Here is a 205,901-nt window from a genome sequence, read left to right as displayed (position 1 = left end):
ATGAGTCGGCCACCGCTCTCGGGCTCAACGAGATCGGCCGGGTCTCGCTGCGGACCACCCAGCCGCTGTTCGTCGACGACTACGCCCGCAACCGCATGACCGGCGGATTCATCCTCATCGACGAGGCGACCGGCGGCACGGTGGGTGCGGCGATGGCTACCGGACAGCAGTGACATGGGTCGTCCACGCGACCCGGCGATCGACAGAGCGGTCATCGCCGCGGTCGTCGAGATGCTCGTCGACGACGGCGTCGCGTCCATCCCCATCGAGGCCGTGGCCGAACGGGCCGGGGTGGCCAAGAGCGCCATCTACCGCCGCTGGCCGAGCGTGGACGTCCTGCTCGCCGACGCCGTCGCCACGTTCGAACCACGACCAGCGTCTCCGCGTGACTCTCTCCGGCAGGAACTGCTTGACCTCCTGACCTCCCTGCGGCCCATCGGCGGACTGCTGCTCGTCCTTCCGTATCTGGAAAATCGCGGCCCGGCCACGGCGGCGCGGGTTTCCGCACTCTTCGAGGCTCTGCGCCGCACTCTCCACGAGATGCTTTCCCGGGCGCTGGCCCGGGGCGAACTGCGTGAATATCCGGACGAACGCCTCCTGCTGCGCCTCCTGCTCGCGGGCTCCGCCGAACCGGAGAGCGTCCTCGGCCTCGTCGCCGACGGTCTTTGCGTACGGCAATCCTGCGATCGGCGGCCCTGAGAACGGGCCGGTTCGCATGGTTGTCAGTCTGGGTTGACACGGGCCCCGTGTCAATCCAGACTGACAGCATGGACCTGGAGGAACTGTCCGAGCGCATCAAGTCGAACGACCCCGCGCTGGGACTGCGTGCGGTGGGCGCGCTGCATCGGCTGGCCGAGCAGGTCGAGGCCGTCTCGGTCGCGCTGGCCCGGGAGCAGGGATGGACGTGGGCGCAGATCGGTGACGCTCTCGGCATGTCACGGCAGTCGGTGCACGCCAAATACGGAAAGTGAGGCATCTCGATGTTCGGTAGTGAGAAGAGCCTGTTCGCCGTGGCTGTGAAGGCGGCGGCCGACGAGGCCAGAGCGCGCGGCGACCGCCGCGTCGGCACCGAGCATCTGTTGCTCGGCCTGCTACGCGGCCCCGACTCGGTCGGTGTCAGCGCCCTCGGTACGGACCTGCCGACCGCGCGCGCCGCCCTCGCCGAATTGGACGCGGCGGCACTGCGTGCGATCGGGCTGGATGTCGGCCAGGCGCCGCAGGCCGGGGCGCGCAGGCATCCCGTGGTGTCGCCCGCAGCACTCACCACGAGCGCCAGAGCCGCGGTCACTCACGCGATCAAGATGACGACCCGTAAGGACAGGAATACCCAGGCCCCGGTGCAGCTCCTGCTCGCGCTGCTCACGCAACAGCGGCCGGACCCGGTGGCGGAACTGCTCGACCACATGGGCGTCGACCGCACCGCGGTCCGCGCCCGGATCGCCCAGTGATGGCCGGATCAGGCGGCGCGGGCGCGTGAGACCGCCGAAATCAGGCGCGCCCCGGCGTTCCGGGCGGCGATGCCGTAGCCGGTGGCCGGGATGAGCAGCCGGGACGCCGGGGAGACGAAGCGCTGCTTCGGATTGGTCCGCAGGCGGTGGCGGGACTCGTAGGCACGGAACGCCGCCGAGTGATCGCCCCGGTGCGCGGCCAGTGCGTCGGCGAGGGTGGCGGCGCCGGCGATGGCCAGAGTGGATCCGTCGCCGAACAGTGAGACAGAGGAGGCCGCGTCGCCGAGCAGCGCGACCCGCCCGGCCGACCAGCCGTCGAGGCGCACCCTGCTGACGGAGTCGAAGAAGAGGTCGTCCGCCTGCCGGACCTCATCGAGGAGTTCGGGGATCCGCCAGGAACCCCCGGCGAAGGCGTCGGCGATCAGCCGCTTGTGCTGGGCGGTGTCGCGGTGGTCGAAACCGGGCACGGCGGGGCTGCGGAAGAAGAAGGCGGCCCCGCCCTGCCCGGTGCCGGGGTGCAGGGCGACGGCCCGGCCCGGGGTGTTGTGCAGAAGCACCTCGTGCGGGTCGAGGGCGAGCTCGGGCAGGGGCAGAGTGGCCACATACATGCCCAGATGGTCGATGAACCGCCGCTCCGGGCCGAAGGCCAGCCGGCGGACCGCCGAGTGCAGCCCGTCGGTGCCGATGACCAGGTCGAAGCGGCGGGGCGCGGCGTTTTCGAAGGTGACGTCCACGCCGCCGGGATCCTGGTGCAGGGCGGTGACGGTGTCGTCGTAGAGATAGTCGGCGGCCACGGTGGAGGAGAGGATGCGGGCCAGGTCGGCACGGGGAAGTTCGATGTCGTCGGACGGCATCGGGATGCCGCCGATCCGCTTGCCGCGGTCGTCGACGAAGGTCAGCCGGGTCACGCGTGTCGCCGCGGCGCGCAGTTGCGGCAGGAGACCCATGCGCGCGACGACCTCGCGGGCGGGACCGCGTACGTCGACGGGGTTGCCGCTGGAACGCTGGCCGTGGGCGCGCTCCACGACGGTGGGCTCGAACCCGTGATGGGTGAGCCAGTAGGCGAGGGTGCTTCCGGCGATGCCGGCTCCTGAGATCAGCACGGTCTGCATATGGTGGACGATAACCGCACTCAGTGCAGATTTGCAATGAGTGTCGTATGACATTTAATGCGGTATCATCCGCGGCATGGCTGAGCTCACTCTGCGCGAACGGAAGCGGCGGCGGACCCGCCAGGCGATCGTCGAGGCTGCCGTGGGGCTGTTCGAGGAGCATGGCTACGAGGGCACGACCGTCGCCGACATCGCCGAGGCGGCCGAAATCGGCACACGTACCTTCTTCAGCTACTTCGCCAGCAAGGAGGAACTGCTCTTCCCGGAGAGCGACTCGCGGCTCGCGGCCGCCCTCGACGCCATCGCCGCGCGCGGGCCCGAGGACCGGCCGGCCGACGTGCTCCTACGTGCGCTGCGCGACGTGAACCGTGACAGCGACGAGATGGTGAGCAGGATGGCCGCGCTCCGGATGCGGCTCGTCCGGAGCGTGCCCGCGGTGCGGGGGCGCGGCCTGCAGCTCCAGTTCGACGCGCAGCGGGAGATCGCCCGCCACCTGTGCGCGGCCTACCCCGATGAGCTGGACGAGGTCGGGGCTGCGGCACTCGTCGGAGCGTTCGTCGGGGCGGTAACCGGAGCTCTGGACGTGTTGCTGGAGACGGCGGGAGACGACCCCGCGGCCGTGAGCCGCCGCCTGCAGGAGGCGACGGCCGCCGTACTGAGGCCCTGGCTACGCGAATAGGCCAAGCCGGCTCTGCGGGCCGGGAGGACCGGTGGGGATAATGGCGCGCATGGCTTCAGAGTCGAGGCACATCAGCGAGTGGATCAACCGGAACGCGACTGACGTCTACGAGTACGTGTCCAGCCCGGCCAACCTGCCGAAGTGGGCTCCGGGACTCGGCGATTCCGTGGAGAACGTCGAGGGGCAGTGGTTCGTGGAGACCCCGTCGGGACGGGTCGGCTTCGCCTTCGTGGAACCCAACGAGTACGGCGTCCTTGACCACAACGTCACACTGCCGTCCGGCGCGGTCGTCTATAACCCCATGCGGGTCATCCCCGATGGCGACGGCTGTGAGGTCGTGTTCACCCTCCGCCGCCTCCCGGACATGAGCGATGAGGACTTCGCCCGGGACGCGGGCCTCGTGCAGGCCGACCTCACTCGGTTGAAGCGCGTACTCGAAGCCGTCTGAGGAGCCCGGCACGTCTGGCGTTCGAGAGCACTCGTCCTCAGGATGGGCGCGATCCTGATCAGACGAGGATGCTTCCGCCGTCCACGGTCAGGACGGTTCCGGTGGCGAACCGCTCTGTCATCAGGAACACGTACGCCCGGGCGATGTCCTCGACCTCGCCCACCCGCCCCATCGGGATCGCGGCGCCGACCTCGGCGTACATCCGCTCACGTTCCGCTTCTCCCATCGCCGTCCACAGCGGAGACCGGACGACGCCGGGTGACACGGCGTTCACCCTGACGGGGGCGAGCTCGACGGCCAGGGCCTTGGTCAGCGCCTCCACGGCGCCGCAGACGCTTGCGGCGACGGCCCAGCCGGGTCCCGGCCGATCCTTTGCGACGCCGGTGGTGAGCGTGATCGAACCGTCCTTGCGCAGGTACGGCAGTGCGGCGCGGACCGCCCCCAGCGCACCGAAGTAGCGCAGGCCGAAGAAGCCGCCGGCCGCGGCGAGGTCGAGCGTGTCCAGCGGCATCAGCGTCAGCGGTTCACCGGCGGTGTAGACCAGGTGAGCGAACTCGCCGACCTCGTCGAAGAGCCGGCCCACCGCCGCCGGATCGGTGAGGTCGGCGACGCGGCCGTCGCAGAGGTCGGGCAGCCGGGTGAGCGCGTGGTCGACGCCGGCCCGGCGGCTGGAGGCGACCGTGACCACGGCGCCCTGTCGCGCTGCCGCCTCCGCGGTGGCCAGCCCGATACCCGAGGTGCCGCCGAGGACGACGACGCGTTGACCCTGCAGATCCATGATCGGTCCTTCTTGTACGGGGATTTCGACTCCTTCACGATGGGGCCGGTCCGTCGCCGCCGTCCAAGACCCTCTGCTCCGCCTGTAATACCCTTCGGGTATCAAGGCAGGAAGGGGGAGCTGATGGACGTCGATTTGCGGAAGCTGCGCTACTTCGTCGCGGTGGCCGAGCGGCTGCATTTCGGCCGGGCGGCCGAGGCGCTGCACATCGCGCAACCCGTGCTCTCCCGCCAGATCCGGGCGCTTGAGGAGGAGCTGAAGGTCCAGCTGTTCGTACGCACCAGGCGTGCCACCGAACTCACCCCCGCGGGCGAGCAACTACTCGCGGACGCCCGCCCCCTGCTAGCTTCGGCCGAGGCGCTGCGCCGCCGCGTCGGTCGGGCCGCACGCGGCGCCGACGTCTTCACCGTCGGATTCATGCCGGGGCTGATCGTCACTCCGGCGGTCCAGGCGCTGCGCGAGCGCCACCCAGAGCTGACCGTGGAGGTGGTACGCACGACATGGAACGACCAGACCGAGACCATCCACGATGCCCGGGTGGACATCGGCTACGTGCGCCTGCCGATCGACCAGCGCGGGCTGCGAGTCCGGCCACTGATGAGCGAGCCGCGCGTCGCCGTGCTGCCCACCGGCCATCGCCTCGCGGGTAAGGACGTGATCGGCATCGCCGACCTCGCCGATGAGCACCTCCTCCAAGATCCTTACGCCGTTCCCGAATGGCGCGACATCGCCACCGAGCTGCGGCGGCCGGGAAGACGTCGCGCCGAGCTTCTCTTCCACGCCGTGGAAGAGAAGCTCGAACACGTCGCCGCGGGTCATGGAGTCGTCGTCGTGCCGCTGTCGGTGATGGCCTTCTACACCCGTCCGGACGTCACGTACGTTCCCATCACCGACATCCCGCCGAACCAGGTGTGCCTGGCCTGGGACAGCACCCGCCGGAACCCCTTGATCGGCGAGTTCGCCGTCCTCGCGGCGGACCTCCAGAGCGTCAGCCAGGTTCCGGGCCGTCAGCGCAGGTAGGCCGCGAGGCCGAGACGCTGGTCGCGTACGGCCCCGGCGACGAGGCCGGCGATCTGCCGGGCGCCGGTCGTCTCGAAGTGGGTGTGGTCGTTGGCGAAGAACGCGCCGACCGGGCCGGAGGTGTAGTCACCGCTGTACGGGCAGAAGTGCAGGCTGTTGTAGAGGGTGTAGCTGAGCTTGTGCAGGTCGATGACCGGGGCTCCGGTGGCGGCGCCTACGTCGAAGGTCTCGGTCACGTAGCCGCGGTTGGGCGTGGCGGTGCTCCCGCTGCAGGTGAGGGCGGCCACGGGCGTCACCAGCACGGGGTTGGCGCCGCGCTGCTGGGCGGTCCGGACCATGGTGGTGAGCAGCTCGCGGAATCGCGCGGAGCCGACGTGGCGAGGACAGGCGGTGTCGCCGTCGTTGATGCCGAACTGGATGAAAAGGTAGTCTCCGGCCTTCATTCCGCTGGACGCGTTGAGCATGGACTGCCAGCGGGCGGCGTAGGTGTTCGAGCTGAGCACGCATTCGCCGTTGGAGTTCTTGGTGCTGGTGACGGCCGACTCGTACAGCCAGGTCTGGATGCTGCGGCCGCCGACGGCGTTGTTTGCCACGGTGGCGTTGGTGGTGAGGTACTGGCCGAGCTCATGTCCCCAGCCGACGATGGGGGCGCCGGAGCTGTTGGCGACGGTGGAGTCGCCGGCCAGCCAGACCGTGATGTTGCCTGGTGCCGGGGAGGTGCTCGGCGACGGGCTCGGGCTGGGCGATCGGGTCGGGGAGGCGCTCGGGCTGGGGCTGGGCGTTCGGGTCGGGGAGGCGCTGGGGCTGCCGGTGAGCTCGCCGGTGCAGGTGGCGCCGTTGAGCGCGAAGCTCGTGGGTGCCGGGTTGGCCGAGCTCCACGAGCCGTTGAAGCCGAAGTTCACCGACCCGTTGGCCGGGATGGTGCGGTTGTAGTCGACATTCTTGGCGGTGACGTTCGCCCCGGTTTGGGTGACCGTCGCGTTCCAGGCCTGGGTGACGCTCTGGCCTGCGGAGAAGGCCCAGGTCAACGTCCAGTCGTTGATCGGGTCTCCGAGATTGGTCACGGTGACGTCCGCGCCGAAACCACCGGTCCACTGGTTGGTGATCCGGTAGGTGACGGCGCACCCGGTGGCGGCGCCCGCGCTCGGCGCCGCCGTAACGGTCAGCGCCCCGGTCAGTGCCGCGACCACGGCTGTGATCGCCGTGGCGGCGCGCCGTCGGAACCCGTTCATTCTGCGGTCCTCTCCTTCTCGGGCGGGGTGCTTCGCGTCCTCGGGGCGTACGGCTGCCTCACGACCGGCCGCGCGGGGTCAGGAAAGCGCGCATGCGACGCCGTTGAGAGTGAAGGAGGCCGGCGTGGTGTTGGCGCCGTTCCAGGTGCCGGTGAAGCCGACCGTCGCCGAGGCGCCCGGGGCCAGGGCCGGGCTCCACGCGGGGTTGGTGGCGGAGACCGTGGCGCCGGTCTGGGTGAACGTGCCGTTCCAGCCCTGGGTGACCTGCTGGCCGTCGGCGAAGGTCCAGCGCAGCGTCCACCCGTTCAGCGTGCCGCTGCCGGTGTTGGTCGCCTGCACCTCACCCTGGAAACCGCCGGGCCACTGGTTGCTCACGGTGTAGTGCACGGCGCAACCGCCGGCCGGGCTGCTCGGTGTCGGGCTGGGCGACACCGAGGGCGTCGGACTGGGGCTGGGCGACGCCGAGGGCGTGACGCCGGCCGACACGGATGGTGTCGGCGTGGGGCTGGCGGACGGAGTGAGGTGGGCGGCCACGATCGGCGCGAGTTTGGCCGCGATCGCGCGGTGTCCGGCGTCATTGGGGTGGACGCTGTCGGACAGGCCGTCGGACGGCACCCATCCGTCGGTGTTGACGAAGAAGACGTTGTGGTCGCCGGCGTTGTTGACGGTCTGCACCGCGGCCTGGGTCTGCGGGACGAACCGCCCGCGGAAGGTCTGCAGGGCGAGGATCGCGGCCTTCGGATACTTGCCGCGGATCGTGCGCAGGAGATCGACGTAGGCGTTCTGGAACTGCGTGGTGGACACCCCGTGGCCGGCGTCGTTGGTGCCAAGGTTGATGACGACGACGTCCGCCTGGTATCGGGTGAAGTCGTGGTCGACGGCCCCGTCGGCGGCGCTGACCTTGACGAAGCGGCGGTCCAGGCCGACACAGCCGTCAGCGGTGCTGACCAGGCAGGCGCCCCCCTCGGCGACCTGCATGTGGTCCAGTCCGAGCTGCTCGCCGACCAGCCAGCCGTAGGCGGTGAGGGCGTTCTTCGAGGTGGTGGTGCCGACCGTGATGGAGTCGCCGACGAACTCGACCATGCCGCGGGCCGGTTGGGCGGGCCGGGTACGTGCGCCCGAGTCGAGCACCAGCCCTTGGAACACCGCGTCGCCGTGGTAGGAGCCGGCGACCACCCGGTACGACACGCGCAGGGTGTGGTTGCCGGACTGTAGAGGGGTGGGGGTGAGGTTGACCGTGCCCCGCACGTTCTGCAGGTAGACGTCGGGGCGGCCGTCGATGCTGTAGTAGAGGTCGATGGTGTCGCGCTGCTTGAGCTTGACGGTGGTCCCGGTGAACCCGGTGGTGAAGTAGGCCCCGGCCCAGCCGGGTACGTAGGCGCCGCTGTCGCGGGTGTCCCAGCGTCCGACGAAACGGATGTTGGGATCGGTGGGCGTCCCATCCCCGGCGGCGGCCTGGGCTCCGGGCGGCATCGCGAGCGCAGCCACGACCGCAGCCACCACGGCGGCGATGACGGTGCCGACGGCCGCCGCGAGGCGGGCCGACGGCCAGATTGCACGTTTCATGGAACGTCCGATCTGGTGGGGTGCCGGTGGGCCCGGATATCACGAGACGCTAGAAATGCGACGTAGATGCGTCAAACATCCTCTGACGTCATATCCAGCCGACGTGAAGGGGAAGGCGTTTCGTTTCAGGTCAGCCCAACGAATGCCGTCACCGGGGTGCGGTCCCCGCTCTGAAACGTTCGGAATCCGGCGTGAGCCCGCGCCACTCCACCAAGGGAGCCTCCCCGGCACCGCGCCTGTTCCGCGGTGCCGGTCAAGGCTTGATCAGGCGCCGGCGGCGCGGAGGACGAGCTCGGCGACCTCGGCCGGGCGGGAGGCGAACACCGCGTGGGAGCCGCCGTCGATGGCGACGATCTCCTTGGCCCTGGCGCGCTCGGCCATGAAGTGCTGCGAGGCGGGCGGGATGTTCTTGTCCGCCTCACCGAACAGGAAGAAGCTCGGCAGCGTCTGCCACGCCTGCTCACCCTCGGCCGGTTCCCCCAGCGCGGCCAGGGCGATCGGTCGCTGGGTGGCCGCCATCGTACGGGCGGCCTCCTCGGGCACGTCGGCCGCGAACTGCCCGTGGTAGAGCTCCTGCGCGACATACATGTCCTGGTTGCCGTCCGGCAGCTCGACCGGGCGCAGCGTCTCCGCGAGCGTACTGCCGGGGTACTTGCTCGACAGGGTGGCGGCGCTGTCACCGGACTCGGGGGCGAACCCGGCCACGTACACCAGCGACGTGACGTTGCCGGCGCCGGCGGCGGCCTTGCTGATCACCATGCCGCCATAGGAGTGACCGACCAGTACGACCGGCCCGTCGATCGAATCGAGCAGGGCGCGGACCTGGGCGGCGTCGTAGGCGACCGAGCGCAGCGGATTCGGCGCGGCGATCACGCGGTGGCCCTCGCGCCGCAGCCGTTCGGCGATCGGCCCCCAGCCGCCCGACTCGGCGAACGCGCCGTGCACCAGGACGGCAGTGGGTTTGGTCTGCTCTGACATGGCTTCCTCCATGAGGGATCCGTTCGTGTCGACGCCAACCATGTTCGGGAGAACGGCGACGGTCGGCGTCCGTCAGATGACCGTCACAGCGACGGTATTCGGGCGGCTAGACCTCGACCTGGTCCCGATGCCGGGGCAAGGAAACGGCATTCTGCTCGCCGGTTCCCGACTTGGGGAACAGAGCGTCGGCTGGGTCGCGGTGGCCGCCGCGGTCAGATTGCGTACCTCGTCGAGCTCCTTGGGGGCTGGCAGGTGCTCCCAGAACGGGGTCACCAGCAAGGCGGGTTCACCGCCCTCTGAGCGATCGGCCGTCGCTCACGGCTCTGTCATCGGCGTGGCCGCTTCCAGCCGTCGCCCGGGCGGACGGGTGGGCGGCGGCCCGCCTGCGGCTGCGGATCAGGATGGCCAGGCGGTTGCTCACGACCGGCGCGAGACTGAGGAACATGATCGAGTCGGCGAAGGCCGCCACGCTGATGTGGTTGTCGATCAGAAACATGCCGAGTGACCGTGAATACCAGTGTTCGCAGCCATAGATGAAGACCTGCCGGGCCGCGGTGTAGACGATCCAGACGGCGGCGTACGCGTATCCGGCGTCGGTCCACGCCTGGCCGTTCTCGTCGACGCTGACCTTGAGGAACGAAGACGCCAGCACGCCGATCGCAGCGCCGGCCAGCAGTCCGACGATCTCCAGCACAAGGCCGCTGCCGGACATGTCCCAACCTGGCATGACGAACGGCACGACGACCGCCGCTACCAGCAGGGGTCTGAGGAGCCCCAGCGGGGTCACCTTTCGATGACCCCAGTCCTTGATCAGTACGGCCGCGACGATCGCGAGGCTGGCGAGGGTGAGGGCGGCGGACATGGGACCTCCGAAATAGTGAGTTTCGGATCAAACTAAGCTGGGGTCCCGGTGGAGGTCCTCAACCTGATGGGCTGAGATCAGGTTGCAGGCGGGCCTGGCTCCGTCCACCCACCTGAAGGGAAGCGTCGGATGGGGGAGAGCGGCGTCCGCGGCACGTGGGGGCTGCGTGCGGTGATGTCCGCTGGTCTCGCCCTCATACTCTGGGGAGAGATCGCCCGACCGGGCGCCGCCGGCCTCCATAGCGCCGGGCCGGGGGTTTCGGCAGCGCTGGTGGTCGCGTCGGCGAGTTGGGTGGCCGTGACGTTCGTGGGGCCGCGTGGCGGGTCACGGACGTTGCTGATCCTCGTCCTGGCCACCGGCCTGGCCGGCAGCGTGTTGCTGGTGCTCCATCCCACGCTTGCCGTCTTCTGGTTCACGTTCTGGGCCTGTGTGGGCGCCGGAGCCGACTTTCCTCCACGGGCGGGCGCCACCGTGGTGATCGGCTCCTGTTGCATCCTGCTGGTGGGATATCTGGAGCACCGCGGTAATGCGCTCGCCGGGTATGCCGCGGTGGCGTTCGTGGCGTATCTCCTCGGCCGCAACCGCAAGTTGTACGTGGACATGGCACGCCAGGCGTTACGGGCCGCCGACGACCGTGAGCGGGCGGCGGCGCTCGCCGAACGGGCGCGCATCGCCAGGGAACTCCACGATGTTCTCGCGCATTCGCTGACCAGCCTGTCGTTGCAGGTCGAAGCGGCCTCGGCGGCGCTGGAGACCACCGGCGACCTGCAGCGTGCGCTGTCCCACCTGGAGCAGGCGGGAAGGCTCGTCCGAGGCGGTCAGGAGGAGGCGATCGCGGCGGTCCGGGCCCTTCGCGAAGGCGACGTCGCGGCGCAGGCGATGGTGGAAAGACTGGTCGACGCCTTCCGCGAGACGGGAGGGCAGGTGACGCTGCGTGTGACCGGATTGGTGCCGCCCCTGCCCGCACCCCACGGGCTGGCGGTCTACCGGCTGGTGCAGGAAGCGCTGACGAACGCCGCGAAGCACGCCCCCGGCGCCCCTGTCGATGTGCATTTCTCGTTCACCGACGACGGGCTCGCCGTCTCGGTCACCAACGACGCCGTGGCCGCTGCGGCGACGCCGGTGAGTGGCGGCAACGGCCTCGTCGGCATGCGTGAACGCATCGCGGCAGTAGGAGGCACGCTCACCGTCGGCCGTGTGGGCGCGCAGTGGCGGGTCCACGCGCGGGTCGGCGCATGAATCCGGTACGCGTGGTCGTCGTGGAGGATCAGGCGACCGTACGCGAGGGCCTGGTCGCCCTACTCGGAATGCTCCCGGGGATCGAGGTGGTCGCGGAGGCGGCCGACGGCCGATCCGCGGTGGACGCCGTCGCCCGGCACGCCCCGGACGTCGTTCTCATGGACGTACGGATGCCGGGCACGGACGGGGTCGCCGCGACGGCGGAGGTGGCGCGGACGTATCCATCGACCGCTGTCGTCGTGCTGACCAGTCACGCCGATGACGAGACCGTGTTCGCCGCGCTCGCCGCCGGAGCCCGCGGCTTCCTGACGAAGAGCGCAGGTCGCCGGGAGATCTCCCAGGCGATCTTCGCCGCGGCGGCGGGACTGTCACCCATGGATCCGACGGTGCAGTCCCGAATCGTCAGTACGGCGCGGCTCGGGCATGTGCCGCCGTCTCCGCCCGACGGGTTGACACCCCGTGAGGCGCAGGTACTCGCTCTCATCGCCGCCGGGCTGACGAACGCGCAGATCGCGCTCCGCATGCGCATCTCGCCGGCGACGGTGAAGTCGCACATCAACCGTGCCTTCGCCAAAGTGAACGTCACCGATCGGGCCGCGGCGGCGGACTACGCGCGCTGCCACAATCTGGCCACCTTCTGACCGCTGCCGCGGGCGGCACCGACACGAACGCTGCTCCAGTTCGAACACCACCCGGTTACCTGAAACTCAGTGATAAAAGATCAATGTGGCTGAAATTTTCAGCCGTCGAGTTCGATTTACCTGGAACGCATCTCCTCCGATTCCCTGGTCGTCACAAGAATGGCGTGACCGGCGATGCCTGAGGTGCCCGTGAGACTGACTCTCCGAAATCGCCATGCTGGACGTTTCGAGATCCGGTATATAACCTCCGGGCGTTCCCGCACTTATGGACCATTGGAGTGTGAGTTGACAAAACGCTCGTGGGGACGTCGCCTGGCGACGTCGATCGCGCTCGCCATCACGGCATCGGCCTTCACCTTCCTGCTCGGTACTCCCGCGCATGCCGCGTACGGCCCGGACCAGCCGGTCTATGTGCAGGTGATCGCCAACGACGGTTCCGGGATGCAGCTGGCCCGCCTGGAAGGGACCGTCGCGTTCGATGACTCCAACACGAAGTACCGCTACTCGCTGAGCCTCTGCTGGCAGAGCGGCGCCTACCCCCAGCCGTCCTTCCTCATCAACGTCAACGGCTCGGCCACGAACTCCCCGGTCTGGACCGGTACCACCTCGGCCGCGGGATGCCAGCAGGTGGCGCTGTACAGCGCCGAGGCTTCCTTCGGCGGCCCCGTCTACAACCTCCGCTTCGACGTGACGGCCGGCTGGTTCAGCAGCAGCCACGGGTATCAGTACATGACGCGCACCAAGAGCAGCGGCACTTACGACAATCCCTTCAACTGAGCCGGCGCCGCGCTCGCCCAGCCCTTCTCGCGTCACGATCCCTGGCATGCCCGGGGATCGTGACGCTCTGGTGACGTCCCGGGGCCGGCTGCCCGATGTCACCGCGTAGTCGCCCCTGATGGCCCAAGTTGCCGACTCAGAGGCCGGCGGCTTCGATGAAGTCCATGTCTCGCCCGTTTTCAGCGCCCGCATGCCGGCATCGGCCGGGCCGTCGAGCGCTTGCCATCTTGGTGATCATGTGCCTCGGTCCGCTCGCGCTGACGGGCTGCACCCGATCGGACGAGCCGCCGTCGCTGCCGCCCGCCGGCGTCTACGAGCATGCCGCGGCTGGTGAGAACTCGCAGGCCGAATCGGCCCCCACCGACGGTACGGCAGAAGCTCTCACCCGGCCGTTGAGGGCGGCCGGTTGGTTCTGCGCGCAGGTCCGATCCAATGCCGACGGCCGTGCCGTGTGGTGCCGGATCGGCCACCGCGACGAGGGCGACGCGGTCGATCCGCAGGTGGCGCAATTCCTGCTCGACCGCGACGACCGGCTCGCCTGGGCATGGTTCCCGCTCACCTACTCGGACCATGATGACGATCACGTCGCGGCGGCCGCCGCGCCGGCGCTGACCGCGATCTGGCCCGGCGCCGGTGATCGCGTGCGGCAGGAGATCGACGACTTCGATCACGATCTCACCAGACACACGACGTGGCGGAGCGAGGATATCCCCCGGACGGGGTGGCGCGACACGCACGCGGACTACACCTACGACGAACACAACGGTCTGATCGCCATCGCCAGGGACGCCTCCGTGCGGCGCTGGCCGTTCGGCTCCGAGCACTACGCGACCACGATGAGCTCCGCTGTCGATGATCTTCGGGCCGGTGGTTACGACTGCTTCTATCCACCCCAGCAGAGCTGCAACCGCACTCAGTCGAACGGCTACTTCCGCGTGACCCTCCGTGGTGATCAGATCGTCTCGGCCCAGTTCGGCATCGGCAGCCTGATCGAGTCGGGGCGGCAACGACACCCGCTCAGCCAGGAGTTCCCGCACGGCCTCACCTTTCTTACCGAGGCGGTCCGCCGACCGGTCACCGAGCGCATCGAGCAATCCCGCCGATCCGGCACCAGCTTCGCCGGCATCGTGGCCGGAACGGTCGTGATAATCGACGCGAGCCGGGGCGCCGTCGACGGAGACGACCTGGTGGCGTATCTGGACATCCAGATCGGCACACCACTGACTGCGACCTGATCGCGCAGGCGACGGGAATCGAAGCCACGCTGCCAACAGAGCGGCTGTTTTCCTCGGGATTGGATTCGTGGCATTTTTGGCAGCTTCCCGAAAAGCCGCTACGGTAGCGGGCTAACAGCCGGGAACGCCTTCCATGGCGGTGGGTGGTGCCGTGCACACCTCGGGTTCGTTGGACGTCTGAGACGAAAAGATTTGGTCGATCGGCAGTAGCCCGGCGCGTGCGGCGGCGACCATGAGCGCTACCACGACTGCCGCGAACAGTCCGGCGGCTATGTGTTTTCTCGTCGCCAAGGCGACGAAGAAGCCGATCAGGGGCATCCCAAAAGCGATGGCTGCGGTGGCTACGACCAAGGCCAAGGCCAGTGTTGGGTTCTTCGGCGGGTCGTTCCAATCCGATCCACTCAGAAGCTGGGCAAGGGTAAGGCGTGCCAGGATGAGCGTGCCGACCAGCCAGATCGCCGTAATCCAGAATAAGGCCAAGCCGCCGCGATTGCTTCGAACCCCGGACATCATGATCCGCATTGTTGTAGGCCGCGTCGTCATCGGCAAGTAGGGGGTAAGTACTCTTATAGGCCATGAGTGACCGTATAAAGATCATAAATCAGGCGCAGATCAGGAACGCGCGTAAGTTCCTCGCGGGCGAACTCGCAGTGACTTGGTAGTCCGCAAGCTGTTCACGAGCCGTGATCAAGATCAGTTAGGATTCCGTGTGGTCTACACACGTCGGCAGTTCCAGCCGCAGTAACGCGCCGCTTTGACACGGCACGGCTTCGGCAGTTCCGCCATGAGCCTCGGCGACCTGCCGGACGATGGCCAGGCCCAGTCCGGAGCCAGGGTGCGCGCGGGCCGCGGGTGATCGGTAGAAGCGGTCGAAGACGAATTCGAGGTCGCTGTCGGGGATCCCTGGCCCAGTGTCTGCGACCTCGAGGATGCCCGCCTCGACGCTGATCGTGACCCGGCCGTCGGACGGGCTCCATTTCACGGCGTTGTCGACAAGGTTCGCGACGGCGCGTTCCAGGGCGTCGGGATCGCCGTGGACGAGAGTGGGCGCGCAGGCCAGCTCGAATTCGATCTGTGGCGCCCGACGCGCCGCGCGGGCCGCGACGCGTTCGGCGACGAGGTCGAGGCGGACGTCTTCTGTATGGAACGGGGCCTGGCCGTAGCGGGCCAGGTCGACCAGGTCGTTGACCAGTGTCGTGAGTTCGCCGGCCTGGCCGAGCGCTTCGGCTGCGAGGAGTGGGGCCTGCGCGTCGGCCGGGTTCTCCGACAGCAGCTCGAGGTTCACCGTCAGGCTCGTCAGTGGTGTGCGCAGTTCGTGCGATGCGTCGGCGACCAGACGGCGCTGGGCGCCGACCGATTCGTCCAGGGCGGCGGTCATCGCTGCGAACGCGGAGCCGAGCCGGCCGATCTCATCCCGGCTGTCCGCGGGAATCGGGATGGCCAGGTCGCCGGTCGTGCGGATCAGTTCGACGGTCTCGGTGAGCTGGTGTACCGGGCGTAGGACGCGGCGTGCTGCCAGGCGTGCGGCCAGTGCCGCCAGCAGTCCGGCGGCCACCGTCGAGCCGGCGAGCAGCCAGGCGAGTTCGCGTAGCGTGGGTGCGGGATCGGATTCCGGGATGGCCGTGCGCACGAGCGTCCCCGATGCTTCGGGGAGTTGGGCCGTGTAGACGCGGTAGACGACCCCGTTGTAGACCGCGTCACGGAAGTAGGCGCCGGCGGTGCCGTCCGCGACGGCGACGTCGCGGGCGGTGATGTCGACGAACCGCGTCGACGGCCCGATCTCGACCGGGCCCGGAACGATTTGCAGCTGGGTGTTTCCGATCCCCAGCGGAACAGTCGGGAAGTCCGGCTCCCCGTCGAGATCCCTGAACTTGGCCTTGATGGCCGCGGCCACGCTCGGTGCCTGGTCGGCGGCCGCGATCAGCGCCTTGTCCATCTGGTTACGGAGGTTGGCGTTCACCGCCGGATACAGGACCACCGACACGAGCACCAGGGCGCCCGCGACCACGGAACCGCCGGCGATGGCCAGCCGCGTGCGCAGGTTCATGGCTCCTCGCGCAGGACATATCCCAGGCCGCGCACCGTCTGGATCAATCTGCTGCCGCCGTCCGCCTCGAGCTTGCTTCGCAGGTAGCTGATGTAGACCCACAGTGCGTTCGATTCCGGACCGAAGTCGTAGCCCCAGACGGACTCGAAGATCTGGGTCCGGCTCAGCACCCGGCCAGGATTGCGCAGGAACAACTCCAGCAGGGATAACTCCGTCTTGGTCAGGTCCAGGCGCCGGCCGGCACGCTCGGCCGTGCAGCCGCTCAAGTTCAGGCCGACGTCGGCGAAGCGCAGCACCTCGGCCCTGGCGCCGCTGCGCCGAAGCAGGGCTCTGAGTCGGGCCCGCAACTCCTCCAAGGCGAAGGGCTTGGCCAAGTAATCGTCGGCTCCCGCGTCGAGCCCGGCGACCCGGTCGATGACCAGATCCCGGGCCGTGAGCATCAGGATCGGCGTGTCGTGCCCGCCCGAACGTAGCGTCCGGCACACCTCCAGCCCATTTGGTTCGGGCATGAGGACGTCGAGGACCACCGCGTCCGGGCGGAACACGCCGTGCTCGGCGAGGGCGGACGCCCCGTCAGCGGCGGACGAAACGTCGTAGCCGTCCCGGCGCAACGCATGCTCCAAGGACCGCCGCACAGCCGGGTCGTCGTCCACCACAAGTATTCGCATTCGCCCATCCTCACCGTCAATCCTGAAGCCGTATGAGACGCGTTGTCAGCCCCCGCTCAGTGACCGCTTCAGATCGCTCAACGCGGTGTTGAGCTGGTCGGAGGTGACTCCGAGCGAGGCGGCGATGTCACCGAAGGCCGTGGACGTCGGATCGACCCTGCCGGAATCCGAGCCCAACGCCACCACAGCGGCCAGGGCGGCCTTGGCCTTGGCTTGATCGACGCCGAGCGCCGCGGCCACGGACGCCGCTGCGGCATCGGTGGTGAACGGCGAGTTCTGCGGGCCGTCCACGCCCTTCTTGTCCATGCCGTCCAGCTTGCCCTGGTTGTCTCCGGCCGGAGCGGGCTCGGCGACCGTCGGTTGCAGGGCGTCTTGGACCTGGGGGATCGGTAGTCCGAGGTTGTCCGCGACCGCGGCGGCGAAGGCGTCCGGCGTGATGCCGGCCGAGTTGGCCAGTGACGTTTTCGCCGCCATCAGCGCGGCGGTGAGCCGATCGGTTGTCACTCCGAGCTTCGCTGCGATCGCGGCCAACTCGGCGTCCGCGGCCCCTTTGGACTTCCCATCCGGCGGCTTCTGTGGGCCGTCCATGCCCTTCTTGTCCATGCCGTCCGGCTTGCCCTGGTTGTCTCCGGCCGGAGCGGGCTCGGCGACCATTGGTTGCAGGGCGTCTTGGACCTGGGGGATCGGTAGTCCGAGGTTGTTCGCGACCGCGGCGGCGAAGGCGTCCGGCGTGATGCCGGTCGAGTTGGCCAGTGACGTTTTCGCCGCCATCAGCGCGGCGGTGAGCCGATCGGTTGTCACTCCGAGCTTCGCTGCGATCGCGGCCAACTCGGCGTCCGCGGCCCCTTTGGACGTCCGGTCTACCTTGACCGTCGCGGAATCGGACTTCGCGTCGCCGGGTGTCGGGGCCGGACCGGCCGCTGCCGCCGTACCGGTCGCGGCCAGCGTGGCGAGTGTGGCCGTGGCCACGACCAGCCGTGTGCGTTTCATCATCGTGATGCCCTTCCGTCCGCTGAGCGCCGGACGAGACCGGCGTCGTGGGGACAACACAAACATCGCGGCCTCTGGTGTGGTTTCAGCCGCCTTTAGAGGTTCCTTAGAACGGCTGCTCTCTTCCAAACGCGGGATAGGCGCCGGCCGTGCAGCATGGGAATTCCGCTGCACGGTGGATCGGACCGTGTCAGGCTCAACGGGCGCGATCAGGGCGCCTTACCGACAAAGGCAGGACACCCTATGGCAGACGACGCTCGACCTCCCGTGATTTCGCTGATGCTCGCGGTGCCTGACGCCTCAGCCGCGGCGCGATGGTACGCACAGGCGCTCGGGGCCAACGAACTGTGGAACCTTGGCGGCGTGGTGGGACTGACCGTCGAGGGCGCCCCGTTCTTTCTCGGTGAACCGACGAACAACAAATGGGACACCCCTGCCGTCCTCGGTTCCAGAACGGTACGCGTCGAGGTCTTCGTGGATGATCCCGACAGCTTCATTGAGCGCGCCGTAGCGGCCGGAGCGGACGGCAGTGTTGACGAGATTCGCGACCACGAGGCGCCATGGGGCGTCCACCGGCAAGGCGGCTTCATCGACCCGTTCGGCCATCTGTGGCTCGTCGGCGACAGATCCCCGCTCAGGAAACACGACATCCGGAACGACTGACGGGTCACGGCTCGGTGGAGGTGCGCCGAGGTGCTGCGCGGAAGAGCGAAAAGGCCGGAGAAACAATCGATCATGCCCTGTAGGGCTCATGTCTCCGGCTCGACTTCCACGTAGGGAAACAAGTTGAGCTCGCGCAAAGCGCGCTGGCACGATCACCATATGGATCTGGTCGCCTCCTTGCCGGCCTTCATGGTCGCCGTCGTGCTGATCACGGCCTCGCCGGGACCTGCGATGGCATTGATCTTCCGTCGTGCCGCGCTGCGTGGCTTTACCGGAGCGGTGCCCACGGTGCTGGGGTTGGAGGCGGGTCTGTACGTCTGGGCGCTGTGTGCCGCGGGCGGCCTGGCAGCCCTGGTCGCGGCCTCGGAGGTGGCCTTCGTCGTTCTCCGCGTGGTCGGTGGGCTGATTCTGCTGTATCTCGGGGTGAAGGCTTGGCGTACGGCCTGGCACAGCCGTGGGGCCGAAGTGGCATCGGAGGTCGTTGAAGAGGCGCCGTCGCGCAGCGCGCGGGGCTGGTGGACGGCCTTCGGCGAGGGCATTGTAGTGATGCTCGCGAACCCGAAAGCGGCAGTGTTCATGATCGCTTTCTATCCGCAGTTCGTGCCATCGAACCGGCCGCTGTTCGCCACCACCGCTCTGCTGGGACTGGCGCAGGTGGCGATCGAGACCACTCTTTATCTCACCCTGGCGGCCGCGGTGGGCCGTGCCGGAGCTTGGTTCCGCCGACCGGTGATCCGTCGTCGCCTGGAAGCTGTGAGCGGCGCCGTTCTCATTGCCCTGGGCCTGCGTGTGGCCACCTCGACCCACTGACCGATACTGCGGCCGGACGCCGTCCCCGTGCTCAGGGCCGGACGGCGCTTACCAGCCACACCGCGCCGGGGATGCGGACGCCCTCCGGGGTCTCGTAGGCGAGGAGTCCGGCCCGCAGTTCCTCCCGCGTCCGCTCGACGACGGACGGGTCGACCCCGTCGAGGTTGAAGCGGACCGGCCCCTGGCTGAGGATGAAGCCGGCGGCGTCGGCCGCGTCGCGGCCGTAGTCCATCGGCGCTTCGACCGGCCTGACGACCACCTCGGCGAACCCGGCCGCAGCGAGCACCTCGCGGATGCGGGCCGGATCGACCAGCGATCCCATGCCCCGTGCGGCCGGGGACGGTACGCGCATCAGCGGCTTCAGCGCCGCGGTGGCGCGGGCGTAGTCGCTGTCCGGCCCGCCGGGCTGCGGACCCATGAAGACGAGCCGCCCACCCGGCCGAAGCCCCCGCCGTATGTTGGCGAAGCCGGCGACCAGGTCCCCGAAGAACATCACCCCACCACGGCTGATCGCGACGTCGAAACCGCCGGCGGGGAACGCGTGGACCTGGGCGTCCCCCTGCTCGAACGTGACGTTGCCGGCGCACTGCTCCGCGGCGTCGGCGCGGGCGCGCTCCAGCATCGGCGCCGAGATGTCGACGCCTACGACGTGCCCTCGGGACGCCAGACGTGCGGTGCGCAGCGTGATCTCGCCGGTGCCACAGCCGACGTCGAGGACGCGGTCGTCCTCCACAATCGCCGCGATGCGGAAGAAGTCGTCGGTGAAGCCGGCGGCTATCGCGTTGTAGCGGGCGGCGTCGTTCGCCCAGTTGACGCCCTCCCAGCCGTTCCATGCTTCCGCGTGCTCTCGGTTCGCGATGGCCTGCATGAATCCTCCCGTAACTAGAGGTGGTCTCTAGAGTTCAACTCTAGAGATAGGCTACAGCCATGAGCCAGGTCAAGAGCGAGGACAAGCGGACCCGCAGGCCCAAGGAGACGCGCAGGCGCATCCTGGACGCGGCGCGAGACCTGTTCGTCCAGCATGGATACGGCGCGACGGCGCTCCAGGAGATCGCCGACCGGGCCGGTGTGGCCGTCCAGACGATCTACTTCACGTTCGGCAATAAGCGCGCGCTGCTCAAGGAGCTGGTGGACGTGTCGATCGCCGGCGACCACGAGGCGATCGGCACGATGGATCGCCCCTGGTTCCGCGAGGCCCTCGCCACCGAGACCGCCGACGCGCAGCTGCGGCTCCACGTGCGTGAGACGCGGGGGATCCTGGAGCGGGTGGCTCCGATCACCGAGATGCTGCGGGCTGCCGCTCTGACCGACTCGGGGATCGCCGAGCTCTGGGCCCACGACGCCGACCCGCGGTTCACCGTCCACGCCACGGCCGCCCGATCACTGGTGACCAAACCGGGGGCCAGAACCGGGGTGACGGCTGAGCAGGCCGCTGACCTGCTGTTCGGCCTGCTCAGCCCGGAGCTGTACCTAGTGTTCGTCCGCGACCGCGGCTGGACGCCCGACCAGTGGGAGCGCTGGACGCACGAGACGCTGAGCTCCCAGCTCTGCGCTGGGTGACCCACCCCTGCCGCGACCGCGCGGACTGGCTGTCAGGCTAGGTGTTGGCCGGGCGCGGACACGGCCGTTTCAGACAGGCGGACGAGATATTTGTTCGCGGTTGGGTCAGGACATATGCGCCTTAGGTGAATCATGATGGGACTATCAAGAGTGCGGATCCTCCCTCATCCGTCCACGAGGAGACCACGATGTCCGACCGCAGGGTGGAAGTATTTCGCTCGACCCAGGCCGGCCAGATCAAGCGGGTCGAGATCCGCATCGTGGGCGGCAACATCAGGATCAACGCCATCGACACCGATACGGTGACCGTCACGGCACTCGGTGATGTCGCGACGCTGGCCGCCAAGGCCAGCGTTCAGAGCGACGTTCTGCACATCACCTCGTCATCCGCCCTACGCTACTTCCTCCAAAAAAGCCGCATCGACCTGATCCTCGACGTGCCGGAGGACACAGGCGTCTTCGCCAAGGTGTTCGGCGCCGACATTGTCATCAACGGCGGCACCGGGCCGCTGGAGGTGCGCGGAGTCGCTGGCGCGATCGAAGGCACGACCTACTCCAAAGACGTCAAGGTGCGTTTCGTTGTCGGCGGCAATGATCTTGTCCAAGTGGCCGGAGGCGACCACTCCTGAGCCAGATGGGCTCCAGTCCTGGAACTCATCGTGCCGCGCCCACTGCCTCGCGATTTCCGGGAGACGGGAATCATCGATGTCGGCCAGTGCATCACTTACCAACACAGGCAGTTCCTCGATCCATGGTCGCTCGGCGTATGGCGAATCCCCTGCTAGTGACTCCCATTCCTCCATGCCTTCAGGAGCGCCCTGTGGAGGCGGGTAGACGGACACGCTCTCGACGAGATCGACAGTGTACGGAACACCTGCCATCAGAGCGATGAGCGTGCCCAGCTTCGGGTGCGGATCAATCCACTTGGCGTCCACGGCGTCGAACGGGGGATGCGCGGGCTCTTGAACTGCGCGAGGATCCAGTGGCTTGGCGACGGCTGCGTCACGGCTATCTGCCCGGTAGTAGTCATAGAAGACTCCCACTCCGACCCCTATGTGGTGAAGAGCAACAGGTACGTGAGTCGGGTCGGATTCCGGGTCTGGGTCTTCGTTTGCGAAGCGGGCGACGGGAATCGAGCCCATGCTGCCGGCTTGGGAAGGCGGCTTTCAGGGGCGCTGAGCTGGCTTCGGGCCGGTCGGAGTGACCGTGACCGACCCCTCGTCACCCTGTCTAATGCACGGCAATCTACGGTGCCCGGTGAGGAACGAGGCCCCGGAACGATTCTTCTCGAATTGTCGTAACCGACTGACATCATCGAATCCGCTGACGCAATCGAGGAGGGTCCATGGGAAGAGTACTGCTGGAAATGACCATGTCGCTGGACGGCTTCACCGCGGCGCCGAATGTCGGCGTCGACCAACCCCTGGGTGAGAACGGTGAGCGTCTGCACCGCTGGCTCGGCATTGATGGCAACCCGGTAAGCGAGATCGACCGTGAGATCTCCGCTGAGATGTTCGCGGAGACAGGTGCGTTCATCCTCGGCAGACGGACCTTCGACGTGGGTGAAGGTCCGTGGGGAGACGACGGCGCCTTCGGCATGCCGTGCTTCGTTCTCACGAGCCGGACCCGAGAGAAGCTGGTCAAGGGCCCCACGACCTTCACCTTCGTCACCGACGGCGTCGAAAGCGCCCTCAAGCAGGCCAGGGCGGCAGCGGGTAACAAGGACGTCGTCGTGATGGGCGGGGCGGAGGTCGCCCGGCAGTATCTCAGGGCCGGGCTCGTCGACGAGGTGCGCATCCACCTGGTGCCGATCCTTCTCGGCGCGGGCACCCGGCTCTTCGACGGAGGCCGTGTCGAGCTGGAGCAGACGAGGGTGGTCGAGTCGCCGGCCGCCACCCACCTGACGTTCCGGGTTGCAGGGTCCGCGATTTCGTGAGCAGTGGTCGATGCCGGCGACGGAGGGGGTTCTCGGGAAATCCCAACCGATCACCGTCGACGTTCATGCCAAGGTCCTCAACGTCGCTGTGGAGCCGGTCAGGGTCAGAGCCCCGCTCATCCCGTATGCCTTCCGTTGGGACGTATCGCGGGATCATTGCAGAGGGCACCGACGTCTTCACCTGTGGTCCATGCGTCGTCAGCTTGGGAAGTGAATGGATCGGGGGCGTGAGCTCGTGGTCCACCCGCGGCACGTCAACTGTGCAGCCAGACGCGCAGTGTGCCGAGCACGCCGAAGCCATTGGCGAGCGCGGGCGCGAGGTCGTCGCCGTGCTCGTAGCCGACGAGGGGAACCTCGGGGAAGTGGCCGGCGGCCGCGCTGATCGCTGATGCCCAGATATCGGCGACGTCGCAGCCCTCGACCGCGAACAGGTTCGACAGGCCGACCAGACCCGCGCTGTGGTTCAGGACCGCACCGCCGTGGAGGCCTCCGCCGTCGTGAAAGGCCAGCACCAGCACGGACGGGTCGTCGAGCAGCGCCGGACGGAAGACATCGGGTACGTCGTCATCGCCGTGCCAGGCGGCCTGCCAGTCGCGAAGCCGGGAGGCTGTGGACACTCGCTCCGTGCGCAGAGTCGCCGGTACGGCGGGGCCCGGCGGCCGGTGGATCCACTGGGCCGCGAAAAGTTCGGAGAACCCCATTGGCGCGAGGTCGAGTGTGACGAAACTGTCCTTGACCGAACACCCGGGTGACGCCATGTCGATCTCCGTGAGGAAGTCGGCAGGCACCACGTCGTCGAGCAGTGTGATGGCGTCAGGATAGTACACGGGCGTACGGCGGACACTCCACCAGGCCTTCTCTCCGAAGGCGCTGGTGTTGCCGTGGGACCGGCAGACCGAGGCACACCAGTCGGCGTTGTTGCGGGCGGCGGCGACACGGAGGGAGGTCGGTTCGGTTGACGTCACCCGCGACATGGTGGCACTCCCCGGTTCGAGCCTGCGCGCCCTTTTTTCGCGTGGGTTCGGGTCGGCTGCGGGGCCGTACCAGAAGGGTCACGACCTGCTCGGGATGAGATTCTCTCCGTCGAGCAGGACCTCGTGCAGACGTTGCCAAACGCCGGCCTTCTGCCACTCGGCGAGCCGTCGCCAGCAGGCCATGCCCGAGCCGTACCCCCGGTTCTGGCGGCAGCGGGTGGCTCAGGAACCGATGTTCCTCGCGTTGGATGATCTGCACTGGGCTGATCCGATAACTCTGCCGGCGCTGCGGTCGATGACCAGAGATGTCGCCTCTCCACTCGTCTGGATGCTGACCCGTACGACAGGCAGCGGCGACTGCCCCCGCCTCAACCGCCTGTTCGACCTGCTGGAACGTGACGGCGCGATTCGGATCACGCTGGGGGCGCTTGACCGGCGAGCTGTGGCGGACGTCGTCACCGACGTCCTCGGGGCGGCGCCCGAGCCGGATGTGCTGGCCCTGGCCGGCATAGTGGACGGCAATCCCTTCCTGCTCGTCGATCTCCTTGAGAAGTTCAAAGGCGAGGGCGTCTTCCAGATCGCCGATGGTCGCGCGCGGATGGCGGCGTCCCCGCCCCATGCTCAGGCGATCATGCAGGAACGCCTGGAGGAGTTGTCCGCACGGACCAGGTATCTGCTGCAGTGCGCCGGAATCTTAGGTCGTTCGTTCTCGGTGAAGGATCTGGCTGAAATGCTCGGCGAATCGACCAATGGCCTGTTGCCGATGCTGGAGGAGGCGATGTCGGCGGGCATCGTCGAACCTGTAGGGCATGAGCTCACCTTCCGGCACGATCTCCTGTGGCAGGCGGTGGTCAAAACCATCCCCGACTCCGTACGCCGGGCCCTGCACCACGATGCAGGAAAGATGCTGCTCAAGCGAAGCGGGTCGGCTGTTCATGCCGCCGCGCACCTCATTCACGATGCCAGTCGCGGTGATACGTCCGCACTACTCAGACTCGACCAAGCGGCGCGCGAGGTGCTGCGGTCCTCACCTCAGACCGCCGCCGACCTCGCCCTGCGCGCGCTCGAACTCAGCGACTCCACCGACCCTGACTGGTTCGGTCGCGCCGCCACCGCGGTCGACGCCCTGACGGTCATCGGACGGCTGTCCGAGGCGGCCGATCTCGCCCGTGCCGCACTCGGCAGGGCCCCACCTCTCCACGCCCCTCGCCTGCGCTGCGCGCTGGCGCACATCCTGCTCCTGAGCGGCCGACCGGCGGATGCGATATCCGAGGCCGAAAGCCTGCTCGCCCAGCAGGACATTCCAAATGACCTTCGCGGCATCGCCGAATGGGCGATGTTCTGGGGGCTCATCTGGCTGAACGACTTCCGGAAAGGACGACAACGAGCGGAAGCCGTTCTCGCCGACCGCGAGCGGCACACCGATGCCGCCGTTGTCGGAGCACTCCTGCTGCTCGCTCGGTTCGCGATGGTCGACGGGCGGGGCGCCGACTCGTTCACGCATCTACGCGAAGCCCTGCGAATCACGGACAGCGGCACCGCCGAAGCCATCCAGCGCCCATATACGCGCCTGCGAGCCATGCGACAGTTCGATGCGGCCGACATCGCCATCCAGGCCGCCGAGGAGGAGATCAACGACCTCGGCCTGACCGTGCTCGCCGCACAGCCCGTCGACAGCCTGGACCAGGCGCTCGACGGCTACGAACGCATCGGTGCCCTCTTGGACGCGGCCCGCGTGCGAGCCCGGCTGCGGGCGCTTGGCGTACGGCGCCGCCACTGGAGTCAATCCCAGCGGCCGACCTTCGGATGGGACAGCCTCACCGACACAGAACGCGCCGTCGCCGGCTTGATCGCCAAGGGGATGACCAACCGCCAGATCGCCCAGCGGATGTTCCTCTCGCCGCACACCGTGTCCACCCACCGGCGGGGGAGTCGGTCACTGTAGTGGCGCCGTTCCCGGTGCCCTGAGCCTGCGCATGGCCACCTCGGTCACCATCGGGTCAGTCGGTTGCTCTGGTTGCTGTACTTCGCTGCTGTACCGCCATGGGCGCGGTCACTTGGAGTGCTGTGCTTCGGAAGGCCACTGCCCCTCCGCGAACTGCAGGCCCCAGTAGTAGGGGTTCACTTCCGCGAGGGTGCGCGCCTCCCAACGGGTTGCGTCGTCTTCCTGCGGGACGGCGACTTCGACGGACGGCCCCCAGAGCGCGAGCCGTTCCTGGCAGACGCCGCAGGGCGGCAGGATCAGAATCCTGCCGCGCTCCAGGTCACGGCAGACGCAGACGGAGGCAGTGATGGTTCGGTCCTGGGTGTAGGCCTGGATGAACGCACCGGTCTCATGGCAGAGTGCGACCGAGCCGTTCATGTTGTCGAGGCCGACGCTGGTCAGGATGCCACCGTCAGCGAGCCGCACAGCGGCTGCACCGCCAGGTTCACCCGTGGGCCAGCGTTGGTTCATGAGTTCTACGGCCGCGTCTACAAGCGTCTGGTCGAGTTTCATGCGCCGGAGTTTGTCACGAGCCGTGAACGCGAGCCTAGTTTGGAAGACAGCGTATGCGGAGGGGGCCTGACCTGTTGAGACGTTGACCTGCGCATTCTCGGGAGGCTTGCCGAGACTCCACGTTGTTCCTGTCGTGCGCGGACCGAGAACAGGGATGGGGGCGCATGAGGACACCGAGCAGCAAGAACGTATTCTGCAGCAGGCGAGACGGGTGCTGCTGATGCGTCGTAGCCGTCCGCTGCAACTGGGCCACCCATTCCGCATCAGGTGCCCGACGAACGACAGGAGGTTGACCGGTGATCACTCTGACCGCAGTCGGAGGAGTGGCCCTGGTCGAACTGGGCATGGCCCTGACTCCGGGTCCGAACATGATCCACCTCGCCTCCCGCGCGATCACTCAAGGCCGCAGGGCGGGCCTGGTCAGCCTCAGTGGGACCGCCGTGGGATTCGTGTGCTACCTGCTGGCCGCGGCTGCGGGCCTGTCCGCATTGTTCGCCGCCGTTCCAGTGGCGTTCATGGTGGTCAAGCTTGCCGGGGCCGCCTACCTGGCCTACCTCGCCTGGGGCATGCTCAAGCCCGGCGGCCGCTCGCCCTTCGCCCCGGCCCAGGACCTGACCCCGGTCTCCGACGCCCGCCTGTTCTCGATGGGGTTGCTGACCAACCTCCTCAACCCCAAGATCGCTTTTATGTATGCCGCCCTGCTGCCCCAGTTCCTGGACCCGCAGGCAGGTCCGGCCTGGGGGCAACTGCTCCAGCTCGGTGGTGTGCAGATCATCGTGGGACTCTCCGTGAACGCTCTGGTCATGCTGGGCGCAGCGCGGGTGTCGGGGTTCCTGGCCGCCCGGCCCCGCGCCATGGCCGCCCAGCGGTTCACGGCAGGTGGCCTGCTCGGCGCCTTCGCGCTGCGTACCGCCCTCTCCCGCACTCCTGTCTCCACCTGAGCCAGGCCCGCGTCATTGTGAATCGCCCTGGCTTCGGTGGAGACCTCAGGGGTTAATTCCAGCGCGTTCGCTGGGGTGATGTTGCTAGGTCTGGCGGCGACCGACGGCGCACGGACCGGCGGCCCCAGCTTCTACCAGAGAGTGGTGGTCGGATTCGGCCTGCACGGGGTGGCGCACCTGGGGGAGAGCGTGGCGCTGCGTGGCTACACCCCCGGTGTGGTGACCTCGTCGGTGCCTTTTCGCTCTGGGCCTGGCACCGCCTGCGCCGAGAGGATTTGGTGCGCGAGATCGACGCGCGTGGACCTGGCGTCCTCCGCCGCGCTGGTTCCCGTGGCCATCCTGGGCGTGCACGGCGCCGCCCACGGGATCGGGCGGCTGGCACGCCGAGCCCTGCGCCACCGCTGACCGGGTTCCACGGCACCCACGTCGGCCGCGGATCTGGCTTTGGCGCAGGAGAGAGCAGCAGAGGCCGGGAGGCGGGGTTGCGTCCACGGGTGTGGTGTAAGAGTTTCCGCTGGTAGAGGCGTGGCGTCGTGAAATGAGTACGGCCATCGCGTGATCCTTCGTGATTGCGACATCAGATCGAAGGAGAAGAAAGCGATGGCCGTGAACGACAGTGTGGACCCTGGCGCGTGGCTGGCGCGGCAGATCGAGGCCGGGGATCCGGATCTGTTGCGATCCATGGTGAAGACCATGGCCGAGGCGTTGATGTCTGCCGAAGCAGACACCGTATGTGGCGCGTCGTACGGTGAGCGCAGCAGCGAGCGGACCAACTCCCGCAACGGCTACCGCACGAGGGAGTGGGACACCCGCGCCGGCACGGTCGAGCTGGCCATCCCGAAACCACGGCAAGGCTCCTACTTCCCCGAGTGGCTGCTGGAACGCCGCCGACAGGCCGAACAAGCCCTGGTCAGCGTCGTGGCCACCTCCTACCTGCTCGGTGTCTCGACCCGGCGGGTCGACAAGCTGGTCGAGCAGCTCGGCATCATCGGCATCTCCAAGAGCCAGGTCTCGCAGATGGCCAAGAGCTTGGATGCGCAGGTGGAGGCGTTTCGCACCCGCGCGTTGGACGGCGGCCCCTACTCCTTCGTCTGGCTGGACGCGTTGACGCAGAAGGTCCGCGAGGGCGGGCGGATCGTCAACGTGCACGCCCTGATCGCCACCGCGGTCAACGCCAACGGCAACCGGGAGATCCTCGGCCTGGACATCACCTGGACGTATGGCGGTCGAGTCAGCGTGAGTTCCCGCTGCTTACCGCTGATCGCCAACCGAACGTACACGCAAGGGGCACGCGAGTGCCTGATCTCCTGACTCGCCAGAGCGGGTCAGGTGCCGAAGCCAACTGCGAACGCCCGCTGGAGATAGTCCCAGACCTGCGCGGTCAGTACACCGCGGGTGGCGACCTCGGGCCCTTTTCGCTCGATGCGGGCGTAGATCGACGACATCATGGCGGATTCCCCGGCCGCCATGTCCCGAATCACCGAGGTCCATCGCCGTGCCAACTCCTGTACAGCGGGATCGGCCGGGTCCGTTCCGCCGTCGATATGGGCCTGGAGATCGGCGACGATCTTCGTTCCCTGTCGCCGCCATCCGGCGAACCTGTCGGGGAATCCGGGCTCCAGGTGTCGCCTTTTCGCTTGCGCCAATTGCTCGGGCGTGAAGTCGTTCGCCTGCACCAGTGCCTCCATGGCTTGGATGAGTTGGTCGATGGACGGCTCGGTGGCCAGCAGGGTGGCTTGAAGCAAGGCCGTGAGCCGGGTACGCAGGTGCCGATGTGTCTCGATGGTTCGCTCGACGTGGGCGAGCTGGGCGCGTACCGCCGAGCCGAAGTCCTGAAGGTCGCCGTCGAGCGAATCGGCGATATGGGCCAGCGGCATCCCCAGCTGGCGTAACGCGAGGATCCGGTACAGCCGGCGGACGTCGCTGTCCGTGTACAGCCGGTGCCCGGCGTGCGTGCGCAGCATGGGCACCAGCAGCCCGATCCGATCGAAATGATGCAAAGCGCGGACAGTGAGGCCCGTCGCCGCGGCCAGGTCACCGATCTTCCAAGATTGCTCGTCCATGTGATCACCCGAATAGACGCTATTGCCTGACGCGACGTCAGGTACAAGACCCGACATCGGCCATTTCTCCTGCTTGCACCTGACGCGACGTCAGGCGGCACCATCCCTCGCGGGTCCGCTACGCGGGCCGGCGGACAGCCGCTGTGCCGTGGGCCTCTTCCAGCGGAACCGACAAAGGAGAACTATTTATGCGTTGCAGACCACTCAGGGGGCGAGCCCTGAGGACGATCGCCGGAGTTGGCGTCGCCGTCGCGCTGTCCACCGTCTTGACCGATCCAGCGCACGCTGGGACGTATCACACCCCGGTCGTGACCGAATACCCCGTCACGCCCGGCTCCGGCCCGACCTTCATCGCGGCTGGCACGGACGGCACCATGTGGTTCACCGAGCTGACCGGTAACCCCGCAACAGCCGTCCGGAGGGCATCGCCACCGGTCCGGACGGGAACCTGTGGTTCACCGAGCGGGCCGTCAACCGAATCGGCCGGATCACGCGGCGAGGGAAGCTGACGCACTTTGCGGTGCCCACCCCTGCCAGCGACCCCCTCGGCATCACCGTGGCCGCCGGAGGCCTGGTCGGGAATCTGCTCCTGACCTGGGCCTTCGTGGGTGGAGCGGGTGACGCGAATCGAACCCGCGCTGTCAGCTTGGGAAGTCTTTCCACATCATGCGGTCTGAGCTGCGGAAACACTGAGCTGGGCGTATGCCGGTCGGGTGACCGTGAGTCCCCGTGATTCCCCGCTGCTCGCCGACCGTACGGGCACGCAGCGGGCACGCCGGGGTCTCGGCTGCCGCAGTAAAGCTCGAACTCTCACCTGCTAATTCCCACCTGCGCCGACGGCAACGAGTGGTGCTCTGATTAGGCAATACAGCTCTCAATGTCTCCCGTCTACTTCTGACGTTTTACGGCCTCGGACGGAACTGGAATGGAACTGGGGAGGGCGAGACTAGGCACCCCGGAAGTCACCCAGTTGGACACTCGCCCACGAGTCGTCGGCCTGCCGCGTTCAGCCCGACGCTGCCGCCTCGCCGGCCCGCCACCAAGCGATGGCGATCGTGGTCCAGTTCCAGGTCCAGGTCCAGGTCCACAGGGTCGACGGCCGACTTGGATCGCTACGATGCCGATCATGGAAAGATTGGATCCCCGCCGCACCGCATTGCTCCTTATCGACCTGATGACGCGCATCGTTGAGCAGCCCACGGCACCACATTCCGGACCTGCCGTGGTCGCCCGCTCCCTCGCTCTGGCCGACGCAGTGCGAAAGGCGGGCGGTCTCGTCGTCTCCGTGCGCGTCGAGCGGCCAGGCGTTGCGGAGCAGCCACCGGGCAGCGAGCTGGTGGAAGGGGTACTCGGCGACCTGGAGATCGTGAAGCGCACCTGGGGTGCATTCCACAACACCGGGCTGGAGGAGGCGCTGCGTAAGCACGCCATCGACACCCTGATCATCACCGGGATCGCCACGAACTTCGGCGTCGAGCAGACCGCGCGTTTCGCCGACGAGTTCGGCTTCAAGGTGATCCTGCCCGAGGACGCGGTCACGGCACTCGACGCGCGCGCCCATGAGTTCGCCTTCGACTACATCTTCCCGCGTATAGCTACCGTCTGCACGACGGCCGAGGTCGTGGCAGCGCTGGACTGAGATAACTCGCAGGCCTCACCGACGCCTGGCACGGTAGCGAAGTGGCGAACTTCACCGACCCCATCTACCAGCACATCGCCATGGAGCGCGACTGGGCCATCGCTGACGCGCTGGGCAGGCTCGCCACTGAGGCGCTGAACAAGCATGATCAAGATGGATCGGGCGCTAACGGGCACGGAAGATCGAAATGGCGCGGAAAAGATCAAGGCCCGGGGCTGAGTGTGTGTCCTGACCGGGGCCTTCGTACGTGGAGCGGGTGACGGGAATCGAACCCGCGCTGTCAGCTTGGGAATTGCATGGATCACGCCTTGTGGGACGGCCGACCTGGGTATTCGGCCGGTCGTGAGTGACCGTGGTTGCCCCCTCGCCACCCTGTCTAATTGCACGCTGATTGCACGACGATCAAGGCTGCGGTGCTGGTCATCCGTGCTCTGTTTGGCTTACGGGACCGGCGACAATCCGGAGTTCCAGAACACGGATGTCGTCCTCATCGCGGACCTCATACCCTGCCGAGATCAAGATGGCTCTCATAGCGTTGCGCATCGCCTCGACGATTACCCCCAGATGTTGCAACGCATGGGCCTGATGATCAGCGCGTTCGAGGGCCTCTGTCGCTGCTCGGGTGAGCGCCGGTGATGCATGCCACCTGGCGAAAACCCCTCCCGCCGCGTCTCCGAATGGATCTATCTCCACGCTGACACCTTCCTCTGGACGCAGCTCGTCAGATGTTCGAATCAGCGTCACGGGTAGGCCAGCAGCGGTGAGGTCCGAGACAACGCAGTCGGCGAATTCATGCCACGCCCGCCGGAGGCCCAGATTGTACGGTGACGCACATGGGCCACCCCGTAAGCGACGGTCGGAGAGTAACCAAGGCTCGGTCCAACAGGGCTGCTGGCCGTGTGGTCCGTATCGATCTGGGGGATGGCCGATGTGCCTATGGTCGGCAGCTCACCGGTGTTGCCGTTGAGTTCTTCGACCGAGTGGGAGCGGCCGGCGAATTGGTCGATCTGCTTGAGCTCGTGACGGCGCCGGTCGCGTTCACCATCTGGGTCGCTGACAGAGCCTTTCGCCGGTCTGGCGGCTGGGAGTTGCTCGATGCGGTCACATTGAGCCAGGAAGAAGCATCGCGGACGTACCGCTTCGCCAAGCAAGACGCCATCAGCCGCAGGCTCAGCATCTATACCACCGATCCCGTCTCTGGCACATATGGGGAGACACCCGCTTCGCTCGAAGAGTGCCAAGGCCTGGAGAGAGCTGCGGTCTGGGGTGTCGTGCATGTGGAGGACCGCCTGCGGGACCACTTCGACGGACGTCCTAACAGGTGGGTGGAGTCAATGCGGCTGAGACCATAAATCATTCGACACGACGATGCTCCGGGCGAAATGGGTCGCCTTCGAATTGGCCCCTGAGATCGCCGCCGCGTACGGCGTCAGTCCGTTCACCTTGGCCCACAAGACGCAGGTGCGAGGAACGGGCATGCTTGCGCTGACGCCATATGTAGCGGACCACAAGGCATAGAGGCGAACCACTCTTCGCGACTCTGACGCGTGAAGCCGTCTCTTGGCTCGCTACGTTAGGAGCTGTTTGATGTTCGGATCTTGGTGGGGTCCGGTGGCGGACTGGTCATGGCTGATAGAAGTCGGATGTGGCGCGCTTTGATGTGACCGATGCCGAGTGGGCGTTGATCGAGCCGCATTTGCCGGTGGCCGCGACCGGCGCAGACGACACCGACGACACCGACGCGTCGTCGGGCCAGGACCGCGCCGCTGCACGGCGACGCCGTAAGGCCGGGGCGAAGGCTGCCGGGCTCGGCCGATCCCGAGGCGGGCTGAGCGGCAAGATCCATGCCGCGGTGCGTTAAATCGTTCGCACAATACGTAACGTTCCGGTAACCAGAGCGAGAAGGTGGCTGAACTGCACAGATGTGAGGGATGCCAACTCGTTACGGAGTTGAGGGGTACACGGCCCGACATTGCCGTGTTACAACTCCTGATTAGTTGATCTGGGAGACAAAGAGGGCAGGAGGTGCGGATGGCGTACAAACCGCCCTTTACCCGCGCCTCGGGCGGCGCCCCGCCGACGGGTCCCGCCACGCTGCGCCGGGCGAACCTCTCGCTGGTGCTGCGCGAGCGCGCATCCCTGTCCCGTGCCGACATCGCCCAGGCGACCGGGCTGCATCGGGCCACCGTCTCCAACCTCATTGCCGACATCGCCAGAGGCCTGGCCTCTGGCGACCGGCGTGTGACGATGGCGGTGGCTGGCGCGGCGAGCATGGTGATCAACCACATCATCGACGACCCGACCACGATCATGGATTTACCCAGGCCGACACCTTACTGACGGCCCCACAGACCTGGAGACGGCAACCTTCAGCAACCGCAATATCCGCTACCACCAAGTGGCAATAAGCGCGGCGGCGCGCGCCTTGCCTGACATCCCCCCAGTCAGGAAGGCTTTTACATGTCACCACGTCATCGAACGTGGGCCAGGCTGCTCGACGCAGCCCTGCCAGAAAACGGACGACGCCCGAGACGTCGCACCGCGACCACGATGGCCTTAGCTCTCATCGCCCCTTTCATCACGCTCCTCGCGACGCCGGTGAGCGGCGAGGCCGCCACGGCGGCTGAGCCCGCTTTCAAGGTGCTCGTGGTGCGCAGCACCCAGGACGCGGTGTCGTCGGCCGGCCTGGCCGCGATCCGGGATGCGGCCAGAACCGGTCATTTCACGGTCGTGGCGCCCGGGCCCGCTGACGTGGGCGACCATTTCACGGAGAAGAAGCTGGAGCAGTACCGCGCGGTCGTGTTCTTGGACACGGGTCTCGCGAGCCCGCTCACGGACGCGCAACGCGCGAACTTCGAGAGCTACTTCCGCGACGGCGGCGGCTTCGTCGGCGTCGGCTCGGCGGTCGAGACCGACGAGTCCTGGTCGTTCCTGACTGACATCCTGGGGACGCGTGCGTCCGGCAGGACCGACGTGCAATCGGGTGACGTGAAGGTCGCCGACCGCGTCCACGACGCGAGCAAGGATCTGCCGCAGTTCTGGTCGCGGACCGACAACTGGTACAACTTCACGAAGAACGTCCGCGGTCTGTCACACGTCCTCGCCACCGTCGTCGAGGACCCGTTCGGGCCGCAGCCGCAGGGCGCCGACCTCGACGGGATCGCCGGGGGCACGATGGGCGCCGATCATCCGGTCTCGTGGTGCAAGGACTTCCAGGGCGGCCGCTCGTTCTACACCGGCCTGGGCAACACGGCCGCGAGCTTCGACGCCGGCCTCACCAAGCACATCAAGGGCGCGATCGGCTGGGCCGCGGGCCAGGCCGACCCGGTCTACAGCGATTGCGGCGCGACCGTGCTGGCCAACTACCAGCAGACGAAGATCGGCTCGCCGCCGAACCTGCAGGAGCCGATCGGCTTCGATCAGCTGCCGGATGGCCGCGTTCTGCAGACGGACCGCCTCGGTTCGCTGCGCATGCACGACTCGACCACGGGCGTCACCACGGTCGTCGCCAACTTCGCCGATCCGAGCCTGCCGATGACGCAGCAGATCTACTCCGCGGGCGAGGACGGGCTCTATGGCCCCGCGGTCGACGCCAACTTCGCGACCAACAAGTGGGTCTACCTCTACTACTCGCCGAAGGAGGTCACCGACGTCAAGCTGAGCGACGGATCGGTCGTCACCCAGATCACGCCGAATACCACCCCGCCGAACGTGGCGGCGTCCAAGACCGCGTGGGATCCGTACGTGGGCTATTTCCAGCTCAGCCGCTTCAAGTTCGTCGACGCCACCGACAGCACGCCGGCGCACCTCGACATGGGCTCCGAGCAGCAGATCATGCGCGTGCCGGTCAACCGCCAGGAGTGCTGCCACGTCGGGGGCGACATCGACTTCGACAAGCACGGCAACCTCTGGATGGTCACCGGCGATGACACGCCCGCGGGCGGCATCAACGGCGGCGGCTACGGGCCGTACAACTCGCAGAAGACCGACGAGCAGCAGACCGTGCGCGTCACCGACGCGACGGGTGGCACGTTCACGCTGACCTTCGAGGGCCAGACGACGGAGCCGATCGCGTGGAACGCGGATCGCGATGCGATCGACGCGGCGCTCGAGGCGCTCTCGAACATCGAGGCGGATGAGATCCAGACCAGCGGCGGCCCGGTCAACACGTCGAACGTCAACGTGTTCTTCCGCCGCGGCAAGCAGCAGTCCGATCAGCCGCAGATCACCGCCGACGGCGCCGGCCTGACCGGCACCGCCACGCCGGCGATCGCCACCAACACGGCGCAGGCGGGCGGCTGGTATCAGCGGCTCACCGGTGACTCGCGCCGCAGCGCGCTGAACACCAACGACCTGCGCGGCAAGGTGCTGCGGATCAAGGTCAAGGATGGGAACATCTCCGCCGCCGACGCCAACAAGGTCGACTTCGGCTCCGGCACGGGCGCCTACTCGATCCCGTCGGGCAACCTTTTCCCGCTGGTCGCGGGCGCGCCGCAGGACAAGACGCGGCCGGAGGTCTACGCGATGGGTTTCCGCAACCCGTTCCGGATCCAGGTCGACGAGAACGACGTGGCCTACATCGGCGACTACTCGCCCGACGCCCAGACACCGCAGCGCTCACACGGCCCGGCGGGCACCGGCCGCTACGAGATCGTGCGCAAGCCGTCCAACTACGGCTGGCCGACGTGCTACAAGCGCGACCTCGCGCACTACCAGTGGAACTTCCACGAGTTCGCGCCCGGCACCACCACCGCGGGCACGCCGCTGAACAACCCGCCGCAGAAGTTCGACTGCGACGGGCCGACGCAGCGCAACGACTCGCTGTGGAACATTGAGGGCGGTCCGACGGTCGAGCCGGGCCTGAGGGACGTCCCGCCGGTCACCGACCCGGACATCTGGTACTCCTACCGCGACAACAACCCGAGCGCGCCGCTCGGCACCCCGTGCGAGGCCTACTACGCGCCGACCCCGGGCCCGATCGCGCTCGGCTCGACGACCGAATGCCCGCGGCTGTTCCCCGAGCTCTACACCGGCGGCGTCGGTCCGCACGGGGTCACGAAGTACCACTACGACCCGGAGAACCCGAACCCTCACAAGTTCCCGCCGTACTACGACGACTCGGTGATCATCAGCGAGTGGACGCAGGACACGCTGCGCGAGGTCAAGCTCGACAAGCAGAACAACCACGTCCAGAAGATCAACAACTTCCTGGATTGCGGCAGCCGTGCGAACGCCGGGGCAGGCAGGTTCCGGTTCGAGTGCGACAACCCGATGGACTTGCAGTTCGGTTCTGACGGCGCGTTCTACCTGCTGACCTACGGCAACGGGTTCAACGTCATCAGCCCCGACGCGGGCATGTACAAGTGGGAGTACGTCAAGGGCAAGCGCGCGCCGAAGGCCGTGCTCACCACGGACCGCACCGACGGCTCAACGCCGCTGACGGTGAACTTCTCCAGCGCCGGCTCGCTGGATGAGGATCCCGGCGACTCGATCCGCTACGAGTGGAACTTCGGCGACGGCTCGGCGATCGAGACCGACCCGAACCCGACCCACACCTACACGCAGTCCGGCCGCTACACGGCCGTGCTGACCGTGCTCGACTCGTCCGGCAAGCAAACCTCGACCAGCACCGTGATCACCGTGGGCAACACGAGCCCGACGGTGGTCGTGAATACGCCGGTGGAGGGCGGGACGTTCGCGTTCGGCGACGACATCCCGTTCTCGGTCACGGTCACCGACCCCGAGGACGGGACGGTGAATTGCTCCGAGGTGCAGGTGACGTTCGTGCTCGGCCACGACGCGCACGGCCACGCCGAGGAGTCCGTCAACGGCTGCTCGGGCGTGCTCCACACGGAGGCCGACGACGTCTCACACGGCGGCACCGTCTCCGGCGTGGTCCAGGCGCGCTACACCGACCACGGAGGTCCGGGCGGCGTCCCACCGCTGACCACAACCGGCCAGCACCAGATCCGCCAGAAGCACCAGGAGGTGGAGTTCGTCGTCAACCAGTCCGGCACCAACACGGCGACCAACACCGACGGCGGCGCCGGCGTGCACCGCGGCAGCCTGGGCTCGGGCGACTGGCTCCAGCTCAACGGCCCATTCAACCTGACCAACATCGACTCGATCACGTTCCGCGTGGCGGATGCGACGACCGGCCGCACGCCCGGGTCGCCGCTGGCGGCAATCGAGGTCCGTCAGGATTCGATCACCGGGCCGATCCTGACGACGGCCAACCTCGTGTCCACCGGCGGGACGGGAACCTGGACGAGCCAGACGTTCCCGGTCTCGATGTCCGGGACGCATGAGCTGTTCCTGGTGTTCCGCTCGGTCACGAGTGGCGCCACGGGCGGCAACCTGTTCAACCTCAACTGGGCCGAGTTCGTCGGCACGGGCATCGGCACCTAGCGAACCCGCCCGTATAGCGGCAAGAGAGAGAAGACACTCATGCGGAGAAGATTTCGCACATCGGTAGTGGCCGCCTGCGTGACGGCGGCCGCACTCATCCCCGCGGCACCGTCGTGGGCAGAGGAAACGACACCGCCGACGATCAACGTGGCGACGCTGTCGCCCTCTGCGCCGACCGGCCAGAACAACTGGTACCGCGGCCCGGTGACGCTGAACATGTCGGCGACCGACGACGTCGGCATCGACAAGTTCCAGTACTCGCTCAACGGCGGCGCCGCCTACATCGACGTGCCCGTCGCGGGGGCGCCGGCGTCGGCCACGGCGTCGGCGGTGATCACGCAGGAGGGCAACACCAGCGTCCGATACCGCGCGGTCGACACGGCCGGAAACGTCGCGGCGTTCCGCTCGATCTCGGTCCGGATCGACACGCGCGCGCCGGCTGCATCGTACCCGGTGATCACCGACGGTCACGTCGGTCACGTCGCCACACTTATCCCGACGCGCACGGACCCCGCCCCCGGCTCGGGCGGAGTGGCTGTGCTGAACATGTACCTCGACGGCAAGCTGGTCCCGCCGTTGCCGGTGCAGACCTCCGACCTGTCGCTCGGCGTGCACACGCTTGCGGTGCATCTCTCTGACGCTGCTTCCAACAGCGCGAAGTACACGCAGACGTTCATCGTGACGACATCGTTCGCGGACGCCGGCACGCTGATCGCCCGGTTCGTGACCGCCGGCAGCGTCCCGGCGGAGGTCGGCGCGGCGCTCCAAGCCAAGCTCGACCAGGCGAAGGCGCTCGCCGACGCCGGTTCGGCCAAGCGCGCGAGCCAGGTCCTGCACGAGTTCGTCTCGATCGCCAACAGCCGGATCAAGCCCGGCTCGGCCCGCAGCACACTCGTGGGCGATGCGCGTTACCTGATCGACCAGCTCAACGGCCGGCTCGCGCCGGAGCCCGCGACGGGCCTCAAGTCTGAGCCCGCGGAGGGCCCGAAGTTCATCCCGGACCCGGTGCTCGCCCCGCTCCCGCACAACCCGGACGCCGACTACAACGTCCTGGTCTTCTCCAAGACGACAGGATTCCGGCACGACCACATCCCGCACACCGTGGCCGCGATCCAGAAGCTCGGCATCGCGCACCACTTCAACGTCGACGTCTACGACCCGCAACTCCCGACCGTCACGCTGCCCACGAGCCCGTTCCTGAGCCTCGACACGCTCAAGCAGTACGACACGATCGTCTTCGAGTCCAACGTCGGGCACCCGGGCCCGCTCGATGCGATCACCGAGCAGCCGAACTTCGAGGCCTACATGAAGCAGGGCGGTGGCTATGTCGGTATCCACGGCGCCGCCGACTCGTTCGAGATCGGTACCTGGCCGTGGTACGGCGACCTCGTCGGTGGGTTCTTCACCGGCCATCCGAACGGCCAGAACGGGTTCGGCCAGTGCGGTAGCTGCATCCACACCGAGGTGGTGACCGAGGACAACACGCACCCGGCGACCGCGCATCTCCCTGCCCGGTGGATGACGGTCGACGAGCTCTACAACTTCGACCGCAACATGCGGGCCGACGTGCACACGCTGCTGAGCCTCAACGAGGACAGCTACCAGCGCAGCCTCAACAGCGGCAACGCGGCCACCAACCCGCTGCGGCTGATGAACGGCGACCACCCGATCGCGTGGTGCCAGAACTGGGACGGTGGCAAGGCGTTCTCGCTCATCCTCGGCCACTTCCGGACGCAGTACTACGACGACTCGTTCATGCGGATGATCCTCGGCGGGATCGAGACGACCGCCGGCCGGAAGAGCGCCAACTGCTCGTCCTACCGCGAGACCAGCCTGCTGATCGAGGCTGACCGAGCGGCCGGGCTGCTGACCGCGGACGCCGCGGACGCCGCCGGTGCCGCCCTGGGCATCGCGCGGGACAGCTACCTGGCGACCAAGTACACCAGCGCCATCCCGGCGCTGAACTCGATCGTCGCCCTGGCTAACAACAAGGCATCCGGCGACGCTGCGGCGCGTTCCGAGCTCGCGCGGCAGGCGCGCGAGCTGCGGGAGTGGATGCAGAACCTCAACCGCCGCTGACCCGTTAACGCGGCGGGGGCGGTGGATCCGCCGCTCCCGCCGCGCTGACGCTGGAGCGCCAACGTCCGCCCCCGCGAGGAGGCATGAGCCAGGAACACACCGATCTGGCAGTTCTCTGTCCGTCCGGCCGTACCGGAGTATTGCCGTTGAACACCGGCCGAGCGCGTGCCCTTCTTGAGGAAGCACCCGCTCGCGCGGCTCGGAGCGAGCGAACCGGCCCGCGATCCGCTGATGTAGCTCCGCCGGCCCTGCAGACCACACCTCAAGGTCCATCGCCGCCACGAGATACAGATGCTCACAAAAGCAGCCCGACTGTACAACTGCCGTTGCAGTACTAAGAGAGCATCTGAACACCTACGTTCAGGACGAGCCCGGAGCGCTGCTCTTCCCCGGGGCCAAAGGCGGTGCCTTGCGACGGAGCGGCTTCAACACCCGTACGCGCTGGGTGGATGTGGTCAAGGACATGGACCTGCCCGGCCTGCACTTCCACGATCTGCGACACACGGGCAACATGCTCGCCGCCGAGTCCGGCGCGGGTCTCAAGGACCTGATGACCAGGATGGGGCACGACAACGTCCGGGCGGCGATGATCTATCAGCACGCGGTCCGGGGCGCCGACAGGGCGATCGCGGATGCGATCGACAAGCACATCAGTGGGGCGGATGAAGAGGGCGACGCGCCTGGTCTCGTCGTTCTCGAAGGTTGATCGCACGTAGCGAAAGGCCGGCGTCGTCACATGCGTTCGCCAGCGAGACGGGCGATCTCATCTACGGTTCCGATCGGCATGCTGATCCCGATGTCCCACGTCTCGTCGTCGCGACCGATGAGGATGGTCGCCTGCTCCTCGCTCCTTGCCCAGAACACGGGAGAGCCAGCGCAGATGCCCACGGCGAGGGAGCGGCGAGAATTCCAGTCCGCCTGCCTGATTTCGTGGAGGCGTGCCAAGTCCGCTACGGGTGCCCAGATGTTGAGCTCCCACGTCTCGGCCTGGAGCTTCACCACGACCACGGAGTCATCGGAATCATCCAAGGTGACGTCAACCACGCGGCCATGATCGCACCACGACCCTAATTGCACGCGAATCGAACGGCCGATCGAAATGGCGTACGGGCACGCAACGGGCACGCCACGGTGTCGTGTGCCCCTCCGGACCACCCGCGTAGGCAAGCTGCCGGTCATAGCCGACATTCAAGGACGAGCGAGGCGGTGCCGATTCGATCTTGTCTGCCTCGGCTGAACCTGTGATCCGGCGTCGATCGCGCTGCATTCTCGTCGATCGCGCAGGGTACGTATTGGGTGACCTCAGCGATCGCAAAAAGGTCGGGAGAGTTCGAGATCGGCGTCCACTCGGCGCAACCCGTCGAAACCCCAAGTGTTGACGCCCTGCAGGTCGACCTCGTTGTGAATGCGAACAGCAAGGTCGCGCAGCGAGCGGGCGAGCCGGGCGTACTCGAGGTGGGTGAAGTCGAGTCCCTCCGCGCCGTAGGCGCGCAGGAAGCGCACAGGATCGGGCCCGCACAAGGCGGCGAACACATCGTGCTCGCGCGGCGCCAGCATCGCGTGACCCCAGTCGAGCAGCGTCGCGATGCGGCCATCGCGATCAATGAGGACGTTGTGAGGGAATAGGTCGTGGTGGCACACGACGTGGGGCACGTCGATCGCGCGTGCCCGTTCGATCACCGTTTCGAGTCGGTCGACGTTGCCCATGACCTCGTCGCGGCGGTCGACGAGCCAAGGGTGGTCGTGCCGGTCGCGCAGCACCTCGATGCACCACTCGTCCATTTCGGTGCGGGGCAGGACGAGGTCAGTTACTTCGTGCACGGAGCGCATCGCCCGCGCGATCGCGTCGGCATCGTTCCACGTTCCCTGGCGGCCGTCGACGAACGGGAACAGCGCGTAGCGCCGGCCAAGGTGTTCGGAGGTGTAAGAGCCGTCAAGTGCTCGCTCCGCCGCGGGAACGGGGATGCCCCGAGTGGCCAACTCAGCGGTCAGCGCCAGGCTGGCGTCACTGTCGGGCTGCTGACGCCAAAGTTTCATGAACCAGCGCCCGTCGGTGAAGGCATCCGCTTCGAACCCGCCCGGATGCGGCCGCAATTCGCCCACCTCAACACCGAAGGCGTCGCGGACCTGAGCCGTCGTCGGCGGTCGTACTTCGCTCCACATCAAGCCAGGACGCTACAGCCATGGGATAGATCGTCAAACAGAGACTTGGCGCGAAGGACGGTGGCGATGATTCGCCCTACATCGGAGCCAAGATCGACTGATCTGGCACGCGAGTGAGAAACAGGCCCAAGAAAGATCAAGGAACCAGGTCGGGAATCAGCCTCTGACCTGGGCCTCAGTGCGTGGAGCGGGTGACGGGAATCGAACCCGCGCTGTCAGCTTGGGAAGCTGATGTTCTGCCATTGAACTACACCCGCGTGACCGGCCTGGAAGCCTGCCGCGTCCCTACTGTAGCGGATCGCGGGCGTGCTGCTGCAGTCCTCCAGAGGAAGATCCCCGACATCGATGCTTCTGCCCCGGTCAGGGCCGGTTAGCCTTGCACCCGTGCTGCTATCCGATCGCGATATCCGGGCCGAGATCGACTCAGGCAGGGTGCGGCTCGCTCCCTACGATCCGGCGATGATCCAGCCGTCCAGTGTCGACATACGGCTCGATCGTTACTTCCGCGTGTTCGAGAACCATCGATACCCGCACATCGACCCGGCGACGGAGCAGCCCGACCTCACCCGGCTCGTGGAGCCCGACGGCGATGAGCCGTTCATCCTGCATCCGGGGGAGTTCGTGCTGGCCAGTACGTACGAGGTGATCAGCCTTCCGGACGACATCGCCTCCCGTCTGGAGGGGAAATCGAGCCTGGGTAGGCTTGGCCTGCTCACGCACTCGACGGCGGGGTTCATCGACCCCGGCTTCGATGGGCACGTCACACTTGAGTTGTCCAACGTCGCGACGCTGCCGATCAAACTGTGGCCGGGCATGAAGATCGGGCAGCTGTGCATGTTCCGGCTCAGCTCCCCGGCCGAGTTCCCGTACGGCTCGGAGAGGTACGGCTCTCGCTACCAAGGGCAGCGGGGACCCACGCCGAGTCGTTCGTACCTCAACTTCCATCGAACCAAGATCTAAAAGTGTCACCGCAGAGGGTCCGGGCAACCACAAGGAGAAGGGAAGGTTACAAGCATGCGAGCGCAGCTTGAACTTCGCATTTCATCTGGTAAGCCGTACTCTTCTCTGCGGACCATCCCCGCACATCTGGAGAAATGACGTGCGCCTGCGTCTCACACCCCGTGAGGACAGCTACTACGACTTGTTCGCCGACTCAGCGAACAACCTCGTCACCGCATCGCGTCTGCTGGTCGAGATCATCAGCGACGGTTCGGACCGGGATGCTCTGGCCGAGAAGATGCGCGCCTGCGAACACGCGGGCGACGAGCGCACTCACGCGATCATGAATCGTCTGAACGAGAGCTTCATCACGCCTTTCGACCGCGAGGACATCTACCGCCTGGCGTCGAATCTCGACGACGTGATGGACTTCATGGAGGCCGCGGCCGATCTGATCGTCCTCTACCAGATCGACCACCTTCCCAAGGAGGTCGTGCGGCAGGTGGAGGTCCTGGAGCGGGCAGCCGAGCTGACCGCCGAGGCGATGCCGCGGCTGCGCTCGATGCAGCACCTCAACGAGTACTGGATCGAGGTCAACCGCCTGGAGAACCAGGCCGACCAGATCTACCGTCACCTGCTCGCCAAGCTTTTCAACGGTGAGTACGACGCTCTCACGGTGATGAAGATGCGCGAAGTGATCGAGCAGCTCGAGGCGGCGGCGGACGCCTTCGAGCATGTGGCCAACACCGTCGAGACGATCGCGGTCAAGGAAAGCTAAGTGGAGCTCGCGCTTGTCGTCGGCGTGATCGTCATCGCGCTGGCGTTCGACTACACCAACGGCTTTCACGATGCGGCGAACGCCATCGCCACCTCCGTCTCGACCAGAGCCCTGACCCCCAGGGTGGCCCTGCTCATGGCCGCGGTGATGAACTTCATCGGCGCGCACCTGGGCGAGTCCGTGGCGCTGACCGTGGGGAAGGGCATCATCGACGCCCCGGGCGGCCGGCACGGGCTGGTCATCGTCGGCGGGGCGCTGATCGGCGCCATCGTGTGGAACCTCATCACCTGGTACTTCGGCCTGCCCTCGTCCAGCAGCCACGCCCTGATCGGCGGCCTGGTGGGCTCCGCCATGGCGGCCAGTGCGGCGGTGCACTGGAACGGCGTGATCGAGAAGGTCGTCATCCCCATGGTGCTCTCACCTGTGGTCGGCTTCACGCTGGGCGGCATCATCATGATCGCCATCCTGTGGATCTTCCGCAGGTCCAACCCCCACAAGGCCAGCAAGGGATTCCGGTACGCCCAGACTCTGTCGGCCGCGGCCATGGCACTCGGCCACGGCCTCCAGGACGCCCAGAAGACGATGGGCGTCATCTTCCTCGCGCTCACCGTCGGGGGATACGCCTCGCCGGATGCCCACATCCCCGAGTGGGTCATCACGGCGTCGGCGCTGGCGATCTCTCTGGGCACGTACGCCGGCGGCTGGCGGATCATGCGGACGCTGGGCCGCCGCATCATCCACCTCGACCCGCCCAGGGGCTTCGCCGCGGAGGCGGCGGCGGCCTCCGTCCTCTACACGGCGGCCATCGGCTTCGGCGCGCCGATCTCGACGACGCACACCATCACCAGCGCGATCATGGGGGTGGGCGCGACCCGCCGCCTGTCCGCCGTGCGCTGGGGGATCGCGGGCAACATCATCACCGCCTGGGTGCTCACCATCCCCGCCGCCGCGCTGGTCGCGGCGCTGGCCTACTTCCTCCTCAACCTGGTCATCGGTTAGCCGGGCCGGGACTCACCGGCGATACATCACGTCCGTGTCCCAATGGGTGAACCCCAGTGACTCGTACAGCCGGATCGCCGGTGTGTTCTCCTCGTCCACGTAGAGCATGACCTGGGCGAGGCCGCGCGAGCGCAGATGGGCCAGCCCGGCGAGCGTCAGCGCGCGGCCCAGGCCCGAGCCACGCTCGCCGGGCGCAACCCCCACCACGTAGACCTCGCCGATCGGGCCGCCGGCCTCGCCCTCGTGCACCTTCGTCCAGTGGAACCCCGCCAGGGCGTCGCCGCGTACGGCGAGGAGGAAGCCGGCGGAGTCGAACCACGGCTCCCGCTCCCGCTGCTTCAGGTCGTCGATCGTCCAGGCGCCCTGTTCGGGGTGGGTGGCGAAGGCGAGGGCGTTCAGCGTGAGCCACGCCTCCTCGTCGCGGCCGGGTTCGAACGCGCGCAGCCGTACGCCGCCCGGGAGCGGGGCCGCGGGCAGCGGGTCAGTGAGGGGGCGGCGCATCCGCCAGAGGGCCCTGGCCCGGTCGAGGCCGAGGGCGCGGGCGAGGCCGGCCGCGCCCGGGTGGTCGCCGTGGGCCCACAGCCGGACGTGCCCGCCGCTCTCCTCCAGCACCGCCTCCAGCAGGCGTCTGCCCAGTCCCCGCCGGCGGTAGCCGGGGTGGATCACCAGTTCCCCGCTCGGACCGTCCGCCGAGGCGCCCAGCTGGGCGAACCCCACTGCGGCACCGTCGTCCCGCAGCACCAGGGCCCGCACCCCCGGGCCCCCGCCGTGCCGGAGGTGGAGCATCGCCTGCTCGTTCAGCGGCCGGACGCCGTCCGCGTCCGTGGCGGCATCGGCCACTGCGAGCACGGCGGCCACATCTGTGTCGCTCAGCCGGTCGTGGATTTCCACACGCGTGTTCATGTACCGCACATTAGGCGAGCGGGAACGCTTGGCGAACGGAGGGCTTCGGCAAAAACAGCCCTTTACTGCCAGTTTAAATCGTTACCTTTGCGCCATATGCCGATTAGGTGGTCCCTTTACTGTCGGGGACCATGACCCGAGCTCTCCTCCCCCGGCTGGCCGTCGCCGGCATCGCCGTGATCGGAATCGCGGCCATGTCCGCCGGTACGGCCGGCGCGGCTCTCGTGCCCAGTTCCCACCACAAGCCCGGCAAGCCGGGCAAGCCCGCGGCGTCGGTGCCGGTGCGGCTGCTGACCATCAACGATTTGCACGGCAACCTGGAGCCGCCGACCGGCTCCGGCGGCCGCATCGTCGACGAGACGGGCCAGACCGTCGACGCGGGCGGGGCGGCCTATCTGGCCACCCACCTCAAGCAGCTCACCGACAAGAACACGCTGATGGTGGCCGCCGGAGACCTGATCGGGGCCTCGCCGCTGCTCTCCGCCGCCTACCACGACGAGCCGACCGTCGCCCTGCTCGACAAGCTCGGCCTGAAGGCCTCCTCCGCCGGCAACCACGAGTTCGACGAGGGCATCACCGAGCTCAACCGCATCATGAAGGGCGGCTGCCACCCGGTCGACGGCTGCTCCCCGGCCGGCCGGTGGAAGGGCACGAGCTTCGACTTCCTCGGGGCGAACGTGCTGAAGGAGAGCAACGGCGCGTACGCCCTGCCGCCCTTCTACGTGAAGAAGATCAACGGTGTGAAGGTCGGCTTCATCGGCCTCGTCACCCAGACGACGCCGAGCATCGTCACGGCCGCCGGGATCAAGGGCCTGAAGTTCACCGAGGAGGTCGGCGCGGCCAACAAGGTGTCGAGGCTGCTCGCCCGCGCCGGCGTGAAGGCCCAGGTCGTGCTCGTCCACGAGGGTGACAACGTCACGCCCGGCCAGAGCCCCGACGCCTGCCCGGTCGTCCCCGGCGCCGGCTCCCGCATCGCCGCGGGACTCGACCCGCAGATCGACCTCGTCGTCAGTGGCCACTCCCACCAGGCGTACATCTGCAAGACCACCGACCCGGCGGGCCAGGTGCGCTACTACACCCAGGGCTCGTCGTTCGGCCGCGTCATCACGCAGATCGACTTCCAGGTGGACAAGAAGACCCACGACGTGATCCGCTCCAGCGTGGTCGCCGACAACCACGTGGTCACCCGTACGGTCACCCCCGACCCCGAGACCGCGGCGTACGTGCAGACCTGGAAGGACCGGGTCTCGACCGTCGCCAACAAGGCCGTCGGCAAGATCACTGCGAACATCGGCAGGGACTCCGGCGGCACCGGGGAGTCCGCGCTGGGCGACCTCATCGCCGACGCGCAGCTCGAGGCCACCAAGAGCGGCGGAAACGCCGAGATCGCGCTGATGAACCCCGGCGGCGTCCGGGCCGACCTGACCTACGCCCAGAGCGGCTCCGAGGGCGACGGCGTCGTGACGTACGGCGAGGCCTTCACGGTCCAGCCGTTCAACAACCTGATGCAGGTCGTCACGCTCACCGGCGCCCAGCTCAAGGCGGTGCTTGAGCAGCAGTGGACGGCCTCGGGCACCAAGGTCCTGCTGCCGTCGGCGTCGCTGACCTACACGGCGGACCTCACCAAGCCGATCGGCTCCCGGGTCTCCGACATCAAGATCAACGGCACCGCGGTGACCGACGCCCAGCAGATCAGGGTCGCGGCCAACAACTTCCTGGTCGGCGGGGGCGACGGCTTCACCGTCTTCACCCAGGGCACCGACCTGTGGAGCGGCCCGCTCGACATCGACGCGTTCGTGGCCTACCTCGGCGCGCACTCGCCGATCGCGCCGCCCGCGACCAACCGCATCACGTTCGTCCAGTAACGCCCCTCCAGTCACACACGGAAGGCCCGTCCCCCAGTGGGGGACGGGCCTTTCCCGTAGGTCGTGGCGGGCCGGTCTCCCGGAGCACCCGGTACGGCTACCGCCGGGCGGGCTCGGCCTCGCTCGGCTGCTCGCCGCCGCGGTCCGGGACGAACCGGTAACCGACGTTGCGGACGGTCCCGATCAGCGCCTCGTACTCGGCGCCGAGCTTGGCCCGCAGTCGCCGCACGTGCACGTCGACCGTCCGGGTGCCGCCGAAGTAGTCGTAGCCCCAGACCTCCTGCAGCAGCTGGGCGCGGGTGAACACCCGGCCGGGGTGCTGCGCCAGGTATTTGAGCAGCTCGAACTCCTTGAAGGTCAGGTCGAGCGCCCGGCCGCGCAGCCGCGCCGTGTAGGTGGCCTCGTCGATCGCGAGATCGCCGCTGCGGATCTCGTCGGGCACCTCCTCCGCGGCCGCCAGCGACAGTCGTCCCGTCGCCATGCGCAGCCGCGCCTCGACCTCCGCCGGGCCGGCCGTGTCGAGGATCACGTCGTCGATGCCCCACTCGGCGGTCATCGCCGCCAGACCGCCCTCGGTCACGATCGCCATGAGCGGGCAGGCGATTCCGGTGGTCCGGAGCAGCCGGCACAGGCTCTTGGCCTGCACGAGCTCCCGGCGTGCGTCGACGAGGATGGCGTCGGCGGGCTGGGTCTCGATCAGCGCGGAAGCCTCGGCGGGAGCCACCCGCACCGAGTGGAGGAGAAGCCCAAGTGCCGGCAACACCTCCGCTGAGGGCTCCAGGGCGTTGGTCAGCAGGAGCAGGTTGCTCACATGCGCCTCCTTGCACCTCATGGGCTCGCGCTGTTTGCAGCACTGGAAACCGCGACGGCCGTACAAACGCGTAAGGACCCGGGGGCCACATCGCCCAGGTCCATTACTTCGTAGGGTAGCCCACAGGAAGTTTGGGTCCAATGTGCGTCCTACGTGTGAACAACACGTCACGTGGCTATTCCGCGTAACGTGACGGTGGCGCTGAGCGGTCACGAAGGTGACGGAGAGGAGCCCGGAGGATGGCCACCGGTACGGTCCGCTACTGGGCCGCGGCCAAGGACGCCGCGGGCGTCGCGGAGGAGCCGTTCGCGGCCGACACCCTCGGCGACCTGCTCGCGCAGATCTCCCGTAACCCCGAGCTGGCCCGTGTGCTGCGCCGCTCGTCGTTCCTGGTCGACGCGGCCCCCGCCGGGACCCGTGATCCCCATTCAATCACCCTGCCCGACGGCGCCGTGGTCGAGGTTTTGCCGCCCTTCGCCGGGGGATGAGCGGCTACGTTGATCACCTGGGCGGAGCTCCCGGAGGAGACGGATGCGCAAGTTCGTCGTTTCGCTGATCCTGCTCGTCATCGTGCTCGTGGTCGTCGACCGTGTCGCCGCCGCGGGCGCCCAGAACGAGATCGCGCGGCAGGTGCAGGCGACCTACGACCTGGAAGAGCCGCCGTCCGTGGAGATCAAGGGCATCCCGTTCCTCACCCAGGCGCTCTCCGGCAAGTACGAGGAGATCGACATCGCGCTCGGCTCGCTCACCCGGCAGGGCGTCGAGCTGTCGGACGCCCGGGCGACCCTGCACGGGGTGAACGCGCCGCTGGCCCAGCTCATCCAGTACGCCGCCGGCACCTCCATCACGGTCGACCAGGTGACCGGATCGGTGGTGATCCCGCTGAAGGCGCTCGCCGCCCGCGCGCCCAAGGGGATCCGGCTGACCGGGGGTCGCGGCGACACCCTCGCGGTCTCGGGGAACATCAGCGTGCTCGGCCGTGAGGTGCCCGCGACGGCGGACATGAAAATCGAGGTCGTCAAGGGCGCGATCCGGCTGACGCCGGTGGACGTCAAGCTCGCGGGAGGCATCCCGGTGCCCAACCCCGAGAAGCTGATGACGTTCACTGTCCCCGTGAAGAACCTGCCGTTGAACCTGAAGATCACCCAGGTGAGGACCACGCCCCAGGGCCTCACTGTTGAGGGCACCGCGACCCATGTCCGACTCAAGTGACCTCGGTCACTCCGATGAACCGGACAGTCCCGCCGTACGTGATGAGGGCGTGAGGCCAGCCGGAACCGCCGACGAGGAGCTCATACGCGCACTCTTCGAAGATCACGGGGGGCCGCTGTACGGATACGTGCTGCGGCTGACCGGAGATCCGGGAAGGGCGGAGGACGTGGTGCAGGAGACCTTGCTGCGAGCTTGGCGGCACCCCTCGGTGCAGGAGGGGCGCCCCGTGCGCGCCTGGCTGTTCACCGTGGCCCGCAACCTCGTCGTCGACCAGCACCGGGCCAGAATGGCCCGGCCGCAGGAGACCGGGGACGAGGCGCTCGCCGTCCTGCCCGCCGACGACGAACTGGACCGGGCGCTGGAGTCGTGGGGCGTCGCCGAGGCGCTGGCCTCGCTCAGGCCGGAGCACCGGGAGGTGCTCCTGGAGACGTACTACCGGGGGAGATCGGTGAAGGAGGCGTCGGAGGTCCTCGGCATTCCGCCGGGCACGGTGAAGTCGCGGACCTACTACGCGCTCCGGGCACTGAAGCTCGCCCTGGAGGAACGGGGGCTCGCGCCATGACGTGTGACGAGGTGCGCATCTCCCTGGGCGTCTACGTCCTGGGGGCCCTCGACGACGAGGAGACCGCTCGGGTGGAGGCCCATCTGGACGGCTGCCCGGACTGCCGGGCCGAGCTCGCCGAGCTGTCGGGCCTGCCGCCGCTGCTCGCCCGCGTGTCCGCCGACGAGATCGCGCACGCGTCGGAGCCGCCCAGGGCCGTGCTCGACCGGCTGCTCGCCGACTCCGTCCGGCGCAGACGCCGCTCGCGGGCGCTGCTGACGCTGGCCGCCTCCATCGTGGTCGCCGCCCTCGGCGGGACGACCTGGCTGGGCCTCGCCGGGGACGGCGGGGGACAGGTCACGTCGGCCGCGGCCGCGTCCGCGGCCGCGGAGGGGTCGGCGCAGGCGCCGCAGGACAACGTCCTGATGGCGCCCGTCACGCCGGGCGCGGACGCCAGGTCGAAGGTCGCCCCCGACCGTCAGGCGGCCACCGCCGCGAGCGTGCGTCTGGCGATCAAGATGACGCCCACGAAGGACGGCACCCGCGTCGCCGCGGAGGTCTCCGGAGTGCCGGTGGGCACCGCGTGCACGCTGCACGCCGTCGGCGTCGACGGGACGGTGACCGAGGTCGCGAGCTGGTCGGTGGATCCCGCGTCGTACGGCGCGGACGGCACGAGCACCTACGAGAGCTCCACGGCCCTGCGGGCCCACCAGATCAGCCGGTTCGAGCTGCGCGACCAGGACGGGCGGACGCTGGCGGCCGTCGACGTGTGACCCGGCCGCTCGGCGGGCCCGCGCCGGAAACACGCATCCCGGAAACAGGCGCGGGGAATCGCGCGCCGGGAATCATCGGCGGCGCGTCGCGGTTCGCACCTCACGATGACTGGAATCGCCGTGCTCGTCGCCACACTCGTCGCGGGTGTGGTCGCCGGCGTGGTCATGCGGCACCGGAACGGGAGGCCGCGGAGCGAGCGGAAGGAGCGCGCGCCGGTGACAGGTGACGATCTCGGCGCGGAGCTGGGCGAGCGGGCCACGCTTGTGCAGTTCTCCACCGCCTTCTGCCAGCCCTGCCGGGCGACCCGCCGGATCCTCGGCGAGGTGGCCGCAATGGTGCCCGGCGTGCGTCACGTCGAGATCGACGCAGAGGCGCGCCTCGACCTGGTCCGGCGGTTCGACGTGCTGCGCACGCCGACGGTCCTGGTCCTGGACGGTTCCGGCGACATCGTGACGAGGGCGTCCGGCCAGCCGCGTAAGGCCGACGTGATCGCCGCGCTCGGTGCCGCCGTCGACCGGCCGTCTCACCGATCGTCTCAGCCATCGGACAAGGTGTGACAGATGTCGAGACGGCGAGTACTGTCGTGCCCATGACTCCCACGACAGAGCTGCTCACGAAGCGGCGCGCGGTCGACTTCTGCCGCGTCGCCACCTCGCTCTGTCGCATGGCCTGAGGGTGATTCCCGCGGCTTGAGCCGCCTGCCGAGAATCCTTCAGGAGCATCCCGTGATGCACATCGACCCTCGTGGCCCTCGTTTCGGCGCGGCCATAACGACTCTGCTCCTCGCGGCCGTCCTGGTCACCGGCAGTCCCTGGCTGCTGGCGGTCCAGACGATCGTCTTCTCGCTCGGCGCGTTCCACTCCTCACCGTACGTCGCGGTCTACCGCAGGTACGTACGGCCGAGGCTGGGCCCGCCGCGCGAGCTGGAGGACCCCCGGCCACCCCGGTTCGCCCAGGGTGTCGGGCTGGTGTTCGCGACAGTGGGACTGATCGGTTTCGCGGCGGGGATCACACCCCTGGCTCTCGGTGCGACAGCGGTGGCGCTGCTGGCCGCCTTCCTCAACGCAGCCTTCGGATTCTGCCTCGGCTGCGAAATGTATTTGATGATTCGCCGTCTACAACCTGGGAGAACGCAATGAGCCGCTCCGCCGTACTGGTGGACGCCGACTGGGTCGAGGCCAACCTCGACACGCCGGGTGTCGTCCTCGTCGAGGTCGACGAGGACACCAGCGCCTACGACACGGGCCACATCCGCGGGGCCGTCAAGATCGACTGGCGTACCGATCTGCAGGACCCGGTCCGCCGTGACTTCGTCGACAGGGCCGGCTTCGAGGCCCTGCTCTCGGCCCGGGGCATCGCCAACGACGACACGGTCGTCCTCTACGGCGGCAACAACAACTGGTTCGCCGCCTACGCCTACTGGTACTTCAAGCTCTACGGCCACGAGAACGTGAAGCTGCTCGACGGCGGCCGCAAGAAGTGGGAGCTCGACTCCCGCGAGCTGGTCAAGGACGTGACCGAGCGCCCGGCCACGCAGTACTCCGCCTCCGAGCCCGACACCTCCATCCGCGCCTTCCGCGACGACGTGGTGGCCGCGATCGGCAAGCAGAACCTGGTCGACGTGCGCTCGCCCGACGAGTTCACCGGCAAGCTGCTCGCGCCGGCCCACCTCCCGCAGGAGCAGGCGCAGCGCGCGGGCCACGTGCCCACCGCCCGCAACATCCCGTGGTCGAAGGCCGCCAACGACGACGGGACCTTCCGCTCCGACTCGGAGCTCAGCGAGCTCTACGCCGGCGCCGGAGTCGACTTCGGCAAGGACACCATCGCCTACTGCCGCATCGGCGAGCGGTCGGCGCACACCTGGTTCGTGCTGCACGAGCTGCTCGACCAGGCCAACGTCAAGAACTACGACGGTTCATGGACCGAATACGGCTCGCTCGTGGGCGTGCCGATCGAGCTTGGGGAGGCCCGCTGATGACCGCTGTTCAGGGTTGCGCAGCTCCGGAGCAGACCGTGGCGTTGCCCGCGGGGATCGACCTGTCGAAGCAGGCCGTGATCCAGGGCGTGGTGTCGGGCACCGGCACCGCCTACGCCCGCCTGCTCGACCACTCCGGTGAGTTCACCGGCGAGGTCGTCGTCTCCGACGAGGGGATCTTCCGCTTCTTCGCGGCGCCGGGCCAGTGGACCGTCCGCATCATCGCCGGCGGCGGCGTCACCAAGGACGTCCCCGTCGAGGCGAAGCTGGGCGAGGTCGCCCAGCTCTCGGTCGCCGTCTGATCGCTCCACTTCCGCAGCGGGGCCGGCGTGTCCATCCGGACGCGCCGGCCCCGCTGCGTTTCCGGAGTCCCCACTCGGCCTCCACAGGTCTTCCTTCAGGCGGGAACCGAACCGATAACATGCGGCAGGTGTCCGGAACGTCCGCGATCGTCGCCCCCCGCCAGACCAGCGTTTCCCCCAGGCGCGCCTGGACGCTGTCGCCGTACGCGCTGCCGCTGCACACCCTGCGCATCGCCGCGCGGTGCGCGCTGCCGCTGATCCTGTGGTTCTCCCTCGGACGGGTGGTCCGCTGGGGGCTGCTCCTGCTCGCGGCGACGTTGTCGCACGGGTCGTGGTACCAGGCGCGGCTGGTCGCGGTGCTGTTCCTGTTCACCCTCGTCGTCATGACCTCGCTCGCCACCACCGCGGGCATGCTGTACGTGGTCCGCGACGCCCTGATGGAGACCAGGGAGCGGCGAGCCAGGGGAGAGGGCCGCGAGCGGCTGCTCAACGCGTTCAACCGGACCGCGCTCGTCTTCTCCGGCATCTACCTCACCTGGGGCTTCGTCGACCAGGACATGCGCGACTTCGAGAACATCGACATGTTCCGGCAGCCGGACAAGTGGCTGGTCGACGGGTTCGCCGGGGTGCCGAGCACCGTGGCCCAGGGGCTGACCGGACTCGACGTCCGGGTCTCGCTCGGCGCGATGGCCGTGGCGTATCTCCTGAAGACGTTCTTCGGGCGCCGCCACGAGGCGAACGAGGGCAGGTTCTCCGGCATCCTCGCGACCTTCTCCGAGCTGGCGTTCGGCTTCTACGGCGTGAACGCGACCGCGGCCGCCCTGGGGGCGCGCTCCGACTGGATCTCCGACCGGGCCGCCGTGACGTGGTGGCACGGATGGCTCGACGGGGCCAAGGCGCGGATCCCCGGCTGGGAGGCGTTCTGGGGGTTCGTCGGGGAGATCTGGCCGTACGTCATCGAGGGGCTCGCCCTGCCGCTGGCGTGGCTGACCGTCGGCATCCTGGTCTACGGCGCCTACGCGGAGGACACCCAGACCACGATCAGGGGTACCCCGCTGGAGGCGGCCGCCGCCTCGCTGGAGCGCACTCACAACCTCACCAGGCGCGCCCTGGCGAAGCTGACCGGCGGCTGGACCGGGCGATGGATCCCGCTGCTCAACTCGCTGCGGCTGACCGTGCGGGGCGGAGCGCCGCTCTTCGGCCTGTTCGCCCTCTGCTACGTGGGCCTGCACGTGGGACAGGACTACCTCTACCGGGCGGGCCGCTACCTGACGGAGAGCGACCGGCCCTACTTCTGGTTCGTCACCGGGGTGCCCGTGAGCTTCGTCGTCGACCTGCTGGTGACGACGCTCACGATGTGCCTGATCGCCGCCACCTTCGACCTCGCCGCGAGCCGGGGCCGGGCGGGGCGCTAGCCCCCCGCCGCGCCCGTGGCGGCTCAGCGGGTGAACCGCAGCACGTGATCCTGCCGCTCGTCCCGGTCGATCGCGTCGCCGACCATGTCGCTCACCGACTGCCCCGGCACGCTGCGGTAGGTGCTGGGGCGGAGCACGACCTCGACCTGGTCGGCGACGGACGGCGGGACCACCCCGTAGAGCTGGATGTTGTAGGGCGTGCCCACCTTGTTGTCCATGGTGTCGGGCGGGGTGTCGTTGCTGACCTCCTGCAACATCCACACCCTGCCGTACCGGTCGGTGAGCCGGACCTCGGGGGCGCCGTGCCGGATCGCGCCCTCCGCGTCGAGCGCGATCCGGGTGGCGACGACTTTCAGCCACTGGCGGTCGGCCGCTTCGGCCTTTCCGCTGGGATCGGCGACGCGCTCGACCGTGACGCGCCACGACACGTGCTGGTAGATCCCCGCCTGGCCGGACGGCACCGGCTGGACCTGATCGCTCGGCCGGCCGTATTGGTAGACCCCGTACGCGAACCAGCCCGGCAGGCCGATGGCGAGGGCGATGGAGAGCACGGCGCCCGCGCCGAGCATGAGGGTGCGGCGCGGCCGGCCGGTCGACGCCGACGGGGCCGCGTCTCCGGAAGGCGCCGGATCGGAAGGCTCGGGCGTTGCGGGGCCGGGAACGGCCGGCGTGGGCGCCGCCTGGGGTGCGGCGGCCGGGCGCGGGGGCAGCGGCATGGACCGGTTCTCGCGCAGTGCGGGGAACGGCTGGGTCGACCGGTCCTCGTCCGGGGGCGGCGGCGGCCAGACCAGCACGTCGCGCGGGGGAAGGAGCGTGCCCGGGATCGGCACCGCCGGGCGGGGGACGGGGGCGCTGAGGGTGATGTCGGAGGGCTGGCTCGGCGGTGGCGCGAACCAGTCCCGCTGGCCGGTCTCGTCCGGTTGCGGCATCCCGTCGTTCGGCGTGTGTGTCATGACGTCTTGCCCGCCAGTGGGTGATAGTCCTCCGTGCGCGACAGCAGCCGCTCGGTCGCCGTCTTCGACAGCCCCAGGTCGATCTCCGCCTCGGGCGCGAAATCGTCGACGACGACGGCGGCGACCGGCGGCACGACGACGAGCCGGGCTCCCTCGACCGCCTCCGTGGGCACCTCGAACACGAGCACTCCACTGGACCACAGCCCCGGCTGGATCCACTTGTTGAAGACGGTGAGCGTCTTGTCGACCTTGTCCGTCGGCTGGTAGCGGCGGCCGTCCTCGGTCAGCAGGAAGGGGCCGGACGGGATGAGCTGCATGGGCTCCCGCGGGGTGGTCGCGACGACGTTCACCAGGAGGAACAGGTTGCTGGTCGCAACCTTGGCCACCTTGCCGCGGAAGTCGACGGTGTCCACGGCACGGGCCGCGCCGACCGAGGCGACCTTGACCGTGAAGCGGTCGGTGACGACCGCCTGCCCGATCGTGCCGCGGTGGGTGAGGAACGAGTCGGACTGCTCGACCGGCATCGCGAGGGTCTGCACGTAGACGGCGCCCGCCGCGAAGGCGAGACCGGCGACGGCCGCGGCGATCCGGGCCGTCACGCTTCTCCGCTTCCGGCGCGGGCGCTCGCCCGCCCGGCCCGCCGGGCGGGTCTCCGGATGGATCCCCGGGTGCGTCACCGCCATCAGCCGCTCTCCTGCCGTACCGGAAGGGTCACCCGGGCCTGTACGGCCGGTGTGATCGGCTTCATCTCGCTGCCCGCGTCGGTGGGCAGCTCACCCTCGGGGGCGATCTGCCAGTACATCCGCTGGTCGCGGTCGCTGATCTTCTCGTGGACGAAACCGCCCAGGTCGACCGTGACCTTCTCGGGGGCCCGCGCGGACGGCTCCAGCCGATACGAGATCACGACCGTCGTCGTGATCCCCGGCTGGAGTTGCTGGCTCTTGATCCCGTAGCTGACCACGGACACGTCGGGGCCGTACGTGCTGGGGATGGGGGGCGTCACCCGCAGGATCGACCCGGCGAAGCCGCTGACCCGGCTGACCTGGGTCCCCGGCTTGGGGACGACGCCCACGCCGGCCGTCTCGTCGCCCATGTTGGTGACCTTCACGACCAGCTCCAGGGCACGCCGCGTGCCGCCGAAGTCGTCCTTCTCGTTGGTGTCGACCGCCTTGATGAACTGGGTGCGGAACTGCCCCTGGTCGATGATGTCCCCCGGGGCCACCGTGGGCGGCGGGTCCTGCGGCGCGTCCCGCAGCCCGCCGGTGAACGCGGTGACGCCGAGCCCCACGACTCCGACCGCGCAGGCGACCGGGACCAGCACCGCGCGTCGGCGGCGGGCGCCACGGGGGGATGACGTCATGGCAAGCGATGGTAGTACGACCCCACGGAAACCATCCGCCGCATCGGCACCGTCCTCGATGCGGAAATGCGTCCGAATGGCGAGAAGCCCGCCCTGACAGGCCTTCCAGCTCCTACGCTGTCACGGAGGCGGACATGGAGGGCTCGTGGGCGACCCGCACCCTGATCATGCTCAGCTTCAGGCGGATCGGATCTACCTGGGCTGGCAGTACGCTCTGCTGTACCCGGATCCCGGCCCGCCTCCGAAACGCCCGGCCCGGGAGGACGTGGCCGTTGCGCCTCCGCCGGACGACGGCTGGGCCCAGCGCGAGCGGCTCCAGAAAGACCTGCTCAACCGGCCGGTACGGCTCTTCCGCGCCTTCATGGCCGTCGTGGCGGCGGGCATCCTCGTCCTCGGCGTCACCGAGCTGCTGACGTGGTCGTTCGTCCTGCTCGGCCTGATCGCGGCGGGCGGGGTCGCGGCGATCTGCGGCTACGCGATCCGGCAGGGCGACCGGACGGTCAACGAACGGATCAACGACCGCAGGGAGAAGGTCAGGCGCGAGCAGGAGCGCCGCCAGCGGGAGATCGTCACGGCGCAGGAGGAGCACGCCGCCAAATACCGCGACTGGGCCGAGAAGAAGAGCCGGTTCGACCGGCAGATCACCTGGTACGCCGTTGCCGTGCCCGACGAGATCGACCGGATCGACGTGGCCGGCGGCACGCTGACCGGGTGGTCGGCCCTGGTCACGCTGATCGGCGCGACCCGCCTCTACAGCGGGGGCCACCTGACCGTGCTCGACCTGTCCGAGGGCGCGATCGCCAAGGACCTGATCGAGCTGGCCAGGAGGGGCGGCGACGACCCGCTCGTGTGGGTGCTCCCGGTGGACCTGCCCCGGCTCGACCTCGGCGCGACCCTGAAGCCGGAGGCGTTCGCCGACGTCCTGGCCCACGTCGTGAGCGTCAGCGAGGAGACCAGCCGCGACATCGGTTTCGACAACGCCATCCTGGAGCGGGTCCTGGAGGTCCTCGGCGAGAACGCCACGATCAGCCAGGTCACCGCGGCGCTGCGGGCGCTGGCGCAGGTGGGCGACCCGCGCGACGACATGCGCTTCGGCCTGCTGACGGCGTCGCAGCTCGAGCGCATCGGCATGCTGTTCGGCCGCGGCGTGGCCGACCGGGTGGTCATCGAGCGGGCCTGGGCCCTGGAGTCGCAGCTGCGCAAGCTGGAGACGCTCGGCACCGAGGCCGTACGGCTGCCGCCCGCCCGCCTGCGGGTGGTCAGCATGGACCGGCAGGCCGGCGTCTTCGGCAACCGCGTTTTGGGGACCTACGTCGCGACCGCGCTCACGCACATCCTGCGGCAGTCGCCGGCGAGTGACCGGCCCTGGTACCACACGATCATCGTCGCGGGCGCGGACAAGCTCCGCGGCGACGTGCTCGACCGGCTCATGGACGCCTGTGAGACCTCCCGCACCGGCCTGGTGCTCACCTATCGCAGCCTCACCCCGACCGTGAGGGAGCGCCTGGGCAGGGGGCACGCCGCGGTGGCGTTCATGCGGCTCGGCAACGCGGAGGACGCCCGGGTGGCGAGTGAACACGTCGGCACCGAGCACCGGCTCGAGCTCGCCCAGCTCACCGAGACCATCAGCTCGGCCGTGGACGGCCCGAGCGGCTTCTACACCTCCACGGTCGGCGCCGGACGCACCGGCACCGCCGCGCCCGGCGAGGGCGACCTGCGGGAGGGCATCACGGAGTCGACGGAGTGGGGCCGCAGCGCCACGACGGTCGCCGACGGCATGCTGCAGCGGTCGCGGGAGTTCCTGGTCGAGCCCCACCAGCTCCAGCAACTCCCGACCACGTCGGTCATCGTCACCCACGCCACCGCCGAGGGCCGCCAGGTGCGGCTGGCCGACGCCAACCCGGCGATCCTCACCTTCCCCAAGACCACGCTGGGGCAGTTCGAGGAGGTCCGGCGGGCGGCGTTGCGCGCCGACGAGCCGGAGCCGCCCCGGCCGCGGGAGGGGCAGGACGAGACGAGCGAGACCGGCGAGCCGGACGAGCGGGACGAGGCGGGCATCCCGCAGGACCTGCCGCCCAACATCGGCCCCCCGCCGCCCCGCCTCGACTGGCGCAAGCGGCCATGACACCGTCCATGACACCGTCCACGCCGGGTAAGGGCATCGTCAACCGGGGGGTGCGGGCGTGCTCCATGAAGGAGTCTCTCCCCTGTTCGTCGTCAACTGAGGGGTCTCATGCAGCCGTTCCCCCTGAGCGGGCCGTGGTACCGGATCCAGGCGATCACCGCCCCGTCGCGTAGCTCATCCGCGGAGTGGGACTTCGTCACGGTTCTGCCCGCGGTTCTGTCCGCCGCGCAGCGCAACCGGCCGTTCGTCATCGGCTGGCTGTCGCGTGGCTCGGGGGCGCCGCTGGAGCTCATCACGAACGCCGGCCCGCTCACGCCGCCACGTCCCCCGCGCCGCGCCGCCACCACGGCCGAGACGCCAGTGTCGGGGCCCCAGCCGCTGCTGTTCCCCGGCGGCGCCCGCGGCGTCGAGATCGGCGAGGAGTGGCTCGCCGACCTGGCCGACCTGGTCTGGACGCCCTGCCCCGGCCGGCAGGCCCCGCCTCTGTACGGCAGGCGCGAGCCCGAGCCCGACGAGACCAAGCGGCCGACGCTCTTCGAGTCCACGCTGGTCACCCTGATGTCCCGGCCGTTCGGGTGGGTGGTGGTGGCGGAGCCGACCGATCTGCTCGACACCGAGGTCGCCCACCTGCGCACCCAGCTCAACGTGCTGAGGCAGTACGGCGACGCCTCCGAGCGGTCCCGCTTCGACGCCGAACGGGCCGAGCGGCGGATGCAGGAGCTCGACGCGTTCCGCGAGGCCGGGCTGTGGAACGTCCGCGTGCTGGCCGGGGCCGCGGGCTCCGACGAGCTGCGGCAGATCGCCCCGGTGCTGGTCGGCTCGGTCGAGATGAGCCATCACCCCTACCGGCTGCGCAGCGCGATGTCGCTGCCCGTCCTGTCCGGGGCAGGAAGCGACACGGTGTACGGCTTCGCCGAGGCGCTCTCGGTCAACCTGGAAGACTCGGCAGACGGCGCGGCGGCGCCGTTCGCCGCCACGGCGGGCGCGCTCGCCGCGCTGGCCGGGCTGCCGCGCCGCGAGGTGCCCGGGGTGCGGGTCCTCGACGCCGGTTTCTTCGACGTGACCAGCGAGGCCGAGACCGACGGGGCGGCCGAGCTCGTCGACCTCGGCGACATCGTGGACGCCCAGGACCGGGCCGTCGGCACGTTCCGGGTGCCGCTCGCGACGCTGAACCGGCACGCCTTCGTCACCGGGGCCACCGGCTCCGGCAAGTCGCAGACCGTGCGTCACCTGCTTGAGCAGCTCACCAAGGCGGGGATCCCCTGGCTGGCCATCGAGCCGGCCAAGTCGGAATATGCCGCGATGGCGGGCCGGGTCGAGCACCTGGCCCCGCTGACCGTCATCAACCCGTCGGCCCCTGACAACGTGCCGATCAGCGTCAACCCGCTCGCGCCAGAGCCCGGCTATCCGGTGCAGGCCCACATCGACATGGTCAGGGCCCTGTTCATGGCCGCGTTCGACGCCGAGGAGCCGTTCCCGCAGATCATGTCGCTGGCGCTGCAGCGGGTCTACGAGGCCAACGGCTGGGACGTGGTGACCGGCGGCGGCATCCCCGGGGCGGCGGTCCAGCCCGCGGTCCCCACCCTCGAACAGCTCCAGCAGCACGCCCTGGAGGTCATCCAGGAGATCGGGTACGGCAACGAGGTGCAGGCCGACGTCGAGGGCTTCATCAGCCTGCGGCTGCGGAGCCTGCGGGTGGGCAGCGCCGGGCGGTTCTTCGAGGGCGGGCACCCGGCCGACATCGGCGGCCTGCTGCAGCGCAACGTCGTGCTGGCGATCGAGGACGTCGCCAACGACGAGGACAAGGCGTTCCTCATGGGCACGCTGATCATCCGGATCGTCGAGCACCTGCGGATGCGCGCACGGCAGGAGCCGCGGGGCGAGGACGGGGCCGGCGGCCTGCGGCACGTCATCGTCATCGAGGAGGCGCACCGGCTGCTGCGCGACCGCGGCTCCCAGCGGGCCTCCACCCACGCCGTCGAACTGCTCGCCGGGATGCTCGCCGAGATCAGGGCGTACGGCGAGGGCATCATCGTGGCCGAGCAGATCCCCACCAAGCTGGTCTCCGATGTGGTCAAGAACACGGCGCTCAAGGTGCTCCACCGTCTTCCCGCGGAGGACGACCGCCAGCTCGTGGGCGCGGCGATGAACCTGAGCGACGACCAGTCACGCCAGGTCGTCTCGCTGCCGCCCGGCTACGCGGCGGTCTTCGCCGACGGCATGGACCGGCCGCTGCGCGTCCAGGTGCCGCTGGGAGAGGACCGCGAGCGGGCCACCCTCGGGCCGGTGCCGCCCATCTGCGGCCGGCGTTCGGCCGCCTGCGGGCGCGAGTGCCGCACCGGGAAGGCCTGCACCCTGGTCGAGCTGCGCGAGGCCGACCTGCTCGCGGTGGCCCCCGAGTGGGCCTGGCTGCGGATCTGGACCGACACCGTGGTCCTGGCGTTCGTCACCAACCGGTCGCTGCCCGGGGTGCCCCGGGTGCTCGCCGACATCTGGGGCGAGCTGCCGCCCAAGCGCCGCGAGTGCCTGCTCGCCACGCTGGTCGAGCGGGCCGTGTCCCGCCGGGCGTGGTCGCTGCGCACCTGGTTCGACCCCGCCCTGCTGACCGAGAAGGCCGCCGAGGTCTCCGCCGGTCTGCTCGGCCCGGGGGAGGGCGAGGCGCCGATGCAGGCGGGCGAGCGGCCCGGCCAGGCGTGGGTGATCCCGCAGGTGAGGTGGCTGCACGAGGTGGACAGGCTGTTCCCCTTCGGGCATCCCGCGCCCAATCTGCGCAGCCCCGCCCCGGCGATGGAGTATCCGCTGTTCGGGACCGATCCGGCTGGCCGGCCGTACCCGCATCAGGGGGTGAACGGCTCCGCGCCCGCCGCCGGGGGAGACGGCGCGGTCGCGGTGGGGGTGCGCACCGAGCTGCTCGGCCACCGGGCCAAGGCGCTGCGGCACCACCCGCTGTCGATGGAGGTCGACCGCAACCGGGCGCTGGCCTGGCGGGTCATCCTCGGCGACGACGAGCACGAGGGCATCCAGCGGGACGTCACCACGGTGGCGATCGGCGTCGAGCCGCGCGAGCGGGTGCGGTACGTGGCGCAGACCATGGCGGCGGGCTGGCTGGAGACCGTGCTGTCCTGGCCGCGCAGGTTCGTCCTGCCGTTCGACGGCGACACCCCCGCCGAGCTGTCGTTCCCCGACTCGCTGGGCGGCTGACCGCCCCCAGGCGGGGAGTTGTCCACTGGGCGGGCGGCGCTGGTCGGCCGACGTGCGCGGACGCGGCTAGGATCACGGACATGAGTCAGCTTCCGCTGCGGGCGCAGCTCGCCAGTGCCCTCGGCCGCACGGCCGCGACGCTGTCCAGGGCCACCGGGCGTGGTGACGGATCGGTCATCGGCGGCCGGGTCGGGCTGATGCTGGAGCCCGACCTGCTGCGCAAGCTCGCGGCCGACCGCAGGCTCGTCCTGGTGAGCGCGACCAACGGCAAGACCACGACGACCCGTCTCATCACCTCGGCCCTGCAGGAGCTCGGCGAGGTGGCGACCAACGCCTTCGGCGCGAACATGCCCGCCGGACACGTGTCCGCGCTCGCCTCCGCCAAGGACGCGCCGTACGGCGTGCTGGAGGTCGACGAGAAGTACCTTCCCGAGGTCCTCGACACGACCCACGCCGGCGTCGTCTGCCTGATGAACCTCAGCCGTGACCAGATGGACCGGGCCGGCGAGATCTGGCTGCTCGCGCAGCGGTGGCGCCGGGCGCTGGCCGGCAAGCCGGTGCACGTGATCGCCAACTGCGACGACCCGCTCGTGACCTGGGGCGCCTCCACCGCGCAGTGGGTCACCTGGGTGGCCGCAGGGCAGCGGTGGCGGGAGGACTCCTGGTGCTGCCCCGAGTGCGGCGGCCCGCTCGACCGCGCCGACGGGGGCGGCATCGGGCAGGGAGCGGCCGCGCCCGTGGACGCCGGCTGGGCCTGCCGCGAGTGCGGCTTCCGCCGCCCGCAGCCCAACTGGGTGCTCGACGGGGAGGACGTCATCGATCCGCGTGGCGTCCGCTGGCGGCTGGAGATCCAGCTCCCCGGCCAGGCCAACCGGGCCAACGCGGCCATGGCGATGGCCACCGCGGAGGCGATGGGGCTCGACCCGGGCCGTTCGCTCGGCCGGCTCCGCATGGTCGCGTCCGTCGCCGGGCGCTACACCACCGTGGAGCGCGACGGCCGGGCGATGCGCCTGCTGCTCGCGAAGAACCCGGCCGGCTGGCTTGAGGCCTTCGACGTCGCCGATCCGGCGCTGCCGATCATTCTCTCGGTGAACGCCCAGGGCCCCGACGGCCGCGACACCTCCTGGCTGTGGGACGTGGACTACCGGATCCTCAAGGGCCGTCCCGTCCTCGTGGTCGGCGAGCGCCGCCTCGACCTGGCGCTCCGGCTCGACGTGGCGGGAGTGCCCTTCCAGCTCTGCGAGACGTTCGAACAGGCCGTGGGCACGCTGCCGCCGGGCCGGATCGACGTCATCGCCAACTACACCGCGTTCCAGCAGATCCGAGCGGAGTTCGGCCGTGCAGTCTGAATTGTCGATCGTCTGGATCTACCCCGACCTGCTCAGCACATACGGGGACCAGGGCAACGTGCTGGTGCTCGAACAGCGGGCCCGCGCCCGGGGCATCGTCACCCGGACCGTCCACGTGCGCTCCTCCGACCCGGTGCCCCGCGACGGGCACATCTACCTGATCGGCGGCGGCGAGGACCGCCCGCAGATCCTCGGCGCGGAGCGGCTGCGCCGGGACGGCGGCCTGCACGCCGCCATCGAGCGGGGAGCCGCGCTGCTCGCCGTCTGCGCCGGCTACCAGATCATGGGGTCGGTGTTCGGCGGTGAGGAGGGTCAGCCGGTGCCCGGCATCGGCCTGCTCGACATCAGCTCGGGCCGCGGCGAGCGGCGCTCGGTGGGTGAGCTCGCCGGAGAGGTGGATCCCGCGCTCGGCCTGCCCATGCTGACCGGATTCGAGAACCACATGGGTGTGACCCGGCTCGGGCCCGGCGTCCGGCCGCTGTCCCGCACCGTCGTCGGGACCGGCAACGGCGACGGCACCGAAGGCTGCTACGCGGGCAAGGTCATCGGCACCTACCTGCACGGCCCGGCGCTGGCCCGCAACCCCGCCCTCGCCGACCTGCTGCTCTCCTCCATCGTCGGGCAGCTTCCGCCGATCGACGACAGCTGGTACCAGCGGCTGCGCGACGAGCGCCTGGCGGCCGTGCTGCCCCGCTGACCGCCCGGGCCCCGTCTCCGCCGGTCGCCCGGGCCGGCGGCGCGGCGCCGTCAGGGGCCGCCACGGGGCCGGCGGCGACCTGTCTGGGTCGACGGTGGCCTGTGTGGGTCGGCGCGAGCTCAGTAGACGAGGGCCTGGACGCCGTCGCCCAGGACCTCCTCCACGAAGGTGGGGGCGCCCGCGATGCGCACCCCGTCGATCACATCGTCGACGGTGATGCCCCGCCGGGCGGCGCACTGGGTGCAGAGCGTCACCCGGCCGGCCGCCAGCACGGCGTCCAGAAGATCCTCCAGCGGCGCCGCCTCCGCCAGGGCGAACTCCTTCGCCCGGCCGGGAAGCGAGAACCACGCCGACTCCCCGGTCAGCCACAGCGAGACCGGGACTCCGCTGGCCAGGGCGGCCGCCGCGACGGTGAACGCCTGGTTGCACCGCTCCGGCGCGTCCGCGCCGGCCGTCACCTTGATCACAAGTGATCGTGCCATGTTGGCAGCCTAGTCGTCCGCTGGATCGCCCGCCGCGTCGCATCTCGTATAAGTCCGGATAATGCGGATTCGTTGACTGGCGCCTGATTATTGCGCCGGGGGCGACCGCTCAGAGGCGTACTCCGACGAGCTTGGTGAGAAACCGGTCGATCTGCTCCTCCAGCGGCGGCCATGCCGCGTCGGGCTCGTTCACGCGCATCGACACGGCGCCGTGGACCGCCATGCGCAGGTCCATCGCCACGGCGGCGTCGTCGTCGACCGGCGCCAGTCCGGCGTCCATGCAGCGCCGCACCGCGGCCGTGGCCCGCTGGGTGAGTTCGTCCTTGAACGCCAGGTGCGTCCGCTGGTTGAGCGTGCTCTCGTGGAGCACCTTGTACAGCCCGGGATGGCGGCGGACCCAGGTGGCGAGGACCAGCAGCCGGGCGCGGAGCCGGGTGACGGGATCGCCGGGCGCGTTCTCCGCCTCGTCCAGGGCGAGCGAGAGGTCGCGGTGGCACCGCTCCAGAGCGGCGAACACGAGGGCGTCCCGGTCGGCGAAGTGGATGTAGACGGAGGTCGCCGCGACGCCGACCTCTCGCGCCACCGCGCGGAGCGACAGCGCCTGGTCGTCGGCGAGCTCGTCCAGCAGCCGAAGGGTCGCGGAGACGATCTCGTCACGCAGCCGTTCGCCCTGGCCGCGGGGGTTGCGTTCTCTGGCGGGCCGCTGGACGGCCTCCTCGGTCTCTGGTGTCCCACGCCCGGTGGAGGAGATCGCGTCCATGATCCGCCATTGTATCGAGACACCCATTGCCCTACAGTTGTAGCGCTACAGCCGTTCACACAAGGAGTGATCATGGAGTTTCCCTTCGACGGGCAGATCAAGGCGTGGGACCCGGTGTTCGCGGAGATGGGCGCGGCCACCGACCGCGCGCTATGGGAGGGGATCCCCGAGCTGACCGATCGGGAGAAGGTTCTGCTGTGCCTCGTCGCCGACGTCTGTCAGCAGACCCTCGGCCTGCCGTTCGAGCGGCATGCGACGATGGCGCTGGAGCACGGCGTCTCCGGTGATGACCTGCGAGAACTGCTGCGCTTCGTCTCCTACGACAGCGGGTATCCCGCCGCGCTCGCGGCGCTGGAGCGCCTCATGGAGATCGAGCGGCGGCTGGGAGTGACGGGTCCGCCGGGAGAGGGCCACGAGGTGAACGCGGACGGATCGGGCAGCCCGCTCCCCGGCCCGATGCGGCAGTCCGTCCGCGATCTCGACGCGCCCTTCGCGGACTACATGGAGCTGCAGTCCCGGATGCGGGCCGGCATGCGGCGACTGAGCGGCCGTGAGCGCGCCTTCGTCACCATGACCGTCGACGTCCTCTACATGACGCTGGAAGAGAGCTTCCGCGCCCATGTGAGCCGCGCCCTCAAGGCCGGCGCCAGACCCGACGAGGTCCGCGCCGTCGTGCGTTTCTCCGCTCTGTTCGGCATGACCCGGGCCTGGCGCGCTCTTCGCGTGCTCAACGAGCTCTTCACGGAGACCGGGTCCGTCTTCGCCTGACCGGGGCCTGGCCCGGAGGCGGCCGGCCGGTCCCGTGACGGTTCTAAGCTCGTCTGCATGGACGTACATCCCGACCTCGAGCCGATCGCCTTCCTCCTGGGCCACTGGGAAGGGGCCGGTGTGATCGGTTATCCCACGATGGAGAGCGCCAACTTCGGTCAGGAGGTGGACTTCGGGCACGTGGGCAAGCCGTTCCTGACCTACCGCAGCCGCACCTGGCTGCTCGACGCCGACGGGACCAAGGTGCGCCCGCTGTCACAGGAGTCCGGCTACTGGCGGATCCAGCCGGAACGCCGCCTTGAGGTGTGCCTGGCCCACCCGACCGGCATCGTGGAGATCTACGTCGGCGAGGTCGTCTTCCACAAGATCGAGCTGCACACGGACGTCGTCGCCCGCACCTCCACGGCCAAGGAGTACAACGCGGGTCAGCGCCTCTACGGGCTGGTCAACGGCAGTCTGATGTACGCCTACGACATGGCGGCCGTGGGGCATCCCCTTCAGTCGCACGCCTCGGCGGAGCTGAAGAAGGTCGCCGACTTCGTTCCCGAATAACGGGGGCCGGACATGGAAAAACCCCGGGCGTGCTCCGCTGTGGTCAGCGGGCCGGTTGGACCAAGGGAGAGGACGGGGAGTCCTCACCCACCGGCTGCCCGGGGTTTCGGTGTCTGTCGAGGATTCGCCGGGACGTCGTTCGACATCCAGACGGAAGGTCCAGATGGACGAGTCCTAGCGGACAGCCACCTCGCTAGCCCAAGAATGATCAACCATTGTTTGGACCACCTCCCTTCTGCGTGGTTTCACGCTATGTGAGGGGCTCCCGCGGCGCAATTGATTATGCGGACGGCGAATGCTCACCGGCTCCCGCCCGGGACCGGCCCCCGGCTCCTAAAATCTGAGCATGGCCGAGACATGGCACGAGGAGCTTCGGGCCCGCGGTTACCGGATCACCCCCCAGCGCCAGCTGGTGCTGGAGGCGGTCACCGAGCTCGGGCACGCCACCCCGGAGGACATCTGCTGCCGGGTCCAGGAGACGGCCAGGGGCGTCAACATCTCGACCGTCTACCGGACGCTGGAACTGCTCGAAGAGCTCGGCCTGGTCACGCACACCCACCTCGGCCACGGCGCGCCCACCTATCACCTCGCCTCCGAGGCCGACCACGTCCACCTCGTGTGCCGCGACTGCGGAGAGGTGAGCGAGGTGGCTCCCGAGCTGGTCGAAGACCTGGTCGCCAAGCTCGACACGGCGCTGGGGTTCGCGACCGACGTCCGCCACCTCACGGTGTTCGGCATCTGCCGCAACTGCCGCTCACCCAGGCCCTGAACCGCGCCCTGAACCACTTCGTGACCCGCGCCCTGAACCAGGCCCTGAACATGTCATGACCCGCGCCCTGAACCAGCCACTGGTCCGCTCGCCCGGCGCGGTCCGGCGCGGCCCCGTTGTCCACAGGCCCGACGGGCCCCGCCGCGCGAGCCGTACGTGACCGAATAGCCTTGAGCCATGCGCAGCCCATTGCTGGACACCCCGGGCGCCGTCGCGGGGCAAACGCCGGACGACTCCGTCGCGGCGCACTACGGCGATCCCTACGCCGAGCAGCGCGCCCTGGTCCGCGGCGAGGCCCTGGTCGACCGGAGCAACCGGGAGGTCGTCCGGATCACCGGCGCCGACCGGCTGAGCTGGCTCAACAGCCTCAGCTCACAGAAGCTCGACGCCCTCACGCCGGGCACGCCCACGCAGACCCTGCTGCTCGATCCCCAGGGCAGGGTGGAGCACCACCTGACGCTGGTCGACGATGGCGAGGCCGTGTGGGCGCACGTCGAGCCCGGCACGGCGGGCTCCCTCGTCGCCTTCCTCGACAAGATGCGCTTCATGCTGCGCGTCGAGGTGGCCGACGTCACCTCCGCCTACGCCGTGGTGACCGTGGCCGCGCCGGTCGCGTCCCCCGACGGGCCGCCCGTACGGCTCACGCCGCCCGACGGGGCCGTGGCCGTGGGCGGTGACCTGATCGTGCCCCGGGAGCGGCTCGCGTCGCTCCCCGAGGAGCTGGGCCTGCGCCCGGCCGGTCTGTGGGCGTACGAGGCGCTGCGCATCGCGGCCCACCTGCCCCGGCTGGGCTTCGAGACCGACCACAAGACGATCCCCCACGAGGTGGGCTGGATCGGCGAGGCGGTCCACCTGAGCAAGGGGTGCTACCGGGGCCAGGAGACCGTCGCCCGGGTCCACAATCTGGGTCATCCGCCGCGCCGGCTGGTCTTCCTGCACCTCGACGGCAGCGTCGACGTCCTGCCGCCGCACGGCGCACCGGTGACGCTCGGACCGGGATCGCCGGCGCGAGCCGTGCCCGACGGTCCGGAGCAGGGCCCGGAGGAGGGCGCCGCCGAGCCGGGACGGATCGGGTTCGTCGGCTCCTCGGCCCGCCACTACGAGCTGGGCCCGATCGCGCTCGCCGTCGTCAAGCGGACCGTGCCGGTCGATGCCGGCCTGCTCGCGGGCGGTGTCGCCGCCGCGCAGGAGGTCGTGGTGCCGCCGGACGCCGGTCGCAACGTCGCCATCGACCCCGCGCTGCGGCGGCGCGTCCGCTGACGTCGCGCCGCCTGCCCTGGGACGCCGGGGTTCGGCCGGGCTCAGACGTCGAGCACGAGGGTGATGGGGCCGTCGTTCACGAGCGCCACCTGCATGTCGGCGCCGAAGACGCCGGTCTCCACGCGGGCGCCGAGGGTCCGCAGCTCGGCGATGACGGTCTCCACCAGCGGCTCGGCGACCGGCCCGGGGGCGGCCGCCTGCCAGGTGGGCCGGCGGCCCCTGCGGGCGTCGCCGTACAGGGTGAACTGACTGATCACGAGCAGCGGCGCCCCGACGTCTGAGCAGGACTTCTCGCCGTGCAGGATGCGCAGGCCCCACAACTTGGCGGCGAGCCTGGCCGCCTCCGGCTGCCCGTCGGTGTGCGTGACGCCCACGAGGACGAGGAGGCCCGGCTCGTCGATCGCCCCCACGACCCGGCCGTCCACGGTCACCGACGCCGAGCTCACCCGTTGCACAACCGCACGCATGGCCCCGAATTCTGCCACGTTCCGCCCCTCATAGACTGCCCGTCATGTCCGAGATGGTGGTGGAAGTGGTCCGTTCCGGGTTCGTGGAGTCGGTCCATCGGGCCCGCGTGCACGTGGTCGACGCCGAGGGCCGTCCGATCCTGGTCCACGGAGACACGGGAAGCCTGGCGTCGCCGCGGTCGTCGCTGAAGCCGGTGCAGGCGCTCGCCATGGTCCGCGCCGGGCTGGGGCTGGAAGACGAGCTGCTCGCGCTCGCCTGCGCCAGCCACAGCGGCGAGCCGTTCCACCTCGACGGCGTACGGAAGATCCTCGCGGGGGCGGGGCTGGACGAGAGCGCGCTGCGCTGCCCGGAGGACCTGCCGCTCGACACCGCGGCCGCGCACCAGGTGATCCGCGAGCAGGGCGGGCCCGCCCGGATCTACATGAACTGTTCAGGCAAGCACGCCGCCATGCTGGCGACCTGCGTGGTGAACGGCTGGCCTCTCGACGACTACCGTCATCCCGGTCATCCGCTCCAGCGGGCGATCCGCGCCACCGTCGAGGAGACGACCGGCGAGCGCGTCGCGGCCACCGGCGTGGACGGCTGTGGAGCGCCGCTGTTCTTCGTGTCGATGGCCGGGGTCGTGCGGGCCTTCCGCCGCTTCCCGACGGCCGAGCCGGGCACTCCGGAGCGGCGCGTCGCCGACGCCATGCGAGCCTTCCCCGACTGGACGAGCGGGACGACCCGCCCTGAGGCGCTGCTGATGCGGGCGATCCCCGGCCTGATGGTGAAGGCGGGCGCGGAGGCGTTCGACGCCTTCGCGTACTCCGACGGCCGGACGGGCGTGGTGAAGATCGTGGACGGTGGCGACCGGGCCCGGGTTCCGGTAACCGTGGCGGCGCTGCGCGCCGCGGGTCTCGACGCCCCCGAGCTGTCGGGCCTGGCCACCAGGGTCCTGTTCGGCGGTGGTGAGCCGGTGGGAGAGATCCGGGTGCGGCCCGCCTGAGCCGCCTCGAGGGCGCGTCCGGAGGAAGGATCGGCCGCCCGGGTGAGTGAATCGGAAGCCTGGGTAGGCTTGCCCGTCATGGGACGCACCCGTCTGTACCGGAACGGGAGGCTCGAGAAGGAGGGCTTCCCGGTCTCCGAGGTGTCGGATCACATCCGGGATCCGTCCGCCGTGGTCTGGTTCGACATGTGCGCGCCGACCGAGGACGACCTGCTCGCCATCAGCGAGGAGCTGGGGCTCCACCGGCTCGCCGTCGAGGACGCACTCCAGCGCAGGCAGCGTCCCAAGCTCGACGTCTACGACAGCCACATGTTCATGAGCGTCTACTCGGTCGCGTTCGACCGGGACACGGGACGCCTTGAGGCCTTCCACGCCGCCGCGTTCATCACCGCCAACGCCCTCGTCACGGTGCGCGGCTCCGACGGGTTCTCGATCGACGAGGTGATGCGGCGCTGGGACGACGAGCCGAGTCTGACGGGGCATGGGGTGGCCTTCCTGGTGCACGGCCTGCTCGACTACGTCGTCGACAACCACTTCGAGGCCGTCGAGGCGGCCGACGAGCAGGTCGAGACGCTGGAGGAGGCCGTCTTCGGCGACCACCCGCTGGGCGCCGGAGACCAGCGCCGCACCTTCGAGTTACGCAAGAGCCTGGTCACGCTCAGGCGGATCGTGATGCCGATGCGCGAGGTCGTCAACACGCTGATCCGCCGGAACGGGAAGATCGGCGACAGCGAGATGGCGCCGTACTTCCAGGACGTGTACGACCAGGTGCTGCGGGCCGAGGAGTGGACGGATTCGCTGCGTGACCTGCTCGGCAACATCCGCGAGACGCACCTGACCATGCAGGGTAACCGGATGAACCTGATCATGAAGCGGGTGACCAGCTGGGCCGCGATCATCGCGGTGCCCACACTGATCACGGGGTTCTACGGCCAGAACATCCCGTTTCCCGGGTTCGGCCACACGGCCGGATTCTGGACGTCGACCGCGCTCATCGTCGTCGTGTCCGTCGTGTTCTACCGGGTATTCCGGTCCCGCGACTGGCTCTGACCTGTGGGGGAGACCTACCAGGGCCCGTACGGCCCGGCGTTGCCTCCACCGCGATACTCGGTGACGGCCGGCTTCACGTCGGCGAGGTAGATGCCGGCCGCGATGACCGCGGCGATCGTGAAGATGTTGGGCAGGCCCATGCCCATGCCGAGGTAGTTGACCGCCGCCGCGAACGTGAACAGGGTCGCGAAGCCCAAGATGATCAGCCAGAGCTGCTTCGTCTGCTTGCCCGCCGCCTGGAAGGCCCGCGAGGGGATCCGTATGGCGTGGACGAGCGCCCAGACGGACAGCAGGAAGGCCGCAATCGAGAGCAACCAGAAGACGAGACTCAGGACGCTGTTCACGGGCCCGAACATGGACTCTCCCAGGCGGTCACGATCGCTGACGTCCCCAGACTAGTGGGCCGGACCGACAGGTGCGGCGACCGCGATCGCGCCCGCCGCTGCCCGACCCACCGGGCCGGAACCCGTGGGAGCCGGGCCCGGCACGCGCGACGGCCCGTCCCCGGGTGTGGGGGCGGGCCGTCGGCGCCGATCCCGGCGCGGCCGTGCGAAGGTCAGCTACGGCTCGCGGTGGTCGTGCCGCGGCTGCGGGCCGCCGCCGTACGGCGGGCGGTGGACGGCGTGGGCTCGGCGCTCCTGGAGACCTCGGTGAGCTCAAGCGCGGCGTCGCCGCTCACCCGGCTGACGACCTTGCGTCCCCGGTCGGCCAGCTCCTCGTAGACCTTGTTCAGGCGCGCGGCGGCGGCGTCGGCGTACTCGCGGGCCTTCTCCGGCAGGTCCTTGGCGACGGACTCGGCCGCGCCCTGGACGGAGGACGCGTAGACGCGGGCCTTCTCCACGGCGTAGTCGCCCGCGCCGGTCAGCGCGTAGAACGGCTTCGACTCCGTGATCTTCTTCACCTCTGTGGTGATGGGCATGGGTTATCCTTCCCTCGTTTGCGGTGTGATGCCGTCGCGTGAGGGGACCGGGCCGTCCCCGAGAGGCTCAGCCGGTTGCGTCGGCTGAGCGGTGTCGGCCCGGTTCTCCTTACGGAACGATTCGTAGATGTCGATGAGCACCTGGCGCTGCCGCCCGGTGAGCGTCACGTCGCCGCGGATCGCGGCCAGCACGTCGCTGCCGGGCTCGCGGTCGTCGATCAGCCCGGCCTGCACGTAGAGCGCCTGGGCCGAGATGTGCAGCCCCTTGGCGATCTGGTTCAGGATCTCCGCGCTCGGCTTGCGCAGCCCTCGCTCGACCTGGCTCAGGTACGGGTTGGACACGCCGGCCTGAGCGGCCAGTTGGCGCAATGAGATCTTCGCCTGCTGCCGCTGCTGGCGGATGTACTCGCCGAGCGGGCCGACCTTGGGCAGTTCCATAGCCCCAGTCTGCCTCCTCGTGCTTGCAATTGCAAACACGGCAGACAACTCAAGCTAGCACCAAGGCTCAGCCGGGAATCACCCACAGAAGCGGGGCGGAGGTCGCCAGCAGGACCGACACGGCCAGGATCAGGAAACGGTGGTACGCCGGGAGCGCGGCGTCGGGCCGGACGAGCCGGTTGACCCGGGCCATCACGTTGGCGCTCGCGGACGCGCCGAGCGCGCCCTGCGGGGTCGGCAGCGCCGCCGCGGTGCCGAACCGCAGCAGCGCGGTCGCCAGACGGCGCGGGCAGCAGTGCCGGCGGGCCCGGTCGTCGGCCGCCATCTCGATCAGCAACTCGACCGACGCCTGCGCGTCCCTGACCAGCTTCGACCACGGCAGCGCCCGGCGGAGCGCGGCGAACGGCAACAGCACGAGGTCGTGGCGTTCGCGCACGTGCGCCGCCTCGTGCGCCAGGACGGCGTCCAGTTCGTCGCTGGACAGCAGGCTCAGCGTGCCGTCGCTGATCACGACCTGGGACCTCAGCCCGGGTACGCAGTACGCCGCGGCCCCGGGGAAGTCGACCACGCGGACGCCGGGCACGGCCGGCTCGTCGCGCGAGATCAGCGCGAGCAGCACGCGGTGCCGGTGACGGGCACGCACGGTCTGGACGGTGGCGGCGAGCGGCAGTGTCACCAGCACCGCCAGCAGCGCGAGGCCCGCGACCAGGGCGCCCACCCGCACCAGGTCCTGCGGTGCGCGCACGCCGTACTCGAAGGTCACGAGGAAGGAGGCGAGCCCGTGCACGACTCCACGCCGGTACGGCTCAAGCGCGTACGCGAGGAGCGCGCCGGTGGAGGCGAGTCCCCAGGTCACGCCGAGGGACTGCCACAGCAGGATCGCCGTGCGGGGGGCGCGCCACGTCCATCGCGCGGAGGTGAGCCGCCAGGCGCCCGCCGCGCAGGCCGCGGCGAGTGCAGCGAGGACAGCCGCCGCGATCACTGCTCCTCCAGCTCCGTGAGGGCTTTTCGCAGGATCTCGGCCTCGGATCCGGAGACGGCCCGGGCGAACCGGGTCAGCGCCGCGTCGCGGTCGCCGGTCATATCGAGGGCTTCGAGCATGAGCTCGGCGACGTACGCGTCGCGGCTCGCGGCGGGCTGGTAACGCCAGGCGCGGCCGTCCCGGGTGCGGTCGAGGAACCCCTTGCGGGACAGCCGGTCGAGCACGGTCATCACAGTGGTGGGGGCCAGATCGCGATCCTCGATCAGCCGGCCCACCTCGCGGGCGGTCAGCGGGCTGTTCTGAGCCCACAGGATGTCCATGATGGTGCGTTCGAGTTCGCCTAGTCCCTTCACGCCATTCAGCCTACCCGTAGTAGTACTACGAGCTGTAGAGAGGTGAGAGCCATGGAGATCGTCCTCGTGGAGGGGGACATCACGGAACAGCGCGTGGACGCGATCGTCAACGCGGCCAACTCGTCCCTGCTCGGCGGTGGCGGGGTCGACGGCGCGATCCACCGGCGGGGCGGCCCGGAGATCCTGGAGGAGTGCCGGGAGCTGCGGGCGTCGCGATACGGGGGAGGGCTGCCGACCGGGCAGGCCGTGGCCACGACCGCGGGCCGCCTGCCCGCCCGATGGGTGATCCACACGGTCGGGCCGGTGTACTCGCGCAGCGAGGACCGATCCCATCTGCTCGCCTCCTGCTATCGGGAGTCGTTGCGGGTCGCGGACGAGCTGGGCGCCGCCACCGTGGCGTTCCCCGCCGTCTCCACCGGCGTCTACCGGTGGCCCGTCGAGGACGCCGCCCGCATCGCGCTGTCAGCGGTACGGGGGCGGACCGCGGCCTCCGTCGTCGAAGCCCGTTTCGTGCTGTTCAGTTCCGCAGCCTACGCGGTGTTCGAGCGGACCCTGAGGGACTTGGGATAAGCATTCGGCCAAGTCCGCGGGCTCAGAGCCATTTGATCATGTAGATCTCGTCCCGCTCGTCACCGGGGGCGACCCGGATCGAGCGGGGCACCCGGCCGACCTCCCGGTAGCCGACGCTCGCGTAGAAGCCGTCGACCCCGGTGCCGCCCCGGCAGGTGAGCTGCAGCGCCTCAAGGCCGAGCGAGCGGGCCGCGTCGTCCGCGGCCAGCATCAGCTCCCGGCCGTACCCCCTGCCCTGGTGCTTGGGGTGGACCATGACCCGCAGCACCCAGCGCCAGTGCGCCCGCAGCCCCGACCCGTTGTCCGCGAGGATCAGCAGGGAGGCCACCCCGCCGTCGTCGTCGAGGCCGGCGAGCAGCGTGTCGGCGGCGTCCGGTGAGCCGCCGGAGCCGGGCAGGCCGGAGCCGGTCCGCGCGAGGGCGCGCTCGGCGGTCGGCCTGATGTCGTCCGGCTCCACGGGCGGCACGAACCCCACCGCCCCGCCCGCGTTGGTCACCTCGGCCCAGCAGGCGAGGATCTCCTCGAAGAACGGGGGAGTCATCCGCGGATTGACGACAAAACGCATGATCCCGACGCTATCAACCGCTTCGGAACGGCCGATGTCCGCCCGGTGGCCGCTCGGGCGAGGCCGGTTCACCCTCCGTGGGCCGTTCCGCGCGGTGCGACGGCCGGCCAGGGCAGGGTGAGCTCCCCGAGACGCCAGCGGGCCGGACCGCCGGTGGGCGGGGCGGTCGTCACCGGCCAGTCCCGGGCCAGCAGCCCGGCGGCGGCGATCCACCGCTGCCGGGCGCCGAATCCCGCGAGCGGGGCGCAGGTGGCCCAGGCGCGGTCCCAGTCGGCCAGGAACGCGTGCACCGGCTCGCCCGGCACATTGCGGTGGATCAGGGTCTTGGGCAGCCGCTCCGCCAGGGAGGAGGGCCGCTCGAAGCCGGTGAAGCGCGCGGCGAACGTGATGGTGCGGGGGCCCTCCGCGCCGAGCGCCGCCCACACCGCCCGATGCCCGACCTCCGAGCAGGTGCCCTCCACCACGACCCCGTCCGGGGCGATCCGGGCGCGCAGCGTGGCCCAGTGCTCCCACGCCTCGTCCTCGCCGTACTGCCTGAGCACGTTGAAGGCGCGGACCAGCAGCGGCGGGCGGGCCACCGGCAGCTCGAAGCCGCCGCGGGCGAACGACAGGCCCTCCCGCTCGTACGGCTTCGCCGCGGCGACCCGGGCGGGGTCGATCTCCACGCCGGCGACCTCGACCGTCCGGCACACCCGGCGCAGCCGGGTGAACAGCTCGTGCGTGGTGACGTGCGAGGCGCCGTACCCGAGGTCGACGACGAGCGGGGGCGGCCCGCCGGCCGGAAGGGCGGCGGACCGCAGCAGCGGGCCGTACACGGTCGCGATCCACCGGTCGGACCGCCGCAGGCGGTTGTGACCGGTGGTGCCCCGGGTGATCGTCCCGATCGGCCGGGCGGACCGTCTCCCGTCCGGCGTCGTTCTCACCCGTACCCCGCCGCCCGCGCGTCAGGCGCCGGTCGTCACGCGGTGGAGCTTGTACTGCGCGGCCTGCGCGCGCGGCCGGACCACGAGCCGGTCGATGTTCACGTGGGACGGCCGCGTCACGGCGAACACGATCACATCGGCGACGTCGTCGGCGGTCAGCGGACCGGGCACCCCCTCGTAGACCTTGGCGGCCGCCGTCGCGTCGCCGCGGAAGCGGGTGAGGGAGAACTCCTCCGTCATGACCATCCCAGGCGCGACCTCGACCACGCGCACCGGCTCGCCGCACAGCTCCAGGCGGAGCGTCTCGGTCATCGACGTCTGCGCGTGCTTGGCGGCGCAGTAGCCCCCGCCGCCCTCGTACGAGACCAGCCCGGCCACCGACGTGAGCATCACGAGGACGCCGTCGCCCGACTCGATCAGCTTGGGCAGCAGCGCCCTGGTCATCCGCAGGGTGCCCAGGACGTTCACCTCGTACATGCGCTGCCAGTCGTCGACCCGTCCCGAGGAGACCGGCTCAAGGCCGACGGCGCCTCCGGCGTTGTTGACGAGCACGTCGCACCGGTCGAGCGAGGCGGCCAGGGCGTCCACGGACTCCTGAGAGGTCACGTCGAGCGTCACCGGCCGGATGGCCGGAATCTCCGCGGCCAGCTTGTCGAGGCGGTCGCGGCGCCGCGCCGCCGCGACGACCTGAAATCCCTCCGCCGCGAGCCGGCGGGCCGTGGCCTCGCCGATGCCGCTGCTCGCGCCGGTAACCACCGCGATCTTGTTCGTCGTCACGGTCGTCGTCCCTTCGTTTCGGGGCAGGCGACATCCTCTCAGCACCCTCGCTGGGCCGCGCCTGACGGGGGTCGGGGAATCGTTTAAGCGATCTTTAGGTTATAACCCTCTCGGAGGTGGTTCGGGTGGCGTTCAAACGACGTGGGATCAACCGCGTCGCGACGATCAGCGTGCATACGTCCCCGCTTGACCAAGCGGGCACCGGAGACGCGGGCGGCATGAACGTCTACATCCTCGAGGTGGTGAAGCGGCTCGCCGCCCTCGGCATCGAGGTGGAGATCTTCACCAGACGCACCGCCAGGGATCTGCCCCCCGTGGTGGAGCTGTCCCCCGGCGTCCTGGTGCGGCATGTCACCGCCGGGCCGTACGAGGAGCTCGACCGGGCTGATCTCCCCGCCCAGTTGTGCGCCTTCCTCTCGGGGGTCCTGCGCACCGAGGCGATGTACGACCCCGGCCGCTACGACGTCATCCACTCGCACTACTGGCTCTCCGGGCAGGTCGGCTGGCTCGCCAAGGAACGCTGGGGGGTGCCGCTCGTCCACACCATGCACACGATGGCCAAGGTCAAGAACCTGCTGCTGGCCGAGGGCGACCGGCCCGAGCCGGCCAGCCGGGTGCTGGGCGAGGAGCAGGTGGTCGAGGTCGCCGACCGGCTGGTGGCCAACACGAGGGCCGAGGCGGAGGAACTGATCCAGCTCTACGCCGCGCCGCCCGACCGGGTGGCCGTCGTGAACCCCGGGGTCAACCTCACCGTCTTCCAGCCCGGCTCCAAGGCCGCCGCCCGGACCCGTCTGCGGCTGCCGGATGACGCCCACGTGCTGCTGTTCGTGGGCAGGATCCAGCCGCTCAAGGGGCCCGACGTGCTGTTGCGGGCCGCCGCCAGGATGCTGGACGACCGGCCCGAGCTGCGCTCGCGGCTGGTCGTCGCCTGTGTGGGCGGGCCGAGCGGCAACGGCCTGGCCCACCCCTCCATGCTCACCGACCTCGCCGCCGAGCTCGGCATCTCCGACGTCGTACGGCTGGCGCCGCCGTCGCCGCAACACGAGCTGGCCGACTGGTACCGCGCCGCCGACATCACCGTGGTTCCCTCGCACAACGAGTCCTTCGGACTGGTCGCCCTGGAGTCGCAGGCCTGCGGCACCCCCGTGGTCGCGGCGTCGGTCGGCGGGCTCCGCACGGCCGTGCAGGACGGCGTGTCGGGCCTGCTGGTCGAGGGGCACGACCCGCACGACTGGGCCCGGGCCCTGGACGGGCTGATCGAGCATCCCGGCCGCCTCCGCGCGCTCGCCGCCAACGCCGTCACCCACGCCACCGCGTTCGGCTGGTCCGGCACCGCGGCCCGCCTGGTCGAGGTGTACGCCGGCGCCATGGCCCAGCTGCACCACACCCCGATCGCCGTCATCTCGTAGACCGGGCCGGCTCGTAGGCTGGGCCTATGAGAGCCGATCTGGAAGGCGTGGTCGAGTCCGCGCTCACGTCAGCGGAGCTGTCCTACGAGCGGCCCCGGCCCGGCGCGTTCCTGGTGCGGCTGCCGGGCCAGCACAAGCTCGCCACGCTGACCTGGCTCGTCATCGGTGACCAGGCCCTGAACGTCGAGGCGTTCTTCTGCCGGCAGCCGGACGAGAACGACGGCGAGTTCTACCGGTGGCTGCTCCACAAGAACGGCTCCATGTACGGGGTGCACTTCGCGGTCGACGCCGTGGGCGACGTCCACCTCGTCGGCCGGATCCCGCTCACGGCGGTCACGGAGGAGGAGATCGACCGCGTCCTCGGGTGCGTCCTCACCTACTCCGACGAGTCGTTCGACCGGGCGTTGGAGATCGGCTTCGCCTCCTCCATCCGCAGGGAATGGGAATGGCGGGTCAAGCGGGGCGAGTCGCTGGCCAATCTGCAGGCGTTCGCCCGGCTCATCGATTCGTAAAGGCAGGTCCGGGCACCCGGCGCATCCAGGTGAAAAGCCGATCGCCGTTAGGATTGGCGCCATGGCGACTTTGGTGCTGCTGAGGCATGGCGAGAGCGAATGGAATGTAAAGGGCCTGTTCACGGGCTGGGTGGACGTCACCCTCTCGCCGACGGGTGAGGAGGAGGCCCGGCGCGGCGGGGCGCTGCTGCTGGAGGCGGGCATCCGCCCTGACGTGGTGCACACGTCCGTGCTCACCCGGGCGATCAAGACGGCGAACCTCGCGCTTGAGGCGGCCGACCTGCTGTGGCTCCCGGTGCGGCGTTCCTGGCGGCTGAACGAGCGTCACTACGGCGCCCTGCAGGGCAAGGACAAGGCGCAGACCCGGGCCGAGTTCGGCGACGAGCAGTTCATGCTGTGGCGCCGGTCGTACGACGTCCCGCCGCCGCCGATCGCCGACGACGACGAGTACTCCCAGCGCGGCGACGGCCGCTACGAAGTGCTCCCGCCGGAGCTGCTGCCCCGGACCGAGTGCCTCAAGGACGTCGTCCAGCGCATGCTGCCGTACTGGTACGACGAGATCGTCCCCGACCTCGCCGGCGGCCGTACGGTGCTCGTGGTGGCGCACGGCAACTCCCTGCGCGCCCTGGTCAAGCACCTGGAGGGCATCGGCGACGAGGACATCGCGGGCCTGAACATCCCGACCGGCATCCCGCTGCGCTACGAGCTGGACGCCGAATTCCGGCCCCTGGGCAAGGGCGAGTACCTCGACCCCGAGGCCGCCGCGGCCGCCATCGAGGCCGTCGCCAACCAGGGCAAGAAGTAACCCCCTCATCCGAGAACGACGAAAGCCCCGGCCCCCCGAGGACCGGGGCTTTCGCGCCCCCTTGGCGGCTTGGTCAGCCGGTGGTGAGGTCTTCTTCGCGGGTGCCGGTGACGAGGTAGACGACGTCACCGGCGACGCGGACGGCGTGGTCGGCGTAGCGCTCGTAGTAGCGGCCCGCGAGCGTGATGTCGATGGCCGCCTCGATGCCGTGCTGCCAGTTCTTGGAGAGCAGGACGCGGAACAGCCGCCGGTGCAGCCGGTCCATGTCGTCGTCGTCCTTCTCCAGCTCCTTGGCCAGCTCGGTGTCGCGCGACGCGATGCAGCTGCCGGTCTTGGTGATCAGGTTCTCCGCGATCGCACCCATCTCCACCACGGTGCCGCGGAGCTCGGCGGGGATGGCGGATTCCGGGTGGCGCATCCTGGCGATCTTCGCGATGTGCTCGGCCAGGTCGCCCATGCGTTCGAGGTCGGCGGCCATCCGGAGGGCGGTCACGACCGTGCGCAGGTCGACCGCGACGGGCTGCTGGAGCGCCATCAGCTCGTATATCGAGGACTCGATCTCGCCGTAGAGGCGGTCGACCTCGGCGTCCTGCGAGATCACGCTCTCCGCGAGCTGCAGGTCGGCGTCGAGCAGGGCCGTGGTCCCGCGGGACATGGCGGATCGGACGAGACGGGTCATCTCGACCAGGCGATCCGTGAGGGCGGCCAACTGTTCGTGGTAGGCGTCGCGCATGGCCGCAACGCTACGCGCGCAATCATGAACGAACCTCTACCGTCGGATGAACATTTTCGGAAAGAGCATGGTCGTCGCTGGTAGGAGCAGACCGACGGCCTGAAACGCCACCTAGCATTTCTTATGTGAACGAGTTACTGGCGAGCCTTGTGGCTATGGGCGGGTTCGTCCTGGGCTCCTTCGTCATGCTCGCGATCCGCCGGCAGACCGAGAAGCGGGAAACGCCCTCGGAAGCGGTGGACGAGGGCCTGCCACCGGGCGTCGCCTCGGTTCTCGCGGTGCTGCCCTCCTCGGCCGTGGTGCTCGACCGGGAGGACCGGGTGCTGCGGGCCAGCTCCGCCGCCCGCGCGTTCGGGCTGGTACGGGGCGAGTCCCTGATGGCGGCCGAGCTGCTCGCCATGGCCAGGAAGGTGCGCAGGGACGGCGAGATCCGCGAGAGCGAGATCGAGACGGCCGGCCGGAAGTTCGGCCAGGAGTCCACGACCTTCGCCGTCCGGGTGGCGCCGCTCGGATCCCACGGGCAGGTGCTCGTGCTCGCCGAGGATCAGACGGAACGCCGCCGGGTGGAGGCCGTACGACGGGACTTCGTGGCGAACGTCAGCCACGAGCTCAAGACCCCCGTCGGCGCGCTGAGCCTGCTGGCCGAGACCATCCAGGACGCCGCCGACGACCCCGAGGCCGTACGGCGCTTCGCCGGGCGCATGCAGCACGAGGCCGCCCGGCTGACCTATCTCGTACAGGACCTGATCACGCTGTCCCGCATCCAGGGCGGGGAGCCGGTGCCCGCGCCGGGACCCGTGCCCGTCGACGAGGCCATGCACGAGGCCATCGACCGGTGCAACACCAAGGCCTCGGCCAAGGACATCACGCTCGTGGCCGGCGGCACCGAGGGCCTCAGCATCTTCGGCGACGACGAGCTCCTGGTCACCGCGCTGCGCAATCTGATCGACAACGCCGTCGCGTACAGCCCGGAGCACACCCGGGTGGTGGTGAGCGCCAGGCCCGCAGGCGACTGCGTCGAGGTCAGCGTGAGCGACCAGGGCATCGGCATCCCGGAGGGCGCGCAGGAGCGCATCTTCGAGCGGTTCTTCCGGGTCGACGCCGCGAGGTCCCGGGCCACCGGCGGCACCGGGCTCGGGCTCGCGATCGTCAAGCATGTGGCCGTCGCCCACGGCGGCGAGGTCACGGTGTGGAGCAAGGAAGGCTCCGGATCCACCTTCACTCTTCGCCTACCCGCGTTCGGCGGTCAGGCGGTCCCCGTACCCCGCACAACAATCCCTCTGGAGGCCGCTCAGTGACTCGGGTGCTCGTGGTGGAGGACGAGGAGTCGTTCTCCGACGCCTTGTCGTACATGCTCAGGAAGGAAGGGTTCGAGGTCGCGGTGGCGGCCACCGGTCCCGAGGCGCTCGACACATTCGACCGGAACGGCGCCGACCTGGTGCTGCTGGACCTGATGCTTCCGGGGCTCCCCGGCACGGAGGTGTGCCGCTCGCTGCGCCAGCGGTCCAAGGTGCCAGTGATCATGCTGACCGCGAAGGACAGCGAGATCGACAAGGTCGTGGGGCTGGAGCTCGGCGCCGACGACTACGTCACCAAGCCGTTCTCCTCCCGCGAACTGGTCGCCCGCATCCGCGCCGTGCTGCGTCGTCAGGGCGACATCGAGGAGATCGAGTCGGCGGTGCTCGCCGCGGGCCCGGTCCGCATGGACGTCGACCGGCACATCGTGGCGGTGCGCGGCAACCAGGTGCAGCTCCCGCTGAAGGAGTTCGAGCTGCTGGAGGTGCTGCTCCGCAACGCGGGCCGGGTGCTGACCCGGGGCCAGCTGATCGACCGCGTCTGGGGAGCCGACTACGTGGGGGACACCAAGACGCTCGACGTGCACGTGAAGCGCCTGCGGGCCAAGGTCGAGGCTGACCCGTCCAACCCCCGGTGCATCCTCACCGTCCGAGGGCTCGGCTACAAGTTCGACCCCACGGAGGAGTGACGTCCCCGTACGCGTGACGAAGGCCCCCGCCCCGGGAAAGGGCGGGGGCCTTCGTCACGTAGGGCCCGCGAACGCCTCGCAGGTGCCCTGTGGGCTTCGCGGGCCCTCTTCTGGCTCGCGGGCCTCTTACCCGGGCCCTGCTGGGCCCACTGGCTCTACGGGGCCTCTCCTGGTCCTCTACTGCGCCTCTACTGGGCGGCGGGGCTCGGCGGGGCCTCCGCGCCGCCTGCGCTCTCGGTGCCCGTCCCGGTCTCGGCCGTCGCAGTGGCGTCGGTCGCGGTCCCCGTGGGCGACAGCGAGGCGAACGGGTCGCCGGTCGGCGTGGCCGCCGGAGAGGGCGCCGGGGACAGGGTGGCGTACTCGCGGCTGCGGGCGATCACGGGCACCGCCAGGGAGATGTCACCGGCGTTCTTGAACTGGAGGGTGAGGCGCAGGGTCTCACCGCCGCGCAGCGGCTGCTTGATGCCGTCCACGGTGACGCCGGGGGTCTTGGCGAGCGTGCCGGGCTCCAGCGCGACGGGGGCCGGGACCTTGGCCGACGCGGCCTGCTGCTGGTCGGCGACGATCCCGGTCAGCGTGTCGGGCGTCCCCGTGCTGTTCAGCATCGTGAGGTAGACGGCGGCCGACCCGCCGGCGGCGATCTGGCTGCCGGGCTCAGGCCCGAGGATGAACGCCTGCGGGATCATGACGCCGTTCTCGCCGTAGCTCTTGCCGCCCGAGCCGTCGTCCTTGATGAGGACACCGGCCTCGTTCGGGGCGTACGGTGTGTTGGTGTTGGCGCCGAAACCCGCGCCGCACGCGGCCAGTGCAGGGATGGCGGCGGCGAGGAGCGCGGCAATGGCGATCGCCCTGCGACGGCTGCTGCTGGTCACGGTTCGAGCTCTCCTTGGTGCGCACGTGTATGGGCAGGCATCACCTTATCCGCGCCGCTCCGCGGTCCCGCGTCGGCTCCCGGTGTGAGGGGGCAGGCATGCAGGTCACCCGGTATGTGAAATATGTCGATTCACATAGTCGACCGGTTGTCAAGTCCCAAAACGAGGCTTTGACCTGCAGTTATGTTCCTTTCACTGTTCCGGGAGGCAGGAACCGCGTGGTACCCTGGAGTACAGCGGAAGGGGTACTCGTCACATGACTTTCCAGGTCGGCGACACTGTCGTCTACCCCCACCATGGGGCTGCTCGTATCGAGGCCATCACGACCCGAACCATCAAGGGTGAGGAAAAGACCTACCTGGTGCTGAAGGTCGACAAGGGCGACCTGACCGTACAGGTGCCAGCGGAGAACGCCGAGCTCGTGGGTGTGCGCGACGTCGTCGGTCAAGAGGGGCTTGAGCGCGTCTTCGACGTGTTGCGCATGCCTCACACGGAAGAGCCCACCAACTGGTCCCGCCGCTATAAGGCCAATCTTGAGAAGCTGGCGTCCGGCGACGTCAACAAGGTGGCCGAGGTCGTCAGGGACCTGTGGCGGCGCGACAAGGAGCGCGGCCTGTCCGCCGGTGAGAAGCGCATGCTGGCCAAGGCGCGGCAGATCCTCGTGAGCGAGCTCGCGCTCGCCGAGAAGACGAACGAGGACAAGGCCGAGGCTCTCCTCGACGAGGTGCTGAACTCCTGAGCGTGACATTGCCAAGGGTGGGCGTCGGTGTCGACGTCCACCCTTTCGCTTCGGGCCGGGAACTTCACCTGGCCGGGCTGCACTGGCCGGGCGAGACCGGCCTCGCCGGGCATTCTGACGGCGACGCGGCGGCCCACGCGTGCTGTGACGCCCTGCTTTCCGCGGCGGGGCTCGGCGACCTCGGCGCCGTGTTCGGCACCTCCGATCCCCGGTGGGCCGGCGCCGCCGGCGTCGCACTGCTTGAGGAGACCGCGCGGCGCGTGCGCGCCGCCGGCTTCGAGGTCGGCAACATCGCCGTCCAGATCATCGGAAACCGTCCGAAGCTCGCTCCCCGGCGCGCGGAGGCGGAGAAGGCGCTGGGGGCCGCCGCGGGTGCTCCGGTGAGCGTGAGCGCCACCACAACGGACGGCTTGGGCCTCACCGGGCGCGGCGAGGGTGTCGCCGCCATCGCCACCGCCATCGTGTTCAGCCGGTGATTGAGCCGTTCGCACCGGACATGGCAACCGGAATGCGGCCAGCGGCGTCTCACTAGCACGTGGACGGCGGCTCGAACCAGGCGCGGAGTCGAGCCGCCGTCCTCTTTTTTCTTTCATGGGACGCATATTTCCCCGGCATGGGGTAGCCACCTGTTCGAGAGTGAAAGGGTCACCCTCAACGGGAGGTCGATATGACAATCGAGTCCATTCTCGGCGCCATCGTCATCGGTGCGGTCATCGGCGCTCTTGGGCGTCTGTTCCTGCCGGGTCGCCAGCCCATCGGCTGGATCCTGACGATCGTCGTCGGAATCGTCGCGGCGCTGATCGGGACGGCCATCGCGCAGGTCATGGGAGTGGAGACGACGCCGGGGATCGACTGGATCGAGCTGATCATGCAGGTCGTGCTCGCGGTCATCGGTGTGGGCGTCGTCGCCGGCATCCGCGGACGCTCGCGCGTGTGACGCGGCTGTGACGCGGCGATGAGGACGGCCGCGGGCCACCCGGCCACGCCGGCCTCATCCGGCCTCGCCCGGTAAGCGAACGAAGGCCCGTCCGGGGTGACCCCCGGACGGGCCTTCGCCCTGTCGCGACCCGCGTCAGGAGGGCGGGCGGGGCGTGCTGCGCATCCGGCCGGAGGGTGGCGCGAGCGGTACATCTCGCTTCCCCTCCCCGTTTCCGTGTTCGGCCGCGTCCGGGGCGTGTTGGTCGTGCGGCTCGCGCCGCGCCCGCTGCTCCTCCGGGTCGGCTACGTCCGCCGTGTGGGCCGGGTCGGGCGTCCCGCCGGATGCGGGGTCGGCCTCGGCGGCCGGATCCGTCAGCTGGCGCATGGGCTTGGTGTCGATCCCGGATTCGTCGGAGTGGGCGTCCCGGGAGTCCATGTCCGGGGAGCCCGAGCCCGGGGAGCCCGAGCCTGGGGAGCCTGCGCCTGGGGAGCCTGCGCCTGGGGAATCGGCGCCTGGGGAGTCGGCCGTGCGCACGGGGTCCGCGGCGGCGGGCTCGGGGACAGGCGGGATGTGGACCCCCGGAGGAGCGGGCTTCGGGTGCACCAGCACGTCGCCCACGTTGGGTCGTACGAGATCCCCCCAGCGGACGGGACGGTCACGGCGCGGAGCCCCCGGCCGTGTGGGGCGCGGTGTGACGGGCGCGGCAGGGGACATGGCAGGAGGGGTGGCGGCGGCGGGAGCGGTCTCGGCGGACGTGGTCGTGGGGGGTGTCTCCGGCTCCGGCGTCGCCGGTTGAGCGTCCGGCTCCTGCGGTGCGGGAGACGCGACCTCCGGAGACGCCACCTCCGGAGACGCGGCTTCTGAGAGCGCGGTGTCCTGAGGGAGTGCGGCCTCAGGGAACGCGGGGGTCTCCGGGAACGTGGGGGTCTCGGGCGGCGCGGTGGGGGCCGGGAGCAGGGGAGGCGCCTCGGTCCGGTGCGGCATGCTGGGGACGTCGGTCTCGGCGCCCTGGAGACCCCGGACGGGCCGAATCTCGTGGGACTCCTGGACGTCCGGGACATCCGGAACGGGCGTGACGTCCAGGCTCTCCTGGTCGGCCCGGAAGCCCGGAGTTGGCGACACGTCCGGGACCGGCTGGGTGTTGTCCTGCACGGGCTGGGCCCCGGCGACAGGCTGGGCGTCCGGCGTGGACTGGAGGTCGTCCGTGATGGGCTCGTCCGTGATGGGCTGCGTGTCCTCGGCAGGCCGGGCGAGCTCCATGGGAAGTCGCGCCGCAGTGGGCGTAACCGGTGTACCCGGCGAGACCGCCGGGGCCGCTGGTGCGGGCGTGTGCCGTTCCCGCTCTCCCCGGAAGGGGACGAGGTCGTCCGCGTCGGAGTCGTCGTCCAGGTCGGCCCTGGACGCCCGGGCGTGTTTGAGGAGGATCAGCAGCAGCCACAGGCCGACGGCCAGCATGACCCAGGGAACCAGCGCCACGCCGACCGCGGAGCTCCTGGAGTCGATGGTCGTGCCGGCGGCGGTCGTGACCGCCGCCGCGGCGGCCGCGACCAGCAGCACGAGCAGCACGAGGCCCGCCTGCAGCCGTACGAAGAGGCGGCCGCCCCGCAGCAGGGGGACCGTGATCAGGGCGACCACGAGCAACACGTCGAACGCCGTCGGATACAGGTAGGCGAGGCGCGGCTCGGCGTGGCCGGCGATCGCCAGGGCCCGCAGGTTGTCGAACGACAGAGCGCATGCGGCCCCGGCAAGCACCGCGAGGGCGAGCGCCGCGAGGCCGATGGCCAGGCGGCGCAGCACCAGCGGGATTCCGGGGGGCACAGATGAGGACGGGCGGGAGGCCATGCCAACCGCGCCGGGGGGAGTCACGTCCATGGCGTTTTCGAGCCTACAGAATCGGGTCGTCGGAACGATCGCGCCGCACGGCCGTGTCCCGGCCCTGTTTCCGCGGCCATGACGGCCCGTCGAACGGCCGATCGACGGGCTCTCGCTCACCTACGCGGTGGGTCGCGGCGACGGGATCATCCCGGCAACGAGAAGGTCATTGTCGGGATCAGTCCAGAGAAGGGGTAATTGCGGTAAACGGCCGGTCGTTCGAGGGCGGGGCTTTCGGACCGGGAAGTTCGCCCCATAGAGGGCGTAAAAGCCGCGCCGACGCCTTCACGGCTCGACAAGTAGGCCTGTGCTGCGCCGGTAGGCGTTAGCCTTGCGTTTGTGAGCCTGCACCTCTACGACACCAGCACACGCACGGTCCGTGAATTCGTACCGGTCGAGCCCGGCCGGGTCTCGATCTACCTGTGTGGTGCGACCGTCCAGGCTCCGCCGCACATCGGCCACATCCGTTCCGGCGTTAACTTCGACGTGCTGCGGCGGTGGCTGACGCGGCAGGGCTACGACGTGACCTTCTGCCGCAACGTCACCGATCTCGATGACAAGATCATCCGGGTCGCGGCGGACGAGGGCGTTCCGTGGTTCGTCGTGTCCGAGCGCAACCAGCGTGCCTTCACCTGGGCGTACGACCAGTTGGGCTGCCTGCCGCCGACCGTCGAGCCGCGCGCGATGGGCCACGTCCCCGAGATGATCGAGCTGATGCGGCGGCTCATCGACAAGGGCCACGCCTACGCCGCAGGCGGCGACGTCTACTTCGACGTGGTCTCCTACGCCGACCGGTACGGCAAGCTCTCCAACCAGAAGCTGGAGAACATGCGGGCGGCCGCCGACACCGACACCGACTCGCTCAAGCACGACGCTCGCGACTTCGCCCTCTGGAAGGGCGCCAAGCCCGGGGAGCCGACCTGGCCGACGCCGTGGGGCCGCGGACGGCCCGGATGGCACCTCGAGTGCTCGGCGATGGCCACCAAATATCTCGGCGGCACGTTCGACATCCACGGCGGCGGCGTCGACCTGATCTTCCCGCACCACGAGAACGAGATCGCCCAGTCGCAGGCCGCCGGTGACGGCTTCGCCCGCTACTGGCTGCACAACGGCCTGCTGACGCTGGGCGGCGAGAAGATGAGTAAGTCGCTCGGCAACTCGCTGCTGATCCCGGCGATGCTGCGCAAGGTGCGGCCGGTCGAGCTGCGCTACTACCTGGTGGCCGCCCACTACCGCTCGGCCATCGACTACTCCGACGAGGCGCTGCAGGAGGCCGCCGCCGGCTACCGGCGCATCGAGGGCTTCGTCACGCGTGCGGCGGAGGTGATCCACGACGTGGACGCCGCGGCTCCGCTGCCGCAGGCGTTCACGGACGCCATGGAGGACGACCTCAACGTCTCCCAGGCCCTGGCCGTGATCCACGAGGTCGTCCGCGAGGGCAACGTGGCGCTCGCCCAGGGCAACAAGGAGCAGGTCGCCCGGCTGCTGGCCGAGACGCAGAACATGCTCGACGTTCTCGGCCTCGACCCCCGTTCCGAGCAGTGGCGGACCACGGGTGACTCGGGGCTGCGAGAGGTCGTGGACGCGCTGGTCGCGGTGGCACTGGAGCAGCGGCAGGCCGCCCGGGCCCGCAAGGATTACGCGGCGGCCGACGCGATCCGCGAGCAGCTCGCCGCCGCCGGTGTGATGGTCGAGGACACCCCGCAGGGGCCTCGTTGGGAGCTGGCACGGTAGGCGGGGCCGTACCCTAGAGACCATGGCGGGTAGGGCTTCAGGGAAGCCGTCGAAGAAGCAGGGCCCCACTAAGGGGACGGGTGGCAAGGTCAGGCGTTCCCTGGAGGGCAAGGGAGCGACGCCACCGGCGCACATGCGGCACTGGTACAAGGACAAGGCCCGCGCCGAACGCATCGAGCGGGAGGCCGCCGGTGCGCCCCGATCGGCGCGTCCCGCCGTGCGCACCCGGAAGGACGACGCCCCCGAGGTGATCGGCGGGCGTAACCCGGTGCTGGAGGCGCTGCGCGCGGGGGTCCCGGCCAACGCGCTGTACATTGCCCAGCGGATCGACAACGACGACCGGGTCAAGGAGTCCATCAAGATCGCGGCCGACCGGGGCATCGCCCTGCTGGAGGTCAGCCGCGAACGGCTCGACCGGCTCACCGAGAGCACGGTGCACCAGGGCATCGGGCTGCAGATCCCGCCGTACGAGTACGCCCACCCTGATCAGCTCGTCGAGCGGGCACGTGACGCCGCCGAAGTGCCGCTGATCGTCGCGCTGGACAGCGTGACCGACCCGCGCAACCTGGGCGCCATCGCGCGCTCGGCGACCGCGTTCGGCGCTCACGGGCTCCTCGTGCCGTCCCGCAGGTCCGCCGGGGTCACCGCCGGGGCCTGGAAGACCTCCGCCGGGACGCTGGCCAACCTTCCGGTGGCACGCGCGTCGAACCTCACCCAGACGCTCCAGGCGTACCGCGAGCAGGGCCTGTTCGTGGTCGGGCTCGACGGCGCCGCGAGCGTCGACGTGGCCGACGTCGACCTCGCGACGGAGCCGCTCGTCGTGGTCGTCGGCTCCGAGGGAAAGGGGCTGTCGCGCCTGGTCCGGGAGTCGTGCGATCAGGTCGCGCGGATCCCCATGAACGCCGCCGCCGAGTCGCTGAACGCGGGTGTGGCCGCCGGAATCGCCCTCTACGAGGTGGCTCGTCACCGCCGTCGGTGATTCCGCCGTGACGGCTCGGCCTCCGGCCCACTAAACTCGTCGGAGCAGGCCGCCTTAGCTCAATCGGCAGAGCATCTGTCTTGTAAACAGAAGGTCTGGGGTTCGATTCCCCAAGGCGGCTCCAAGGTCAAAGGCCCCTTGCGATCATCGCAGGGGGCCTTTTGTATCTCCGTACAGCAGCGGAATACAGCAAGGTCCTCTGGCACCCACGGCGGTACACGCGACCTACGACGCCAACCCCACACGCTTCCGCCGCCAGCCCACTCCGCCACAACTTCCCACCGCAGTGTGGATCAACGAGCCGTCCAAGGAGATAGAGAACTCCTTGCCAGATCAAGCAGCCTGACTTGTCTCACGGAGTTTGACAGGCACCGACGCGGATGTCACATCCAAGCGCGATCTTCACTCTTGTAGTCATCCATGGTCATCCAACAGAGATGGGGATCGAGTAATGCTGACTCGCAGGGACTCGCTACGCCTGCTCGCGGGCGCCGTCGTGGGAGCCGCCGCACTGCCCGCCCGCCCGGCGGCCGCCGCGAATCGCGTCTGGACGGTCACCGGCCAGAGTTCGTCGTCGCTGCAGCCCTTCGACGACAAGCTGAAGAGCTACATGCAGGCGCGCAACATCCCGTACGGATCGCTGGCCGTGCTCCGGCAGGGCAAGCTGGTATTGGCGCGGGGATACAACTGGACGACGGACACATTCCAGGCCCAGCCGACGTCGCTGTTCCGCCTGGCCAGCCTCAGCAAGCCGGTCACCGCCACCGCCATCATGAAGCTTGTCCAGGACGGCAGGCTCAGCCTGTCGGCCAAGGTGGCGCCGATGCTGGGGCTCAGCACGGCCGCCGACTCCCGTCTCGGTGAGGTCACTGTGCTGAACCTGCTGCAGCACCGGGGCGGCTGGAAGGTCTGGACCCCGGAGACGCCCGACGCCCTGCCCGACCCGATGTTCTCGGACTTCGACATCGCGAGAACGCTCGGTCTGCCGCTGCCTGTGACGCAGGCGGACATCATGGACTACACCTCGAGGCGCACGCTCGACTTCTACCCGGGGAGCGAGTTCGCCTACTCGAACTACGGCTACCTGGTGCTCGGCAAGGTCATCGAGAAGGTCACCGGTCTCCCGTACGCGACATATGTCCAGCAGTCCGTGCTCTCCCCGATGAAGATCACCCGGATGGTGCAGGGTCGCACGGCGCAGAGCCTGCGGCGGTCCTCGGAGGTTCCCTACTACTCGCAGTACAGCGGGACGACCGTGCTGTACAACACCGACCCAACGACGCCGCCGGTGCCGGCGCCGTACGGGGTGTTCAACCTCGAGAACATGGCCGCGCACGGCGCATGGCTCTCCACGGCCGTCGACATGGCGAAGTTCACCACGATCTTCGACGCTCCCGGCCTGCTCACCTCGCCGAGCCTCGACGCGATGTTCGCCCCGCCCTCCAACTACAACCAGACCGACCCCTCGTGGTACGGCATGGGCTGGTCGGTCCGCCCCGTCAACGGCAGCCGCAGCACCTGGCACAACGGGTCGATCGCCGGTACCACCACGCTCATGGTCCGGCGGTGGGACGGCCTGAGCTGGGTGGTGCTGTTCGACCAGCGCGACGACCCCTCGGGCCTGGAGTACGACAACGAGATCGACAACCTGATGCACCAGGCCGCCGACAGCGTCGGCCCCGACTCCTGGCCGTCGACGAACCTGTTCCCGTCCTACGGCCTGTGACCCCTGCCTGATCAGCCGCAGCACGTGCCCTTGGGCGGGACCGTCCCCTCCAGCAGGTACGCGTTGACCTTGTCGTCAATGCACGCGTTCTGACCGTAGGCGCCGTGCCCCTCGCCGTTCAGTGGGAGCGGCACCCCGGTGCGCAGCTGGGCGGCGAGGCGCGGCGCCCACTTGTACGGCGTGGCCGGGTCGTTGGTTGTGCCGACCACGACGATGGGGTCGGAGCCGCCGGCGCCGACGTGCCCGGCGCGGGCGTCTCCCTTTCACAGACCGGGCGATTGGGAGTTGTATGACTCAGTACGACACCACCTCGCAGCGTCGCCAGTCCAGCGGCCAGGTCGACCCTGACACCGTGGCCCAGGTAGCGAAGGCGAGCACCTCGGCCGCCGCCGAGCAGACCACGGAGCCGCCGCAGCCGTCCCCTTCCCCAACGCAGCCGCGGACCCGCGCCGGTGTCCGCATGGCTGCCCAGAAGGCGTTCGACCTGTACAGCTCCGGCCAGTACGGCCGATTCAGGGACCGCTGGTCGAGCGGCGCCCAAGAGCTCGTCTCGCGGCGCGATTACATGCGCCGGTTCAAGGAGTGCTTGTCGCCGGTATCCGGGCTGCGGTTCGAGATCACGGACGTCGCCGTCTCTGGGGATACCGCGAAGGTGACGGCCTCTCGAAGCGTCGCAACGTTCATCTTCGATTTCGCATACCAACGCGGGGCGTGGCGGTATGTGCCCTTCAGAATCACCTTCATCACCTGCCATACTTTGCCTGAGGGGACACGGATGATCGAGGAAGATGTGCTCAGGACCAAGCCCAAATGGGTGCGGTACCTCTGCTTGATGCTTGTTTCGAGCTTGATATTGACGCTCGTGGCCGGGTTCTATCCGGCCAATCGCAACAGCTCCGAAAACGTGAAGCAGTCGATCATCACGCCGGCCAAGGAAGTCGATGCGTCGAGCGTAGTCATCGAAAAAGACCAGACCATCGATATCGAAACCTTCAGCCAGCTGGCCGAGCAGCTTCGGAACGCCGGCCTTGACCACTGACGCCGCGCCGGTATGGCTCCAGCGCAGAGGCCCCCGCCCATGATCGGGAGGGGCCTCTGGCGTCGGTGACCCGCGGCACGGCTTGCGGCGCCTGACGCATGACGTCGTCGACGGCTTTCGAAGACTTCGGCAACTCCGGCGGCCTCGTCGCACGCCGTCTGGAAGTGACAAGCAGAGCCCCGCCGACGCGGGTTGGCGTCGGCGGGGCCCAGGAAATTCAAAGCGATCAAGCTGAATCAGGTCCAGCTCGAGCACCAGGTTATGGTGTTGTCCCACCGGCTCACGCAGACGCGGATTCGCCAGACGTCCTTACCCAGGTTTGCGGTGTTGGACTGGCCCGTATTGGCCCAAACGGCACCGGTGGAGCCGTCGTAGTACTGGTATTCGGTCCTGGCCGAAGAATTGTCCCACCCAGCCCAGATCCAGACCCAGCTCGCCGCACCGTTACCCGGGTTGTTGTCGAACTGGCCCGAGGCTCCGGCGTAGTTGAGAGTCGTCCCGGCCGAAGCGGGCTGTGCGACGATACTCACACCTGCCGCGGCCACTGCCGTCGCGACGACGGCCGATCTGGCGAAGCTCTTCAGTCCCATTTCGCGTACTCGCCTTTCTAGTGCGTAACGCATACCGATAGCCGGCTGCGATAACGCATTACTTCTTCAGGATCAGCATGCCGGTCTCCGGCGCCGAGTGAATCCCCTACCCGCCCCCTATGAGCGGGTGCGTCGCAGCTCTCGGTGAAAGATCCTGTGGTATGCGTCGGTGAGAGTACGGACCCGGGCGAGGGGGTGCCCGCGGCGGACGTCCCACGGACAGGTGCGGGCCGTCCGCACGCATTCGGCGCGCGGAATTGTCGGTCGGCGTGGCTAGTCTCTGCTCGTCCTTGTCGTCATCGACAGATGGGAAGAATGTGGGATTACCCAGTAGGGCTGGGCGTCGGATCGGAGGGCTGGCGGGCGTCGCGGTCCTGGCGTCCGGTGCTTTCGTTCCCGCCGCGCAGGCCGCACCGCAGCGATTCTTTTCCGGTACGGCTTCCGCCCCACTCGCATCGGCCGGAAACCCGGTGCAGAAACTCACCCTCTCATTCGAGCGAACCACTGCGTCGAAATGCCCGGTGACCTTCAAGGTCTACGGGACCTTCGAAGGGCTCCCTCCGGGCCTGCAACTCATCCAATACCGCATCGTCGGCACCGAGCAATGGAAGAGCCTCAAATCCCCCACCAAGCACAACGGCAGTTTCACCGCCCTGCTCGCGACGCTCGACTGGGAATGGGACGTCGAGACATCGACATCAGGTCAGACGTCGGTCCAAATCGAGCTCAGGCAGCCCGACGGTCTCAGGTCCAACACGATCTACTACTTCGAGTGCGGCATGGCCGACGCGGACGACACGTTCGGCGAGACCTCCGAGCCCATCGTTCGGACGCCGAGCGGCGGCCCGTTGGCCGAACTGGTCGCCGATGCCAACCTCGACGCGGTGCAGGCCCGGTCGGGCGCGGAGGCCGCCCTGGTCAGCAGATACGGATTCCACCTCGATCTCGACGCGGGCCCGGTCACCTACGAGGAGGTGTTCGCCACGCTGCCGGCCGGGTTCGCGGTGGACGTGTGGGCGATCACCGGCGCCGCGCTGAAGTCCGTCCTCGCCTACCCGAATGCGCAGGGCTGGGTGCTCACGCCGTCGTCCTCGCTCCGCTACACCTTGGAGGGCGGCGCTGTCACCGAGATGACGTTGAACGGCGTTCCGGTGGCCGACGACCAGGTCATCAAGATCGCAGCCAACTACATCCTGGTGGGCGGCTACGAAGGTTTCTCCCGCTGGCCGGGAGTCACCAGCGTCTATCACGGTGGCCCGGACGACAGAGGGGCCCTCGCCACCTATCTGGTGAAGAACTCGCCGGTCAGCGCACCAGCCGGCGACCGGGTCACCGTCAGATGATCCTCACCTGAACGAGCTGATCGCCGGGCGGAATCCGTTCCGCCCGGCGATCGGTGAACCCGAGTTCGGCGGCGCTCCAAACGGCCTCTCCCCTATGTATACGCCGGGTATATACCTTGAGTATATAGTCACCCTTATGAGCGTCCCTCTTGCGCTGCTCGGCCTGCTGGAGCGGGAGCCGAGCCACGGCTACGACCTGAAACGCGACTACGACACCTACTTCGGCGGGGGCAGATCTCTGCCCTTCGGGCAGGTGTACTCCACGCTCGGCCGCCTGGCCAGGGACGGCAAGGTCACGGCCGGGCAGAGCGAGCCGGGTGACGGGCCGGACCGCAAGCGCTACGCCATCACCTCGCAAGGCAGGAGGGAGGTCGCGGTATGGCTGTCGGAGCCGGTCGCGCCCGAGCCCTACTTGCAGACCGTGCTCTTCACCAAGGTCGTCCTCGCGCTGATGCTGGGACGTGACGCGGCCGCCTACCTCGACATGCAGCGTGCCACGCACATGCGGCGCATGCGGGAGCTCGCCGAAATCAAGCGCGGCGGGTCCCTGGTCGACGCGCTGCTGGCCGACCACGGCATGTTCTATCTGGAGGCCGACCTGCGCTGGATCGACCTCACCCAGGCGCGGCTCGGCGCGCTGGCCACCATGGTGCGTGCGTCGTGATCATCGAGGCGCGGAAGATCAGCCGTTCCTACGGGCGCACTCCCGCGCTGCGGGACGCCAGCCTGTCGGTGACCGCCGGCGAGATCCTGGCCGTGATGGGCCCGAGCGGTTCGGGAAAGTCGACGCTGCTGCACTGCCTCGCCGGGATCTTCACGCCCGACAGCGGAGAGGTGTGGTTCGACGGGCGGCGGCTGGACACGATGGGCGACGATCCGCGCACACGGCTGCGCCGCACCGCCTTCGGCTTCGTCTTCCAGTTCGGGCAGTTGGTGCCGGAGCTGACCGTGACCGACAACGTCGCCCTGCCGCTGCTGCTCGGCCGGACCAAGCGCAAGGACGCCTACAAGCAGGCGGCGGGCTGGCTGGAGCGGCTGGGGCTGGCGGAGGTGGGCGGCAGGCGTACCGGGGAGCTGTCCGGCGGCCAGGCGCAGCGGGTGGCGATCGCCAGGGCGCTGGTGACGGGGCCCCGGGTGCTGTTCGCCGACGAGCCGACCGGCTCGCTCGACTCGCTCACCGGCGAGCAGGTGATGGAGCTCCTGGTGGGCCTGGCCCGCGAGGAGGGCACGACCGTGATCGTGGTGACCCACGACGCCCGCGTCGCCGCCTGCGCCGACCGGGAGGTCATGGTCTGTGACGGCCGCCTCACCGACCCCTACGGAGTCCCAGACTCCCACGTGACCTACGCCATCGACGACGACCACGCCGCCGGCTCTTACGCCGTCCGGGACGTCCACGTCACCGGTTCACACGCCGACAAGGGCGTTCGGTGATCGCGCTGGGCCTGCGGCTGTCGCTGCGCAGCGGCAGGGAGGCGGTGGCCCGGCTGGCTCTGATCGTCGCCGGTGTGGCGATCGGCGTCGCGGTGCTGCTGGCGACGCTCTCGCTCTTCAACGCCTTCCAGGCCACCAACGACCGCGTCTGCTGGGAGTGCACCATCGGCGCGGCGCCCAACGGCTGGGCGCTGGACGCCGCCAACGACGGCGCGCTGTGGAACTACCACGAGGACTACTACGCGGGCCAGACGATCGAACGGCTGGACGCCGCCGCTCTCGGCGATCGAGCGCCCGTCATCCCCGGCCTGTCCGGTATGCCCGGTCCCGGCCAGTACTACGTCTCCCCAGCACTGGCCCGGCTGCTGGACTCGGTGCCGCGCGAGCAGCTCGCCGGCCGCTTCCCCGGCACACGAGCCGGGCTGATCGGCCAGGCGGCGCTGTCCGGGCCGGACGAGCTGGCCGTCGTCGTGGGGCGAACGCCCCAGCAGGTGGCCGCCATGACCGGCACCAGGCAGGTCGACACGGTCGCCGCCGTGCCCGCCATCGATGACGACACGGCCTTCTACCAGCTCGGGTTCGGCGTCGCCGCCGTCGGGCTGGTCGTCCCGCTGCTGGTGCTCGTCGGCACCGCCACCCGGCTCGCCGCCGCGCGTCGCGAGGCGCGTTTCGCCGCGATCCGGCTGGTGGGCGCCACGTCCCGGCAGGTCAACGTGCTGGCCGCGGTGGACGCCGCGCTGGGCGCGCTGCTCGGCGCGCTGGCCGGCATCGCGCTCTTCCACCTCGCGCGGCCGTTCCTGACCGACGTGCGGATCACCGGTTCGCGCTTCTTCCCCGAGCTGGTCGCCCCGAGCCCATGGCAGTACGGAGCGGTGGTCGCCTGCGTGCCGGTGGCCGCGGCCTGTGCAGCCCTGTGGTCGCTGCGCAGGGTGCGGATCTCGCCGCTCGGCACGGCCAGGAAGGCCGCCGCGCCTCCGCCGCGGGCGTGGCGGTTGCTCCCGCTGCTGGCCGGGCTGGGGCTGTTCGCCGGCCCGGTGTTCTGGAACGGCAAGGAGCCACATGCCCTGCTGGCCGACATCGGGCTCACACTGATCATGGTCGGTCTCATGCTGGCCGGGCCCTGGCTGACGATGCTGGCGGCACATCTCGCCGCCTGGCGGACCGGGGGCGCGGCGACGCTGCTGGCCGCGCAACGGCTGGCCGCGGACCCGAAGGCCGCGTTCCGTTCCGTCAGCGGGCTCGTGCTTGCGGTGTTCATCGGGACGGCGATAGCGGGGATCGTCCCGGCGGTGGTCTCCGGCCAGAAGGCCGTGGCCGGCGGCGTTCTGAACGACGTGCTGCGCGTCCCGCTCACCAAGCCCGGCATACCGGGGCTTTCGCCGCAGGCGGGGGCGGACCTGCTCGCCCGGCTGAACGCCTACCCGGGCGCTGTCGTGCTGCCGATCTACGACAACCCTGACGCTCCGGATGTCTTCGTGCGCGAGAACGGCCCGCCGCCCCCGCTGACCATCGTGACGTGCGCGAGCCTGACCCGCTTCCCCGTACTCGGGCGGTGCCCCGCGGGCGCGCAGGCCGTGACCGGCGACTACCAGCGCCTGGTCAGCGCCGACAACCCGCTCACCATCGACAAGATCCTCCCCCTCGCCGGCCCCGCCAGTCAGCCCGCCCTCGCTGCGGGGCTCACCCTGCATTCCGTCCTGGTCACGACGGAGGACACCGCCACGCTGGAGCGGCTCCGTACGGTGCTGGCGGGGTACGCCGTGGACGCGCCGATGACCTTCGCCGAGGTCGCCCAGGTCCGGGCGGACGTGTACGGGATGGCGGAGAACGTCGCGCTGGCCATGGTCGCGGTGACCCTGGTCGCCGGAGGCTGCAGCCTCATGGTGGCGGTCGCAGGAGGGCTGATCGAGCGCAGGCAGTCGTTCACCTTGCTGCGACTGGCCGGCACGCACGCCCGCACCCTCATCAGGGTCGTGCTGCTGGAGTCGGCGCTGCCGCTCGTGCTGGCCGCGGTGATCGCCGCCGGCGCCGGCTTCGGCGTGGCGGAGCCGTTCGTCGATCACCTCGCGATGAAGCACACCTCGATGGCGATGCCGGGGCCCGTCTACTTCTCGACCGTCGGCGGCGGCCTCGCCGCCTCCCTGCTGGTCATCCTCTCGGTCCTCCCCCTGCTCAGGCGCATGACCGCGCCGGACAACGCGCGTTTCGAATAGGAGTCCAGATGAAACTCAGACCGCGGCTCGCCGTGGTGCTCGCGTTGGTCCTGAGCGTTAGCGCCGTGGTGGGGGTGCGCACGTCCGCGCCGTCGATGGCGAGCGACGGCCGCTATTCCGCCGAGATCCGGCGCACCGAGTTCGGCATCCCGCACGTGTCCGCCAAGGACTACGGCGGCCTCGGGTTCGGGTACGGATACGCCTTCGCACAGGACAACCTGTGCGTGCTCGCGTCGTGGGCAGTGACGTTACGGGGGGAGCGTTCCCGCTACTTCGGTGCCAAGGCGATGTCGGACGACTCGACGAGACCGGTCCGAAACCTCGTCAGCGACGTGTACTACAAGAGCGTCGCGGAGTCCGGCGTCGTGCCGCGGCTGCTGGCTCAGCCGGCGCCGCTGGGCCCGAGCGCCGACCTCCGCCGGATGGTCGACGGCTACGTCGCCGGATACAACCGCTACCTGGCGGAGACCGGGGTGGCGAACCTGCCCGACCCCACCTGCCGGGGCAAGGCGTGGGTGACCCCCATCACGGCCACCGACATCTGGAACAACATCCTCGACACCGACCGCATGTCCGGGATCACCCAGCTCAAGGACGTCCTCGTCGGGGGCGGCGAGAACGGCGGCGATGGGCCGGCGGCACCGGTCACGAGGTCCGCCCCGGGCAGCAACGGCTGGGCCCTGGGGAAGGACGCGACCCGAGCCGGCGACGGCATGCTCCTGGCCGACCCGCACTTCCCATGGAACGGGATCCGCCGCTTCTACCAGGTGCAGCTGACCATCCCCGGCGTGCTCGACGTCTCCGGCGCCAGCCTGTACGGCACGCCGGTCGTCGAGATCGGCCACACCGCGGGCGTCGCCTGGACCCACACGGTCTCCCACGCGCAGCGTTTCACCCTGTACCGGCTCCAGCTCGTCCCCGGCGACCCCACCAGCTACCTGGTGGACGGCAGGGCTGAGCCGATGGGCCGCCAGGAGATCGAGGTCGTCCAGCAGGACGGCTCTCTCTTCCGCGACGTGCTCTACACCTCGCGGTATGGGCCGGTGCTCGCCGCGGCGCGGAGCGACGAGGTCGCGTACGCGATCGCCGACGTCAACGCCGCCAACCTGCGCGCGGCCGACGAGTGGCTGGCGATGGGCAGGGCGCGGAACCTCACCCAGCTGCGTGCCGCCCAGGACACCTACCAGGGCCTGCCGTTCATCTACACGCTCGCCACCGACGCGAGCGGGACCGTCTACTTCTCCGACGCCTCGCTTGTCCCGCACGTCACCGACGCCCAGGCGGGCCGCTGTGCCAAGCCCTCACCCGATCCGTCGCTGGACGCCCTCGTGCTGGACGGCTCGACTTCCAGGTGTCTGTGGGGCAAGGACCCCGACGCCGTCGTGCCCGGCGTCTTCGGCCCGGCGAGCCAGCCGAAGCTGATCCGCACCGACTATGTGGCCAACTCCAACAACAGCCTCTGGCTGGCGAACCCGGCCGCGCCGCTGACCGGGTATCCGCGGATCTGGGGTCACACCGGCACCGAGCTGGAGCCGCGTCCCCGGGTAAGCCTCGACATGATCGCCCAGCGGCTGGCCGGTGCCGACGGGCTCGGCGCGCCCGGCTTCACGCTGGAGACGCTGCAGGCCACCAGCCGGTCCAAGCGCAACCACACCTTCGAGATCATGCGCGCGGACGTGCGGAAGATGTGCCGTGCCCACCATGAGATGACGGCGTCCGGAGGCGAACACGTGGACGTGCGCGAGGCGTGCAAGGTGCTCGCGGCCTGGGACGGGCACGCCACGCTGGACGGCCGGGGGGCCATCCTGTGGCGGGAGTTCCACGGCCGGCTCGGACGTCCCACCAAGGTGGGAGAGCCCCCGGTCAGCTGGTGGCGGGTGCCGTTCGACCCCGCGCATCCGCTCACCACGCCGAGCGGGCTCAAGCGGGACGACCCGGCGGTGTGGCGGGCGCTGGCCGACACCGTGCTGTTCTTCCAGGCCGGCCACATCCCCCTGACCCTCACCCCGGGCCAGGCTCAGCACTACTCCTCGATCCCGCTGCCCGGCTGCACCGAAGCCGAGGGCTGCTTCGACCGGGTGCGCACGGGCGGCCCGCTCGGCCCGGACGGGCGCTACCCGGACGTCAACACCGGCTCCACCTTCATGATGGCCGTGGAGATCACCCCGGACGGCCCCCGCGCCCGCACTGTCCTCACCTACTCCCTGTCCGCCAACCCGCTGTCCCCCCACCACGCCGACCAGACCCTGCTGTTCTCACGCGGCCAGTGGGTGACCGAACGCTTCAGCGACGCGGAGATCAAAGCCGACCCCCGACTCCGCGTCACCACAGTGCGCGGCTGACCTTCCGCGTGGTGATGCGATGCGCGCGCGACATTCACGTGCGAAAAAGATCTTTGAGGTGAGGTGTAGTGGAGGGGCTTTCCCGTTCGTCATCCAGCTGACGAATCCCACGAACAGGAGCAGCCCGATGAAGTATCTGATGCTGGTGTGCACCGACCCGAACTACACGCCCGGCCAAGACGACGGCGCCCCCGATGTCGAAGACTGGGTCACGGAGACCGACGGCAAGGGGATCCGGCTGATGGGCAGCCGCGTCCGGCCGGCGAGCGACGCGACCACGGTCCGCGTCCGCAACCGTGAGGTGCTGCTGACCGACGGCCCGTACGCGGAGACCAAGGACCAGATAGCCGGCTTCGACATCCTCGAGTGCGCCGACCTCGACGAGGCCATCGACGTCGCGTCCAGGCACCCGATGGCCTGGGCCGGGATGATCGAGCTGCGTCCGTTCTGGCCGGACGAGGACTAGCCGCGAGACGGATGACGCCGGTGACAGCCGACGTGCAGGACCGGATCGCCGGGATCTACGCCGAGGGGTGGAGCCGGATCGTGGCCACCATGATCCGGTCCACCGGCGGCGACTGGGATCTGGCCGAAGAGTGCGCGCAGGACGCGTTCGCGCAGGCGCTCCAGAGGTGGCCGGAATCAGGCGTGCCGGAACAGCCACTGGCGTGGCTGACCACCACGGCACGCCACCGCGCGATCGACCGGATGCGTCGCGCGTCGACCGAGGCGGCGAAGCTGCGAAAGGTGGCCGCTATGGACGTGGAGCCGCCGTCTTACCCGAGCGACAGCGAGATCCCCGACGAACGCCTGGAGCTCATGTTCACCTGCTGCCATCCGGCCCTGAGTCTCGACGCCCAGGTGGCGTTGACCCTGCGCAGCCTGGCAGGCATGAGCACCGCCGAGATCGCGCGTGCGTTCCTGGTGCCGGAACGCACCATGGGCCAGCGCCTGTTCCGCGCCAAGCAGAAGGTCGCGCACGCGGGCATCCCGTTTCGGGTGCCGCCCCCGCACCTGCTGCCGGACCGCCTTCCGGCCGTGCTTCACGTGCTCTATCTGCTGTTCAACGAGGGATACGGAGACGCGCGGAAGGCCCGGCTGTGCGAGGAGGCCATCCGTCTCGCCCGGGTGGTGACGGCGTTGATGTCCGACGAGCCGGAAGCTCAGGGCATGCTCGCGCTGATGCTGTTGCACGATGCCCGGCGGCCGGCGCGCACGGACGCCGCCGGCGACGTGGTCACCCTGGCCGAGCAGGATCGCTCGCTCTGGGATCGGACGCGGATCGCGGAGGGCGCCGAGATCTGCGAACGAGCGCTACGCCGGCGCCGCGCCGGCCCGTTCCAGCTGCAGGCGGCCATCGCCGCGTGCCATGCCACCGCGCCGGCGGCGGCCGACACGGACTGGCCACAGATCGTCGGGCTGTACACGGAGCTCGCGCGCATCGCACCGAGCCCGATCGTGGATCTCAACCGTGCCGTGGCGATCGGCATGGCCGACGGTCCCGAGGCGGCGCTGTCACTCGTCGAGGCGATCGCCGGGACCGGACAGCTCGACGACTACTACCTGTTGCACGCCACACGCGCCGACCTGCTGCGGCGCATGGGCCGCACGCGGGAGGCGGCTGACAGCTACCGCGAGGCGCTCGGCCTCGCGCCCACCGACGCCGAGCGTCGTTTTCTGCGCGACCGGCTCCGGCTCTGCCGGCCGCACGCCGGTGGCACGGATCTGTGCGGGCGCTGACAGACCGCTCAAGGCACCGCAGGTCACCGTCGAGGACGCTGCTCGATGACTTTCGCATGCTTGCGATCAGGTCACGAAGGCGGCCGAGCGGCTTCGCGTTGACTAGCCTCACCGGCATGCCCCTTGCCTCGATCCCGAGCCCTGCCGAGGGGGTCTGGTATCTCGGATTCATCCCGATCCGGGCCTATGCATTGTGCTTCATCGTCGCGATCGGCTTCGGCATCTGGCTCGGCGAGCGCCGCTGGCGCGCCCGCGGCGGCGAGAAGGGCGCGATCAGCGACATCGCGGTCCCCGGGGTGATCGCCGGCCTGATCGGCGCTCGCCTTTACCACGTCATCACCGACTGGCAGACCTACTTCGGCCCACGCGCGATCAAGGAGCCCTACCGGGCGCTGTTCGTCTGGGAGGGCGGGCTCAGCATCTGGGGCGCGGTCGCCCTGGGAGGCGTGGGCGTGTGGCTGGCCTGCCGCCGCCGCGGGCTGTCTCTGGCCGCCGTGGCCGACACGATCGCGCCCAGCATCGCGTTCGGGCAGGCGATCGCCCGCTGGGGCAACTGGTTCAACCAGGAGCTGTACGGCGGTCCGACCACGTTGCCATGGGGCCTGCACATCGACCAGGCGCACGGCGGCGAGCCCGGCGTGCTCTACCATCCGACGTTCCTGTACGAGTCGCTGTGGGACGCGGCGCTCGGTTTCGCACTGATTCTGGCCGGCCGGCGGTTCACGTTGCGCCATGGCCGCCTGTTCGCTCTCTACGTCGCCGGCTACACGTTCGGGCGGTTCTGGATCGAGGGGCTGCGAATCGACCCGGTGGGCGGAGTGGACCACGCGGTCACGCTCCTGGGACTCCGGATCAACCAGTGGACCTCGATCGTCCTGTTCATCGGCGCGCTGGTCTATCTGTGGGCGACCCGTAACCGTGATAAGGACGTCGAAGAGATCGTGGTGCCGGCCTCGCAACACGAGGCCTGACGCCGCATGAGCGTGGGGCCGCGTCACTTCCGTCGGATGGTCAGGCGGCCGTAAGGGAGCTCACCGGTGACCTGGACGTGCAGCCTGCCCGGGCTCTGGCGGCCGGGTGCCTTACAGATCACTTTGCCCCATTCGGTGCGCATTCCATCGGCGTTCGCACTCGCGCCGGCCGGCAGGATGATCGTGCCGCCGCCGTAGGCGAGCCGGAGCTCGATGTCGATCCGCGAATATGGGACGTGGGCCCGGGACAGGTCGAGCCGTACTCTGCCGTATTCGGAGTCGATGCGTAGCCGGCGCGGGACATGCCAGTCGCCCGTCCGCGTGACGCGCCCGCCGGTGGAGGCGATGTGGACCACTTGGTCCGGCAGGTCGGCGACCACCGGCTCCAGTTCGTGGGCGGAGACGGCGGTGAGCGCGCGTTCGAGCCGTCGCTCCAGCTCGGCCGGGGCGAGTAGGCCGTCCGCGTACGCCTGCTGGACCAGCTCCACCGCCCTGTCGCGCTCGCCTTCCGAGACGCGTGCCGTCACGTGACTCATCGACTGACCGCCCGCGTGTACAGCCGCGTGGCCAGCGGTACGAACACCACCAGGAGCAGGACCGACCACAGCAGAGACACCGGCACCGCGTGCCGCAGCGGCCAGGCGCCGGGCAATGGGAGGGCCGGGCTGGTGTTGCCGAACAGATCGCGTGCGGCCTGGACGAGCGTGGAGACCGGGTTCCATTCGGCTATCGGCTTCAGCGCCCCGGGCAGCCGCGTGCTGTCGACGAAGGCATTGGACAGAAAGATCAGCGGGAACGACATGATGGTGGCGATGTTGTTGAAGACCTCGGGCGTGCGCAGCGCCAGCGCGACCGTGGCCGTCACCCAGGAGAAGGCGTACGCGAACAGCAGCAGCATCACGAACCCGAGGGCGGCTTCGAACGGCGAGCTGTGGATGCGCCATCCGACGAGCAGCCCGACGAGTGCCATGGTGACGATGCTCGTCAGGTTCATAATCACGTCGCTGAAGGTCTGGCCGGTCAGCACCGCCGAGGGCGACATCGGCAGGGTACGGAAGCGGTCGAAGACGCCCTTCTGCAGGTCCTGCGTCAACGTGTAGCCGGTGATCTGGGCGCTTGAGACGATCGTCATGACGAAGATCCCGGGCAGCAGGTATTCCCCGTACGACATGCCGGGCAGGCTGATCATGCTGCCGAAGACGTAGGTGAACAGCAGCACGAACACGATCGGGAGCATGACCACGCCGCCCAACAGGTCGGGGGCTCTCCGGATCTTCAAGGCGTTGCGCTTGGTGATCGTCACACCGTCGGCGACGGCCAGCCGCAGGGTGTTCATCGGGCGGTCTCCTTGATCTTTTCGTCGGTCTCGTGTCCCGTGAGGCTCAGAAACACGTCGTCCAGGGTCGGCCGGCGCAGACCGGCGTCGCGTACGGTGATCCGTTCGTCCGCCAGCCGGCCGAGCGCCTTGGTCAGGGTGGCCGCGCCGCCGGCCACGGGGATCGTCATCCGCAGGGCCGCGCCGTCGACCCGCACGTCTCCGACCGCCAGCGGCGCCAGCGTCCGGACAGCGCTCTCCAGGTTCGCCGCGCTCGTCACCGACAGCTCGATCCGGTCGCCGCCGACCTGGTCCTTCAGCTCGTCGGCCGTGCCGAGCGCGATCACACGTCCGTGGCCGACCACCGCGATGCGGTCGGCGAGCCGGTCGGCTTCCTCCAGGTATTGAGTGGTGAGCAGCACCGTCGTGCCCCCCGCGACGAGGCCGGCGATGACCTCCCACAACCCGATCCTGGCCCGGGGGTCCAGGCCGGTCGTGGGCTCGTCGAGGAACAGCACTGGCGGCTTGGCGACCAGCGCACCGGCGAGGTCGAGCCGGCGTCGCATGCCGCCGGAGTAGCCCCGCACGGGGCGATCGGCCGCGTCGGTCAGGTCGAAGCTGTCCAGCAGCTCGCGGGCGCGCCGCCTGCTGTGCCTGGTGCCCAGGTGGTAGAGGCGGCCGACCATCTCCAGGTTCTCGGCGCCGGTGAGGTGGTCGTCCACGGCGGCGTACTGGCCGGAGGCGCCGATGTGCGCACGCAGCCGGTGGGCGTCACGGACGACGTCGAACCCGGCGACCGTGGCGCGGCCGGCGTCCGGCTTGAGCAGCGTGGTGAGGATTCGCACAGTGGTGGTCTTACCGGCGCCGTTCGGGCCGAGCAGTCCGAACACCGTCCCCTGGGGGACGGCCAGGTCCATCCCGTCGAGGGCGGTCACGTCGCCGTACTTCTTGACCAGCCCCTCGGCCACGATCGCGTCAGACATGCGAGATCTCCTTGGTTGTCAGGAACGGTGAATGACGATGTCGCCGTGGGTGGTGTGGGCCCGCACCTCGACGATCCGATCCGTCCGGCCGGGTTCGTCACCGGGTTCGAGGGAGACGTCCACGGTGCCGTACGTGGAGCTCACGTCCAGCCAGGTGGCGGTGCCCTCCCGGATGCCGAGATCCAGGCCGCCGCCGGTGGTCTCCATGACGATCGAGCCGGACATCACCTCGCCGATCCGCACGCTGGCGTACGCGGTCGTGGCGGCGACGCCGGCCAGGGCACGGTCGACGGCGATGTCGCCGTGGGCGCTGTTCAGCCGCAGTTCGCCGGTCACCTCGCGGATGCGGACGGCGCCGTGTGAAGTCGTGACCGCGGCGGTGCCGTGAATCTCGCCCATGTGGATGCTGCCGTGGGTCGTGGTCACCTCGGCGTGCCCGGACGCACGGGTGACCGAGACGTCGCCGTGGGTGCTCTTCGCCCGCAGCCGACCGGCGGACCGCTCGATCCGAATGTCGCCGTAGGAACTGGTGAGCGTCAGCTCGCCGAGCGGTCCCTCGCACAGGACGGTTCCCGCCGTCTTGACGTCGAGGCGGGAGCCGGCCGGCAGGCCGATCGTCACGTCGACCGAGCCCGGGCCGCGCAGGAGCGAACGCGCCCAGCTCGCGGGCGACTCGACGAGCTTGCCAAGCGAGAGGCCCCAGCCGGAGGCCGAGCCCGTGTACTCCTTGTCGGTCCGCACCAGGAGCCTGCCGTCGGAGTAGCCGACCTGGGTGTGCCGGGCCGCCTGGACGTCCGCGTCGTTATGTTCGTCGCTCGGGCGGACCTCGACGACGGTGTCGGCGCGGTCGCTCGCGTTGACGCGGACGGTGGCGGTCGCCATGTCGAGGACGGCCAGGATGGGGCGCGGGGTGTCGAAGGTCGGCATTCCGGTTCTCTCATCGTGGGTTGACGCGGACATCAGCGCACCCAGCCGCTGTAGCGATTACCGGTCTGCCGCGTCTGGCCTCGACCGGAGCGGCGGCCGGCGTCGCCGGGGTCGAGCGCGGCGCCGACCGCGCGGACCAGCCAGGAGTTGACCGACAGCCCCTCGCGTGCGGCCGCCTCCTCGATGCGCGGCTTGAGGTGCTCGGGGACCCGGAGCGAGATCCGGGACGTCCCGCCCTCGTCGGAGTCGGGGAACGGTGGCTGGGCGGGGGGTCTCTCGGCCTGCCCGACCTCATCCTCCTCCCGGAGCGGGCGGGGGCTCCGCGGCGGCGGCGTCACGACGAAACCGGGATCGCGCCCGCGCAGCCGCACCTCGACAGAGCCCGGTGCGAGGTCCTGGGTGATCTCGTCCGCCGCGGCGGACAGGGCCTCCAGCAGCGTGAGCCGGGTGGCCGATTCGAGCGTCACGGCGAGGCGCTCGGCCAGTGCCCGAGCTTCCTCGCCGCCCGCCCCGGCGGCCACCGCGAGCTCGCGCCGGAGGTGATCGACATAAGGCGCAAGGTCCATGACGCCATCATGACATCATAATGGCGTCATATCAATCTGATAGTGCCACCTACGTGACGTCATTCGGACGCCACGATTCGTGCTGTGTGGGGGTTAGGCGATGGCACCTGCTGGAATGACGAGCAGGGCTGGGCCGCGCCGTGATATCCCGGCCGCGCGGCTACACCTCGATGTGCGAGCCCATGATGACGGTGCGGTCGCGGGGCAGGCCGAAGTATTCGGCGGCGTCGGCGGTGATGTAGGAGGTGGCGATGAACAGGCGCTTGCGCCAGAGCGCCATTGTCGGCTCCTTGCCCCGCCGAAGCTCGATCTTCGACAGGAAGTAGGACGCCTGGTCGAGCCGCAGCCGCCCCTCGGTCGCGGCCGGGTCGAGCATCGCCAGCGCGCCGGGCACGTCCGGTGTCTCCATGTAGCCGAACCGGGCGATCACATGGATGATCCCGTCGTCGGCGTAGCCGAGGTCGTCCACGACGATGCGCCGGGCGGCCGGGACGCGGGGCACCGGCTCGGTCTCGATCGACATGATCACGACGTGCTCGTGCCGCACGTGGTTGTGCTCGACGTTGGCGCGCATGGCCAGCGGCGCGGTCTGCTTACCGCGGTTGAGGAAGACGGCGATGCCGGGGACACGTGTCGTCGCCGCCTTCCCCGTGCGTATCCGCTCGATGAACTCGCTCAGCGACCCTTCGCGTCGTCTCCGCTCCGCCGTGACGATCGCGCGGCCCCGTTGCCATGTGGTCATGACGGTGAACGCGGTGAGCCCGATCAGAAGAGGCAGCCACGCGCCGTGGACGAGCTTGGTCAGGTTGGCCGCGACGAACAGCAGGTCGACCGCCAGCAGCACGGTCGCGCCGAGGACGACGATCCACAGCGGTGTGCCCCACTTCGCGCGGGCCACGTAGAAAAACAGCAGGGTGGTGATGGTGATCGTCCCGGTCACCGCCATGCCGAAGGCGTAGGCCAGTGCCGTGGAGCTGCGGAAGGCGAAAACCAGAGTGAGGACCGAGACCATCAGCAGCCAGTTGATCCACGGGACGTAAATCTGCCCCATGGTGGACTCCGAGGTGTACGCGATCCGCAGCCTGGGCAGGTAGCCGAGCTGCGCGGCCTGGGACGCCACCGAGTACGCGCCCGTGATCACAGCCTGGGACGCGATCACGGTCGCCGCCGTGGCCAGCAGGACCATCGGCAGCCGCCCCCAGCCGGGCACGAGCAGGAAGAACGGGCTGCTGATGTTGGCCGGCTCGGCGAGGATCAGCGCTCCCTGGCCCAGGTAGCTGAGAACGCACGCGGGAAGCACGAGAATCAGCCAGGCGCGGCTGATCGACCGGCGGCCGAAGTGCCCCATGTCGGCGTACAACGCCTCGGCGCCGGTGACCGCGAGCACGATCGCGGCCAAGGCGAAGAACGCGGTGCCGAGATGTCCGGTGAGGAAGGTCACCGCGTAGGTCGGCGACAACGCCTTGAGGATCTCCGGGCGTCCGGCGATGCCGGACACTCCGCACGCCCCGATCGTCACGAACCAGACGATCATCACGGGCCCGAACATCCGGCCCACCGCCGCCGTTCCCCGGCGCTGCACCACGAACAGCACCACGATGATCACTGCGGTGATCGGTACGACCACCTCTCCGAGCGACGGCCCGAGGACTTTGATCCCCTCGACCGCCGACAGCACCGAGATCGCCGGCGTGATCATGCTGTCGCCGAAGAACAGCGAAGCCCCGAAGATGCCCAGCGCCGCCAGCACGACGGCGGCCCGCCGACCACGCTGTGCGGTCCACCGCCGCAACAGCGTGATCAGCGCCATGATGCCGCCCTCGCCGTCGTTGTCGGCGCGCATCGCCAGCAGTACGTAGGTGACCGTGACGATGATCATCACGGACCAGAACACCAGCGACACCACCCCGAACACGTTCTCCGTGCTGACCGGGACGGGATGCGGGTCGCTCGGGTTGAACACCGTCTGGAGGGTGTAGATCGGGCTGGTCCCGATGTCGCCGAACACCACGCCGAGAGCGCCGATCACCAATGCGAGCCGGACCGCGTCGTACCCGCTCGTGCCATGTGCCGTCGGCGGCCCCTGCGAGGCCCGCGACGGGGACTCGTCATCCGGCGCTGGCACGTGCTGGCGATGGGGCACGACGCTTCTCCTCCGAGAGAGCCGCTGCGCCGGACGGTGCCGGGCTCCGGCATGACCGTCGGTAGTCCCATTCACTCACATCGGTCTCTCGTCACCCGCTCCGCGGCCCGGTCACGGTGCCGGGCGTTCGGGCGCGAGCCGGTTCAGCCGGTGGTCCGCTCCACCGGGATCCACAACTCGGCGCCGGCCTCCGCCGGGTCCTCCGACAGCCGGGTGAGTGAGATCTCAGGACCCGGCCTGCTCCGGTAGGGGTTGGAGGGAAACCACTGCGTGAACACGTCGCGCCACAGGTACTGCAGCGCCTGCGGGACCGGCCCCGAGCATTCGAAAACCGCCCACGTCCCCTCGGGGACGAGCAGAGACTCCATGTCGTCCGGCGCGGCGGCGTTGGTCACCACGGCGTGGTAGTAGTCGAACTCGGTGCCCTCCTCCCGGCCGTCGGCGACGCGGTCCGCGACGTTGACGATTCCCCGCGGCTCCTGGTCGGAGAGGCTCTCCATGCGCCGTACGGTCTCCTGATCCATGCTCCGGATCAACGCCACGATCGCGGGGTTCATCCCCTCGTGCACGAGAGGAACCCGTACCTTCCTGCCGACAACCTGGAACTCCCCCTTCTCCACGATCCGATATCGCATGCTGCTGCTCCCTTCGACGATGAGGCGGAAGGACATCCGTGGCTGGGAGTAGAGGGCCGCACCGGTCCGCCTGGCCTCGCCCGGACCGACGCCGTGTACGGCGCGGAACGCGCGAGCGAACGCCTCGGCCGAGCCGTAGCCGTAACGAACGGCGACGTCGAGCAGCGTCCCCTCGCCGGCGAGCACCTGGGCGCCCGCGACGGTGAGCCGCCTGCGCCGGATGTACTCCGACAGCGGGAGGCCCGCCAGGGCGGAGAACAGCCGGCGGAAGTGGTACTCCGATGTGACGGCTATCCGCGCGAGCTCGGCGACCTCGATCTGCTGGTCGAGACGCTCTTCGATGTAGTCCATGGCGTGGTTCAGCCGCTCCAGCACCCTGCCACCTTCCTTCCGACCACCAACGCTAGGCAGCCGCGCCCCGGCGAACCCGACATGCTGTGCCCGGTGATGTCAGGTTCGGGCGTGGCTACGTCTCGTCAGCCGGCGCGGTCGAGGTGGCCGCCGTTGTCGTACGACTCGCGGGCGTCGAGCAGTTCGTCCCAGTGCTCCGCCGCCCAGGCGCAGGCGATCGCCATCGGTTTGAGGATGCTGCGGCCGAGCGGGGTCAGTTCGTACTCGACGTGCGGGGTGGCCTCGGCATAGACGGTGCGCTTGACCAGACCGTCACGTTCGAGGGACCGCAGCGACTGGGTGAGGACCTTGGGCGAGACGCGCTTCAGGGGCACGCGTAGCTCGGAGAACCGGCGCGGCCCGTGCTCGAGGCAGCGGATGATGAGCGGCGCCCACTTGTCGCCGAATCGGATCGGATTGAGCGAGGACGGACACAGCTCGTCGAACATGTCGTCGGGCAGGGGGACGCTCATGGCCTCACGATAGCCGGTATCCCAGTGGTAACCGCGGCCCCGGATAGCGTCCTGGAACCGGCTGGGCGCATGGGTTCCGGCCCTGGTGAAAGGCGGTTCGTCATGAACATCGTGGTCTTCGGCGCGGGTGGCCGGGCCGGCCGGCGGGCGGTCGCGGAGGCGCGTCGGCGCGGCCACCAGGTCACCGCCGTGGTGCGCGACCCGGCAGGTCACAGCGGCTTGAACGACGTGCGGGTGGTGGCGGGCGACGTCACCGACCCGGTGAGCGTCGAGCATGCGGCCGCCGGGCATGACGCCGCGATCAGCGCCGCCGTGGACCTGTCCGTGTCACCGCACGACTTCTTCACCGCGTCGGCCCGCGCCCTGACCGGCGGCCTGGCGAAGGCGGGCGTGCCCCGCCTGGTGGTGGTCGGTCTCGCATCGATCATGCCCGGGGCGTCCGGTGTTCCCTTGATGGACGAGCCCGGCTACCCCGACGAGTACCGCGCCTTCTACCTCGGCCACGCCGCAGGCCTCGACGAGCTTCAGGCGTGCGACCTCGACTGGGTGTACGTGGCACCCGCGGGCGACTTCGACCATGACGGCACGCGCATCGGCCGCTACCGGGTCGCGGATCACGGCGACCCGGTCAGCCGGATCACCTACGCGGACTTCGCGATCGCGCTGCTGGACGAGCTCGAGACACCTCGCCACCACCGCGCCGCGATCAGCGTCCGGGAGGCGTGACGCCCGCCCAGCCGGATAGCGTTCGGTCGTGATGGAGGACTCAACACGGATTCGGGCCGCGCTCGGCGCGGCCGGGCTCGCCGTGTCCGCCGTGTTCGCGGTCACCGGTCTCGCCGGGTGCGGGGAGACCACGACCGCCGGGAGGGCGGCCCCAAAGAGCATCACTACGCCGATCCGTACGCCGGAGCCGTCGGCTGACCCGTCCCAGGCGGAGGTCGACCGGCGGCTCCGCCGCCTCGAACAGCAGGATCACGGACGCATCGGCGCGTACGCGATCGACACGGGGACGGGCCGGGTGGTGAGCCACCGGGCCCGCGAGCTGTTTCCGACGCTGTCGACGTTCAAGGCCATGTTGTCGGCGGCGGTGCTGCGGAAGGCGCGGCAGTCCGATCCCGGGCTGCTGGACCGGGTCGTCCGCTACGGCCGGGGCGATCTCCTGGACTATTCGCCCATCACGGAGAAACACGTGGCCACCGGCATGACGGTCGCCGAACTGTGCCAGGCGGCGATCACCATGAGCGACAACACCGCGGGCAACCTGCTGCTCAAGCAGATCGGCGGGCCCGCGGGGCTCACGGCCTTCTACCGCTCGCTCGGCGACTCGGTGAGCCGGCTCGACCGCTGGGAGCCCGAGCTCAACGTCTGGAAGCCCGGTGAGAGGCGCGACACCACCAGCCCGTACGCCTTCGCCCGCGACCTGCGGGCACTTGCCCTGGGCGACGCGCTTGAGCCCGCCGATCGGAACCGCCTGATCGGCTGGATGGCCGATACCAGGACGGGGGACGCGCGCATCCGGGCCGGGCTGCCCAAGGACTGGACCGTCGCCGACAAGACCGGGACCGGCCCGGCGTACGGCACCACGAACGACGTGGCGGTCGTCCGGCCGCCATCCGGTGCACCGGTGGTCATGGTGATCCTCACCAACCGCCGGGCCGCTGACGGCGCCAGTGACGAGAAGGTCGTGGCCAAGACCGCCGCCATCCTCGCCCGCGGGCTCGGCAGGGCCGGTTAGCTCGTCTTAGCTCGTCGCCGTAGTGGAAGCCGGCGTCCGACTCGCCGCAGAAGAGAGGCCCCTCGGACACATCGCGAGGGGCCTCTCCGTGGGGCGGCCGGGCGCACTCCGGGACCCGCCCCGGCCCGGGTCTGTCTAGTCGGTCAGCAGGTCCTGCAGCGTCTGCCGCGCCGCGGAGGCGTGCCCGCCCTGAAGATGCAGCGCGTAGGCCTGCAGGCTGAAGTCCTTTCCGAGCCGTCGCGCCGCCTTGTCGAACAACGCCTGCATCTGCCCGCCGAAGTAGGCTTTGGCGAGGTCGTCCGCGGTGAAGACGTCCAGGTTGATCAGCGCCTCTATCCCCTCGCGCTCGGACTGGTACTGCCCGTCGGGCCGGACCTGCTTGTGGCTGTCGCCGGCCCCGGCGACCAGCATGCGCGTGAAGTATTCGGTGGCGCCCTCGTTGAAGCCCCAGCCGAGGATCTTCAGGGTCGCCGGGTGTGCCAGACGATGCACGGCCTCGTGATATTCGACTCCGATGCCGAGATAGTCGCGCTGGATGAAGATGTGGTCGCCGAACCGGACACCCGGCGTGTTGGCGCCCAATTCGAAGAAGTCGCCGTCCTTCCTGCGGGCCCCCTCCACCGCATCGGGCGAGGCGGGCATCTTCTCCAGGACGAAGACCGCCCCCATCTCGTCGGAGGTCACGTAGTGCACGTGCTCGTCCCCGAGCCACTGACCGTGGGGGACGTATGCGCTGATGAGAGACTTGGTCTCCGCGAAGAGCGCCCTGATGGTCTCTGCTTTGAGCGTGTTCGCGAGCCCCAGGCTTTTGGCCTCGACGACGTGCTCGTCCACGTAACCCGACAGCGTGTCGGGGTTGATAAGGACGCGTTTGTCGCCGAATGTGATCGAGACGCTGTACGGGGACAGCTGTGTCTCGCCGGGGATCCGTCTCGTCTCGGTGCCCAGGCAGGGATAGGTCCCGGGCGTCACGGTGACCTGCTTCCCGGTGCCGTCGATGCCCTTGAGGGAGCGTTCCAGGGTGACGGTCTGCTGCCCTCCCTTGCTCGGCTCGTATTGGGCCTGCTTCTTCTCCCAGAACGAGGCCAGTGCCTCGACCTCGGCCGCGTATTTCTCGGCGATCAGGGCCGCGGTGTCCTTGTAGGCGGGGTCGCCCAGGGCGGCGCGCTCGATCCAGTACTCCATGAGCCCCTGGTAGCTACCGCACACGTAGAGGGTGTGGTCCGGCCCCTCCAGCCACAACTCCGGGTCGACCTCGATGAAGCCGTGGTCGAAGGTGGCCGTGAGATCGTTGTCCGAGGCGTCGCCCAGGCCGCCCGCATCGGCCTTCTCGTACGCGGGCAGCGCCCTCTTGGCCTTGGGCTTTCCGGGGTACGGAGGATTGGCGATCCAGCCTGTTTCGAAGCCCATGACGCACCCTTCGGGTCGGGGGGAGATAGACAACCGTGAGTATGCATGCCATCGCGCTACGCATCCACCCCCTTTATGAAATCCCGCATCAATCGACCCGATGACCGGCGCACCGGCCTCTACGCGCGAGAGAACGTGAGGTGGTATTCGACCTGCTCGACCGGCCGGCCGTCCCCGAAGTCGTGCCCCCGCGTCTCGCCCGACTCCGTGAAGCCGCACTTGGCGTAGAAACGGCGTGACCGCGGCGTGTCGCGCAGCGTCCAGAGATGCACGTGACCGATGCCGCTCTCGCGGAGGCTGTCGAGGGTGGCGGTCATCAGGGCGCTCGCGATTCCGGTGCCCCACGCGTCCGGATGGCCGTAGAAGCCGAATATCTCCGCTGACCCCGGCCGCGCCGGCGACACGCCTCGGTAGGAGAAGGCCAGAGGGCGACCGTCCAGCGCGGCGAGTATGACGCTGTCTTGCTCCCTGGACAGCATGTCGTGCCACTTGGTGCGCCGCTGTCTAATGGCTTCGGCGAAGAATTCCGGCGCGAAGAAACCGGCGTAGGCCGCCGTCCAGGACGCCGCATGGATCTCGCCCAGCGCGTCTCCATCGGACGCGCGAGCCGGAAATACCGTGAAGTTCGTGACCACGAGGTCGAGGTTAGCCAGCCGGTTGAGCGGGCTCGACGGGCGCGGGCGATCGGCCACCCAGGCGGACAGGACGACGACCGGGTCGGCCGCCGGCTCGGAGAACTGCTGCTGAAATCCTCCGGCCGTGCCGGACATGTGATGGTTCACAGACCCCGGTCGAAAGGAACGCAGCATGGGTCCCCCCGATCTCAGGAAGCGCTTCGAGGAGATCTACGACGCGAACTACCCGGATCTCATGACGTACGTCTGGCGGCGGACGCAGTCGCCGGACGACGCCGCCGACGCGATCGCCGAGACGTTCATGACGGCCTGGCGGCGGGTGACGGAGATCCCCGAAGGCCGGGAAGCCCGGCTGACCACCGCGGAGATCACGAGGGTCCTGGGCTGTTCCCGGAACGCGGCGCGCATCCGGGCGCATCGCGCGCGCAGGCGTCTGGCCCGGAATCTGAGAATCGTCGGCGCCGACTTCGCGGGTTACGACACGCGCGCGGTCGGTGCGGTGGAGGGAATGTCATGAGACCTGACATCGACCAGATGATCACCGGAATCGCGCCGTCCCGAGGCCCGGGGATCAGCCCGGGGGCGCGCGAACTGTTCGAGGAGATCACGTCGGCCGCGGCCGGCGAACCGTCGGCGGCCCCGAGCCCTCGCCGGGCCCGGCGGCTCGGGGCGGTGCGCGCACCGCGGCGCCGTTGGGGTGTCACCGCCGCGCTCGCCGCGCTGGCCACGGTCGTGGGCCTGATCGGGCCGGGGTTCCTCGGCCTTGGGGCCGGCCCCGCCGCCGCGGCGCTCGACGTCAAGCGGGAGGGCGGCTACTACGTCGTCACGGTCAAGGACCTCTTCGCCAACCCCGACGTCTACCGGAAACAGCTGCGGGAGCTCGGCCTGAACGTGTCACTCACGCTGATCCCGGCCTCGCCGAGCCTCGTCGGGCAGATCTGGGAGGGATCCGTACGGGGCGAGCACGAGACGGCGGGGGGAACGCGGCGCGAGGACGGCGTCGAGACCGTCGACTCGAAGGGCTGCGCCCAGCCCGATGTCCACTGCACCATCGGGCTGCGGATCCCGGTCGGTTACCGGGGCAAGCTGTCGATCACGCTGGGCCGCCAGGCCCGCACGGGCGAGAGGTTCAAGTTCATCGCCGCCATCGATGCCCGGGGCGAGCCGCTGCACTGCGTCGCCTGCAAGCAGAAAACTGTCGACGAGGTCCGCACGCTCCTGCGGGAGAGAGGCATACCGGACGCCACCTACGCGACGAGTGACGGCCCACGCACCGCCGTACCCGGTTCGTGGTACGTCCACAACGGTGTCCTCAGGGCGCCGGGCAGTGCCCTCTTCGAAGTCGGCCCCGGTCACGAGCCCCTGAACCTGCCCGGACCGGACCTGCGGGGCGAGTGCCCGTAGCGGTCGCCCGGGGGCCGGCCGTCGGCCGCCGGGGCTCACGGCGGCGGACGGCCGAGGGCGGGGCGGCCATGGGTCTCACTACGCTCCCGCGGCGGCCGACTCACCTCCCGGAGTCTCCAGAGCGGACGCGGCGCCTTCGTCGGGCAGAGGGATGCGGGCCGTCAGTTCGAAGCCGCCTTCAGCGGTGGGCCCGATGTCGAGCCGTCCGTTGAGGAGGGCGACCCGTTCCGCCAGCCCGGCCAGCCCGTGACCCGAGTTGGGCAGCCGGAACCCGAGGGCCGGGGGGCCGCCGTCCCCGCCGTTGACCACCGAGATCTTGACGACGTCGTCGCACGTCTCACAGACGACCCGGACGTCGGAACAGGGAGCGTGTTTCCTGACGTTGTTGAGCCCCTCCTGGACGACGCGGTAGCAGGCGTGGCCGACCTGCGTGGGCAGGCCCGCCTCCGGCAGGTCGTACTGGAGGTCGACCCGCATGCCCGTGGCGTCCGCCTCCTCGACGAGGTGGGGGATCGACCTCGCCCTGGTGGCCGCGGGCGGCCGATCGTCCTCGCGGCGGAGCACCGTGAGGAGCTCGCGGAGCTCGGCGAGCGCCTGCACTCCCTTGTCCTCGATCGAGGCGGCCACCCTGGCCACCTCGTCGAACTCCCGGGAGGTCTGAATGATCCCCGCGTTGAGCACCATCGTCGTGACCGCGTGAGTCACCGTGTCGTGCAGCTCCCGCGCGATCTTACGGCGTTCGAGGGAGGCCGCCTGCCGTTCCCGCTCCCGCACTCCCGCCCGGAGCTCACCGATCATGCCGCGGTATCCGCGGACCCAGGTCCCGACCAGCGCGGGCAGGTAGACGAGGGTCAGCGCGCGGATCACGCAGAGGTAGAGGAAGTTGTCCGTGCCCGGAGACACGAAGTCGACCAGCGCGCCGGCCACGACCAGGGGAATGCCCACCAGCTGCCAGTGGCGCACCTTGTTCTCCGCCGTCATCGAGTACGCGGCGAAGGCCATGGGCACGATTTGACCGGTCAGCACGGCGCAGACGACCGTGGAGATGATCATCGGTAGGGCCGTACGCCGCCGGATCAGCAGCGTTCCGACCGTGATCACCTCGACGAGGATCTCGATCCAGTCGGGTATGGGGCCGAACAGCGAGAAGGACAGGTCGAGGACCGTCGTCGGAACGGTGAAAGAGAGGATGGCGATCACCAGCAGCGCGTCGCCGATCAGCTGCCGATGTGTGGCCGCGAAGCCGCGCACGCGCGACGCCGCGCGAGGGAGGGCTATGACGTTCTGCTCGCGCATGACGGATCCTCCTACGAGGCGGCAGGCGGCCCCTGCGCTCGGGGTGGATGGGGGGTGTCATGCCCTGATGCGTTCGCGCCTCGCTTTTCTCGCCGTTTGACCCACGCTAACACCATTTGTGAGCAGATTGCGGAGGGGACCGGCGGCGGCCGGCTCCCCGACATGGCTCCGTCGTACCGTGGAAGATGACGCGGACGCCCCGAGGGCTCCCGTCCAGGTCGGACCACACTCGATCCCAGACATCGGAGATCGACACCATGGACACCACCACACAGACCGGCCTCCACGCGGACCTGCTCGTCATCGGCTTCGGCAAGGGCGGCTCACTCGTGGCCGCGCACATGGGCCGTCTCGGCAGGCGCGTGGTTCTGGTCGAAGAGTCGGCGCACATGTACGGCGGCACCTGTCCCAACATCGGCTGCGTGCCGACGAAGGCGCTCGTCCACCACGCGCAGGGAAGACGGCCCGGCGATCCGCCGCAGGAGTGGTACGAAGGCGCGGTCGGGGAGGTGCAGGCGCTCAGCGCGAAATTCCGGGCCGGCAACTTCGCCTCCATGAACGGCGCCGACACGGTGACGGTCGTCACCGGTCACGCGGTGTTCGCCGGCCCGCACACCGTCGACATCGATCTCTCCGGTGAGCTCGCCGACGCGGGCGACGTCGCCGACATGGTGGTCGGCGACAGCCTCAGGGTCACCGCGGACACGATCCTGATCAACACGGGGGCCCGCCCGATCGTCCCCGACATCCCCGGCCTGCGGGACAGCAAGCGCACGGTGATCAGCACCGAGCTGATCCAGACCACGACCCTGCCCGAACGCCTCGCGATCGTCGGCGCTGGATATCTGGGCATCGAGTTCGCCTCGATCTACCGCAGGTTCGGCTCCCGGGTCACCCTGTTCGAGCGGACGCGGCGGATCCTCGGCCACGAGGACGACGACGCCGTCGCGGCCGCGATCGCGATCCTGGAGGACGAGGGCGTCGAGATCATCACCGGTGCCCAGATCAAGGAGGTCCGCGACGGCGAGAACGAGGCGACCATCGTCTACGAGAAGGACGGCGACGAGCACACCGTCGACGCCGACACCATCCTCGCGGCGAGCGGACGCGCGCCCGTGATCCAGGATCTGGGGCTGGAGGCGGCGGGCGTCCGCACCACACCTCGGGGTGCGGTCGAGGTCGACGAGCACCTGCGGACGAGCCAGCCGCACATCTACGCGTTGGGTGACGTACGCGGCGGGCCGCAGCACACCTATCTCTCGCTCGACGACGGCCGTATCGTCCTCGACCAGCTGGCCGGCGACGGCAGCCGCTCCACGGCCGACCGCGTCGCGATCCCGCGCACCCTCTTCATCACCCCGCCGCTCGCGGCCGTCGGGCTCACCGAGAAGGAGGCGCGGGAGGCGGGACACCGGGTGAAGATCGCGATGCAGGCCGTCGCCGACATCACGGCCATGCCGCGTTCGTACATCGTGGAGGACACCCGGGGACTGATGAAGTTCGTGATCGACGCCGAGTCGGACCAGATCCTCGGTGCCACCCTGCTGAGCATCGACGCACAGGAGCTCGTCAACACCGTCGCTCTCGCCATACGGCACGGCGTCACGGCGGCCGAGCTCCGCGACGCCGTCTACACCCACCCGACGTCGACGGAGGCGTTCAACGGCGTGCTCGGGGTGATCGTGCGGTCCGACGGCGAATAACGCCGGGCCCGGACGTGCAGGCGATGGCTCATGAACTCGCCGGCGGCCGGGGCAGGACCGTGACGACGCCCTTGGACTCGAAGATCGCCAGGTGAACGTCCGCGGGGCCGAGATGCCCGTGCCCGCGGAGCACGGAGTGGAGATCGCCCTCCGTCAGGCCGGCACGGCGCAGGTTGCGCCGGTTGACCCGGCCGTCCCGGATCAGGATCCGCAGGGGCGGGTCGATCAGCCGCTGGACCCCCGGCAGGAGGCGCAGCCGGGTGACCACCGCGTGCGTGGCGAGCAGGGCCACCAGCGCGGCCGCCCCGGTCAGGTAGGAGGCGTCGGTCGCGGTCGCCGTACGTCCGACGAGGGCGCCCACCGCGACGGCGGCGACCCAGTCGAACGGGGCGAACTCCGCCATCGTGCGGCGCTCACTGATCCGGAAGGCCACCGCGGCGGTCAGGAACAGGGCCACGGCCTTGACCGCCGCGTACACGGCGCGGTGCCAGTCGCCTATCAGCGCGTCGACGACGCCGCTCACCGTGGCACCCCCATGCCGTTACCTGCCGTGCGGCGCCTACTGCGGGCCGCCGTCGCCCGTGTGCGGTCTCGAACGATCAGTCGCGGGCCGTTGCCCGCCCGCCTGACCCTTTCCGCCTGGCACTTTCCCTTTCCGGTCAGCACGAAAACGCGGCCGGATTCCGGCTCGGTAGGGTGGCCGTTCATGGGGGACAGGGCACGCCAGGCCGCGTCGTTCGGCGCCGCCGCGGCGGCGTACGAACGGGGGCGACCGCCGTATCCGCCTGAGGCGGTGGACTGGTTGCTCGCCGATACCGGGCGCCGGGTGATCGATCTGGGGGCGGGCACCGGCAAGCTGACGCGGCAACTGTCGGTCCGAGGGCTCGACGTCACGGCGGTGGAGCCTTCGGGCGGCATGCGGGAACAGCTGGTCGCGGCCGTGCCGGGAGTGCGGGTGCTCGCGGGGAGCGCCGAGTCGATCCCGCTGCCCACCGGCGCGGCGGACGCCGTCCTGGTCGCCCAGGCGTGGCACTGGGTGGACACCGCGCGGGCGGTTCCCGAGGTGGCGCGGGTGCTGGCCCCCGGCGGCGTACTCGGGCTCGTGTGGAACATGCGTGACGAGCGGGAGGACTGGACGGCCCGGCTCGGCCGGCTGCTGCATCCGCTGGGCGACGCGCCGACGAACGGCGTCGGGGTCGCGGCCCTCGCGGACCGGCCCGATCTCTTCCTTCCGGTCGAGACGCACGTCGTGGAATGGCGGCACGAGCTCGGCGCGGAGGAACTGGTCGACCTCGTGGCCTCCCGGAGCTACGTGATCACGCTGCCGGACCCGGAACGCACGGCCCTCCTGGCGGAGGTGCGCGACCTGGTCGCCCGGCACCCCGCGCTCGCCGGAAAGACCCGGTTCGAGCTGCCCTACGTCACGTACTGCTATCGGGCCCGGCGTACGGCCGGACGATGAGCCGGGGAGATCGGCAGGTCAGAAGCTAGAATCACCGGTTATGGAGCTGCGGCAGCTGGAGTATTTCGTCGCGGTCGCGGAGGAGCGGAACTTCACCCGCGCGGCGGAGCGCGTGCACATCAGCCAGTCGGGCGTGAGCGCCCAGATCCGCCAGCTGGAGCGCGAACTCGGCGCCGAACTGTTCGACCGGTCCGGGCGGACGGTCCGGCTCACCGTGGCGGGCAAGGCCGCGCTCGAACACGCCCGGGCCGTTCTCGCCGCCGCGACGGCGGTCGGCCAGGCGGTGGGCGAGGTGACCGACCTGATCCGGGGCCGGCTCACCGTCGGCATGGTCACCGGCTGCACCATCACGCCGCTGTTCGACGCCCTCGCCGCGTTCCACCGGGCCCATCCCGGCGTCGAGATCTCGCTGCTGGAAAGCGACTCCGACCGGCTCGTCGAGCGGGTGCGCGAGGGGACGACCGACCTGGCCCTGATCGGGACGGCGGCCGGCATCCCCGAGGGGCTGGAGGGCCTGACCATCGTCAGCGAGCGGCTGGTCGCGGCGGTCCCGCCCGCGCATCCCCTGGCGGGACGCGACCGGGTCGTCCTGCGGGACCTGGAAGACCACCCCGTCGTCTGCATGCCCGCCGGCACCGGCATCCGTACGGTGTTCGACCAGGCGTGCGCGGCCCGGGACGTGCGGCCGGCGGTCGCGCTCGAGGCCAGCGCGGCCGACGCCATCGCCGACCTCGCCGCCCGGGGACTGGCCGTCGCCGTGCTCAGCGAGTCGCTGGCCGAGCGTCATCGCGACCGGCTCGTCGCCCGCACGATCGACGACGTGGAAACGCCCGCTCTGCTCGCCCTCGTCTGGCGGGCCGCGTACGGCCCGGCGGCGCGGGAACTGGTCGCGCACTGCCGCCGCGCGTTCTCCGGCGTGGCACCGGCCCACGGATGACCCCGCCAGGCGGCGCAGGCGGCCTGTGGCGGGGCGTGCGGCGGCTCGCGGAGCGGACCCCGCCGTCGCGGGAGCGGTTCGTCGACCTGCTCAGAGCGGTCTCCATCGTGGCGGTGGTGCTCGGCCACTGGCTCGCGTCCGTCGTCGGCTACGACAGGCGAGGAGAGCTGTTCGCCCGCTCGGCGCTGCCCGACCTCCCGTGGGCCCAGCCGCTCACCTGGGTGGTGCAGGTCATGCCGGTGTTCTTCTTCGTGGGCGGATACGCCAACGCGGTGTCGCTGGACTCCGAGCGCCGCCGAGGCGGGAACGCCACCGCGTGGCTGATCAACAGGGGCGGGCGCCTGATCAGGCCGACCACCGCCCTGGTCGTGGTCATGGCCGGCGGAGCGCTCGCCGCACGCCTGCTGGGCGCCGACCCGTCGAGGATCCGTCTCGTGGTGTGGTTCTCCACGATCCCGCTGTGGTTCCTCGTGGTCTATGTCCTGGTGGTCGTGCTCACCCCGCCGATGTACGCGCTGCACCGGCGGTACGGCCTGGTCGTCCCGGCCGTGCTGGCCGCACTCGTCGGCGCCGGTGATCTGGGCAGGCTGCTGGGCGAGGACTGGTGGGGATACGGCAACTTCCTGTTCGGCTGGCTGGCCGTCCACCAGATGGGGTTCGCCTGGCGCGACGGACGGCTGCCGGCCCGTCCCCGGGTGGCGATCCCGCTGATCGTCACCGGATTCGGCGCGTTGGCGCTCCTCACCCTGGTCGGTCCCTATCCGATCAGCATGATCAACGTCCCGGGGGAGCGGCTGCACAACATGTCACCGCCGAGCCTCGCGCTGCTGGCGGTCGCCACCACACAACTCGGCGCGGCACTGCTGGTGCGCGACCGCGCGGACCGATGGCTGCGGCGACGACGGCCGTGGACGGTCGTGGTCGCGCTCAACTCGGTGATCCTGACGATATTCCTCTGGCACATCACCGCCGCAGCCCTGCTCGTGGGAGCCCTGCACGTCGCGGGGGCCCTGCCCACTCCGGAAGTCGGCACGCCTGCCTGGCTGGCCTGGCGGATCCCGTTTCTGATCATGTTCGGTGCCGTCCTGATCCCGCTGGTGGCGGTCTTCGGGCCGATCGAGATCCGCGGCGCGGGCAGGCCCGCAATTCGGTCGGGGCCGACGCGCCTGGCGTTCGCGCTGGCCGCCTTCGCCGGCATCGCCTTCGGCCTGTTCGACAACAGCCTGCTGCCGAGCACCGCCCCGGTCCCGTTCGGGCTGCCGACGGCCGGGCTGATCGCCTACCTGTCGGGAGCCGCGATCCTGCGCTTCCTGCGCCGGGTGCGGCCGCCGCCACGCGTGACTGAGCCGCGTGACGGTGCCGCGTGACGGGAGTCCGTGACGGCGTGGCCGGCCGCGATCCCCGGAGAAGGCGGGTCAGCCCGCGGTGGCCGGCGCCGGGGTCTCGGCCAGCGACCGCCGCACGCGGGGCACGACCTCCTCGCCGTACAGGCGGATCGTGTTCACGAGGTTGTCGTGGGGCAATGTGCCCGAGCTGTACTTGAGCGTGAACCGGGCGACGCCGAGTGCGCGTACCGTTTTCGCGATCTTCTGGGCGACCGTCTCGGGGGAGCCGACGTAGAGCGCGCCCTCGTCGGCCTCGGCCTCGAACCTGGCGCGGGTGGTGGGGCCCCAGCCGCGTTCGCGGCCGATGCGGTCGTGCGTCGCCCGGTAGTGCGGCCACAGCTCGTCGCGCGCCTGCTGGTCGGTCTCCGCGAGGTAGCCCGGCGAGTGGACCCCGACGGGCAGCCGCTCGACGCCGAGCTGGTCGAGCGCCCGGTGGTACAGCTCGACGTACGGCGCGAAACGCTCGGGCGCCCCGCCGATGATCGCGAGCATCAACGGCATGCGGTAGCTCGCCGCGCGCACGACCGACTGCGGGCTGCCGCCCACGCCGATCCAGGTGCGCAGCCGGCCCGACTCGGTCTTCGGATAGACCTGCTGGTCCTTCAGCCCCGGGCGGAGCCGGCCCTGCCAGGTGACCGGTCCCTCGTCCAGCAGGTGAGAGAGCAGGTCGAGCTTCTCCTCGAACAACTCCTCGTACTGCGCGAGGTCGTACCCGAAGAGCGGGAACGACTCGGTGAACGAGCCACGGCCGAGAATGATCTCCGCGCGTCCCCGTGACACGGCGTCGAGGGTGGCGAACCTCTCGAACACGCGTACCGGGTCGTCGGAGCTGAGCACGGTGACGGCCGTGCCGAGACGGATCCGCTCGGTCCGTCCGGCGATCGCGGCGAGCACGATCTCCGGCGCGGAGACGGCGAAGTCGTCGCGGTGGTGCTCCCCGATGCCGATGGCGTCGATGCCCACGCTCTCGGCGACCACGGCTTCCTCGACGACGTTCCTGATCACCTGTGGGTACGGCAGCCGGGTGCCGTCCGCGCCGACGGTGACGTCCCCGAACGTGTCGATCGCGAACTCAAGGGGTTCCGACATCCCTGCCTCTTTCTCTCCGGCGTGAGCAGTAGCCCGAACGACGGGGCCACTGGAACAATTCCGGCGGTCCCCGTCACCCGGCCCTTTGGCAGGTAGTCGATCGTCAGGTGAGTCCGACCACGGCCGGGGCGGTCCGCCAGTCCTTCGCGATGGCCTTCTGCGCGGCGGCGAGCCGTACCTTGCCGGAGCAGACCGCCCGGTAGAGCTTGAGCTCCACCGCGTTCTTGTTCGCGGCCGTCATGCCGCCCGCCTTGTAGCGGGGCTCGGGCCACAGGTTCTTCGTGCTCTTGGGAGCGCCGCCGAGCAGCAGCGGGATGAGGAAGTCCTCCTCGTAGCGGGACGTCCGGCGGTCCGGGTAGCCGTACTCGGCGAGCTGCTTGACCAACATCGCCTTGGTGTACGACGCGGCGGGCCGCACCCTGGCGGTGTACCCGGACGTGCAGATGGTCTTCTTGATCGTCGCCTGGGTGACGGCGGGGTTGCGGGCGCCCGGCTGGCACTTCGGGTCGGGAAGGGGCAGGAAGCGGCGGGAACACTTCGCGGCGGTGTGGGTGGCCGGCGGCGCGGCCGCGGCGGCGGGCTTCCACCGCCAGTAGGAGCCGTCCTGCACGCACCGGTACGTGTCGCCGTCCTGGGAGTGCCCATAGCGGCCGTGCGCGGCGGCGGGGCAGAAGGCGCCCGGGGTCACGCACTCCCAATGGTCTCCCACCTGGCGATAGCAACTCGCCGCCGAATCGGTCATGGCCGAGCCGGCGGACGCTGTGCCCGCGGTTGCTGTGCCGGTCGAGAGCGGAACGGTGAGCAGGCCGACGGTCAGGGCAAGGGCGAACGACGAGGATCGCACGGCGACTCCCGGGGGGCGGGGACTGACGGGACAGATGTGAAGACGGCCGACCCGTGGGATGGGTTGACCCACCCGTCGTGTGCGCTCCGGCGGGTCGCGCGGCGGAAACGCCTCGCCACCGGCCCGGGGTCACATAATGATTCGCGATGAACACGGGGAGTCATCGGGGGATTGACGTCAGCGTCGTCGTGCCGGCGTACAACTGCCGCGCGCACCTCGACCGCTGCCTCACGTCACTTCTCGTCCAGGGGGTGAGCAAGCAGATCATCGTCGTGGACGGGGGCTCATGGGACGGCGGCGCCGCCCTCCTCGACCTCTACGCGGCGCATCACCCCCGGTCGATCACAGTGATCCGTCAACCGCAGCCCGGCACCGCCGGAGGGGCGAGAAACCGGGGGCTGGCCGCGGCGACCGGCAGGTATGTCTTCTTCTGCGACGCCGACGGCCATCTGGGGCCCGACGCGCTGCGCCGGATGGTCGCGACCGCTGACCGGACCGGCGCCGACGTCGTCCTCGGCAAGATCGTCGGCGATCCCCGCGGTGGCCCTGACACGGTGTACGGGGAGAACGCCGACCACCTCGCCTTAGGCGACGGGCCCGCGTACGAGGATCTGACCTGCTTCAAGCTGTTCCGCCGCGAGACGCTGACGCGGCACGGGATCCGGTTCGACGAGACCCTGCGGACCGGGGCCGACCTGCTCTTCGCCGTCCACGCGTACTGCCACGCCGGGGCGGTGTCGATCGTCGCCGACCATGATTGCTACCACGTCGGCGGTCGCGGAGATCGCGACGTGCTTCCCGGCGATCCGGGCGGGCGCGATCCGCTCGCCTGGCTGCGCGCCGTCCGCCTGCCCATCGAGCTGATGAGCCGGCACGTGCCCCCGGGGCCCCTGCGTGACCGCCTGCTCCTGCGCCATTTCCGCCGGGACGTGCTGACCCAGCTCGGCGCTCCGTTCCTCGCCGCCGGAGAGGGAGACCGGGAGAAGATCGCCGTCGAGGTCGCCGACATCTGCGCGCAGTGGCTCACCGCCGGTGTGCGGGTGAGCCTCGACGACTCCGAGACCGCCCGGGTGGCCGCCCTCGACGACCCGGACCGGCTTGTCCGGCTCGCCAGGGTGGAGGCGGCCGCGCTATGTCACCGCCTGACGGGGCTCGAATGGGACGGCGACCGGCTGGCCGTCGCCGCCCAGGTGCGCCTCGCCGGCCTGCGCGGCGAGCCCGGTCTGCTGCTGCGGGAGCGCACCACAGGGGAGGAACGGCGACCGCCGGTGACGCGGGTGGCCGACCTGGTCAGCGCCGCCGTCGACGTCGTGTCGCTTCCGCCGGGCGTCTGGGACGTGCACGGCGTGGTCGAGTGCGAGGGCGCGCGCCGGGCGGTACGGCTGGGCCCGGTGCGCGACGCCGCCGTACGGGCCCCCGCTCCGCGGCTCGCCGGAGGGGTCGTCATCGTGCCCTTTCTCACCGGCTCGGACGGCCGGCTCAGCGTCGACGTCGGCGGGCACGTGGTCCGGGTGGCCGGGGCGGCCCGGCTCACCCGCACCGAGTGGCGGCGGCGTCGGCTCCGGATCGAGGGCGAGGTGCGGGTCGCCAAGGCCCCGGCCGCCGCCGCCGTACGGCACCTGGTCTGGCGGGAACGGTCGTCGGGACAGGAGCGGCGTGAGACGGTCGAGGTGACCGGGCCGCAGTCGTTCGCGGCTGAGTCCGGCGGGCTCCGGCCCGGCACCTGGGACGCCTACGTGGAGCTCGGTCTCGGCGGCCCGCCGGTGCGCCTCGCCGTCAAGGTCGGCGGCCCCGACCTCCTCGAACGGCCGCTGCGCTGGTGGCGCGGTCCCGTGCGCTGGACCGCCCGGCCGTACGCGACCGCCGTAAATCGGAAGCTGAGCGTCTCGGTGCGCCCGGCGACGCCCCTCACCCTCATGCGGCGCACGCTGCGCGCCCTGCGCCGTCGCTGATACCGCCCAGATCTCGAACCGCCCGATCCGGCCCGGCAAGCCCGCAAGCCCTCGATGGCCGATGCCGGTGTGCTCCGCGCCATAGTTGCGAATGATTTGCAATAGCAACTCCGTGTCCTACAGTGGAAGCAGATCTACCGAGCTCGAGGGGCAAGCCGTGCACGTACCCGATGGGTTCTTCGACGTACCCGTGTCGGTGGGGGCCGGTGTCCTCGCCACAGGAGCGCTGTCGGTCTGCCTGCGCGGTGCCCGGCGCGAACTGGACGACCGGACGGCGCCGATGGCCGGCCTGGTGGCGGCCTTCATCTTCGCCGTCCAGATGCTCAACTTCCCGGTCGCGGCCGGGACCAGCGGCCACCTGCTCGGAGGGGCGCTGGCAGCGATACTCGTCGGACCATACACGGCCGTCCTGTGCGTGGCGGTCGTACTGCTCGTGCAGGCGTTCTTCTTCGCCGACGGCGGCCTGACCGCGCTCGGCGTCAACATCACGCTCATGGCCGTCGTGACCACGATCGTCGGGTGGGCGGTGTTCCGGCTGGTGACGCGGTGGGGCCCGCGCCGCAGGGGCGTGATCGTCGGCGCGTCGTTCGCGGCGGCACTGATCTCGGTGCCCGCGGCGGCGCTGTGCTTCACGGCGCTGTTCTGGCTCGGCGGCACCGCGCCCATCGAGGTCTCCAGTGTCGCCCTCGCGATGGGCGGCGTCCACCTGCTGATCGGGCTGGGCGAGGGCCTCATCACCGCGCTGACCGTGAGCAGCGTTCTGGCCGTACGTCCCGACCTGGTGTACGGCGCGCGCGGCCTGGCGGCGCCGCTGGTGCTGCGGACCGCGGTCGGCGAGGTCACGGTCGCGGCCCAGGAGCCCGCGCCCGCCCGGAACCGTGGACGGGGGCCGCGCCCGATCCTCGTGGGCGGCGGGCTGGTCGCGCTGCTGCTGGCCGGGGTGGTCTCGTTCTACGCGTCCAGCGCCCCCGACGGGCTGAACAAGGTGGCGCAGGACAAGGGCTTCAACGCCAACGAGAAGGCGCAGCCGCTGGAGAACGGGCCGCTCGCCGGCTACAGCGTCAAGGGCGTGAGTGACGAGCGCCTGTCCGGCGGGCTCGCCGGCGTCGCGGGCGTCGGGCTGACCGTCCTGGCCGGTGGTGGTGTCTTCTACGTCGTACGGCGCCGCCGCAGGGACGACAGGGCCGTCGCGTGACCCGCCGTCTGACCCGTGTGACCCCTGTGGCCCGCCGCGGGATCCGGGTGTGACCGGCGCGACGTGGGACTGACGCCGCCGATGAGTCTTTCGATCGCCGACAAGAGGGCCGACAAGAGGACGGTGCACCAGTGAGCGCGGGTCACCACCACCAGCTCTACCGGGCGGGGGATTCGCCCGTCCACCGGCTCCCGCCGCAGTGCAAGCTGCTCGCCGTGGCGGCGTTCGCCGTCGCCGTCGTGGCCACGCCACGCGATCGGCTCTGGGCGTTCGCCGTTTACGCCGTGCTCCTGGCGGCCGTGGCCGCCGCCGCCCGGGTGCCCGCGGGTTTCGTACTGCGGCGCATGGTGATCGAGGTGCCGTTCGTGCTCTTCGCCGTCGTCATTCCGCTGGTCGGCACGGGGGAGCGGGTGGCGGTGCTCGGGGTGCCGCTCAGCGTGCCCGGCCTGTGGGCCGCCTGGAACATCCTGGCCAAGGCCACCCTGGGAGTCGCGGCCTCGATCCTGCTGGCGGCGACCACGGAGCCCCGGACGCTGCTGCTCGGAGCCGAGCGGCTGCGACTGCCCCGGCTGCTCGTGCAGATCGCGACGTTCATGCTGCGCTACATGGACGTGATCCTGGATCAGATGCGCCGGATGCGGATCGCGCGCGAGTCTCGCGGGTTCGTGGCCAGAGACCTGCGTCAGGCCCCGGTGCTGGCCAAGTCGGCCGGCGCCCTGTTCATCCGTGCGTACGAACGGGGAGAGCGGGTCCATCTCGCGATGCTGAGCCGCGGCTACGCGGGCGAGATGCCGATAATTCGGGATTTGTCGGCGTCTAGGCGAGACTGGGGGTTGGCCGTTCTCCTGCCCGTCCTGGCCGCGGCCACGGCCGTCCTGTCGTGGAGCCTCGCATGACCGTCACCAGTCCCTCGCTCGCCGTGCGCGGGCTCGCGTACGCCTACCCGGACGGCACCCAGGCCCTGTTCGGGGTGGACCTGACGATCGCGAGAGGAGAGCGGGTCGCCCTGCTCGGCCCGAACGGCGCGGGCAAGACCACCCTGGTCATGCACCTGAACGGCATCCTCACGGCCGGACACGGGACGGTCGAGGTGGCGGGCCTGCCCGTGCGGGCGGACACGTTGCGGGAGATCCGCCGCAGGGTCGGGCTGGTGTTCCAGGATCCGGACGACCAGCTCTTCATGCCCACGGTCCGCGAGGACGTCGCGTTCGGGCCGGCCAACCTGGGAATACGGGGCGACGAGCTGGACCGGCGGGTGCGGGACGCGCTCGGCCGGGTCGGGATGCTCGGCGCGCTCGACCGGCCGCCCCACCACCTGTCGTTCGGGCAGCGGCGGCGGGTCGCGGTGGCGACCGTGCTGGCCATGGAGCCCGAGATCCTGGTGCTGGACGAGCCGTCCTCCAACCTCGATCCCGCCTCGCGCCGGGAGCTGGCGGACATCCTGTCCGGTCTGGACGTCACCGTCCTGATGGTCACGCACGACCTTCCGTACGCGCTGGAGCTGTGCGAGCGGTCACTGATCCTCTCGGGGGGTGTGATCGCGGCCGACGGGCCCACCCGTGAGCTCCTCGCCGACGCCGATCTGCTGGCCGCGCATCGCCTGGAGCTGCCATACGGCTTCGCCGTGCCCGCTCACCCTTCGTGATCCCCAAGTAAAGTGGGCCTGCGGAGGAGGTTCATCCGATGAAGCTGCGGCTCGCGCGCCAATCGCACTCCAACGCCGTCGTCGTGGCCGTCGAGGGCGAGCTCGACCTCTTCACCGCGCCGTTCCTGCGCGAAGAGGTGCGAGACGCGATCAGGGACGACGGGCCGTCGCTGGTCCTCGACCTGGCCGCCCTGTCGTTCATGGACTCCAGCGGGCTGAGCGTGCTGATCGAAGCCTGGCGGATCTCGGCCAGCCAGGGCGGCGCCGTCTGCCTGGCCGCGCCGCAGCCCCCGGTGGCCCGGATCCTGAAGACGACGGGGCTCGACCGGCGCATCAAGATCTATCCGGACGTCGATACCGCGATTTTGCGTCATCCCGAGTAGAACTTCATTCGGTTGTCGCGTTAGGGTCCGGCTATGGATCTGAACGGAGCAGCAGCAATCATCTCGGGCGGGGCCAGCGGCCTCGGTGAGGCGACGGCCAGGGAGCTGGCGCGGATCGGCGCCACCGTCGTCGTCGCCGACCTGAACGCCGAGCGCGGCAAGGCGCTCGCCGACGAGATCGGCGGCGTGTTCGCGCACACGGACGTGGCCGACGAGGGCTCGGTGCAGGCGGCCGTGGACGCCGCGGTCGCCACCGGAAAGCCGTTGCGCGCCGTGATCAGCAGCGCCGGCATCGGCTGGGCCGCCCGGACCGTGGGCCGCGACGGCTCGCCCCACGACCTCGCGTCGTACCGCAAGGTGATCGACGTCAACCTGATCGGCACGTTCAATCTCATGCGCATCGGCGCCGCCGCCATGGCGAAGACCGAGCCGGTGGACCAGGACGGCGCCCGCGGCGTGATCGTCAACACCGCGTCCGTGGCCGGTATCGAGGGGCAGATCGGCCAGGTGGCCTACTCCGCGTCCAAGGGCGGCATCATCGGCATGACCCTTCCCGCGGCCCGCGACCTGGCGGTCATCGGGGTGCGCGTACTCACCGTCGCGCCGGGGATCATCGACACCCCGATCTACGGCAAGATCGGCGACAAGGACGCCGACGCGTTCAAGGCCAAGCTGATCGAGCCGGTGGCGTTTCCCAAGCGTCTCGGCACGGCCGCGGAGTTCGCGCACCTCGTGCGCTCGCTCATCGAGAACGACTACATGAACGGCGAGGTCATCCGCTTCGACGGCGGCATCCGCTTCCTGCCCAAGTGATCACAAGGGAGATCAGGTGTCCGAGGCTGTGGTGACGGAAGACGTACTCGTTGAGGTGGACGGCGCGGTCGGCGTCGTCACCATCAACCGGCCGAAGTCCAGGAACGCGGTGAACGGCGCCGTGGCGCGCGGCATCGCCGCGGCGATGGACGACCTCGACGGACGCCGGGACGTGGCCGTGATCGTGCTGACCGGCGCGGGCGGCACGTTCTCGGCCGGCATGGACCTGAAGGGCTTCCTCGCGGGCGACCTGCCCGTGATCGAGGGCCGGGGGTTCGGCGGCCTCGTCGAGGCGCCGCCCCGCAAGCCGCTGATCGCGGCGGTCGAGGGCTACGCCCTGGCCGGAGGCTTCGAGCTGGTCCTGTCGTGTGACATCGTCGTGGCCTCCGAGGAGGCGAAGTTCGGCCTGCCCGAGCCCAGACGCGGGCTGGTGGCCGGCGCCGGGGGAGTCATGCGGGTGCCGCGGCGGATCCCCTATCACGTGGCGATGGAGATCGCGCTGACCGGCGACCACTATCCGGCGTCGCGGCTCCACGAGCTGGGCCTGGTCAACCGGGTCACCCCGGCGGGCGGCGCGCTCGGCGGGGCGCTGGAACTGGCCCGCGTGATCGCGGCGAACGCGCCGCTGGCCCTGGCGGCCACCAAGCGCATCGTCGTCGAGTCGGCCGACTGGCGGCGCGACGAGATGTTCGGGAAGCAGGCCGAGATCGTGAACCCGATCTTCGCCTCGAAGGACGCCATGGAGGGCGCCGCGGCCTTCGCCGAGAAGCGCGCGCCCAACTGGAAGGGCGAGTGACCCCACCCCCCGCCTTCGCTCCGGGGCGGGAGGAGATCCACCCTTCCACACCGCGCGTACGGGCGGGCGTTCTGGGCAGTTCGCTCGATCGTGAGCGACACTGCGTACGGTGAAGTCATGAGTGATTCCGCGACCGGGACGCCCCCGCCCGGCCGGTCGGCCAGAGATCGTACGGCGAAGCTGCTGAGCGGTGCTCTGGGCAGCGCGATACTGATGATCCTACTGGTGGCGGCGATGTGGGCGGTCGAGATCGTCGACTACGTCGAGAACGGCAGGCTCGACAGATTCGGGATCGTCGCGCATGATCCGGACGGCCTGCCCGGCATCGTCTTCGCCCCGTTCCTGCACGCGGGCTTCGCCCACCTGATGGCGAACTCGGTGCCGCTGCTGATCCTCGGTTTTCTCGCGGCGATCCGGGGAATCGGCCGGTTCCTGGGCGCGAGCCTTGTGATCATCCTGATCAGCGGGCTTGGGGTCTGGTTCACCAGCCCGCCGGGCACCCTGACAATCGGCGCGAGCGGCCTCGTCTTCGGATATTTCGGTTATGTCGTCGCCCGTGGTCTGTTCGACCGCCGGGCGCTCGACATCGTCCTCGGCGTCCTGGTCGCCGCGCTCTACTACTCGATCCTGTGGGGGGCCCTGCCGACGCAGCCGGGTGTCTCCTGGCAGGGCCACCTGTTCGGTCTCATCGGCGGGATCGTGGCCGCCTGGCTGTTGCGCCGGCGCCGCGCCGCCTACTGAGCCGCCGGAGCTAGTGGCCGAGGTTGACCTGTGCCCTGTGGTGGTCGCCTTTCTCGATCAGGTCGACGAACCCGAGGGCGTAGTCCGCGGCGGAGATCGCGCCGCCGTCCTCGGGCTGGACCGCGATGTCGTCGCCGAGCCGATAACGGCCGAGTCGTTCGCCGGGCATATGTGCGCCGAACCTGAGCGCGGGGCTCACAAAGACCCAGTCGAGCGTCGCGGGCGTGGCCGGGAGGTCTTCGATGACGAGCGCGGCCCCGGCGCGGATCTCGTCGTGGAGCTCCGCGGGGACGTGGCTGAGGTCGGCGACGAAGCGATCCGCCCCGCGCGCGGGACGCAGTGACGAGTAACCGCCGACGACGTACAGGGGTACGCCTGCGGCATCGGCCAGACGAGCGATCGTGCCGTAGACGTCGCGGAAGGCGCCGGCCAGCGGGCCGCGTGGGGCGAGCGCGCCCACTACGACGTCCGCGCCCTCAATGGGTGCCGAGAGCGTTGCTGCGTCGGTGGCGTCACCTTGGACATAGGTCACGTTCGGGATCGGCGCGTCGGGGAGCGAGCGGCTCAGCGCGGTGACCTGGTGGCCGCGAGCGGCGGCCTCCGCGACGATGGCCGAACCGGCATACCCGGTGCCGCCGATGACGGTGATGCGAGACACGAGGTGCCTTTCTCCAGGGCGGGTGGCGTCGGACGACGCTCGCGCTTACTGTATGAACGCAGCTCTCCAATGGGAAGAAGGCACCTTGTGGTAACCACCCAGGCTGAGTCGGTGCTCCGCGGCAGCCCCTACCGCGCGGACTGCCCGACCCGCCACATCCTGGATCGCATAGGCGACCGTTGGACGGTGCTCATCGTGGGCGCCCTCTGGGACGGCGACGTCCGCTTCTCAGAGTTGCGCCGACGCATCGAAGGCGTCTCGCAGAAGATGCTCACCCAGACTCTCCGCGCGCTCGAACGCGACGGGATCGTGCGACGCACCGTCTACCCCGACGTTCCGGTCCGCGTGGAGTACGCGCTCACCGAGGCGGGCCGGACCCTGCGCGAGCCGCTGCACGCGCTGGAGGAATGGGCGATCGCGCACCTCGGCGACGTGTCAGCGTCGCAGGAGGCCTACGACCGCGCGGATCGGTGAGCGGGTGGGCGGAGGCGAACAACGGATCGCCTGCACGCCCACCAACTCCTCCTGGCCGAATCGCATTCAGGCCCACGCGGCCTGACGCGGCACCAGAACCGCAGGACCGCTAGAGCCCCGGACCGTTAGAGGCGCTCCACCACGTAGTCGACGCACGCGGTCAGGGCCTCGATGTCGGCCGGGTCGACGGCCGGGAACATCGCGATCCTGAGCTGGTTGCGGCCGAGCTTGCGGTAGGGCTCGGTGTCCACGATGCCGTTGGCCCGCAGGACCTTCGCGACCGCCGCGGCGTCGACGGAGTCGGCGAAGTCGATCGTCCCGACGACGTTGGAGCGCTGCGCCGGGTCCGCCACGAACGGCGTGGTGTACGAGGTCTTCTCGGCCCAGGTGTAGAGCCGGGAGGCCGAGTCGGCCGAACGGGCCGTCGTCCAGGCGAGGCCGCCGTTGCCGTTCATCCAGTCGAGCTGGTCGGCCAGCAGGAACAGCGTGGCCACGGCGGGCGTGTTGTAGGTCTGGTCCTTCTTCGAGTTGTCGATCGCCGTGGGCAGGCTGAAGAACTCGGGCACGAACCGCCCGCTGCCGGCGATCTCGTCGACCCGCGCCAGGGCCTTCGGCGAGAACAGGCCGATCCACAGGCCGCCGTCGGAGGCGAAGCTCTTCTGCGGGGCGAAGTAGTAGACGTCGAACTCCTCGGCCGACACGGGCAGGCCGCCCGCGCCGCTGGTGGCGTCGACCAGCACGAGCGAGTCGTCGCCGCCGACGCGCTTGATCGGCATCGCGACGCCCGTCGAGGTCTCGTTGTGGGTGAGGCCGTAGACGTCGACCCCGTCCTCGGCGACGGCCTGCGGGTGGCTGCCGGCCTCCGACTTGATCACGGTCGGCTCGGCCAGCCACGGCGCCTTGGCCGCGACCGCCGCGAACTTCGAGGAGAACTCGCCGAAGTGCAGGTGCTGGGACTTGTTCCTGATCAGGCCGAAGGCGGCGATGTCCCAGAACGCCGTCGTGCCGCCGTTGCCCAGCACGACCTCGTACCCCTCGGGCAGGGAGAACAGGTCGGTGAGGCCCGCCCGCACCCGGGCGACCAGGTTCTTCACGGGCTTCTGGCGGTGGGACGTGCCCATCACGCTCGCCCCGGCCTCGGCGAGAGCGGCCAGCTGCTCGGGGCGTACCTTCGAGGGCCCGCAGCCGAAGCGGCCGTCGGCGGGCTTGATGTCAGCGGGAATCACGATGTCAGCCACGGGTTCAAGCGTAGTGAGGGCTGCGGATGCTCTAGACCATGGTCCGGATTCTGAGACATCATGGTCCCGATTTTAAGATCACGCCTCCACCCCCCTTGGGAGGACCGTCCGCGTGGCCGATGTGCACGGCGTCATCGAGAAGCTCGTCCGCAGGCCGTTCTTCTGGCTGCCGGACCAACCGCTCCCCCTCGTGTTCGTCGTCGAGCGGGACGGGGACGCGTTCGAGGCCGCGCGCCGGCTCGCCGCGCCGTTCGAGGAGTTTCTCCCGCACGCGGCGGTCCCCGCCGGTGAGTACGGTACGCTGCGCGACCTCGTGGCGGCGCTCGCGGGGGAGCAGGGGCAGCTCGGCAAGCCGATCGGCGGCTCGTTCCTGCCGCCGCCCCGCTTCCCGCTCGTGCAGTTCGTCCTGTGGGCCCGGCGCCAGCGCGACGAGCCGCCGGACGGGGACCGTGCCGGTCTCCCCGGGAGGCACTGGCCGCCCGATCCCCAGTCGCGTACCGGTCAGGAGGAGTTCAAGGACCGGCTCAAGGTCTGGCGCAGGGGCAGGTACGGCGGCGACCGGGGCCGCAGGACGGCGGCGGACTTCCTCGGACGCGCGGCCACCACGTGGGTGCCGGTGGGCACGCTGGCCGCCTGGTGGCTGGGCGGCTCGTCGGACCTGATCGGCCTGATCCCGTGGGCGCTCGGCGTGATCGTCGCCATGGCCGGCACGGTCGTCCAGGCCATGCTGTCGATCAGGGGCTCCTTCTTCAACGGCTGGTTCAGGCGGCAGCCGTACCTGGCGAGGAAGCCGTTCGAGCGCCTGCCGAAGTACGCGCTGCGCCTGGCCGACGCGAGCGAGGCGGACGTCGAGCGGCTGCTCGTCCACGCCATGTGCCAGGACCTCCACCAGGCGTACCAGAAGTGGATCATCCCGTGGCCGAGCTGGGGCCGGGGCCTGTACGGCCTGCTGGTGCTCGACGCCACCCGGCCCGGCGGCGTCAACGAGCGGTTCCTGCGGATCTTGGAGGAGACCACCGAGGAGACCGGGCTCCTGCCGCCGATGGTGGTGCTCGCGGCCGTACCCGAGTCGATCGCGCCGGACCAGCGGCCGGTCACGGCGGGCCGGCTGGCCGAGCTGGGGGCGCTGACCGAGGCCTGGCGCGAGGCGGCTCGGCGGCGCGTGCCCCCGCTGCGGCTGCTGGTCACCGCCTCCGGCCGGCCACCGGACGACGACCACCGGCCGCGGCTGCTCCCGAGCCGCCTGCGGGCCATCGGCTACTGGTGTGTGGTGGCGCTGCTCGTCATCGGCCCGGTCATGTGGCTCGCCCGCAACCAGCAGGACCGCAACGCGCACTGTGGCGGGCTGCCCTGGGTCGACCGCGTCGCGGGGGAGTGCGTCGGCGTCGTCAACGCCACGGGCCCCGCGCCGCGGGACCTGTTCGGCGGCCGGATCACGGACCTGATCGCGAGAATCGACCGCAACAACGCCGTCGCCAGGGACTCCGGGGCCTACGTCAGCGTGGTCTTGTTCGGCGAGTACTCGATCAGGAACCCGCTGCCCGACGACAGCCGGCTCGCCGGAGCGCTCGCGGAGCTCACCGCCGTGGAGGAGTACCAGCGCTCGGTCACCAGCACCCCCCGCCTCCAGGTCCTGGTGGCCAACGGGGGAGACGACTTCGGCCAGGGCCGTCGTACGGCGGAGCTGATCAGAGCCCTGGCGGAGGAGGATCCGCACACCCTCGGCGTCATCGGCTTCCCGCGCAGCGTCAAGGGCGTCGAGCAGGCGATCGCCACGCTGCACGCGGCGAAGATGCCCATGCTGGCGACCACCGCGACCGCCGATCGCCTGGGATACGTCAGGGACGACGACGCCGACCAGGGCGAGGGCGACGGTCAGGGCGGCGGAGGGGGTAACGGCGGCGCGGCCGACTCGACGCCCGGACGGCCGTCGCCCTACTACTTCCGCATGGCGCCGACGAACTACCGGCAGGCCGTGCTCGCCGCCAGGTACGCCCGCCGCACGCTGCTGTCCGGGGTGGACGCGCCCACCGCCGTGATCGTCCAGGACCGGTCGTCCGGCGACAGCTACACCAACAACCTCGCGGACGACTACGCGAAGGCGGTCGCCGGGGAGGGCATCGAGGTCAGCGAGAGCGTCTACTACACCGTGGACAGGGGCGGGATCGCCGAGGCGGCGTCCCGGGCCTGCGCGCGCCGCCCCGATGTGATCCTCTACGCGGGGCGCGCACCCGAGTTCCTCGGCTTCCTCAACGCCGTGGAGGGCAACGACTGCGGCCCCGGCACGGTCAAGGTGCTGGCGGGCGACGACGTCATCAAGGTGGTCGCCGACCACGGCCGCCAGATCGGCGACCTCAAGCGCGTCCAGGTCTACTACGCGGCGCTGGCCGGACGGGAGCTGTGGCGGGGCGGCGCGGCCGCGCCGACGGGGTTCGTCCAGAACCTGATCAACGGCAGCCACGCGAACGACTCGGAGGACAACCTCATCCTCAGCTACGACGCCGTGGGCCTCTTCTACGACGCGGCCAACACGGCCTACCAGGGCGGGCTGCCGAGCCGGGGAGACATCCTCTACCAGCTCGCGCTGACCTCGGGACAGTCGGCCTGGAACGGGTCGAGCGGGGTGGTCGACTTCGGCGACGAGGCGCACGACCCCGTCGACAAGGCCATCGCGATCATGGAGGTGGGCGGGTCGGGCTGGGGGAACTCGAAGGTCGCGGCCCGCTGCGGGCGCCTCAGGATCGACGAACCGCCCCTCCGCCGCGGGATCTGCGCGGGCCTGCCCGACGCCGAAGGCCCGCGGCTGCCTCGGAAAAGCCGCGGGCCCTCAGCGGCGACTCAGACCTTGCCGACGACCTCGGCGGCGCCGGGCACGTCGTCGATGGAGCGCTGGGCGGGGCCCACGTAGGTCGCGCTGGGGCGGACCAGCCTGCCCGTGCGCTTCTGCTCCAGGATGTGCGCGGCCCAGCCCGCGGTACGGGCGCAGGTGAACATGGAGGTGAACATGTGCGAGGGGACCTCGGCGAAGTCGAGGATGACCGCGGCCCAGTACTCCACGTTGGTGGCCAGCACGCGGTCCGGCTTGCGAGCGTGCAGCTCCTCCAGGGCGGCCGTCTCCAGTGCGGCGGCGACCTCGTAGCGCGGGGCGTTCAGCTCCCGGGCCGTACGGCGCAGCACGCGGGCACGGGGGTCCTCCGCCCGGTAGACGCGGTGGCCGAAGCCCATGAGCCGCTGGCCCTTGTCCAGCTCGCTCTGGACGTACTTGCGGGCGTCGCCGAGCTGCTCGACGCCTTCGATCATGTGCAGCACGCGGGCGGGGGCGCCGCCGTGCAGCGGACCGGACATCGCGCCGACGGCGCCGGACAGGGCCGCGGCCACGTCGGCTCCGGTGGAGGCGATCACCCGGGCGGTGAACGTGGACGCGTTCATCCCGTGCTCGGCCGCGGAGGTCCAGTACGCGTCGATCGCCTTGACGTGGCGGGGGTCAGGCTCGCCGCGCCAGCGGACCATGAAGCGCTCGACGATGCTCTCCGCCTCGTCGACCCGCCTCTGCGGGACCATCGGCAGGCCGAGGCCGCGGGCCGACTGCGCGACGAACGACAGAGCCGTCACCGAGGCGCGGGCGAGGTCGTCGCGCGCCTGGTCGTCGTCGATGTCGAGCAGCGGCCGGAAGCCGTAGGCCGGCGCCAGCATGGCCAGCGCACTCTGCACGTCTACTCGGATGTCGCCGGAATGGACAGGAACGGGGTACGGCTCCGCCGGCGGCAGCCCCGGCTGGAACTTGTTGTCGACGAGCAGGCCCCAGACGTGTCCATAGGAAACACGGCCAACGAGCTCTTCGATGTCGACGCCCCTATACCGTAGGGCGCCCCCTTCTTTGTCCGGTTCCGCGATCTCGGTCTCGAATGCGACCACGCCTTCGAGCCCGGGTTTGAAGTCGGACATTCTCGGCCGCCTCCCTCTCTTGTGAAGCCCAGAGCCTTGATGTCGAGATACCGGCGGGTCAATTTAACCCTCAGGGGCGCAGTGCCGCGCCCCCGGCCCACCCTCACGCCGTCGCCCCTGGTAGGGGGCCCTGCGTGCGACATCCACCGAGCGCGCAAGAATACCGTTCCGTGGACAGCGCCTCGCAACTTCCCGGGCTCCGGCACAGCTACGAGGGGGAGCCCCTGCTCGAATCCACCATGGCGGACGATCCGGTCGCGCAATTCGCGATCTGGTTCGCCGACGCCGTCGCGGCCGGGCTGCCCGAGCCGAACGCGATGATCGTGGCCACCAGCTCCTCCGGGGGCCGCCCCTCGGCCCGCACCGTCCTCCTCAAGGGGTTCGACGAGCGCGGCTTCGTCTTCTACACCAACTACGAGTCCCGCAAGGGCCGCGATCTCGCCGAGAACCCGCGCGCCTGCCTGCTCTTCCCATGGCACCCGATCCGGCGCCAGGTGCGGGTGGAGGGCCGGGTCGTCCGGGTCGCCCGCGAGGACACCGAGGCCTACTTCAGGTCCCGCCCGTACGGCTCCCGCATCGGGGCCTGGGCCTCCCGCCAGTCGGCGGTGGTGGCGTCCAGGGAGGAGCTCGACGCCCGATACGAGGAGCTCGCCCGCAGATGGCCCGACGATCCACCGGTCCCCGACTTCTGGGGCGGCTTCCGGGTGATGCCGTCCGAGGTGGAGTTCTGGCAGGGCCGTACGGACCGGATGCACGATCGGTTGCGCTACCGGCTGAACGGGCGATCCTGGACGCGGGAACGGCTCGCGCCCTGAGCCCGCCGCCCGCCTGACAGTCACCAGCCCGACAGCCGCCGGCCCACCAGAGGGCCCGCCAAAGAGCTCGCCCGGGGGCCCGCCCATGTGCCCGCCCGGGAGCCGGTTCCGCCAGGCCCGGTTCAGGAGACGCCCGCCCGCCGCAGCCTCGCCGCCACCTTGATGTCGGCGAGGAAGCCGTCGTAGGCCGCGTCCTGCTCCGGCGCGCGCAGGATCGCCGACGGGTGGATGGTCGCGACGTAGTACGCGCCGTCCCTGCGGGGGATCGGCTCGCCCCGGTGCCGGGTGACCCGGAACGCGGGACCGAGCAGCGCCCGGGCCGCGGTCGCGCCGAGCACCACCGTCACGGCGGGATCGACCAGCCGCATCTCGGCCTCCAGCCAGGGCCGGCAGGCGGCGATCTCGCCCGCGGTGGGTTTCTGGTGGATCCGGCGCTTGCCGCGCGGCTCGAACTTGAAGTGTTTGACCGCGTTCGTCACGTAGATCTTGTCGCGGTCGATGCCGGCGTCCTCCAGGGCGCGGTCGAGCATCCGGCCGGCTGGACCGACGAACGGCTCGCCCCTCCGGTCCTCCTGATCGCCCGGCTGCTCGCCCACGAACACGAACTCGGCGTCCGGGACGCCGTCGCCGAACACGGTCTGGGTCGCGTCGCGATGAAGATCACAGCCTTCGCAGCCGCGGGCGGCCTCTCGGAGCGCGGCAAGGGACATTTCGGACGGAAGGAATCGCTCAGCTCCGATGTTTCCCATCCTAGGTCGCTTCCCCAATAAGGTCGGCTGGGAACGCGGGGGAGGTCGTAGCATCGATTTACAAGGACTGGAGGAGCCTTGACCGCACACGGCCTGATCGACACCACGGAGATGTACCTCCGCACCATCTTCGAGCTCGAAGAGGAGGGCATCGTGCCGCTCCGCGCGCGTATCGCGGAACGGCTGCAGCAGAGCGGGCCGACGGTGAGCCAGACGGTCGCGCGGATGGAGCGGGACGGCCTGGTCACGGTCGAGGGCGACCGCCATCTCAGCATGACCGACCTGGGCCGTGCCCTCGCCATCAGGGTGATGCGCAAGCATCGCCTGGCGGAGTGCCTGCTGACCCAGGTCATCGGCATGCCGTGGGAGGAGGTCCACATCGAGGCGTGCCGCTGGGAGCACGTGATGTCGGAGTCGGTGGAGTCGCGCCTCATGAGTTTGCTCGACAACCCACAGGTCTGCCCGCACGGCAACCCGATCCCCGGCCTCGACGAACTTGGCGTGCCCCAGTCCGGTCTGGGTGGGGATGAGTTGGTAGCTCCCATGGCGGCCCTCGCCAGCGCGGGCGGAACCCCCGTTGTGGTGCGGCGAATCAGCGAACAAGTGCAAAGCGACCCCGCCGTGATGCTTAAACTCAAGCAAGTTGGGATACAACCCGGACGCGAGGTGACGCTCGCGGCGAGCGACGACGGTGTGCGGGTGACAGGTGATGGTGAGGCGGGCAGTGCGGCCGTGGACCTTCCACGCGACGTGGCTGTTCACGTTTTTGTCACCAAACGATGACGGAACGAGTTGTGCCTGGTTGAATCCCATAGGGAGTCTCTCATTTCTCGCGACCCAGCCCTTGCAGGAGCGCCCGTGCCCGGCATAGCGAAAGCACCCTTCGGTGGGGTGGTCGTGGGATGAAACGCTGGGGAGACCTGTCCCAGGACGCCGACGACCACCTCACCGCCGGTTCCGTGCTCGACCACGCCGAGATGGCGGTGGTGGTGACCGACCGGTTCAGCAACGTCCTCTACTGGAACCCCTTCGCCGAGCGGCTGTTCGGCAGGGAGGGCGGCCCCTCCGGCAAGGAGTCGCTCATGTCCCTGGGGATCATGGAGGAGGACCACCCGCTCGCCGTCGATCTGGCCAAGAACGTGCTGCGCGGCGGGGTGTGGGAGGGCACGTTCGACGTCGTGCGCGGCGACGGCACGATGGTCTACGTGCGCGCCCAGGCGGTGCCGCTGCGGCACACCTCGGGAGCGGTCACCGGCATCGTCATCACCGCCAGGGAGGCGATGCGCAGCAACGAGCGGGAGAAGGACCGCTTCGGCCTGCTCGAACGCGTCGGCGACCGGCTCGCCGGCTCGCTCTACGTCGAGGAGACCCTCAACCGGGTCGCCGAGATGCTGGTCCCCCAGTTCGCCGATCACTGCTTCATCGAGCTCGTCGAGGGCGACCGGCTGATCCGCAAGGTCTCCACCCACGTGCACGGCTGGACGCCGCCGCCGGATTCCTGGAAACCCGTCGGCGGCGAGATCAGATACCCCATCGGCCACTACGCCGACACCGCCCTGCGCCGCCAGGAGACGATCCTGGTCGAGGACTTCTCCCAGGTCAGCTACCCGTCGACCAGCGAGGGGGCGGCCCGCGTCTGCGGTGAGATCGGGATGACCTCCGCCATCGTCGCGCCCCTGAGCGTGCGCGGCGAGACGCTGGGCCTGATGTACCTCGCCATCTCCAACCTCAGCGACCGGCGGTCGCCCCACTACGACACCTTCGACCGCGACTTCGTCGGCGCCATCGCCACCCGGGTCGCGCTCGCGGTGGACAACGCGCTGCTCTTCGAGGAGGAGCGGCACACCGCCGAGTCGTTCCAGAAGCACCTGCTCCCGCGCGACCTTCCGAAGCTCGACGGGCTCGACATCGCGGTCCGCTACTACCCGGCCGCGCCGCTCGCCTCCCACGGGCAGGGCATCCAGACGCAGGTCGGCGGCGACTGGTACGACGTCATCCCGCTGTCGGCCGGCCGCGTCGGCATCGTCATCGGCGACGTCGAGGGCCGCGGAGCCAAGGCCGCGGCCGTCATGGGCCAGCTCAGGGCGGCGCTGCGGGCGTTCGCCCAGGACGACAAGCCGCCCGCCGACATCCTCGCCAAGCTCGACGAGTGGACCCGGGTGGTCGCCGCCCCGGAGCGTGACGACTTCGGCGCCGACGTGACCAACCCGCCGATCGTCACCTGCCAGTACATGGTGTACGACGCATGGTCGCGGCAGCTGTCCTTCGCCAACGCCGGGCACGCTCCACCGCTGCTGATCGTGGACGGCACCGTCACCGAACTGGACATCACCGAGGTCGGCCAGCCGCTGGGCGTGCGGGCCAAGGGTGTGCACGCCGACCTGGTCTACAAGGAGGAGACGCGCACCCTGCCCGCGGGCGCGACGCTGCTGCTCTACACCGACGGCCTGGTCGACCGGCGGCCCCCGCGCGACCTGGAGGGGCCGCCGCCGAGCGAGGACGAGACCATGCGCATCCTGCGCGAGAAGCTCGGCAAGGTCTCGGACGAGCCAGTCGAGCGCATCGCCGACATGGCGACCATCGCCATTCCCGGCGAGATCGACGACGACATGGCGATCCTGGTGGTCCGGTCGGCCGGAGCCGAGCTGGAGATCGAGGAGTGCACCTTCCCCGCGCAGCCGATCATGGTGAGCGAGGCGCGGCGCATGGCGTCGGAGGCGTTCGCCCAGTGGCAGATGCCGGAGGAACGGGCCGAGCTCGCGTGCCTCCTCGTCTCCGAGGTCGTGACAAACGTGGTGCTGCACGCCGCGAGCGCCAACATGCCCCGGCGCGAGCTGGTCCTCGACGGGCCGCCGCTGCCGTTCGACGACTCCTGGGACGTGCCCGGGTTCGAAGACGAGATCGCCGGCGGCGACAAGGAGTTCACCCTGCGACTGCGCCGGGGTGGCGAGTCGATCTGGGTCGAGGTCTTCGACCAGGACCTGCGGCTGCCCCGCATCCGCAGCGCGGGGGAGAACGACGAGGGTGGTCGTGGCCTCTACCTCGTCGACCAGCTGGCCAAGCGCTGGGGCTCCCGGCCGACCCGTGAGGGCAAGGCCGTCTGGTTCGAGATCCCCATCGGCGGCCGCTGATCGCCGACGCCCGTGTCCGCGGTCGGCGCACACGGGCGGCGATCGGGGCGCATACTGATCAGCATGGACCCCGGACTCATCCTTCTGATCTTCCTGGCGTTCCTGTTCGCCTGGCTGCTGAACCGGGTCCGCAGGTTCTTCCGGCTGGGCACGGTGGGCTACGCGGGTGTGGTGATCGTGTTCGTGCTGGTCATGCTGGCGATCTGGGGCCAGCAGTACCGGTAGCGCCGCGGCGCCGTCGGAACTCGAGCCCTCAGAACTCGAACGACCGGCCGATGATCTCCTTCATGATCTCGGTGGTGCCGCCGTAGATGGTCTGGACGCGGCTGTCCAGCCATGCCTTGGCGACCGGATACTCCAGCATGTAGCCGTAGCCGCCGTGCAGTTGGAGGCACCGGTCGACGACCTTGTTCTGCAGCTCGGTCGTCCACCACTTCGCCTTGGCGGCGTCCACGGCGGTCAGTTCCTTCGCGTTGAGCGCGCGGACGCACTTGTCCACGTAATGGCGGGCGATCTCAACCTCGGTGGCCAGCTCGGCCAGCAGGAACCGGGTGTGCTGGAACTTCCCGATGCTCCGGCCGAAGGCCGTCCGGTTCCGGCAGTACTCGATGGTCGACTCCAGCACCGTCTCGGCCGCCGCGACCGCGGCCACCGCGATCGACAGCCGTTCCTGCGGCAGGTTGACCATGAGCTGGACGAAGCCCTGGCCGTCCGCGTCGCCCAGGCGGTTGGCCACGGGCACCCGTACGTCGTCGAAGAAAAGTTCGGCGGTGTCCTGTGCGTGCATGCCGACCTTCTCCAGGTTGCGACCCCGGGTGAAGCCCTCCATGCCACGCTCGACCACCAGCAGCGTCGTGCCCTTCGCGCCCGCCTCCGGGTCGGTCTTCGCCACCACGACGACGAGGTCGGAGTTGATGCCGTTCGTTATGAACGTCTTCTGGCCGTTGACGACGTAGTGGTCGCCCTCGCGCCGCGCGGTGGTCCGCACCCCCTGCAGGTCGCTGCCGGCGCCGGGCTCCGTCATCGCGATCGCGGTGATCAGCTCGCCGGCCGCGAAGCCGGGCAGCCAGCGCCGCTTCTGCTCGTCGTTGGTCATGTCCACCAGGTAGGGGGCCATGATGTCGTTGTGCAGGCCGAACCCGAGGCCGCTCGCGCCCGCCCGGATGATCTCCTCGACGACCACGGTGTTGTATCGGAAGTCGGAGATGCCCGAGCCGCCGTACTCCTCGGGGATGGAGAAGCCGAACATGCCGAGCTCTCCGGCCTTCTTCCACACCTCCCGGGGGACGATGCCGTCCTTCTCCCACTGGTCGTGGTGCGGGACGACCTCGCGGCTCATGAACTCGCGCACCGTCTCGCGGAAGAGGTCGTGCTCCTCGTCGAAGAGGTCTCGCCGCATCTGCTCCGCCCTCCGGGATGGGGATGTCGGTCTGCGCGACCAGAATACGATTCTGGTTCCCGTGGGTCGATCCTCGCTCGTGGCGACATATCGGGCGGCAAATAACAACGGGTTACAACTCTGCCACCATCGTCCCATCCGTCCCATCTGGCGCGGATGAACACCCTAGGATCTAGCCTCGGTTTGCTGTTTCTGCCCGTAGGGCCGTCTTCCCGATCGGAGCGCGTAGTGGTTCGGTGGAGTGCGGGGCGGCGTGCGGCCGCCGCCGCCGTCGTCAGTGTGGTGGGAGGCGTCCTTCTCACGCTCCCGTTGACGTCGGCCAAGGCGGAAATGGTCGAGGTGGACCTGAGGTACCGGTGCAATACGCAGTCGGACGGTGTGGCGCCCAATCAGGTCAACCTCAAGGTGACCCTCGGCATGCAGGCGCACCCGGCCGTGGGGCAGCCGCTCGACGTGCGATGGGGGCTGGCCTACGGTGACGCGACCCGCTTCGTCGCTCCGGGCATGGCACCGGCGGGCTCCATCCTGTCGGCGACCGGCGTCGTGGGCGTCAGCGGCGACCTGTGGGACGGCGAGCTCAACTCGATCGGGTCGAAGGATCAGGGCGCACTGACCGAGGGCGCTCCGCTTGAGCTGCCCGGCCTGGTCTCCGGCGTGGTGACGACCACCGCCGCCGGCGTGATCCAGATCGTGCCGAAGAACCTCACGATCGACTTCACGCCCAAGGCCGGCGAGATCAACGACAACGAGCTCCCGGCGAGTGCCTACGTGGGTGCCGGCTGGGGCTACTACCACGATCGCAAGGCGGAGTTCCACGACCTGCAGAACGACGTGCACGCCACCCAGGTCAAGGGCGATTCCGTGTCCTTCGCGTTCACCGGCACCGGGGTCGACTTCATCTCCGAGCGGGATCCCCGCGCCGGTGAGCTGGAGTTCAAGATCGGCGACGCGGACGTCAAACCCGCCACCGCCGACGCGTCCAAGAACGCGGACAACACCCCTGTGACGGTGGAGAACCAGGGCAACCAGACGTTGTGGAGCGTGCGCGGCCTGCCGTACAAGAAGCACACACTGACCGTGAAGAACAACGCCGACGCGTGGGCCATGGTCGACGGCTTCAAGGTCGTCACGGAGGCGACGGCGCAGCCGCCGTTCCGGGTGGTCTGCAAGCCGGTGACGAAGCCGGCCGCCATCAGGGTGACGATCGGCAGCGGTCCCTCCTCCACTGTGTCGGCGAGTTCCTCCACCTCGGTGAGCGCTTCCACGTCGGCGAGCGCCTCCGCGTCGAGCAGCGCGAGCGTCTCGCCCACGCCCACGCACACCACGACCGTCACGGTGACCGCCAGCCCGTCGCCGACCGTGACCACGACCGTCACGCTGACGGCGACGCCGACCGTGCCGCAGGTGTCGGTCACGCCGAAGGGCGGCGCGCAGACCGGTGAGGCGCCGGAGCGCGACCTCACGTCGGCGGTGCTGCTCGTCGGATCGGGCGCCGCCATGCTGGCGGTCGGCGTGTTCAGCGGTCTCGCGCTGCTCAGGCGAAGGGCGGCGCACGCGCGCTCGACGACCGTCCGAGGGGGTTGACGACGATGAGTTCCACTCCGCCCGAAGCCGACAAGCCGGAGCCACCGGAGCGAAAGGGGCTGTCGCAGCCCGTCCTCGCGACGCTGCTCGTCGCGGGGTCGCTCGGCGGGATGGCGGTGGTCGCGGCCGGGATGCTGGCCATCCTGTCGCCGGGGGCGCCCGAGACCCCCGGCGTGCAGCCGGGGGTCCAGACCGTGCAGGACGCCGGAAACGCCATGGCGTATCTGCCGCCGACCGTCGGCCCCGGAGGCCCCGGCGTGCCGCTGACCGCGGCGGATCCCTCCGCGCCGCCGCCGGACCCCGCGCTCCAGCCCTTCCCGCCGCTGGCGTTGACGTCGGCCACCACGGCCTCGTCCTCGTCGTCGCCCCTGTCCGGTGGGTCCTCGACGTCTTCGGCCAAGAAGAAGGCGGGAACCCCGGTGAAGATCAGCATCCCGTCCATCGGGGTGCGGGCGGCGAAGGTCGGCCCCGTCGGCGTAGAGAAGTCCGGGGAGATCCAGCCGCCGCCGCTGAGCAAGCCGAGCCTCACCGGCTGGTATCGACTCGGGCCCGCTCCCGGCGACCAGGGCCCCGCGATCATCCTCGGCCACGTGAACACCAAGCAGGGCCCCGCCGTGTTCAGCCGGCTGCGCGAGCTGAAGCGCGGAAACAAGATCGCGATCCTGCGGGCGGATGGCAAGATCGTCACCTTCACCGTCGACGGCATCGAGCAGGTGGGCAAGACGACGTTCCCCACCAAGCGGGTCTACGGCAACACGGCCACGTCATCGCTCCGGCTGATCACCTGCGGCGGCGTCTTCAACGCCAAGCGGCACAGCTACACCGACAACATCATCGTGTACGCCACCCTGACTGCGGCCAAGGGCAAGTGACCTCCCGTACCGGGTGATCCCGGCGGTGTCGCGTCACCCCGAGCGCCCGGTCCGGGCCGACGCGCGCTGCACGAGCAGCGTCCCGGCCACGGAGATCACGGCGACCGCCACCAGCAGGTACGGCTGGAACCACGGCGAGGCCGGCGCCGTGCCCTGCCGTGCGGCGGCGTGTGTGACGGCGGCCTGTGTGGCATCCGCTTGTGTGGCAGCGGCGTGTGTGACGGCGGCTGCGGGGACCCCGGGGGTCGAGGGGGCCGACGCACCCGGTGCCGCGCCCGCCGTCACGGTGGCTCCGGTGCCCGGCAGAGCGGGCCCGGGGCGGCCCTTCCAGGGGAAACCGGGCGGTTTGATCGCGCCCCAGTAGTCGGTCACCTCCATCCCGGCCGTGCCGGGAAACTGCGGGGGAGCGGGCGTCAGCCCGCCGGGCACCGTCAGGGTGCCGATCTCGTACGGCGCGAACATGCCCTGTACACCTTCCAGCCGCCAGGTGCCCGCCGGGATTTTGACGGATACGGCGTAGTGGGCGGGCTCGGGCAGCCGTGTTCCGGTGAAGTTCAGCGTTCTGCCGCCCTTGCCCGTCAGGCGCAATCCGGTCGTGCCCAATTCCGTGCCCGGTCCGTCGAAGGGGTGCGTCCCGTGCTGGAGCACCCAGTAGCCGATCGTGTAGCCGACGTCGGGCGTGATCGTGCCGGCGAGCGGGTCGAGCTCGGTGACCGCCCAGAACCCCGCCTGGGCCGACGCGGGCGGGGCCGTGATCAGGATCGTCGCCGTCGCGGCGAGCATCGCGAAGATTCGTCTCATGCGTCTGGTACACCCCGGCGGCCATGAAGGTTCCCTGAGTGTTTCCTGACATAAGTGCCCTTCTAGGGATGTTGTCCATAAAACCCTGCGACACTGAGTTCCGGCCTGACCGCGACCGAAATGGCTGGGAGACAGAGCTGTGCCCAACCTGCGTGCCCCGCACAGGAGCGCACGACACCGGATCGCCATGCGAGCGGCGGCGGGAGGTGGCGCACTCGCCCTGGCCCTGACGGCCTGGCCCGTTTTCGCGCTGGACGGCACGAACACCGTGGTCTACTCGTGCCGGGCCCTGCAGGGGTCGACGGAGGCGGCCTACCCGGTCGCCATCTCCCTGGAGGCACCCGCCAGTCCCACTGTCGGACCGATCGAGGTGACGTGGCGGCTCGCGCCCGTATCCCCGAGCGCGGGCCAGTCGGCGTTGGGCGTCCCCACGAACCTCGCTGCCGGCGCCGTCGTGGTCGCGGAGGGCACCGCCGAGGCCACCGGGGAACCGGTCGTGGACGGCGGCGACTCCCCGGACCCCACGCCGACGCCGAGCGAGAGTCCCAGCGCCACTCCCAGCGAAAGCCCCAGCGCGACGCCGAGCGAGAGTCCCAACGCGACTCCTAGTGAGAGCCCCAGCGCGACCCCCACACCGAGCGAGAGCCCCAGCGCGGCCGCCACGCCGAGCGAGAGCCCGAGCGCCGAGCCGACCCCGACCCCGAGTGTGAGTCCCTCGCCGGGGGACGGGGACCCCACCGCGCCGACCGGCGACACCGGCACGGGGGAGGCCCCGGCCGAGATCTCCGGCGCGATCCAGACGGACGGGGGCACCCTGGCCTGGGCGCTCGCGGCGCTGCGCGAGGGCGCGTCGACGGACGCACTCGAACCGTTCGCCGACGGGACCCCCACCGAAGAGACCTACACCGACGGGACTCCCACCGACGAGAGTCTCACTGAGCAGACTCCCAGCGGTGACACTCTCACCGACGGCACTGACAGCACCGACGGCACCGACAGCCCATCGCCTTCGGCCAGTGATTCCGCGGCCCAGGAGGCCGTCCCGGCGCTGACGCTGACGCCGGTCGCCTCGACCACGCTGCCCAGCGCCGTGGAGTCGGGCGCGACCACATGGCCGATTCCGGTCCTGACCGTGTCGCTCACTCCTACGGCGACGGGGACGGTCGGCGTCTTCGCCGGCGACTTCACCCTCAAGCTGGGGGATGGGCAGACCCTCTACTCCTGCGGTCTTCCTGAGTTGGCCGACCCCGCGTCGGCTCAACTGACGATCGTGCCCCCCGGCGACGACGGCGGCGGCGAGCCCTCGTCCCCCGGTGAGTCGGGTACGCAGACCCCGACGGCGACGGTGACCGCCACGGTCACGGCGACGGCGTCCGCCACGGCGTCTCCTACGGCGTCCGCCACGGCGTCTCCTACGGCGTCCCCGAGGCCCACCCACACGGTGACCGTCACCGCCACGGCCCAGATCTCCCGGACGCCCCTCGGTGCCGCCCAGACCGGCGGCGGGGGCGAGATGGGCCCCGACGGCCGCGTTCTGGTGCTGGCCGGTCTGGGCCTGGTCGGGCTGGCTGCTGCGGGCGGGCTGTGGATGCGGGGGACGAGCGCGCGTTCCGGAGGCGTACGTGGCTGATCACATGACCCGCCCCGGCGGTCCGGAACGGGAACGACGGCTGACCGAATTTTGCCGGGAGGTGACCGGTTCGCGCCCTCGGATCGCTATTTCACGGGTTTTGTCCATCAAAGCTCTACCCGAGTGTGACCATATCCTGGGATCCTGGTACGCCAGTCGTGTGGAGAAATGGGATGGGTGAGACGTCAGTGCTGAAGTCCAGGGCACGCGGCCGGATCGCCAGGAGGGCCGCCGCGGCCGGAGTGGTCAGCGCGGGCGTCCTCCTCGGCGGCCTGAACGCGATCAACGCGAACGCGGACTCCAAGTCGGTGGCCTACACCTGCACCCCCGGGACCGGGTCGGGCAGCTACAGCGGAAACTTCACGGTCAACCTGACGGCCGCCACCACGGCGACCGTGGGCACCGCGTTCACCGCGACGGTGGCCATCAGCCCGGTCGCGCAATTCACCTTGCCCGCTGCCATCCCGAGCAACGCGTGGCTGGAGGTGCAGCCCTCGGTGGTCGCGTCGGTGCTTCCGGCGACGGCGACCGCCGCTTTCGCCCAGCCCTCGGCGTCGGCGTCCGTTCCGTCCGCGACGGCCGGCGCGACGGTCCCGGCCATCCCGACCGCGACGATCACCGTCACGCCTTCGGCGGGGGCGACCTCAATCGTGCTGACCGCCAAGGACTTCAAGCTGAGCCTGCTCACCGGCACCGCCGGAAGCCAGACTCCGCAGGTCCTGTACACCTGCACGATGGCCACGACGGCAACCCCCGCGGCGGCGACGATCGCGGTGAGCACGGCGTCGGCGTCCCCGTCGGCGTCGCCGTCCGCGTCTCCCTCCGCCTCGCCGAGCGCGTCGCCCACCCCGCGGACCACGCGGACGGTGTACGAGACGGTGACCGCCAAGGCCAGCAAGTCGACCCAGGTCACCAGGACCCCGGGTGGCGGCGCGGCCACCGGCGGCGGAGGCGAGATCGGGCCCGACGGCCGGCTCTTCGTTCTCACCGGCACCGCGTTGCTGCTCGCCGCCGCCGGCGGTGGTCTCGCGCTGCGGGCCCGGCGCAGGACCGCCGGGCGCTGAGGCGTTAGGACGAGTCAATGACGACGCCGCCCCCCGGACAGTACCCTCCTGGCCAGCCGTACGGATCGCCGTACGACCCGATGGCCCAGGGGTTCGCGCAGCCGGTGTACGGCCAGCCCGTTTACCAGCCGATTCTGCTGCCGCAGGCGCAGCAGCCGGCCGCGCCCGAGCGGCCGCGGGTGAGCGGCAGCCAGGCGATGCGCGGGGTGCTGATCCTGGCCGCGGTCGCCGGGCTGGTCACCGTGCTGGTCGGCGTCGTCCTCATGGTCGGCTCGCCCGACGAGTACGCCCCCGAGGGCCGGACGCAGCTGAAGGTGGCCCAGGCCGGAGATCTGGTTCCGAAGGTGGGGCCGGGTGGCACCGGTCAGCCCCTGACCCAGGCGGTGCCGACGGCGCCGCCGCCCTCTCCGGCGGCCCCTCCGGCTCCGGCCATGCAACCCGCCACGCCCAAGCGGCTCATCATCCCCAAGCTCAACATCAACGCGCCGATCATGTCGGTCGGCCTCGACAAGGCCGGCGCGATCGAGACCCCGCCGATCGGCAACCCCAACCTCGTCGGCTGGTATCGCGGCGGCCCCACACCGGGACAAGCCGGCCCGGCCGTCGTGCTCGGCCACAAGGACACCACCACGCGCAGCGCCGTCTTCAGCCGCCTCCACGAGCTCCAGTCCGGCGATCAGATCGAGGTCGTCCGGATGGACGGCCGGGTGGCGGTGTTCACCGTGGGCGGCGTCGAACAGGCAAACAAGCAGACCTTCCCCACCAACCGTGTCTACGGTCCGGCGGACAACGCCGAATTGCGGCTCATCACGTGCGGTGGCACCTATAACCGAAGCACCGGACATTACGTCGACAACGTCATCGTCTATGCCACGATGACCAGCACCCACCTGGCGAAGGCCAAATCCTGACCGGGAGAGCCTTCCCGAAGGGCTCGTGCGTCGCGGTCCGTGAGGCTATCGTCGCTTCGACCGATCATGAGGAGGACCTGTGGGCTGGTTCTCGAAACTCCTGCTGCCGGGACGGCTGCGCACGGGGCCGACGGTGCTCCTGCCCGCCCGCCCGGACGCGAAGACTCTGCTGGCCATCGCCCAGCTCGCCGACCCCGATGCCCGGCTTGACGGCGAGGACATCCTCGTCGGCGGCTCGCGGATCCTGCCGCCGGTCGAGCTGACCGGCGAGGTGCTGGCGAAGCTCGGCGTCGAGGGTGAGGAGTGCCTGTGGGCCTGCCGGGTGGCCGCCGACGGCCCCCTGCCCGTCGACTTCTTCGACAAGACCCTCGCCGAGGGCATCGCGCACCGCCTGGGCGGCTGGTCCCTGTGCCAGGGTGAGCCGACCGACCCCGCGGAGGACCGGCACCGGAACCCTGTCGTCTACCTGCCCGCGGCACCGACGCCGGAGGAGGCGCTCCCGATTCTCGCGGACGTCCTGCGGCACGCCGAGGAGGTCGACGTGGAACGCTGGCCGGACGGTGAGCTGGTCGGCGGTGTCGTCCACGTGCCGGTGCGGCAGGGCAGGGTCCTGGACGTCTACGCCGGGGCCGACCTGGTCGTCACGATCGAGGAGGGGCACCGCATCCCGCCCGCGGCCCGGGTCCGCTGGCCGTATCTCACCGAGATCGCGGTCGTCACGGTCTCCGATGTCACGGTCTCCGATGTCGCCGCCGCACCGGCGGCGGGAGAAGGCGCCCCCGAGGAGGACGCCGCTGAGGACACCTCCGAGCGGGTCGCGGAGGGGGACGCGCAGGAGGACGCGGAGCAGGCGGCGGACGCTGCCGCCGAAACGGCGGCTCCCGCCCTGGACGAGCCGTTGCCTCCCGACACGCCCGGCGAGGTCGTGGAGGCCGTGACGGACGACTCCGCCGAGGACTCCGTAGACGACTCCATCAAGGACTCCGCCGACGACTCCGCCGACGACTCCCCGGACGGGGAGAAGCCGATGCTCGCCCGCGCGACGGTCGCGCTCGTGCTCGCCGACCGGCTTCAGGGGATCGCGGCCGATCCGGGCGCGTTCCAGCTCGCCGAGCCCGCCGACATCCTTCCGGGCCGGTACGTCTGACCTGGGATTTTCGCGCCGCACGTACCGGATCCGGCCTCGATTCGCCCGAGGCGAATCCGGTACGTGCGCCGTGTCATGCCGCCTTTCGTGCCGGCCCGTCATGCCAGCCGTCGTGCCGTTATCGGCCGGTGTACCGGGCCCGTACGGTGAGGTAACCTCTCAGTAACCGAACAATGCTCGGTTTTGGGGAGGGTACTGTGACAGAGGCGTACATCGTCGGGGCGGTCCGCACTCCGGTCGGCAAGAAGAAGGGCGGGTTGTCCACCGTCCATCCGACGGATCTGGCCGCGCACACCCTTTCCGCACTCATGGAGCGCACCGGCGTCGACCCCTCCGCCGTGGACGACGTGATCATGGGCTGCGTCATGCAGTTCGGCCCGCAGTCCATGGACATCGCGCGCAACGCCTGGCTCAGCGCCGGGCTGCCGGAGAGCGTCCCCGGGGTCACGATCGACCGGCAGTGCGGATCGTCCCAGCAGGCCGTCCACTTCGCGGCCCAGGCCGTGCTCTCGGGCACCCAGGACCTCGTCGTCGCCGCGGGAGTCGAGTCGATGTCCATCGTGCCGCTGGGCTCCAGCGTCACGGTGGCCCTGGAGAAGGGCATGCCGTTCCCCTTCGGCGACAAATGGGTCGAGCGGTACGGCACGCAGGAGATCTCCCAGTTCCGCGGGGCGGAGCTGATGTGCGAGAAGTGGGGCCTCACCAGGGAAGACCTGGAGCGTTACGCCTACGAGAGCCACCAGCGGGCCGCCAAGGCCGTCGCCAACGGCTACTTCAGGGAGCAGATCGCGCCGGTCAACGGCGTCACGGACGACGAGGGCCCCCGGGCGGACACCACGCTGGAGAAGATGGCGGCGCTGAAGACCGTCAGGGAGGGCGGCCGGATCACGGCGGCCACCTCGTCACAGATCTCGGACGGCTCGGGCGCCGTGCTGATCGCGTCCGAGCAGGCGGTGCGCGACCACGGGCTGACCCCTCGGGCCCGGATCGTCACGCTGTCGGTGGTGGGGGACGACCCCGTCTACATGCTGACGGCGCCGATCCCGGCGACCCAGAAGGCGCTGCGCCGGGCCGGGCTCACCATCGGCGACATGGACGTCATCGAGATCAACGAGGCGTTCGCCCCGGTCCCGCTGGCGTGGCTGAAGGAGACCGGCGCCGACCCCGAAAGGACCAACCCGAACGGCGGCGCGATCGCGCTCGGCCACCCGCTCGGCGGCACCGGCGCGATCCTGATGACGAAGCTCCTGCACGAGCTGGAGCGGACGGGCGGCCGGTACGGCCTGCAGACGATGTGCGAGGGCGGCGGCCAGGCCAACGTCACCATTGTCGAGCGGCTCTAAGACATCTGAGACATACGCGGCTCCGTGACAACACCGCATCGGCCGGGCCACGAACGGCCCGGCCGACGCGTGCGAGGTGTTTCAGCGGATGTGCCGGTGGACGTCCTCGAACTCCGACGGCCCCGGCCGGCTCGGGGAGATCCACGGCCCGTCGAGCGACGGATCGAGCACGCCCTCCTCGACGAACATGTAGCGTCCGTCGAGCACCAGGCGGGCGAGCCGGACGTCCCTGCCGTCGTTGTTGTCCCACAGCCGGTCGAACAGGGCGTCCGCGCGTAGCCGCGCCTGATGGCAGAAGGTGTCGGCCAGCTCGTACGGCCGCCGCCCGAGCTCGGCCGAGTCCTCCTCGGCCCGTACGCAGACCGCGGTGATGGCGAACAGCTCCGCGCCGATGTCCACGATCCGGGACAGGAAGCCCTGTTTGTGCTCCAGCCGTCCCTGCCAGCGGGACATGCCGTAGAACGTCGCCCTCGCGAGCTTGCGGCTGGTCCGCTCGACGTAGCGCAGGTGCTGGGCGAGCGGGCCGAACTCGGCGTAGGAGGTCGGCAACTGGCCCGCCCCGGCGACCAGGCCGGGCAGCCACTTCGCGTAGAAGCCGGCGGCCCGGGTGGCCGCGCGTCCCTTCGCCCGTACGTCGGCCTTGGGATCGATGAGCTCGCCCGCCACGGACAGGTGGGCGTCGACGGCCTCGCGGGCGATCAGCAGATGCATGATCTCGGTCGAACCCTCGAAGATGCGGTTGATCCGCGTGTCGCGGAGCATCTGCTCGACCGGCACGCCACGCTCGCCGCGCGCGTGCAGCGACTCGGCGGTCTCGTAGCCGCGTCCGCCGCGCAGCTGCACCAGCTCGTCGGCCACCCGCCAGGCCATCTCAGAGCCGTACAGCTTGGCCAGGGCGGCCTCGATGCGGATGTCGTTACGCTCGTCGTCCGCCAGACGGCTGGACAGGTCGACCACCGCCTCCAGGGCGTACGCCGTCGCCGCGATGAACGAGATCTTGTTGGCGACCGCCTCGTGGGCGCCGATGGGCCGGCCCCACTGGACCCGGGCCGCGCCCCACTCGCGGGCGATCTTCGTGGCCCACTTGGCGGCGCCCGCGCACGTCGCGGGCAGGGAGAGCCGGCCGGTGTTGAGGGTCGTCAGGGCGATCTTGAGGCCCTGCCCCTCCCGCCCGACGAGGTTCTCCGCCGGCACGCGCACCTGGTGCAAGCGGGTCACGCCGTTCTCGATGCCGCGCAGGCCCATGAACGCGTTGCGGCGCTCCACCGTGATGCCCGGCGAGTCGGCCTCGACGATGAACGCCGAGATCTTCGCTCCCGTCCGGGCCATGACGACGAGCAGGTCGGCCACGACGCCGTTGGTGGTCCACAGTTTCACGCCGTCGATGACGTAGGAGTCGCCGTCCCTCACGGCCGTCGTGCTCAGCCGGGCGGGGTCGGAACCCACGTCCGGCTCGGTCAGAAGGAACGCGGAGATCTCGCCTCTGGCGCACCGGGGGAGGAAGCGGCGCTTCTGCTCCGGCGTCCCGAACAGCCGTAGCGGCTGCGGGACCCCGATGGACTGGTGGGCGGACAGCAGTGCGCTCAGCGCCGCCGAGTACGACGCGGTGAGCTGAAGCGCCTTGCTGTAGTAGAGGTGGCTCAGGCCGAGCCCGCCATACTCCTCGTCGATCGTCATGCCGAAGGCACCGATCTCCGCCAGCCCCTTGACGACCTTGTCCGGGATGACGGAGTCGCGCTCGATTCGCGCGGGGTCGACCCGCTCCTGCAGGAACCTGCGCAGGGCGCGCAGGAAGTCGTCGCCCTTCTTGATCTCCTCCTCCGTGAGGCGGGGAGCCGGATGGACGAGGTCGAGGCGGAAATCGCCCAGGAAGAGTTGTCTGCCGAAGCTCGGGCGGGTCCATTCCGTCTCCCGGGCCTGCTCGGCGACCTCCCGGGCCTTGGCGTAATCGGTCATCGTCGACCTCCTCAGCCGGTGGATGCCTGCACGCTTACCCGGATACCTACCCGCCAGTAGCTCAATGCATCGCGGGAAGTTCGACGTACACGGTCGTTCCGGCGCCGGGCGAGGAGTCGATCCGGCAGCGGCCGCCGTGTGCCTCGGCGATCGCCTTGACGATCGACAGTCCCAGCCCGGCTCCGCCGGAGGGCTGCTCCTCGCCCCGTTCGAACCGGTCGAAGGCGCGCGCCGCCTCCTCCGGCGTCATCCCCTGGCCCTTGTCGGTCACCTCGATCGCCACGAGGTCCGCCGTACGGGCGACCCGGACGGTCGCCGGTGTGCCCTCCGGGGTGTGCGCCCGGACGTTGCCGAGCAGGTTGACCAGTACCTGGCGGATCCGGGCCTCGTCCGCCACGGCGACCACCGACCCGGTGACGTCGACGGACACCGGATGGCCTGGATCGAGGGCCACGGAGTCGGCCGCGACCTCCCGCGCGATCTCGGCGAGGTCGGTGTCCTCAAGCACGAGGGTCGCGCCGCGGTCGAGCCGGGCCAGCTCCAGCATCTCGCCGACCAGGCGGCCCATCCGGCCGGCCTCCGCCTCGATCCTCGCCATGACCTTGGGCAGATCGTCCGGCGGAATGGCCCCCGCCCGGTAGAGCTCCGCGTACCCGCTGATCGTCGACAGCGGGGTGCGCAACTCGTGGGAGGCGTCCGCGGCGAACCGGCGCACCCGTTCCTCCGACGCCCATCGATCCCGGAAGGCCTCCGCGATCCGGTCCAGCATGACGTTGACGGCCGAGCCCAGCCGGCCGACCTCGGACGGCCCCTCGGGCATCCGCGCGGACAGGTCGCCGCCCTCGGCCACGCTGTGGGCCGTACTGGCCATCTTGCCGAGCGGCGCGAGACCGCTCGCGATCAGCAGCCGGCCGCCCGCCGCCAGGACGAGGATGAGGAAACCACCCGTGACGAGCTCGCTGAGCACGAGGTGGCGGACCGGGTCGTCGACGGCGTTGAGCGGCACCGCGACCACGACGACGCGGAAGCCGCTGCGGGCGAGGGAGGTGGCCGCGATGAGGTCGTAGTGCCCGGTCGGGTCGAGGCGGAAGGTGCCGCCCTGCGACGCGTACGCCAGCAGCCGGTCGCCCCCCAGGGTCTCGACGAGCTGCGGTACGGCCGCCGCGTCCGAGGCGTCGCCGCTGATCAGCCGGGCGCGCCTGGTGGTGAGGTTGTACACCGCGACCGCGTACGTCGAGCCGGTCAGCGCCTGGGAGAGGGGCTCCTCGTCGACGAAGCGTTTGGCGGCGGTGCTGGTCGCGGCCATCACCTGGCCCTCGAGCCGGGCGAGCAGGTGACCCCGCAGGACGATCACGCTGACCATGGAGAGCACGACGAGCAGCGCCGCGCTCACGATCAGCAGCCCGGCGAGGAGCCGCGTCCGCAGCGACATCATGGTCGTTGCGGCGGCCGCAGCGAGTATCCGATCCCGCGCTGGGTGTGGATCAGCGGCGGGCCGAGCGGGTCGAGCTTGCGTCGCAGGTAGGAGATGTACGTCTCGAGGACCTGGGAGGATCCGGCGTAGCCCCAGACCTCCTCCAGGAGCTGCCGCTTCGTCAGCACCAGCCCGACGTGTGTCATCAGGAAGGCGAGCAGGCGGAACTCGGTGGGCGACAGGTCCACCGGCACCCCGCCCCGGCGCACCTCCCACCTGGCCTCGTCGAGCTCCAGGTCGGCGACGCGCAGGACGTACCCCGCGGACCGCTCGGCGGCGGCGGGGACGGTGGTACGGCGCAGGACGGCGCGGATCCGCGCGACCAGCGCCTCGACGGAGAAGGGCTTGGTGACGTAGTCGTCACCGCCCAGCGTGAGGCCGTGGACGGTGTCCGCGACCGTGTCCCGCGCGGTCAGGAAGATCACCGGGGATTCGACGCCCTCGGCCCGGAGCCGGCGGCACACCTCGAACCCGTCCACGTCGGGCAGCATGACGTCGAGGACGATCAGATCCGGGTGATTGTCGTGCGCCTCGTCGAGCGCGGGCTTGCCGGCTCCCACCGCTGTGACGCGGAAGCCGTGGAAACGGAGCGCCACATCGATGATGTCCCGGATGTTCGGATCATCCTCGACGACGAGGATCCTGGTTTCATTCATGGGGGACCTATTTTGCAGGTGCGGGGCTTCCATCGCACCCTGGAAGCCCCACACCTGCAGTTTCCCTCAGTTCCCCTGAGTGGTTCGGGTCCGGGCGGCCACGACCGCCGCGGGCGCCCCCGGCGGCGCCTCCGAGGTGAAGGGTGACTCGGAGGCGCCGGTGGAGGGGGTTCCGGGAACGTCGGCGGAGGGCCCGCCGGAGGAGGGTGGATTGGATGGGGCCGGGACGGGCGCGCCGAGCACTCTGACCGCGTCGCCGACCGCGACGGCGTCCAGGGCCGCCCGCCCGCCGTCATGCCTGATGCGGGTACCGGCGTCGATCGTCCAGGTCCAGGTGACACCGTCCGCGCTCCGTACGGTGAGGGCGGACGCCCCCTTCGCCGTGACGGTCCCGCGCTGCCAGGTCCGCTCGGCGAACGTCCCGTTCTTCCGGCGGAACGTGGCCTCCCCGTGGACGCCCATGCCGAAGCGCCGGTGCCGGCCCGCGGCCGGGTTGCCGGGCGTCGCCGCGCGGCCCGCGGACCGTTCGTGCACCGGCGCCGGAGCCGGGGCCGTCGTGCTGGCCCCTGACTCGGTCGCCACGAGAGCGGCTGACCCCGAGACCAGTGCGGTCAGGGTCACCGCGGCCGCGGCCCTGGCGACCTTCTTCATCGAGGCTCCTCGGGGTGGTGTCTTATACCACCCAAGCGGATCCCGCTTGGCCTACCCCAGGAGAATCATGCGAAAAGCGTGAGAGCCTCTACCTCGGCACGCGGGCGACGCAGAACACGGTCTGCCCGAAGGGCGGCCGGATGAAGCGCTCGATGAGCCGGGTGGCCGGCACGACCGTCCGGTCGTAGATCTTGACCAGCCGGGGATCGGGGTAGCCGACGCCGCCCCGCCGTACGGCGGCCCACCAGGCGATGCCGCCCAGGAAGTTGATCGGCTTGAGCACGTCGACGTCGAGCCCGGCCTTGGTGACCGACGAGCGCAGGGTCGCCGGGGTGTAGCGGGTCACATGCCCGACCTTGCGGTCGAAGTCGCCGTAGAGCTGCATGTAGCCGGGGACCCAGATGACGATCCGGCCGCCGGGGACGGTGACCTTGGCCAGGGACCGCAGCGCCTCGACGTCGTCCTCGATGTGCTCCAGGACGTTCATCATGACGACGGTGTCGACGGGATCGGCCAGCGGGATCTCCGTCGGCAGCCCGAACTGGAGCACCGAGATGTCGTCGCGCTCGCTGAAGCGCTTCTCGAGCTGCTCCACGCAGTAGGGGTCGAAGTCGCTGACCACGAGCCGGTCGAGCCGCGGGAGGAACTGCTCGGCGAAGTGCCCGAGGCCAGACCCGATCTCCAGCAGCGACCGCCCCACGTGGGGCGCGACCATGTCGAACTCGTACTGCCGGTAGTTCTTGGCCTCGTCGCCACCGAGGTGGTTCTCCAGGGCCTCGTCTCCGGCCGCCGGTTGAACGACTCGGTCATATCCAGACATGGGATCCTCGTTTACGCGAGCTGACGATCGTTGGAAAAGTCTAGTGCCCGCCCATCGGGCCGGTGCCGGGTTCCGCTGGACGGCGTGTGTCGTCGCCTCATACGCTTCCCCTCTCATTCCTCCCCATTCGCACCCCCCAATGGACGACGACGAGGCCATAGCGCGTTCCCTGGCGGGCGACCTCGACGCCTATGAGGCCCTGGTCGCCCGGTACAGCGCGGTCGCCCATCGGACGGCCCGCCTGCTCGGAGCCGGCGACGAGGCCGAGGACGTCGTGCAGGAGGCGTTCGTCAAGGCGTTCCGCCACCTGGCCGCATTCCGCCGGGAGTCGGCCTTCAAACCCTGGCTGCTGCGCATCGTGGCCAACGAGACGCACAATCTCACCCGTGCGCGGGGCCGCCGGGCCGATCTCGGCGCCCGGCTCGGCCTGGAGCGGGAGCCGTACGGACCGGAGGGGCAGGAGGAACCGGAGGAGATCGCCGTGGCGGCGGACGGACGGGCCCGGCTGCTCGACGCGGTGCGCCGCCTGCCCGACCGGGAACGCGAGGCGGTGGTCTGCCGGTATTTCCTGCAGTTGTCCGAGGCGGAGACGGCCGAGGTCCTCGGCGTACGGCTGGGCACGGTGAAGTCTCGGACGTTCCGCGGGCTGCGGCGCCTGCGAGAGGAGGTGAGCGATGAGCTCCTCGCCTGACGGGCATGACGGGCATGACAGGCATGGCCGATCCGACCGGCGGGATGACCGGTTCGAGGACCTGGCGGGCGAGCTCGTCGCGCTGGGGGAGTCGCTGAACGAGTCGCTCCGCGATCAGGCGCCGCCGCCCTCGGCCGTGGCCCGGGCCGTCCGGGCCCGCATCGAGCGCGAGCGGGCGGAGGCCGACGGCCGCGCCCCGGCGTCCGGGCGCCGTCGCCCGCCGTTCTGGCGGCGCCGGCTCACGATCTCGCGCCGGCGGCTCGCCGTGGCGCTGGCGGTGGTGCTCGCGGTGCTGCTCGGCGCCACTCCGCAGGGGCGGGCCGCCGTCACGTCGGTGCTCAGGTTCGCCGGAGTGGAGATCCACGTCGGCGGGCCAGGTCCACTGCCCACCGGCCTGCCGAGCCCCCTGCCGGGCGAACGGCGGGTCACGCTCGGCGAGGCTCGTGAGGCCGCCCGCTTCCCGGTAGCCGTTCCCTCGGCTCTGGGGGAGCCGAGAGACGTCAGGATCGCCGACGGCGCCCGGGTGGTGACCCTGCTGTGGCCCGGGATCCGCCTGGACGAATATGACGGCACGCTCACCGTGGTCTTCCACAAGGAGCTGGGCCCGCCGTGGCCGGACGAGGTGCCGGAGGTGGGTGGCTGGTGGATCCGGCAGCCCCACGCGCTCTCGTACGTGCCCGCGAGCGGCGGCGAGGCCCGGGACGAGCGGGTGGCGGGGCCCACACTGATCTGGCAGCGGGGCATGGTCGGGCTGCGGCTGGAGGGGCCGGACCTCCCGGAGGCGCTGCGCATCGCGCGCTCGGCCCACTGAAAAGCTCGTTCATAGAGCCCGCTGGAGGGGCGCCGCTGGCAGAGACCCCGACAGAGAGGCCGAAAGGTTCAGCCGGCGGCGGGCTCGTCCGGCGGCGCGGCCAGCCAGGCGTCGATCTCCGCCAGCAGTTCCTTCCGCACGCCGTCGGGGGCGGTCGAGGAGCGGATCGACTGGCGGGCGAGTTCGGCGATCTCCGCGTCGTCGAAGCCGTAGACCTCCCGGGCCAGCTCATACTGCGGCAGCAGCCGGGCCCCGAAGAGCAGCGGGTCGTCGGCGCCGAGCGCGATGGGCACACCCGCGTCGAACAGCCGCCGCAGCGGCACGTCCTCGGGCCGTTCGGCCACACCGAGGCCCACGTTGGACAGCGGGCACACCTCGCAGGTGATCTGCCGGTCGGCGAGCCGTTCCATCAGGTGGGGAGACTCGGCCGCGCGGACGCCGTGCCCGACCCGGTCGGCGCCCAGATCGTCCACGCACTCGGCCACGCTGGCCGCGCCCAGCAGTTCGCCGCCGTGGGGCACGGCGAGCAGCCCGGCCCGCCTGGCGATGCGGAAGGCGTGCTCGAAGTCTCTGGCCCGGCCCCGGCGCTCGTCGTTGGACAGCCCGAAGCCCACCACGCCCCGCCCGGCGTACTGCCCGGCCAGCCGGGCGAGGGTCCGCGCGTCGAGCGGATGACGGGTGCGGTTGGCCGCCACGATCACCGCGATGCCGATGCCCGCCCCGCGCGCCGCGTGCTCGGCCGCGTCCAGCACGAGCTCCAGCGTCTCGGTCAGCCCGCCGAACCGCTGGGCGTACCCGGACGGATCCACCTGGATCTCCAGCCAGCGGGAGCCCTCCGCGGCCTCGTCCTCGGCGGCCTCCCGCAACAGCCGCCGGACGTCCTCGGGTGTCCGTAACACCGACCGGGCGATGTCGTAGAGCCGCTGGAACCGGAACCAGCCCCGCTCGTCGGTCGCCCGCAGCTTCGGCGGCCAGTCCTGTTGGAGCGCGTCGGGCAGGTGGACGCCCCGCTCGCGCGCCAGTTCGACGAGAGTCGCGTGCCGCATGGAGCCGGTGAAGTGCAGGTGGAGATGAGCCTTCGGGAGCATGTGGAGTGGTCGCGGCATCTCCATATCGTGCCGCACTCCGTCTCTCACCGGTCCGCGACCCGCGCACGAGCGCGGCCGCCGGCTCCGGCGGACGGCGCGCGAAGGGCCCGGGCGCGCGGCCCGGGCCCCGATCGAGCGCTCAGCGACCTCAGACGCTCAGACGGCTCAGTGGCCTCGGAAGGCTCAGTGAGCGCAGTGAGCTCGGACGGCTCAGTGGGCCTCGCCCAGGAGCTTGGCCACGCGGCTGACGCCCTCGGCAAGGTCGTCGTCGCCCAGGGCGTAGGAGAGGCGGAAGTAGCCGGGCGTGCCGAACGCCTCACCCGGCACCAGCGCCACCTCGGCCTCCTCCAGGATCAGCTCGGCCAGCTCGGCGGACGTCTGCGGGCGCCGGCCGCGCAGCTCCTTGCCCAGCAGGGCCTTGACCGAGGGGTAGGCGTAGAACGCGCCCAGCGGCTCCGGGCAGACGACTCCGGGGATCTCGTTGAGCATCCGGACCATGGTCTGCCGGCGGCGGTCGAAGGCCTCACGCATCCGCTCGACGGCCGACAGGTCGCCCGACACGGCGGCGAGGGCCGCGGCCTGGGAGACGTTCGCCACGTTGGAGGTCGCGTGGGACTGCAGGTTCGTGGCGGCCTTGACCACGTCGGCCGGGCCGATCAGCCAGCCCACCCGCCAGCCGGTCATGGCGTACGTCTTGGCGACGCCGTTCAGCACGACGACGCGCTCGCGCAGCTCGGGCACGGCCGTCGCGATGCTGGAGAAGCGGGCGTCGCCGTAGACGAGATGCTCGTAGATCTCGTCGGTGACGACCCACAGCCCCTTGTCGAGCGCCCAGCGGCCGATCTCCTCGACCTGCTCGGGGGAGTAGACCGCCCCGGTCGGGTTGGACGGGGAGACGAACAGCAGCGCCTTGGTGCGGTCGGTCAGCTTCGCGTCGAGCTGCTCGACCGAGGCGAGGTAGCCGGTCGTCTCGTCGGTGACCACGTCGACCTGGACGCCGCCCGCGAGCTTGATCGCCTCGGGGTAGGTCGTCCAGTACGGCGCCACGACGAGGACCTCGTCACCGGGGTCGAGCAGGGTCGCGAACGCCTCGTAGACCGCCTGCTTGCCGCCGTTGGTGACGAGCACCTGGGACGCCTGCACCTCGAACCCGCTGTCGCGCCGCGTCTTGTCCGCGATCGCCTGCTTGAGCTCCGGCAGGCCACCGGCGGGCGTGTACTTGTGGAACCTGGGGTTCCGGCACGCCTCGACGGCCGCCTCGACGATGTAGTCGGGCGTCGGGAAGTCGGGCTCGCCGGCGCCGAAGCCGATGACCGGGCGGCCGGCGGCCTTCATCGCCTTGGCCCTGGCGTCCACGGCGAGCGTCGCGGATTCGGAGATCGCGGAAATCCGCGCGGAGATGCGAGGTCGGGTCATGGCTCCATCGTTACAGACTCACCACGCGGATTCCGCTCCATATCCCTGATCCGGACATCCGCGCGCGCTACCTTTGTCCTGCACGACGCGACACCCGGGCTGCGGTTCCACCCGGTACGGCCGCGTGGTTCGACGAAGTGGACGATCCCACGTACACTTCACCGACTAGTGGGCCACGCGAAAGTCGGGCGGGCGCTTCAACGCGTTCGTCAGGTATCGTGGTGCACGGCTTAGGGCACTAGCGCAATTGGTAGCGCACCGGTCTCCAAAACCGGCGGTTGGGGGTTCGAGTCCCTCGTGCCCTGCGGAGTGCGGTCCGCGCAACAATGGCGTGAAAGCGCGCCGCGCATGCGACGGACACAACGGATCAGGTGAGAATTGTGGCGATCGACACCCGCGGCGAGACCGCTGGCAAGCCAGGCAAGCCGACCGGCGAGAAGAAGGCCAGGCGCACCTCTCCTGCTCTCTTCTACCGGCAGGTCGTCGCCGAGCTGCGTAAGGTCATCTGGCCTCGGCGCAACGACCTGATCACATACACCACGATCGTTCTCGGCTTTGTTGTGATCATGGTCGGAGTCGTGGCCGGATTCGACTTCGGCCTCACGAAGCTTGTGCTGGCGGTCTTCGGCGGGTCCTGATCCGGGACGGGACGCCCATCGGGCGTCAGGAAATCGATCGAAGAAGGAAGAGTCCCGTGTCCGAGTCCCCGATGCCGGCCGACGGCTCCCACGACGAGTGGGAGAGCGAGCCGGCTGAGGCCGTTTCAGCAGCCGCCGACACCGAGGCCGTCGAGTCCGAGGCCATCGAATCCGAGGCGGACGGCTTCGGCGGCGACGACGCTGACGCCGGTGACGCCGATTCGATCGAGGCCTCGCCGCAGGTCGACGAGGACGGCGACATCCTGCCGGACGTCGACCCGGTCGAAGAGTTCAAGCGGCAGCTGCGCGGTCAGTTCGGCGAGTGGTACGTCATCCACTCCTACGCCGGCTACGAGAATCGTGTGAAGCAGAACATCGAGAGCCGGACCGGCTCCCTCAACATGGAGGACTTCATCTTCCAGGTCGAGGTCCCGACTCACACGATCACGGAGTTCAAGGGCGGTAAGAAGACGCCCATCAAGGAGCGTGTGCTGCCCGGCTATGTGCTGGTGCGCATGGATCTGACCGACGAGTCCTGGGCCGCCGTGCGCAACACGCCGGGCGTGACCGGTTTCGTCGGCCTGTCGAACAAGCCGAGCCCGCTCAACCTCGACGAGGTCGCCAAGCTGCTCGCGCCGGAGCCGTCCGAGGAGACGAAGAAGGCGACGACCAAGGCGGCGGCCGCCACCGTCGACTTCGAGGTGGGCGAATCGGTCACCGTCATGGACGGTCCCTTCGCCACGCTGCCCGCGACGGTCAGCGAGATCAGCGCCGAGTCGCAGAAGCTGAAGGTGCTCGTCTCCATCTTCGGCAGGGAGACCCCCGTCGAGCTGTCGTTCAACCAGGTCTCGAAGATCTGACAGCCTCGCGTAGACTCGATAGCCGTCCTCATTCGCGTTCGGGAGCCGTCCTGTGGCGGCTCCGTACGCGTGTGAGGGGATGTGTAAGACAAAGGACCCGGAGAAGGACAAATGCCTCCTAAGAAGAAGGTCGCGGCACTGGTGAAGGTCCAGCTTCCCGCTGGACAGGCCACGCCCGCCCCGCCGGTCGGTACCGCCCTCGGTCCGCACGGCGTCAACATCATGGACTTCGTCAAGCAGTACAACGCTGCGACGGAGGCCCAGCGGGGCAACATCATCCCCGTTGAGATCACCATCTTCGAAGACCGCAGCTTCACCTTCATCACGAAGACGCCGCCGGCGCCTGAGCTGATCAAGAAGGCGGCCGGTCTGCAGAAGGGCAGCGCGAACCCGCACAAGGACAAGGTGGGCAAGCTCACCCGCGAGCAGCTGCGCCAGATCGCCGAGACCAAGATGCAGGACCTCAACGCCAACGACGTCGAGGCCGCGGAGAAGATCATCGCCGGCACCGCCCGCTCCATGGGCATCACGATCGCCGACTAGTCCCCTCGCGAGGGCGCGGCAACACGCCCGAAGGCGTGGCAAGAAGCAGAGTGGCAGGGCCGGCGCTGGCCCGGACCACGAACTCCATGAGGAGAACACCGTGAAGCGCAGTAAGAACTGGAAGAACGCGGCGGCGCAGGTCGACAGCGCGAACCTGTACAGCCCGCTCGACGGCGTCCGGCTGGCCAAGCAGACCGCGACCACGAAGTTCGACGCCACCGTCGAGGTCGCCCTGCGGCTGGGCGTCGACCCGCGTAAGGCGGACCAGATGGTCCGCGGCACCGTCAACCTCCCGCACGGCACCGGCAAGACCGCCCGGGTCCTGGTCTTCGCCACCGGCGACCGTGCCGAGGAGGCCCGCGCGGCGGGCGCCGACATCGTCGGCTCCGACGAGCTGATCGAAGAGGTCGCCAAGGGCCGCCTCGACTTCGACGCCGTCGTCGCCACGCCGGACCTGATGGGCAAGGTCGGCCGCCTGGGCCGCGTGCTCGGTCCCCGTGGCCTGATGCCGAACCCCAAGACGGGCACCGTCACCCCCGCCGTCGCCAAGGCCGTCACCGACATCAAGGGCGGCAAGATCGAGTTCCGTGTCGACCGGCACGCGAACCTGCACTTCATCATCGGCAAGTCGTCCTTCGACGAGCGTCAGCTCCTGGAGAACTACTCCGCCGCGCTCGACGAGGTGCTGCGTCTCAAGCCGTCGGCGGCCAAGGGCCGTTACCTGAAGAAGGTCACCTTCACCACGTCCATGGGCCCCGGCATCCCGGTCGACCCGAACGTGACGCGGGGCATGGCCGCCGAGATCGAGGCCTGATCTCCGGCCGTACCGGCCGACATCCACACCGGAAGCCTGCGGGCGCCCGGAGACTGTGATCGTGCAGAGATTGTGCACACCTCATGCGTCTTCAGCCGGGATCGGCGCGTCTCGGACGTTAGGCGCATAGGGTCAAGGGCACGTAAATCGGGGACAAGAAAGGGTGAATGATGCGCCGAATACTGGTGGCCGCGGGGGCTGTGGCCACGCTCACGGTCGCGGGGTGCGGGGCGGCTACGACCGCCACCCTTGACAACGCCAAGCTCTCGGCCTCCGAGGTGCTGCTGCAGACCGCGCAGAAGGCCGACGACGTCACGTCCTACTCCGCGGACGTCGTGGTGAACTTCTCCGGCGCCCAGGAAGGCGCGGGCAGCGTGCAGGGCAGCATGCTCTACCAGAAGACTCCGCAGATCGCGACCGACATCACGCTCAACCAGGTGTCGTTCCGCGGGCAGAACCTGCCGGGCGCCGTCCGCGCGATCGTCCGGGGCGACGTCGCGTACGTCAAGGTGGACGCGCTCAAGAACCTCGTCGGTGCCACCAAGCCGTGGATCAAGCTCGACCTCAGGCAGCTCGGCGACCGGGCCGGCGTGAACGTGGACCAGTACCTCGCCCAGGCCCAGCAGTTCGACCTGAAGAACAGCGTCGCGCTGCTCACCGCGTCCACGGACGCGAAGGCCGTGGGCACCGAGTCGGTGGGCGGCGAGGACACGACGCACTACTCGGGCACCTTCAAGGTGGACCAGGCGGCCAAGCAGCTTCCCCAGGACGCCCAGGCGGAGCTCAAGAGCCGCCTCGCCGAGGCCAAGGACGTCAAGTTCGACGCCTGGATCGACGGGCAGGGACTGCCGCGCAAGGTCGAGCTGAACGGCGGCGTGGCGGACAAGGGCACGTTCACGGCGACGGTCCTGTTCAAGGGGTTCAACGACGCCGTCACGATCTACACGCCGCCGGCCGACCAGGTGGGCGAGATGCCGGGACGCGCTCCCGTGGGAGGGTGATTTGGCTTCCTAGGGATTGACACGTATTCTGTCTCCTGCCGAAGACCGCCGGTCGTCACCGGGTGAGAAGCCCGATGACCGAAGGTTCCGCTCAGCGGACGACCCGCGCAGGTGTGGAGATGCTTGGGACATGTCATGTCTGTCCAAGCCCCGTGCGCCTGCGCTCGGGGCTTGTTCGTTTTCCGGGCCCTTCGCCGGCGGCACATCTGGAAGGAGGCCCATGGCGAAGGCAGACAAGAGCGGTGCTATCGCCGAGCTCAAGAATGAGTTCGAGAGCAGCAGCGCCGCCGTTCTGACCGAGTACCGCGGTCTCACCGTCGCCCAGCTCAAGGAGCTGCGCGTCTCTCTCGGTGGGAATGCGAAGTTCGCCGTGGCGAAGAACACGCTGACCAAGATCGCGGCGAACAACGCCGGGATCGACTCGCTGGACGATCTGTTCCAGGGCCCGACCGCCGTCGCCTTCGTCAAGGGCGACGTCGTCGAGGCGGCCAAGGGTCTGCGTGACTTCGCCAAGGCCAACCCCCTCCTGGTGATCAAGGGTGGCGTCGTCGACGGCAAGTCGATGAGCCCGACCGAGATCACTAAGCTTGCCGACCTTGAGTCCCGTGAGGTGCTCCTCGCGAAGCTGGCCGGTGCGCTGAAGGCCAAGCAGTCCCAGGCTGCCGCCACCTTCGCCGCGCTGCCCACACAGATGGCTCGACTGGCCGAGGCTCTGCGCGCCAAGCGCGAAGAGGCCGGCGAGTAGGTCCGCTCAGCGGGCGGGGGAAGCGCGCACCGCGGTCCCTTTTCACGTTTGTTAGATCCACTGGAGGAACACATCATGGCTAAGCTCAGCACCGACGAGCTGCTCGACAGCTTCAAGGAGATGACCCTCCTCGAGCTCTCCGAGTTCGTGAAGCTCTTCGAGGAGACCTTCGACGTCAAGGCCGCCGCCCCGGCCGCCGTCATGGCCGCCCCCGCGGCCGGTGGCGCCGCTCCGGCGGAGGAGGCCGAGGAGCAGGACGAGTTCGACGTCGTCCTCGAGGCCGCCGGCGACAAGAAGATCCAGGTCATCAAGGAGATCCGGGCCCTGACCAGCCTGGGCCTCAAGGAGGCCAAGGACCTCGTCGACGGCGCTCCCAAGCCCGTCTTCGACGGCAAGGTCAACAAGGAGCAGGCCGAGAAGGCGAAGGCCGCCCTGGAGGGCGCCGGCGCCACCGTCACGGTCAAGTAACACGCTTCATCCCTGAGGGGCGGGTCCATCCAGGTGCCGGATGGTCCGCCCCTTCGGCGTTCCACGGCGGCGTTTCACGGGCGCGTCCACAGAGAGCCCGGACGGCCCCCGCGGCGCGGGCGGGCCGGGTTATGATCCCGGCGACCGGCCCCACGGGACGGGAGGCCGGCGACGGGAGGTGGCATGGCGGACGCGGCGCGGGCTCCCCGGTCCCGTAGCGTGCCGCCGACGGCGCTGCTGACCGCCCTCGTCCTCGTGCTGGCGGGTCTCGCGTACTGGCTGAACGTCCAGCTCGCCGACGAGCGGGCGCTGGCCGCCGACCGCGAGGCGGTGGTGCGGGCGGCGGCCGCCCACGCCGTGGCGCTCCTGTCCGTCAACCACCGCACGGTCGACGACGACCTCAAACGCGCCCTGGCCACCGCGACGGGGCAGGAGCGCGCCGACTACGAGAAGAACGCCCCCGCGCTGCGGGCGACCACTCTGGAGAAGAAGGTCGTGCAGACCGGGGTGCTGCGGGCGTCCGCGCTCGAGTCGCTCTCCGCCGACCGGCGTACGGCGGAGGTGCTGATCGTGGCCGACGCCGAGATCCACTGGGAGGACGGCAAGAAGGCCGCCCCGGAGGAGCGTTTCTACCGGTGGCGCATGAAGGTGACCGAGGCCGGCGGTCTCTGGCTGGTCGCGGCTGCGGAGCGCGTCCCGTGAGGCGACTGCTGGCGCGGGCTGTGTTGGTCTTGGCCGCCCTCGCGCTCGCCGTCGCGAGCTTTTCGACCTACCGCGCGCTGCGGCAGCTCCAGGAGAACGACAGGGCCGCGGAAAGCGCTCTGGCGGCGGCCCGGGCGCTGGTGCCCGATCTCCTGTCGTACGACTACCGGACGGTGGACCGCGACCTCGCCAGGGCTCGGGGACGCACGACGGGCCGGCTGACCGACGACTACACGCGACTGGCCCAGACGATCCCGCCCGACGCGCGGCACCGCCAGACGGTCCGGCAGGCGGTCGTCGCCGCCGCGGGAGTCGAGTCGGCGACGCCCGAGGAGGTCCGGATCCTGGTGTTCGTGAACACGGTCACCAGCCGGGTCGAGCCGGGGTCGGCCACCCCCCGCCAGCAGGTCGCCCAGGGCAGGGTGCGGCTGGTGCTGGTCACGGACGGCGACGGCTGGCGGGCCTCGGACATGTCGACCCTGCTGGGGGACACGCCCGCTCGCTGAGCCGCGAGATTAAATTGTTATTAAAGAGTCCGTTTGGGACAAGCCGTGCTGTGGGTATCCCAAGGCACGGCAGCGTCGACCATTGGTCAGCGTTGGCCCCTTCGCGTGACTGAGCGTTACCGGGGCCGGGTCGCGGGTACGGACTCGGAGACTCCTGGATCATCGGTCACGGGGAGCGGGAAAACCCAGCGTGGTGCCTGTCGCTTAGGCGAAATGTGGGCTCTCGGGCTTGACGTTTCGGCGCGGACGGGTGATGCTGCCAGCAACGTGGAGCGCAGAGCGAGAGCGAACTGGACAGGTGTATGCCCATCGGCTACACTGCCCCTTTGCGCTGCCCTTTGGCGACCGCTTCTCTAAGTGATACTTGGTCCCGGTCGTCTGGCGTGCGTGTAGTCAGTCCGCGAGCCCTCGGAAGGACATCTGTTGGCAGCCTCGCGCAACGCCTCCGCCGTTCCCGCCGGTCCCCGTACCGTGTCGTTCTCACGTATCGAGGAGCCGCTCGAAGTTCCCGACCTTCTCGCCCTGCAGACCGAGTCCTTCGACTGGCTCGTGGGCAACGAGAGATGGAAGGCCAGGGTCGAGGCGGCTCGTCAGGCCGGGCGCAGGGACGTTCCGGCTCAGTCCGGTCTCGAGGAGATCTTCGAAGAGATCAGTCCGATTGAGGACTTCTCCGGGACCATGTCCCTGTCGTTCCGCGATCACCGGTTCGAGCCGCCCAAGCACTCGGTTGACGAGTGCAAAGACAAGGACATGACCTACTCGGCGTCGCTGTTCGTGACGGCTGAGTTCATCAATAACACCACGGGTGAGATCAAGAGCCAGACGGTGTTCATGGGCGACTTCCCGCTCATGACGTCGAAGGGCACGTTCATCATCAACGGGACCGAGCGTGTGGTGGTGTCCCAGCTGGTCCGGTCGCCGGGTGTCTACTTCGATCGTTCGGTCGACAAGACCTCCGACAAGGATCTGTTCGGCTGCCGGGTGATTCCCTCGCGGGGGGCCTGGCTGGAGTTCGAGATCGACAAGCGTGACAGCGTCGGGGTGCGGATCGACCGTAAGCGCAAGCAGCCCGTGACCGTGCTGCTGAAGGCGCTGGGGTGGACGAGCGACCAGATTCTTGAGCGGTTCGGTCAGTATGAGTCGATCCGGGCGACGCTGGAGAAGGATCACACCTCCGGTCAGGATGACGCGCTGCTGGACATCTACCGCAAGCTGCGTCCGGGTGAGCCGCCGACCAAGGAGTCGGCGCAGGCGTTGCTGGAGAATCTGTATTTCAATCCCAAGCGGTATGACCTGGCGAAGGTGGGCCGCTACAAGATCAACAAGAAGCTGGGCGTCGACTCGGAGATCACGCAGGGCACGCTGACCGAGGAAGACGTCGTTGCCACCATCGAATACCTGGTGCGGTTGCACGCGGGTGAGGAGTCGATGGCGGGCGCGGGCGGCCGTGAGGTGGTCGTCGAGACCGACGACATCGACCACTTCGGCAACCGCCGTCTGCGTACGGTGGGCGAGTTGATCCAGAACCAGGTCCGCCTGGGCCTGGCCCGCATGGAGCGTGTCGTCCGCGAGCGGATGACGACCCAGGACGTCGAGGCGATCACGCCGCAGACCCTGATCAACGTGCGTCCCGTCACCGCCTCGATCCGGGAGTTCTTCGGCACGTCCCAGCTGTCGCAGTTCATGGACCAGACCAACCCGCTGGCGGGTCTGACCCACAAGCGCCGACTGTCGGCGCTGGGTCCCGGCGGTCTGTCCCGTGAGCGGGCCGGCTTCGAGGTTCGTGACGTGCACCCGTCCCACTACGGCCGGATGTGCCCGATCGAGACGCCGGAAGGCCCGAACATCGGCCTCATCGGTTCGCTCTCGTCGTTCGGCCGGGTCAACTCCTTCGGCTTCGTCGAGACGCCGTACCGGCGTGTCGTCGACGGCAGGGTCACCGACGAGATCGACTACCTGACCGCGGACGAGGAGGACCGGCACGTCGTGGCGCAGGCCAACACGGTCCTGAACGCCGACGGCGGCTTCGCCGAGACCCGGGTGCTCGCCCGCCGCAAGGGCGGCGAGTTCGAGGCGGTCCATCCGTCCGAGGTCGACTACATGGACGTGTCGCCGCGTCAGATGGTGTCGGTGGCGACCGCGATGATCCCGTTCCTGGAGCACGACGACGCCAACCGGGCGCTGATGGGCTCCAACATGCAGAGGCAGTCGGTGCCGCTGCTGAAGAGCGAGGCGCCGCTGGTGGGCACCGGCATGGAGTACCGTGCCGCGACCGACGCCGGCGACGTGATCAGCGCGGAGAAGGCCGGTGTGGTCGAGGAGGTCTCGGCCGACTACGTCACCGTGATGAACGACGACGGCACCCGCACGACGTATCGGGTGGCGAAGTTCAAGCGGTCCAACCAGGGCACCTGCTTCAACCAGAAGCCGATGGTCGCCGAGGGTGACCGGGTGGAGGTCAACCAGGTCATCGCCGACGGGCCGTGCACCGACAACGGTGAGATGGCGTTGGGCAAGAACCTGCTGGTGGCGTTCATGCCGTGGGAGGGTCACAACTACGAGGACGCGATCATCCTGTCCCAGCGGCTGGTGCAGGACGACGTGCTGTCGTCGATCCACATCGAGGAGCACGAGGTCGACGCCCGCGACACCAAGCTGGGCCCGGAGGAGATCACCCGCGACATCCCCAACGTCTCCGAGGAGGTGCTGGCCGACCTCGACGAGCGGGGCATCATCCGCATCGGTGCCGAGGTCGTGACCGGCGACATCCTGGTCGGCAAGGTCACGCCGAAGGGTGAGACGGAGCTGACGCCGGAGGAGCGGCTGCTGCGGGCGATCTTCGGGGAGAAGGCCCGTGAGGTGCGTGACACCTCGCTGAAGGTGCCGCACGGTGAGTCGGGCAAGGTCATCGGCGTCCGCGTGTTCTCTCGTGAGGAGGGCGACGAGCTTCCTCCGGGGGTCAACGAGCTGGTCCGCGTCTACGTGGCGCAGAAGCGCAAGATCACCGATGGGGACAAGCTCGCGGGCCGGCACGGCAACAAGGGCGTCATCTCCAAGATCCTGCCGGTCGAGGACATGCCGTTCCTGGAGGACGGCACCCCGGTCGACATCGTGCTCAACCCGCTGGGCGTGCCCGGCCGGATGAACGTCGGCCAGGTGCTGGAGACCCACCTGGGATGGATCGCCGCCCGAGGGTGGGACGTCAGCGGCGTGGAGGAGGCGTGGGCCGAGCGGCTGCGCGACAAGGGCCTGGGTGAGGTCAAGCCGTTCACCAAGGTCGCCACGCCGGTGTTCGACGGCGCCCACGAGGAGGAGATCGTCGGCCTGTTGAGCAACACGCTGGTCAACCGGGACGGCGAGCGGATGGTCGGCGAGAACGGCAAGGCGCGTCTGTTCGACGGCCGCTCCGGCGAGCCGTTCCCGCACCCGATCTCGGTCGGTTACATCTACATCCTGAAGCTGCTCCACCTGGTGGACGACAAGATCCACGCCCGGTCGACGGGCCCGTACTCCATGATCACCCAGCAGCCGCTGGGTGGTAAGGCGCAGTTCGGCGGGCAGCGGTTCGGCGAGATGGAGGTGTGGGCGCTGGAGGCGTACGGCGCCGCCTACGCCCTGCAGGAACTGCTGACCATCAAGTCCGACGACGTCCTGGGCCGGGTGAAGGTCTACGAGGCCATCGTCAAGGGTGAGAACATCCCCGAGGCGGGCATTCCCGAGTCCTTCAAGGTCCTTATCAAGGAGATGCAGTCGCTCTGCCTCAACGTCGAGGTGCTCTCCAGCGACGGCATGTCCATCGAGATGCGTGACACCGACGAGGACGTCTTCCGCGCGGCGGAAGAGCTCGGCATCGATCTGTCCCGGCGTCCCCACGAGGGCGCGATGACCGTCGACGAGGTCTGATCAAAAAGGGGATTATCCAGTGCTCGACGTCAACTTCTTCGACGAGCTGCGCATCGGCCTCGCGACCGCCGACGACATTCGGCAGTGGTCGCACGGTGAGGTGAAGAAGCCCGAGACCATCAACTACCGCACCCTCAAGCCGGAGAAGGACGGACTCTTCTGCGAGAAGATCTTCGGTCCCACCCGCGACTGGGAGTGCTACTGCGGCAAGTACAAGCGCGTCCGTTTCAAGGGCATCATCTGTGAGCGCTGTGGCGTCGAGGTCACGCGCGCCAAGGTGCGCCGCGAGCGGATGGGCCACATCGAGCTGGCCGCTCCCGTCACGCACATCTGGTACTTCAAGGGCGTCCCGTCCCGTCTGGGGTACCTGCTCGACCTCGCCCCGAAGGACCTGGAGAAGGTCATCTACTTCGCGGCGTACATGATCACGCATGTCGACATCGAGATGCGTGACCGCGACCTGCCGTCCCTCGAAGCGAAGATCTCCGTCGAGCGGCAGCACGTGGAGCAGCGCCGGGACGCCGACATCGAGGCTCGCCAGAAGAAGCTCGAGTCCGACCTGGCCGAGCTGGAGGCCAGCGGCGCCAAGGGCGACGCCCGCCGCAAGGTCCGCGAGGGCGCCGACCGCGAGATGCGCCAGCTCCGCGACCGGGCCCAGCGCGAGCTGGACCGGCTGGAGGAGGTCTGGAGCCGCTTCAAGAACCTCAAGGTCCAGGACCTGGAGGGCGACGAGCTGCTCTACCGCGAGATGCGCGACCGCTTCGGTCGTTACTTCCGCGGCGGCATGGGCGCCCAGGCGATCCAGGAGCGGCTCAACAGCTTCGACCTGGACGCCGAGGCCGAGAACCTGCGCGAGACCATCCGCAGCGGCAAGGGCCAGAAGAAGGCCCGCGCCCTCAAGCGGCTCAAGGTCGTGGCGGCGTTCCTCAACACACGGAACTCGCCCAGCGGCATGGTGCTCGACTGCATCCCCGTCATCCCGCCGGACCTGCGTCCCATGGTCCAGCTCGACGGTGGCCGGTTCGCGACCTCCGACCTGAACGACCTGTACCGCCGGGTCATCAACCGGAACAACCGCCTCAAGCGTCTGCTCGACCTCGGCGCGCCCGAGATCATCGTGAACAACGAGAAGCGGATGCTCCAGGAGGCCGTCGACGCCCTGTTCGACAACGGCCGCCGCGGCCGCCCGGTCACGGGCCCCGGCAACCGTCCGCTCAAGTCGCTCAGCGACATGCTCAAGGGCAAGCAGGGCCGCTTCCGGCAGAACCTGCTGGGCAAGCGCGTCGACTACTCCGGCCGTTCGGTCATCGTCGTCGGCCCGCAGCTCAAGCTCCACCAGTGCGGCCTGCCCAAGCAGATGGCGCTGGAGCTGTTCAAGCCGTTCGTGATGAAGCGTCTGGTCGATCTCAACCACGCGCAGAACATCAAGTCCGCCAAGCGGATGGTCGAGCGGTCCAAGCCGGTCGTGTGGGACGTGCTGGAAGAGGTCATCACCGAGCACCCGGTGCTGCTCAACCGCGCGCCCACCCTGCACCGTCTGGGCATCCAGGCCTTCGAGCCGCAGCTGGTCGAGGGCAAGGCCATCCAGATCCACCCGCTCGTCTGCACCGCGTTCAACGCGGACTTCGACGGCGACCAGATGGCGGTGCACCTGCCGCTGTCCGCCGAGGCCCAGGCCGAGGCGCGGATCCTGATGCTGTCCACGAACAACATCCTCAAGCCGGCCGACGGCAAGCCGGTGACGATGCCCACCCAGGACATGGTCATCGGTCTGTACTGGCTGACCACCCAGAAGGAGGGCGGCGTCGGCGAGGGCCGGGTGTTCACCACGGTGTCGGAGGCCCTCATGGCCCACGACCGCCACGAGCTGGACATCCAGGCCAAGATCCAGGTCCGCCTCAAGGACGTCCCGCCGCCGCGCGGCTGGGAGGGCCCCGAGGGCTGGGAGCCTGGCGAGCCGTTCCGGCTGGAGACCACGCTGGGCCGGTGCCTGTTCAACCAGACGCTGCCGGACAACTACCCCTTCGTGAACTACCAGGTCGGCAAGAAGCAGCTCTCGGCGATCGTCAACGAGCTGGCCGAGCGGTACCCGAAGGTCGAGGTCGCCAACGCCCTCGACTCCCTGAAGGACGCCGGGTTCTACTGGGCGACCCGCGCCGGTGTCACGATCTCGATCGAGGACGTCGTCGCGCCGCCGAACAAGCCCGCGATCATGGAGTCGTACGAGAAGCGCGCCGACAAGGTCCAGCGGGAGTACGACCGGGGTCTGATCACGGACGAGGAGCGCCGCCAGGAGCTCATCGAGATCTGGACGCATGCCACGGCGGACGTCGAGACCGACATGATCAACGCGTTCCCGGCGACCAACCCGGTCTGGATGATGGTCAACTCCGGCGCCCGCGGTAACAAGATGCAGGTCCGGCAGATCGCCGGTATCCGCGGCCTGGTGTCCAACACCAAGGGTGAGACGATCCCGCGGCCGATCAAGTCCTCGTTCCGCGAGGGCCTGTCGGTGCTGGAGTACTTCATCTCCACCCACGGTCAGCGGAAGGGTCTGGCGGACACCGCTCTGCGGACCGCCGACTCCGGCTACCTGACCCGTCGTCTGGTCGACGTCGCCCAGGACGTCATCGTCCGCGAGGTCGACTGCGGCACCGACAGGGCCGTCCCGCTGCACGTCGGCGAGCGCGACGCTCAGGGCAACCTGGTCAAGGCCGAGAACGCCGAGAGCAACGTGCACGGCCGGATCCTGGCCGAGGACGTCGAGGTGGACGGCAAGCTGGTCGCCTCGGCGGGCGTCGACATCAACGACGCCATCGTGACCGCGCTGGTCGCGGCCGGTGTCGAGACCGTCAGGACCCGCAGCACGCTGGTCTGTGAGGCCAAGATCGGTGTCTGCGCCACCTGCTACGGCCGTTCGCTCGCGACCGGCAAGCTCGTGGACGTCGGCGAGGCGGTCGGCATCATCGCCGCCCAGTCCATCGGTGAGCCGGGCACCCAGCTGACCATGCGGACCTTCCACACCGGTGGTGTGGCGGGCGCCGACATCACCCACGGTCTGCCGCGTGTCCAGGAGCTGTTCGAGGCCCGCATCCCCAAGGGTGTGGCCCCGATCAGCGAGGTCGCCGGCCGGGCGCGGATCGACGAGACCGACAAGACCCGCAAGATCGTCATCACTCCGGACGACGGCTCCGAAGAGGTGGCGTACCCGGTCTCGATGCGGTCGCGGCTGCTCGTCTCCGACGGCCAGCGCGTGGATGTCGGCCAGCTGCTGATCGCCGGTGCGCGCAACCCCAACGAGGTCCTGCGGATCCTCGGCCCCCGGGCGGTCCAGCTCCACCTCGTCGACGAGGTGCAGCAGGTCTACCGGTCGCAGGGTGTGTCGATCCACGACAAGCACATCGAGGTCATCGTCCGCCAGATGCTCAAGCGGGTGAACGTCCTCGAGTCCGGCGACACCGAGCTGCTGCCCGGCGAGCTGGTCGAGCGGCCGCGGTTCGAGGCCATGAACCGCCAGACCGTGGCCGAGGGCGGCCAGCCCGCGTCCGGCCGTCCGGTGCTGATGGGCATCACCAAGGCCTCGCTCGCCACCGAGTCGTGGCTGTCGGCGGCGTCCTTCCAGGAGACGACGCGAGTCCTCACCGACGCGGCGATCCACGCCAAGTCGGACTCGCTGCTCGGCCTCAAGGAGAACGTCATCATCGGTAAGCTCATCCCGGCCGGTACGGGCATGCCGCAGTACCGGAACATCCGGGTGGAGCCGACCGAGGAGGCCAAGGCCGCCATGTACACCGTCGGCGGCTACGACGGCTCCGCGTCGGACTACACCTTCGGTTCCGGCAGCGGCGAGGCCGTTCCGCTGGAGGAGTACGACTTCGGCCAGTACGGCCGCTGAGTCGCGTGACAGGGAACGCCCGGAGCGGTCACCGCTCCGGGCGTTTCTGTGTCTATTGCGCTCGCTCCGTCGCGCCCCTCGCGGCTCGGGCGCTCACGAGACCGTGTCGTGTCGCTGTGTCTCACGGGCGAAAGTGGCGGAGTGACACCTGGGCGACCGGTACACTTGCTCCGAGCCCTTTGGCGGCCTGTGCCGAGCAGGCAGCGGAAACATGGCACGGATACGACGATCCGGCGGATGTCGTTTTGACGTCATCAACAGCGCTGGGTAGTCTTTGTCTTCGTGCCCATGCTTCATGGGCTCGCATGCGTGCGCTCGGGAGCCTGTCCCAGTAAGGGATCGGGCGGAGCGCCGGATGACCTCTCCAGATCGGCCGGGTACGCCCGGGTGTGGTGTGGCCCGTCCACGACACGCCCGACCGCGTGGGTCGAAGGAGACACAAAACCAGCAGGTCATGACACCGGCAGTACCTGCAAGCCCGGACGGGGCGGCATCGCCACCTCGATCGGGACCTACGTATCACCGGCTAGGCACGAAACGGAGACGCGGTGCCCACCATTCAGCAGTTGGTCCGAAAGGGCCGGCAGGACAAGGTCAGCAAGACCAAGACTCCTGCCCTCAAGGGGAGCCCGCAGCGGCGCGGCGTTTGCACCCGCGTGTACACGACGACCCCCAAGAAGCCCAACTCGGCGCTGCGCAAGGTGGCCCGTGTTCGGCTCACCAACGGCATCGAGGTCACGGCCTACATCCCCGGTGTCGGCCACAACCTTCAGGAGCACTCGATGGTGCTCGTGCGCGGCGGCCGTGTGAAGGACCTGCCGGGTGTTCGCTACAAGATCATCCGTGGTTCGCTGGACACTCAGGCCGTCCGGAACCGCAAGCAGGCCCGCAGCCGCTACGGCGCGAAGAAGGAGAAGAGCTGACATGCCGCGCAAGGGTTCCCCTGGCCGCCGCCAGCTGGTCGCCGACCCGGTGCACAACTCGCCCCTGGTCACCGCTCTGATCAACAAGGTTCTCCTGGACGGCAAGCGCTCCCTGGCGCAGTCGATCGTCTACGGCGCCCTCGAGGGTTGCAAGGACAAGACCGGCAACGACCCGGTCGTCACCCTCAAGCGTGCGCTCGACAACGTCCGGCCGACGCTCGAGGTGAAGAGCCGTCGCGTCGGTGGCGCCACCTACCAGGTGCCGGTCGAGGTCAAGGCCTCGCGCAGCACCACCCTGGCCCTGCGGTGGCTCGTCCAGTACTCGCGGGCACGCCGTGAGAAGACCATGACCGAGCGGCTCATGAACGAGCTCCTCGACGCGAGCAACGGCCTCGGCGCCAGCGTCAAGCGGCGCGAGGACACGCACAAGATGGCCGAGTCCAACAAGGCCTTCGCCCACTACCGCTGGTAGTAGGCACCGACGACGAGTTAAGGACGCGAAGAAGTGGCCACCACGACCGCTCTTGACCTGGCCAAGGTCCGCAACATCGGCATCATGGCCCATATCGACGCGGGCAAGACCACGACGACCGAGCGCATCCTGTTCTACACCGGTATCAACTACAAGATCGGTGAGGTCCACGAGGGCGCCGCCACCATGGACTGGATGGAGCAGGAGCAGGAGCGCGGCATCACGATCACGTCCGCCGCGACGACCTGTGAGTGGCTCGGCCACACCATCAACATCATCGACACGCCCGGCCACGTCGACTTCACCATCGAGGTCGAGCGGTCGCTGCGCGTCCTCGACGGCGCGGTCGCCGTGTTCGACGGTGTCGCGGGCGTGGAGCCGCAGTCGGAGACCGTGTGGCGTCAGGCGGACCGTTACGGCGTTCCGCGGATCTGCTTCGTCAACAAGATGGACCGGGTCGGCGCGGAGTTCCACCGCTGTGTCGACATGATGATCAGCCGGCTGAACTCCACTCCGGCGGTCATCCAGCTTCCCTGGGGCGTCGAGGCCGACTTCAAGGGCGTCATCGACCTGGTGAAGATGAAGGCCCTGATCTGGAGCGCCGAGGCCGCCAAGGGCGAGATGTACGACACCGTCGACATCCCGGCCGACCACGCGGACGCGGCTCGTGAGTGGCGCGACAAGCTCGTCGAGACGGTCGCCGAGAACGACGACGAGCTGATGGAGCTCTTCCTGGAGGGCGTCGAGCCCACCGAGGAGCAGCTCGTCGCGGCCCTCCGCCGCGCGACCATCACCGGTGCGATCAACCCGGTCCTCTGCGGCACCGCCTTCAAGAACAAGGGCGTCCAGCCCCTGCTCGACGCGATCGTCGCCTACCTCCCCGCGCCCACCGACATCCCGGCCTTCAAGGGCCACGCGGTGGGCAACGAGGAGGAGGTCGTGGAGCGCCACCCGGACCCGAACGAGCCGTTCGCCGCGCTGGCCTTCAAGATCATGAGCGACCCGCACCTGGGCAAGCTGACCTACATCCGCATCTACTCCGGAACGCTCGAGGCCGGCACCACTGTGGTGAACTCGGTCAAGGGCAAGAAGGAGCGGATCGGCAAGATCTACCAGATGCACGCGAACAAGCGCGAGGAGCGCCCGACCGCGAGCGCCGGCCAGATCGTCGCCGTCATGGGTCTGAAGGACACCACGACCGGCGACACCCTGTCCGACGCGGCCAAGCAGGTCGTGCTCGAGTCGATGACGTTCCCCGCTCCGGTGATCAACGTCGCGATCGAGCCCAAGACCAAGGGCGACCAGGAGAAGCTGGGCACCGCGATCCAGCGGCTGGCCGAGGAGGACCCGTCCTTCCAGGTCCGCCGCGACGAGGAGACCGGCCAGACGGTCATCTGGGGTATGGGCGAGCTCCACCTGGAGATCCTCGTCGACCGGATGCGCCGCGAGTTCAAGGTCGAGGCCAACGTCGGCCGCCCGCAGGTCGCCTACCGCGAGACCATCCGCCGCAAGGTGGAGAAGGTCGAGTACACGCACAAGAAGCAGACCGGTGGTTCCGGCCAGTTCGCGCGCGTGATCATCGACCTGGAGCCGCTGGGCGAGGGCAACGACGGCTACGAGTTCGCGAACAAGGTCACCGGTGGCCGCATCCCCAGGGAGTACATCCCGTCGGTGGACGCGGGCGCGCAGGAGGCGGCCGAGTTCGGCGTCCTCGCCGGCTACCCGATGGTCGGGGTCAAGGTCACCCTTCAGGACGGCGCCTTCCACGAGGTCGACTCGTCCGAAATGGCATTCAAGATTGCCGGCTCGATGGCCTTCAAGGAGGCCGCGCGCAAGGCGGACGCCGTACTCCTCGAGCCGATGATGGCCGTTGAGGTCACCACGCCCGAGGACTACATGGGAGATGTCATCGGCGACCTGAACGGTCGGCGGGGACAGATCCAGGCAATGGACGAACGGTCCGGCGCCCGTGTCATCAGGGCGCTCGTCCCGCTCTCTGAGATGTTCGGCTACGTGGGAGACCTGCGCAGCCGCACCCAGGGTCGGGCGAGCTACAGCATGCAGTTCGACTCCTACGCGGAGGTGCCCCCGGGCATCGCCAAGGAGATCGTCGCGAAGGCTCGGGGCGAATAGTTCCGCTCGCCGTCCGGCGGGCACCTGCGGGTGCCCGCCGGACGGAGCCTGAGTTGCACGACGCAAGTCAAGTCAGAATCTCTAAGGAGACAGACCAGTGGCCAAGGCCAAGTTCGAGCGGAACAAGCCGCACGTGAACATCGGCACCATTGGGCACATCGACCACGGCAAGACCACTCTGACCGCGGCGATCACCAAGGTGCTTCACGACCGTTTCCCGCAGCTCAACGAGGCGACCCCGTTCGACAAGATCGACAAGGCGCCCGAGGAGAAGGCTCGCGGAATCACGATCTCCATCGCGCACGTCGAGTACCAGACCGAGAAGCGCCACTACGCTCACGTGGACTGCCCCGGTCACGCCGACTACGTGAAGAACATGATCACCGGTGCCGCCCAGATGGACGGCGCGATCCTGGTCGTGGCCGCCACCGACGGCCCGATGCCGCAGACCAAGGAGCACGTGCTCCTGGCCCGCCAGGTCGGCGTTCCGTACATCGTCGTCGCCCTGAACAAGGCCGACATGGTGGACGACGAGGAGATCCTGGAGCTCGTCGAGCTCGAGGTTCGCGAGCTCCTCTCCGCTCAGGAGTTCCCGGGCGACGACCTGCCGGTCGTGCGCGTCTCGGCGCTGAAGGCGCTCGAGGGCGACGAGAAGTGGGGCGACTCGATCATCGAGCTCATGAACGCCGTGGACGAGAACGTCCCCGAGCCCGTTCGTGACACCGACAAGCCGTTCCTGATGCCGATCGAGGACGTGTTCTCGATCACCGGTCGTGGCACTGTCGTCACCGGCCGTATTGAGCGCGGTGTCGTCAAGGTCAACGAGACCGTCGACATCATCGGCATCAAGGAGAAGAGCACCACGACGACCGTCACCGGCGTCGAGATGTTCCGCAAGCTCCTCGACGAGGGCCAGGCCGGTGACAACGTCGGTCTGCTCCTCCGCGGCATCAAGCGCGAGGACGTCGAGCGCGGTCAGTGTGTCATCAAGCCGGGCACGACCACCCCGCACACCGAGTTCGAGGCGCAGGTCTACATCCTGTCCAAGGACGAGGGCGGCCGTCACACGCCGTTCTTCAACAACTACCGTCCTCAGTTCTACTTCCGTACGACTGACGTGACCGGCGTGGTGAACCTCCCCGAGGGCACCGAGATGGTCATGCCGGGCGACAACACGGAAATGCGCGTTGAGCTGATCCAGCCCATCGCCATGGAAGAGGGCCTGAAGTTCGCGATCCGCGAGGGTGGCCGCACCGTCGGCGCCGGTCGCGTCACGAAGATCATCAAGTAGCGCACCGCGGCGTGGCGGCCGGGCCTTCAGGGGCCTGGCCGCCACACCACGCAGGGGCCGGAAACGGCTCCGCCACGGACGACGAAACCGTGATCTCGCAGTGCTTTCGGCCGCGATTCGACCGAAGCCACTGCCAGATCACGGACTGGCCGGACCGGTTCCGGAGCGTCGGACGCGTGGCATGACCAGCGGCAGTGGGCCGCATGAAGCTTAATAGGACGACAGCGAAGGACACCGAGGCCACTATGGCGGGACAGAAGATCCGCATCCGGCTCAAGGCGTATGACCACGAGGTCATCGACAGCTCGGCCAAGAAGATCGTCGAGACGGTGACGCGGACCGGCGCCAAGGTCGCTGGCCCGGTGCCGCTGCCGACCGAGAAGAACGTGTACTGCGTCATCCGGTCGCCGCACAAGTACAAGGACAGCCGTGAGCACTTCGAGATGCGCACCCACAAGCGGCTGATTGACATCATCGACCCGACGCCCAAGACGGTTGACTCGCTCATGCGTCTCGACCTTCCCGCCGGCGTCGACATTTCGATCAAGCTCTAAGGAACGCACTGACATGGCTAAGCAGATCAAGGGCGTCCTGGGCAAGAAGCTCGGCATGACCCAGGTCTTCGACGAGGCGAACCGGGTGGTCCCGGTCACCGTCGTCGAGGCCGGTCCGTGCGTGGTGACCCGGGTCCGCACCCCTGAGAGGGACGGCTACTCCGCCGTGCAGCTCGGGTACGGCCAGGTTGACCCGCGCAAGGTCAACAAGCCCCTGGGTGACTACCTGCGCAAGCACGACATCACCCCCCGCCGCTACTTCGCCGAGGTTCGCACCGACGACGCGTCCGAGTACACCCTGGGCCAGGAAGTCCTGGCCGACACCTTCGAGGCGGGGCAGTACGTCGACGTCACCGGCAAGAGCAAGGGCAAGGGCTTCGCGGGTGTCATGAAGCGGCACAACTTCCGCGGCCTCGGCGCCTCGCACGGTACGCAGCGCAAGCACCGCTCGCCGGGCTCCATCGGCGGCTGCGCGACCCCCGGTCGCGTCTTCAAGGGCCTCCGCATGGCCGGCCGGATGGGCAACGTCCGCACCACGGTCCAGAGCCTCAAGGTCCACTCCGTGGACGCCGAGAAGGGTCTCATCCTGATCAAGGGTGCGATCCCCGGCCCGAACGGCAGCCTGGTGCTGGTCCGCACCGCCGCCAAGAAGGCCGCGGTGGCCAAGTGAGCGAGCGAACCAGCCAGTACATCAGCGTGTGCTCACTAACCGACGAGCGCAGCGAGGAGGCGAAGTGAGTACCACCATTGACGTCCTCGACGCCAGCGGCGCCAAGACGGGGACCGTCGACCTGCCCGGTGACGTCTTCGAGGCCAAGGTCAACATCCCGCTGATCCACCAGGTCGTCGTCGCCCAGCTCGCCGCTCGCCGGCAGGGCACCCACGCGACCAAGACCCGGGGCGACGTCTCCGGCGGTGGCAAGAAGCCGTACCGGCAGAAGGGCACCGGCCGCGCCCGTCAGGGCTCGACCCGGGCCCCGCAGTTCACCGGTGGTGGCGTCGTCCACGGCCCGCAGCCGCGTGACTACTCGCAGCGGACGCCCAAGAAGATGAAGGCCGCCGCCCTGCGCGGCGCCCTGTCCGACCGGGCTTCCGGCGGTCGCGTCCACGTGGTCAGCACGCTGGTCACCGGGGAGACCCCGAAGACCAGGTCGGCGCTTGAGGCGCTCCGCAAGATCACGCAGGCGGCGAGCGTGCTCGTGGTGGTCGACTCCGCCGACGAGCTCACCTGGCTGAGCCTGCGCAACGCGCCGGAGGTCCACCTCCTGGACGCGGGCCAGCTGAACACCTACGACGTGCTGTGCTACGACGACGTGGTCTTCACCCGTGAGGCGTACGACCAGGTCGTGGCCCGTCTGGGCGGCAGCGGGAAGGAAGAGGCCTGATGGAGAAGATCGCCGACCCGCGCGACATCATCCTCAAGCCGGTCGTCTCCGAGAAGAGCTACGGCCTGATCGATGAGCACAACAAGTACACCTTCCTGGTGCGCAAGAACGCCAACAAGACGCAGGTGAAGATCGCTGTCGAGCAGATCTTCGGCGTCAAGGTGACGAGCGTGAACACGATCAACCGCCAGGGGAAGCGCAAGCGGACGCGGGCGGGCTTCGGTCAGCGCCCCAGCACCAAGCGGGCGATCGTCAGCCTTGCCGAGGGCCACCGGATCGACATCTTCGGTCAGATCGGCTAGCTCGAGCGCCGCACGCGGGCCGGTGGGCCCTCGCCCAGCGCGAGGGTCCCGGCCCGGTAGTCAGCACCGGGAGGACCGCCGGGAGGCGGACCTCCACGGTACGAACCGACGAAGGATGAACGAAAGAGATGGGCATCCGTAAATACAAGCCGACGACTCCGGGTCGTCGCGGCGCGAGCGTCTCGGACTTCGCCGAGATCACGCGCAGCACTCCGGAGAAGTCGCTGCTTGCCCCCCTGCACAGCAAGGGCGGACGTAACGTGCACGGCCGGGTGACCGCCCGGCACCAGGGAGGCGGGCACAAGCGCGCCTACCGGATCATCGACTTCCGCCGCCACGACAAGGACGGGATCCCGGCCAAGGTCGCGCACATCGAGTACGACCCGAACCGGACCTCCCGCATCGCGCTGCTCCACTACGCCGACGGCGAGAAGCGGTACATCATCGCCCCGGTCGGCCTCAAGCAGGGGGACCGCGTCGAGAACGGCCCCGCGGCGGACATCAAGCCGGGCAACTGCCTGCCGCTGCGCAACATCCCGACCGGTACCTTCATCCACGCGGTGGAGCTGCGTCCGGGTGGCGGCGCGAAGCTGGGTCGCAGCGCCGGTGCGCAGATCCAGCTGCTGGCCAAGGAGGGCACCTACGCCACGCTGCGTATGCCCTCGGGCGAAATGCGCCAGGTCGACGTGCGCTGCCGGGCGACGGTGGGCCAGGTCGGCAACACCGAGCAGGCCAACATCAACATCGGTAAGGCCGGCCGTAACCGCTGGAAGGGCAAGCGCCCCACGGTCCGCGGTGTCGCCATGAACCCGGTCGACCACCCGCACGGTGGTGGTGAGGGCAAGACCTCCGGCGGTCGCCACCCGGTGAACCCCAAGGGCAAGCCCGAGGGCCGTACCCGTCAGCCCAACAAGCCCAGCGACCGGCTGATCATCCGTCGTCGGAGCAAGAGGAAGAAGCGGTAGGAGCAGCCGACATGCCACGTAGTCTTAAGAAGGGTCCCTTCGTGGACGATCACCTTCAGAAGAAGGTGGACGCCCAGAACGAGAAGGGCACCAAGAACGTCATCAAGACGTGGTCGCGGCGCTCCATGATCGTGCCGGACATGATCGGTCACACGATCGCCGTGCACGACGGCCGCAAGCACGTTCCCGTGTTCGTCACCGAGGCCATGATCGGCCACAAGCTCGGTGAGTTCGCGCCCACGCGGACCTTCCGCAGCCACGTCAAGGAAGACCGCCGCAGCCGGCGGTAAGCGCCTTCTAGTAAGCATCAGAGGAGACAGCGATGGAAGCCAGGGCACAGGCGCGGTACGCGCGCCACACGCCCCGGAAGGCCCGCCGCGTGGTGGACCTCATTCGCGGGCTGCCCGCTTCGGAGGCGCAGGCCGTGCTGCAGTTCGCTCCCCAGTCGGCGAGCGAGACCGTCTACAAGGTGCTCTCGAGCGCGATCGCGAACGCGGAGCACAACTTCAAGCTCGACCGGGACACGCTCTTCGTGAGCCGTGCGTGGGTGGACGAGGGTCCGACCCTGAAGCGGTTCCGCCCGCGTGCCCAGGGTCGCGCCTATCGGATCAACAAGCGGACGAGCCACATCACCGTGATCGTGGAGTCCCGCGAGCCGAAGGGAAGGACCCGCTAGTGGGCCAGAAGGTTAACCCGCACGGGTTCCGCCTCGGCATCACGACCGACTTCAAGAGCCGGTGGTACGCCGACAAGCTGTACAAGTCGTACGTCGCCGAGGACGTGGCGATCCGCCGCATGCTGCAGAAGGGCATGGAGCGGGCCGGCATCTCCAAGGTCGAGATCGAGCGTACGACCGACCGCGTCCAGGTCGACATCCACACCGCCCGGCCGGGCATCGTCATCGGCCGCCGCGGCGCCGAGGCCGACCGCATCCGCGGCGACCTGGAGAAGCTGACCAAGAAGCAGGTCCAGCTGAACATCCTCGAGGTGAAGAACCCCGAGATCGACGCGCAGCTCGTCGCGCAGGGCGTGGCCGAGCAGCTGTCCAGCCGCGTCTCGTTCCGCCGGGCCATGCGGAAGGCCATGCAGTCCGCCATGAAGAGCGGCGCCAAGGGCATCCGGGTCCAGTGCTCGGGTCGTCTCGGCGGCGCGGAGATGTCCCGCTCGGAGTTCTACCGCGAGGGCCGCGTGCCCCTGCACACCCTCCGCGCGGACATCGACTTCGGGTTCTACGAGGCCCGCACCACCTTCGGCCGTATCGGCGTGAAGGTGTGGATCTACAAGGGCGAGGCTCCCACGAGCCGCCAGGAGCGCGAGGCCGCTGCGGCCGGCGCCCGGGCGAGCCAGCGTCGTGAGCGCGACGACCGCCGCGGTGGCGCGGGCGACCGTCCGCGTCGTGGCGGCGGCGACCGTCCCCGCCGTGGCGGCGGGGCCGGAGGCCGTGGCGACCGCGCACCCAGGACTGAGGCGGCCGCGCAGGCCGCCCCCGAGACGGGCCCGGCGGAGCAGCCGGGTGCTGAAGGGAGCTGACCATGCTGATCCCGCGCAGGGTCAAGCACCGCAAGCAGCACCGGCCCGACCGCAGCGGAGCCGCCAAGGGCGGTACCCGGGTCGTGTTCGGCGAGTTCGGCATCCAGGCGCTTGAGCACTCTTATGTGACCAACCGCCAGATCGAGGCCGCGCGTATCGCCATGACCCGGCACATCCGCCGTGGCGGAAAGGTCTGGATCAACATCTTCCCTGACCGCCCTCTGACCAAGAAGCCGGCCGAGACCCGCATGGGTTCCGGTAAGGGTTCTCCGGAGTGGTGGATCGCCAATGTGAAGCCCGGCCGAGTCATGTTCGAGCTGTCCGGCGTCGCCGAGCCCGTGGCCCGTGAGGCCATGCGCCGCGCGATGCACAAGCTCCCCATGAAGTGCCGTTTTGTCAAGCGTGAAGTGGGTGAGGCGTGATGGCTAAGGGTCTGACCGCCGCGGAGCTGCGTATCGAGGACCAGGACGTCCTCGTCCAGAAGCTCAAGGAGGCGAAGGAGGAGCTGTTCAACCTCCGCTTCCAGTCGGCGACGGGGCAGTTGGAGAGCCACGGTCGGCTGCGTGCCGTCCGCCGCGAGATCGCCCGTATCTACACCGTGATGCGCGAGCGCGAGCTGGGCATCGTCACGGTCGAGAAGGAGCCGAGCGATGGCTGAGACAACTGAGTCCACCGAAACCGCCGAGGCCACGCCGGCCGCGCAGCGGAACTACCGCAAGACCCGTGAGGGCCTCGTCGTCAGCGACAAGATGGACAAGACCGTCGTCGTCGCCGTCGAGGACCGCGTCAAGCACCCCCTCTACGGCAAGGTCATCCGCCGGACGACCAAGTACAAGGCGCACGACGAGCAGAACTCCTGCGGCATCGGCGACCGGGTTCTGCTGATGGAGACCCGGCCCCTGTCGGCCACCAAGCGCTGGCGGGTCGTGGAGATCCTCGAGAAGGCCAAGTAACACAACCAGACGCGCCTCGTGGGGGGTGGGAGACCACCCCCCATGACGGTGTCCAAGGGACGGAACCGCTCGGCGGCCCGTCCGCCCGCGGTGACGGTCGTACGGCTGTGACCGAGGGAAAAAGACCACATCGGGTTCGGCCAGGCTCACCGCGACGGTGAGAACCGGCACGACAAACAGGAGTAGACGTGATCCAGCAGGAGTCGCGGCTCAAGGTCGCCGACAACACGGGTGCGAAGGAAATCCTCTGCATCCGGGTGCTCGGCGGCTCGGGTCGGCGCTACGCGGGGATCGGCGACATCATCGTTGCGACGGTGAAGGACGCCATTCCCGGCGGAGGCGTGAAAAAAGGCGACGTTGTCAAGGCTGTCGTGGTGCGCACCGTCAAGGAGCGCCGCCGCCCCGACGGCTCCTACATCCGCTTCGACGAGAACGCCGCGGTCATCATCAAGGACAGCGGTGACCCTCGGGGCACCCGCATCTTCGGCCCGGTGGGCCGTGAACTGCGCGACAAGAAGTTCATGCGCATCATCTCGCTCGCGCCGGAGGTGCTGTGATGCCGAAGCTGCACGTGAAGAAGGGTGACCTGGTTCAGGTCATCGCCGGCAAGGACAAGGGCGCCAAGGGCCGGATCATCGCCGCTTTCCCCCGCGAGGAGCGCGTGGTGGTCGAGGGCGTCAACATGATCAAGAAGCACTCGAAGGTGACCAACCAGGGTCCGCGCGGCGCCAAGGAAGGCGGCGTGCAGACCATGGAGGCTCCCATCCACGTGAGCAACGTCAAGAAGCTCAAGGATGGCGAGAAGGATGCGAAGCCCGAGAAGAAGGCCGCCGCGAAGAGCGACGCCGAGGCGACGGGTGAGGACGACTGATGACCGCCACGACGACTGAGACCGCGCGCCCCGTTCCGCGCCTCAAGCAGCGCTACCGCGAGGAGATCATCGCGAAGCTGCGCGAGGAACTCGGCATCGAGAACATCATGCTGGTGCCCACGATCACCAAGATCAAGGTGAACATGGGTGTCGGCGAGGCGGCCCGTGACTCCAAGCTGATCGAGGGCGCCGTCCGCGACCTCACGGCCATCACCGGTCAGAAGCCGGCCGTCGCCCGCGCCCGCAAGTCCATCGCGCAGTTCAAGCTCCGCGAGGGCATGCCGATCGGCGCGCACGTGACGCTGCGCGGCGACCGCATGTGGGAGTTCCTCGACCGTCTGCTGTCCCTGGCGCTGCCGCGTATCCGCGACTTCCGTGGCCTGTCGCCGAAGCAGTTCGACGGCAACGGCAACTACACCTTCGGCCTGACCGAGCAGGTCATGTTCCACGAGGTCGACCAGGACAAGGTCGACCGGCAGCGGGGCATGGACATCACGGTCGTGACCACCGCGAAGAACGACGACGAGGGCCGGGCGCTGCTGAAGCTCCTCGGCTTCCCCTTCAAGGAGGCCTGATCATGGCGAAGACGTCGCTGAGGGTCAAGGCAGCGCGCAAGCAGAAGTTCGAGGTCCGGGCGTACACTCGTTGTTCGCGTTGCGGCCGTCCGCGCGCTGTCTACCGCAAGTTCGGGCTCTGCCGGGTGTGCTTCCGCGAGATGGCGCACCGGGGCGAGCTGCCCGGCATCACCAAGTCGAGCTGGTAAGCCCCCGGGCGAACCGGCCGCACCAAGAAGTCATATCAACCGGGCGCCGTGACGGCGCCCACGACCACACCGCAGGTCCGCCGCGTGTCGGAGACACGAATCGAACGAGCGGAAACCGCGGTGAGGAAGGCCACCGGCCATGACGATGACCGACCCGATCGCAGACATGCTGACGCGTCTGCGTAACGCGAACTCGGCCTATCACGACACCGTGAGCATGCCCTACTCGAAGCTCAAGGCCCACATCGCGGAGATCCTCCAGCAGGAGGGTTACATCCAGGCCTGGAACGTCGAGGACGCCAAGGTCGGCAAGAACCTCGTGGTGGAGCTCAAGTTCGGGCCCAGCCGCGAGCGTGCGATCGCGGGCCTGCGCCGGGTGTCCAAGCCCGGTCTGCGGGTCTACGCGCAGAAGGACAACCTGCCCCGGGTCCTGGGAGGCCTGGGCGTCGCGATCATCTCGACGTCCAGCGGCCTGATGACGGACAGGCAGGCAGGCAAGCGTGGAGTGGGCGGGGAAGTCCTCGCCTACGTCTGGTAACGAGGGGAGGAACCACAGCATGTCACGAATCGGACGGCTGCCCATCCCCGTACCTGCGGGTGTCGACATCGCCATCGATGGCCGGAACGTTCAGGTCAAGGGGCCGAAGGGCACGCTCACTCACACCGTCGCCGACCCGATCGAGGTCTCGCGGGGCGAGGACGGCACCATCGCCGTCTCCCGCCCGAACGACGAGAACAAGGTCCGGGCGCTGCACGGCCTGTCCCGCACGCTGATCGCCAACATGGTGGCCGGCGTCACGCAGGGCTACACGAAGACGCTGGAGATCGTCGGCGTGGGTTACCGCGTCGCGGCCAAGGGCCCGACGCAGCTGGAGTTCTCGCTGGGCTTCAGCCACCCGGTCATCGTGGACGCGCCGGAGGGCATCAGCTTCCGCGTCGAGCGGCCGACCCTGTTCCACGTGGACGGCATCGACAAGCAGAAGGTCGGCGAGGTCGCCGCGAACATCCGCAAGTTGCGCAAGCCCGACCCGTACAAGGGCAAGGGCGTGCGCTACCAGGGCGAGGTTGTCCGCCGCAAGGTCGGAAAGGCTGGTAAGTAGTCATGGCTGGCAGGACTGCGTTCGGCAAGCACACGGCCGCCCGCACGGTCTCGCGGGCCCGTCGGCACAACCGCGTCCGCAAGAACGTCTTCGGTACGGCCGAGCGGCCGCGTCTGGTCGTCAACCGCTCCACTCGGCACCTGTTCGTCCAGATCGTCGACGACACCAAGGGCCACACGCTGGTGAGCGCGTCGACGATGGACACCGCGCTCCGCGGCGCCGAGGGCGACAAGACGGACAAGGCGAAGAAGGTCGGCGAGCTCCTCGCTCAGCGGGCCAAGAGCGCCGGGATCACCGCCGTCGTGTTCGACCGTGGCGGTAACCGCTACGCGGGGCGGCTGGCCGCCCTCGCGGACAGCGCCCGTGAAGGCGGGCTGGATTTCTGATGGCCCGTCCTACGAGCAATGAGAAGAGGAACCACTGATGGCTGCAGCTCCGCGTCGCGGTGCAGGCGGCGGTGGCGAGCGGCGTGACCGTCGTGACGATCGCCGCGGTGGCGCCGCAGACAAGGGCGTCTCGTACATCGAGCGCGTCGTGAAGATCAACCGAGTGGCCAAGGTCGTGAAGGGTGGCCGGCGCTTCAGCTTCACCGCGCTGGTCATCGTCGGCGACGGCAACGGCCTCGTCGGCGTCGGATACGGCAAGGCCAAGGAGGTGCCCGCGGCGATCGCCAAGGGCGTCGAGGAGGCCAAGAAGCACTTCTTCAAGGTGCCGCGCATCCAGGGCACGATTCCGCACACCGTGCAGGGCGAGGACGCCGCGGGCGTCGTGCTGCTGCGTCCGGCCTCGGCCGGTACCGGTGTCATCGCGGGTGGCCCGGTGCGCGCGGTGCTGGAGTGCGCCGGCATCCACGACGTGCTGTCGAAGTCGCTCGGCTCGGACAACCCGATCAACATCGTGCACGCCACCGTGGCGGCTCTGAAGGGCCTCAGCAGGCCCGAGGAGATCGCCGCCCGCCGTGGCCTCCCGATCGAGGACGTCGCCCCCAAGGCGATGCTCAAGGCCCGCGCTGAGGGCCTCGCTGAGGCCGCGGCCGCGGCGAAGGCGGTGAGCTAGCCGATGGCTCGTCTCAAGATCACCCAGGTCCGATCGAAGATCGGTGGCAAGCAGAACCAGCGTGACTCGCTGCGCTCGCTGGGCCTGAAGCGAATCGGCGACGTCGTCGTCAAGGAGGACCGCCCCGAGATCCGTGGCATGGTCGCCGTGGTGACGCACCTCGTCGTTGTTGAAGAGGTCGACTAGTCATGACTGAGAACGCTCCGCTCAAGCTGCACGACCTCCGTCCCGCCCCCGGCGCCAACAAGGCCAAGGTCCGCAAGGGCCGCGGCGAGGGCTCCAAGGGCAAGACGGCCGGTCGGGGCACCAAGGGCACCAAGGCTCGCAACAACGTGATGCCGGGCTTCGAGGGCGGCCAGATTCCGCTCCAGCGGCGGCTGCCGAAGCTGAAGGGCTTCTCGAACGCGCTGTTCAAGACGACCTACCAGGTCGTCAACCTGGACCGGATCGGGGAGTTCTTCCCCGAGGGTGGCGCCGTCACGGTCGACGAGCTCGTCGCCCGGGGTGCGGTCCGCAAGAACCAGCTCGTCAAGGTGCTGGGTACCGGTGAGATCTCTGTGGCGGTCAACGTGCAGGCGCACGCCTTCTCGGCGTCCGCCAAGGAGAAGATCGCCGCGGCCGGCGGCTCGGTTTCCGAGCTGTAGGCATGATGCTGCGCGAGGCGCGGAGGTTCGTTATGAGCCTCCGCGCCCGTAGTGCGTTAGAGTTCGCTGGGCAGCGGGCTCGCTTCGCGGCCCGACTAGCTCATTGGCAACAAGTCATGTCGTGGGACGCCTTCCAGGCCGTCACCGACCGTCACCGCGTCACTGGCGCGCAGGAGGGACCGTGCTAACCGCGATTACCCGGGCATTCCGGACGCCGGACCTGCGCAAGAAGCTGCTCTTCACCTTGGGCATCATCGCGCTGTTCCGGCTGGGCTCGGTGCTTCCCACCCCCGGCGTCAACGCCGCGAACGTCCGCCTCTGTCTGGACCAGGCCCAGTCCGGCGACGCCGGCAACATCTACGGGATGGTTCAGCTCTTCAGTGGCGGCGCGCTTCTGAAACTTTCAGTGTTCGCGCTCGGAATCATGCCGTACATCACGGCGAGCATCATCCTGCAGCTGCTGACGGTGGTGATTCCCCGCCTGGAGGCCCTGAAGAAGGAGGGCCAGGCGGGCACCGCGAGGATCACGCAGTACACGCGGTACCTGACCATCGGTCTCGCCATCCTGCAGTCGACGGCGTTCGTGGCTCTGGCCCGCAGCGGTCAGCTCTTCCCGAGCTGCAAGGAGCAGATCCTGCTGAGCCAGGACATCTTCCCGCTGGTCACGATGGTCGTCACGATGACCGCAGGCACCGCCGTGATCATGTGGCTGGGTGAGCTCGTGACCGACCGCGGCGTCGGCAACGGCATGTCGATCCTGATCTTCACTCAGGTGATCGCGGTCTTCCCGTCCGAGCTGCTGAGCATCTACCGGCTGAGCCCGTTCAAGTTCGTCGTCGTGATGATCGTCGGCATCGTGATGATCGCGGTCGTCGTCTTCATCGAGCAGGCCCAGCGCCGCATCCCCGTCCAGTACGCCAAGCGGATGGTGGGCCGCCGGATGTACGGCGGCACCTCGACCTACATCCCGATGAAGGTGAACACCGCGGGCATCATCCCGGTCATCTTCGCCTCGTCGCTCCTCTACCTGCCCCAGCTGGTGGTGACCCTGTTCGGGGCCAACCAGCAGTCGAACGTGGTGGTGGAGTGGCTGGCGCAGAACCTGGTGCGCGGCGACCACCCGGTCTACATGGCCACCTTCTTCCTCCTCATCATCTTCTTCACGTACTTCTACGTGTCCATCACCTTCAACCCCGTTGAAGTGGCCGACAACATGAAGAAGTACGGTGGGTTCATCCCGGGCATCCGTCCGGGCCGGCCGACCGCCGAGTACCTGAACTTCGTGCTCACGCGGCTCACCGCCGCCGGCGCTCCGTATCTGGGAGTCATCTCGCTGATCCCGATCATCGCGCTGGCGGTGGCCGGAGCGAGCCAGAACTTCCCGTTCGGAGGGACCAGCATTCTGATCATGGTTGGTGTTGGTCTGGACACGGTCAAGCAGATCGAGAGCCAGCTGCAGCAGCGCAACTACGAGGGCTTCCTGAGATAGTGCGCGTCGTCCTGGTCGGGCCCCCCGGAGCGGGTAAGGGGACGCAGGCCCAGTTCATCGCTTCGCACCTGTCGATCCCGAAAATCTCGACAGGCGACATCTTCCGTGCCAACGTCTCGGGCGGCACGGAGCTCGGCAAGCTTGCCAAGGAGTACATGGACCGCGGCGACCTGGTCCCCGACGAGGTGACGGTCGCCATGGTCCGGGACAGGTTGTCGCACGATGACGCGCAGGAGGGGTTCCTCCTCGACGGCTTCCCGCGCAACGTGCCGCAGGCCGAGGTCCTGAAGAAGATGCTGGCCGAGTTCGGCACCTCCCTCGACGTCGTCCTCAACCTGGTGGTCGACGACGACGAGGTCGTCCGGCGGCTGGCGGGCCGCCGTACCTGCCGCTCCTGCGGCAAGGTGTGGCACGTGCTGTTCGATCCGCCCGCCGTGGAAGGGGTCTGCGACGCCTGCGGCGGCGAGCTGTTCCAGCGCGACGACGACCGCGAGGAGACCATCAGGCACCGCCTGGAGGTCTACCAGGAGCAGACCGCGCCGCTGATCTCCTTCTACGCCGACGAGGGCATCGTGCAGGGAGTCGACGCGACCGGTCCGGTCGAGGAGGTCACCCAGCGGGCGATGGCCGCGTTGCGACGGTTCGCCGAGTGATCATGGGCCGGATGTCGCGATCCGGCTGAATCGTTACCGACGCCTTGGACGCCACTCCGTCTCATGGGGTGGCGTTCAGGCTTGTATGGGACAATCCCGCAAGGGGGTGCAAACGTGTTCAAGAAGAACAAGCACGGGATCCAGGTCAAGACGGCCGAGCAGCTGGACAGCATGCGGGCCGCCGGTCTCGTCGTGGGCCGCACCCTTGAGCTGCTGCGGTCGTCGGTACGGCCCGGCATCACGCCCCTCGACCTCGACGCCATCGCTGAGGAGGCCATCCGGGCCGAGGGCGCCATCCCCTCGTTCAAGGGCTACCAGGGCTTCCCCGCCACGATCTGCGCCTCCGTGAACGACGAGGTCGTCCACGGCATCCCCGGCGACCGCAGGAAGCTGCGCGAGGGCGACATCATCTCCATCGACTGCGGCGCGATCCTCGACGGCTGGCACGGCGACTCGGCGATCACGGTCGCCGTGGGTGAGGTCGAGCCGCGGCTGACCGAGCTGATGCGGGTCACGGAAGAGGCCATGTGGCGTGGCATCGCCGCGCTGAAGGTCGGGGGTTACCTCTCCGACATCGGCCACCAGGTCGAGAAGTACGTCCGCTCTCAGGGCCGTTACGGCATCCCCCCGGAGTACGGCGGGCACGGCATCGGCACCCAGATGCACATGGACCCGTGGGTGGCCAACCACGGCAAGCCCGGTCGTGGGCCTCGCTTCGAGGCGGGGATGTGCTTCGCGATCGAGCCGATGGTCAACCTCGGCACCGCGCGGACCAAGGTGCTCGCCGACGACTGGACGGTCGTCACCCTGGACGGCAAGCCGTCCGCGCACTTCGAGCACAGCGTCGCGGTCACGGACGGCGGACCGATCGTGCTGACCGCGCTCGACGGCGGGGCGTTCCGGCTGAGGGAACTGTCCGGCGAGGCCGTGGGGGGCGATCCGGCCGCGGCCGGCAACGGTTGATCACTCCCGCCCGCGGCGCGTTACGGTGCCCCATAATGGTCGTATCGCGCGACAGCAGGAGATGGTGATGGCGGCAGCGCCGGAGATGCGGGCATCCGACGGCGACAGAGATCGGGTCGCCGCCGCCCTGCGGGAGCATATGGCCCAGGGCAGGCTCGACGTCGACGAGTTCCAGGAGCGGCTGGAGCAGACCTACCAGAGCCGGACGTACGGCGAGCTGGCGAGGGTCACCTCCGACCTCCCCGAGATCGACCTGCACACCCTGCCCGCGACGGCGACGCCGTCCGCCTCCCCGCGCAAGGGGACCAAGGGCGAGAAATCGCTGAAGGCCGCCTGGGGGGCGTGGGCGATGGCCAGCGGCATCAACTGGGTGATCTGGCTCATCGTGATGGTCACCTCGGGCGAACTCGTCTATCCGTGGCCGCTGTGGGTGATGGGCCCGTGGGGCGTCATCCTGCTGATGAGCACGATCTTCGGCAACACACGGGACCAGCGGCGCCCCAGCTGATCGCCCGCCGTTTCCGGCACGCGCGCGGCCCGGAGGGTAACCTGTCCTCAGGGTGTGCCCGCGGCCTCTGCCGCCGTTTCGCAATTCGGGGCGGGTTGGCGTACACTCCTTTGTCGGTTCACTATGACCTTTTGCGCGTAGGCGGTCGGGCAGACCGCCGCTCTCTGGAAGCGCCCGAAGGTCGCGGCTGCTTAGTGTTCCGAAGCCTCAGACGACCGATCAGTGAAACGCGAGGGTCATGGCCAAGAAAGACGGCGCCATCGAGATAGAGGGCACTGTGGTCGAGTCGCTCCCGAACGCCATGTTCCGGGTGCAGCTCGACAACGGCCATAAGGTGCTCGCCCATATCAGCGGGCGGATGCGGATGCACTACATCCGGATCCTTCCCGATGACAGGGTGGTCGTGGAACTGAGCCCCTACGACCTGAGTCGCGGGCGGATCGTCTACCGGTACAAGTAGGCCCACCCCGTGCCGCGGGGTGGACTGTATGCGGAACGAATAAGGACTATGAAGGTCAAGCCGAGCGTCAAGAAGATCTGCGACAACTGCAAGGTGATTCGCCGGCACGGTCGCGTCATGGTGATCTGCAGCACCAACCTGCGCCACAAGCAGCGTCAGGGCTAGGGACGACAGATCCCTGGTAGGGGTCCGCGGCCCGGAGGGCCCGCCGTGATACGGCGGGCGACCGGGAACGAGGACCGCCGGCCGAGGCCGCGGGGCCGCATGGTTCCCGCCGGCTGTGGCCGGACAACGAAACGGTGTCTCACACCGGCGAAGGCGGTCTCCCAGGAGACCGAACCACGCGGGAGACCCCCGGTCGGAGGCCGGGGCCCTCGCCCCGGGCATGGGGAGGGGAGTGAGGCGCGAGACCTCCGCCACAACGAAGGAGAATGCCCGCCATGGCTCGCCTGGTTGGCGTCGACCTCCCCCGCGACAAGCGGCTGGAGATCGCTCTCACCTACATTTTCGGAATCGGCCGCACCCGGGCCAAGGAGATCCTCGATGCGACGGGCGTGAGCCCCGACCTGCGCGTCCACCAGCTCACCGACGCTGAGCTCGTGCCGATGCGTGACTACATCGAGGCGAACTACAAGATCGAGGGTGACCTCCGCCGCGAGGTTCAGGCCGACATCCGCCGCAAGATCGAGATCGGCTGCTACCAGGGCATCCGGCACCGCAAGGGGCTGCCTGTCCACGGTCAGCGGACGCAGACGAACGCGCGCACCCGCAAGGGCAAGAAGAAGACCGTGGCCGGCAAGAAGAAGCCGGGCAAGAAGTAGTCCTTAGCAGCCACATTCCTGGAGATAGCGCTTAAATGCCGCCGAAGAGCCGCCAGGGCGCGCCTAAGAAGGTGCGCCGCAAGGAAAAGAAGAACGTCGCTCATGGGCACGCCCACATCAAGAGCACGTTCAACAACACGATCGTCTCGATCACGGACCCCAGCGGGAACGTGATCTCCTGGGCCAGCGCCGGCCACGTCGGGTTCAAGGGCTCCCGTAAGTCCACCCCGTTCGCCGCGCAGATGGCCGCCGAGAACGCCGCTCGCCGCGCCATGGAGCACGGCATGCGCAAGGTCGACGTCTTCGTCAAGGGTCCCGGCTCCGGCCGTGAGACCGCCATCCGTTCCCTGCAGGCGACCGGTCTTGAGGTCGGGTCCATCCAGGACGTGACCCCGGTCCCGCACAACGGCTGCCGTCCGCCCAAGCGCCGTCGCGTCTGAGCTCAGGAGATAGAAGGAAATGGCTCGTTACACGGGTCCGGACTGCAAGCTCTGCCGTCGTGAGAAGACCAAGCTCTTCCTCAAGGGCAAGAAGTGCGAGTCCGCCAAGTGCCCCATCGAGATCCGTCCGTACCCGCCGGGTGAGCACGGCCGCGGCCGTCCCAAGGAGTCGGAGTACCAGCTCCAGCTCCGGGAGAAGCAGAAGACCCGCCGGATCTACGGCGTCCTCGAGAAGCAGTTCCACAACTACTACGAGGAAGCCAACCGCAAGACCGGCAAGACCGGCGAGAACCTCCTCCAGATCCTGGAGAGCCGTCTCGACAACGTGGTCTACCGCGCCGGTTTCGCGGAGTCGCGCGACGCCGCCCGCCAGCAGGTGCGCCACGGCCACTTCCTGGTGAACGGCAAGAAGGTCGACATCCCGTCGTACCGGGTGCGCGAGCACGACATCATCGAGGTCCGCGAGAAGTCGCGCAACCTCCTGCCGTACGAGGTGGCCCGGGCCACCGCCGGTGACAAGACCGTGCCCGCGTGGCTCGGCGCCTCGGCGGACAACCTGCGCGTCCTCGTGCACCAGCTCCCGGTTCGCCAGCAGATCGACACGCTGGTCCAGGAGCAGCTCATCGTCGAGCTCTACTCCAAGTAAGTAGAGCCTCGCGACCACGTCATGACGCCGTACGACCGGTCAGGTACCGGGCGTACGGCATCATGGTTGTAGGCGAGCGGCGTCAAATAGCGGGCGCCGCCGTAACCGAGGGCCGGTCCCGTCGCATCCGGCGGCGGCCGTCCCGGACTCAGGAGTGATCAATGCTCATCGCCCAGCGCCCGAGCCTCCAGGAGGAGCAGCTCGAGGAGCACCGGTCCCGGTTCATCATCGAGCCGCTGGAGCCGGGCTTCGGCTACACCATCGGCAACTCCGTGCGGCGCACGCTGCTGTCCTCCATTCCGGGGGCGGCCGTCACCAGCATCCGCATCGAGGGTGTGCTCCACGAGTTCTCGACCGTGCCCGGGGTCAAGGAAGACGTCACCGACATCATCCTCAACCTCAAGTCGCTGGTCGTGTCCTCCGAGCACGACGAGCCGGTGGTCATGTACCTGCGCAAGCAGGGCCCGGGTGAGGTGACCGCCGCCGACATCGCGCCGCCGGCCGGTGTCGAGGTGCACAACCCCGACCTGCACATCGCCACGCTGAACGGCAAGGCGAAGCTCGAAATGGAGCTGACCGTCGAGCGCGGTCGCGGGTACGTCTCCGCGGCGCAGAACAAGCAGCCGGGCCAGGAGATCGGCCGGATTCCGATCGACTCCATCTACTCCCCGGTTCTCAAGGTCACGTACAAGGTCGAGGCGACCCGTGTCGAGCAGCGCACGGACTTCGACCGTCTGATCCTCGACGTCGAGACCAAGCCGTCCATGAAGCCCCGCGACGCGGTGGCCTCGGCCGGCAAGACCCTCGTCGAGCTGTTCGGGCTCGCCCGTGAGCTCAACGTCGAGGCCGAGGGCATCGACATCGGCCCGTCGCCGACGGACGCGGCGCTCGCCGCCGACCTGGCGCTGCCGATCGAGGAGCTCAACCTCACCGTCCGCTCCTACAACTGCCTCAAGCGCGAGGGCATCCACACCGTGGGTGAGCTCGTGGCCCGCAGCGAGCAGGACCTGCTGGACATCCGCAACTTCGGCGCCAAGTCGATCGAAGAGGTCAAGCAGAAGCTGCACGAGATGAGCCTCGCCCTCAAGGACTCCCCGCCCGGATTCGACCCCACCGCGGTCGCCGGCGGCGGATACGACGACGAGGACGGCGGCTTCATCGAGACCGAGCAGTACTGAGCATCGCCGCAGTACTGAGCACCGCCACATCAGCCGCCTCACGCTCCCGGGCGTGAGGCGGCGACGACAGTCCACGACCGGTGCGCCGGTCGGCCCGACTCCGGTACCTGACACGGCCGGGGCGGGTTATCCACGAGGAGCATCAAGATGCCCAAGCCCACCAAGGGCCCCCGTCTCGGCGGCAGCCCGGCTCACGAGCGGCTGATCCTGGCGAACCTGGCCACCGACCTGTTCGAGAACGGCCGGATCCGCACCACCGAGGCCAAGGCCAAGCGGCTGCGCCCGCTGGCGGAGAAGCTGATCACGAAGGCGAAGAAGGGCGACATCCACAACCGTCGCCAGGTGCTGACCATCGTCCGCGACAAGAGCGTCGTGCACCACCTCTTCACCGAGATCGCGCCGAGCTTCGCGGAGCGTCCGGGCGGCTACACCCGGATCACCAAGGTCGGCCCCCGCAAGGGCGACAACGCTCCGATGGCGGTCATCGAGCTGGTCACCGAGCAGCTGAACCCGGTCCGCGTCGCGCGTACGGCTCCGGCCGCCACCCCGGCGACTCCGGCCGCCTCCGACGAGGAGACGGCGGAGAGCACCGAGGCTCCGGCCCAGGCCGAGGCCGCCGCCGAGGAGACCGTCGCCGAGGCCCCGGAGGCCCCGGAGGCCGCGGACGGCGAGAAGAAGGACGAGGCCTGATCCAAACCAGGATCGGCGAGCGGGTCCAGCTCCCCTGCGGGGATGCCGGGCCCGCTCTTTCGCTTCACCGGGGTGTCGTCGTGGCGGCACGCCGTACGGGAGGAAGGTCGTGGACCGAGACGTACGTCTGAGGCTCGATCTGGGCTACGACGGCACCGAGTTCTCCGGGTGGGCGCGTCAGCCAGGGCTGCGGACCGTCCAGGGGGAGCTGGAGGACGTCCTCGGCCGGGTGCTGCGGCTCGATCCTCCGCCCAGGCTGACGGTCGCTGGCCGCACGGACGCCGGGGTCCACGCCCGGGGCCAGGTCGCTCATGTGGACGTCCCGCTCGCCTCGCTCGCCGCCGCGGGGACGACTCGCGGGGCGACCCCGGGGGACGATCTGGAGCTTCAGGGGGCCGAGTGGCTCGCCACGCTCACGCGACGCCTCGCGGGCATGCTGCCCCCCGACGTCCGGGTGCACACCGTCCGGGTGGCTCCCGAGGGCTTCGACGCGCGCTTCTCCGCGCTGTCGCGCAGGTACGGCTACCGCGTCTGCGACGCACCGGGCGGGGTCGACCCGCTGCGGCGCCGGGAGGTGCTCTGGTATGCCCGGCCGCTCGACGTCGGCCTGCTCAACGAGGCGTCCACCCGGCTCCTGGGCGAACACGACTTCGCCGCGTTCTGCCGCAGGCGTGAGGGCGCGACCACCATCCGGGAGCTGCACCGGCTCGACTGGGTCAGGGGAGACGACGGGATCGTCCTCGCCACCGTGGTGGCCGACGCGTTCTGCCATTCGATGGTCCGGGCGCTGGTGGGTTCCCTGCTGAGCGTCGGCGAGGGCAGACGGCCGCCGGAGTGGCCGGGGGAGGTGCTCGCGGGAGCCGTACGGGATCCCGGGGTGAACGTCGCGCCCGCGCACGGCCTGACGCTTGAGGAGGTGCGCTACCCGGCCCCGGACGAGCTGGCCCGGCGCGCCGAGCTGACGCGCCGGGTGCGCACGCTCACTTCTTGACGCGCTTCTCGATGACCTTGGCCGTCTGGTCGCGGAAGCCGCCGCTGATCGGGGCGAGGCTCTTGTCCTTCGCCTCGGGGGTGTGCCCGTCGGCGTAGGTCGCGTAGCTGAAGACGATGTAACGCCCCCACACCATGCCGGCCGCGTATCCGCCGGAGATCGCCACCCGGTCGGCGCCGGTCGACTTGGGGGCGTTCATGCCGCGGAACCACACGTTGCCGGCGAGGTCCTTGGCCCGGTCGACCGTGAGGGCGGCCTGCTTCGTCGGCATGACGGCGATGCCCGTGGTGACGGCGTAGTCGTGTTTGCCGTCCACGTAGGTGGCCCGCAGCACCTGGCGGCACTGCTGCTGGTCGAGCGCCCCCGCGAAGGCCCCCGTCGCCGACTTCCCGCAGGAGCCGACGACCTCGACCTTGACGCGGCGGTACGTCCGCCCGGCCACGGTGACCTTCGTCTCGGGGAACGCCTCGGCGGGTGTCATCTTTCTGGGGTCGGTCCGCTCGGAGTCGAGCACGGTGGACGGCGGCACGCTGGCCTGCGGCCCCGCCGGGGCGGGCGCGCCGCCGCCGGCCGCCGAGGTCCCGTTGGAGGCGGTCTGGTCGGGGTCTTCCGAGTAGGCGTAGTAGGCCGCGGTGCCGATGGCCGCCACGACGATCACCGAGCAGACCGCCAGCAGCACGCGCCGCACGGTGCCCCCACCCGCGCCGCCCCCAGCCGCCGGCCGCTCCACACGGAGCGGCACCGGGAGGGCGGCGGACGATCCGGAGGGGCTCGGGAGCTGGGCCGTCGTGTCGCCCTGGGGCGTGACGTCGATCCCGCTCGGCGGGGACGGCCGACCGGCCCTGGCCGGGGTCACGGGCGTGAACGCGAATGGAGTGGAGCCGGACCTCTGCGTCGTGGGCGACGCGGAACCGGCCGCTGGGGAGTTGGGGGGCATCTGTCCTGCAGGGGTGTCGGGCGAGACCGGCCACGCGACAGGGCCGTCCTGGACCGGCGCGTCCGGCGATGGCGGGTTCACGGTTGGCGGATGCACAGAGTGCGGGTCCATGGACTGTTGCTCTGCGGACTGTTGCTCTGCGGACTGTCGCTCTGGGGACTGTGGCTCTGGTGACTGCGGCGCTACGGACTGCGGGGTCGCCGGCCCGGCGGGGTGCTCGATCTGGCCGGGAGCACCGGAAGGAGCCGGTCCGGTCCCGTACGTGGCGGTGGGGGTCGTGTCGAAGGCCGGCGCCGCGCCGGGCAGGTCGGGCGACGGGAACTGATCGAGGGAGGAGGCCGGGTGGCCGCCGGGGAGCGGCAGCCCTTCGGGCGGGGTCGCGGCGAGCATGGGGTCGGAGCGGCCGTGGGAGAACGCTTCGGGCGCTGTCACGGGCGCTGTCTCGGAGCCGGCCCGGGGCAGCGCATCCGAGTACGCCGCCGATGGTGCCTCGGAGAGCGTCTCAGGCCGTGTCTCGGGCTGTGTCTCAGGCCGCGTCTCGGGTGGGGTGAGGGCGTGCCTGCCCTCGGCGCGGCCCGTCGCACCCATGGCGCCGCCCTCGGCGTCCGGGCCGTACGTGGCGGACCCGGCGGTCTCACCGCCGTCCGGCGCGGCGACGCCGCCGGTGGGAGCCGGACCGAGCGCGGCCGCCGGGTCGCCCGGCGCGTCGCCGTCCCTGGCGTACGCGGCGGGCGGAGGCCATGAGGAGCCGACCGCGGGAGGGCGGTCCGGAGACTCGTCCTCGCCGGGCAGGCGTGGCGGCCAGACAAACCGGTCACCGGGCTCCAGAGGCGGCTGGGCGTTCGGGGGAGCCGCCTCCGCGCCCGGGGGCACGGAAGGCACGGGCGACATCGGAGAGTCCGGAGGCATCGCGGGCGCCCCAGGCGCGGCCGTGGCGGACCAGTTGACGAAGCGGGCGGGAGCGGTGGCGTCCGGCGCCGATGGCATGTGCGGCGCGGGAGGCATGTGCGGCCCGTCCGGCGCGGGTGGCGCGGGTGGCGCGGCCCATGGGGGCGCGGGTGGCGCGGGTGCCGACCACGGCGGCGCCGGATCACCGTTCGGCGCCATCCCGTGCCGGCCCGGGGCCTCGGGGCCGGGCCAGGCACCGGCGGCCGGCGCCGGAGGCCACTGCCCCGACCCGGGGTCGTAGGAGCCGGGCCGGTACGGAGGCGGACCGGGCTCGCCGAGATGCCTGGGCGGCGGACCGGCGGGCGTCTGCCAGGAGGTTTCCGGAGCGGCCTGAACCGGGGGCACCCAGGGGCGGGGCTCGATCGGCTCGACGGCCGGTGGCGGGGTGTCCTCGGCCCCCGGGGCCGGGCCGGTGTAGGCGGGCGGCGGAGGAGCCTGGCCGGATGCCGGGGGCTGCGGCCATGCGGTGCCCGAACCGGGGTCGGGCTGGGTGGGCGCCGGCCATGCCGTGCCAGCGGCGGGGTCGGGTTGGGAAGGCCCAGGCCATGCGGTGCCCGCACCGGGTCCGAAATCGGGCCCGGGGGCGTGGGGCCAGGCCACCCCCGTCCCGGGGTCGGGTGCGGGGGGTTGCCACGCGACGCCCGTGCCAGGGTCGGGCGTGGGGGGCTGCCACGCGACTCCGGTGCCGGGGTCGGCGGACGGGCCGGGCGGCCACGCGGCGCCGCCGTACGGCCGCGGGACGGGCTGCGCGGGCCACGGGCCGCCCCCGCCCTCGTACGCCGGGGCGGGCTGCCCGCCGGGCCCCGGTTGGCCGGGAACGTGCGCGGTCGTGGCGTCGCGCCCCGCTCCGCCGTACGGCGAGGGGGTGGCGGCCGGGGGCACGGCGCGGAACCGCCCGGTGGCCTCCAGATCCTCGGGCGGCATGCCGGAACTCTGCCCGAAACTCGGCGGCGGCAGAGGAGGCGTCACCGAGCCGTCGGCGCCGGAGCCTTCACGGGTCTCCGCCCTTTCGCGTTCCTGCTCGGAACCGGAATCCTTGCCACGCATAGCCCGAAGCGTATCCGCGACCATGCGATCGGCGTGCCCCCATGGGCGTTTCCGTTGCCGTGGCAGACCCCCGGCATACTCGGTGCAAGCTCGCGAAACGCCTGCGCATCACGAATTGTCAGCCGTGGCCGCCCGTCAGAGATCGGGTGTCGAAGGCAGGGAAAACAGTCGCGTCGGTGATGTCGACCGCCGTCTGGTACAGCCGCTTAAGATCCGACTTGCTCGGCTTGTGCCCGTCCTGGAACTGGAACCACAGGAGCACGGCGTAGTGCCCGTGGGTCCAGCCGCCGGCGTAGGCCTCGCCGCTGCCGAGGTGTTTGGAGACGTCGTCCTTGCCGGGCAGGGGCTTGAGATAGTCCTTCCGCTCGCCGCCGCCGCCCGCCGCGGCGACCTTCTTGGCGCCGCTTGACGTCTTGAGGTTGGCGACGCCCACGGTGCCGATGACCTTCCCCTTGGCGTCCCGGTAGCTCGCGCGGAGGAGCTGGTTGCACCCCGCGGTCTTCAGGGCCTTGGTGATGGTCGGGCCGGTGACGCCGTCGGCGCAGGTCTTCTCCTTGCGCCAGGCGGTGCGCAGGTAGGACCGGCCGTGGTTGACGACCTTCTTCTTGCCGAACAGCTCCGCGGCCGACAGGGGCTCCTTGTCCGTGGCGCGGGACGCGGCGTATCCGTACCGCCCCGCGGCGCCGGCCGGGACCGGCTGGGTGGACGACGGCTTCGGCGCGGGAGGCTGGGCCTGCGGCGGCGGCTGGTTCTTCGCCGCCACCCACAGACCGAGGAAGAGCGCCCCGACGAGCAGGATCAGCCCCCCGATCAGCGCGATCGGCCGACGCCAGATGGGCACCGCGTACGGATCCCACTCCGGCTCCGCCGCGGCCGGAGCCGGCGGCTTACGGCTCGGCGTCGGCCCGGCCCACGGCCCGCCCCGGTCGTCGTCGCCCGCTCCGCCGGCCGGCGCCTCGTGCACAGGCCCCTGTCGCGGTGCCTGCTGCGGTGTCTGCTGTGGCCCGGTGTACTGCTGCGGGGCGTACTGCTGGGGCCCGGTGTACTGCTGGTCGCCGCCCTGCGGGGCGTCGCCGTAGGGTGACCTGCCGACGCCCTGGGGGGCGGCGCCGTACGGGGAGCCGCCATATTGAGAGTCCCCGTACTGAGAGTCGCCGTATGGGGAGCCGAACGGGGCCTCACCGCGGTAGGGGGGCTCACCGTAGGGCGGCCGGTCCGGGTGGGAGGGCGAGCCGTGGGGAGGCTGCTCGGCGCCGTACGAGGGATCGCCGCCGGCGGTCCGGGGAGCCGTCTGGTCGTTCCACGAGCCATACGCGACGGCGGGGTCGTCCGCGGCCTCGTACGGGGGCGGGGTGTGCCACTGGGGCCGGTCGGAGGACGGTCGCGGCTGGAGAGGCGGCCGCTGGTCGCCGGGGTAACCCATGGCCCCGAGATTAGTCGGCGATCGGGACACAAGAGGAAGGGTCAGGAATAACCGAAGTCCTCGGTCCACCACAGTCCGTCGACGCCCGTGGACACTCCCACTCCCGTCGCGACCAGGCGGCAGTTGAGCAGCGTGGCGCGGTCGCGGGGCCCGGCCATCCAGCCTCGGACGACCTCTATCGCGGTCTCGTAGCCCCGCGCGATGGTCTCGGCGCCACTGTCGGCGTATCCCGCCGCCGCCATCCGCTGCCAGGGGGTGGTCCCGCCCGGGGAGGTGTGGGTGAACTGCCCGCTGACCGCCATCTCCGTGGCGTGTACCCGGGCGGACCGGACCAGGCGGGAGTCGATCCGCAGCGGCCGGCACCCGCTCGACGCCCGCTGTTCGTTGACGAGCCGTACGACCTCCGCCTCCATCCCGGCGAAGGAACCCGGCAGGCCCGGGCCCGCGTCGCCCTGCTCGGCCGTCCCCGGGTTGAGCGTCGTGTACGAAGAGCCGCCGCCCGAGCCGTCGATCATGGTGGACGGATTTCTCCGCCTGCGGGGTGACGAGGTGACTTCCGGGGTGGCCGGGGTGCCGAAGCGCTGGACGTGTTCGAGAGGCGGACGCTCCCGCCGGGCTTCGGCGAGGGCCGCCTTGGCGCGGGCGCTCGGCGAGGGCTGCGAATTGCGCAGGTAGAGCTCGTCGGGCTCACTCGCGGTGGCGGTGAGCCTGCCGATCACCACCCCAATGAGCAGGACGGAGGCGATGCATGCGAGCAGCCCCATCCGGGTCCCGCGACGGGGTATCCGAGGGGTGTGCCGGGTGTGAGGGGCCTGCCACATACCGCAGTCAAATATAGGGATATGAGGCATGGGGAAGAAGGGGCGTACGGGGAGGAATTTGATGAGCGTTCAACTGAGACGTATGTCTGGTTTGGTGACCGCCACCGACGGGTCGCTTTGACCAGGCCGTGATGGGCCGGTAGTCTGCTGGTTCGTTGTGTGTGGACCGGTCTGTTCGTAGACCGGTGCACGGCGCGTCCGGCGTCTTCTCCCGTACATGTGGAGACGGAGGTTGTCGCCGTGCCCGCGCAACCTACCGAGAGTTCACATTCCGACAGAAGGCACTGCCGTGCGCACGTTCTCACCGAAGCCCAACGATGTCGAGCGTCAGTGGTACGTCATCGACGCGACCGACGTCGTGCTCGGCCGGCTGGCCAGTCAGGTGGCCACCCTGCTGCGTGGCAAGCACAAGCCGATCTTCGCCCCGCACGTCGACACGGGCGACTTCGTCATCGT

General features: G+C 69.6%; 218 protein-coding genes, 3 tRNA genes and 5 pseudogenes (1 of these 226 cut by a window edge). 155 read left to right on the top strand and 71 right to left on the bottom strand.

Annotated features, from left to right (window positions below; all coding sequences use genetic code 11):
* The 4 genes from JOL79_RS33985 to JOL79_RS14655 form a co-directional block, all read left to right on the top strand.
* Window positions 1–173 (top strand): elongation factor 1-alpha C-terminal domain-related protein (locus JOL79_RS33985; RefSeq protein ID WP_443674004.1); only part of this gene is annotated, 173 nt, incomplete at its 5' end.
* Between the two features lies 1 nt (window position 174).
* The gene (locus tag JOL79_RS14665) at window positions 175–699 is read left to right on the top strand and encodes a TetR/AcrR family transcriptional regulator (RefSeq protein ID WP_210156326.1); all 525 of its coding nucleotides are present in this window, start codon (window positions 175–177) and stop codon (window positions 697–699) included.
* 68 nt (window positions 700–767) lie between these two features.
* Window positions 768–971: a helix-turn-helix domain-containing protein gene (locus JOL79_RS14660; protein ID WP_210156325.1), complete on the top strand. Its 204-nt coding sequence runs from the start codon at window positions 768–770 to the stop codon at window positions 969–971.
* 9 nt (window positions 972–980) lie between these two features.
* Window positions 981–1,448, top strand: coding sequence for a Clp protease N-terminal domain-containing protein (locus JOL79_RS14655; RefSeq protein WP_210156324.1), 468 nt, complete (start codon window positions 981–983; stop codon window positions 1,446–1,448).
* An 8-nt stretch (window positions 1,449–1,456) separates the two neighbouring features.
* On the opposite strand, the gene JOL79_RS14650 is transcribed toward JOL79_RS14655, so the two are convergent.
* Window positions 1,457–2,560, bottom strand: coding sequence for an FAD-dependent monooxygenase (locus JOL79_RS14650; protein WP_210156323.1), 1,104 nt, complete (start codon window positions 2,558–2,560; stop codon window positions 1,457–1,459).
* A 76-nt stretch (window positions 2,561–2,636) separates the two neighbouring features.
* On the opposite strand from JOL79_RS14650, the gene JOL79_RS14645 reads away from it, so the two are divergent.
* Window positions 2,637–3,239, top strand: a complete 603-nt coding sequence (locus tag JOL79_RS14645) for a TetR/AcrR family transcriptional regulator (protein WP_210156322.1) — start codon at window positions 2,637–2,639, stop codon at window positions 3,237–3,239.
* Between the two features lie 49 nt (window positions 3,240–3,288).
* A complete protein-coding gene (locus tag JOL79_RS14640; RefSeq protein WP_210156321.1) occupies window positions 3,289–3,687 on the top strand; it encodes an SRPBCC family protein in 399 nt (132 codons plus the stop codon).
* A gap of 58 nt (window positions 3,688–3,745) precedes the next feature.
* Here the strand turns inward: JOL79_RS14640 and JOL79_RS14635 are convergent, their stop codons facing one another.
* Window positions 3,746–4,465, bottom strand: a complete 720-nt coding sequence (locus tag JOL79_RS14635) for an SDR family oxidoreductase (protein WP_210156320.1) — start codon at window positions 4,463–4,465, stop codon at window positions 3,746–3,748.
* A gap of 123 nt (window positions 4,466–4,588) precedes the next feature.
* On the opposite strand from JOL79_RS14635, the gene JOL79_RS14630 reads away from it, so the two are divergent.
* On the top strand, window positions 4,589–5,485 hold the full coding sequence (locus tag JOL79_RS14630; protein WP_210156319.1) for a LysR family transcriptional regulator: 897 nt from the start codon (window positions 4,589–4,591) through the stop codon (window positions 5,483–5,485).
* On the opposite strand, the gene JOL79_RS14625 is transcribed toward JOL79_RS14630, so the two are convergent.
* The 4 genes from JOL79_RS14625 to JOL79_RS14610 form a co-directional block, all read right to left on the bottom strand.
* Entirely contained in the window at window positions 5,473–6,717 is a 1,245-nt protein-coding gene (locus JOL79_RS14625) for a cellulose binding domain-containing protein (protein WP_210156318.1), read from the bottom strand. The genes JOL79_RS14630 and JOL79_RS14625 overlap by 13 nt on opposite strands.
* A gap of 78 nt (window positions 6,718–6,795) precedes the next feature.
* On the bottom strand, window positions 6,796–8,283 hold the full coding sequence (locus JOL79_RS14620) for a cellulose binding domain-containing protein (protein ID WP_210156317.1): 1,488 nt from the start codon (window positions 8,281–8,283) through the stop codon (window positions 6,796–6,798).
* A 264-nt stretch (window positions 8,284–8,547) separates the two neighbouring features.
* Window positions 8,548–9,261, bottom strand: coding sequence for an alpha/beta fold hydrolase (locus JOL79_RS14615; protein WP_210156316.1), 714 nt, complete (start codon window positions 9,259–9,261; stop codon window positions 8,548–8,550).
* Between the two features lie 286 nt (window positions 9,262–9,547).
* On the bottom strand, window positions 9,548–10,123 hold the full coding sequence (locus tag JOL79_RS14610; RefSeq protein ID WP_210156315.1) for a hypothetical protein: 576 nt from the start codon (window positions 10,121–10,123) through the stop codon (window positions 9,548–9,550).
* A gap of 129 nt (window positions 10,124–10,252) precedes the next feature.
* On the opposite strand from JOL79_RS14610, the gene JOL79_RS14605 reads away from it, so the two are divergent.
* From JOL79_RS14605 to JOL79_RS14590, 4 genes are all read left to right on the top strand, one after another.
* Entirely contained in the window at window positions 10,253–11,362 is a 1,110-nt protein-coding gene (locus JOL79_RS14605) for a sensor histidine kinase (protein ID WP_210156314.1), read from the top strand.
* Window positions 11,359–12,003, top strand: a complete 645-nt coding sequence (locus JOL79_RS14600) for a response regulator transcription factor (RefSeq protein ID WP_210156313.1) — start codon at window positions 11,359–11,361, stop codon at window positions 12,001–12,003. Before JOL79_RS14605 ends, JOL79_RS14600 begins: the two co-directional genes overlap by 4 nt.
* A gap of 285 nt (window positions 12,004–12,288) precedes the next feature.
* Window positions 12,289–12,780, top strand: a complete 492-nt coding sequence (locus tag JOL79_RS14595) for a hypothetical protein (protein WP_210156312.1) — start codon at window positions 12,289–12,291, stop codon at window positions 12,778–12,780.
* Between the two features lie 236 nt (window positions 12,781–13,016).
* Window positions 13,017–14,015 (top strand): hypothetical protein, encoded by a 999-nt coding sequence (locus tag JOL79_RS14590; RefSeq protein ID WP_230984738.1) that lies wholly within the window; start codon window positions 13,017–13,019, stop codon window positions 14,013–14,015.
* A 111-nt stretch (window positions 14,016–14,126) separates the two neighbouring features.
* Here JOL79_RS14590 and JOL79_RS14585 read toward each other — a convergent pair whose 3' ends face one another.
* From JOL79_RS14585 to JOL79_RS14570, 4 genes are all read right to left on the bottom strand, one after another.
* Window positions 14,127–14,528, bottom strand: a complete 402-nt coding sequence (locus JOL79_RS14585; RefSeq protein WP_210156310.1) for a hypothetical protein — start codon at window positions 14,526–14,528, stop codon at window positions 14,127–14,129.
* A 184-nt stretch (window positions 14,529–14,712) separates the two neighbouring features.
* Window positions 14,713–16,062, bottom strand: coding sequence for a sensor histidine kinase (locus tag JOL79_RS14580; RefSeq protein WP_210156309.1), 1,350 nt, complete (start codon window positions 16,060–16,062; stop codon window positions 14,713–14,715).
* On the bottom strand, window positions 16,059–16,730 hold the full coding sequence (locus JOL79_RS14575; RefSeq protein ID WP_210156308.1) for a response regulator transcription factor: 672 nt from the start codon (window positions 16,728–16,730) through the stop codon (window positions 16,059–16,061). The genes JOL79_RS14580 and JOL79_RS14575 overlap by 4 nt, the downstream gene beginning before the upstream one ends.
* 45 nt (window positions 16,731–16,775) lie before the next feature.
* Window positions 16,776–17,723, bottom strand: coding sequence for a hypothetical protein (locus JOL79_RS14570; RefSeq protein WP_210156307.1), 948 nt, complete (start codon window positions 17,721–17,723; stop codon window positions 16,776–16,778).
* A 240-nt stretch (window positions 17,724–17,963) separates the two neighbouring features.
* On the opposite strand from JOL79_RS14570, the gene JOL79_RS14565 reads away from it, so the two are divergent.
* Complete coding sequence (locus JOL79_RS14565; protein WP_210156306.1) at window positions 17,964–18,383, top strand: VOC family protein; 420 nt, start codon at window positions 17,964–17,966, stop codon at window positions 18,381–18,383.
* 159 nt (window positions 18,384–18,542) lie between these two features.
* Window positions 18,543–19,193 carry a LysE family translocator gene (locus JOL79_RS14560; RefSeq protein ID WP_210156305.1) on the top strand — a complete coding sequence of 217 codons (651 nt, stop codon included), beginning with the start codon at window positions 18,543–18,545 and terminating at the stop codon, window positions 19,191–19,193.
* Between the two features lie 31 nt (window positions 19,194–19,224).
* Here JOL79_RS14560 and JOL79_RS14555 read toward each other — a convergent pair whose 3' ends face one another.
* A complete protein-coding gene (locus tag JOL79_RS14555) occupies window positions 19,225–20,061 on the bottom strand; it encodes a class I SAM-dependent methyltransferase (protein ID WP_210156304.1) in 837 nt (278 codons plus the stop codon).
* Between the two features lie 59 nt (window positions 20,062–20,120).
* Between JOL79_RS14555 and JOL79_RS14550 the strand changes: the two genes are divergently transcribed.
* The 3 genes from JOL79_RS14550 to JOL79_RS14540 all read left to right on the top strand — a co-directional run bounded on the left by JOL79_RS14550 (window position 20,121) and on the right by JOL79_RS14540 (window position 22,689).
* The gene (locus JOL79_RS14550) at window positions 20,121–20,753 is read left to right on the top strand and encodes a TetR/AcrR family transcriptional regulator (RefSeq protein WP_210156303.1); all 633 of its coding nucleotides are present in this window, start codon (window positions 20,121–20,123) and stop codon (window positions 20,751–20,753) included.
* A 188-nt stretch (window positions 20,754–20,941) separates the two neighbouring features.
* On the top strand, window positions 20,942–21,382 hold the full coding sequence (locus tag JOL79_RS14545) for a hypothetical protein (RefSeq protein WP_210156302.1): 441 nt from the start codon (window positions 20,942–20,944) through the stop codon (window positions 21,380–21,382).
* Between the two features lie 716 nt (window positions 21,383–22,098).
* Window positions 22,099–22,689, top strand: coding sequence for a dihydrofolate reductase family protein (locus JOL79_RS14540; protein WP_210156301.1), 591 nt, complete (start codon window positions 22,099–22,101; stop codon window positions 22,687–22,689).
* Between the two features lie 254 nt (window positions 22,690–22,943).
* Here the strand turns inward: JOL79_RS14540 and JOL79_RS14535 are convergent, their stop codons facing one another.
* On the bottom strand, window positions 22,944–23,654 hold the full coding sequence (locus JOL79_RS14535; RefSeq protein WP_210156300.1) for a hypothetical protein: 711 nt from the start codon (window positions 23,652–23,654) through the stop codon (window positions 22,944–22,946).
* 117 nt (window positions 23,655–23,771) lie between these two features.
* A pseudogene (locus tag JOL79_RS14530) lies at window positions 23,772–23,861 on the bottom strand (IS5/IS1182 family transposase); the annotation flags it as partial.
* Between JOL79_RS14530 and JOL79_RS35420 the strand changes: the two are divergent.
* A complete protein-coding gene (locus JOL79_RS35420) occupies window positions 23,845–25,608 on the top strand; it encodes a helix-turn-helix transcriptional regulator (protein WP_210156299.1) in 1,764 nt (587 codons plus the stop codon). The pseudogene JOL79_RS14530 and the gene JOL79_RS35420 sit on opposite strands and share 17 nt — an antisense overlap.
* A gap of 108 nt (window positions 25,609–25,716) precedes the next feature.
* On the opposite strand, the gene JOL79_RS14520 is transcribed toward JOL79_RS35420, so the two are convergent.
* A complete protein-coding gene (locus JOL79_RS14520; RefSeq protein ID WP_210156298.1) occupies window positions 25,717–26,160 on the bottom strand; it encodes a cytidine deaminase in 444 nt (147 codons plus the stop codon).
* A 296-nt stretch (window positions 26,161–26,456) separates the two neighbouring features.
* On the opposite strand from JOL79_RS14520, the gene JOL79_RS14515 reads away from it, so the two are divergent.
* The 3 genes and pseudogenes from JOL79_RS14515 to JOL79_RS14505 all read left to right on the top strand — a co-directional run.
* Window positions 26,457–27,101, top strand: a complete 645-nt coding sequence (locus JOL79_RS14515; protein WP_210156297.1) for a LysE family translocator — start codon at window positions 26,457–26,459, stop codon at window positions 27,099–27,101.
* A 78-nt stretch (window positions 27,102–27,179) separates the two neighbouring features.
* Window positions 27,180–27,506: an HXXEE domain-containing protein gene (locus JOL79_RS14510; RefSeq protein ID WP_210156296.1), complete on the top strand. Its 327-nt coding sequence runs from the start codon at window positions 27,180–27,182 to the stop codon at window positions 27,504–27,506.
* A 195-nt stretch (window positions 27,507–27,701) separates the two neighbouring features.
* A pseudogene (locus JOL79_RS14505) lies at window positions 27,702–28,313 on the top strand (IS256 family transposase); the annotation flags it as partial.
* 113 nt (window positions 28,314–28,426) lie between these two features.
* On the opposite strand, the gene JOL79_RS14500 reads toward JOL79_RS14505, so the two are convergent.
* Window positions 28,427–29,164, bottom strand: coding sequence for a MerR family transcriptional regulator (locus JOL79_RS14500; RefSeq protein WP_210156295.1), 738 nt, complete (start codon window positions 29,162–29,164; stop codon window positions 28,427–28,429).
* Window positions 29,165–29,582: 418 nt separating this feature from the next.
* On the opposite strand from JOL79_RS14500, the pseudogene JOL79_RS35960 reads away from it, so the two are divergent.
* Window positions 29,583–29,897, top strand: a pseudogene (locus JOL79_RS35960) (virginiamycin B lyase family protein); the annotation flags it as partial.
* Window positions 29,898–30,281: 384 nt separating this feature from the next.
* Window positions 30,282–30,803: an isochorismatase family protein gene (locus tag JOL79_RS14495; RefSeq protein WP_210156294.1), complete on the top strand. Its 522-nt coding sequence runs from the start codon at window positions 30,282–30,284 to the stop codon at window positions 30,801–30,803.
* Between the two features lie 420 nt (window positions 30,804–31,223).
* On the opposite strand, the gene JOL79_RS14490 is transcribed toward JOL79_RS14495, so the two are convergent.
* Window positions 31,224–31,496, bottom strand: coding sequence for a hypothetical protein (locus JOL79_RS14490; protein WP_210156293.1), 273 nt, complete (start codon window positions 31,494–31,496; stop codon window positions 31,224–31,226).
* A gap of 206 nt (window positions 31,497–31,702) precedes the next feature.
* Here JOL79_RS14490 and JOL79_RS14485 point away from each other — a divergent pair, with 206 nt between their 5' ends.
* The 5 genes from JOL79_RS14485 to JOL79_RS14465 all read left to right on the top strand — a co-directional run bounded on the left by JOL79_RS14485 (window position 31,703) and on the right by JOL79_RS14465 (window position 39,290).
* The gene (locus tag JOL79_RS14485) at window positions 31,703–32,155 is read left to right on the top strand and encodes an Imm26 family immunity protein (protein WP_210156292.1); all 453 of its coding nucleotides are present in this window, start codon (window positions 31,703–31,705) and stop codon (window positions 32,153–32,155) included.
* Window positions 32,156–32,448: 293 nt separating this feature from the next.
* Entirely contained in the window at window positions 32,449–32,664 is a 216-nt protein-coding gene (locus tag JOL79_RS35765; protein WP_372446772.1) for a hypothetical protein, read from the top strand.
* Window positions 32,665–32,834: 170 nt separating this feature from the next.
* Complete coding sequence (locus tag JOL79_RS14475; protein WP_210156291.1) at window positions 32,835–33,143, top strand: helix-turn-helix domain-containing protein; 309 nt, start codon at window positions 32,835–32,837, stop codon at window positions 33,141–33,143.
* A gap of 210 nt (window positions 33,144–33,353) precedes the next feature.
* Window positions 33,354–37,211: a ThuA domain-containing protein gene (locus tag JOL79_RS14470; RefSeq protein WP_210156290.1), complete on the top strand. Its 3,858-nt coding sequence runs from the start codon at window positions 33,354–33,356 to the stop codon at window positions 37,209–37,211.
* 39 nt (window positions 37,212–37,250) lie between these two features.
* Complete coding sequence (locus tag JOL79_RS14465) at window positions 37,251–39,290, top strand: ThuA domain-containing protein (RefSeq protein ID WP_210156289.1); 2,040 nt, start codon at window positions 37,251–37,253, stop codon at window positions 39,288–39,290.
* A gap of 59 nt (window positions 39,291–39,349) precedes the next feature.
* On the opposite strand, the pseudogene JOL79_RS14460 reads toward JOL79_RS14465, so the two are convergent.
* A pseudogene (locus JOL79_RS14460) lies at window positions 39,350–39,472 on the bottom strand (transposase); the annotation flags it as partial.
* Between the two features lie 89 nt (window positions 39,473–39,561).
* Here JOL79_RS14460 and JOL79_RS14455 point away from each other — a divergent pair.
* Window positions 39,562–39,996, top strand: coding sequence for a tyrosine-type recombinase/integrase (locus tag JOL79_RS14455; RefSeq protein WP_210156359.1), 435 nt, complete (start codon window positions 39,562–39,564; stop codon window positions 39,994–39,996).
* Between the two features lie 26 nt (window positions 39,997–40,022).
* Here the strand turns inward: JOL79_RS14455 and JOL79_RS14450 are convergent, their stop codons facing one another.
* The 3 genes from JOL79_RS14450 to JOL79_RS14440 form a co-directional block, all read right to left on the bottom strand.
* Complete coding sequence (locus JOL79_RS14450) at window positions 40,023–40,334, bottom strand: hypothetical protein (protein WP_210156288.1); 312 nt, start codon at window positions 40,332–40,334, stop codon at window positions 40,023–40,025.
* 258 nt (window positions 40,335–40,592) lie between these two features.
* Window positions 40,593–41,453 carry a phosphotransferase enzyme family protein gene (locus tag JOL79_RS14445; protein ID WP_230984805.1) on the bottom strand — a complete coding sequence of 287 codons (861 nt, stop codon included), beginning with the start codon at window positions 41,451–41,453 and terminating at the stop codon, window positions 40,593–40,595.
* A 183-nt stretch (window positions 41,454–41,636) separates the two neighbouring features.
* A tRNA-Gly gene (locus tag JOL79_RS14440) sits at window positions 41,637–41,710 on the bottom strand.
* A gap of 127 nt (window positions 41,711–41,837) precedes the next feature.
* On the opposite strand from JOL79_RS14440, the gene dcd reads away from it, so the two are divergent.
* From dcd to JOL79_RS14425, 3 genes are all read left to right on the top strand, one after another.
* Window positions 41,838–42,413: a dCTP deaminase gene (dcd, locus tag JOL79_RS14435; protein WP_210156286.1), complete on the top strand. Its 576-nt coding sequence runs from the start codon at window positions 41,838–41,840 to the stop codon at window positions 42,411–42,413.
* Between the two features lie 139 nt (window positions 42,414–42,552).
* A complete protein-coding gene (locus JOL79_RS14430; protein ID WP_210156285.1) occupies window positions 42,553–43,170 on the top strand; it encodes a DUF47 domain-containing protein in 618 nt (205 codons plus the stop codon).
* Window positions 43,171–44,169, top strand: coding sequence for an inorganic phosphate transporter (locus JOL79_RS14425; protein ID WP_210156284.1), 999 nt, complete (start codon window positions 43,171–43,173; stop codon window positions 44,167–44,169). It abuts the gene before it with no gap.
* Window positions 44,170–44,181: 12 nt separating this feature from the next.
* Here JOL79_RS14425 and mshD read toward each other — a convergent pair whose 3' ends face one another.
* Complete coding sequence (gene mshD, locus JOL79_RS14420; protein WP_210156283.1) at window positions 44,182–45,072, bottom strand: mycothiol synthase; 891 nt, start codon at window positions 45,070–45,072, stop codon at window positions 44,182–44,184.
* Window positions 45,073–45,203: 131 nt separating this feature from the next.
* Here mshD and JOL79_RS14415 point away from each other — a divergent pair, with 131 nt between their 5' ends.
* Window positions 45,204–46,937, top strand: a complete 1,734-nt coding sequence (locus JOL79_RS14415; protein WP_210156282.1) for a bifunctional metallophosphatase/5'-nucleotidase — start codon at window positions 45,204–45,206, stop codon at window positions 46,935–46,937.
* Between the two features lie 97 nt (window positions 46,938–47,034).
* On the opposite strand, the gene JOL79_RS14410 is transcribed toward JOL79_RS14415, so the two are convergent.
* Complete coding sequence (locus JOL79_RS14410; protein ID WP_210156281.1) at window positions 47,035–47,748, bottom strand: winged helix-turn-helix transcriptional regulator; 714 nt, start codon at window positions 47,746–47,748, stop codon at window positions 47,035–47,037.
* 239 nt (window positions 47,749–47,987) lie between these two features.
* On the opposite strand from JOL79_RS14410, the gene JOL79_RS14405 reads away from it, so the two are divergent.
* The 10 genes from JOL79_RS14405 to JOL79_RS14365 all read left to right on the top strand — a co-directional run bounded on the left by JOL79_RS14405 (window position 47,988) and on the right by JOL79_RS14365 (window position 53,967).
* Window positions 47,988–48,236 carry a MoaD/ThiS family protein gene (locus tag JOL79_RS14405; protein WP_210156280.1) on the top strand — a complete coding sequence of 83 codons (249 nt, stop codon included), beginning with the start codon at window positions 47,988–47,990 and terminating at the stop codon, window positions 48,234–48,236.
* Window positions 48,237–48,279: 43 nt separating this feature from the next.
* Window positions 48,280–48,960, top strand: coding sequence for an LmeA family phospholipid-binding protein (locus JOL79_RS14400; RefSeq protein WP_210156279.1), 681 nt, complete (start codon window positions 48,280–48,282; stop codon window positions 48,958–48,960).
* 49 nt (window positions 48,961–49,009) lie between these two features.
* Complete coding sequence (locus tag JOL79_RS14395) at window positions 49,010–49,522, top strand: sigma-70 family RNA polymerase sigma factor (protein WP_307848523.1); 513 nt, start codon at window positions 49,010–49,012, stop codon at window positions 49,520–49,522.
* Window positions 49,519–50,274 carry an anti-sigma factor family protein gene (locus JOL79_RS14390; RefSeq protein ID WP_210156277.1) on the top strand — a complete coding sequence of 252 codons (756 nt, stop codon included), beginning with the start codon at window positions 49,519–49,521 and terminating at the stop codon, window positions 50,272–50,274. The genes JOL79_RS14395 and JOL79_RS14390 overlap by 4 nt, the downstream gene beginning before the upstream one ends.
* A 165-nt stretch (window positions 50,275–50,439) precedes the next feature.
* Entirely contained in the window at window positions 50,440–50,832 is a 393-nt protein-coding gene (locus tag JOL79_RS14385; protein ID WP_230984801.1) for a thioredoxin family protein, read from the top strand.
* A 32-nt stretch (window positions 50,833–50,864) separates the two neighbouring features.
* On the top strand, window positions 50,865–50,948 hold the full coding sequence (locus tag JOL79_RS35760) for a putative leader peptide (protein WP_372446775.1): 84 nt from the start codon (window positions 50,865–50,867) through the stop codon (window positions 50,946–50,948).
* A gap of 55 nt (window positions 50,949–51,003) precedes the next feature.
* Window positions 51,004–51,414 carry a DUF4395 domain-containing protein gene (locus JOL79_RS14380; protein ID WP_210156358.1) on the top strand — a complete coding sequence of 137 codons (411 nt, stop codon included), beginning with the start codon at window positions 51,004–51,006 and terminating at the stop codon, window positions 51,412–51,414.
* Window positions 51,411–52,250 (top strand): sulfurtransferase, encoded by an 840-nt coding sequence (locus JOL79_RS14375; protein WP_210156275.1) that lies wholly within the window; start codon window positions 51,411–51,413, stop codon window positions 52,248–52,250. Before JOL79_RS14380 ends, JOL79_RS14375 begins: the two co-directional genes overlap by 4 nt.
* The gene (locus JOL79_RS14370; protein WP_210156274.1) at window positions 52,250–52,552 is read left to right on the top strand and encodes a DUF1416 domain-containing protein; all 303 of its coding nucleotides are present in this window, start codon (window positions 52,250–52,252) and stop codon (window positions 52,550–52,552) included. The genes JOL79_RS14375 and JOL79_RS14370 overlap by 1 nt, the downstream gene beginning before the upstream one ends.
* A 128-nt stretch (window positions 52,553–52,680) precedes the next feature.
* Window positions 52,681–53,967, top strand: a complete 1,287-nt coding sequence (locus tag JOL79_RS14365; RefSeq protein ID WP_210156273.1) for a hypothetical protein — start codon at window positions 52,681–52,683, stop codon at window positions 53,965–53,967.
* A gap of 23 nt (window positions 53,968–53,990) precedes the next feature.
* On the opposite strand, the gene JOL79_RS14360 is transcribed toward JOL79_RS14365, so the two are convergent.
* From JOL79_RS14360 to JOL79_RS14350, 3 genes are read right to left on the bottom strand one after another with little or no spacing between them, the layout of a single operon-like run.
* The gene (locus JOL79_RS14360) at window positions 53,991–54,920 is read right to left on the bottom strand and encodes a hypothetical protein (protein WP_210156272.1); all 930 of its coding nucleotides are present in this window, start codon (window positions 54,918–54,920) and stop codon (window positions 53,991–53,993) included.
* The gene (locus JOL79_RS14355; RefSeq protein WP_210156271.1) at window positions 54,917–55,603 is read right to left on the bottom strand and encodes a DUF4352 domain-containing protein; all 687 of its coding nucleotides are present in this window, start codon (window positions 55,601–55,603) and stop codon (window positions 54,917–54,919) included. Before JOL79_RS14355 ends, JOL79_RS14360 begins: the two co-directional genes overlap by 4 nt.
* Window positions 55,603–56,280: a hypothetical protein gene (locus JOL79_RS14350; RefSeq protein WP_210156270.1), complete on the bottom strand. Its 678-nt coding sequence runs from the start codon at window positions 56,278–56,280 to the stop codon at window positions 55,603–55,605. Before JOL79_RS14350 ends, JOL79_RS14355 begins: the two co-directional genes overlap by 1 nt.
* A 145-nt stretch (window positions 56,281–56,425) precedes the next feature.
* Here JOL79_RS14350 and JOL79_RS14345 point away from each other — a divergent pair, with 145 nt between their 5' ends.
* The 4 genes from JOL79_RS14345 (at window position 56,426) to JOL79_RS14330 (ending at window position 63,652) form a co-directional block, all read left to right on the top strand.
* Window positions 56,426–58,405, top strand: coding sequence for a hypothetical protein (locus tag JOL79_RS14345; RefSeq protein WP_210156269.1), 1,980 nt, complete (start codon window positions 56,426–56,428; stop codon window positions 58,403–58,405).
* A 108-nt stretch (window positions 58,406–58,513) separates the two neighbouring features.
* Complete coding sequence (locus JOL79_RS14340) at window positions 58,514–61,606, top strand: ATP-binding protein (RefSeq protein ID WP_210156268.1); 3,093 nt, start codon at window positions 58,514–58,516, stop codon at window positions 61,604–61,606.
* 80 nt (window positions 61,607–61,686) lie between these two features.
* Window positions 61,687–62,955, top strand: coding sequence for a DUF1727 domain-containing protein (locus JOL79_RS14335; protein ID WP_210156267.1), 1,269 nt, complete (start codon window positions 61,687–61,689; stop codon window positions 62,953–62,955).
* Window positions 62,945–63,652, top strand: a complete 708-nt coding sequence (locus tag JOL79_RS14330) for a type 1 glutamine amidotransferase (RefSeq protein WP_210156266.1) — start codon at window positions 62,945–62,947, stop codon at window positions 63,650–63,652. Before JOL79_RS14335 ends, JOL79_RS14330 begins: the two co-directional genes overlap by 11 nt.
* A 119-nt stretch (window positions 63,653–63,771) precedes the next feature.
* Here the strand turns inward: JOL79_RS14330 and JOL79_RS14325 are convergent, their stop codons facing one another.
* Together JOL79_RS14325 and JOL79_RS14320 are read right to left on the bottom strand one after the other, a co-directional pair.
* Entirely contained in the window at window positions 63,772–64,134 is a 363-nt protein-coding gene (locus JOL79_RS14325; protein WP_210156265.1) for a DsrE family protein, read from the bottom strand.
* Window positions 64,135–64,243: 109 nt separating this feature from the next.
* Window positions 64,244–64,894, bottom strand: coding sequence for a TetR/AcrR family transcriptional regulator (locus tag JOL79_RS14320; RefSeq protein WP_210156264.1), 651 nt, complete (start codon window positions 64,892–64,894; stop codon window positions 64,244–64,246).
* Window positions 64,895–64,966: 72 nt separating this feature from the next.
* Between JOL79_RS14320 and JOL79_RS14315 the strand changes: the two genes are divergently transcribed.
* The 4 genes from JOL79_RS14315 (at window position 64,967) to ygfZ (ending at window position 68,243) form a co-directional block, all read left to right on the top strand.
* A complete protein-coding gene (locus JOL79_RS14315) occupies window positions 64,967–65,662 on the top strand; it encodes a carboxymuconolactone decarboxylase family protein (protein WP_210156263.1) in 696 nt (231 codons plus the stop codon).
* A 57-nt stretch (window positions 65,663–65,719) separates the two neighbouring features.
* A complete protein-coding gene (locus JOL79_RS14310) occupies window positions 65,720–66,214 on the top strand; it encodes a heme-binding beta-barrel domain-containing protein (RefSeq protein ID WP_210156262.1) in 495 nt (164 codons plus the stop codon).
* Window positions 66,215–66,560: 346 nt separating this feature from the next.
* Window positions 66,561–66,983, top strand: coding sequence for a Fur family transcriptional regulator (locus JOL79_RS14305; RefSeq protein WP_210156261.1), 423 nt, complete (start codon window positions 66,561–66,563; stop codon window positions 66,981–66,983).
* A 177-nt stretch (window positions 66,984–67,160) separates the two neighbouring features.
* Entirely contained in the window at window positions 67,161–68,243 is a 1,083-nt protein-coding gene (gene ygfZ, locus JOL79_RS14300) for a CAF17-like 4Fe-4S cluster assembly/insertion protein YgfZ (protein ID WP_210156260.1), read from the top strand.
* 41 nt (window positions 68,244–68,284) lie between these two features.
* On the opposite strand, the gene dtd is transcribed toward ygfZ, so the two are convergent.
* Complete coding sequence (gene dtd / locus JOL79_RS14295) at window positions 68,285–68,710, bottom strand: D-aminoacyl-tRNA deacylase (protein ID WP_210156259.1); 426 nt, start codon at window positions 68,708–68,710, stop codon at window positions 68,285–68,287.
* A 44-nt stretch (window positions 68,711–68,754) separates the two neighbouring features.
* On the opposite strand from dtd, the gene JOL79_RS14290 reads away from it, so the two are divergent.
* Window positions 68,755–69,696, top strand: a complete 942-nt coding sequence (locus JOL79_RS14290) for an asparaginase (protein ID WP_210156258.1) — start codon at window positions 68,755–68,757, stop codon at window positions 69,694–69,696.
* 78 nt (window positions 69,697–69,774) lie between these two features.
* On the top strand, window positions 69,775–70,746 hold the full coding sequence (locus tag JOL79_RS14285) for a magnesium transporter CorA family protein (RefSeq protein WP_210156257.1): 972 nt from the start codon (window positions 69,775–69,777) through the stop codon (window positions 70,744–70,746).
* Window positions 70,747–70,760: 14 nt separating this feature from the next.
* Here JOL79_RS14285 and JOL79_RS14280 read toward each other — a convergent pair whose 3' ends face one another.
* From JOL79_RS14280 to JOL79_RS14260, 5 genes are all read right to left on the bottom strand, one after another.
* A complete protein-coding gene (locus JOL79_RS14280) occupies window positions 70,761–71,090 on the bottom strand; it encodes a DUF2516 family protein (RefSeq protein WP_307848522.1) in 330 nt (109 codons plus the stop codon).
* Window positions 71,091–71,302: 212 nt separating this feature from the next.
* Window positions 71,303–71,665 (bottom strand): hypothetical protein, encoded by a 363-nt coding sequence (locus tag JOL79_RS14275; protein WP_210156255.1) that lies wholly within the window; start codon window positions 71,663–71,665, stop codon window positions 71,303–71,305.
* 3 nt (window positions 71,666–71,668) lie between these two features.
* The gene (locus JOL79_RS14270; protein WP_210156254.1) at window positions 71,669–72,103 is read right to left on the bottom strand and encodes a helix-turn-helix domain-containing protein; all 435 of its coding nucleotides are present in this window, start codon (window positions 72,101–72,103) and stop codon (window positions 71,669–71,671) included.
* A 67-nt stretch (window positions 72,104–72,170) separates the two neighbouring features.
* Window positions 72,171–73,085: a M56 family metallopeptidase gene (locus JOL79_RS14265; RefSeq protein ID WP_210156253.1), complete on the bottom strand. Its 915-nt coding sequence runs from the start codon at window positions 73,083–73,085 to the stop codon at window positions 72,171–72,173.
* Window positions 73,082–73,438 carry a BlaI/MecI/CopY family transcriptional regulator gene (locus JOL79_RS14260; protein WP_210156252.1) on the bottom strand — a complete coding sequence of 119 codons (357 nt, stop codon included), beginning with the start codon at window positions 73,436–73,438 and terminating at the stop codon, window positions 73,082–73,084. Before JOL79_RS14260 ends, JOL79_RS14265 begins: the two co-directional genes overlap by 4 nt.
* A gap of 51 nt (window positions 73,439–73,489) precedes the next feature.
* Here JOL79_RS14260 and JOL79_RS14255 point away from each other — a divergent pair, with 51 nt between their 5' ends.
* Complete coding sequence (locus JOL79_RS14255) at window positions 73,490–74,008, top strand: O-acetyl-ADP-ribose deacetylase (protein ID WP_210156251.1); 519 nt, start codon at window positions 73,490–73,492, stop codon at window positions 74,006–74,008.
* Window positions 74,009–74,030: 22 nt separating this feature from the next.
* Here JOL79_RS14255 and JOL79_RS14250 read toward each other — a convergent pair whose 3' ends face one another.
* The 3 genes from JOL79_RS14250 to JOL79_RS14240 all read right to left on the bottom strand — a co-directional run bounded on the left by JOL79_RS14250 (window position 74,031) and on the right by JOL79_RS14240 (window position 76,273).
* Window positions 74,031–74,573 (bottom strand): GNAT family N-acetyltransferase, encoded by a 543-nt coding sequence (locus tag JOL79_RS14250; protein ID WP_210156250.1) that lies wholly within the window; start codon window positions 74,571–74,573, stop codon window positions 74,031–74,033.
* Between the two features lie 68 nt (window positions 74,574–74,641).
* Complete coding sequence (locus tag JOL79_RS14245; RefSeq protein ID WP_307848521.1) at window positions 74,642–75,496, bottom strand: class I SAM-dependent methyltransferase; 855 nt, start codon at window positions 75,494–75,496, stop codon at window positions 74,642–74,644.
* 21 nt (window positions 75,497–75,517) lie between these two features.
* Complete coding sequence (locus tag JOL79_RS14240; RefSeq protein ID WP_210156249.1) at window positions 75,518–76,273, bottom strand: SDR family oxidoreductase; 756 nt, start codon at window positions 76,271–76,273, stop codon at window positions 75,518–75,520.
* Between the two features lie 125 nt (window positions 76,274–76,398).
* Here JOL79_RS14240 and mshA point away from each other — a divergent pair, with 125 nt between their 5' ends.
* The 3 genes from mshA to JOL79_RS14225 all read left to right on the top strand — a co-directional run bounded on the left by mshA (window position 76,399) and on the right by JOL79_RS14225 (window position 78,999).
* Complete coding sequence (mshA, locus tag JOL79_RS14235) at window positions 76,399–77,682, top strand: D-inositol-3-phosphate glycosyltransferase (protein WP_210156248.1); 1,284 nt, start codon at window positions 76,399–76,401, stop codon at window positions 77,680–77,682.
* A 26-nt stretch (window positions 77,683–77,708) separates the two neighbouring features.
* Window positions 77,709–78,194, top strand: a complete 486-nt coding sequence (locus JOL79_RS14230; protein ID WP_210156247.1) for a type III secretion system chaperone family protein — start codon at window positions 77,709–77,711, stop codon at window positions 78,192–78,194.
* 61 nt (window positions 78,195–78,255) lie between these two features.
* The gene (locus JOL79_RS14225; protein ID WP_210156246.1) at window positions 78,256–78,999 is read left to right on the top strand and encodes a phosphoglyceromutase; all 744 of its coding nucleotides are present in this window, start codon (window positions 78,256–78,258) and stop codon (window positions 78,997–78,999) included.
* Window positions 79,000–79,072: 73 nt separating this feature from the next.
* Here JOL79_RS14225 and phoU read toward each other — a convergent pair whose 3' ends face one another.
* Window positions 79,073–79,732, bottom strand: a complete 660-nt coding sequence (gene phoU, locus JOL79_RS14220; RefSeq protein ID WP_210156245.1) for a phosphate signaling complex protein PhoU — start codon at window positions 79,730–79,732, stop codon at window positions 79,073–79,075.
* Window positions 79,733–79,887: 155 nt separating this feature from the next.
* Here phoU and JOL79_RS14215 point away from each other — a divergent pair, with 155 nt between their 5' ends.
* On the top strand, window positions 79,888–81,030 hold the full coding sequence (locus JOL79_RS14215) for a sensor histidine kinase (RefSeq protein ID WP_210156356.1): 1,143 nt from the start codon (window positions 79,888–79,890) through the stop codon (window positions 81,028–81,030).
* Window positions 81,027–81,716 carry a response regulator gene (locus JOL79_RS14210; protein ID WP_210156244.1) on the top strand — a complete coding sequence of 230 codons (690 nt, stop codon included), beginning with the start codon at window positions 81,027–81,029 and terminating at the stop codon, window positions 81,714–81,716. Before JOL79_RS14215 ends, JOL79_RS14210 begins: the two co-directional genes overlap by 4 nt.
* A gap of 188 nt (window positions 81,717–81,904) precedes the next feature.
* On the opposite strand, the gene JOL79_RS14205 is transcribed toward JOL79_RS14210, so the two are convergent.
* Window positions 81,905–82,588, bottom strand: coding sequence for a copper chaperone PCu(A)C domain-containing protein (locus JOL79_RS14205; protein WP_210156243.1), 684 nt, complete (start codon window positions 82,586–82,588; stop codon window positions 81,905–81,907).
* Between the two features lie 256 nt (window positions 82,589–82,844).
* Between JOL79_RS14205 and JOL79_RS14200 the strand changes: the two genes are divergently transcribed.
* The 3 genes from JOL79_RS14200 to JOL79_RS14190 all read left to right on the top strand — a co-directional run bounded on the left by JOL79_RS14200 (window position 82,845) and on the right by JOL79_RS14190 (window position 84,264).
* Window positions 82,845–83,327 carry a CarD family transcriptional regulator gene (locus JOL79_RS14200; RefSeq protein ID WP_030510364.1) on the top strand — a complete coding sequence of 161 codons (483 nt, stop codon included), beginning with the start codon at window positions 82,845–82,847 and terminating at the stop codon, window positions 83,325–83,327.
* 17 nt (window positions 83,328–83,344) lie between these two features.
* Window positions 83,345–83,803: a 2-C-methyl-D-erythritol 2,4-cyclodiphosphate synthase gene (gene ispF / locus JOL79_RS14195; RefSeq protein WP_210156355.1), complete on the top strand. Its 459-nt coding sequence runs from the start codon at window positions 83,345–83,347 to the stop codon at window positions 83,801–83,803.
* 191 nt (window positions 83,804–83,994) lie between these two features.
* On the top strand, window positions 83,995–84,264 hold the full coding sequence (locus JOL79_RS14190; RefSeq protein WP_210156242.1) for a GlsB/YeaQ/YmgE family stress response membrane protein: 270 nt from the start codon (window positions 83,995–83,997) through the stop codon (window positions 84,262–84,264).
* Window positions 84,265–84,399: 135 nt separating this feature from the next.
* Here the strand turns inward: JOL79_RS14190 and JOL79_RS14185 are convergent, their stop codons facing one another.
* A complete protein-coding gene (locus JOL79_RS14185) occupies window positions 84,400–86,118 on the bottom strand; it encodes a DUF2637 domain-containing protein (RefSeq protein WP_210156241.1) in 1,719 nt (572 codons plus the stop codon).
* A gap of 339 nt (window positions 86,119–86,457) precedes the next feature.
* On the opposite strand from JOL79_RS14185, the gene cysS reads away from it, so the two are divergent.
* The 4 genes from cysS to JOL79_RS14165 all read left to right on the top strand — a co-directional run bounded on the left by cysS (window position 86,458) and on the right by JOL79_RS14165 (window position 90,557).
* Entirely contained in the window at window positions 86,458–87,852 is a 1,395-nt protein-coding gene (cysS, locus tag JOL79_RS14180; RefSeq protein WP_210156240.1) for a cysteine--tRNA ligase, read from the top strand.
* 22 nt (window positions 87,853–87,874) lie between these two features.
* Window positions 87,875–88,831: a 23S rRNA (guanosine(2251)-2'-O)-methyltransferase RlmB gene (gene rlmB / locus JOL79_RS14175; RefSeq protein ID WP_210156239.1), complete on the top strand. Its 957-nt coding sequence runs from the start codon at window positions 87,875–87,877 to the stop codon at window positions 88,829–88,831.
* Window positions 88,832–88,879: 48 nt separating this feature from the next.
* Window positions 88,880–88,955: transfer RNA gene (locus JOL79_RS14170), tRNA-Thr, on the top strand.
* A gap of 327 nt (window positions 88,956–89,282) precedes the next feature.
* Entirely contained in the window at window positions 89,283–90,557 is a 1,275-nt protein-coding gene (locus JOL79_RS14165; protein WP_210156238.1) for a serine hydrolase domain-containing protein, read from the top strand.
* Window positions 90,558–90,568: 11 nt separating this feature from the next.
* Here the strand turns inward: JOL79_RS14165 and JOL79_RS14160 are convergent.
* Window positions 90,569–90,778: pseudogene (locus tag JOL79_RS14160) on the bottom strand (alpha/beta hydrolase); the annotation flags it as partial.
* A gap of 68 nt (window positions 90,779–90,846) precedes the next feature.
* Between JOL79_RS14160 and JOL79_RS14155 the strand changes: the two are divergent.
* The gene (locus JOL79_RS14155; RefSeq protein ID WP_210156237.1) at window positions 90,847–91,596 is read left to right on the top strand and encodes a nuclear transport factor 2 family protein; all 750 of its coding nucleotides are present in this window, start codon (window positions 90,847–90,849) and stop codon (window positions 91,594–91,596) included.
* Window positions 91,597–91,832: 236 nt separating this feature from the next.
* On the opposite strand, the gene JOL79_RS14150 is transcribed toward JOL79_RS14155, so the two are convergent.
* Window positions 91,833–92,186: a hypothetical protein gene (locus JOL79_RS14150; protein ID WP_210156236.1), complete on the bottom strand. Its 354-nt coding sequence runs from the start codon at window positions 92,184–92,186 to the stop codon at window positions 91,833–91,835.
* Window positions 92,187–92,707: 521 nt separating this feature from the next.
* On the opposite strand from JOL79_RS14150, the gene JOL79_RS14145 reads away from it, so the two are divergent.
* From JOL79_RS14145 to lgt, 8 genes are all read left to right on the top strand, one after another.
* Window positions 92,708–93,529: a 5'-nucleotidase C-terminal domain-containing protein gene (locus JOL79_RS14145; protein WP_210156235.1), complete on the top strand. Its 822-nt coding sequence runs from the start codon at window positions 92,708–92,710 to the stop codon at window positions 93,527–93,529.
* Between the two features lie 136 nt (window positions 93,530–93,665).
* Window positions 93,666–94,193 carry a PadR family transcriptional regulator gene (locus JOL79_RS14140; RefSeq protein ID WP_210156234.1) on the top strand — a complete coding sequence of 176 codons (528 nt, stop codon included), beginning with the start codon at window positions 93,666–93,668 and terminating at the stop codon, window positions 94,191–94,193.
* On the top strand, window positions 94,190–94,963 hold the full coding sequence (locus tag JOL79_RS14135; RefSeq protein ID WP_210156233.1) for an ABC transporter ATP-binding protein: 774 nt from the start codon (window positions 94,190–94,192) through the stop codon (window positions 94,961–94,963). Before JOL79_RS14140 ends, JOL79_RS14135 begins: the two co-directional genes overlap by 4 nt.
* Window positions 94,960–97,176: an FtsX-like permease family protein gene (locus tag JOL79_RS14130; protein WP_210156232.1), complete on the top strand. Its 2,217-nt coding sequence runs from the start codon at window positions 94,960–94,962 to the stop codon at window positions 97,174–97,176. The genes JOL79_RS14135 and JOL79_RS14130 overlap by 4 nt, the downstream gene beginning before the upstream one ends.
* Window positions 97,177–97,184: 8 nt before the next feature.
* The gene (locus tag JOL79_RS14125) at window positions 97,185–99,518 is read left to right on the top strand and encodes a penicillin acylase family protein (RefSeq protein ID WP_210156231.1); all 2,334 of its coding nucleotides are present in this window, start codon (window positions 97,185–97,187) and stop codon (window positions 99,516–99,518) included.
* Window positions 99,519–99,645: 127 nt separating this feature from the next.
* Window positions 99,646–99,984, top strand: coding sequence for a YciI family protein (locus JOL79_RS14120; RefSeq protein ID WP_210156230.1), 339 nt, complete (start codon window positions 99,646–99,648; stop codon window positions 99,982–99,984).
* 32 nt (window positions 99,985–100,016) lie between these two features.
* Window positions 100,017–101,258, top strand: coding sequence for an RNA polymerase sigma factor (locus JOL79_RS14115; protein WP_307848520.1), 1,242 nt, complete (start codon window positions 100,017–100,019; stop codon window positions 101,256–101,258).
* 116 nt (window positions 101,259–101,374) lie between these two features.
* Window positions 101,375–102,229, top strand: coding sequence for a prolipoprotein diacylglyceryl transferase (lgt, locus tag JOL79_RS14110; RefSeq protein WP_210156228.1), 855 nt, complete (start codon window positions 101,375–101,377; stop codon window positions 102,227–102,229).
* Window positions 102,230–102,252: 23 nt separating this feature from the next.
* Here the strand turns inward: lgt and JOL79_RS14105 are convergent, their stop codons facing one another.
* From JOL79_RS14105 to JOL79_RS14070, 8 genes are all read right to left on the bottom strand, one after another.
* Complete coding sequence (locus tag JOL79_RS14105) at window positions 102,253–102,756, bottom strand: DUF1707 SHOCT-like domain-containing protein (RefSeq protein WP_307848519.1); 504 nt, start codon at window positions 102,754–102,756, stop codon at window positions 102,253–102,255.
* Window positions 102,757–102,761: 5 nt separating this feature from the next.
* A complete protein-coding gene (locus JOL79_RS14100; RefSeq protein ID WP_210156226.1) occupies window positions 102,762–103,565 on the bottom strand; it encodes an ABC transporter permease in 804 nt (267 codons plus the stop codon).
* Window positions 103,562–104,527 (bottom strand): ATP-binding cassette domain-containing protein, encoded by a 966-nt coding sequence (locus JOL79_RS14095; protein ID WP_210156225.1) that lies wholly within the window; start codon window positions 104,525–104,527, stop codon window positions 103,562–103,564. The genes JOL79_RS14100 and JOL79_RS14095 overlap by 4 nt, the downstream gene beginning before the upstream one ends.
* 18 nt (window positions 104,528–104,545) lie before the next feature.
* Window positions 104,546–105,454: a DUF4097 family beta strand repeat-containing protein gene (locus JOL79_RS14090; RefSeq protein ID WP_210156224.1), complete on the bottom strand. Its 909-nt coding sequence runs from the start codon at window positions 105,452–105,454 to the stop codon at window positions 104,546–104,548.
* Between the two features lie 32 nt (window positions 105,455–105,486).
* Window positions 105,487–106,020 (bottom strand): toxin-antitoxin system HicB family antitoxin, encoded by a 534-nt coding sequence (locus JOL79_RS14085; protein WP_210156223.1) that lies wholly within the window; start codon window positions 106,018–106,020, stop codon window positions 105,487–105,489.
* A 160-nt stretch (window positions 106,021–106,180) separates the two neighbouring features.
* Window positions 106,181–108,145, bottom strand: coding sequence for a potassium transporter Kup (locus tag JOL79_RS14080; RefSeq protein ID WP_210156222.1), 1,965 nt, complete (start codon window positions 108,143–108,145; stop codon window positions 106,181–106,183).
* 161 nt (window positions 108,146–108,306) lie between these two features.
* On the bottom strand, window positions 108,307–109,173 hold the full coding sequence (locus JOL79_RS14075) for an AraC family transcriptional regulator (RefSeq protein WP_210156221.1): 867 nt from the start codon (window positions 109,171–109,173) through the stop codon (window positions 108,307–108,309).
* 101 nt (window positions 109,174–109,274) lie between these two features.
* Window positions 109,275–109,661, bottom strand: a complete 387-nt coding sequence (locus tag JOL79_RS14070; RefSeq protein ID WP_210156220.1) for a winged helix-turn-helix transcriptional regulator — start codon at window positions 109,659–109,661, stop codon at window positions 109,275–109,277.
* A 102-nt stretch (window positions 109,662–109,763) separates the two neighbouring features.
* Here JOL79_RS14070 and JOL79_RS14065 point away from each other — a divergent pair, with 102 nt between their 5' ends.
* On the top strand, window positions 109,764–110,387 hold the full coding sequence (locus JOL79_RS14065; protein ID WP_210156219.1) for an NAD(P)-dependent oxidoreductase: 624 nt from the start codon (window positions 109,764–109,766) through the stop codon (window positions 110,385–110,387).
* A 31-nt stretch (window positions 110,388–110,418) separates the two neighbouring features.
* A complete protein-coding gene (gene bla / locus JOL79_RS14060; protein WP_210156353.1) occupies window positions 110,419–111,399 on the top strand; it encodes a class A beta-lactamase in 981 nt (326 codons plus the stop codon).
* 135 nt (window positions 111,400–111,534) lie between these two features.
* Here bla and JOL79_RS14055 read toward each other — a convergent pair whose 3' ends face one another.
* On the bottom strand, window positions 111,535–112,809 hold the full coding sequence (locus JOL79_RS14055) for a hypothetical protein (protein ID WP_210156218.1): 1,275 nt from the start codon (window positions 112,807–112,809) through the stop codon (window positions 111,535–111,537).
* 119 nt (window positions 112,810–112,928) lie between these two features.
* Complete coding sequence (locus tag JOL79_RS14050; RefSeq protein WP_210156217.1) at window positions 112,929–113,579, bottom strand: GNAT family N-acetyltransferase; 651 nt, start codon at window positions 113,577–113,579, stop codon at window positions 112,929–112,931.
* Window positions 113,580–113,616: 37 nt separating this feature from the next.
* On the opposite strand from JOL79_RS14050, the gene JOL79_RS14045 reads away from it, so the two are divergent.
* Window positions 113,617–113,961, top strand: coding sequence for an RNA polymerase sigma factor (locus JOL79_RS14045; protein WP_210156216.1), 345 nt, complete (start codon window positions 113,617–113,619; stop codon window positions 113,959–113,961).
* Window positions 113,958–114,848 carry a hypothetical protein gene (locus JOL79_RS14040; protein WP_210156215.1) on the top strand — a complete coding sequence of 297 codons (891 nt, stop codon included), beginning with the start codon at window positions 113,958–113,960 and terminating at the stop codon, window positions 114,846–114,848. Before JOL79_RS14045 ends, JOL79_RS14040 begins: the two co-directional genes overlap by 4 nt.
* A 78-nt stretch (window positions 114,849–114,926) precedes the next feature.
* Here the strand turns inward: JOL79_RS14040 and JOL79_RS14035 are convergent, their stop codons facing one another.
* A complete protein-coding gene (locus tag JOL79_RS14035; protein ID WP_210156214.1) occupies window positions 114,927–116,144 on the bottom strand; it encodes a sensor histidine kinase in 1,218 nt (405 codons plus the stop codon).
* A 257-nt stretch (window positions 116,145–116,401) separates the two neighbouring features.
* Here JOL79_RS14035 and JOL79_RS14030 point away from each other — a divergent pair, with 257 nt between their 5' ends.
* On the top strand, window positions 116,402–117,847 hold the full coding sequence (locus tag JOL79_RS14030) for a dihydrolipoyl dehydrogenase family protein (RefSeq protein ID WP_210156213.1): 1,446 nt from the start codon (window positions 116,402–116,404) through the stop codon (window positions 117,845–117,847).
* A 28-nt stretch (window positions 117,848–117,875) separates the two neighbouring features.
* Here JOL79_RS14030 and JOL79_RS14025 read toward each other — a convergent pair whose 3' ends face one another.
* Window positions 117,876–118,370, bottom strand: a complete 495-nt coding sequence (locus JOL79_RS14025; protein ID WP_210156212.1) for a YetF domain-containing protein — start codon at window positions 118,368–118,370, stop codon at window positions 117,876–117,878.
* Window positions 118,371–118,553: 183 nt separating this feature from the next.
* Between JOL79_RS14025 and JOL79_RS14020 the strand changes: the two genes are divergently transcribed.
* Genes JOL79_RS14020 through JOL79_RS14010 form a run of 3 tightly spaced genes read left to right on the top strand, consistent with a single transcriptional unit; the run spans window position 118,554 to window position 121,613 of the window.
* Window positions 118,554–119,309 carry a class I SAM-dependent methyltransferase gene (locus tag JOL79_RS14020; protein ID WP_210156211.1) on the top strand — a complete coding sequence of 252 codons (756 nt, stop codon included), beginning with the start codon at window positions 118,554–118,556 and terminating at the stop codon, window positions 119,307–119,309.
* A 40-nt stretch (window positions 119,310–119,349) separates the two neighbouring features.
* Window positions 119,350–120,246 carry a LysR family transcriptional regulator gene (locus JOL79_RS14015; protein WP_210156210.1) on the top strand — a complete coding sequence of 299 codons (897 nt, stop codon included), beginning with the start codon at window positions 119,350–119,352 and terminating at the stop codon, window positions 120,244–120,246.
* Window positions 120,243–121,613, top strand: coding sequence for an acyltransferase family protein (locus JOL79_RS14010; RefSeq protein ID WP_210156209.1), 1,371 nt, complete (start codon window positions 120,243–120,245; stop codon window positions 121,611–121,613). The genes JOL79_RS14015 and JOL79_RS14010 overlap by 4 nt, the downstream gene beginning before the upstream one ends.
* Window positions 121,614–121,661: 48 nt before the next feature.
* Here the strand turns inward: JOL79_RS14010 and JOL79_RS14005 are convergent, their stop codons facing one another.
* Window positions 121,662–122,720: an LLM class flavin-dependent oxidoreductase gene (locus tag JOL79_RS14005; protein WP_210156208.1), complete on the bottom strand. Its 1,059-nt coding sequence runs from the start codon at window positions 122,718–122,720 to the stop codon at window positions 121,662–121,664.
* Window positions 122,721–122,823: 103 nt separating this feature from the next.
* On the bottom strand, window positions 122,824–123,564 hold the full coding sequence (locus tag JOL79_RS14000; protein WP_210156207.1) for a hypothetical protein: 741 nt from the start codon (window positions 123,562–123,564) through the stop codon (window positions 122,824–122,826).
* 146 nt (window positions 123,565–123,710) lie between these two features.
* Between JOL79_RS14000 and JOL79_RS13995 the strand changes: the two genes are divergently transcribed.
* The 8 genes from JOL79_RS13995 to JOL79_RS13960 all read left to right on the top strand — a co-directional run bounded on the left by JOL79_RS13995 (window position 123,711) and on the right by JOL79_RS13960 (window position 131,089).
* A complete protein-coding gene (locus JOL79_RS13995; protein WP_210156206.1) occupies window positions 123,711–125,516 on the top strand; it encodes a glycosyltransferase family 2 protein in 1,806 nt (601 codons plus the stop codon).
* Between the two features lie 157 nt (window positions 125,517–125,673).
* On the top strand, window positions 125,674–126,711 hold the full coding sequence (locus JOL79_RS13990; RefSeq protein ID WP_210156205.1) for an energy-coupling factor ABC transporter permease: 1,038 nt from the start codon (window positions 125,674–125,676) through the stop codon (window positions 126,709–126,711).
* Window positions 126,712–126,842: 131 nt separating this feature from the next.
* Window positions 126,843–127,607: a cobalt ECF transporter T component CbiQ gene (gene cbiQ, locus JOL79_RS13985; RefSeq protein WP_210156204.1), complete on the top strand. Its 765-nt coding sequence runs from the start codon at window positions 126,843–126,845 to the stop codon at window positions 127,605–127,607.
* Window positions 127,604–128,356 (top strand): energy-coupling factor ABC transporter ATP-binding protein, encoded by a 753-nt coding sequence (locus JOL79_RS13980; protein WP_210156203.1) that lies wholly within the window; start codon window positions 127,604–127,606, stop codon window positions 128,354–128,356. Before cbiQ ends, JOL79_RS13980 begins: the two co-directional genes overlap by 4 nt.
* A gap of 38 nt (window positions 128,357–128,394) precedes the next feature.
* Entirely contained in the window at window positions 128,395–128,739 is a 345-nt protein-coding gene (locus JOL79_RS13975) for an STAS domain-containing protein (protein ID WP_210156202.1), read from the top strand.
* Between the two features lie 33 nt (window positions 128,740–128,772).
* Window positions 128,773–129,552 carry an SDR family NAD(P)-dependent oxidoreductase gene (locus JOL79_RS13970; protein WP_210156201.1) on the top strand — a complete coding sequence of 260 codons (780 nt, stop codon included), beginning with the start codon at window positions 128,773–128,775 and terminating at the stop codon, window positions 129,550–129,552.
* 31 nt (window positions 129,553–129,583) lie between these two features.
* Window positions 129,584–130,348, top strand: a complete 765-nt coding sequence (locus tag JOL79_RS13965) for a crotonase/enoyl-CoA hydratase family protein (protein WP_210156352.1) — start codon at window positions 129,584–129,586, stop codon at window positions 130,346–130,348.
* A 117-nt stretch (window positions 130,349–130,465) separates the two neighbouring features.
* Window positions 130,466–131,089 (top strand): rhomboid family intramembrane serine protease, encoded by a 624-nt coding sequence (locus JOL79_RS13960; protein ID WP_210156200.1) that lies wholly within the window; start codon window positions 130,466–130,468, stop codon window positions 131,087–131,089.
* A 10-nt stretch (window positions 131,090–131,099) separates the two neighbouring features.
* Here JOL79_RS13960 and JOL79_RS13955 read toward each other — a convergent pair whose 3' ends face one another.
* A complete protein-coding gene (locus JOL79_RS13955) occupies window positions 131,100–131,747 on the bottom strand; it encodes an NAD(P)-dependent oxidoreductase (RefSeq protein WP_210156199.1) in 648 nt (215 codons plus the stop codon).
* An 87-nt stretch (window positions 131,748–131,834) separates the two neighbouring features.
* Here JOL79_RS13955 and JOL79_RS13950 point away from each other — a divergent pair, with 87 nt between their 5' ends.
* On the top strand, window positions 131,835–132,221 hold the full coding sequence (locus tag JOL79_RS13950; protein WP_307848518.1) for a winged helix-turn-helix transcriptional regulator: 387 nt from the start codon (window positions 131,835–131,837) through the stop codon (window positions 132,219–132,221).
* A gap of 125 nt (window positions 132,222–132,346) precedes the next feature.
* Here JOL79_RS13950 and serC read toward each other — a convergent pair whose 3' ends face one another.
* The gene (gene serC / locus JOL79_RS13945) at window positions 132,347–133,459 is read right to left on the bottom strand and encodes a phosphoserine transaminase (protein WP_210156197.1); all 1,113 of its coding nucleotides are present in this window, start codon (window positions 133,457–133,459) and stop codon (window positions 132,347–132,349) included.
* Window positions 133,460–133,571: 112 nt separating this feature from the next.
* Between serC and JOL79_RS35415 the strand changes: the two genes are divergently transcribed.
* Window positions 133,572–136,367 carry an ABC transporter substrate-binding protein gene (locus JOL79_RS35415; RefSeq protein WP_210156196.1) on the top strand — a complete coding sequence of 932 codons (2,796 nt, stop codon included), beginning with the start codon at window positions 133,572–133,574 and terminating at the stop codon, window positions 136,365–136,367.
* Here the strand turns inward: JOL79_RS35415 and JOL79_RS13935 are convergent.
* On the bottom strand, window positions 136,298–137,404 hold the full coding sequence (locus JOL79_RS13935) for a citrate synthase 2 (RefSeq protein WP_210156195.1): 1,107 nt from the start codon (window positions 137,402–137,404) through the stop codon (window positions 136,298–136,300). The genes JOL79_RS35415 and JOL79_RS13935 overlap by 70 nt on opposite strands.
* A gap of 170 nt (window positions 137,405–137,574) precedes the next feature.
* On the opposite strand from JOL79_RS13935, the gene pdxH reads away from it, so the two are divergent.
* Window positions 137,575–138,219 carry a pyridoxamine 5'-phosphate oxidase gene (pdxH, locus tag JOL79_RS13930; protein WP_210156194.1) on the top strand — a complete coding sequence of 215 codons (645 nt, stop codon included), beginning with the start codon at window positions 137,575–137,577 and terminating at the stop codon, window positions 138,217–138,219.
* Between the two features lie 122 nt (window positions 138,220–138,341).
* Here pdxH and JOL79_RS13925 read toward each other — a convergent pair whose 3' ends face one another.
* A complete protein-coding gene (locus JOL79_RS13925; protein WP_230984734.1) occupies window positions 138,342–138,929 on the bottom strand; it encodes a UdgX family uracil-DNA binding protein in 588 nt (195 codons plus the stop codon).
* Window positions 138,930–139,046: 117 nt separating this feature from the next.
* On the opposite strand from JOL79_RS13925, the gene JOL79_RS13920 reads away from it, so the two are divergent.
* The 3 genes from JOL79_RS13920 (at window position 139,047) to JOL79_RS13910 (ending at window position 142,324) form a co-directional block, all read left to right on the top strand.
* Complete coding sequence (locus tag JOL79_RS13920) at window positions 139,047–139,751, top strand: iron-dependent transcriptional repressor DtxR (protein WP_210156192.1); 705 nt, start codon at window positions 139,047–139,049, stop codon at window positions 139,749–139,751.
* Window positions 139,752–139,870: 119 nt separating this feature from the next.
* Window positions 139,871–142,099, top strand: a complete 2,229-nt coding sequence (locus JOL79_RS13915; RefSeq protein ID WP_210156191.1) for an ATP-binding SpoIIE family protein phosphatase — start codon at window positions 139,871–139,873, stop codon at window positions 142,097–142,099.
* 63 nt (window positions 142,100–142,162) lie between these two features.
* The gene (locus tag JOL79_RS13910) at window positions 142,163–142,324 is read left to right on the top strand and encodes a hypothetical protein (RefSeq protein WP_210156190.1); all 162 of its coding nucleotides are present in this window, start codon (window positions 142,163–142,165) and stop codon (window positions 142,322–142,324) included.
* 28 nt (window positions 142,325–142,352) lie between these two features.
* On the opposite strand, the gene JOL79_RS13905 is transcribed toward JOL79_RS13910, so the two are convergent.
* A complete protein-coding gene (locus JOL79_RS13905; protein WP_210156189.1) occupies window positions 142,353–143,498 on the bottom strand; it encodes an acyl-CoA dehydrogenase family protein in 1,146 nt (381 codons plus the stop codon).
* Window positions 143,499–143,726: 228 nt separating this feature from the next.
* Between JOL79_RS13905 and JOL79_RS13900 the strand changes: the two genes are divergently transcribed.
* Both JOL79_RS13900 and JOL79_RS13895 read left to right on the top strand, forming a co-directional pair.
* Entirely contained in the window at window positions 143,727–145,082 is a 1,356-nt protein-coding gene (locus tag JOL79_RS13900; protein WP_210156188.1) for a hypothetical protein, read from the top strand.
* Window positions 145,083–145,087: 5 nt separating this feature from the next.
* Window positions 145,088–145,954: a class F sortase gene (locus JOL79_RS13895; protein WP_210156187.1), complete on the top strand. Its 867-nt coding sequence runs from the start codon at window positions 145,088–145,090 to the stop codon at window positions 145,952–145,954.
* Window positions 145,955–145,987: 33 nt separating this feature from the next.
* On the opposite strand, the gene JOL79_RS13890 is transcribed toward JOL79_RS13895, so the two are convergent.
* Complete coding sequence (locus JOL79_RS13890) at window positions 145,988–146,755, bottom strand: hypothetical protein (RefSeq protein WP_210156186.1); 768 nt, start codon at window positions 146,753–146,755, stop codon at window positions 145,988–145,990.
* 139 nt (window positions 146,756–146,894) lie between these two features.
* On the opposite strand from JOL79_RS13890, the gene JOL79_RS13885 reads away from it, so the two are divergent.
* The 5 genes from JOL79_RS13885 to JOL79_RS13865 all read left to right on the top strand — a co-directional run bounded on the left by JOL79_RS13885 (window position 146,895) and on the right by JOL79_RS13865 (window position 152,850).
* Window positions 146,895–148,385, top strand: a complete 1,491-nt coding sequence (locus JOL79_RS13885; protein ID WP_210156185.1) for a hypothetical protein — start codon at window positions 146,895–146,897, stop codon at window positions 148,383–148,385.
* Window positions 148,386–148,558: 173 nt separating this feature from the next.
* On the top strand, window positions 148,559–149,449 hold the full coding sequence (locus JOL79_RS13880; RefSeq protein ID WP_210156184.1) for a hypothetical protein: 891 nt from the start codon (window positions 148,559–148,561) through the stop codon (window positions 149,447–149,449).
* Window positions 149,450–149,466: 17 nt separating this feature from the next.
* Window positions 149,467–150,360 carry a class F sortase gene (locus tag JOL79_RS13875; RefSeq protein ID WP_210156183.1) on the top strand — a complete coding sequence of 298 codons (894 nt, stop codon included), beginning with the start codon at window positions 149,467–149,469 and terminating at the stop codon, window positions 150,358–150,360.
* 79 nt (window positions 150,361–150,439) lie between these two features.
* Complete coding sequence (locus JOL79_RS13870; RefSeq protein ID WP_210156182.1) at window positions 150,440–151,507, top strand: hypothetical protein; 1,068 nt, start codon at window positions 150,440–150,442, stop codon at window positions 151,505–151,507.
* A 197-nt stretch (window positions 151,508–151,704) separates the two neighbouring features.
* On the top strand, window positions 151,705–152,850 hold the full coding sequence (locus tag JOL79_RS13865) for an acetyl-CoA C-acetyltransferase (RefSeq protein ID WP_210156181.1): 1,146 nt from the start codon (window positions 151,705–151,707) through the stop codon (window positions 152,848–152,850).
* 81 nt (window positions 152,851–152,931) lie between these two features.
* Here JOL79_RS13865 and JOL79_RS13860 read toward each other — a convergent pair whose 3' ends face one another.
* From JOL79_RS13860 to JOL79_RS13840, 5 genes are all read right to left on the bottom strand, one after another.
* Window positions 152,932–154,806, bottom strand: coding sequence for an acyl-CoA dehydrogenase family protein (locus JOL79_RS13860; protein ID WP_210156180.1), 1,875 nt, complete (start codon window positions 154,804–154,806; stop codon window positions 152,932–152,934).
* Window positions 154,807–154,867: 61 nt separating this feature from the next.
* Window positions 154,868–156,238 (bottom strand): sensor histidine kinase, encoded by a 1,371-nt coding sequence (locus JOL79_RS13855; protein ID WP_210156179.1) that lies wholly within the window; start codon window positions 156,236–156,238, stop codon window positions 154,868–154,870.
* Window positions 156,238–156,936, bottom strand: a complete 699-nt coding sequence (locus JOL79_RS13850) for a response regulator transcription factor (protein WP_210156178.1) — start codon at window positions 156,934–156,936, stop codon at window positions 156,238–156,240. The genes JOL79_RS13855 and JOL79_RS13850 overlap by 1 nt, the downstream gene beginning before the upstream one ends.
* A 66-nt stretch (window positions 156,937–157,002) precedes the next feature.
* Complete coding sequence (locus tag JOL79_RS13845) at window positions 157,003–157,587, bottom strand: DUF5666 domain-containing protein (protein WP_210156177.1); 585 nt, start codon at window positions 157,585–157,587, stop codon at window positions 157,003–157,005.
* Between the two features lie 88 nt (window positions 157,588–157,675).
* Window positions 157,676–158,407: a class I SAM-dependent methyltransferase gene (locus JOL79_RS13840; RefSeq protein ID WP_210156176.1), complete on the bottom strand. Its 732-nt coding sequence runs from the start codon at window positions 158,405–158,407 to the stop codon at window positions 157,676–157,678.
* A 139-nt stretch (window positions 158,408–158,546) separates the two neighbouring features.
* On the opposite strand from JOL79_RS13840, the gene JOL79_RS13835 reads away from it, so the two are divergent.
* Both JOL79_RS13835 and JOL79_RS13830 read left to right on the top strand, forming a co-directional pair.
* Window positions 158,547–159,098 (top strand): RNA polymerase sigma factor, encoded by a 552-nt coding sequence (locus tag JOL79_RS13835; RefSeq protein ID WP_210156175.1) that lies wholly within the window; start codon window positions 158,547–158,549, stop codon window positions 159,096–159,098.
* A complete protein-coding gene (locus tag JOL79_RS13830; RefSeq protein ID WP_210156174.1) occupies window positions 159,082–159,909 on the top strand; it encodes a hypothetical protein in 828 nt (275 codons plus the stop codon). Before JOL79_RS13835 ends, JOL79_RS13830 begins: the two co-directional genes overlap by 17 nt.
* A 68-nt stretch (window positions 159,910–159,977) precedes the next feature.
* Here the strand turns inward: JOL79_RS13830 and JOL79_RS13825 are convergent, their stop codons facing one another.
* Both JOL79_RS13825 and JOL79_RS13820 read right to left on the bottom strand, forming a co-directional pair.
* Window positions 159,978–161,015 (bottom strand): adenosine deaminase, encoded by a 1,038-nt coding sequence (locus tag JOL79_RS13825; protein WP_210156173.1) that lies wholly within the window; start codon window positions 161,013–161,015, stop codon window positions 159,978–159,980.
* 192 nt (window positions 161,016–161,207) lie between these two features.
* Window positions 161,208–162,413 carry a pyridoxal phosphate-dependent aminotransferase gene (locus JOL79_RS13820; protein ID WP_210156172.1) on the bottom strand — a complete coding sequence of 402 codons (1,206 nt, stop codon included), beginning with the start codon at window positions 162,411–162,413 and terminating at the stop codon, window positions 161,208–161,210.
* Window positions 162,414–162,645: 232 nt separating this feature from the next.
* Here JOL79_RS13820 and JOL79_RS13815 point away from each other — a divergent pair.
* The 49 genes from JOL79_RS13815 (at window position 162,646) to truA (ending at window position 200,269) form a co-directional block, all read left to right on the top strand.
* Window positions 162,646–162,718 (top strand) — tRNA-Trp (locus JOL79_RS13815).
* 75 nt (window positions 162,719–162,793) lie between these two features.
* Complete coding sequence (gene secE, locus JOL79_RS13810; RefSeq protein ID WP_210156171.1) at window positions 162,794–163,051, top strand: preprotein translocase subunit SecE; 258 nt, start codon at window positions 162,794–162,796, stop codon at window positions 163,049–163,051.
* A 56-nt stretch (window positions 163,052–163,107) separates the two neighbouring features.
* Complete coding sequence (gene nusG, locus JOL79_RS13805) at window positions 163,108–163,911, top strand: transcription termination/antitermination protein NusG (RefSeq protein ID WP_307848517.1); 804 nt, start codon at window positions 163,108–163,110, stop codon at window positions 163,909–163,911.
* Window positions 163,912–164,022: 111 nt separating this feature from the next.
* Window positions 164,023–164,454, top strand: a complete 432-nt coding sequence (gene rplK / locus JOL79_RS13800; RefSeq protein ID WP_139580512.1) for a 50S ribosomal protein L11 — start codon at window positions 164,023–164,025, stop codon at window positions 164,452–164,454.
* A gap of 100 nt (window positions 164,455–164,554) precedes the next feature.
* Entirely contained in the window at window positions 164,555–165,268 is a 714-nt protein-coding gene (gene rplA / locus JOL79_RS13795) for a 50S ribosomal protein L1 (RefSeq protein ID WP_210156170.1), read from the top strand.
* A gap of 170 nt (window positions 165,269–165,438) precedes the next feature.
* Window positions 165,439–166,269 (top strand): SCO4651 family lipoprotein, encoded by an 831-nt coding sequence (locus tag JOL79_RS13790; RefSeq protein ID WP_210156169.1) that lies wholly within the window; start codon window positions 165,439–165,441, stop codon window positions 166,267–166,269.
* Window positions 166,270–166,489: 220 nt separating this feature from the next.
* Entirely contained in the window at window positions 166,490–167,014 is a 525-nt protein-coding gene (rplJ, locus tag JOL79_RS13785; protein WP_210156168.1) for a 50S ribosomal protein L10, read from the top strand.
* 75 nt (window positions 167,015–167,089) lie between these two features.
* Window positions 167,090–167,482 carry a 50S ribosomal protein L7/L12 gene (rplL, locus tag JOL79_RS13780; RefSeq protein ID WP_210156167.1) on the top strand — a complete coding sequence of 131 codons (393 nt, stop codon included), beginning with the start codon at window positions 167,090–167,092 and terminating at the stop codon, window positions 167,480–167,482.
* A 183-nt stretch (window positions 167,483–167,665) separates the two neighbouring features.
* On the top strand, window positions 167,666–168,184 hold the full coding sequence (locus JOL79_RS13775) for an Rv1363c family protein (protein ID WP_210156166.1): 519 nt from the start codon (window positions 167,666–167,668) through the stop codon (window positions 168,182–168,184).
* Entirely contained in the window at window positions 168,181–168,690 is a 510-nt protein-coding gene (locus JOL79_RS13770; protein ID WP_210156165.1) for an Rv1363c family protein, read from the top strand. The genes JOL79_RS13775 and JOL79_RS13770 overlap by 4 nt, the downstream gene beginning before the upstream one ends.
* 423 nt (window positions 168,691–169,113) lie before the next feature.
* Complete coding sequence (gene rpoB / locus JOL79_RS13765; protein ID WP_210156164.1) at window positions 169,114–172,593, top strand: DNA-directed RNA polymerase subunit beta; 3,480 nt, start codon at window positions 169,114–169,116, stop codon at window positions 172,591–172,593.
* A 19-nt stretch (window positions 172,594–172,612) separates the two neighbouring features.
* Complete coding sequence (locus JOL79_RS13760) at window positions 172,613–176,488, top strand: DNA-directed RNA polymerase subunit beta' (protein ID WP_210156163.1); 3,876 nt, start codon at window positions 172,613–172,615, stop codon at window positions 176,486–176,488.
* Window positions 176,489–177,036: 548 nt separating this feature from the next.
* Window positions 177,037–177,411: a 30S ribosomal protein S12 gene (gene rpsL / locus JOL79_RS13755; protein WP_030508316.1), complete on the top strand. Its 375-nt coding sequence runs from the start codon at window positions 177,037–177,039 to the stop codon at window positions 177,409–177,411.
* Window position 177,412: 1 nt separating this feature from the next.
* The gene (gene rpsG / locus JOL79_RS13750; protein WP_030508317.1) at window positions 177,413–177,883 is read left to right on the top strand and encodes a 30S ribosomal protein S7; all 471 of its coding nucleotides are present in this window, start codon (window positions 177,413–177,415) and stop codon (window positions 177,881–177,883) included.
* An 84-nt stretch (window positions 177,884–177,967) separates the two neighbouring features.
* A complete protein-coding gene (fusA, locus tag JOL79_RS13745) occupies window positions 177,968–180,016 on the top strand; it encodes an elongation factor G (RefSeq protein WP_230984778.1) in 2,049 nt (682 codons plus the stop codon).
* Between the two features lie 97 nt (window positions 180,017–180,113).
* A complete protein-coding gene (gene tuf, locus JOL79_RS13740) occupies window positions 180,114–181,307 on the top strand; it encodes an elongation factor Tu (protein WP_210156161.1) in 1,194 nt (397 codons plus the stop codon).
* A gap of 245 nt (window positions 181,308–181,552) precedes the next feature.
* A complete protein-coding gene (gene rpsJ, locus JOL79_RS13735) occupies window positions 181,553–181,861 on the top strand; it encodes a 30S ribosomal protein S10 (RefSeq protein WP_012887830.1) in 309 nt (102 codons plus the stop codon).
* A 13-nt stretch (window positions 181,862–181,874) separates the two neighbouring features.
* A complete protein-coding gene (rplC, locus tag JOL79_RS13730) occupies window positions 181,875–182,531 on the top strand; it encodes a 50S ribosomal protein L3 (protein ID WP_210156160.1) in 657 nt (218 codons plus the stop codon).
* Between the two features lie 64 nt (window positions 182,532–182,595).
* A complete protein-coding gene (gene rplD / locus JOL79_RS13725) occupies window positions 182,596–183,246 on the top strand; it encodes a 50S ribosomal protein L4 (protein WP_210156159.1) in 651 nt (216 codons plus the stop codon).
* Window positions 183,246–183,548, top strand: a complete 303-nt coding sequence (rplW, locus tag JOL79_RS13720; RefSeq protein WP_210156158.1) for a 50S ribosomal protein L23 — start codon at window positions 183,246–183,248, stop codon at window positions 183,546–183,548. The genes rplD and rplW overlap by 1 nt, the downstream gene beginning before the upstream one ends.
* Window positions 183,549–183,676: 128 nt before the next feature.
* Entirely contained in the window at window positions 183,677–184,513 is an 837-nt protein-coding gene (gene rplB, locus JOL79_RS13715; protein WP_210156157.1) for a 50S ribosomal protein L2, read from the top strand.
* An 11-nt stretch (window positions 184,514–184,524) separates the two neighbouring features.
* Entirely contained in the window at window positions 184,525–184,803 is a 279-nt protein-coding gene (gene rpsS / locus JOL79_RS13710; RefSeq protein ID WP_068896536.1) for a 30S ribosomal protein S19, read from the top strand.
* A 32-nt stretch (window positions 184,804–184,835) separates the two neighbouring features.
* Window positions 184,836–185,189 (top strand): 50S ribosomal protein L22, encoded by a 354-nt coding sequence (gene rplV, locus JOL79_RS13705; RefSeq protein WP_036328517.1) that lies wholly within the window; start codon window positions 184,836–184,838, stop codon window positions 185,187–185,189.
* On the top strand, window positions 185,189–186,043 hold the full coding sequence (rpsC, locus tag JOL79_RS13700; RefSeq protein WP_210156156.1) for a 30S ribosomal protein S3: 855 nt from the start codon (window positions 185,189–185,191) through the stop codon (window positions 186,041–186,043). The genes rplV and rpsC overlap by 1 nt, the downstream gene beginning before the upstream one ends.
* Before the next feature lie 2 nt (window positions 186,044–186,045).
* Window positions 186,046–186,465: a 50S ribosomal protein L16 gene (gene rplP, locus JOL79_RS13695; RefSeq protein ID WP_030508327.1), complete on the top strand. Its 420-nt coding sequence runs from the start codon at window positions 186,046–186,048 to the stop codon at window positions 186,463–186,465.
* The gene (gene rpmC / locus JOL79_RS13690) at window positions 186,465–186,701 is read left to right on the top strand and encodes a 50S ribosomal protein L29 (RefSeq protein ID WP_210156155.1); all 237 of its coding nucleotides are present in this window, start codon (window positions 186,465–186,467) and stop codon (window positions 186,699–186,701) included. Before rplP ends, rpmC begins: the two co-directional genes overlap by 1 nt.
* A complete protein-coding gene (gene rpsQ / locus JOL79_RS13685) occupies window positions 186,694–186,996 on the top strand; it encodes a 30S ribosomal protein S17 (RefSeq protein ID WP_210156154.1) in 303 nt (100 codons plus the stop codon). The genes rpmC and rpsQ overlap by 8 nt, the downstream gene beginning before the upstream one ends.
* A 188-nt stretch (window positions 186,997–187,184) precedes the next feature.
* Window positions 187,185–187,553, top strand: coding sequence for a 50S ribosomal protein L14 (gene rplN, locus JOL79_RS13680; RefSeq protein WP_055482781.1), 369 nt, complete (start codon window positions 187,185–187,187; stop codon window positions 187,551–187,553).
* Window positions 187,554–187,561: 8 nt separating this feature from the next.
* Window positions 187,562–187,867 carry a 50S ribosomal protein L24 gene (gene rplX, locus JOL79_RS13675; RefSeq protein WP_210156350.1) on the top strand — a complete coding sequence of 102 codons (306 nt, stop codon included), beginning with the start codon at window positions 187,562–187,564 and terminating at the stop codon, window positions 187,865–187,867.
* Window positions 187,867–188,442 carry a 50S ribosomal protein L5 gene (gene rplE, locus JOL79_RS13670; protein WP_210156153.1) on the top strand — a complete coding sequence of 192 codons (576 nt, stop codon included), beginning with the start codon at window positions 187,867–187,869 and terminating at the stop codon, window positions 188,440–188,442. Before rplX ends, rplE begins: the two co-directional genes overlap by 1 nt.
* 2 nt (window positions 188,443–188,444) lie before the next feature.
* Complete coding sequence (locus tag JOL79_RS13665) at window positions 188,445–188,630, top strand: type Z 30S ribosomal protein S14 (RefSeq protein ID WP_210156152.1); 186 nt, start codon at window positions 188,445–188,447, stop codon at window positions 188,628–188,630.
* 139 nt (window positions 188,631–188,769) lie between these two features.
* Entirely contained in the window at window positions 188,770–189,168 is a 399-nt protein-coding gene (rpsH, locus tag JOL79_RS13660; RefSeq protein WP_210156151.1) for a 30S ribosomal protein S8, read from the top strand.
* A 19-nt stretch (window positions 189,169–189,187) separates the two neighbouring features.
* Entirely contained in the window at window positions 189,188–189,730 is a 543-nt protein-coding gene (rplF, locus tag JOL79_RS13655) for a 50S ribosomal protein L6 (RefSeq protein WP_210156150.1), read from the top strand.
* Between the two features lie 2 nt (window positions 189,731–189,732).
* Complete coding sequence (rplR, locus tag JOL79_RS13650) at window positions 189,733–190,116, top strand: 50S ribosomal protein L18 (protein WP_210156149.1); 384 nt, start codon at window positions 189,733–189,735, stop codon at window positions 190,114–190,116.
* Between the two features lie 37 nt (window positions 190,117–190,153).
* On the top strand, window positions 190,154–190,786 hold the full coding sequence (gene rpsE, locus JOL79_RS13645) for a 30S ribosomal protein S5 (protein ID WP_210156148.1): 633 nt from the start codon (window positions 190,154–190,156) through the stop codon (window positions 190,784–190,786).
* Window positions 190,787–190,789: 3 nt separating this feature from the next.
* The gene (rpmD, locus tag JOL79_RS13640; RefSeq protein ID WP_210156147.1) at window positions 190,790–190,972 is read left to right on the top strand and encodes a 50S ribosomal protein L30; all 183 of its coding nucleotides are present in this window, start codon (window positions 190,790–190,792) and stop codon (window positions 190,970–190,972) included.
* 2 nt (window positions 190,973–190,974) lie between these two features.
* Window positions 190,975–191,430, top strand: coding sequence for a 50S ribosomal protein L15 (gene rplO, locus JOL79_RS13635; RefSeq protein WP_210156146.1), 456 nt, complete (start codon window positions 190,975–190,977; stop codon window positions 191,428–191,430).
* A gap of 181 nt (window positions 191,431–191,611) precedes the next feature.
* Entirely contained in the window at window positions 191,612–192,919 is a 1,308-nt protein-coding gene (gene secY, locus JOL79_RS13630; RefSeq protein ID WP_210156145.1) for a preprotein translocase subunit SecY, read from the top strand.
* Complete coding sequence (locus JOL79_RS13625) at window positions 192,919–193,572, top strand: adenylate kinase (protein WP_210156144.1); 654 nt, start codon at window positions 192,919–192,921, stop codon at window positions 193,570–193,572. Before secY ends, JOL79_RS13625 begins: the two co-directional genes overlap by 1 nt.
* 114 nt (window positions 193,573–193,686) lie before the next feature.
* Window positions 193,687–194,535: a type I methionyl aminopeptidase gene (map, locus tag JOL79_RS13620; RefSeq protein ID WP_210156143.1), complete on the top strand. Its 849-nt coding sequence runs from the start codon at window positions 193,687–193,689 to the stop codon at window positions 194,533–194,535.
* 67 nt (window positions 194,536–194,602) lie between these two features.
* The gene (locus JOL79_RS13615; RefSeq protein ID WP_210156142.1) at window positions 194,603–195,043 is read left to right on the top strand and encodes a DUF1707 SHOCT-like domain-containing protein; all 441 of its coding nucleotides are present in this window, start codon (window positions 194,603–194,605) and stop codon (window positions 195,041–195,043) included.
* A gap of 238 nt (window positions 195,044–195,281) precedes the next feature.
* Window positions 195,282–195,503: a translation initiation factor IF-1 gene (infA, locus tag JOL79_RS13610; protein ID WP_012887858.1), complete on the top strand. Its 222-nt coding sequence runs from the start codon at window positions 195,282–195,284 to the stop codon at window positions 195,501–195,503.
* A gap of 48 nt (window positions 195,504–195,551) precedes the next feature.
* Complete coding sequence (gene rpmJ, locus JOL79_RS13605) at window positions 195,552–195,668, top strand: 50S ribosomal protein L36 (RefSeq protein ID WP_210156141.1); 117 nt, start codon at window positions 195,552–195,554, stop codon at window positions 195,666–195,668.
* A gap of 275 nt (window positions 195,669–195,943) precedes the next feature.
* Window positions 195,944–196,324: a 30S ribosomal protein S13 gene (gene rpsM / locus JOL79_RS13600; RefSeq protein WP_210156140.1), complete on the top strand. Its 381-nt coding sequence runs from the start codon at window positions 195,944–195,946 to the stop codon at window positions 196,322–196,324.
* Between the two features lie 35 nt (window positions 196,325–196,359).
* Window positions 196,360–196,764: a 30S ribosomal protein S11 gene (rpsK, locus tag JOL79_RS13595; RefSeq protein ID WP_012887860.1), complete on the top strand. Its 405-nt coding sequence runs from the start codon at window positions 196,360–196,362 to the stop codon at window positions 196,762–196,764.
* A gap of 19 nt (window positions 196,765–196,783) precedes the next feature.
* The gene (gene rpsD / locus JOL79_RS13590; RefSeq protein WP_210156139.1) at window positions 196,784–197,410 is read left to right on the top strand and encodes a 30S ribosomal protein S4; all 627 of its coding nucleotides are present in this window, start codon (window positions 196,784–196,786) and stop codon (window positions 197,408–197,410) included.
* A gap of 161 nt (window positions 197,411–197,571) precedes the next feature.
* Window positions 197,572–198,588 (top strand): DNA-directed RNA polymerase subunit alpha, encoded by a 1,017-nt coding sequence (locus JOL79_RS13585; RefSeq protein ID WP_210156138.1) that lies wholly within the window; start codon window positions 197,572–197,574, stop codon window positions 198,586–198,588.
* Between the two features lie 147 nt (window positions 198,589–198,735).
* Window positions 198,736–199,278 (top strand): 50S ribosomal protein L17, encoded by a 543-nt coding sequence (rplQ, locus tag JOL79_RS13580; RefSeq protein WP_210156137.1) that lies wholly within the window; start codon window positions 198,736–198,738, stop codon window positions 199,276–199,278.
* A gap of 109 nt (window positions 199,279–199,387) precedes the next feature.
* Complete coding sequence (gene truA / locus JOL79_RS13575; RefSeq protein WP_210156136.1) at window positions 199,388–200,269, top strand: tRNA pseudouridine(38-40) synthase TruA; 882 nt, start codon at window positions 199,388–199,390, stop codon at window positions 200,267–200,269.
* On the opposite strand, the gene JOL79_RS13570 is transcribed toward truA, so the two are convergent.
* From JOL79_RS13570 to JOL79_RS13560, 3 genes are all read right to left on the bottom strand, one after another.
* Window positions 200,259–203,201 carry a hypothetical protein gene (locus tag JOL79_RS13570; RefSeq protein ID WP_210156135.1) on the bottom strand — a complete coding sequence of 981 codons (2,943 nt, stop codon included), beginning with the start codon at window positions 203,199–203,201 and terminating at the stop codon, window positions 200,259–200,261. The two genes, truA and JOL79_RS13570, sit on opposite strands and share 11 nt — an antisense overlap.
* Before the next feature lie 118 nt (window positions 203,202–203,319).
* Complete coding sequence (locus tag JOL79_RS13565) at window positions 203,320–204,624, bottom strand: hypothetical protein (protein WP_210156134.1); 1,305 nt, start codon at window positions 204,622–204,624, stop codon at window positions 203,320–203,322.
* 41 nt (window positions 204,625–204,665) lie between these two features.
* Entirely contained in the window at window positions 204,666–205,388 is a 723-nt protein-coding gene (locus tag JOL79_RS13560; protein ID WP_210156133.1) for a CAP domain-containing protein, read from the bottom strand.
* A 346-nt stretch (window positions 205,389–205,734) separates the two neighbouring features.
* Between JOL79_RS13560 and rplM the strand changes: the two genes are divergently transcribed.
* Window positions 205,735–205,901, top strand: the start of a protein-coding gene (gene rplM, locus JOL79_RS13555; protein WP_210156132.1) for a 50S ribosomal protein L13. The gene runs 277 nt beyond the window's last position; only the first 167 of its 444 coding nucleotides appear in the window; the start codon lies at window positions 205,735–205,737; its stop codon lies beyond the right edge, outside the window.

Origin of the sequence: Microbispora oryzae, from assembly GCF_017896165.1 — a bacterium.
Taxonomy (GTDB): Bacteria; Actinomycetota; Actinomycetes; order Streptosporangiales; family Streptosporangiaceae; genus Microbispora; species Microbispora oryzae.
Note: the sequence above shows the minus strand (reverse complement) of the source record. Positions and strands in the feature narration are given on the sequence as shown.

Bases quoted from the DNA above. Each gene is read 5' to 3' on its own strand.
- JOL79_RS13565 (WP_210156134.1), bottom strand. From the start codon at position 204,624: ATGGGTTACCCCGGCGACCAGCGGCCGCCTCTCCAGCCGCGACCGTCC.
- JOL79_RS14585 (WP_210156310.1), bottom strand. From the start codon at position 14,528: ATGATGTCCGGGGTTCGAAGCAATCGCGGCGGCTTGGCCTTATTCTGG.
- JOL79_RS13875 (WP_210156183.1), top strand. From the start codon at position 149,467: ATGACGACGCCGCCCCCCGGACAGTACCCTCCTGGCCAGCCGTACGGA.
- JOL79_RS14665 (WP_210156326.1), top strand. From the start codon at position 175: ATGGGTCGTCCACGCGACCCGGCGATCGACAGAGCGGTCATCGCCGCG.
- rpmJ (WP_210156141.1), top strand. From the start codon at position 195,552: ATGAAGGTCAAGCCGAGCGTCAAGAAGATCTGCGACAACTGCAAGGTG.
- JOL79_RS13665 (WP_210156152.1), top strand. From the start codon at position 188,445: ATGGCGAAGACGTCGCTGAGGGTCAAGGCAGCGCGCAAGCAGAAGTTC.
- rlmB (WP_210156239.1), top strand. From the start codon at position 87,875: ATGGCGGGTAGGGCTTCAGGGAAGCCGTCGAAGAAGCAGGGCCCCACT.
- JOL79_RS14100 (WP_210156226.1), bottom strand. From the start codon at position 103,565: ATGAACACCCTGCGGCTGGCCGTCGCCGACGGTGTGACGATCACCAAG.
- rplR (WP_210156149.1), top strand. From the start codon at position 189,733: ATGGCTGGCAGGACTGCGTTCGGCAAGCACACGGCCGCCCGCACGGTC.
- JOL79_RS13880 (WP_210156184.1), top strand. From the start codon at position 148,559: ATGGGTGAGACGTCAGTGCTGAAGTCCAGGGCACGCGGCCGGATCGCC.
- JOL79_RS14625 (WP_210156318.1), bottom strand. From the start codon at position 6,717: ATGAACGGGTTCCGACGGCGCGCCGCCACGGCGATCACAGCCGTGGTC.
- JOL79_RS13905 (WP_210156189.1), bottom strand. From the start codon at position 143,498: ATGCGGCGAGACCTCTTCGACGAGGAGCACGACCTCTTCCGCGAGACG.
- JOL79_RS14310 (WP_210156262.1), top strand. From the start codon at position 65,720: ATGGACGTACATCCCGACCTCGAGCCGATCGCCTTCCTCCTGGGCCAC.
- JOL79_RS13895 (WP_210156187.1), top strand. From the start codon at position 145,088: ATGAGTTCCACTCCGCCCGAAGCCGACAAGCCGGAGCCACCGGAGCGA.
- rpsH (WP_210156151.1), top strand. From the start codon at position 188,770: ATGACGATGACCGACCCGATCGCAGACATGCTGACGCGTCTGCGTAAC.
- JOL79_RS13775 (WP_210156166.1), top strand. From the start codon at position 167,666: ATGGCGGACGCGGCGCGGGCTCCCCGGTCCCGTAGCGTGCCGCCGACG.
- JOL79_RS14350 (WP_210156270.1), bottom strand. From the start codon at position 56,280: ATGACGTCATCCCCCCGTGGCGCCCGCCGCCGACGCGCGGTGCTGGTC.
- JOL79_RS14400 (WP_210156279.1), top strand. From the start codon at position 48,280: ATGCGCAAGTTCGTCGTTTCGCTGATCCTGCTCGTCATCGTGCTCGTG.
- JOL79_RS14275 (WP_210156255.1), bottom strand. From the start codon at position 71,665: ATGCCCATCACCACAGAGGTGAAGAAGATCACGGAGTCGAAGCCGTTC.
- JOL79_RS14225 (WP_210156246.1), top strand. From the start codon at position 78,256: ATGGCGACTTTGGTGCTGCTGAGGCATGGCGAGAGCGAATGGAATGTA.
- JOL79_RS14375 (WP_210156275.1), top strand. From the start codon at position 51,411: ATGAGCCGCTCCGCCGTACTGGTGGACGCCGACTGGGTCGAGGCCAAC.
- JOL79_RS14325 (WP_210156265.1), bottom strand. From the start codon at position 64,134: ATGGCACGATCACTTGTGATCAAGGTGACGGCCGGCGCGGACGCGCCG.
- JOL79_RS14565 (WP_210156306.1), top strand. From the start codon at position 17,964: ATGGCAGACGACGCTCGACCTCCCGTGATTTCGCTGATGCTCGCGGTG.
- JOL79_RS13830 (WP_210156174.1), top strand. From the start codon at position 159,082: ATGAGCTCCTCGCCTGACGGGCATGACGGGCATGACAGGCATGGCCGA.
- JOL79_RS14605 (WP_210156314.1), top strand. From the start codon at position 10,253: ATGGGGGAGAGCGGCGTCCGCGGCACGTGGGGGCTGCGTGCGGTGATG.
- JOL79_RS14570 (WP_210156307.1), bottom strand. From the start codon at position 17,723: ATGATGAAACGCACACGGCTGGTCGTGGCCACGGCCACACTCGCCACG.
- rplF (WP_210156150.1), top strand. From the start codon at position 189,188: ATGTCACGAATCGGACGGCTGCCCATCCCCGTACCTGCGGGTGTCGAC.
- JOL79_RS14215 (WP_210156356.1), top strand. From the start codon at position 79,888: ATGGGCGGGTTCGTCCTGGGCTCCTTCGTCATGCTCGCGATCCGCCGG.
- JOL79_RS13790 (WP_210156169.1), top strand. From the start codon at position 165,439: ATGCGCCGAATACTGGTGGCCGCGGGGGCTGTGGCCACGCTCACGGTC.
- ygfZ (WP_210156260.1), top strand. From the start codon at position 67,161: ATGCGCAGCCCATTGCTGGACACCCCGGGCGCCGTCGCGGGGCAAACG.
- JOL79_RS14655 (WP_210156324.1), top strand. From the start codon at position 981: ATGTTCGGTAGTGAGAAGAGCCTGTTCGCCGTGGCTGTGAAGGCGGCG.
- JOL79_RS14185 (WP_210156241.1), bottom strand. From the start codon at position 86,118: ATGGACGTGACTCCCCCCGGCGCGGTTGGCATGGCCTCCCGCCCGTCC.
- rpsM (WP_210156140.1), top strand. From the start codon at position 195,944: ATGGCTCGCCTGGTTGGCGTCGACCTCCCCCGCGACAAGCGGCTGGAG.
- JOL79_RS14510 (WP_210156296.1), top strand. From the start codon at position 27,180: ATGTTGCTAGGTCTGGCGGCGACCGACGGCGCACGGACCGGCGGCCCC.
- JOL79_RS14590 (WP_230984738.1), top strand. From the start codon at position 13,017: ATGTGCCTCGGTCCGCTCGCGCTGACGGGCTGCACCCGATCGGACGAG.
- JOL79_RS14005 (WP_210156208.1), bottom strand. From the start codon at position 122,720: ATGTCGGAACCCCTTGAGTTCGCGATCGACACGTTCGGGGACGTCACC.
- JOL79_RS14550 (WP_210156303.1), top strand. From the start codon at position 20,121: ATGAGCCAGGTCAAGAGCGAGGACAAGCGGACCCGCAGGCCCAAGGAG.
- JOL79_RS14540 (WP_210156301.1), top strand. From the start codon at position 22,099: ATGGGAAGAGTACTGCTGGAAATGACCATGTCGCTGGACGGCTTCACC.
- rplE (WP_210156153.1), top strand. From the start codon at position 187,867: ATGACCGCCACGACGACTGAGACCGCGCGCCCCGTTCCGCGCCTCAAG.
- JOL79_RS14270 (WP_210156254.1), bottom strand. From the start codon at position 72,103: ATGGAACTGCCCAAGGTCGGCCCGCTCGGCGAGTACATCCGCCAGCAG.
- JOL79_RS14495 (WP_210156294.1), top strand. From the start codon at position 30,282: ATGCCGATCATGGAAAGATTGGATCCCCGCCGCACCGCATTGCTCCTT.
- JOL79_RS14360 (WP_210156272.1), bottom strand. From the start codon at position 54,920: ATGACACACACGCCGAACGACGGGATGCCGCAACCGGACGAGACCGGC.
- mshD (WP_210156283.1), bottom strand. From the start codon at position 45,072: ATGAACACGCGTGTGGAAATCCACGACCGGCTGAGCGACACAGATGTG.
- JOL79_RS13845 (WP_210156177.1), bottom strand. From the start codon at position 157,587: ATGAAGAAGGTCGCCAGGGCCGCGGCCGCGGTGACCCTGACCGCACTG.
- JOL79_RS14355 (WP_210156271.1), bottom strand. From the start codon at position 55,603: ATGGCGGTGACGCACCCGGGGATCCATCCGGAGACCCGCCCGGCGGGC.
- JOL79_RS13915 (WP_210156191.1), top strand. From the start codon at position 139,871: ATGAAACGCTGGGGAGACCTGTCCCAGGACGCCGACGACCACCTCACC.
- JOL79_RS14340 (WP_210156268.1), top strand. From the start codon at position 58,514: ATGCAGCCGTTCCCCCTGAGCGGGCCGTGGTACCGGATCCAGGCGATC.
- JOL79_RS13935 (WP_210156195.1), bottom strand. From the start codon at position 137,404: ATGTCCGACTTCAAACCCGGGCTCGAAGGCGTGGTCGCATTCGAGACC.
- JOL79_RS13570 (WP_210156135.1), bottom strand. From the start codon at position 203,201: ATGCGTGGCAAGGATTCCGGTTCCGAGCAGGAACGCGAAAGGGCGGAG.
- JOL79_RS14405 (WP_210156280.1), top strand. From the start codon at position 47,988: ATGGCCACCGGTACGGTCCGCTACTGGGCCGCGGCCAAGGACGCCGCG.
- rpsD (WP_210156139.1), top strand. From the start codon at position 196,784: ATGGCTCGTTACACGGGTCCGGACTGCAAGCTCTGCCGTCGTGAGAAG.
- JOL79_RS14560 (WP_210156305.1), top strand. From the start codon at position 18,543: ATGGATCTGGTCGCCTCCTTGCCGGCCTTCATGGTCGCCGTCGTGCTG.
- JOL79_RS14020 (WP_210156211.1), top strand. From the start codon at position 118,554: ATGGGGGACAGGGCACGCCAGGCCGCGTCGTTCGGCGCCGCCGCGGCG.
- rpsS (WP_068896536.1), top strand. From the start codon at position 184,525: ATGCCACGTAGTCTTAAGAAGGGTCCCTTCGTGGACGATCACCTTCAG.
- JOL79_RS14620 (WP_210156317.1), bottom strand. From the start codon at position 8,283: ATGAAACGTGCAATCTGGCCGTCGGCCCGCCTCGCGGCGGCCGTCGGC.
- dtd (WP_210156259.1), bottom strand. From the start codon at position 68,710: ATGCGTGCGGTTGTGCAACGGGTGAGCTCGGCGTCGGTGACCGTGGAC.
- JOL79_RS14645 (WP_210156322.1), top strand. From the start codon at position 2,637: ATGGCTGAGCTCACTCTGCGCGAACGGAAGCGGCGGCGGACCCGCCAG.
- rpsJ (WP_012887830.1), top strand. From the start codon at position 181,553: ATGGCGGGACAGAAGATCCGCATCCGGCTCAAGGCGTATGACCACGAG.
- rpmC (WP_210156155.1), top strand. From the start codon at position 186,465: ATGGCTAAGGGTCTGACCGCCGCGGAGCTGCGTATCGAGGACCAGGAC.
- JOL79_RS13615 (WP_210156142.1), top strand. From the start codon at position 194,603: ATGGCGGCAGCGCCGGAGATGCGGGCATCCGACGGCGACAGAGATCGG.
- bla (WP_210156353.1), top strand. From the start codon at position 110,419: ATGGAGGACTCAACACGGATTCGGGCCGCGCTCGGCGCGGCCGGGCTC.
- rplC (WP_210156160.1), top strand. From the start codon at position 181,875: ATGGCTAAGCAGATCAAGGGCGTCCTGGGCAAGAAGCTCGGCATGACC.
- JOL79_RS14190 (WP_210156242.1), top strand. From the start codon at position 83,995: ATGACAATCGAGTCCATTCTCGGCGCCATCGTCATCGGTGCGGTCATC.
- JOL79_RS14380 (WP_210156358.1), top strand. From the start codon at position 51,004: ATGCACATCGACCCTCGTGGCCCTCGTTTCGGCGCGGCCATAACGACT.
- JOL79_RS14415 (WP_210156282.1), top strand. From the start codon at position 45,204: ATGACCCGAGCTCTCCTCCCCCGGCTGGCCGTCGCCGGCATCGCCGTG.
- JOL79_RS14090 (WP_210156224.1), bottom strand. From the start codon at position 105,454: ATGCCGACCTTCGACACCCCGCGCCCCATCCTGGCCGTCCTCGACATG.
- JOL79_RS14120 (WP_210156230.1), top strand. From the start codon at position 99,646: ATGAAGTATCTGATGCTGGTGTGCACCGACCCGAACTACACGCCCGGC.
- JOL79_RS13975 (WP_210156202.1), top strand. From the start codon at position 128,395: ATGAAGCTGCGGCTCGCGCGCCAATCGCACTCCAACGCCGTCGTCGTG.
- JOL79_RS14445 (WP_230984805.1), bottom strand. From the start codon at position 41,453: ATGTGGAGCGAAGTACGACCGCCGACGACGGCTCAGGTCCGCGACGCC.
- JOL79_RS35420 (WP_210156299.1), top strand. From the start codon at position 23,845: ATGCCCGAGCCGTACCCCCGGTTCTGGCGGCAGCGGGTGGCTCAGGAA.
- JOL79_RS14555 (WP_210156304.1), bottom strand. From the start codon at position 20,061: ATGCAGGCCATCGCGAACCGAGAGCACGCGGAAGCATGGAACGGCTGG.
- JOL79_RS14055 (WP_210156218.1), bottom strand. From the start codon at position 112,809: ATGGGCTTCGAAACAGGCTGGATCGCCAATCCTCCGTACCCCGGAAAG.
- JOL79_RS14305 (WP_210156261.1), top strand. From the start codon at position 66,561: ATGGCCGAGACATGGCACGAGGAGCTTCGGGCCCGCGGTTACCGGATC.
- JOL79_RS13835 (WP_210156175.1), top strand. From the start codon at position 158,547: ATGGACGACGACGAGGCCATAGCGCGTTCCCTGGCGGGCGACCTCGAC.
- JOL79_RS14035 (WP_210156214.1), bottom strand. From the start codon at position 116,144: ATGCGCGAGCAGAACGTCATAGCCCTCCCTCGCGCGGCGTCGCGCGTG.
- rpsK (WP_012887860.1), top strand. From the start codon at position 196,360: ATGCCGCCGAAGAGCCGCCAGGGCGCGCCTAAGAAGGTGCGCCGCAAG.
- JOL79_RS14575 (WP_210156308.1), bottom strand. From the start codon at position 16,730: ATGCGAATACTTGTGGTGGACGACGACCCGGCTGTGCGGCGGTCCTTG.
- JOL79_RS13585 (WP_210156138.1), top strand. From the start codon at position 197,572: ATGCTCATCGCCCAGCGCCCGAGCCTCCAGGAGGAGCAGCTCGAGGAG.
- rpsQ (WP_210156154.1), top strand. From the start codon at position 186,694: ATGGCTGAGACAACTGAGTCCACCGAAACCGCCGAGGCCACGCCGGCC.
- JOL79_RS14070 (WP_210156220.1), bottom strand. From the start codon at position 109,661: ATGAGCGTCCCCCTGCCCGACGACATGTTCGACGAGCTGTGTCCGTCC.
- JOL79_RS14015 (WP_210156210.1), top strand. From the start codon at position 119,350: ATGGAGCTGCGGCAGCTGGAGTATTTCGTCGCGGTCGCGGAGGAGCGG.
- JOL79_RS14320 (WP_210156264.1), bottom strand. From the start codon at position 64,894: ATGGACGCGATCTCCTCCACCGGGCGTGGGACACCAGAGACCGAGGAG.
- JOL79_RS13960 (WP_210156200.1), top strand. From the start codon at position 130,466: ATGAGTGATTCCGCGACCGGGACGCCCCCGCCCGGCCGGTCGGCCAGA.
- JOL79_RS14255 (WP_210156251.1), top strand. From the start codon at position 73,490: ATGGAGATCGTCCTCGTGGAGGGGGACATCACGGAACAGCGCGTGGAC.
- JOL79_RS14500 (WP_210156295.1), bottom strand. From the start codon at position 29,164: ATGGACGAGCAATCTTGGAAGATCGGTGACCTGGCCGCGGCGACGGGC.
- JOL79_RS14150 (WP_210156236.1), bottom strand. From the start codon at position 92,186: ATGGGACTGAAGAGCTTCGCCAGATCGGCCGTCGTCGCGACGGCAGTG.
- lgt (WP_210156228.1), top strand. From the start codon at position 101,375: ATGCCCCTTGCCTCGATCCCGAGCCCTGCCGAGGGGGTCTGGTATCTC.
- JOL79_RS13980 (WP_210156203.1), top strand. From the start codon at position 127,604: ATGACCGTCACCAGTCCCTCGCTCGCCGTGCGCGGGCTCGCGTACGCC.
- rpmD (WP_210156147.1), top strand. From the start codon at position 190,790: ATGGCTCGTCTCAAGATCACCCAGGTCCGATCGAAGATCGGTGGCAAG.
- JOL79_RS14200 (WP_030510364.1), top strand. From the start codon at position 82,845: ATGACTTTCCAGGTCGGCGACACTGTCGTCTACCCCCACCATGGGGCT.
- JOL79_RS14650 (WP_210156323.1), bottom strand. From the start codon at position 2,560: ATGCAGACCGTGCTGATCTCAGGAGCCGGCATCGCCGGAAGCACCCTC.
- JOL79_RS13925 (WP_230984734.1), bottom strand. From the start codon at position 138,929: ATGTCCCTTGCCGCGCTCCGAGAGGCCGCCCGCGGCTGCGAAGGCTGT.
- JOL79_RS14370 (WP_210156274.1), top strand. From the start codon at position 52,250: ATGACCGCTGTTCAGGGTTGCGCAGCTCCGGAGCAGACCGTGGCGTTG.
- JOL79_RS14465 (WP_210156289.1), top strand. From the start codon at position 37,251: ATGCGGAGAAGATTTCGCACATCGGTAGTGGCCGCCTGCGTGACGGCG.
- JOL79_RS14290 (WP_210156258.1), top strand. From the start codon at position 68,755: ATGTCCGAGATGGTGGTGGAAGTGGTCCGTTCCGGGTTCGTGGAGTCG.
- JOL79_RS14140 (WP_210156234.1), top strand. From the start codon at position 93,666: ATGAGCGTCCCTCTTGCGCTGCTCGGCCTGCTGGAGCGGGAGCCGAGC.
- JOL79_RS14335 (WP_210156267.1), top strand. From the start codon at position 61,687: ATGAGTCAGCTTCCGCTGCGGGCGCAGCTCGCCAGTGCCCTCGGCCGC.
- rplO (WP_210156146.1), top strand. From the start codon at position 190,975: ATGACTGAGAACGCTCCGCTCAAGCTGCACGACCTCCGTCCCGCCCCC.
- JOL79_RS13855 (WP_210156179.1), bottom strand. From the start codon at position 156,238: ATGTCGCTGCGGACGCGGCTCCTCGCCGGGCTGCTGATCGTGAGCGCG.
- rplV (WP_036328517.1), top strand. From the start codon at position 184,836: ATGGAAGCCAGGGCACAGGCGCGGTACGCGCGCCACACGCCCCGGAAG.
- JOL79_RS14635 (WP_210156320.1), bottom strand. From the start codon at position 4,465: ATGGATCTGCAGGGTCAACGCGTCGTCGTCCTCGGCGGCACCTCGGGT.
- JOL79_RS14125 (WP_210156231.1), top strand. From the start codon at position 97,185: ATGAAACTCAGACCGCGGCTCGCCGTGGTGCTCGCGTTGGTCCTGAGC.
- rpsE (WP_210156148.1), top strand. From the start codon at position 190,154: ATGGCTGCAGCTCCGCGTCGCGGTGCAGGCGGCGGTGGCGAGCGGCGT.
- JOL79_RS14630 (WP_210156319.1), top strand. From the start codon at position 4,589: ATGGACGTCGATTTGCGGAAGCTGCGCTACTTCGTCGCGGTGGCCGAG.
- rplB (WP_210156157.1), top strand. From the start codon at position 183,677: ATGGGCATCCGTAAATACAAGCCGACGACTCCGGGTCGTCGCGGCGCG.
- JOL79_RS13825 (WP_210156173.1), bottom strand. From the start codon at position 161,015: ATGCCGCGACCACTCCACATGCTCCCGAAGGCTCATCTCCACCTGCAC.
- JOL79_RS13860 (WP_210156180.1), bottom strand. From the start codon at position 154,806: ATGACCGATTACGCCAAGGCCCGGGAGGTCGCCGAGCAGGCCCGGGAG.
- JOL79_RS14390 (WP_210156277.1), top strand. From the start codon at position 49,519: ATGACGTGTGACGAGGTGCGCATCTCCCTGGGCGTCTACGTCCTGGGG.
- JOL79_RS14155 (WP_210156237.1), top strand. From the start codon at position 90,847: ATGACTCAGTACGACACCACCTCGCAGCGTCGCCAGTCCAGCGGCCAG.
- JOL79_RS14315 (WP_210156263.1), top strand. From the start codon at position 64,967: ATGGAGTTTCCCTTCGACGGGCAGATCAAGGCGTGGGACCCGGTGTTC.
- JOL79_RS14085 (WP_210156223.1), bottom strand. From the start codon at position 106,020: ATGGACCTTGCGCCTTATGTCGATCACCTCCGGCGCGAGCTCGCGGTG.
- rpsG (WP_030508317.1), top strand. From the start codon at position 177,413: ATGCCGCGCAAGGGTTCCCCTGGCCGCCGCCAGCTGGTCGCCGACCCG.
- rplW (WP_210156158.1), top strand. From the start codon at position 183,246: ATGGAGAAGATCGCCGACCCGCGCGACATCATCCTCAAGCCGGTCGTC.
- JOL79_RS14285 (WP_210156257.1), top strand. From the start codon at position 69,775: ATGGGACGCACCCGTCTGTACCGGAACGGGAGGCTCGAGAAGGAGGGC.
- JOL79_RS13820 (WP_210156172.1), bottom strand. From the start codon at position 162,413: ATGACCCGACCTCGCATCTCCGCGCGGATTTCCGCGATCTCCGAATCC.
- JOL79_RS14640 (WP_210156321.1), top strand. From the start codon at position 3,289: ATGGCTTCAGAGTCGAGGCACATCAGCGAGTGGATCAACCGGAACGCG.
- JOL79_RS13970 (WP_210156201.1), top strand. From the start codon at position 128,773: ATGGATCTGAACGGAGCAGCAGCAATCATCTCGGGCGGGGCCAGCGGC.
- JOL79_RS14050 (WP_210156217.1), bottom strand. From the start codon at position 113,579: ATGTCCGGCACGGCCGGAGGATTTCAGCAGCAGTTCTCCGAGCCGGCG.
- JOL79_RS13995 (WP_210156206.1), top strand. From the start codon at position 123,711: ATGAACACGGGGAGTCATCGGGGGATTGACGTCAGCGTCGTCGTGCCG.
- JOL79_RS14470 (WP_210156290.1), top strand. From the start codon at position 33,354: ATGGCCTTAGCTCTCATCGCCCCTTTCATCACGCTCCTCGCGACGCCG.
- JOL79_RS14065 (WP_210156219.1), top strand. From the start codon at position 109,764: ATGAACATCGTGGTCTTCGGCGCGGGTGGCCGGGCCGGCCGGCGGGCG.
- JOL79_RS14095 (WP_210156225.1), bottom strand. From the start codon at position 104,527: ATGTCTGACGCGATCGTGGCCGAGGGGCTGGTCAAGAAGTACGGCGAC.
- rplJ (WP_210156168.1), top strand. From the start codon at position 166,490: ATGGCGAAGGCAGACAAGAGCGGTGCTATCGCCGAGCTCAAGAATGAG.
- JOL79_RS14660 (WP_210156325.1), top strand. From the start codon at position 768: ATGGACCTGGAGGAACTGTCCGAGCGCATCAAGTCGAACGACCCCGCG.
- JOL79_RS14045 (WP_210156216.1), top strand. From the start codon at position 113,617: ATGGGTCCCCCCGATCTCAGGAAGCGCTTCGAGGAGATCTACGACGCG.
- JOL79_RS14610 (WP_210156315.1), bottom strand. From the start codon at position 10,123: ATGTCCGCCGCCCTCACCCTCGCCAGCCTCGCGATCGTCGCGGCCGTA.
- infA (WP_012887858.1), top strand. From the start codon at position 195,282: ATGGCCAAGAAAGACGGCGCCATCGAGATAGAGGGCACTGTGGTCGAG.
- JOL79_RS14250 (WP_210156250.1), bottom strand. From the start codon at position 74,573: ATGCGTTTTGTCGTCAATCCGCGGATGACTCCCCCGTTCTTCGAGGAG.
- rplK (WP_139580512.1), top strand. From the start codon at position 164,023: ATGCCTCCTAAGAAGAAGGTCGCGGCACTGGTGAAGGTCCAGCTTCCC.
- JOL79_RS14165 (WP_210156238.1), top strand. From the start codon at position 89,283: ATGCTGACTCGCAGGGACTCGCTACGCCTGCTCGCGGGCGCCGTCGTG.
- JOL79_RS14010 (WP_210156209.1), top strand. From the start codon at position 120,243: ATGACCCCGCCAGGCGGCGCAGGCGGCCTGTGGCGGGGCGTGCGGCGG.
- JOL79_RS13840 (WP_210156176.1), bottom strand. From the start codon at position 158,407: ATGTCTGGATATGACCGAGTCGTTCAACCGGCGGCCGGAGACGAGGCC.
- JOL79_RS13560 (WP_210156133.1), bottom strand. From the start codon at position 205,388: ATGGGGCTGCTCGCATGCATCGCCTCCGTCCTGCTCATTGGGGTGGTG.
- JOL79_RS13850 (WP_210156178.1), bottom strand. From the start codon at position 156,936: ATGAATGAAACCAGGATCCTCGTCGTCGAGGATGATCCGAACATCCGG.
- JOL79_RS13890 (WP_210156186.1), bottom strand. From the start codon at position 146,755: ATGAGACGAATCTTCGCGATGCTCGCCGCGACGGCGACGATCCTGATC.
- JOL79_RS14385 (WP_230984801.1), top strand. From the start codon at position 50,440: ATGCGGCACCGGAACGGGAGGCCGCGGAGCGAGCGGAAGGAGCGCGCG.
- JOL79_RS14520 (WP_210156298.1), bottom strand. From the start codon at position 26,160: ATGAAACTCGACCAGACGCTTGTAGACGCGGCCGTAGAACTCATGAAC.
- JOL79_RS13910 (WP_210156190.1), top strand. From the start codon at position 142,163: ATGGACCCCGGACTCATCCTTCTGATCTTCCTGGCGTTCCTGTTCGCC.
- JOL79_RS14230 (WP_210156247.1), top strand. From the start codon at position 77,709: ATGAGAGCCGATCTGGAAGGCGTGGTCGAGTCCGCGCTCACGTCAGCG.
- rplP (WP_030508327.1), top strand. From the start codon at position 186,046: ATGCTGATCCCGCGCAGGGTCAAGCACCGCAAGCAGCACCGGCCCGAC.
- JOL79_RS14040 (WP_210156215.1), top strand. From the start codon at position 113,958: ATGAGACCTGACATCGACCAGATGATCACCGGAATCGCGCCGTCCCGA.
- JOL79_RS14600 (WP_210156313.1), top strand. From the start codon at position 11,359: ATGAATCCGGTACGCGTGGTCGTCGTGGAGGATCAGGCGACCGTACGC.
- JOL79_RS14475 (WP_210156291.1), top strand. From the start codon at position 32,835: ATGGCGTACAAACCGCCCTTTACCCGCGCCTCGGGCGGCGCCCCGCCG.
- rplL (WP_210156167.1), top strand. From the start codon at position 167,090: ATGGCTAAGCTCAGCACCGACGAGCTGCTCGACAGCTTCAAGGAGATG.
- JOL79_RS35760 (WP_372446775.1), top strand. From the start codon at position 50,865: ATGACTCCCACGACAGAGCTGCTCACGAAGCGGCGCGCGGTCGACTTC.
- JOL79_RS14615 (WP_210156316.1), bottom strand. From the start codon at position 9,261: ATGTCAGAGCAGACCAAACCCACTGCCGTCCTGGTGCACGGCGCGTTC.
- fusA (WP_230984778.1), top strand. From the start codon at position 177,968: ATGGCCCATATCGACGCGGGCAAGACCACGACGACCGAGCGCATCCTG.
- phoU (WP_210156245.1), bottom strand. From the start codon at position 79,732: ATGCGCGACGCCTACCACGAACAGTTGGCCGCCCTCACGGATCGCCTG.
- JOL79_RS14580 (WP_210156309.1), bottom strand. From the start codon at position 16,062: ATGAACCTGCGCACGCGGCTGGCCATCGCCGGCGGTTCCGTGGTCGCG.
- rplQ (WP_210156137.1), top strand. From the start codon at position 198,736: ATGCCCAAGCCCACCAAGGGCCCCCGTCTCGGCGGCAGCCCGGCTCAC.
- JOL79_RS14545 (WP_210156302.1), top strand. From the start codon at position 20,942: ATGTCCGACCGCAGGGTGGAAGTATTTCGCTCGACCCAGGCCGGCCAG.
- JOL79_RS14030 (WP_210156213.1), top strand. From the start codon at position 116,402: ATGGACACCACCACACAGACCGGCCTCCACGCGGACCTGCTCGTCATC.